General features: G+C 70.2%; 196 protein-coding genes and 19 pseudogenes (2 of these 215 only partly in view). 96 read left to right on the top strand and 119 right to left on the bottom strand.

The features are described 5' to 3' along the window. The 4 genes from ACGH52_RS02455 to ACGH52_RS02440 form a co-directional block, all read left to right on the top strand. Nucleotides 1–205, top strand: the final stretch of a protein-coding gene (locus tag ACGH52_RS02455; RefSeq protein ID WP_399937210.1) for a cytochrome P450. The gene continues 1,043 nt to the left of window position 1, outside the view; 205 of the gene's 1,248 nt are visible here — the last part of the coding sequence; its start codon lies beyond the left edge, outside the window; its stop codon occupies nt 203–205. 28 nt (nt 206–233) lie between these two features. Next, a complete protein-coding gene (locus tag ACGH52_RS02450; protein WP_059302640.1) occupies nt 234–458 on the top strand; it encodes an MbtH family protein in 225 nt (74 codons plus the stop codon). A 69-nt stretch (nt 459–527) separates the two neighbouring features. Continuing rightward, nucleotides 528–3,002, top strand: a complete 2,475-nt coding sequence (locus ACGH52_RS02445) for a penicillin acylase family protein (RefSeq protein ID WP_399937206.1) — start codon at nt 528–530, stop codon at nt 3,000–3,002. A gap of 7 nt (nt 3,003–3,009) precedes the next feature. Then, the gene (locus ACGH52_RS02440) at nt 3,010–3,816 is read left to right on the top strand and encodes an alpha/beta fold hydrolase (RefSeq protein ID WP_059302636.1); all 807 of its coding nucleotides are present in this window, start codon (nt 3,010–3,012) and stop codon (nt 3,814–3,816) included. Between the two features lie 72 nt (nt 3,817–3,888). On the opposite strand, the gene hisC is transcribed toward ACGH52_RS02440, so the two are convergent. The 5 genes from hisC to ACGH52_RS02415 form a co-directional block, all read right to left on the bottom strand. Beyond that, nucleotides 3,889–6,006 carry a histidinol-phosphate transaminase gene (hisC, locus tag ACGH52_RS02435; RefSeq protein ID WP_399937202.1) on the bottom strand — a complete coding sequence of 706 codons (2,118 nt, stop codon included), beginning with the start codon at nt 6,004–6,006 and terminating at the stop codon, nt 3,889–3,891. A gap of 64 nt (nt 6,007–6,070) precedes the next feature. Next, nucleotides 6,071–8,821, bottom strand: a complete 2,751-nt coding sequence (locus tag ACGH52_RS02430; RefSeq protein ID WP_399937200.1) for a ferritin-like domain-containing protein — start codon at nt 8,819–8,821, stop codon at nt 6,071–6,073. 23 nt (nt 8,822–8,844) lie between these two features. Next, nucleotides 8,845–10,062, bottom strand: coding sequence for a cytochrome P450 (locus tag ACGH52_RS02425; protein WP_399937197.1), 1,218 nt, complete (start codon nt 10,060–10,062; stop codon nt 8,845–8,847). A gap of 275 nt (nt 10,063–10,337) precedes the next feature. Continuing rightward, nucleotides 10,338–11,156 (bottom strand): ABC transporter, encoded by an 819-nt coding sequence (locus ACGH52_RS02420; protein WP_121704730.1) that lies wholly within the window; start codon nt 11,154–11,156, stop codon nt 10,338–10,340. Continuing rightward, a complete protein-coding gene (locus tag ACGH52_RS02415; protein ID WP_121704729.1) occupies nt 11,153–12,097 on the bottom strand; it encodes an ABC transporter ATP-binding protein in 945 nt (314 codons plus the stop codon). The genes ACGH52_RS02420 and ACGH52_RS02415 overlap by 4 nt, the downstream gene beginning before the upstream one ends. A 274-nt stretch (nt 12,098–12,371) precedes the next feature. On the opposite strand from ACGH52_RS02415, the gene ACGH52_RS02410 reads away from it, so the two are divergent. Genes ACGH52_RS02410 through ACGH52_RS02400 form a run of 3 tightly spaced genes read left to right on the top strand, consistent with a single transcriptional unit; the run spans nt 12,372 to nt 16,154 of the window. Further along, nucleotides 12,372–13,235 carry an aspartyl/asparaginyl beta-hydroxylase domain-containing protein gene (locus ACGH52_RS02410; RefSeq protein ID WP_193777925.1) on the top strand — a complete coding sequence of 288 codons (864 nt, stop codon included), beginning with the start codon at nt 12,372–12,374 and terminating at the stop codon, nt 13,233–13,235. Then, a complete protein-coding gene (locus ACGH52_RS02405) occupies nt 13,232–14,122 on the top strand; it encodes a hypothetical protein (protein WP_399937192.1) in 891 nt (296 codons plus the stop codon). The genes ACGH52_RS02410 and ACGH52_RS02405 overlap by 4 nt, the downstream gene beginning before the upstream one ends. Nucleotides 14,123–14,144: 22 nt before the next feature. Further along, nucleotides 14,145–16,154, top strand: coding sequence for a glycosyl hydrolase family 95 catalytic domain-containing protein (locus ACGH52_RS02400; protein WP_399937190.1), 2,010 nt, complete (start codon nt 14,145–14,147; stop codon nt 16,152–16,154). Nucleotides 16,155–16,226: 72 nt separating this feature from the next. On the opposite strand, the gene ACGH52_RS02395 is transcribed toward ACGH52_RS02400, so the two are convergent. Continuing rightward, nucleotides 16,227–18,740, bottom strand: coding sequence for an ABC transporter permease (locus ACGH52_RS02395; RefSeq protein WP_210975085.1), 2,514 nt, complete (start codon nt 18,738–18,740; stop codon nt 16,227–16,229). Beyond that, complete coding sequence (locus ACGH52_RS02390) at nt 18,740–19,483, bottom strand: ABC transporter ATP-binding protein (RefSeq protein ID WP_399937187.1); 744 nt, start codon at nt 19,481–19,483, stop codon at nt 18,740–18,742. Before ACGH52_RS02390 ends, ACGH52_RS02395 begins: the two co-directional genes overlap by 1 nt. A gap of 154 nt (nt 19,484–19,637) precedes the next feature. On the opposite strand from ACGH52_RS02390, the gene ACGH52_RS02385 reads away from it, so the two are divergent. Continuing rightward, nucleotides 19,638–20,873: a sensor histidine kinase gene (locus ACGH52_RS02385; protein WP_399937184.1), complete on the top strand. Its 1,236-nt coding sequence runs from the start codon at nt 19,638–19,640 to the stop codon at nt 20,871–20,873. Then, on the top strand, nt 20,870–21,517 hold the full coding sequence (locus tag ACGH52_RS02380; RefSeq protein WP_059302624.1) for a response regulator transcription factor: 648 nt from the start codon (nt 20,870–20,872) through the stop codon (nt 21,515–21,517). The genes ACGH52_RS02385 and ACGH52_RS02380 overlap by 4 nt, the downstream gene beginning before the upstream one ends. Before the next feature lie 122 nt (nt 21,518–21,639). Here the strand turns inward: ACGH52_RS02380 and ACGH52_RS02375 are convergent, their stop codons facing one another. Together ACGH52_RS02375 and ACGH52_RS02370 are read right to left on the bottom strand one after the other, a co-directional pair. Beyond that, nucleotides 21,640–23,529 (bottom strand): BTAD domain-containing putative transcriptional regulator, encoded by a 1,890-nt coding sequence (locus ACGH52_RS02375; RefSeq protein WP_076978026.1) that lies wholly within the window; start codon nt 23,527–23,529, stop codon nt 21,640–21,642. Nucleotides 23,530–24,198: 669 nt separating this feature from the next. Beyond that, a complete protein-coding gene (locus ACGH52_RS02370) occupies nt 24,199–26,631 on the bottom strand; it encodes an HAD-IC family P-type ATPase (protein WP_076978025.1) in 2,433 nt (810 codons plus the stop codon). A gap of 299 nt (nt 26,632–26,930) precedes the next feature. On the opposite strand from ACGH52_RS02370, the gene trpC reads away from it, so the two are divergent. After that, the gene (gene trpC, locus ACGH52_RS02365) at nt 26,931–27,707 is read left to right on the top strand and encodes an indole-3-glycerol phosphate synthase TrpC (RefSeq protein WP_076978024.1); all 777 of its coding nucleotides are present in this window, start codon (nt 26,931–26,933) and stop codon (nt 27,705–27,707) included. Nucleotides 27,708–27,719: 12 nt separating this feature from the next. On the opposite strand, the gene ACGH52_RS02360 is transcribed toward trpC, so the two are convergent. Further along, on the bottom strand, nt 27,720–28,652 hold the full coding sequence (locus ACGH52_RS02360; RefSeq protein ID WP_399937179.1) for an alpha/beta fold hydrolase: 933 nt from the start codon (nt 28,650–28,652) through the stop codon (nt 27,720–27,722). A gap of 136 nt (nt 28,653–28,788) precedes the next feature. Here ACGH52_RS02360 and ACGH52_RS02355 point away from each other — a divergent pair, with 136 nt between their 5' ends. Continuing rightward, nucleotides 28,789–29,400, top strand: coding sequence for a TetR/AcrR family transcriptional regulator (locus ACGH52_RS02355; RefSeq protein WP_076978022.1), 612 nt, complete (start codon nt 28,789–28,791; stop codon nt 29,398–29,400). 141 nt (nt 29,401–29,541) lie between these two features. On the opposite strand, the gene ACGH52_RS02350 is transcribed toward ACGH52_RS02355, so the two are convergent. Together ACGH52_RS02350 and ACGH52_RS02345 are read right to left on the bottom strand one after the other, a co-directional pair. Continuing rightward, complete coding sequence (locus ACGH52_RS02350; RefSeq protein WP_076978021.1) at nt 29,542–30,762, bottom strand: metallophosphoesterase; 1,221 nt, start codon at nt 30,760–30,762, stop codon at nt 29,542–29,544. A gap of 148 nt (nt 30,763–30,910) precedes the next feature. Further along, complete coding sequence (locus ACGH52_RS02345) at nt 30,911–31,603, bottom strand: SDR family oxidoreductase (RefSeq protein ID WP_076978020.1); 693 nt, start codon at nt 31,601–31,603, stop codon at nt 30,911–30,913. A gap of 178 nt (nt 31,604–31,781) precedes the next feature. Between ACGH52_RS02345 and ACGH52_RS02340 the strand changes: the two genes are divergently transcribed. Then, the gene (locus ACGH52_RS02340; RefSeq protein ID WP_399937175.1) at nt 31,782–32,720 is read left to right on the top strand and encodes a helix-turn-helix transcriptional regulator; all 939 of its coding nucleotides are present in this window, start codon (nt 31,782–31,784) and stop codon (nt 32,718–32,720) included. Nucleotides 32,721–32,745: 25 nt separating this feature from the next. Here ACGH52_RS02340 and ACGH52_RS02335 read toward each other — a convergent pair whose 3' ends face one another. Beyond that, entirely contained in the window at nt 32,746–32,904 is a 159-nt protein-coding gene (locus tag ACGH52_RS02335) for a hypothetical protein (RefSeq protein ID WP_399937173.1), read from the bottom strand. A 1-nt stretch (nt 32,905) separates the two neighbouring features. Beyond that, a complete protein-coding gene (locus ACGH52_RS02330) occupies nt 32,906–33,523 on the bottom strand; it encodes a TetR/AcrR family transcriptional regulator (protein WP_399937171.1) in 618 nt (205 codons plus the stop codon). An 84-nt stretch (nt 33,524–33,607) separates the two neighbouring features. On the opposite strand from ACGH52_RS02330, the gene ACGH52_RS02325 reads away from it, so the two are divergent. Beyond that, the gene (locus ACGH52_RS02325) at nt 33,608–34,345 is read left to right on the top strand and encodes an SDR family oxidoreductase (RefSeq protein WP_121704722.1); all 738 of its coding nucleotides are present in this window, start codon (nt 33,608–33,610) and stop codon (nt 34,343–34,345) included. Between the two features lie 255 nt (nt 34,346–34,600). Here the strand turns inward: ACGH52_RS02325 and ACGH52_RS02320 are convergent, their stop codons facing one another. The 3 genes from ACGH52_RS02320 to ACGH52_RS02310 form a co-directional block, all read right to left on the bottom strand. After that, nucleotides 34,601–35,749 (bottom strand): FAD-dependent oxidoreductase, encoded by a 1,149-nt coding sequence (locus ACGH52_RS02320; protein WP_399937167.1) that lies wholly within the window; start codon nt 35,747–35,749, stop codon nt 34,601–34,603. Between the two features lie 247 nt (nt 35,750–35,996). Continuing rightward, nucleotides 35,997–36,692 (bottom strand): TetR/AcrR family transcriptional regulator, encoded by a 696-nt coding sequence (locus ACGH52_RS02315; protein ID WP_076978016.1) that lies wholly within the window; start codon nt 36,690–36,692, stop codon nt 35,997–35,999. 99 nt (nt 36,693–36,791) lie between these two features. Next, nucleotides 36,792–37,718, bottom strand: a complete 927-nt coding sequence (locus ACGH52_RS02310) for an oxidoreductase (protein ID WP_076978015.1) — start codon at nt 37,716–37,718, stop codon at nt 36,792–36,794. 93 nt (nt 37,719–37,811) lie between these two features. On the opposite strand from ACGH52_RS02310, the gene ACGH52_RS02305 reads away from it, so the two are divergent. Further along, a complete protein-coding gene (locus ACGH52_RS02305; protein ID WP_399937163.1) occupies nt 37,812–38,387 on the top strand; it encodes a TetR family transcriptional regulator in 576 nt (191 codons plus the stop codon). A gap of 46 nt (nt 38,388–38,433) precedes the next feature. Here the strand turns inward: ACGH52_RS02305 and ACGH52_RS02300 are convergent, their stop codons facing one another. Next, entirely contained in the window at nt 38,434–39,030 is a 597-nt protein-coding gene (locus ACGH52_RS02300) for a CGNR zinc finger domain-containing protein (RefSeq protein WP_076978013.1), read from the bottom strand. 38 nt (nt 39,031–39,068) lie between these two features. Between ACGH52_RS02300 and ACGH52_RS02295 the strand changes: the two genes are divergently transcribed. Both ACGH52_RS02295 and ACGH52_RS02290 read left to right on the top strand, forming a co-directional pair. Beyond that, on the top strand, nt 39,069–40,331 hold the full coding sequence (locus ACGH52_RS02295) for an MFS transporter (protein ID WP_399937160.1): 1,263 nt from the start codon (nt 39,069–39,071) through the stop codon (nt 40,329–40,331). Nucleotides 40,332–40,589: 258 nt separating this feature from the next. Then, nucleotides 40,590–41,837, top strand: a complete 1,248-nt coding sequence (locus ACGH52_RS02290; RefSeq protein ID WP_399937158.1) for an MFS transporter — start codon at nt 40,590–40,592, stop codon at nt 41,835–41,837. A 52-nt stretch (nt 41,838–41,889) separates the two neighbouring features. On the opposite strand, the gene ACGH52_RS02285 is transcribed toward ACGH52_RS02290, so the two are convergent. Together ACGH52_RS02285 and ACGH52_RS02280 are read right to left on the bottom strand one after the other, a co-directional pair. Then, on the bottom strand, nt 41,890–42,378 hold the full coding sequence (locus ACGH52_RS02285) for a DUF664 domain-containing protein (RefSeq protein WP_399946606.1): 489 nt from the start codon (nt 42,376–42,378) through the stop codon (nt 41,890–41,892). Nucleotides 42,379–42,398: 20 nt separating this feature from the next. Then, nucleotides 42,399–43,442: a helix-turn-helix domain-containing protein gene (locus ACGH52_RS02280; protein ID WP_399937155.1), complete on the bottom strand. Its 1,044-nt coding sequence runs from the start codon at nt 43,440–43,442 to the stop codon at nt 42,399–42,401. 307 nt (nt 43,443–43,749) lie between these two features. Here ACGH52_RS02280 and ACGH52_RS02275 point away from each other — a divergent pair, with 307 nt between their 5' ends. Both ACGH52_RS02275 and asnB read left to right on the top strand, forming a co-directional pair. Beyond that, nucleotides 43,750–44,256 carry a peptidoglycan-binding domain-containing protein gene (locus tag ACGH52_RS02275; RefSeq protein ID WP_210975072.1) on the top strand — a complete coding sequence of 169 codons (507 nt, stop codon included), beginning with the start codon at nt 43,750–43,752 and terminating at the stop codon, nt 44,254–44,256. A gap of 683 nt (nt 44,257–44,939) precedes the next feature. Beyond that, on the top strand, nt 44,940–46,781 hold the full coding sequence (gene asnB / locus ACGH52_RS02270; protein ID WP_399937152.1) for an asparagine synthase (glutamine-hydrolyzing): 1,842 nt from the start codon (nt 44,940–44,942) through the stop codon (nt 46,779–46,781). Between the two features lie 311 nt (nt 46,782–47,092). On the opposite strand, the gene lepB is transcribed toward asnB, so the two are convergent. Next, nucleotides 47,093–47,758 carry a signal peptidase I gene (gene lepB, locus ACGH52_RS02265; RefSeq protein ID WP_076978009.1) on the bottom strand — a complete coding sequence of 222 codons (666 nt, stop codon included), beginning with the start codon at nt 47,756–47,758 and terminating at the stop codon, nt 47,093–47,095. Nucleotides 47,759–48,025: 267 nt separating this feature from the next. Here lepB and ACGH52_RS02260 point away from each other — a divergent pair, with 267 nt between their 5' ends. After that, nucleotides 48,026–48,796, top strand: a complete 771-nt coding sequence (locus ACGH52_RS02260) for an SOS response-associated peptidase (RefSeq protein WP_399937148.1) — start codon at nt 48,026–48,028, stop codon at nt 48,794–48,796. Nucleotides 48,797–48,870: 74 nt separating this feature from the next. Then, nucleotides 48,871–49,776: an arginase family protein gene (locus tag ACGH52_RS02255; protein ID WP_076978007.1), complete on the top strand. Its 906-nt coding sequence runs from the start codon at nt 48,871–48,873 to the stop codon at nt 49,774–49,776. Between the two features lie 57 nt (nt 49,777–49,833). Here the strand turns inward: ACGH52_RS02255 and ACGH52_RS02250 are convergent, their stop codons facing one another. Together ACGH52_RS02250 and ACGH52_RS02245 are read right to left on the bottom strand one after the other, a co-directional pair. Beyond that, nucleotides 49,834–50,862 carry an LLM class flavin-dependent oxidoreductase gene (locus ACGH52_RS02250; RefSeq protein WP_399937144.1) on the bottom strand — a complete coding sequence of 343 codons (1,029 nt, stop codon included), beginning with the start codon at nt 50,860–50,862 and terminating at the stop codon, nt 49,834–49,836. Between the two features lie 226 nt (nt 50,863–51,088). After that, nucleotides 51,089–51,831: pseudogene (locus tag ACGH52_RS02245) on the bottom strand (FadR/GntR family transcriptional regulator). Nucleotides 51,832–51,935: 104 nt separating this feature from the next. On the opposite strand from ACGH52_RS02245, the gene ACGH52_RS02240 reads away from it, so the two are divergent. Then, nucleotides 51,936–53,672 carry an IlvD/Edd family dehydratase gene (locus tag ACGH52_RS02240; RefSeq protein ID WP_059302601.1) on the top strand — a complete coding sequence of 579 codons (1,737 nt, stop codon included), beginning with the start codon at nt 51,936–51,938 and terminating at the stop codon, nt 53,670–53,672. 48 nt (nt 53,673–53,720) lie between these two features. Continuing rightward, nucleotides 53,721–54,908 carry a fumarylacetoacetate hydrolase family protein gene (locus tag ACGH52_RS02235; RefSeq protein WP_399937141.1) on the top strand — a complete coding sequence of 396 codons (1,188 nt, stop codon included), beginning with the start codon at nt 53,721–53,723 and terminating at the stop codon, nt 54,906–54,908. Between the two features lie 53 nt (nt 54,909–54,961). Here ACGH52_RS02235 and ACGH52_RS02230 read toward each other — a convergent pair whose 3' ends face one another. The 4 genes from ACGH52_RS02230 to ACGH52_RS02215 form a co-directional block, all read right to left on the bottom strand. Continuing rightward, nucleotides 54,962–57,334 (bottom strand): glycoside hydrolase family 3 N-terminal domain-containing protein, encoded by a 2,373-nt coding sequence (locus ACGH52_RS02230; protein ID WP_399937138.1) that lies wholly within the window; start codon nt 57,332–57,334, stop codon nt 54,962–54,964. A gap of 138 nt (nt 57,335–57,472) precedes the next feature. Then, nucleotides 57,473–58,312: a carbohydrate ABC transporter permease gene (locus ACGH52_RS02225; protein ID WP_059302599.1), complete on the bottom strand. Its 840-nt coding sequence runs from the start codon at nt 58,310–58,312 to the stop codon at nt 57,473–57,475. Between the two features lies 1 nt (nt 58,313). After that, nucleotides 58,314–59,216: a carbohydrate ABC transporter permease gene (locus tag ACGH52_RS02220; protein WP_076978002.1), complete on the bottom strand. Its 903-nt coding sequence runs from the start codon at nt 59,214–59,216 to the stop codon at nt 58,314–58,316. Continuing rightward, nucleotides 59,213–60,523, bottom strand: coding sequence for an extracellular solute-binding protein (locus tag ACGH52_RS02215; protein WP_121704714.1), 1,311 nt, complete (start codon nt 60,521–60,523; stop codon nt 59,213–59,215). Before ACGH52_RS02215 ends, ACGH52_RS02220 begins: the two co-directional genes overlap by 4 nt. A 422-nt stretch (nt 60,524–60,945) precedes the next feature. On the opposite strand from ACGH52_RS02215, the gene ACGH52_RS02210 reads away from it, so the two are divergent. Continuing rightward, nucleotides 60,946–61,974, top strand: a complete 1,029-nt coding sequence (locus ACGH52_RS02210) for a LacI family DNA-binding transcriptional regulator (RefSeq protein WP_076978000.1) — start codon at nt 60,946–60,948, stop codon at nt 61,972–61,974. Nucleotides 61,975–62,050: 76 nt separating this feature from the next. On the opposite strand, the gene ACGH52_RS02205 is transcribed toward ACGH52_RS02210, so the two are convergent. Further along, nucleotides 62,051–62,899, bottom strand: a complete 849-nt coding sequence (locus ACGH52_RS02205) for a LysR family transcriptional regulator (protein ID WP_210975063.1) — start codon at nt 62,897–62,899, stop codon at nt 62,051–62,053. A 140-nt stretch (nt 62,900–63,039) separates the two neighbouring features. On the opposite strand from ACGH52_RS02205, the pseudogene ACGH52_RS02200 reads away from it, so the two are divergent. Beyond that, nucleotides 63,040–63,786: pseudogene (locus ACGH52_RS02200) on the top strand (NADPH-dependent F420 reductase); the annotation flags it as partial. A 174-nt stretch (nt 63,787–63,960) separates the two neighbouring features. Here the strand turns inward: ACGH52_RS02200 and ACGH52_RS02195 are convergent. Then, nucleotides 63,961–64,845, bottom strand: a complete 885-nt coding sequence (locus ACGH52_RS02195; protein ID WP_399937133.1) for an aldo/keto reductase family oxidoreductase — start codon at nt 64,843–64,845, stop codon at nt 63,961–63,963. A gap of 92 nt (nt 64,846–64,937) precedes the next feature. Between ACGH52_RS02195 and ACGH52_RS02190 the strand changes: the two genes are divergently transcribed. After that, nucleotides 64,938–65,801: a LysR family transcriptional regulator gene (locus ACGH52_RS02190; protein ID WP_210975060.1), complete on the top strand. Its 864-nt coding sequence runs from the start codon at nt 64,938–64,940 to the stop codon at nt 65,799–65,801. A gap of 351 nt (nt 65,802–66,152) precedes the next feature. Here the strand turns inward: ACGH52_RS02190 and ACGH52_RS02185 are convergent, their stop codons facing one another. Next, entirely contained in the window at nt 66,153–67,022 is an 870-nt protein-coding gene (locus ACGH52_RS02185) for a helix-turn-helix domain-containing protein (protein ID WP_399937129.1), read from the bottom strand. Nucleotides 67,023–67,219: 197 nt separating this feature from the next. Between ACGH52_RS02185 and ACGH52_RS02180 the strand changes: the two genes are divergently transcribed. Further along, entirely contained in the window at nt 67,220–68,134 is a 915-nt protein-coding gene (locus tag ACGH52_RS02180; RefSeq protein ID WP_210975058.1) for an alpha/beta hydrolase, read from the top strand. Nucleotides 68,135–68,171: 37 nt separating this feature from the next. Here ACGH52_RS02180 and ACGH52_RS02175 read toward each other — a convergent pair whose 3' ends face one another. Both ACGH52_RS02175 and ACGH52_RS02170 read right to left on the bottom strand, forming a co-directional pair. Continuing rightward, entirely contained in the window at nt 68,172–69,695 is a 1,524-nt protein-coding gene (locus ACGH52_RS02175) for a glycoside hydrolase family 43 protein (RefSeq protein WP_210975101.1), read from the bottom strand. Nucleotides 69,696–69,957: 262 nt separating this feature from the next. Further along, a complete protein-coding gene (locus ACGH52_RS02170; protein WP_059302749.1) occupies nt 69,958–70,467 on the bottom strand; it encodes a MarR family winged helix-turn-helix transcriptional regulator in 510 nt (169 codons plus the stop codon). 127 nt (nt 70,468–70,594) lie between these two features. Here ACGH52_RS02170 and ACGH52_RS02165 point away from each other — a divergent pair, with 127 nt between their 5' ends. Then, entirely contained in the window at nt 70,595–71,020 is a 426-nt protein-coding gene (locus ACGH52_RS02165) for a Rid family hydrolase (protein ID WP_076977993.1), read from the top strand. Between the two features lie 37 nt (nt 71,021–71,057). Here the strand turns inward: ACGH52_RS02165 and ACGH52_RS02160 are convergent, their stop codons facing one another. After that, nucleotides 71,058–71,492, bottom strand: a complete 435-nt coding sequence (locus ACGH52_RS02160; protein ID WP_076977992.1) for an Rrf2 family transcriptional regulator — start codon at nt 71,490–71,492, stop codon at nt 71,058–71,060. Between the two features lie 146 nt (nt 71,493–71,638). Between ACGH52_RS02160 and ACGH52_RS02155 the strand changes: the two genes are divergently transcribed. From ACGH52_RS02155 to ACGH52_RS02130, 6 genes are all read left to right on the top strand, one after another. After that, nucleotides 71,639–72,376, top strand: coding sequence for an SDR family NAD(P)-dependent oxidoreductase (locus ACGH52_RS02155; protein WP_076977991.1), 738 nt, complete (start codon nt 71,639–71,641; stop codon nt 72,374–72,376). 173 nt (nt 72,377–72,549) lie between these two features. Further along, on the top strand, nt 72,550–72,993 hold the full coding sequence (locus tag ACGH52_RS02150) for an Rrf2 family transcriptional regulator (RefSeq protein ID WP_210975057.1): 444 nt from the start codon (nt 72,550–72,552) through the stop codon (nt 72,991–72,993). Nucleotides 72,994–73,094: 101 nt separating this feature from the next. Beyond that, nucleotides 73,095–74,336, top strand: coding sequence for an amidohydrolase family protein (locus tag ACGH52_RS02145; protein WP_210975056.1), 1,242 nt, complete (start codon nt 73,095–73,097; stop codon nt 74,334–74,336). Between the two features lie 295 nt (nt 74,337–74,631). Then, complete coding sequence (locus tag ACGH52_RS02140) at nt 74,632–75,699, top strand: serine hydrolase (protein ID WP_210975055.1); 1,068 nt, start codon at nt 74,632–74,634, stop codon at nt 75,697–75,699. Nucleotides 75,700–76,600: 901 nt separating this feature from the next. After that, a complete protein-coding gene (locus ACGH52_RS02135; RefSeq protein ID WP_210975054.1) occupies nt 76,601–78,973 on the top strand; it encodes a protein kinase in 2,373 nt (790 codons plus the stop codon). A 97-nt stretch (nt 78,974–79,070) separates the two neighbouring features. Further along, nucleotides 79,071–81,440, top strand: a complete 2,370-nt coding sequence (locus tag ACGH52_RS02130) for a protein kinase (RefSeq protein WP_399937120.1) — start codon at nt 79,071–79,073, stop codon at nt 81,438–81,440. A gap of 205 nt (nt 81,441–81,645) precedes the next feature. Here ACGH52_RS02130 and ACGH52_RS02125 read toward each other — a convergent pair whose 3' ends face one another. The 3 genes from ACGH52_RS02125 to lanA form a co-directional block, all read right to left on the bottom strand. Beyond that, complete coding sequence (locus ACGH52_RS02125) at nt 81,646–83,103, bottom strand: lanthionine synthetase C family protein (protein WP_399937117.1); 1,458 nt, start codon at nt 83,101–83,103, stop codon at nt 81,646–81,648. After that, entirely contained in the window at nt 83,100–86,234 is a 3,135-nt protein-coding gene (locus ACGH52_RS02120) for a lantibiotic dehydratase (protein WP_399937114.1), read from the bottom strand. Before ACGH52_RS02120 ends, ACGH52_RS02125 begins: the two co-directional genes overlap by 4 nt. A gap of 83 nt (nt 86,235–86,317) precedes the next feature. After that, nucleotides 86,318–86,479, bottom strand: a complete 162-nt coding sequence (gene lanA, locus ACGH52_RS02115; RefSeq protein WP_059302729.1) for an SCO0268 family class II lanthipeptide — start codon at nt 86,477–86,479, stop codon at nt 86,318–86,320. A 255-nt stretch (nt 86,480–86,734) separates the two neighbouring features. Here lanA and ACGH52_RS02110 point away from each other — a divergent pair. Next, nucleotides 86,735–87,510: pseudogene (locus ACGH52_RS02110) on the top strand (GNAT family N-acetyltransferase). 28 nt (nt 87,511–87,538) lie between these two features. On the opposite strand, the gene ACGH52_RS02105 reads toward ACGH52_RS02110, so the two are convergent. Both ACGH52_RS02105 and ACGH52_RS02100 read right to left on the bottom strand, forming a co-directional pair. After that, nucleotides 87,539–87,745 carry a hypothetical protein gene (locus tag ACGH52_RS02105; protein ID WP_399937111.1) on the bottom strand — a complete coding sequence of 69 codons (207 nt, stop codon included), beginning with the start codon at nt 87,743–87,745 and terminating at the stop codon, nt 87,539–87,541. 103 nt (nt 87,746–87,848) lie between these two features. After that, nucleotides 87,849–88,532, bottom strand: coding sequence for an NADPH-dependent F420 reductase (locus ACGH52_RS02100; protein ID WP_399937108.1), 684 nt, complete (start codon nt 88,530–88,532; stop codon nt 87,849–87,851). 74 nt (nt 88,533–88,606) lie between these two features. Here ACGH52_RS02100 and ACGH52_RS02095 point away from each other — a divergent pair, with 74 nt between their 5' ends. Then, complete coding sequence (locus ACGH52_RS02095; protein ID WP_076977980.1) at nt 88,607–88,987, top strand: helix-turn-helix domain-containing protein; 381 nt, start codon at nt 88,607–88,609, stop codon at nt 88,985–88,987. 5 nt (nt 88,988–88,992) lie between these two features. On the opposite strand, the pseudogene ACGH52_RS02090 reads toward ACGH52_RS02095, so the two are convergent. Together ACGH52_RS02090 and ACGH52_RS02085 are read right to left on the bottom strand one after the other, a co-directional pair. Continuing rightward, a pseudogene (locus ACGH52_RS02090) lies at nt 88,993–89,533 on the bottom strand (transposase). Nucleotides 89,534–89,584: 51 nt separating this feature from the next. Further along, the gene (locus tag ACGH52_RS02085; protein ID WP_399937105.1) at nt 89,585–90,055 is read right to left on the bottom strand and encodes an RICIN domain-containing protein; all 471 of its coding nucleotides are present in this window, start codon (nt 90,053–90,055) and stop codon (nt 89,585–89,587) included. 152 nt (nt 90,056–90,207) lie between these two features. Between ACGH52_RS02085 and ACGH52_RS02080 the strand changes: the two genes are divergently transcribed. Together ACGH52_RS02080 and ACGH52_RS02075 are read left to right on the top strand one after the other, a co-directional pair. Further along, nucleotides 90,208–91,263: an ArsR/SmtB family transcription factor gene (locus ACGH52_RS02080; RefSeq protein ID WP_399937102.1), complete on the top strand. Its 1,056-nt coding sequence runs from the start codon at nt 90,208–90,210 to the stop codon at nt 91,261–91,263. Between the two features lie 77 nt (nt 91,264–91,340). Further along, nucleotides 91,341–92,456, top strand: a complete 1,116-nt coding sequence (locus ACGH52_RS02075) for a hypothetical protein (protein WP_399937099.1) — start codon at nt 91,341–91,343, stop codon at nt 92,454–92,456. A 56-nt stretch (nt 92,457–92,512) separates the two neighbouring features. Here ACGH52_RS02075 and ACGH52_RS02070 read toward each other — a convergent pair whose 3' ends face one another. Next, nucleotides 92,513–92,893, bottom strand: a complete 381-nt coding sequence (locus ACGH52_RS02070; RefSeq protein WP_121703230.1) for a tautomerase family protein — start codon at nt 92,891–92,893, stop codon at nt 92,513–92,515. A gap of 63 nt (nt 92,894–92,956) precedes the next feature. On the opposite strand from ACGH52_RS02070, the gene ACGH52_RS02065 reads away from it, so the two are divergent. Both ACGH52_RS02065 and ACGH52_RS02060 read left to right on the top strand, forming a co-directional pair. Continuing rightward, nucleotides 92,957–93,487, top strand: coding sequence for a MarR family winged helix-turn-helix transcriptional regulator (locus ACGH52_RS02065; protein ID WP_059302726.1), 531 nt, complete (start codon nt 92,957–92,959; stop codon nt 93,485–93,487). A gap of 97 nt (nt 93,488–93,584) precedes the next feature. Beyond that, complete coding sequence (locus ACGH52_RS02060) at nt 93,585–94,427, top strand: DUF899 family protein (RefSeq protein ID WP_399937096.1); 843 nt, start codon at nt 93,585–93,587, stop codon at nt 94,425–94,427. Between the two features lie 145 nt (nt 94,428–94,572). Here the strand turns inward: ACGH52_RS02060 and ACGH52_RS02055 are convergent, their stop codons facing one another. Continuing rightward, nucleotides 94,573–95,262, bottom strand: coding sequence for a haloacid dehalogenase type II (locus ACGH52_RS02055; RefSeq protein ID WP_399937093.1), 690 nt, complete (start codon nt 95,260–95,262; stop codon nt 94,573–94,575). Between the two features lie 42 nt (nt 95,263–95,304). Here ACGH52_RS02055 and ACGH52_RS02050 point away from each other — a divergent pair, with 42 nt between their 5' ends. Beyond that, nucleotides 95,305–95,874, top strand: a complete 570-nt coding sequence (locus ACGH52_RS02050) for a hypothetical protein (protein WP_399937090.1) — start codon at nt 95,305–95,307, stop codon at nt 95,872–95,874. A 121-nt stretch (nt 95,875–95,995) separates the two neighbouring features. After that, nucleotides 95,996–96,976: an alpha/beta hydrolase gene (locus ACGH52_RS02045; protein ID WP_399937087.1), complete on the top strand. Its 981-nt coding sequence runs from the start codon at nt 95,996–95,998 to the stop codon at nt 96,974–96,976. A 225-nt stretch (nt 96,977–97,201) separates the two neighbouring features. Here ACGH52_RS02045 and ACGH52_RS02040 read toward each other — a convergent pair whose 3' ends face one another. The 10 genes and pseudogenes from ACGH52_RS02040 to ACGH52_RS01995 all read right to left on the bottom strand — a co-directional run bounded on the left by ACGH52_RS02040 (nt 97,202) and on the right by ACGH52_RS01995 (nt 106,874). Then, the gene (locus ACGH52_RS02040) at nt 97,202–97,468 is read right to left on the bottom strand and encodes a hypothetical protein (RefSeq protein ID WP_399947053.1); all 267 of its coding nucleotides are present in this window, start codon (nt 97,466–97,468) and stop codon (nt 97,202–97,204) included. Between the two features lie 88 nt (nt 97,469–97,556). Then, a pseudogene (locus ACGH52_RS02035) lies at nt 97,557–98,679 on the bottom strand (epoxide hydrolase family protein). 52 nt (nt 98,680–98,731) lie between these two features. Then, complete coding sequence (locus ACGH52_RS02030; protein WP_399937084.1) at nt 98,732–99,079, bottom strand: hypothetical protein; 348 nt, start codon at nt 99,077–99,079, stop codon at nt 98,732–98,734. A gap of 460 nt (nt 99,080–99,539) precedes the next feature. Then, nucleotides 99,540–100,538, bottom strand: a complete 999-nt coding sequence (locus ACGH52_RS02025; RefSeq protein WP_399937081.1) for an ester cyclase — start codon at nt 100,536–100,538, stop codon at nt 99,540–99,542. A gap of 86 nt (nt 100,539–100,624) precedes the next feature. After that, a complete protein-coding gene (locus ACGH52_RS02020) occupies nt 100,625–101,992 on the bottom strand; it encodes an MFS transporter (protein WP_210975040.1) in 1,368 nt (455 codons plus the stop codon). A gap of 148 nt (nt 101,993–102,140) precedes the next feature. Further along, complete coding sequence (locus tag ACGH52_RS02015; RefSeq protein ID WP_399937079.1) at nt 102,141–102,905, bottom strand: HpcH/HpaI aldolase/citrate lyase family protein; 765 nt, start codon at nt 102,903–102,905, stop codon at nt 102,141–102,143. Continuing rightward, nucleotides 102,902–103,681: an SDR family NAD(P)-dependent oxidoreductase gene (locus ACGH52_RS02010; RefSeq protein ID WP_399937076.1), complete on the bottom strand. Its 780-nt coding sequence runs from the start codon at nt 103,679–103,681 to the stop codon at nt 102,902–102,904. Before ACGH52_RS02010 ends, ACGH52_RS02015 begins: the two co-directional genes overlap by 4 nt. Further along, nucleotides 103,678–104,988 (bottom strand): histidinol dehydrogenase, encoded by a 1,311-nt coding sequence (hisD, locus tag ACGH52_RS02005; protein ID WP_399937073.1) that lies wholly within the window; start codon nt 104,986–104,988, stop codon nt 103,678–103,680. The genes ACGH52_RS02010 and hisD (ACGH52_RS02005) overlap by 4 nt, the downstream gene beginning before the upstream one ends. Nucleotides 104,989–105,033: 45 nt before the next feature. Next, nucleotides 105,034–105,729: an alpha/beta fold hydrolase gene (locus ACGH52_RS02000; protein WP_238696883.1), complete on the bottom strand. Its 696-nt coding sequence runs from the start codon at nt 105,727–105,729 to the stop codon at nt 105,034–105,036. A 5-nt stretch (nt 105,730–105,734) separates the two neighbouring features. Then, nucleotides 105,735–106,874 (bottom strand): cupin domain-containing protein, encoded by a 1,140-nt coding sequence (locus ACGH52_RS01995; RefSeq protein ID WP_399937070.1) that lies wholly within the window; start codon nt 106,872–106,874, stop codon nt 105,735–105,737. A 219-nt stretch (nt 106,875–107,093) separates the two neighbouring features. Here ACGH52_RS01995 and ACGH52_RS01990 point away from each other — a divergent pair, with 219 nt between their 5' ends. Continuing rightward, nucleotides 107,094–108,092: a LacI family DNA-binding transcriptional regulator gene (locus tag ACGH52_RS01990; RefSeq protein WP_399937067.1), complete on the top strand. Its 999-nt coding sequence runs from the start codon at nt 107,094–107,096 to the stop codon at nt 108,090–108,092. Nucleotides 108,093–108,096: 4 nt separating this feature from the next. Here the strand turns inward: ACGH52_RS01990 and ACGH52_RS01985 are convergent, their stop codons facing one another. The 3 genes from ACGH52_RS01985 to ACGH52_RS01975 form a co-directional block, all read right to left on the bottom strand. Next, nucleotides 108,097–109,503: an amino acid permease gene (locus ACGH52_RS01985; protein WP_202977689.1), complete on the bottom strand. Its 1,407-nt coding sequence runs from the start codon at nt 109,501–109,503 to the stop codon at nt 108,097–108,099. A 136-nt stretch (nt 109,504–109,639) separates the two neighbouring features. Then, entirely contained in the window at nt 109,640–111,001 is a 1,362-nt protein-coding gene (hisD, locus tag ACGH52_RS01980) for a histidinol dehydrogenase (protein ID WP_121704417.1), read from the bottom strand. A gap of 101 nt (nt 111,002–111,102) precedes the next feature. After that, the gene (locus tag ACGH52_RS01975; RefSeq protein ID WP_399937063.1) at nt 111,103–112,014 is read right to left on the bottom strand and encodes a LysR family transcriptional regulator; all 912 of its coding nucleotides are present in this window, start codon (nt 112,012–112,014) and stop codon (nt 111,103–111,105) included. A gap of 121 nt (nt 112,015–112,135) precedes the next feature. On the opposite strand from ACGH52_RS01975, the gene ACGH52_RS01970 reads away from it, so the two are divergent. From ACGH52_RS01970 to ACGH52_RS01960, 3 genes are all read left to right on the top strand, one after another. Further along, entirely contained in the window at nt 112,136–113,065 is a 930-nt protein-coding gene (locus ACGH52_RS01970) for a carbon-nitrogen hydrolase family protein (RefSeq protein WP_210975031.1), read from the top strand. Between the two features lie 101 nt (nt 113,066–113,166). Then, a complete protein-coding gene (locus ACGH52_RS01965) occupies nt 113,167–117,807 on the top strand; it encodes a family 78 glycoside hydrolase catalytic domain (protein WP_399937059.1) in 4,641 nt (1,546 codons plus the stop codon). Between the two features lie 913 nt (nt 117,808–118,720). Next, nucleotides 118,721–122,302, top strand: a complete 3,582-nt coding sequence (locus ACGH52_RS01960) for a discoidin domain-containing protein (RefSeq protein WP_399937057.1) — start codon at nt 118,721–118,723, stop codon at nt 122,300–122,302. Between the two features lie 189 nt (nt 122,303–122,491). On the opposite strand, the gene ACGH52_RS01955 is transcribed toward ACGH52_RS01960, so the two are convergent. Next, entirely contained in the window at nt 122,492–123,130 is a 639-nt protein-coding gene (locus ACGH52_RS01955) for a TetR/AcrR family transcriptional regulator (RefSeq protein ID WP_076977956.1), read from the bottom strand. Nucleotides 123,131–123,281: 151 nt separating this feature from the next. Between ACGH52_RS01955 and ACGH52_RS01950 the strand changes: the two genes are divergently transcribed. The 6 genes from ACGH52_RS01950 to ACGH52_RS01925 all read left to right on the top strand — a co-directional run bounded on the left by ACGH52_RS01950 (nt 123,282) and on the right by ACGH52_RS01925 (nt 129,367). After that, a complete protein-coding gene (locus tag ACGH52_RS01950) occupies nt 123,282–124,040 on the top strand; it encodes an SDR family NAD(P)-dependent oxidoreductase (protein WP_121704413.1) in 759 nt (252 codons plus the stop codon). A 113-nt stretch (nt 124,041–124,153) separates the two neighbouring features. Continuing rightward, entirely contained in the window at nt 124,154–124,732 is a 579-nt protein-coding gene (locus ACGH52_RS01945; RefSeq protein ID WP_399937052.1) for a TetR/AcrR family transcriptional regulator, read from the top strand. Nucleotides 124,733–124,810: 78 nt separating this feature from the next. Continuing rightward, complete coding sequence (locus ACGH52_RS01940; RefSeq protein WP_210975026.1) at nt 124,811–125,593, top strand: oxidoreductase; 783 nt, start codon at nt 124,811–124,813, stop codon at nt 125,591–125,593. Nucleotides 125,594–126,131: 538 nt separating this feature from the next. Next, nucleotides 126,132–127,031, top strand: coding sequence for a sigma-70 family RNA polymerase sigma factor (locus tag ACGH52_RS01935; RefSeq protein WP_399946603.1), 900 nt, complete (start codon nt 126,132–126,134; stop codon nt 127,029–127,031). 470 nt (nt 127,032–127,501) lie between these two features. Continuing rightward, nucleotides 127,502–128,008 carry a carboxymuconolactone decarboxylase family protein gene (locus ACGH52_RS01930; RefSeq protein ID WP_121704420.1) on the top strand — a complete coding sequence of 169 codons (507 nt, stop codon included), beginning with the start codon at nt 127,502–127,504 and terminating at the stop codon, nt 128,006–128,008. A 96-nt stretch (nt 128,009–128,104) separates the two neighbouring features. After that, nucleotides 128,105–129,367 carry an SGNH/GDSL hydrolase family protein gene (locus ACGH52_RS01925; RefSeq protein WP_399937049.1) on the top strand — a complete coding sequence of 421 codons (1,263 nt, stop codon included), beginning with the start codon at nt 128,105–128,107 and terminating at the stop codon, nt 129,365–129,367. Nucleotides 129,368–129,748: 381 nt separating this feature from the next. Here ACGH52_RS01925 and ACGH52_RS01920 read toward each other — a convergent pair whose 3' ends face one another. Both ACGH52_RS01920 and ACGH52_RS01915 read right to left on the bottom strand, forming a co-directional pair. After that, nucleotides 129,749–130,081 carry a hypothetical protein gene (locus ACGH52_RS01920; RefSeq protein ID WP_399937047.1) on the bottom strand — a complete coding sequence of 111 codons (333 nt, stop codon included), beginning with the start codon at nt 130,079–130,081 and terminating at the stop codon, nt 129,749–129,751. Nucleotides 130,082–130,208: 127 nt separating this feature from the next. Further along, nucleotides 130,209–130,796, bottom strand: a complete 588-nt coding sequence (locus ACGH52_RS01915) for a TetR/AcrR family transcriptional regulator (RefSeq protein ID WP_121704410.1) — start codon at nt 130,794–130,796, stop codon at nt 130,209–130,211. An 81-nt stretch (nt 130,797–130,877) separates the two neighbouring features. Between ACGH52_RS01915 and ACGH52_RS01910 the strand changes: the two genes are divergently transcribed. Continuing rightward, on the top strand, nt 130,878–131,681 hold the full coding sequence (locus tag ACGH52_RS01910) for an SDR family NAD(P)-dependent oxidoreductase (protein ID WP_399937044.1): 804 nt from the start codon (nt 130,878–130,880) through the stop codon (nt 131,679–131,681). 188 nt (nt 131,682–131,869) lie between these two features. Here ACGH52_RS01910 and ACGH52_RS01905 read toward each other — a convergent pair whose 3' ends face one another. After that, the gene (locus ACGH52_RS01905) at nt 131,870–132,979 is read right to left on the bottom strand and encodes an ISAs1 family transposase (protein WP_399937041.1); all 1,110 of its coding nucleotides are present in this window, start codon (nt 132,977–132,979) and stop codon (nt 131,870–131,872) included. Nucleotides 132,980–133,063: 84 nt separating this feature from the next. Between ACGH52_RS01905 and ACGH52_RS01900 the strand changes: the two genes are divergently transcribed. The 3 genes from ACGH52_RS01900 to ACGH52_RS01890 all read left to right on the top strand — a co-directional run bounded on the left by ACGH52_RS01900 (nt 133,064) and on the right by ACGH52_RS01890 (nt 135,201). Then, nucleotides 133,064–133,657, top strand: a complete 594-nt coding sequence (locus ACGH52_RS01900; RefSeq protein ID WP_399937038.1) for a hypothetical protein — start codon at nt 133,064–133,066, stop codon at nt 133,655–133,657. Between the two features lie 386 nt (nt 133,658–134,043). Continuing rightward, entirely contained in the window at nt 134,044–134,934 is an 891-nt protein-coding gene (locus tag ACGH52_RS01895) for a hypothetical protein (protein WP_399937035.1), read from the top strand. Nucleotides 134,935–135,039: 105 nt separating this feature from the next. Next, nucleotides 135,040–135,201 (top strand): hypothetical protein, encoded by a 162-nt coding sequence (locus ACGH52_RS01890; RefSeq protein ID WP_399937032.1) that lies wholly within the window; start codon nt 135,040–135,042, stop codon nt 135,199–135,201. Between the two features lie 48 nt (nt 135,202–135,249). Here the strand turns inward: ACGH52_RS01890 and ACGH52_RS01885 are convergent, their stop codons facing one another. After that, the gene (locus ACGH52_RS01885) at nt 135,250–135,819 is read right to left on the bottom strand and encodes a hypothetical protein (protein ID WP_399937029.1); all 570 of its coding nucleotides are present in this window, start codon (nt 135,817–135,819) and stop codon (nt 135,250–135,252) included. 489 nt (nt 135,820–136,308) lie between these two features. On the opposite strand from ACGH52_RS01885, the gene ACGH52_RS01880 reads away from it, so the two are divergent. Further along, nucleotides 136,309–136,455 (top strand): hypothetical protein, encoded by a 147-nt coding sequence (locus ACGH52_RS01880; protein ID WP_399947051.1) that lies wholly within the window; start codon nt 136,309–136,311, stop codon nt 136,453–136,455. 789 nt (nt 136,456–137,244) lie between these two features. Next, nucleotides 137,245–137,537: pseudogene (locus ACGH52_RS01875) on the top strand (MOSC domain-containing protein); the annotation flags it as partial. 124 nt (nt 137,538–137,661) lie between these two features. On the opposite strand, the gene ACGH52_RS01870 reads toward ACGH52_RS01875, so the two are convergent. Beyond that, nucleotides 137,662–138,348: an SDR family oxidoreductase gene (locus tag ACGH52_RS01870; RefSeq protein WP_121704405.1), complete on the bottom strand. Its 687-nt coding sequence runs from the start codon at nt 138,346–138,348 to the stop codon at nt 137,662–137,664. 115 nt (nt 138,349–138,463) lie between these two features. Between ACGH52_RS01870 and ACGH52_RS01865 the strand changes: the two genes are divergently transcribed. Beyond that, nucleotides 138,464–139,024 carry a TetR/AcrR family transcriptional regulator gene (locus ACGH52_RS01865; RefSeq protein ID WP_076977949.1) on the top strand — a complete coding sequence of 187 codons (561 nt, stop codon included), beginning with the start codon at nt 138,464–138,466 and terminating at the stop codon, nt 139,022–139,024. Nucleotides 139,025–139,200: 176 nt separating this feature from the next. Here ACGH52_RS01865 and ACGH52_RS01860 read toward each other — a convergent pair whose 3' ends face one another. Next, nucleotides 139,201–139,470, bottom strand: a complete 270-nt coding sequence (locus tag ACGH52_RS01860; RefSeq protein ID WP_399937025.1) for a hypothetical protein — start codon at nt 139,468–139,470, stop codon at nt 139,201–139,203. Nucleotides 139,471–139,598: 128 nt separating this feature from the next. Between ACGH52_RS01860 and ACGH52_RS01855 the strand changes: the two are divergent. The 3 genes and pseudogenes from ACGH52_RS01855 to ACGH52_RS01845 form a co-directional block, all read left to right on the top strand. Continuing rightward, a pseudogene (locus ACGH52_RS01855) lies at nt 139,599–139,751 on the top strand (alpha/beta hydrolase); the annotation flags it as partial. Nucleotides 139,752–139,886: 135 nt separating this feature from the next. Next, nucleotides 139,887–140,057: a hypothetical protein gene (locus ACGH52_RS01850; protein ID WP_399947048.1), complete on the top strand. Its 171-nt coding sequence runs from the start codon at nt 139,887–139,889 to the stop codon at nt 140,055–140,057. 98 nt (nt 140,058–140,155) lie between these two features. Then, nucleotides 140,156–140,356, top strand: coding sequence for a hypothetical protein (locus tag ACGH52_RS01845; RefSeq protein ID WP_076977946.1), 201 nt, complete (start codon nt 140,156–140,158; stop codon nt 140,354–140,356). 2 nt (nt 140,357–140,358) lie between these two features. On the opposite strand, the gene ACGH52_RS01840 is transcribed toward ACGH52_RS01845, so the two are convergent. The 3 genes from ACGH52_RS01840 to ACGH52_RS01830 form a co-directional block, all read right to left on the bottom strand. Beyond that, nucleotides 140,359–141,099 carry an NUDIX domain-containing protein gene (locus ACGH52_RS01840; RefSeq protein WP_253191537.1) on the bottom strand — a complete coding sequence of 247 codons (741 nt, stop codon included), beginning with the start codon at nt 141,097–141,099 and terminating at the stop codon, nt 140,359–140,361. A gap of 20 nt (nt 141,100–141,119) precedes the next feature. Then, nucleotides 141,120–142,253 (bottom strand): IS630 family transposase, encoded by a 1,134-nt coding sequence (locus ACGH52_RS01835; RefSeq protein ID WP_399937022.1) that lies wholly within the window; start codon nt 142,251–142,253, stop codon nt 141,120–141,122. 208 nt (nt 142,254–142,461) lie between these two features. Continuing rightward, nucleotides 142,462–142,914: an iron chaperone gene (locus ACGH52_RS01830; protein ID WP_210975018.1), complete on the bottom strand. Its 453-nt coding sequence runs from the start codon at nt 142,912–142,914 to the stop codon at nt 142,462–142,464. 162 nt (nt 142,915–143,076) lie between these two features. On the opposite strand from ACGH52_RS01830, the gene ACGH52_RS01825 reads away from it, so the two are divergent. The 3 genes from ACGH52_RS01825 (at nt 143,077) to ACGH52_RS01815 (ending at nt 145,211) form a co-directional block, all read left to right on the top strand. Beyond that, the gene (locus ACGH52_RS01825) at nt 143,077–143,667 is read left to right on the top strand and encodes a TetR/AcrR family transcriptional regulator (RefSeq protein ID WP_076977943.1); all 591 of its coding nucleotides are present in this window, start codon (nt 143,077–143,079) and stop codon (nt 143,665–143,667) included. Nucleotides 143,668–143,828: 161 nt separating this feature from the next. Further along, nucleotides 143,829–144,688, top strand: a protein-coding gene (locus ACGH52_RS01820; RefSeq protein ID WP_399937020.1) for an IS5 family transposase whose coding sequence is annotated in 2 segments (ribosomal slippage) — nt 143,829–144,177 and nt 144,177–144,688 — 861 coding nt in all. Because the reading frame shifts where the segments join, the coding sequence is not laid out codon by codon here. Nucleotides 144,689–144,749: 61 nt separating this feature from the next. Beyond that, nucleotides 144,750–145,211, top strand: coding sequence for a hypothetical protein (locus ACGH52_RS01815; protein ID WP_399937017.1), 462 nt, complete (start codon nt 144,750–144,752; stop codon nt 145,209–145,211). A gap of 25 nt (nt 145,212–145,236) precedes the next feature. Here ACGH52_RS01815 and ACGH52_RS01810 read toward each other — a convergent pair. The 10 genes and pseudogenes from ACGH52_RS01810 to ACGH52_RS01765 form a co-directional block, all read right to left on the bottom strand. Next, nucleotides 145,237–146,535, bottom strand: a pseudogene (locus ACGH52_RS01810) (IS630 family transposase). Nucleotides 146,536–146,725: 190 nt separating this feature from the next. Next, the gene (locus ACGH52_RS01805; protein WP_193777880.1) at nt 146,726–146,875 is read right to left on the bottom strand and encodes a hypothetical protein; all 150 of its coding nucleotides are present in this window, start codon (nt 146,873–146,875) and stop codon (nt 146,726–146,728) included. 191 nt (nt 146,876–147,066) lie between these two features. Then, the gene (locus ACGH52_RS01800) at nt 147,067–148,104 is read right to left on the bottom strand and encodes a beta-ketoacyl-ACP synthase III (RefSeq protein ID WP_399937013.1); all 1,038 of its coding nucleotides are present in this window, start codon (nt 148,102–148,104) and stop codon (nt 147,067–147,069) included. After that, on the bottom strand, nt 148,101–149,660 hold the full coding sequence (locus ACGH52_RS01795) for a wax ester/triacylglycerol synthase domain-containing protein (RefSeq protein WP_399937011.1): 1,560 nt from the start codon (nt 149,658–149,660) through the stop codon (nt 148,101–148,103). The genes ACGH52_RS01800 and ACGH52_RS01795 overlap by 4 nt, the downstream gene beginning before the upstream one ends. 131 nt (nt 149,661–149,791) lie before the next feature. Next, nucleotides 149,792–151,309 carry a prenyltransferase/squalene oxidase repeat-containing protein gene (locus ACGH52_RS01790; RefSeq protein WP_399937009.1) on the bottom strand — a complete coding sequence of 506 codons (1,518 nt, stop codon included), beginning with the start codon at nt 151,307–151,309 and terminating at the stop codon, nt 149,792–149,794. A 159-nt stretch (nt 151,310–151,468) separates the two neighbouring features. Beyond that, entirely contained in the window at nt 151,469–152,428 is a 960-nt protein-coding gene (locus ACGH52_RS01785; protein WP_399937008.1) for a terpene synthase family protein, read from the bottom strand. Nucleotides 152,429–152,433: 5 nt separating this feature from the next. After that, nucleotides 152,434–152,739 (bottom strand): hypothetical protein, encoded by a 306-nt coding sequence (locus ACGH52_RS01780; RefSeq protein WP_399937006.1) that lies wholly within the window; start codon nt 152,737–152,739, stop codon nt 152,434–152,436. A 161-nt stretch (nt 152,740–152,900) separates the two neighbouring features. Next, a complete protein-coding gene (locus tag ACGH52_RS01775; RefSeq protein WP_399947046.1) occupies nt 152,901–153,320 on the bottom strand; it encodes a hypothetical protein in 420 nt (139 codons plus the stop codon). 505 nt (nt 153,321–153,825) lie between these two features. After that, a pseudogene (locus ACGH52_RS01770) lies at nt 153,826–153,873 on the bottom strand (hypothetical protein); the annotation flags it as partial. 55 nt (nt 153,874–153,928) lie between these two features. Continuing rightward, nucleotides 153,929–154,153 carry a DUF1254 domain-containing protein gene (locus ACGH52_RS01765; protein WP_076977933.1) on the bottom strand — a complete coding sequence of 75 codons (225 nt, stop codon included), beginning with the start codon at nt 154,151–154,153 and terminating at the stop codon, nt 153,929–153,931. A gap of 189 nt (nt 154,154–154,342) precedes the next feature. Between ACGH52_RS01765 and ACGH52_RS01760 the strand changes: the two genes are divergently transcribed. Further along, nucleotides 154,343–154,828: a potassium channel family protein gene (locus tag ACGH52_RS01760; protein ID WP_059302809.1), complete on the top strand. Its 486-nt coding sequence runs from the start codon at nt 154,343–154,345 to the stop codon at nt 154,826–154,828. 71 nt (nt 154,829–154,899) lie between these two features. Here the strand turns inward: ACGH52_RS01760 and ACGH52_RS01755 are convergent. Then, nucleotides 154,900–155,307 (bottom strand): annotated as a pseudogene (locus tag ACGH52_RS01755) (TetR family transcriptional regulator C-terminal domain-containing protein); the annotation flags it as partial. Between the two features lie 109 nt (nt 155,308–155,416). Between ACGH52_RS01755 and ACGH52_RS01750 the strand changes: the two are divergent. Further along, nucleotides 155,417–155,626 carry a hypothetical protein gene (locus tag ACGH52_RS01750; protein ID WP_399937004.1) on the top strand — a complete coding sequence of 70 codons (210 nt, stop codon included), beginning with the start codon at nt 155,417–155,419 and terminating at the stop codon, nt 155,624–155,626. Nucleotides 155,627–155,747: 121 nt separating this feature from the next. Here ACGH52_RS01750 and ACGH52_RS01745 read toward each other — a convergent pair whose 3' ends face one another. From ACGH52_RS01745 to ACGH52_RS01730, 4 genes are all read right to left on the bottom strand, one after another. Next, on the bottom strand, nt 155,748–157,475 hold the full coding sequence (locus ACGH52_RS01745; RefSeq protein WP_079252750.1) for a diacylglycerol kinase family protein: 1,728 nt from the start codon (nt 157,473–157,475) through the stop codon (nt 155,748–155,750). Between the two features lie 27 nt (nt 157,476–157,502). Then, on the bottom strand, nt 157,503–157,949 hold the full coding sequence (locus tag ACGH52_RS01740) for a hypothetical protein (RefSeq protein ID WP_076977931.1): 447 nt from the start codon (nt 157,947–157,949) through the stop codon (nt 157,503–157,505). A gap of 30 nt (nt 157,950–157,979) precedes the next feature. After that, nucleotides 157,980–158,453 (bottom strand): SHOCT domain-containing protein, encoded by a 474-nt coding sequence (locus ACGH52_RS01735; RefSeq protein WP_399937002.1) that lies wholly within the window; start codon nt 158,451–158,453, stop codon nt 157,980–157,982. A 262-nt stretch (nt 158,454–158,715) separates the two neighbouring features. Further along, the gene (locus ACGH52_RS01730; RefSeq protein ID WP_399937001.1) at nt 158,716–159,369 is read right to left on the bottom strand and encodes an HdeD family acid-resistance protein; all 654 of its coding nucleotides are present in this window, start codon (nt 159,367–159,369) and stop codon (nt 158,716–158,718) included. 213 nt (nt 159,370–159,582) lie between these two features. Here ACGH52_RS01730 and ACGH52_RS01725 point away from each other — a divergent pair, with 213 nt between their 5' ends. Beyond that, the gene (locus ACGH52_RS01725) at nt 159,583–160,215 is read left to right on the top strand and encodes a potassium channel family protein (RefSeq protein ID WP_076977929.1); all 633 of its coding nucleotides are present in this window, start codon (nt 159,583–159,585) and stop codon (nt 160,213–160,215) included. Further along, nucleotides 160,212–161,621, top strand: a complete 1,410-nt coding sequence (locus tag ACGH52_RS01720; RefSeq protein WP_399936999.1) for a DUF2252 domain-containing protein — start codon at nt 160,212–160,214, stop codon at nt 161,619–161,621. Before ACGH52_RS01725 ends, ACGH52_RS01720 begins: the two co-directional genes overlap by 4 nt. 48 nt (nt 161,622–161,669) lie before the next feature. Here the strand turns inward: ACGH52_RS01720 and ACGH52_RS01715 are convergent, their stop codons facing one another. From ACGH52_RS01715 to ACGH52_RS01695, 5 genes are all read right to left on the bottom strand, one after another. Then, on the bottom strand, nt 161,670–161,867 hold the full coding sequence (locus ACGH52_RS01715; RefSeq protein ID WP_059302775.1) for a hypothetical protein: 198 nt from the start codon (nt 161,865–161,867) through the stop codon (nt 161,670–161,672). Between the two features lie 141 nt (nt 161,868–162,008). Continuing rightward, a complete protein-coding gene (locus tag ACGH52_RS01710; protein WP_076977927.1) occupies nt 162,009–162,542 on the bottom strand; it encodes a hypothetical protein in 534 nt (177 codons plus the stop codon). After that, on the bottom strand, nt 162,539–164,197 hold the full coding sequence (locus tag ACGH52_RS01705) for an MFS transporter (protein ID WP_399936996.1): 1,659 nt from the start codon (nt 164,195–164,197) through the stop codon (nt 162,539–162,541). Before ACGH52_RS01705 ends, ACGH52_RS01710 begins: the two co-directional genes overlap by 4 nt. Nucleotides 164,198–164,295: 98 nt before the next feature. Then, nucleotides 164,296–166,974, bottom strand: a complete 2,679-nt coding sequence (locus ACGH52_RS01700) for a LuxR C-terminal-related transcriptional regulator (RefSeq protein WP_399936995.1) — start codon at nt 166,972–166,974, stop codon at nt 164,296–164,298. A gap of 5 nt (nt 166,975–166,979) precedes the next feature. After that, nucleotides 166,980–167,363 carry a hypothetical protein gene (locus ACGH52_RS01695; protein ID WP_076977924.1) on the bottom strand — a complete coding sequence of 128 codons (384 nt, stop codon included), beginning with the start codon at nt 167,361–167,363 and terminating at the stop codon, nt 166,980–166,982. A gap of 722 nt (nt 167,364–168,085) precedes the next feature. Between ACGH52_RS01695 and ACGH52_RS01690 the strand changes: the two genes are divergently transcribed. The 3 genes from ACGH52_RS01690 (at nt 168,086) to ACGH52_RS01680 (ending at nt 168,854) form a co-directional block, all read left to right on the top strand. Next, nucleotides 168,086–168,295, top strand: coding sequence for a hypothetical protein (locus ACGH52_RS01690; RefSeq protein ID WP_253191535.1), 210 nt, complete (start codon nt 168,086–168,088; stop codon nt 168,293–168,295). A 54-nt stretch (nt 168,296–168,349) separates the two neighbouring features. After that, the gene (locus ACGH52_RS01685; protein WP_076977922.1) at nt 168,350–168,574 is read left to right on the top strand and encodes a hypothetical protein; all 225 of its coding nucleotides are present in this window, start codon (nt 168,350–168,352) and stop codon (nt 168,572–168,574) included. A gap of 106 nt (nt 168,575–168,680) precedes the next feature. Further along, complete coding sequence (locus tag ACGH52_RS01680; protein ID WP_157901429.1) at nt 168,681–168,854, top strand: hypothetical protein; 174 nt, start codon at nt 168,681–168,683, stop codon at nt 168,852–168,854. A gap of 303 nt (nt 168,855–169,157) precedes the next feature. Here the strand turns inward: ACGH52_RS01680 and ACGH52_RS01675 are convergent, their stop codons facing one another. After that, nucleotides 169,158–170,333: a PP2C family protein-serine/threonine phosphatase gene (locus ACGH52_RS01675; RefSeq protein ID WP_253191550.1), complete on the bottom strand. Its 1,176-nt coding sequence runs from the start codon at nt 170,331–170,333 to the stop codon at nt 169,158–169,160. An 805-nt stretch (nt 170,334–171,138) separates the two neighbouring features. Here ACGH52_RS01675 and ACGH52_RS01670 point away from each other — a divergent pair. The 5 genes and pseudogenes from ACGH52_RS01670 to ACGH52_RS01650 form a co-directional block, all read left to right on the top strand. Further along, nucleotides 171,139–172,432 (top strand): annotated as a pseudogene (locus ACGH52_RS01670) (ISAzo13 family transposase); the annotation flags it as partial. A gap of 205 nt (nt 172,433–172,637) precedes the next feature. Beyond that, nucleotides 172,638–173,276, top strand: a complete 639-nt coding sequence (locus ACGH52_RS01665; protein ID WP_399936992.1) for a hypothetical protein — start codon at nt 172,638–172,640, stop codon at nt 173,274–173,276. 3 nt (nt 173,277–173,279) lie between these two features. Continuing rightward, a complete protein-coding gene (locus tag ACGH52_RS01660) occupies nt 173,280–174,212 on the top strand; it encodes an SRPBCC family protein (protein ID WP_399936990.1) in 933 nt (310 codons plus the stop codon). A 60-nt stretch (nt 174,213–174,272) separates the two neighbouring features. Beyond that, nucleotides 174,273–174,863, top strand: coding sequence for a transposase family protein (locus ACGH52_RS01655; RefSeq protein WP_171987564.1), 591 nt, complete (start codon nt 174,273–174,275; stop codon nt 174,861–174,863). Next, nucleotides 174,773–175,204: a transposase family protein gene (locus ACGH52_RS01650; protein ID WP_399936988.1), complete on the top strand. Its 432-nt coding sequence runs from the start codon at nt 174,773–174,775 to the stop codon at nt 175,202–175,204. Before ACGH52_RS01655 ends, ACGH52_RS01650 begins: the two co-directional genes overlap by 91 nt. Nucleotides 175,205–175,258: 54 nt before the next feature. Here the strand turns inward: ACGH52_RS01650 and ACGH52_RS01645 are convergent, their stop codons facing one another. Beyond that, complete coding sequence (locus ACGH52_RS01645; RefSeq protein ID WP_399936986.1) at nt 175,259–175,771, bottom strand: saccharopine dehydrogenase NADP-binding domain-containing protein; 513 nt, start codon at nt 175,769–175,771, stop codon at nt 175,259–175,261. Between the two features lie 66 nt (nt 175,772–175,837). Beyond that, entirely contained in the window at nt 175,838–176,770 is a 933-nt protein-coding gene (locus ACGH52_RS01640) for an NADP-dependent oxidoreductase (protein ID WP_076978121.1), read from the bottom strand. 118 nt (nt 176,771–176,888) lie between these two features. On the opposite strand from ACGH52_RS01640, the gene ACGH52_RS01635 reads away from it, so the two are divergent. The 3 genes from ACGH52_RS01635 to ACGH52_RS01625 all read left to right on the top strand — a co-directional run bounded on the left by ACGH52_RS01635 (nt 176,889) and on the right by ACGH52_RS01625 (nt 179,322). Next, on the top strand, nt 176,889–177,455 hold the full coding sequence (locus tag ACGH52_RS01635) for a TetR family transcriptional regulator (protein WP_076977869.1): 567 nt from the start codon (nt 176,889–176,891) through the stop codon (nt 177,453–177,455). Between the two features lie 404 nt (nt 177,456–177,859). Further along, entirely contained in the window at nt 177,860–178,708 is an 849-nt protein-coding gene (locus ACGH52_RS01630) for an oxidoreductase (protein WP_076977870.1), read from the top strand. Further along, nucleotides 178,708–179,322 carry a TetR/AcrR family transcriptional regulator gene (locus ACGH52_RS01625; protein WP_076977871.1) on the top strand — a complete coding sequence of 205 codons (615 nt, stop codon included), beginning with the start codon at nt 178,708–178,710 and terminating at the stop codon, nt 179,320–179,322. Before ACGH52_RS01630 ends, ACGH52_RS01625 begins: the two co-directional genes overlap by 1 nt. Before the next feature lie 136 nt (nt 179,323–179,458). On the opposite strand, the gene ACGH52_RS01620 is transcribed toward ACGH52_RS01625, so the two are convergent. Continuing rightward, entirely contained in the window at nt 179,459–180,055 is a 597-nt protein-coding gene (locus ACGH52_RS01620) for a TetR/AcrR family transcriptional regulator (RefSeq protein ID WP_076977872.1), read from the bottom strand. A 111-nt stretch (nt 180,056–180,166) separates the two neighbouring features. On the opposite strand from ACGH52_RS01620, the gene ACGH52_RS01615 reads away from it, so the two are divergent. Beyond that, on the top strand, nt 180,167–181,372 hold the full coding sequence (locus ACGH52_RS01615) for an alpha/beta hydrolase family protein (RefSeq protein ID WP_399936982.1): 1,206 nt from the start codon (nt 180,167–180,169) through the stop codon (nt 181,370–181,372). Between the two features lie 700 nt (nt 181,373–182,072). Here the strand turns inward: ACGH52_RS01615 and ACGH52_RS01610 are convergent. Beyond that, nucleotides 182,073–182,825: a hypothetical protein gene (locus ACGH52_RS01610; protein WP_399936981.1), complete on the bottom strand. Its 753-nt coding sequence runs from the start codon at nt 182,823–182,825 to the stop codon at nt 182,073–182,075. On the opposite strand from ACGH52_RS01610, the gene ACGH52_RS01605 reads away from it, so the two are divergent. Next, nucleotides 182,824–183,630, top strand: coding sequence for a hypothetical protein (locus tag ACGH52_RS01605; RefSeq protein ID WP_171987556.1), 807 nt, complete (start codon nt 182,824–182,826; stop codon nt 183,628–183,630). The genes ACGH52_RS01610 and ACGH52_RS01605 overlap by 2 nt on opposite strands. A gap of 100 nt (nt 183,631–183,730) precedes the next feature. Here the strand turns inward: ACGH52_RS01605 and ACGH52_RS01600 are convergent, their stop codons facing one another. From ACGH52_RS01600 to ACGH52_RS01575, 6 genes and pseudogenes are all read right to left on the bottom strand, one after another. Continuing rightward, nucleotides 183,731–184,342: a hypothetical protein gene (locus ACGH52_RS01600; protein WP_253191530.1), complete on the bottom strand. Its 612-nt coding sequence runs from the start codon at nt 184,340–184,342 to the stop codon at nt 183,731–183,733. Beyond that, nucleotides 184,339–185,228, bottom strand: a protein-coding gene (locus tag ACGH52_RS01595; protein WP_399946599.1) for an IS5 family transposase whose coding sequence is annotated in 2 segments (ribosomal slippage) — nt 184,339–184,883 and nt 184,883–185,228 — 891 coding nt in all. Because the reading frame shifts where the segments join, the coding sequence is not laid out codon by codon here. The genes ACGH52_RS01600 and ACGH52_RS01595 overlap by 4 nt, the downstream gene beginning before the upstream one ends. Nucleotides 185,229–185,253: 25 nt before the next feature. Then, on the bottom strand, nt 185,254–185,529 hold the full coding sequence (locus tag ACGH52_RS01590) for a hypothetical protein (protein WP_399936978.1): 276 nt from the start codon (nt 185,527–185,529) through the stop codon (nt 185,254–185,256). A gap of 228 nt (nt 185,530–185,757) precedes the next feature. Further along, a complete protein-coding gene (locus ACGH52_RS01585; protein WP_076978124.1) occupies nt 185,758–186,513 on the bottom strand; it encodes a class I SAM-dependent methyltransferase in 756 nt (251 codons plus the stop codon). Between the two features lie 236 nt (nt 186,514–186,749). Next, nucleotides 186,750–187,202, bottom strand: a pseudogene (locus tag ACGH52_RS01580) (Tn3 family transposase); the annotation flags it as partial. Nucleotides 187,203–187,508: 306 nt separating this feature from the next. After that, entirely contained in the window at nt 187,509–189,047 is a 1,539-nt protein-coding gene (locus ACGH52_RS01575) for an MFS transporter (RefSeq protein ID WP_076977878.1), read from the bottom strand. Between the two features lie 144 nt (nt 189,048–189,191). Between ACGH52_RS01575 and ACGH52_RS01570 the strand changes: the two genes are divergently transcribed. Next, complete coding sequence (locus ACGH52_RS01570) at nt 189,192–189,668, top strand: MarR family transcriptional regulator (RefSeq protein WP_171987578.1); 477 nt, start codon at nt 189,192–189,194, stop codon at nt 189,666–189,668. Between the two features lie 114 nt (nt 189,669–189,782). Here ACGH52_RS01570 and ACGH52_RS01565 read toward each other — a convergent pair whose 3' ends face one another. Continuing rightward, nucleotides 189,783–190,649 (bottom strand): AAA family ATPase, encoded by an 867-nt coding sequence (locus ACGH52_RS01565; protein WP_399936976.1) that lies wholly within the window; start codon nt 190,647–190,649, stop codon nt 189,783–189,785. Nucleotides 190,650–190,708: 59 nt separating this feature from the next. On the opposite strand from ACGH52_RS01565, the pseudogene ACGH52_RS01560 reads away from it, so the two are divergent. From ACGH52_RS01560 to ACGH52_RS01550, 3 pseudogenes are all read left to right on the top strand, one after another. Then, nucleotides 190,709–191,122 (top strand): annotated as a pseudogene (locus ACGH52_RS01560) (helix-turn-helix domain-containing protein); the annotation flags it as partial. Between the two features lie 184 nt (nt 191,123–191,306). After that, nucleotides 191,307–191,834: pseudogene (locus tag ACGH52_RS01555) on the top strand (IS630 family transposase); the annotation flags it as partial. A gap of 22 nt (nt 191,835–191,856) precedes the next feature. Further along, nucleotides 191,857–192,153 (top strand): annotated as a pseudogene (locus tag ACGH52_RS01550) (Tn3 family transposase); the annotation flags it as partial. Between the two features lie 145 nt (nt 192,154–192,298). On the opposite strand, the gene ACGH52_RS01545 reads toward ACGH52_RS01550, so the two are convergent. From ACGH52_RS01545 to ACGH52_RS01520, 6 genes and pseudogenes are all read right to left on the bottom strand, one after another. Beyond that, nucleotides 192,299–193,588 carry an MFS transporter gene (locus ACGH52_RS01545; RefSeq protein WP_399936974.1) on the bottom strand — a complete coding sequence of 430 codons (1,290 nt, stop codon included), beginning with the start codon at nt 193,586–193,588 and terminating at the stop codon, nt 192,299–192,301. Nucleotides 193,589–193,596: 8 nt separating this feature from the next. After that, nucleotides 193,597–194,085, bottom strand: a complete 489-nt coding sequence (locus tag ACGH52_RS01540; RefSeq protein ID WP_076977883.1) for a MarR family winged helix-turn-helix transcriptional regulator — start codon at nt 194,083–194,085, stop codon at nt 193,597–193,599. 99 nt (nt 194,086–194,184) lie between these two features. Then, nucleotides 194,185–195,008 (bottom strand): annotated as a pseudogene (locus tag ACGH52_RS01535) (site-specific integrase). A 926-nt stretch (nt 195,009–195,934) separates the two neighbouring features. Beyond that, nucleotides 195,935–196,426, bottom strand: a pseudogene (locus ACGH52_RS01530) (IS30 family transposase); the annotation flags it as partial. Continuing rightward, nucleotides 196,384–196,998, bottom strand: a complete 615-nt coding sequence (locus ACGH52_RS01525) for a helix-turn-helix domain-containing protein (protein WP_253191547.1) — start codon at nt 196,996–196,998, stop codon at nt 196,384–196,386. The gene ACGH52_RS01525 and the pseudogene ACGH52_RS01530, both read right to left, overlap by 43 nt. Before the next feature lie 348 nt (nt 196,999–197,346). Then, the gene (locus ACGH52_RS01520; protein WP_399936972.1) at nt 197,347–198,258 is read right to left on the bottom strand and encodes a helix-turn-helix domain-containing protein; all 912 of its coding nucleotides are present in this window, start codon (nt 198,256–198,258) and stop codon (nt 197,347–197,349) included. A 168-nt stretch (nt 198,259–198,426) separates the two neighbouring features. On the opposite strand from ACGH52_RS01520, the gene ACGH52_RS01515 reads away from it, so the two are divergent. Continuing rightward, nucleotides 198,427–199,542, top strand: coding sequence for an alpha/beta hydrolase (locus tag ACGH52_RS01515; protein WP_399936970.1), 1,116 nt, complete (start codon nt 198,427–198,429; stop codon nt 199,540–199,542). Nucleotides 199,543–199,549: 7 nt separating this feature from the next. On the opposite strand, the pseudogene ACGH52_RS01510 reads toward ACGH52_RS01515, so the two are convergent. Next, nucleotides 199,550–199,858 (bottom strand): annotated as a pseudogene (locus tag ACGH52_RS01510) (NAD(P)-binding domain-containing protein); the annotation flags it as partial. Nucleotides 199,859–200,204: 346 nt separating this feature from the next. On the opposite strand from ACGH52_RS01510, the gene ACGH52_RS01505 reads away from it, so the two are divergent. Continuing rightward, entirely contained in the window at nt 200,205–200,912 is a 708-nt protein-coding gene (locus ACGH52_RS01505) for an RraA family protein (protein WP_399936968.1), read from the top strand. A 338-nt stretch (nt 200,913–201,250) separates the two neighbouring features. Further along, the gene (locus ACGH52_RS01500) at nt 201,251–201,391 is read left to right on the top strand and encodes a helix-turn-helix transcriptional regulator (protein ID WP_399936967.1); all 141 of its coding nucleotides are present in this window, start codon (nt 201,251–201,253) and stop codon (nt 201,389–201,391) included. An 81-nt stretch (nt 201,392–201,472) separates the two neighbouring features. Here the strand turns inward: ACGH52_RS01500 and ACGH52_RS01495 are convergent, their stop codons facing one another. Both ACGH52_RS01495 and ACGH52_RS01490 read right to left on the bottom strand, forming a co-directional pair. Next, entirely contained in the window at nt 201,473–204,244 is a 2,772-nt protein-coding gene (locus ACGH52_RS01495; RefSeq protein WP_399936965.1) for an ATP-binding protein, read from the bottom strand. Between the two features lie 258 nt (nt 204,245–204,502). Then, a pseudogene (locus ACGH52_RS01490) lies at nt 204,503–205,153 on the bottom strand (sigma-70 family RNA polymerase sigma factor); the annotation flags it as partial. 365 nt (nt 205,154–205,518) lie between these two features. Between ACGH52_RS01490 and ACGH52_RS01485 the strand changes: the two are divergent. Next, nucleotides 205,519–208,278, top strand: coding sequence for an AAA family ATPase (locus ACGH52_RS01485; RefSeq protein ID WP_399936963.1), 2,760 nt, complete (start codon nt 205,519–205,521; stop codon nt 208,276–208,278). Between the two features lie 59 nt (nt 208,279–208,337). On the opposite strand, the gene ACGH52_RS01480 is transcribed toward ACGH52_RS01485, so the two are convergent. Further along, a complete protein-coding gene (locus ACGH52_RS01480; RefSeq protein WP_399936961.1) occupies nt 208,338–208,811 on the bottom strand; it encodes an SsgA family sporulation/cell division regulator in 474 nt (157 codons plus the stop codon). Nucleotides 208,812–209,079: 268 nt separating this feature from the next. Here ACGH52_RS01480 and ACGH52_RS01475 point away from each other — a divergent pair, with 268 nt between their 5' ends. Next, complete coding sequence (locus ACGH52_RS01475) at nt 209,080–211,890, top strand: AAA family ATPase (protein WP_399936959.1); 2,811 nt, start codon at nt 209,080–209,082, stop codon at nt 211,888–211,890. 111 nt (nt 211,891–212,001) lie between these two features. Here the strand turns inward: ACGH52_RS01475 and ACGH52_RS01470 are convergent, their stop codons facing one another. Together ACGH52_RS01470 and ACGH52_RS01465 are read right to left on the bottom strand one after the other, a co-directional pair. Next, the gene (locus tag ACGH52_RS01470; protein ID WP_399936957.1) at nt 212,002–213,213 is read right to left on the bottom strand and encodes a globin domain-containing protein; all 1,212 of its coding nucleotides are present in this window, start codon (nt 213,211–213,213) and stop codon (nt 212,002–212,004) included. Between the two features lie 165 nt (nt 213,214–213,378). Continuing rightward, entirely contained in the window at nt 213,379–214,335 is a 957-nt protein-coding gene (locus tag ACGH52_RS01465) for an alpha/beta fold hydrolase (RefSeq protein WP_399936955.1), read from the bottom strand. A gap of 236 nt (nt 214,336–214,571) precedes the next feature. Here ACGH52_RS01465 and ACGH52_RS01460 point away from each other — a divergent pair, with 236 nt between their 5' ends. Next, on the top strand, nt 214,572–214,916 hold the full coding sequence (locus tag ACGH52_RS01460) for a hypothetical protein (RefSeq protein WP_399936953.1): 345 nt from the start codon (nt 214,572–214,574) through the stop codon (nt 214,914–214,916). A 27-nt stretch (nt 214,917–214,943) separates the two neighbouring features. Here ACGH52_RS01460 and ACGH52_RS01455 read toward each other — a convergent pair whose 3' ends face one another. The 3 genes from ACGH52_RS01455 to ACGH52_RS01445 form a co-directional block, all read right to left on the bottom strand. Then, nucleotides 214,944–215,429 carry a MarR family winged helix-turn-helix transcriptional regulator gene (locus ACGH52_RS01455; protein ID WP_399936951.1) on the bottom strand — a complete coding sequence of 162 codons (486 nt, stop codon included), beginning with the start codon at nt 215,427–215,429 and terminating at the stop codon, nt 214,944–214,946. A 399-nt stretch (nt 215,430–215,828) separates the two neighbouring features. Further along, nucleotides 215,829–216,320 (bottom strand): hypothetical protein, encoded by a 492-nt coding sequence (locus tag ACGH52_RS01450; RefSeq protein ID WP_399936949.1) that lies wholly within the window; start codon nt 216,318–216,320, stop codon nt 215,829–215,831. 185 nt (nt 216,321–216,505) lie between these two features. Then, the gene (locus ACGH52_RS01445) at nt 216,506–217,408 is read right to left on the bottom strand and encodes an RNA polymerase subunit sigma (RefSeq protein WP_399936947.1); all 903 of its coding nucleotides are present in this window, start codon (nt 217,406–217,408) and stop codon (nt 216,506–216,508) included. A 171-nt stretch (nt 217,409–217,579) separates the two neighbouring features. Here ACGH52_RS01445 and ACGH52_RS01440 point away from each other — a divergent pair, with 171 nt between their 5' ends. Continuing rightward, complete coding sequence (locus ACGH52_RS01440) at nt 217,580–218,362, top strand: alpha/beta fold hydrolase (protein ID WP_059296937.1); 783 nt, start codon at nt 217,580–217,582, stop codon at nt 218,360–218,362. A 96-nt stretch (nt 218,363–218,458) separates the two neighbouring features. After that, nucleotides 218,459–219,814 (top strand): NAD(P)/FAD-dependent oxidoreductase, encoded by a 1,356-nt coding sequence (locus ACGH52_RS01435; protein WP_399936945.1) that lies wholly within the window; start codon nt 218,459–218,461, stop codon nt 219,812–219,814. A 34-nt stretch (nt 219,815–219,848) separates the two neighbouring features. Here the strand turns inward: ACGH52_RS01435 and ACGH52_RS01430 are convergent, their stop codons facing one another. Further along, nucleotides 219,849–220,397 (bottom strand): hypothetical protein, encoded by a 549-nt coding sequence (locus ACGH52_RS01430; protein ID WP_399936943.1) that lies wholly within the window; start codon nt 220,395–220,397, stop codon nt 219,849–219,851. Nucleotides 220,398–220,589: 192 nt separating this feature from the next. After that, nucleotides 220,590–220,841, bottom strand: coding sequence for a hypothetical protein (locus ACGH52_RS01425; protein WP_399936941.1), 252 nt, complete (start codon nt 220,839–220,841; stop codon nt 220,590–220,592). Nucleotides 220,842–221,316: 475 nt separating this feature from the next. Here ACGH52_RS01425 and ACGH52_RS01420 point away from each other — a divergent pair, with 475 nt between their 5' ends. Then, complete coding sequence (locus ACGH52_RS01420) at nt 221,317–222,201, top strand: RNA polymerase subunit sigma (protein ID WP_399936939.1); 885 nt, start codon at nt 221,317–221,319, stop codon at nt 222,199–222,201. Nucleotides 222,202–222,243: 42 nt separating this feature from the next. Here ACGH52_RS01420 and ACGH52_RS01415 read toward each other — a convergent pair whose 3' ends face one another. After that, nucleotides 222,244–223,170 carry an RNA polymerase sigma-70 factor gene (locus tag ACGH52_RS01415; protein WP_399936937.1) on the bottom strand — a complete coding sequence of 309 codons (927 nt, stop codon included), beginning with the start codon at nt 223,168–223,170 and terminating at the stop codon, nt 222,244–222,246. Between the two features lie 380 nt (nt 223,171–223,550). Here ACGH52_RS01415 and ACGH52_RS01410 point away from each other — a divergent pair, with 380 nt between their 5' ends. Then, nucleotides 223,551–223,817, top strand: coding sequence for a WhiB family transcriptional regulator (locus ACGH52_RS01410; protein ID WP_059296931.1), 267 nt, complete (start codon nt 223,551–223,553; stop codon nt 223,815–223,817). 99 nt (nt 223,818–223,916) lie between these two features. Here ACGH52_RS01410 and ACGH52_RS01405 read toward each other — a convergent pair whose 3' ends face one another. The 3 genes from ACGH52_RS01405 to ACGH52_RS01395 form a co-directional block, all read right to left on the bottom strand. Beyond that, the gene (locus tag ACGH52_RS01405; RefSeq protein ID WP_361462689.1) at nt 223,917–224,513 is read right to left on the bottom strand and encodes a YceI family protein; all 597 of its coding nucleotides are present in this window, start codon (nt 224,511–224,513) and stop codon (nt 223,917–223,919) included. A gap of 110 nt (nt 224,514–224,623) precedes the next feature. Next, complete coding sequence (locus tag ACGH52_RS01400; protein WP_399936935.1) at nt 224,624–225,370, bottom strand: SDR family oxidoreductase; 747 nt, start codon at nt 225,368–225,370, stop codon at nt 224,624–224,626. A gap of 146 nt (nt 225,371–225,516) precedes the next feature. Continuing rightward, entirely contained in the window at nt 225,517–227,247 is a 1,731-nt protein-coding gene (locus tag ACGH52_RS01395; RefSeq protein ID WP_399936933.1) for an L-aspartate oxidase, read from the bottom strand. 174 nt (nt 227,248–227,421) lie between these two features. On the opposite strand from ACGH52_RS01395, the gene fdxA reads away from it, so the two are divergent. Next, on the top strand, nt 227,422–227,811 hold the full coding sequence (gene fdxA / locus ACGH52_RS01390; RefSeq protein ID WP_399936931.1) for a ferredoxin: 390 nt from the start codon (nt 227,422–227,424) through the stop codon (nt 227,809–227,811). 27 nt (nt 227,812–227,838) lie between these two features. Here the strand turns inward: fdxA and ACGH52_RS01385 are convergent, their stop codons facing one another. Then, nucleotides 227,839–227,948: the 3' portion of an Ohr family peroxiredoxin gene (locus tag ACGH52_RS01385; RefSeq protein WP_059296927.1), read on the bottom strand. It continues 388 nt past the right edge of the window; the window shows 110 of its 498 coding nt (coding positions 389–498); the start codon falls outside the window, past its right edge — the gene reads right to left on this strand; it ends in the stop codon at nt 227,839–227,841.

The following is a 227,948-nucleotide window of genomic DNA, read 5'->3' as shown; positions in this document are numbered from 1 at the left end:
CTGCCTGGGCGCCTACCTGGGCCGCGTCGAGGTGTCCGAACTGCTCTCCGCGCTGCGGACCTTCAGCCGCGGCTTCGAGGTCGCCGGACCCGCCCGGCGCATCCACTCCAACTTCCTGACCGGCTTCAGCTCCCTGCCCGTGCGCTTCGAGCCGGACCCGGCGGGACTCGCCCAGTACCACGAGACGCGTGGCGCAAGCGTGTGACCGCGCCCCATCCGAGGAGGACACCCAGATGAGCACCAACCCGTTCGAGGACCCCGACGGCACCTACCTGGTCCTCGTCAACGACGAAGGCCAGCACTCGCTGTGGCCCGCGTTCGTCGAGGTACCGGCGGGCTGGCAGGTCGCGCTCAAGGAGACGGACCGGCAGTCGGCCCTCGACTACGTCAACGAGCACTGGACCGACATGCGGCCCAAGAGCCTCGTCGAGGCCATGGAGAAGGCCGGCGCCGCCTGACGGACGCCACCGCCGCCCCCTCCCTCTCGAGGGACCCACCCGACTGGAACGCAGAAAGGGGGCCGCACGATGTCGCGCGTGACTCGGCTGCCCGCACGGACCCGCGGGGCACTGGCCTCGCTCCTGGCCGGGATCACGCTGGTGGGTGCCACCGCCGCGCCGGCCGCGCCCGCCCCGTCCGACGGGCCGGCCGGAAGCGGCCGGCCCGTCGTGATCCGGTACACCGAGAACGGCGTCCCGCACATCACGGCCGGCGACTGGCGGGGACTCGGCTACGGCTACGGCTACGCGTCGGCGACGGACAACCTGTGCGTCCTGGCGGACGCCTACCTCACCGTCCGCGCCGAACGCTCCCGGTACCTGGGCCCCGACGCACCCGCCGACACCGGCCTGGGCGTCGCGGGCGACAACCTCACCAGTGACCTGTACTTCCAGCGGCTCAAGGACTCCCGCACGGTCGAGAAACTGGTCGCACAGCCGCCTCCCCTGGGCCCCGAACCCGAGGTCAGGAAGCTCATCGACGGATACGTGCGCGGCTACAACCGGTATGTGGCCGCGACCGGGGCGTCCGGGGCCGACGGACCGGCCTGCCGCGGGAAGGCATGGGTGCGGCCCATCACCCCGCTCGACGTCTACCGTCACTTCCACGCCGTCACCACCATGTCGGGCTCCGGCACGATGATGGACGGCATCACGGGGGCCCGCCCGCCCGCTCCCGGAAAACCGCCCGCCGAGGCGTCCGGCCCGTCCGCCGCGTCCCTGAAGGCCACGGCGTCCGGGCTGAGCGCCGCCGTCCGCACCGTCCGCAAAGACGGCGAACTGGGCAGCAACGCCCTCGCCACGGGCAGCCGCGGCACCGGCGGCGAGGCCCGCTCCGTGCTGCTGGCCAACCCGCACTTCCCCTGGCACGGGGCACGCCGGTTCTGGCAGAGCCACCTCACCCTCCCCGGCCGCCTCGACGTCTCCGGCGCCTCCCTGCTCGGCTTTCCCGCGGTCCTCATCGGCCACAACCACGACCTCGCCTGGACCCACACCGTCTCCACGGCCGCGACCTACGGGTTGTACGAGGTACCGCTCGTCCCCGGCGACCCCACCCGCTACCTCGTCGACGGGGTGCCCGAGCGGATGCGCGCCCACCGCGTCGCCGTACGCGTCCGCGCCGCCGACGGCACCGAGGACACCGTCGAACGGACGCTCTGGGACACCCGCTACGGCCCCGTCATCGGCTCGGGCCCCGGCGGCTTCCCGCTGCCCTGGACCACCCGCAGCGCCCACGTCCTGCGCGACGCCAACGCCGGCAACCTGCGCGCCCTCAACAGCTGGCTCGGTCTCGGCCGGGCCCGCGACACCGACGACGCACGCCGCGTCCTCACCCGCACCCAGGGCCTGCCGTGGGTCAACACCGTCGCAGCCGACCGCCGGGGCCGGGCCCTGTACGCCGACCTCCAGGTCGTGCCGCACGTCACCGACGACCTGGCCGAGCGCTGCTCCACGCCGCTCGGCGAGCAGGTGTTCCCCACCAGTGGCGTGCCGGTCCTCGACGGAGGACGCGGCGACTGCGCCTGGGGCAGCGACCCCGACGCCGTCGAACCCGGAATCCTCGGACCCGCGAGGCTGCCCAGCACGGACCGCGGCGACTACGTCGTCAACGCCAACAACAGCCCCTGGCTGACCAACCCCGCCGCGCCGCTCACCGACTACCCGCGCGTCGTCGGCGACCAGGGCACCCCGCGGAGCCTGCGCACCCAGGAAGCCGTCCTCACCGCCGAGCGGCGGCTGGCCGGCACGGACGGACTGCCGGGGCGCGGCCTCACCCGCGAAGCGGCGCAGCGCCTCCTCTTCCGCGACCACAGCAGGGCCGCCGAACTGGCCGGCGCCGACACGGTCCGGCTGTGCCGAGCGTTCCCCGGCGGCCTCGCGCCCTCCTCCAAGGGGCCCGTCGACGTGTCGGCGGCCTGCCCCGCGCTGGAGGCATGGGACGGCACCTTCCGCCGGGACAGCCGCGGCGCCCTGCTGTTCGCCCGGTTCACGCTCAAGGCCGAAGCGGTGCCCGGCGGCATCTGGCGCACCCCGTTCGACCCCGCCGACCCGCTGCACACCCCGCGCGGCCTGGCCGTCGACGACCCACAGGTGCAACGGGCGTTCGGCGAGGCGGCCGCGGAACTGCGCACCGCCGGCATCCCCCTCGACGCCCCTCTGGGGGCGCACCAGTACGTGATGCGCGACGGCGAGCGCATCCCCCTGCACGGGGGCCCGCACCAGGCCGGTGTCCTCAACGTCATCACGCCCCGCTGGGACCCGGCCGCCGGTGCCACCGAGGTCGAGACCGGGACGAGCTTCCTCCAGGTCACGGAGTTCCCCGAACGGGGGGCGCCGCGCGCCTCCACCCTGCTGACCTACGCCCAGTCCGCCGACCCGTCCTCCCCGCACCACGCCGACCAGACGCGGCTCTACTCCCGCGGGACGTGGGTGCCGGAACGCTTCACCCCGGCGGAGATCCTGCGCTCGCCGCACCTGCGGACCGTCGTCCTGACCGCCCCCTAGGAGAACCATGCCCCTCGCCACCGTCAACGGCATCCGCCTCAACTACGAGGACACCGGCTCCGGTGAACCCGTCGTCCTGATCATGGGGTCCGGCAGCGGGGGCCGCGCCTGGCACATGTACCAGGTGCCCGCGCTCACCGCCGCCGGCTATCGGGTCATCACCTTCGACAACCGCGGAATCCCGCCCACGGACGTGTGCGCCGACGGCTTCACCGTCGACGACATGGTCGCCGACGTCGTGGCGCTCGCCGCCCGGCTCCGGCTCGGCCCGTTCCGCGTGATCGGCACCTCGATGGGCGCCTACGTCGCCCAGGAACTCGCCCTGACCCGGCCGGACCTGGTGCGCCAGGCCGTGCTCATGGCCAGCCGGGCCCGCAGCGACGCCCTGCGCGCCGCACTCGCCCGCGCCGAGCGCGAGCTGCACCGCTCGGGCGTGCGGCTCCCCGCCCGCTACCAGGCCGTGGTCCAGGCCATGCAGAGTCTGTCGCCCCGCACCCTGGACGACGAACAGGCCGTCGTCGACTGGCTGGACGTCATGGAACTCTCCGGGCAGAACGAGGCCGGCCGGGGCGCCCAGCTCGGGCTGGAGCCGATGCCCGACCGCCGCCGGGCCTACGCCGCGATCGATGTCCCCTGCCACGTCGTCTCGTTCGCCGACGACCTGGTGACCCCGCCGCGCGCGGGGGAGGAGCTGGCCGGGATCATCCCGGACGCCGGTTTCGAGGTCGTCCCGGACGCCGGGCACTACGGCTACCTGGAGAACCCGGAGGCCGTGAACAAGAGCATCCTGGAGTTCTTCGGCAACGCGGGCTGACCCGCGGCGCGAACCACGCAGGGGCGGGGCGGTCGTGACGACCGCCCCGCCCCTTGCACCTGCGACGGTGCCTCACTCGGTGGACAGCAGCCAGAGCCAGGTCGACGGCGCGCCCAGCGGCTCGCGCCGCTCCACCCGCAGCCCCGCACCGGCGAAGGCGTCCTCGTACGTCCCGCGGTTCATGATGGGCGTGTCCATGAACGCGTGGACCAGCTCGAACCCGACGGAGAACATCGGCAGGCCCTCCCGCCGCTCCTCCCAGTCCTGGGCGACCGTGTCACCGATCAGGAAGTGCCGGGCCCGCGGGAAGACCTCGCGCAGCGTGCGCATGACCCCCACGGGGTCGCCGGTGGCGTCGAACAGGTCGTGCATCATCAGGAAGCTGGTCACCAGGTCGACCTCGGGGAACGTCCGGCCCGAGAGATCCAGCGCGTCCCCGTGCACGATGTCGATGCGGTCCGCGAGCCCCGCGTCGGCGACCCGCTTGTTCGCCTGGACGCACGCCCCCTGGTTGATCTCTATGCCGGTCCCGCGCCGGTGCGGCCGGCCGTCGCACAGCCGCAGCAGCCGAGTGGCGTCTCCGCAGCCGAGGTCGGCGACCGTACGGAAGTCGACGGTGGCCAGCACCTCCTGCTCCAGCGGCAGCATCATCTCCCGGCCCACCTCGCCCGAGCCGACGGCGACCATCCCGCCGTCCCGGTCGACGTCCTGCTCGAACACGGAGGTCCCGCGGGCGAGCGCGGGCAGGCTCCGCAGCACCTCGTGGTAGCCGCCGACGCCCCAGGTGAAGAAGCCCCGCATCCGGACCAGTTCCCGGCCGGCCTCGGTGAGCCGCACCGCGGGAGCGGACCCGTCGGTCAGGCCCACGTAGCCCAGCAGTGCCGCGACCCGCAGCAGCGGCATCAGTCCGGCTGCATCGGTGCCCGCCTGCACGGCCAGCCCGTCGACGGTGTGCTCGGACCCCTCCGCCAGCCGGTCCCAGACCCCCAGCCGGGTCAGCGCGAACACCGCGTGCGCGCCGACGTAGCCGTTGAACAGGTCCTGCGGGGCGACCGGGTCCAGCGTCGGCACGGGCAGCACGTCACGGGCCGCGCCCAGGCCGTGGCCGGTGGCGGCGTGCGACCGGGGCGAGGCCAGCAGACTGCCCAGCGCCGCGCAGAACTGGTCGGTGTCCTCCGCGGTCCCGATGCTCACCCGCACGTGCCCCGGGTAGCCGAACGGCGCGAGGTCGCGGACCAGGATGCCGTGCTCGTCGGCGAGACGCGAGGCGAAGCGGGTGCTGTTCCCCGGGGTCTTGACCATCACGAAGTTGGTGACCGAGGGCACGTACGCCACCCCCAGCCCGGTCAGGGCGCGGCACAGCCGCTCCCGCTCCCGCGTGGTGCGCTCGTACACCTCGGCGATGTGGTCGGGGCTGCCCAGCGCGGCCAGCGCCGCCTGCTGGGCGAGCCGGTTGACGCTGAACGGCAGCGGGCGGCGCGCCTCCATGATCCCCGCGACGAGGTCGGCAGGACCCACCGCGTAGCCGGCTCGGAGGGCGGCCAGGCCCCAGGCCTTGGAGAACGTCCGCAGCACCAGCAGCCTGCGGCCCGCACGGACGGCGTCCAGGGCGTGGTCGAAGCCCGGCCCGGCGAACTCGATGTACGCCTCGTCGAACACCGGCACCGCGCCCGTGCGTTCGCAGGTCTGCAGGATCTCCTCGACCGCGGCCGGGGACAGGACGGTGCCCGTCGGGTTGTGCGGGTTGCAGACGAACACCAGGCGCGCGCCGTCGTCCACGGCCTCCGTCAGGGCGGTGGCGGACACCCGGTCGCGGTGCAGCGGCACACCGCGCACGGTCGCGCCCGCCACGGCCGCCGAGGCGGCGTACCCGGGGAAGGTGGACTCCGTGACGACGACCGTGTCACCGGGTCCGGCCGAGGCGAGGGTGATGAGCAGGACCAGCTCGTCGGCGCCGTTGCCGACCGCCACCATGTCCGTGCCGACGCCGACGTGTCCGGCCAGGGCCTCGCGCAGCGCGGTGACCTCGCTGTCCGGGTAGGTGGAGCACCGGCCCTCCAGCTCCTTGGTGACCGAGGCGATCACCCCCGAGGGCGGGCCGTAGGGGTTCTCGTTGCAGTGCAGGCGCAGCATCCCGTCGGCCCGCTCGTGCTCGCGGTGGAGGGAGTGCACTGTCGGTGGACGGCTCACGGTGTCTCCTTTGACTGGAAGTGCCTGCATGCGAGGGCGCGACGAGATCCGGTCCGACGGCCGTTCACTGGCCGAGTTCGATCCCGGGTGACTGGAACGCGGGCCCCAGAACGGTGCGGGCGCCCTCCGCGGAGGGCACGGCCATCAGCTTCCTGGCCTCCACCTGCAGCTGGAACATCAGTCCCACGGCGTCGTCCAGCTCCTTGGGGTGGCCGTTGAACACCCGGTTCAGGGCGGTCAGGAGACGGGTGTAGGAAGCGTCGCAGCGCAGGGATTCGCGGCGCCCGAGCGAGTCGGCGGGCAGCCGGTAGGTGTCGGGGTCGTCGATCACCGGGTGGACTCCCTCGGGGTCGAAGGGAATCCGCGGTCCGGTGTAGCCCCAGGTGCCGTCGGAGGCGCGGGCGAGCTGCCGGCCCTCCACGATCTCGGCGAACATGTAGTAGTGCCCCAGCTCCCCGGGGTCGCCCAGACCGTCGCCGTCCAGGTCGTGCGGGGAGCCCTCGCCCTGTTCCACGATCTGGTGGACGGCGAGCAGCGCCGACCGGCTGTCGGTGACCTTGTACAGCGTGCCCGGCGCGTCCGGCCAGCCGACCTGGCGCTCCGGATCACCGGTGAACAGCTTGCCGTCGCGGTCGAGGCGGATGATGGCCCGGGCGATGCGGTTGTACAGCCAGGCAATGGTCTGCGGTTCGTACTCCGCCTTCGAGAACCAGGTCCGCAGGCGCTGCACGTCCTCGTCCTCGATGTGCCGCAGCTCGCCGTCGCGGGTGACGCGGACACTCTGCGGCGAGATCACGTGCCCCTTGAACGGCTTGCCGTCCACCATGGGGTGCTGCGGCTGCTCGATCGTCATGAACACGTCCCTGACGTGTTCCAGCGACAGCTTGCGCAGCCGCACCTGAAGATCGGGCAGGACACCGGCCGGCAGGGCGCCGGGGTAGGTCGGCACATGCCCGGGGCGGCCGATGCGGGGCTTTCCGCCGACGGCGTTGAGGAGGTTGCACACCTGGGCCATGTGCTGCATCTCCTCGCGCACCACGGCCCTGATCAGGTCGACGATCTCGACGTTGTGCCCCGGCTTCACGGACAGCAGGGCGGCCAGGTACGGCGGGATGGTCGCCAGCTCCACCAGCATGGCCTGCTGGAGGACGTCCCTCAGCTCCTCGACGCTGGTGATGTCGAGCAGTTCGGGACGGGGCCCGCTGTCCAGCCAGCTCACGATCATGTCTCGCTTTCCTGGGGAGAGGTCTCGGGTGACCGGCATGTGGTTGGGGGAGTCCGGCGGCGCCAGCAGGGTCCGCCTGATGTACGTGCGGTAGCGCAGCACGTCGTTGTAGTTGCCCAGGTCCAGCACGTCCCGCATGACCGGGTAGAGGTTCGCGTATTGCTGGAAGACCGGCCGGACGTCCCGCAGCCAGGTCGGCCGCTCGGGAGCGCGGTAGGCGTCGAACACGCGGACCGAGAGCTTTCCGTCGGGCTCGCCCCTGCGGTGCAGCGGTCCGTACGCCACCTCGGCCAGCGCCCCGTCGATCACCTTGCGCGGATTGCCGGGGTCCGTGCCGGTCAGCGTCACCCGGGCGCGGCCCTGGGCGTCCGTCACCACTTCCTCGGGCAGTGACACCGGCCGCGGGGCCGGGCCCGCGTCGAGGAACAGCCGTACACCCGCCGCCGGGCGGCCGTGACGCGTCGCGTACAGGGTCGTGCCCGCGCTTTCCCGCGGGGTGTCCGGGTGCAGGCGGAACACGGAGCCGTCGGCGTGCACCCACGAGGCGTCGGCGTTCTCGCTGAGCAGCGTGGCCGGTGAGTCGCCGGCCGACACCACCGCGAGCCGGCGGCGTCCGGCCAGGGCCAGCTGGGCGCGGTCGAGACGGACCGCGGCGATGCCCGCGCCGCGCTCGTAGAAATCGCGGTCGATGCCGTCGAGCGGGGCGAGGATCTGCGGGCGGGCGTCGTCGTCCAGCACGGCCAGGGCGAGCGGTCCGACGTCCTTGAGCGGGCCGCCGCGCCCCTCGGCGCGGATGCTGTTGCCCAGGTCGACGAAGACGGTGGAGGAGGCCTCGTCCACCCGGCACGGCGCGTGGAACAGCGGGCTGCGGTCGTCGGCCTTGCGCAGTCTGCGCCCGGCGACGAACCGGCGCGGCTCGCCCTTGAAGTAGGGGCCGATGGAGCCGACGACCCGGCCGAGGGTGATGTTGTCCGGCCAGTGCTCGACGCCGTCCTCGACGGCGTCCATCGTCATCTTGACCGAGAGCATCCCGTCCTGGGTGAGCCGCCGCAGCGCGCGCAGGAAGGGGGAGCGCAGGCGTTCGGCCCAGGCCACGTCGGTCAGCACCGACTGGTACGCACCGGCCATGTCCGGCCGCCCGGAGGGCAGGTCGGCACGCGGCCACAGGTCCTCCACCGCCGACGGAAGGAAGTCGCCGCGCAGCAGTTCGTCCCCGTCCGCGTCGAGCAGCCGGGGCCGCCAGCCGTAGATCTCCGGGACCATCTGGTTGTGCGGGTCCAGGTCGACCATCTTGCCGTCGGTGCGCAGGTCGTCGTCGACGAGGCGGGCCCCGACGACCGGATCGGCCCGCGCGTCGGTGAGCCGGCGGCCGTCCGGCAGACAGACGCTGGTGACGGCGACGTCCGCGAGCCGCAGCGTGCCGGGGCCGCGCGGGTTCCACAGCCCGTTGACGTCGGGCAGGTCCATCCGCCGCTGGAAGCGCGGCTCGAACAGGTCGTTGTCGAAGTACTGCGGCACGTTGTTGGCCGTGGCCACGTCGGTCTGTATCGTCCCGGCGAAGTTCAGCCGGGGAAAGCCCAGGTACGACACGGGGCGTTCGTCCCTCCCGGGAGCTAGCGGGCCGCCGGGGCGGCCCAGCGCACGTTCACCGGGAGCCGCGCCGGAGCGAGGTTGACCCTCGGCGCCGGGTACGCCAGTGGTTCGTCCCGTGCGACGGCGATCCGTGAACAGCGGTCCATCAGCAGCGACATGGCGATCTCGGCGACCACCCGGGCCAGCGGCGCGCCGAGGCAGAAGTGCATGCCGTGCCCGAAGCCGAGATGGCGGTTGGACGTCCGGTGCAGGTCGAACCGGTCCGGCTCCGGGAACTGCGCCGGGTCCCAGTTGGCGGCGGCCGTCCACACGACGACGGGCGCGCCCGCGGGCACGGTGTGGCCGGCGACCTCGGTGTCGCGGGTGGCCAGCCGCAGCGCGCGGGGGAGCGGGCCCCGGTAGCGGAAGACCTCCTCGATGGCCGCGGGCAGGAGCTTGCGGTCGGCCCGCACCGCGGCCGAGGCGGCCGGGTTCTCGTCCAGGCAGACCACCAGGTTCGCCAGCAGCATCGTCGTGGTGTTGTGACCGGCCAGCAGCATCACCGCGGCCAGGCTCACCACCTCGTCCTCGGTCAGCGGCTCCCCGTCGACCTCGGCGGCGGCCAGCCGGCTGAGCAGATCGCCGTCCGGCTCCCGGCGGCGCCGCTGCACCAGTTCGTGCAGGTACTGCTCCAGCTGTTCCAGTTCCTCGCCCAGCCGATCGGCGCCCGCGGCCTGCGCGGCGGCCGGGTCGGTCAGGGCCGACGCCCAGCTCTGGAAGGCACGCCGGTCGTCGTGCGGGATGCCCAGCAGATCGCACAGCACGATCATGGGCAGCGGATAGGCGAAGCGCTCCAGCAGGTCGAAGGTGCCCGTGCCGTCCAGCCCGTCCAGGATCGCGGTCGCCGTCTCGGCCACGCGCGGGGCCAGCGTGTTCACCAGCCGACGCGAGAACGCCTGGCTCACCAGGCCCCGGAACGCCCGGTGCCGGGCCGGTTCCATCGTGAAGAAGCTGGCGGAGGTGAGGCGTTCGATGACCGGTGGGATGGGCGTATCCACCCCGGCGGCCCGGCTCGCGGCCCGCATGTCCGCGGAGAACGAGGGGTCGGACAGCACCTGCAGCGCCTCGTCGTACCCGAATATCTGCCAGGCCCGCAGGGATTGGTCGAACATGACCGGGCCGTCCTGCCGCAGGCGGGCCAGCCAGGCGTAGAAATCCGCCACTTCCTTGTCGAGGGGGCGGGCCTCGTGCTCTTCCATTTCGGGCCCAGCAGGCAGCATGTCACTCCAGCAGAGAAATGAGAATTCAAACGGCTGACAGGGCAACTGGAGACTAGCGCAGCCCCGTTGCCCTGTCAGCCTCGGTCATTCTCGAATTGTGTGGAGTGGTGCCGCATTACCCGGCGAATTCCGGGGCCTGCCTGTTTCTTTTGGCCACGGCTTAAATTCCGGTCGGCGGTGGTGAGTCCCGGGTCCCCCGGGGGATGTAGGGACCCGGGACGCAGGGGTGCCCCGTGCCGGGGCGGGCGACGCCGTCAGGCGTCGCGGTTGCGCAGCACCCAGTAGCCGGCCGCGTTGGCGGCGAAGGCCCAGAAGACCAGCAGCGCGGCGGCCGCTCCGGGGCCGTAGGTGTCGGATTCGGAGACGCCCATCAGTGCCATGCCGGCCGGTCCCGGCAGCAGGTCGGCGGCCTTCTGCACGAACTCCACCGAGACCGACTGCAGCGTCATGGGAAGCACCAGCAGGATCAGGAAGCCCACCGTGATGGTCCCCGCCACACTGCGCACGGCCGCCCCGATCCCGACGCTGATCATGCCGACCGCGCCGAGGTACCCGCCCACGGCCAGCGCCTGCCGCACGCTCGCCCCGGCCGTCACCGGATCGGCGACGTCGCCGAGCGCGGCGACGGCCGAGCCCAGCCCCAACGGCGCGACGACGAGACCCGTCACGAACAGCACCGGCACCAGGACCACGCTCTTCGAGAGCAGCATCCGGTGCCGCACCGGCACGCACTGCAACGTCCCGCGGATGCTGCCGGTCGCGTACTCGGACGCGATGACCATCGTGGCCAGCGCGAGCACCGCGAACTGCCCCATGAAGACGACCCCGGTGCCCAGGTTCGCCAGCGGGTCCGTCGGCGGCTCGCCGCCGGAGGCCTGCGCCGTCGAGGACCGCGCAGAGACCCCCACGATCACCGTGTAGGCGACCACCAGCGCGGCCGTGGACGCCAGGCACACCCAGGTGGAGCGCACACCCCACAGCTTCGTCCATTCCGCCGCCGCGGCCCCCACCAGCCCGCCGCGGCCCCGCGCCGGTGCCACCGGTGCCGCCGGAGCGGTCGTCGTGTCGTTCATGCGTCCCACCCGCCTGTCACGTTCGCGCTCCGCGCGGTGCCGTACTCGACACTGTCGGAGGTCAGTTCCATGTACGCCTCCTCCAGGGAGGGTTCCTGCAGGCGCAGTTCGTGCAGCCGGATCCCGGCCTCGTGCGCCAGGTCACCGACCTGCTCGGGGGTGGCGCTCCGCACGATCACCGCGTCGTCCGCGGTGACGTCGGCCCCGAAGCCCGCCGCGGTGATCCGCCCGACCAGGTCCGCGCGGTCCGTCGGGTCGGGGACCCGCACCCGCACGGTGCCCAGGGAGCTGCGCTCGATCAGCTCCAGCACCGGGGTGTCCGCGATGAGCTTGCCCTTGCCGATGACGACGACCTGGTCCGCGGTCTGCTGCATCTCGCTCATCAGATGGCTGGAGAGGAAGACCGTGCGGCCCTCCTCGGCCAGCGAGCGCGCGATGGAGCGCACCCAGCGCACCCCGTCCGGGTCGAGCCCGTTCACCGGCTCGTCGAAGATCAGCACGTCGGGGTCGCCGAGCAGCGCCCCCGCGATGCCGAGCCGCTGGCCCATCCCCAGGGAGAACAGGCCGACCCGGCGGCTCGCCACCGACGTGAGTCCCACCGCCTCCAGCACCTCGTCGACCCTCTGTCGTGCGATGCCGTTGCTGCGGGCCATGGACAGCAGGTGGTTCCGGGCGGTCCGCCCCGGGTGCAGGGCCTTGGCGTCCAGGAGCGCGCCCACCTCGCGGAGGGGATGGCGCAGTTCCTCGTACCTCTTGCCGTTGACCAGGGCCTGGCCCGCCGTCGGCCGGTCGAGGCCGAGGATCATCCGCATCGTCGTGGACTTCCCCGCGCCGTTGGGCCCGAGGAAGCCGGTCACCCGCCCCGGCGTGATCGTGAGGTCGAGGCCGTCCACCGCGGTCACCGTCCCGTACCTCTTGGTGAGCCCGCTGAGGGTAATCATGCTCGCTCCCTGTCGCTGTGCCGATGTGACCACCGTAGAAATCGGTGGGGCGCGGTGCATCCGACGATGGGAATCGGTTGTCTACCACTTTCGTCGGGGGGCGGGCCGCTCTTCCGGTCGGCGCCGGCAGGTCCCGCCGGACCTTCGGTGCGGTCCCGCGACGCGGTGCGAGGTGGAGCGTTTTTCGCCCGGGACTTAAGAGCGGTGACTTTCGGGGCGGTTATCGACCAGCATGGCTCGCGGTATCACCGGCCGACCGGAAGGAAGACGTTCCATGAAGGCCTTGTCCGTGTTGTCGGAACAGGTCGGCCGTATTCGCGCGCTGGACCCGTACACCCTGGATCTCGTCGGACGCGAGGCACTGACGGTTCCGGAGAATCTGGCGACGGAATACGGTGAGTATCAGAGCGGGGGGTGGAAAACCCTCTCGCTCTACAACGACAGCGGTGACCCCATGGACGCCACCATCCGGGACTGCGAGGCCAAGGAGACGACGCTCCTGGAGCGCATGCCCGCCACGCGCGAACTGCTGCGGTCCTTCGGGCTGCGCTACATGTGGGCACGCATAGCCCGTCTCCAGCCCAACTCCTTCCTGTGGGAGCACAGGGACTACCACGAGCTGACCGACGAGCGGCAGCACCACCGTCTGCACATCCCGCTGGTGACCAACCGCTCCAGCGCGCTGGTCACCGGCGGGGCGCGGGTCCACATGGCGCACGGCCACCTGTGGTGGCTGATGCCGACCCACGCGCACGGCGCCTGCAACCTCACGGGCCCCGACCGGCTGCACCTCATCATGGACTGCTACGGCGACGAGGCGTTCGAGGAGCTGACCGCCGGCCTGGGCCTCGACGGCGTCCCCGTCGACCTGCTGCCGGAGCCGTCGAAGAAGGAACTCGCCGAGCACGTCGACCTGGCCGTCATGCTCGCCGGAATGGGCTACCACGAGGCCGCCGAGCACTCACTGCTGCGGCTCTTCTACCGCTACGCCATGCCGGACGGCACGGTCTACGACCTGATCGTCGGCACCTACCAGCGCCTCGGCGACGAGGAGCGGGCGGAAGCCTGGGCGGCCAAGAAGAACGTCATGCTCTGCCTCGACCCGCCCCCCACCCCCACCGAGGAGGAGCAGCCGTGACCCCCACACTCGTCTCGGATCCGCCCGGCACCGCTCGTCCCCCCGCTCTCGCCTGCCTGGAGCGCGTCGCGGCCGCCCTGGGCACGAGCCCAGAGGTGCGCGCGCTGCACGCCGTCCCACCGCAGGCCGGACCGCACCACGACGGCAAGGCGCTGCTCCAGGCCGTCGTGCGCGGCGACCGGCTCGGAGACCTGTGGAACGTCCTCGACACGCTGGTGCAGAGCGAGGTCGGCGCGGTACTGCCCGGCTGGCGCGACCGGTCCGTCCCCGACGCGCTGGAGTCGGTCCACCTCGTCCCGCAGGACGACCACCTCGTCCGCCTGCGGGTGCGCACCGTGGCGGCGGGTACCCCCGCCGCCGAGCCGCCCGTCGGCTCCCGGACCCTCCTGGACCGCTCGGACGAGGGCGGAGCACCGGACCGGGCGCCCGGCGACGACCCGCTGCCCGCCCTCCTGGCGGCCGAGCACCAGCGCGAGGGGGACCCCGCCGAACTCCTCACCGAGACGCTCGTGCGCCTGCACGTCGTGCACGCCGACGCCCGCGCCGGCCGCAGCCTGGAGGCGTACGGCGGTTTCACCCTGATGTGCACCGCGCTCCGCGAGCTGCTGCGCGTCTCGCTCATCGCCGGTGCGGGACCGGCGCCCCGGGCCGAGCGCTACGCCGCCGGCTGGGCGGGCTTCGACGACACGCTCGCGCTCACCCCGATCGGCCGCCTCTGCCGCGGGGAGCTGCGCGCCCTGGTGGCCGCGGGACCGCCCGTCGACAACGCGGCGCTGGCTCGCGCGGCCGAACGGGTGCTGCGTACCGCGGGACACGCCGCACCGGCTGCCGTGGCCTCGCTCGCCGGCCCCACCGACTCCTACCGCCGCTACCTCCACCTCGACTGACCCGACCCACCGGGAGCCCGACGTGAACGCGGGATTCGCCAGACGGACCTTCCTCCGCACGTCGGCGGGCGGCCTGGCCGCCGCCTCCGCCTCCGCGGTCTCCTGGACCGCGGAGGCGCCCCTCGCCCGGGCGGCCGGGGCGGAAGCCACGACCGACGACCCCCACGAACAGGCGGTGCGGGACGCCCGTACGGAGTGGGACGCCCTTCCTCGGGACCCGCGCCTGGCCCCCCACCTCGGCAACGGCCGACTCGTCGTCCGGGCCGTGGCCGCACCCGGTGGACGCGGGGTGCGGCTGCTGGTCGGCGGGCCGGGCACCCGGTCGGCGGAGCCGCCCGCCGGGGTGCTGGAACTGCTGTTCCTGGGGGCTCCCACCACCACGAGGTGCGTCCTCGACCTGTGGGACGCCGAACTCACCGGGCGCGTCACCACGACCCGCGGCACCGTCACCTTCTCGGCCCTGGTCGACCGGCACAGCCCCACGCTGCTGCTGCGCGCCCGTACCGAGGGCGGCGAACGCCTCTCCTTCACCGCTCCCCCCTCCGAGAGGCGCGGGCTGCCCCTGCGTTCGGTGACCCGCGAGCACGGCGACCGGCACCTGCTCGCCGCCTCACCGGCGGACGCCACGGGCGTCGGCGAGGGCGCCCTGCGTGAACTCCTCGCGACCGGCACGGACGCCGCGGTGACCCGGCACCGGGCCTGGTGGCACGCTTTCCACCGGCGCGGCTACGTGTCGCTGCCCGAGCGGTCCCTGCAACGGTTCCACCGGGCCCAGACGTACACCCTGGCCGCCGTGACCGACCCGCGGCCCGGACGGCTGGCCGACGCGCCGACGCTGCTCGGACCCTCGGGCCACCTCGACATCGGACCGGTCCCGGCGGCACTCGAACAGGGCCCGTCGCCCGCATACGAGCACCTGGCCGGCGCGCTGCCCGGGGTCGGCTCCAAGGCGGGACGCACCGACGACCCCGTGCGGGCCTCCGGTGCGCTGGCCCTGTGGGAGGCCCACCGCTACACGGGCGATCCGCGCATCGTGCGCGACCTGCTGCGCCCCGCGCTCGCCGGAGTGGTCGGCTACTTCTCGGGTTTCCTCATGGAGGGGGTCGACGGACGCCTGCACCTGCCCGTCACGCACTCACCCGGCCAGGCCGACGTCAGCGACTGCACGCACGACCTGTCGCTGCTGCGCTGGGCGGTCGCCACGCTCGTCACGGCCACCCGCAGGCTCCGTGAGAAGGACCCCCGCCTGGCCCACTGGGAAGAACTCGCCGCCAGGCTGACGCCATGTCACACCGACACCACGGGCGTCATGGTCGGGGCCGGACTCCGGGTCGCCCGTTCCTGCGCGGAGCCCTCCCACCTCACCTGGCTGCTGCCCCTGCGCCAGGACCCCCACCCGGGCGCCGACCCGGCGCTCGCGCGGCGCAGCCTCCACCACTGGGCCGGTATGCGCGACGCCTGGCACGCGGGTTCGTACGCCGTCGGCGCGGCCATGGCGGCGGCCCTGCGCGACGCGCCCCTCGCCCTGGAGCTGTTGCGCCATCTCACCGGGGAGCCCGGCGACGGGGCGGACGTCCTGGCGCCCAACTCCCTGTACCGCGAGGCCGTCTCGCCGCGCGCCGCCGCCCCCTTCCCGGCGGGGCAGGCGCTGCTGGAGCTCCTCGTCGGCGCGGACGGCGACCGGGTGGACGTGTTCCCGGCGGTGCCCGACGACTGGCCGGACGCCCTCGTCGCCGGCCTGCTCGCCCCAGGCGGGCACGTGGTGGACGCCGAGCGCCACGCGGGCCGTACCCGCTGGGTCCGGGTCGGCGCCGCCGACGGCGACCCGCTCACCCTGCGGCACGGCATCGACGGCGACACGGAGGTGTGGACCAGCCGCCCCGGAGACACCACGCCCCACCGCAGGGTCGCGGCACGCCCGGCCGGACCCGGCGCCGTGCTGGTGCACCCGGCCCCGGGGGCGACCCTGACCGTCCTGCGTCCTGGTGACGACCCCGACCTGACGGTCCATCAAGTCCCTGCGGCCCACTGACCCCAACCGCATGCCACGGTGGCGGGGCAGGTGGACACCCACCTGCCCCGCCACCGTTTCGCGTCGCGGCCGTCACTTGCCGGAGATCGCCTCCAGCATGTTCGTACCGGCCGCCCGCCGGGCGGGCCACATCGCCGCCAGCACCGCGGCCACCGAGATGCCCACCAGAGCCGCCCCGATCACGGTGAACGGCATCGTGAAGTCCCACAGCAGCTGTCCGAACATCGCGTGCTGCATCACGGCACCCACCGGCACGCCCACCACCACGCCGAGCACCGCCCCGAACATCGAGATGACGATGCTCTCCGCCCGGATGGTGCGTCGCACCAGGAGCCGTTTGGCCCCCACCGCCCGCATCACGCCGATCTCCCGGGTCCGCTCCATCACCGACAGCACCAGCGTGTTGACGACGCCGAACACCGCGATGACGATCGCCACCCCGAACATGGCGTACATCAGCGTGAACGCGAAGCGCTGCTGGTCGACACCCTGCTCGACCAGGCCCTCCCGGTCGGTGACCGTCACGTCGGGCCGGTCCCGGAACGCCGCCTCGATCCCGGCCCGTGCCTGGTCCGGGTCGGAGCCCGTGGCGTACAGAAGAGTGATCTGCCGGCGCAGCGCCTCGGGCGCCTTCGCCGCGTCCAGGTAGATGCTCGCCTGGAGCTCCGTCGCGTCGTAGATGCCCACCACGCGCTGGGTCACGGACGTCTTGGCGTCAAGTCCGAGGGTGATCTCGTCGTCCATGCCCAGCCCCAGCATGTCGGCCTGGTTGCGGGAGATGACCACGCCGCGGGTCAGATCAGGGGAACCGGCCGTGATCTCGGGCGTGAGCACGGTGCGCAGGGCCTCGGGCTCGATCGCGGAGATCCGCCGCACGGTCTTGCCGCCCTCGTACGTCAGATCGGCGAGCACATCACGGCTCGCGGCGACCCGGTCGACGCCCGGCACGGAGCGCACCCGCTCCACCTCGGCGGGCGTCAGCGTCGACTCGCCGCCCGCCGCCGACTGGAGCACGGTCGTCGTCAGCGGCACGTTGGCGCGGGTCGTGGAGGCGATCAGGTCGGCGAAGGACGCGCTCAGCGTCGCGAACGCGCACACCAGACCGAGCCCCACGGTGATGGCCGTCGCCGTGCCCGCGGTGCGCCGAGGGTCGCCCGCGGCGTTGCGCAGACCCAGCCGCACCGAGGCGCCACCGCGCCTGCCGACCAGCCGGGTGAGCGGCAGCAGCAGCCGCTCGGCGAGGAACGGCGCCAGCAGGATCGCGCCGACCACTCCGAGCACCGCGCCCACCAGCGCGACGATGCGCAGCAGGTTGGAGGAGCTGGGGTCGGCCGTCGCGATCACCATGGCGGCGGACACGACGAGCAGCGCCACACCGAGCAGGTTGCGCCGCCGCTTGGTCTCCCGCGGCATCACCGCGTCGGTGCGCAGCGCGGCCACCGGCGGGACGGCGGCGGCACGCCGGGCCGAGGCGTAGGCGGCCAGCACCGTCACGATCACCGCGACGCCGTAGCCGAGCAGGATCGCGGTGGGCCGTACGGTGAACTCCACGTCGTCGTCGGGCCGCATCACGCCGATCAGCAGCGGGCCCAGGCCGACACCGGCGAGCGTGCCGAGTGTGCCCCCGGCCACGCCCAGCACCGCCGCCTCCGCGATGATGCCCTTCCTGACCTGCCGCCTGCGGGCGCCGACGGCCCGCAGCAGCGCGTACTGCCGGGTGCGCTGGCTGACCAGCATCGTGAAGGTGTTGGCGATGACGAACATGCCGACCAGCAGGGCGACCGCCGCGAACGGCAGCATGGTCATCCGCAGGTCCTGCGCCTCGTCGTCCGACTGGGCGGCCGCCGCGTCGGCGAGCGCCCGGCCCGTCTCCACTGGGTACGTCCCGGGCACGGCGCCCCGTGCGGTCCCGGCGAGCGCGTCCGCCGCCACGCCGGGCTCGGCGGTCAGCTCGACGCGGTGGTAGCGGGCGCCGAGGAAGCGGGCGGCGCCGGCGTTGTCGTAGGCGACGACGGGTACGGCGTCCGACGCCTCGTCGGAGTCGGCCTCCGCCTGCGGTCCCAGCCGGTGGTAGGTGAACAGGCCCGCCACCTCGGCCCGTTCGGACCGCCCGCCGGCGAGCAGGACCCGCACGGTGTCGCCGACGCCGAACCCGGCCGACTCGGCGTCGGTGCTGTTGAGGGCGACCTCCCCGGTGCCCTGCGGCTTGCGGCCGGCGTCCAGCGTGAACCGCTCGTCGTTGCTCCAGTTGGTGCCCGCCCGGTCCAGGACCGTGCCGCTCTTGACGAGCTTGCCGTCCGGGCCCACGAGACCCGCCCGGCCGACCACGACGCCCTCGGCGGCCGCCACACCCGGGAGCGCCGCGAGCCGGTCCCGCTCCGTGGCGCCCAGCGCCGGCTCCTTGCCGGGGCTCTGCACGGCGACGCTGACGTCGTCCCGCGTCTCACGCAGCGTCAGGGTGGCCGCGATGGAGTCGCTCACCACCCAGCTGCCGACCGTCGCCGTGACACCCAGGGCGATCGCCACCAGGGTCATCAGCACCCGCCCCTTGTGCGCGAGCAGGTCGCGCAGCATGGTCTTGAACATCAGGACACAGCCCTCTCGAAGGACTTCATGCGCTCCAGGACGCTGTCCGCGGTGGGCGCGAACACCTCGTCGACGATGGCGCCGTCCTGCAGGAACAGCACCCGGTCGGCGAACGCCGCGGCACTGGGCTCATGGGTCACCATCACCACCGTCCGGCCGAGGTCGTCGACGCTGCGCCGCAGGAACCGCAGCAGCTCCGCCGACGCGGTGGAGTCGAGCGCGCCGGTCGGCTCGTCAGCGAAGACGACCTCCGGCTCCGTCACCAGCGCGCGGGCCACCGCCACCCGCTGCTGCTGGCCGCCGGAGAGCTGGCTGGGCCGGTGGTGGAGCCGGTCCCGCAGGTTCACGGTGGTCACGATCCGGTCCAGCACCTCCTGGTCCGGCTTCTGCCCCGCCAGGTCGAACGGCAGCATGATGTTCTCCAGGGCGGTCAGCGTGGGCAGCAGGTTGAACGCCTGGAACACAAACCCGATCCGGTCCCGGCGCAGGTCGGTCAGGGCGTCGTCGCCCAGTCCGGTCAGCTCGGTGTCGCCGATCCAGACCCTGCCCTCGTCGGCCTTGTCGAGGCCGGCCACGCAGTGCATCAAGGTGGACTTGCCGGAACCGGAGGGGCCCATGATGGCGGTGAACTCCTGGCGCGGGAACCGCACGTCGACGCCCGCGAGGGCGGTCACCCGGGCGTCCCCGGTCCCGTAGTGCTTGCCCAGCCCCGAGGCCCGGACAGCGTCTGTGGTGTCAGTCATGGACCCGAGTCTGGGGCGGCGGCCGCCGTCCGCACGTCGCCGAAAAGTCCACGATCGCGTCTCACTTAGGTCGTGGCCGCACCCCACCTTCGTGGGGGGAGGGACAGACTCCGGTCGGACGGAACAGCACGCGACGAGCCACTACGCTCGGTGTGTGACCCGACGTACCCACACGACCACCGGAGCGGGGCCAGTGGCACGCCTGCGGCGACTGCTCGGCCGCAGAGGACCGTTGCTCCTGGCCGTCCTCCTCGCCGCGGGCGCCTTCGTCCCGATCGACGGCACCTTCGTGTCCCGCGTGCAGACCGAGGCGGGCCTGACACCGCTGGACGGACTCGCCCTCGCCCTGGCCGTAGCCGTGGCCGTCGCGTCGGCCGCCTCGGCACTGGTCCTGCCCCGGCTGCGCTGGCCCATCGCGGTGACCGGCTGCGCGGCGTGGGTGTTCACCTCGACCTGGGCGGCGCTGTGCGTCGCCTCCTACGTCGTGGCGTCCGCCGTGCGCCGCCCGCTGCGGCAGCTCGCCTACGTGGCGGCGGCGAGCGCGCTGACGGTGCTGCCGACGACCACACAGCTGGCCATCGGGGCGGCCGGGGTCGTGTGGCAGGACATGATGTCGTCGCTCGGCGGCGTCGCCCTGTTCGTGTGGCTGCCGTTCGCGCTCGGCCTGTGGAACAAGGCCCGCCGGGACGTCGTCGAGGGCCTGCACGAGCGGGCCGAGCAGCTGGAACGGGAGCAGGCGGCCCGCGCCGAGCAGGCGCGGTCGCAGGAACGCGCCCGCATCGCCCGGGACATGCACGACGTGGTCGCCCACCGGGTGTCCCTGATGGTGCTGCACGCCGGCGCCCTGGAGATCAACGCCAAGGACGAGTCGACGGCTCTCGCCGCGGAGCTGATCCGCACCATCGGGCGCGAGGCCCTGGGCCAGCTGAGGGACGTCATCGGCGTCCTCAAGGCCGACGGGGAGGGTGTGGCACTGGGGCCCCAGCCGACGCTCGTCGACCTGGAGCGGCTGCTGAACCAGTCCCGTGCCGCGGGCATGACCGTCAGCCGCCGTGACGAGGGAGTCCCCCAGCGGCTGCCGACGCTGCTGGAACACGCCGCCTACCGGGTCGTGCAGGAGGCCCTGACCAATGTGCACAAGCACGCCGGGGCCGCCCGCACGGAGGTCCTGGTCCGCTACGAAGAGGGCGGACTGGTGATCGCCGTCCACAATGACGCCCCGAGCAGTCCCGTCGAGGCGCTGCCCGGCAGCGGCATGGGCCTGGTCGGGCTGCGGGAGCGGGTCGAGCTGCTCGACGGCGACTTCACCACGGGCCCCCGCGCGGGCGGCGGGTTCTCCGTCCGCGCCCGGCTGCCCCTTTCCGCGCAAGCCATGGAGGAAGACGAGTGATCCGGGTCCTGGTCGTCGACGACGAAGCACTGGTACGGGCGGGGCTTCGCATGATCCTCGAACCGGCCGACGACATCGAGGTGGTGGCCGAGGCCAGTGACGGCAGCGAAGGCGTGACCGCCGTCGCCCGGCACCGCCCGGACGTCGTCCTCATGGACGTCCGCATGCCCGGCATGGACGGTCTCACCGCGCTGAAGGAACTGCGCCGCGCGCCCAACCCGCCGCGCGTCATCATGCTGACCACCTTCGACCTCGACGACTACGTGCACACGGCGCTGCGCAGCGGCGCCGCCGGTTTCCTCCTGAAGGACACCTCCCCACGCGATCTGGCCGCCGCGGTCCGTACGGTCGCCGAGGGCAGCGCGATGCTGACGCCGCGCATCACCAAACGCCTCATCGACACCTTCGCGGGGCTGGAGTCGGCCGACGTGGCCCTCGCCCGGGAACGCCTGTCGGTGCTGACGGACCGGGAGGACGACGTCGTACGGGCTGTCGCCCGCGGTCTGTCCAACGCCGAGATCGGCCGCGAGCTGGCCATGAGCGAGGGCACGGTGAAAGCGCACGTCAGCCGTGCCCTCGCCAAGCTGGGTCTGTCCAACCGGGTGCAGGTGGCGCTGCTCGTGCGGGACGCCGGTCTGACCTGACGGGCTCGGGCGGGGCCCATGCGTTCCCGTCGGAACCGAACGCGACGGCCCGTACGACCACTCGGGGTCGTACGGGCCGTGGTCGTACCGGGCCGTCCCGGTGTGCGCCGGCGGTTCGCGGCTCAGCCGAAGCAGTCGGCCAGGTCGGGGGCGGCACACAAGGAGTGGAAGGCATGCAGCCGCACCAACTCCTGCCACCGGTAGCGCATTTCGCCCAACGCGCCGCGTCCCACCACTTCCAGGAGCTGTGCGTCCACCAGGGTCTCGATGAGGTCCTCGGCGACCAGCAGGTCCGTGCCGAGCACCTTCGCCGCCTCCGCCGTCTCGAAGTCGGCGCCGTCGAGACGGCTCAACTCCCGGTAGGCGTTTGCCGGGAGGGGGTCCAGCTCCCCTACGCTGCGGTCGAGCCGGGCGCGCAACGAGTCCTCACCGATGCTGAGTTCCGCCAGCCGGTCGGCCGAGCGTTCCAGGCGGCGTACCAGGTCGGAGACACGCCAGTGCTGCTTGGTGAGCAGCTTGGTCGCCGCGGCGCGCAGCGCCGGGGGCGTGTGGCCGCACAGCACGCCGAGCCGCCGGGTGGCCCGGGGCGACTCCTCGGCCCTGGAGTCCCGCAGCACGCTGCTCAGCACCAGCCGCGACTCCTCGTCGGACAGCGGCCCGACGCGCAGCCGAAGTGCGCTGTGCTTCTGCAGGAGTTCGTCCAGGTCGGCCTGTCCGGTGATGACGACGCTGCACTCGCCCCTCCCGGGCAGCAGATGACGCAGCCCGGCGTACGACGACGCGTGGTCGAGGACGACCAGGACACGCCGGCCCTCCAGCATCGCCCGGTAGCGCACGGCGGCCTCCGCGACCTCCACGGGCAGTGCCCCCTCGGCGCCCAGCCGGCGAAGGAACCGGTGAAGCACGTCCAGGGTCCGGTCCTGCCGGAGGTCCGCGTACAGCTGTCCGTCCGGAAATCTGTGTGCCGTACGGTGCGCCCAGTTGACAGCGAGGCTGGACTTTCCGATTCCGGGGCTTCCCGTGAGGTAGGCGATGGGGGAGTGAATCTGCGGCGAATCACTGAGCAGGGCATCGTCCATAAGCCACTGTTCGCGACTACGTCCGGTGAAGTAAGGGTCACTTTCCGGGAGCTGACACGGGGCCGGCCGCGGTGCGTCCCTTTGCGGCGCGGCGATGCCGGGAACCGCGAGCTGAGGGAATTCGTCCCGCAGGATCGAGTCGTGGAGCGACTGCAGTTCGGCGCCCAGTTCGAGGCCGATCTCCTCAATGGAGTACCGCATTCCGTCGCGGAATGTGGTGAGAGCCTCCGCGCGCCGTCCCGACCGGTACTGGGCGAGCATGAGGTAGTAGCGCAGCCGGTCGCGCAGTGGACAGGCGCCGACCAGCGCCTGCAGCTCGCCGAGCAGGGCCTGGTGCTCGCCGAGCTGGAGGCGCAGTGCCATCTGCTGCTCCACGGCCAGCATCCGCAGTTCGTCGAGGCGGGCCGCCTCGGTCTCGGCGAAGGGCGCGTACACGCCGCCGAGAGCCGGGCCGCGCCACAGTGCCAGTGCCTCCCGCAGCGCTGCCGCCGCCTCCGCCGGACGGTCCTCCGCCGTCCACTCCGTCGCCCTGGCGACCAGTTGCTCGAAGCGCAGGGAGTCGAGCGAGTGGCCGGCGAGGCTCAGCATGTAGCCGGGGGCGGCCGTGGTGATCGTTTCCTCGTCCCAGCCCGCGCTGCGGAAGACCTTGCGCAGGGTGGCGATGCAGATGGCGACCTGGGTGCGTGCGGTTCTCGGCGGGCGGCCGTTCCACACCTTTTCTATCAGCGAATCGCAGGACACGACCTGGTTGGCGGAAAGCAGTAATGCGGAGAGAACTGCTCGCTGCCTGGGCCCGCCGACCGTGAGCCCTTGGCCGTTCAGCCGAACGTCGAGTGGCCCAAGTATTCGGAAATCGAGGCCGGATTCGATGCCTTCTTGCGCTTTCTGATTTCCGGCTCCTTGGGATACGGGAACTATCGGGTGAACGCTCATGATTTCTTGAACCCCCGTCAAGTTTCAGTAATGTCCGTGCAATGAAGACCGCGGAACGCGCTGAGCGCGTCGGCTCGATGTGCCGGGCCGACTCGCCCCGACAGCCGCGTTGTGCATGGCGGCTGCGCTGGGTGACAGTGGTTCCTGCCTTCACGGGACCTCTCGCCTGTATGTCTCCTGAGCAAAATGGAATGCTCGGCTCCGCTTTCTTGTGTGTTAGTGAGCGTAGCGAGCGCGGACTGTTTGCTGTATGTGCATTATCGATCGTAGCTGGCTCCTCTCTGTCTCTGTTAAATGATACGGATCTTCGTTGAGGGCACCACTCAACTTTCGGCAGGCATCACCCCCTACTTTCGATAGTTCGCTGTTTTCCATTCCTGCGGCGCCCGGTCGGGGGCCCGTCCCGCTCCGCCGTACGGTGCCGTTCCGCCGAGCACCGGAACGTGATCCTCCCTGGTGGCGACGGCGGCTGCCCCCTGACCGCGAGGTCGGCGGGCGTCGATGCCGCGGCGGTCAGCGGGCGACCGGGACTGATCGGGTGCGCCTGTGGATTGGCTGGATTGCGGCGCGCACCCGGGGAGCGGAGCAGACGAAAGGGACGCCCGGCGCGAGCCGGGCGTCCCTTCCTGTCGCGAGGGCGGTGCGGGGGATGTCACCGCCTCCGCCGGCTCAGTCGTCGGCCGACCGTCGGCGCATACGGGCCCACACGAACTCCAGCACCAGCCCGGCGACCGCGGCACAGGCGACCGCCGTCCACGGCGCCGCGACGCCGACCAGCTTCAGCTGGAAGAACTCCTGGAGAGCGGGCACCACCAGCACGACGGCGAACGACACCGCCATCGTCAGCACCAGCAGGATCCGCCACCAGGTGTAGGGGCGGGCGATGATGGCCAGCGCCCACAGGGCCGTGAGGAACAGCGCGAGGGTCGCCGCCGAGGTCTCGGCGTCCAGATTGTCGTCGTACACGGACCGGGCGAACAGATAGGCGACCGAGGTGGCCGTCGCCGCGAGGGCACCGGCGGGGACGGCGAACCGCAGGACGCGCCCCACGAAGTTCGACCTGGCGCGCTCCGCGTTGGGGGCCAGCGCCAGGAAGAAGGCGGGGACGCCGATGGTGAGGGAGCCGACCAGGGTGATGTGGCGCGGCAGGAAGGGGTACGGCACCTGGGCGATCACGATGACGATGGCCATCAGCACCGAGTACACGGTCTTGGTGAGGAACAGGTTGGCCACGCGCTCGATGTTGCCGATGACCCTGCGGCCCTCCGCGACCACCGAGGGCAGCGCGGCGAAGTTGTTGTTGAGCAGGACGATCTGTGCCACCGCCCGGGTGGCCGGGCTGCCCGAGCCCATGCCCACGCCGATGTCGGCGTCCTTGAGCGCGAGCACGTCGTTGACGCCGTCGCCGGTCATCGCCACGGTGTGGCCCCGTGACTGCAGGGCGCCCACCATGTCCCGTTTCTGCTGCGGCCCGACCCGCCCGAAGACGGAGTTCTGCTCGACGGCGTCGGCCAGTTCCTCCGGATGCTCGGGAAGGAACCGGGCGTCCACCGGGTTGTCGGCGCCGGGCAGGGCCAGGCTCGAGGCGACGGCTCCGACGGACACGGCGTTGTCGCCCGAGATCACCTTGGCCGAGACGCCCTGGTCGGCGAAGTACCGCAGGGTGGAGGGCGCCTCCTGCCGGATGCGCTGCTTGATGACGACGAGCGCGGCGGGCGTGACCGCGTCGGGCACGGATGCCGCGTCGTCCAGGAGTTCCTCCAGCGGGCGTGAGCCGCGCGCCAGAAGCAGGACGCGCAGGCCCCGTGCGCCGTAGGAGTCCGCGGCGGTGAGCACGGAGTGCCCGGCCGGCAGCATCGTGTCGGGCGCGCCGAGCAGCCAGGTCGATTCCGCACCCGAGGGCTCCGTGAACGTGGCGCCGCTCCATCTGCGGGCCGAGGAGAACGGCGCGGTCGCGGTCCGCTGCCAGTCTTCGGGGGCGGGGTAGGCCTTGGCGATCGCCTGCAGACTGGAGTTGGGGCGTTCGTCCGCCGCGCCGAGCGCACCGAGCACCTCCGCGGCGGACACCGTCGGCAGCAGCGGAAGGACCTCGTCGACGTCCATGGACGCCTCGGTGAGTGTTCCCGTCTTGTCCAGGCACACGGTGTCCACCCGGGCCAGACCCTCGATGGCGGGAAGCTCCTGGACCAGACACTGCTTCTTGCCGAGCCGGACCACGCCGACGGCGAAGGCGAGCGAGGTCAGCAGGACGAGCCCCTCGGGGACCATGGGCACGAGGCCGCCCACCATGCGGCGGATCGCCTCCGGCAGATCGTCGTCGTTCACGATGAACTGCGTGATGATCAGCGAGATGCCCGCCGGGATGATCGCGTAGGTGACGAACTTCAGGATCCGGTCGATACCGTTGCGCAGCTCGGAGTTGACGAGGCTGAAGCGCCGGGCCTCCTCGGCGAGTTGGGAGGCGTACGCCTCCCGCCCGACCCGGGTCGCGGTGAAGGCACCGGAACCGGCCACCACGAAGCTGCCGGACATCACCGCGTCGCCGGGACGCTTGACGACCGGATCCGCCTCGCCCGTGAGCAGCGACTCGTCGACTTCCAGGTTCTCGGCCGCGGTGACCGTGCCGTCCACCACGATCTTGTCGCCCTGGCCCAGCTCGATGACGTCGTCCATGACGATCTCGGAGGCGCTGAGCGTGACCCGCTGCCCGTCGCGCCAGACGCGCGGACGGCTCTCGCCGACGATCGCGAGCTGGTCCAGGGTCCGCTTCGCGCGCACCTCCTGGATGATGCCGATCAGGGTGTTGGCGAGGATGACACCGCCGAACAGTCCGTCCTGCACCGGACCGACGATCATGATGATGACGAACAGCACGCCGATGATCGCGTTGATACGGGTGAACAGGTTGCTCCGGACGATCTCGCCGATGCTGCGGCTCGAGCGGGTCGGCACGTCGTTGACGCGTCCGGCGGCGACGCGCTCGGCGACCTGGTCCGACGTCAGCCCGGTCTGCCCGCCGACGAGCGACCCGGGCGGTGGAGTGTCGTCGGCCCCCCGGGCCACGGCGGCGGAGCCACCGGACTCGTCCAACTGCTTCTTCATCCCTGACGTCCTCCGGACTCGGCTCCGCGCGCTGCACTTCGGTCGGATCTTTCTCCCCCGACCGACAGTAGGAGCGCGCTATTTGACGTCACCAGGCACGAAAGGCGTCTCTTCGCCCCTACTTTCGACGGGGGCGCGCAGGCGAGCACGTGCCGTGGGCCCATCCGATACTCCGGCGATAGCCGAGCCATAGGGCGTCCGCATAACGTGCGGAAGGTGACCCGACACGCAGGGAGCCCCGGCGACCCGACCAGCGGCGACCGCGCCTCCCCGCAGCGGACGGAACCGGAGGCACCCGCTTGAGCGACATCCTGGCGACCCTCGTCGCAGACGCCGAACGGCAGACGGAACGGCGGCGCGCCGTCCGCCCCGCGACGGAACTGGACGTGCTCGCCGCGGCCGCGCCCCCGCCGCGGGACTTCGCCGCCGCCCTGCGGCAGCCCGGCCTGGGCGTCATCGCCGAGATGAAGCCCCGCAGCCCCTCCAAGGGCCCGCTCACCGACGACTACCGCCCCGCCGAGCTGGCCCGCGCCTATCAGGACGGCGGCGCCTGCGCCCTGTCGGTCCTCACCCACGAGGACGGCTTCGCCGGCAGCCCCGACCACCTCGCGGTCGCCCGGGACGCGTCCGACCTCCCCGTCCTGCGCAAGGACTTCATCGTCGACGAGTACCAGATCGCCGAGGCCAGGGCGCTGGGCGCGGACGCCCTGCTGCTCATCGTCGCCGCGCTGACCCCCGAGCGGCTGGCCGAACTCCTCGCGTGCACCCGCGACTACGGCATGGAGGCGCTGATCGAGGTGCACGACGAGGACGAGGTCGACACCGCGCTGGCGGCGGGTGCCGTGATCATCGGCGTCAACCACCGGGACCTGCGGGACTTCTCGATCGACCGGACTCTCTCCGCCCGACTGCGCGACCGGGTCGGCAGCCGGCGGGTCATGGTCGGCGAGAGCGGCGTCCGCGACGCGCGGGACGCGCGGGAGCTGGAACAGGCGGGGGTGGACGCGGTCCTCGTCGGGGAACTGCTGATGCGGGCCGGAGACCCCGCAGCCACGATCAAGGAACTGATCGGATGACGGCGAGCGGTCTCAAGCGTCGCCGGTGATGAAGTCGGTCAGCGCGGCGGCGACCGCGTCGGGCTGCTCGTCGGGGATGAAGTGGCCCGCGTCCGGCACGACGACCCCGGTGGCCTGGTCCGCCCACGGCCTGATGGAAGCCGCCATGTCGGGGATGGAGCCGTGGCTGCTGGACACCCCGAGCACCGGGACCGTCAGGCGCCGACGTTCCAGCGCTTCGTGGTTCTTGCGCGCCGACGTCGCGGCGTCCCGGTAGTAGGCCAGGGACGCGCGGAGACCTCCGTCGGCGGCCACGGAAGCGGCGTACTGCTCGATCTCGGCGGCGTCGAAGGTGGCGGGGGAGAGGGTCTTGGCCTTCAGGAACCAGCCGACGTACTCGCGTTCGCGGTCGGCGAGCAGTGTCTCGGGCAGTTCGGGCACGAGGTGGAAGGCGAAGTGCCAGGTCTTCCACGCCCGCTCGGGGTCGGTCGGAACGGCGTCGGGGAGTGTGATGCCCGGGATGCCGGCGTCGAGCAGTGCCAGGCCACGCAACTGGCTCGGGTACTCCAGGGCGAGGGAGAAGGCGACCCACGCGCCGATGTCGTGGGCGGCCAGCCAGTAGGTCCGGACTCCGAGCGCCTCGACCGCGGCGTGGACGTGGGCGGCGACCGTGTGCGTGTCGTAGCTCATGTCCGGCCGTTCGGAGTGGCCCTGGCCCGGCAGGTCGATGGCGATGACGCGGAACCGGTCGGCCAGGACCGGCATCACCTTGCGCCAGGCCCACCAGGTCTGCGGAAAACCGGCGAGCAGGACGACGGCCGGACGGTCCGGCCGACCGCCCTCGACCGCGTGCAGCCGGATGCCGCCCGCGTCGACCCAACGGTGGGTGAAGCCGGTCAGGTCGGTCAACGGCAGGTCGCGGACCGGATTGCCGGGGACGGGCGGGGTGCTTGCGGGGTCGTTCATGTTTCTCCTCCACTGCACGACGAGAGCGGGGCCCTCGCAGCATGATCACGGCTTCACCCTAACCCATCTTGAACTGGATGGTTCAAGATGGGAGAATGGTCTCCACCAAGAGGGCGGAGCAGGAACGAGGAGCAGCGTGGCAGGCAAGAAGCAGTTCGACATCGCCACGGCGCTCGATGCCGCGATGATCCAGTTCTGGCGGGCCGGTTACGCGGACACGTCAGTGGACGACCTGTCCCGGGCGACCGGACTCAACCGCAGCTCCATCTACTCCTCCCTCGGCGACAAGGACACGCTCTTCACACGCTGCCTGGAGCGCTACACCGCGCGCTACGGAAGCAAGTACGACGCCGCGTTGTCCTGCGCCGCCGACCGGCCCCTGGCAGCCGTGCGGGCGTTCTTCGACATCACCCTGGACCGCATCGCGGACCCCGCCCTGCCCGACGGATGCCTGGTGGCCCAGACGGTCATGGCGACCCCCGTGCTCAGCGTCGGCGTCGCCGCGCGTGCACGGGAGGCGATCGGCTTGCAGCACACCCGGCTGCGCGCCGCGCTGAAGGCCGGCCGACTGCACGACGAGGCGGCCGAGTCCTTCGCGACCCACCTCGCGGCCGTGAACCAGTCCCTCGCCGTCATGAGCAGAGCGGGAGCGAGCACGGAGCAGTTGCGCGCCGTCGTCGACGTGACCCTCGACGCACTCGCCCGGACACTGGGCGAGACCGGCCGGCACGGGGGCCGTCGTACGTGACTTCTCCGTGCCGCGGTGCGCGGAAAGGCGGATGCGGGCCGGCCCGGACGGTGAGAGCCGGTCGGTGGTGCTACCCCTTGGGGGCGGCAGCCGACGGGTCGACGTCGACCGCCTCATGGCGTCGGGCGTGGGTCGGATCCGTTACTGCGACGCGGTCGTCTGCGGGGCGCGGAGGACGAGCAGGGTGATCTCGCTGGGGGCGAAGACACGGAACGGCGGGCCCCAGAAGCCGGTGCCGCGGCTGGTGTAGAGGAAGGTGCGGGCGCCGTGGTGGCTGAGACCGGCGAGGGCGGGCTGGTCGAGGCGGACCAGGTGGTGGAAGGGCCAGATCTGGCCGCCGTGGGTGTGGCCGGAGAGCTGGAGGTCGATGCCGGCCGCTGCCGCCCGGTCCACGAACTTGGGCTGGTGGGCGAGGAGCAGGACGGGGAGATCGGGGTCGGCGCCGTTCAGGGCTCCGGCGAGGTGGGCGCGGTGGCCCGCCAGGCCGGACGATTCGGCGGTGACGTCGTCCACACCGGCGACCACGAGGGTGTCGCCTCCGCGTTCGAGCAGCAGATGGCGGTTGCGCAGCGGCTCCCAGCCCAGCTCGTCCATCAGGTCGACCCAGCCCTGGGCCTCGCTGTAGTACTCGTGGTTGCCGGTGACGTAGACCCGGGCATGGGCGGCCCGGACGGTACCGAGCGGGACGGCTTGGGCGCGACGGCGTTCGGCCGTGCCGTCCGCGATGTCGCCGGTGTGGCAGACCAGGTCGGCTTCGAGAGCGTTCACCGTTTCGCACACCCGCTCCGACCAGCGGGCGCGATCGAGCGGGCCGTAGTGGGTGTCCGTGATGAGGGCGACCCTGAGACCGTCCAACCCGGCCCCCAGCCGCGGCAATCGCACATCGAGTCGGCGCACGCGCGGTACGCGGCGAGCCTCCGCGTACCCCCAGGCCAGCAGTACGGCGGACACGCCGAGCACGGCCCACGTGACGACGCGGGCCCGGTCCTGGCCCCCGCCGACGTCGGCCACGGCCAGGGCGAGCCGCAAGAGGGCGCCGAGCAGGACGGACCAGGTGAAGAGGATCCAGCTGGTGCCCAGCAGCGTGTCACCGACGATCGCCGCCCGGTCCTGCTGGCGTCGGCCGTGGCCGCGCACCATCGCGAGCGGCATGCCGACCAGGCCGAGGGCGAACACGGCGGTGCCGACCAGCGTGACGGGCAGCGGCCAGTGCTGACCGGCGTGCAGGAGCACCCAGCAGGGCACGGCCCACAGCAGGACGGGGGCGATCAGGGGGACGTAGCGCATCAGACGATGCAGTCGGCTCTCGCGCGGCGCTCGTGCCTCACCCTCGGCCGACCGGGTGCTGCTGGTGTCGGTCACGCTGTCCCTCCCTCACCAGGCTGCTGACCCGCGCACTGTATCCGGTCGCCCTCGGTCCGGCCGGACCGGTGCCGAACTCGGCAGCGGTCCGTGGACGCCGTTGATCACTGGCCCGCAGGCGCACCGCCCTTCCGACAGTCGAGTGTGGTCAGGCGGGCTGGCCGATGGGCCGGATGGTCAGGGTGTTGAGGTCGACGCCTGCCGGCTGGTCGAGGGCGAAGCAGATGGCCTCGGCGATGGGCTGGGGAGACAGGGCGAAGGGGGGAACGTCGGCGCCTTGCCAGAAGGGGGTGTCGATCATTCCGGGGTTGACGAGCGTGACACCGATGCCGCGGGGCGTGGCGTGCAGGCGCAGGTTCTCGGCGAGTCCGGTGGTGGCCCATTTGGTGGCCGAGTACAGGTTGGCGGGAGAGTTCTTCAGCCCGGCGACGCTGCCGATGAGTACCAACCGTCCGCCCGTGGCCTCCAGGTGGGGCAGGGTGGCATGGGCCAGCAGGGCGGGGCCGAGGACGTTGGTGAGGACCATGGGCGACCACCGGGCCGGGTCGCCGTCCCCGATGGAGTCACCGGACATGAATCCGGCGTTGGCCACCGCCGCGTCGAGGCCGCCGAAACGCTCCACGGTGCGGGTCACGACCGACGCGGTGGCCTGCCAGTCCGCGGCGTCCGCCACCAGGCCGAGCAGCCGGTCGGAGTGGCCGGCCTCGTCGAGGAACGTCTTCAGTCTGCTCTCGTCGCGGCCGGTGACCGCCACACGGTGGCCGCGGTCGAGGAGCAACCGCGCGGTGTGGGCGCCGATACCGCTGGTCGCGCCGGTGATCAGTACGGTCTTGCTGGGCATGGTCATGCTCCTGAGGTGTGGTTGGGACGGTGGACGACCGACGGCGGCCCCTGTGGAGGAGTGCCGGTCAAGTCCGCCGACCTCAGGAAACCGGCGCCGTCACAGGCGGGCAAGGTCGCGTTTATGGGGGGTACAAACGCAACCTCCCCATCGCCCGGACCATGGGTACGGTGGACGGATGCAACCTCCGTCCGAAAACCAGACCGGTGATCGCACCGACAACCGTTCGGACATCCGCGACTTCCTCATCAGCCGACGCGCCAGGCTCGTCCCGGAGCGGGTCGGACTGCCCACCGGCCGACGGCGCCGGGTTCCTGGACTGCGACGCGAGGAGGTCGCGGCCCTCGCCGGTGTGAGCACCGAGTGGTACACGCGGCTGGAGAAGGGCCACATCAGCGGCGTCTCCGAAAGCGTGCTGGAAGCGGTCGCGCAGGCGCTGCTCCTCGACGAGCATGAGCGCACCTACCTGCTCGAACTGGCCAGAGCGGCTCGTCCCGCCCGCCGCAGGTCGAACCGCCGCAAGGACGTCATGATCCCGTCCTCCGTCCAGTGGATGGTGGACGCCATGACCATGGCTCCCGCCTTCGTACGCAACGGCCGTCTGGACATCGTCGCGAGCAACGCGCTGTGCAGGGCCCTGTACGCGCCGATGTTCGCCAGCGGCACCACCGGCGAGCGGGGCTGCGCCAATTTCCCCCGCTACTTCTTCCTCGACCCCGGCTCCCCGGACTTCTTCGTCGACTGGGAGGAAGGCGCGAGGGCCACGGTCGCCGTGCTCCGCGCGGAAGCCGGACGTGAACCTCACGACCGGGCGCTGCGCGAGCTGGTCGGTGAACTGTCCACGCTCAGCCCGGACTTCCGCACCATGTGGGCCAGTCACGACGTCCGTATCCGGCACGAGGGCGTCAAGCGGCTGGACCATCCCGAGGTCGGCCGTCTGGAGATGACCTTCCGCTCCTTGGACCTGCCCCTGCCCCAACGGGCCGTCCACGACCTGATCGTCTACACGGCCGAGCCGGGCACCCCCTCGGAGGACCGCCTCAAGCTCCTCGCCAGTTGGACGGCACCGCGGACCTCACCGGCGGGAACCAACTCGCCCGCCCCGCCAGGACCCTGACGAGGGCGAAGCCCGTCTCGGCGCCTCAACGGGCGGTGGGGCTCATGGCCGCCGCGTCGGCAAAGCCCTCGGGGCCGATCACCGGGCCGCTCGACTTCGGATCGAGGGTGACGACGTCGAGGCCCGGGCCGCGGCGCGGCGCCCACGGTTCTACTACGGCGACGCCACCTGCACCGACGACCACTTCACGTCACGTTGCCGCGCAGCAGCGCCGTGGCCGCGTGCGTGGCGCGGGTGGCGACGTCCTCGGGGGAGAGGCGGGAGCGGGTCAGGAAGGCCTCCGCGTCCAAGGTGATGTAGCCGTGGGCCAGGCAGAAGAGCTGTTCGAGCAGCAGCAGTGACCGGGACGGGTCGGTGTGGCCCGCTCGCCGTGCGAGGTCGAGCAGCAGCGTCATCAGACCGCGGCCGGCCCGGGCCAGGTCGGCGTCCCGCAGCGGCCTCAGCTCCGGGGCGAAGATCACGTCAAGGCCGGCGCCGCGGTCGGACACATGGCGCACGTACGCCCCCGTGGTGGCCGCGAGCCGGTCGACCGGGTCGGGGCCGGCCGCCTGTGCGGCGGTCTCCATCGCGCGGGTGAGCTCGTCGGCGGCCTGTGCGGCGACGACGGCGAGCAGGGCCTCCCGGTTGCGGAAGTGGCGGTAGGGGGCGGCGGTGCTCACCTTGAGCCTGCGGGCGAGTTCGGCGACGGAGAAGCCGGTCAGCCCCTTCTCGGAGAGCAGCACGAAACTCTCGGCGATCAACGCCGAACGGAGCTGTCCCCGGGCGGGACGCTCGATGCCCGCCCCCGCTGTGGCCTCGGCCACTCAGACCACCTGCCTTGACCAGAAGTAAGAGGGCTCTTACTGTAAAAGTGATAGCCCTCTTACTTCTAGTTCTGGAGGACGCACGTGGCAGGGATCGACGGCAAAGTGGTGGCCATCACGGGCGCGAGCAGCGGGATCGGTGAGGCCAGCGCACTGCTGCTGGCCTCGCGCGGTGCCAAGCTCGTCCTCGGAGCGCGCCGCAGTGACCGACTCGACGCGCTCGCCGCCCGCATAGAGGCCGAGGGCGGCACGGTCGCCTGGACGCGGACGGACGTGCGCCGCCGCGGCGACCTCGCGGACCTGGTGGCGTGCGCCCGCGAGCACTACGGCGCGCTCGACGTCCTGGTCAACAATGCCGGAACAGGCCCCATCTCCCCGTTCGACGAGCTGCGCGTCGAGGACTGGGACCAGATGATCGACGTCAACTTCCGCGGTGTGCTGTACGGGATAGCCGCAGCACTCCCCGTCTTCCGCGAGCAGGGCCGGGGGCACTTCGTCAACATCGTCTCGACCGCCGGGCTGCGCATCGTGCCGAACCAGGCTGTCTACGCGGCGACGAAGAACGCCGTGCGCACCCTCTCGGAGGGGCTGCGCCAGGAAGCCGGGCCCGACCTGCGGGTCACCGTGGTCTCGCCCGGCTACGTCGGGACGGAGTTCGCCGACTCGGTCACCAGTCCCACCGTCAAGTCGCAGGCCCCGGCGGTCGACTTCTCGCTCTCCCTCGCCCCCGAAGACATCGCCCGCGCCGTCGCCTTCGCGATCGAGCAGCCGTCGAACGTCGATGTCGGCGACATCGTCGTCCGTCCCACGGTCCAGGGCTGACGTTTCACGTCACCCACAACTGCGGCATGCGGCGCTCAACTATGTGGACGATGCGGCACTGTTCACGGCCCAGGTATTCCAAGAGACGCCCCAGGCACTGGTCCAGGAAGTGTTCGCCCGGCCGGGTACGACCGGGCCGATGGCGTCCATGGGGACGAGGCGGGAGATCCGGCCCTCGCGGTCGTCCAGGGCCCTCTCCCCTGGGTGCGGTGTGCGATGTGCGGTGTGCGGGCCGGGCGGCGGTGGGCCGCGGTCTCACCGGCCGACGGGGTCGCCGGTGAAGAATTCGGCCATCCGCTCCAGGCTGTCCGTGCCGAGCATGGTGTCCAGGCTGGCGGCGGACTCGGCGGCGGAGGCGGCGCTGCGCGGGAAGAGCGCCTCTTCGTAGGCGGTCAGGGCGGCCTCGGTGTCGCCGGGGCGGGCGGCGAGGGCCAGGGCGAGTTCGGCGCCGTCGTACATGGCGAGGTTGGCGCCCTCGCCCGCGAAAGGTGACATGACGTGAGCGGCGTCGCCGAGCAGGGTGACGCCCGGGACGCGGTCCCAGCGGTGCCCGACGGGCAGGGCGTGGATGCGGCGGGGGGTGATGGTCTCCGCGTCGGCGACCAGAGCGCGCAGGCTCTCGTCCCAGTCCTCGAAGTGGGCGAGGACGGCGGCCTTGGCGGCGGCGTGGTCGCTGAAGTCGACGGTGTCGACCCAGCCCTCGTCGGCCCTGAGCGCCGTGTAGACGTGCAGGCTGCCGTCGGTCTCGCGGTGGGCGAGGAAGCCGCGCTCGTGCCCCAGGGCCATGAAGAACCCGCCGCCGACGAGGGCCGCGCTGCGCGGATGGCGGGTGTCGGCCTCGTACAGGTCCGTCTCGACGAAGGAGACGCCGGTGTAGGCGGGCCTGGCGTCGGAGAGCAGCGGACGGACGCGTGACCAGGCGCCGTCGGCGCCGATGAGGAGGTCGGTGGTGAGGGCCGAGCCGTCGGCGAAGGTGACCTCGTGGCGGCCGTCGCCCAGCGGGCGGACGCCGGTGACCTTGCGGCCCCAGTGGACCGTGCCGTCGGGCAGGGAGTGCAGCAGCAGGTCGCGCAGCTCGCCGCGGTCGGTCTCGGGGCGGTCGCCGGTGCCGTCGTCCTCCTCGGCGACGTGCACCGTGCCGTCGGGGCCCAACAGGCGCATGGCCTGGCCGCCCACGTGCACGATCGCGAGGAAGTCCTCATGCAGACCGGCCGCGTGCAGCGCCTTCTGCCCGTTCTCGGCGTGGATGTCGAGCATGCCGCCCTGCGTGCGGGCCTCCGGGCCGGCCTCCAGGTCGAAGACCGCCGACGTGATGCCGTGGACGTGCAGGACTCGGGCGGCGGTCAGGCCGCCGAGGCCGCCGCCGATGATCGCGACGGGGAAGTGGGGGGTGGTGGTGCTCATGGTGAACCTCTTCGCGGAAGTGGGGCGTGTAGACGCAGCCGGGAGGGGATGACCGCTGGCGGGGCGGGTCGCCGCTGCTGCGCGCGATGGCGCCGCGGTGGTCTCTCCTACCTCTCCATCCACCGTAACGAACATGTTCGTAGCGAACAAGTTCGTCAATGAGATCGCCGCAGCCCCGGCCCGGCGCGCGTCGCCGCCGGACCCGGAAGGAAGCGCTCAGTCGGTCTGGTCGGGTACCAGGGAGCGCTCAGTCGGTCTGGTCGGGCACCGGGGAGTGCGTGATGCCGTTGACCAGGACGTCGAAACTCCAGCGCATCCGGTCCCGGGCCGTACCGCCGATCAGCTCCGGCATGTGGGCGGTGATCGCCGGGTGCGTGGCCTCGTCGACGGAGCGCAGCGCGCGTACGGTGGCGTCCCAGTCGTCCCCGGAGGCGGGGTCGTGCTCGTGCGTCGACTGCTCCGCGGCGGTGGCCGTGGCGTCCTGGAGCAGCTTGTCCACCCCCCAGGCGACCTGGGCGCGGGAGGCGCCGCTTCGCGCGAGCAGGCCGAGGACGCGCTCCACCAGCCGCAGGTAGTTCTCACCGCTCGGCCTGGCCACGAGCGCGGACCGGGCGAGCTGCGGGTGCTCGAACAGCATCAGGGTGTACGACGTCATGACCGCGCGGAGCTGTTCCCGCCAGCCGTCACCGGCGCCCCGGCCGCTCAGGTCCACCTCGCCCAGCAGCGCGTCCAGGACGGCCGCGTGCAGCTCGGCAGTGTTGGCGACGTAGACGTACAGGGAGGCCGGGCCGGTGTCCAGCTCCTGCGCCAGCCGGCGCATCGTGACCTTCTCCAGCCCCTCGGCCCGCATGATCCGCACCGCGGTCTCCACGATCCAGCGCCGGGACAGAGCGGGCTTCGCCGGACGCTCCCGCCGGCTGACGGGCTCTCTTCTCGCACTCATGACACCGATCGTAACGAACACGTTCGGCGCAGACTGCGATCGGCTGCTTGCTGCCCGGACAGCCGGCCCGCGTCGCGCGTCGCGGGCCGCGGGGCAAGGTCACGTCTGTGGGACGGGGAAGGTGACGCCGGTCAGTCGTTCGCTCTCGCGCCACAGCCAGGCGCCCAGGTCGGGGCCGTCTGCCCCGCCGGGCAGGCGGACCGGCTCGGGTGTGCCGGAGGTCTGGTCGCGTCCGGCCGGGCCGAGGTAGGCCCCATTGGTGACCTCGGGGTGGGTCGCGGCGAACAGGGACGGCCAGGCCGCGCCGTCGGGGGAGCCCATCAGGGTGCGGGAGGCGAGGGCCACGAACAGGCGCCCCGTCCGGCTGGCGGAGGTGTGGCGCTGCAGGTTGGTGACGGCCGAGCCCGGATGGACGACCACGGCACGGTGGGGGCTGTCGGCAAAGCGACGGGCCAGTTCCTGGGTGAAGACGACATTGGCGCGCTTGGACTTCGCGTACGCGCTCATCGGGCGGTAGCGGCGCTCGCTCATCAGATCCGCGAGATCACCGGCGCGCCAGGCGGCGGCGACGGCGCTGACCGTGACGACGCGGGCAGCCGAAGAGCGCTGCAGGGACGGCATCAGGTGCGCTGTCAGCGCGAAATGGCCGAGATGGTTGGTGCCCACCGTGAGTTCCAGCCCATCGCGGGTGAGCCGACGCTCCGGGACATCCATCACACCGGCGTTGTTGATGAGGAGGTCGAGAGTCTCGCCCGCCGCGAGCGGGGCGGCCGCCTCTCGGATCGCGGCGAGGTCGCCGAGGTCCAGCTCCACTGTCTCCAGGTGGGCACCGGGCACGTCCGCGCGCAGGCGGCGGGCGGCGTCGGCCAGGGCGTCGGGGCGTCGACCCGCCAGCAGGATGCGGGCACCGTGCTCCGCCAGCACCTGGGCGGTGCGGTAGCCGATGCCGCTGTTGGCGCCGGTGATCAGTGCGGTCCGGCCCTTGAGATCAGGGATGTCGGCCGGAGTCCAGTGCGAGTTGGGCACGTCACTCTCCTAAATGAACGTTCATTTACTTCGTTCAGCATGCAGACGCCGATCCGAGTTGTCAAATGAACGTTCATTGGAAAAGCTGAGGGCATGGCAACACGTGACCCCGACCGCAAGCGCCGACAGCTGATGGAAGCCGCTCTCGCCGAGTTCGCCGAGTTCGGCCTGGCGGGAGCTCGCGTGGACCGGCTCGCCAAACGGGCCGGCATCAGCCCCGGCCTGGTGTACTCCTTCGCCGCCGGCAAGGAGGGCCTGTTCGAGGCCGTCTACGAAGCGATCGCCGAGCAGACCGTGAACGCTGTCCCCATCGACGCCGACGACCTGGCCGAATACGCAGGCCGCCTGCACGACGCCGGACAGCAGCATCCCCAGGTCATGCGCTTCCTCACCTGGTACGCCCTGGAAAGCACGGAACGGTCGGCGTCCGACCTCGTGGCCCGCTCGATGCAAGACAAGATCGCCTCTGTCGAGGCCGCCCAGCAACGCGGCAGCGTCCGGCGGGACAAGTCGGCCGCGGAGATCCTGGCCCTCGTCCTGGCGCTAGCGAACATGTGGCAGCACCACACAGAGGACGTCAACGCCCTGGTTCCACCCGCACATCAGCGCGCGACGGTCACTGAAGCCGTACGCCGCCTCGTCACCCCGGACTGCCCCGCTGATCACTGATCGCTGGTGTCGTCACCGCAGGCCCGCTGTGTGAGTCGAAGACGTGCTACGCGGTTCTGTTCGGTCGTCGGGTGGGGTGGGAGCGTCGGTGGGCTGCGACCCGTTCGCGGGTCGCGCACCGGCGCGAGCAGTAGCGGCGTTCGGGGCCGCTGCCCTGGCTGATGAAGACGTTGTCGCAGCTGGGTGAGGCGCAGACGCTGCCGGGTGGGCGCTGGCGGTCCCAGACGAGGACGGTCAGTGCCATGCAGGAGGAGGCGAGGAGCCACTCGTGCCAGGGGGCGTTGTCGTCGTGGTCGAGGTGGGGGTGCCAGGGGGTACTGCCGTTGTGCGAGGTCAGGCGGAGTGGTCCGGTGTGGTCGTGCAGGAGGCGGTTGAGGGTGGCCGCGGCGTCGTCGGTGTGCTCGGCGGCGAAGACTGCGCGCAGGAGGGCAGCGGCTGCGCGCATCTCGGCAACGTCCTGGGCGGTGAGATCGATGGGGTCGCTCTCGCCGTATGCGCGCAAGACGTCGGCGACTTCCGCCGGGTCGGGGCGGTCGGCGGCGAGAACGTTGATCAGGGCGGCGGTCCGTCGAGCCGTGCTGAGCACGGAGTGGCGGGTGGTCCAGTCGTCGCTGTGGGGGAGCACCCGTGGAATGTAACGCATCTTGCTGAGTTTTGAGTTACCTCCGTAACGTCGCGCGGATGAGAAGGCGTTACGCACTCCGTTCATACCTCGCCGGAGCAGTGGCGGCTCGTGCCGGGGACGAGATGTCGGGACCGGCGTTGATGCTGGCGGGTTTTGCCGTGGCCGGATCGACGGTCGAAGCGTCGTCGCTGCTCGCGGGGATCACGGTCTCGGCCGCCGTGGGCGGGCCGGTGCTCGGGGCGTTCCTCGACAGGGCGGCGCGGCCGGGACGCCTGCTGGCCGGGGCCCTCGTCATGTATGCGACGGGGCTGGGGGTGCTGCTCGGGGGGCTCGGCCGGTGGCCGTTCGCCGTCACGATCGCTGTCGCCGTGGTGACGGGGCTGCTGGGGCCTGCCCTGTCGGGCGGATGGACGGCCCAGCTGCCCCGTGTGGTGCCCGGTGACCGCCTGCCGCGGGCGAACGCGCTCGATGCCATGACATTCAGTGCGGCGAGTCTGGCCGGTCCGGCTCTCGCAGGCGTCGTGGCGGAGGCGCTGGGAGCCCCGTCGGCGGTGGTGGTCTCCGTCGTACTCATCACCTTGGCACTGCCCGCCGCCTGGATGTTGCCCGCCCGTCCGGGTCGGGCGCGGGGCACTCGGGCGGCTCCGTCGATCAGCGACCTCGCCGCCGGGATACGGATCATCACCGGAAGACCGTCACTGGCCCGCGCGACCCTTGCCTCCGTCCTCTCCTGCGTCGCCCAGGGCATGCTGACGGCGTGCGTCCCGCTCCTGGGCGCGCGCGTCCTGGGCGGAGTCGGCCGCGGTGCGATGCTGCTCTCCTGCGCGGCGGTCTCCGCCCTGGCGGCCAACGCCGTTCTCACCCGGTTCGCGCGTTCCGTCGCCCCAGAGACGATCATCTGGGCCAGCGCTCTGGTCCAGGCCGCCGGGTTGGCTCTGGCCACCGCGGACTCTCCCGTGACGCTGATCGTGGCGGCCCTCGTCGTGGGGGCCGGTGAAGGTCCGCAACTGGCCGCTGTGTTCGCCATCCGTCACCGGGAGGCCCCGGGAGACTTGCGCGGTCAGATCTTCACCACCGGCGCCAGCCTGAAGATCACCGGATTCGCCGTGGGGGCGGCGGTGGCCGGTCCTGTCGCGACTCGGTCCCTTCCCGCCGCCTTGGCTCTCGCAGCGAGCGTGGCGGTTCTCGCCGCAGTGGGCTTCTTCGCCGTCCCGTCGGCAACGGGCCATTCGTCCGAGGACCGTGCGCTCCACGGTGGGGGGAGCACCCCTGGCCACCCCGACGGCTCCCCTGGATCCCGCCCGCACTCGTCGTGCTGACGCCGTCCAGGGCCAGGGCGTCCTTCGAGGACCATCGCGTGCGGCGGGCCCCCGGCCCGTACGGGCACCACGCGCCCGGCGCGACCACAGCGCCTGAGATGCTGGTCCCGCGGCCACCGCACCCGGTCGACGAGGACGGGCGCGAGGGCCGCCCGCACCGAGCGGGCACCGCGCGCCACCGGCCCCGACCGGTGACGAGCGATGCCCCCTTCGGCGCGCCCTCACGCGCCCGCCCCTCCCCGGAAGGTTTTCCTCCCCATGCCCTTGGCTCTGCTGGCCCTGGCCGTCGTCGCGTTCGGCATCGGCACGACCGAGTTCGTCACGATGGGGCTCCTGCCCCAGATCGCCGACGGCGTCGGCGTGTCCGTGCCGCACGCGGGCAACCTCGTCTCCGCCTACGCACTCGGCGTCGTCGTCGGCGCGCCGCTGCTCACCGGGATCGGCGCCCGGGTGCCGCACAAGCGACTGCTGCTGATCCTCTCGGGCGTGTTCATCGTCGGGAACACCGCATCCGCACTCGCCCCGAACTTCGCCCTGCTGTTCGCCGCGCGCGTCCTGGCGGGACTACCCCACGGCGCGCTCTTCGGCGTGGGTGCCGTCGTCGCCGCCAAACTGGTCGCGCCCGACCGGGCGGCCCGCGCCGTCTCGACCATGTTCCTCGGCCTCACGGTCGCCAACATCGTCGGTGTCCCCGTCGGAACCGCCCTCGGCCAGCAACTCGGCTGGCGTTACGCGTACGCCGCGGTGTCCGTCATCGGAGTCGTGGCCTTCGTCGCCCTGACCCTGTTGATACCGCATCAGCCCCGGGGCGCACAGTCCGGCGTCATGCACGAGCTGCGCGCGATGAAGAACAAGCAGGTGATGATCGGCCTGGTCACGGCGGTCGTCGGATTCGGCGGCTACTTCGCCGTGTACAGCTACCTCGTGCCGATGCTGACCCACCTGACGGGCATCTCGGATGCTTCCACCACCCTGGTGCTCGCACTGTTCGGTGTGGGGATGACGGTGGGCACCCTCGTCGCGGGCCCGCTCACCGACCGGGCCCTGCGCCCGACGCTCTACGCGGGATTCGCGCTGCTCGCCGCGGCACTGGTGGCGCTGTACTTCACGATCGATCAGGTGGTGCCCGCGCTCGTCGTCATCACGGTCGTCGGCGCCCTGAGTTCACTGATCACCACTCCCGTGCAGATGCTGCTGATGACGAAGGCGCACGAGGCGCCGACGATGGCGGCAGCCTCGAACCACTCGGCGTTCAACCTGGCCAACGCGGGCGGCGCCTGGCTGGGCGGCCTGGTCATCGCGGCGGGCTGGGGATGGTCCTCGCCCACCCTGGTCGGCGCCGCCCTGGCCGTCGTCGGCCTCGGCCTGGCCGTGGTCGGCGGATGCCTCGACCGGGACGGACGCGGCTCGAAGGTCGTCACGGCGTCCGGCGCGGCCCGCGAACCCGGCGACGCGAAACAGGGGAGCGCGACGGCCGAATCCGCGCGGAAGTCCGCTTCCTCCTGACCCATGGAGACCGCTGATCGTCAGGTCAGGACCAGCCACCGGCGGCCGTCGATCAACTCTCGGACCGCGTCGAGGTGGCCGGCGTGGCACGCGGTCTCGTGATGACATGCAGCAGGACGTCGCGCAGGGTGTGCAGGTGCGGTTCACCGAACAGGTCGTGGGGCCACCAGGCCAACGCGGCGTCGGCAGCGGTGGCCGTGATGACGGCATCCGCGAGTTCCGCCTCCCGCCGGTATCGGTCGAGCACGTCGGCGGCCGGTACTTCCGGGGCCACCTGCCACGCATCGTCGCCGCTCGTCAGACTGTGGATGACCTCCTCGTCCCCGGCGACGACCGCGCGGAACCAGAACCGCTCCACATCGAGGGCCAAGTGCTGTACCAGCCCCAGGCAGTGCCATCCCGAAGGCAGCAGGGGCCGTCGAAGATCCTTCGGGTCGAGCCCGTCAAGGATGTCGAGAACGTGGCGTCGCTGTCCGTCCAGGGTCCGAAGAAGCGCCCTTACCTCACTGCCCGGAGTGGTATCGCTCAAATTCTCGGTCATGGTCACCCATGATTCCCGAATCAGCGGGGCCACGCAGGACGTTGTCCAGGTACGCGGGCCGGCCGACTCGAAGCGGGGAGGCCGACCGCCGCGGGAGCCGAGCCCTGCCGGGGCTGGTGCTGGTCGCGCCAGGCCCGAGGCGAGAGTCCGTAGGCCTGTTTGAACACCTTGCTGAAGTGGGTCGCGTTCACGAAGCCCCACCTTCGTCCTATCGCCGCGATGGTGCGCGACCGGCTGCTCGGGTCGGACAACTCCCGCCTGCACTCCGCCAAACGGTGGGTACGGATCCAGTCTCCAAGACTGATGCCCAACCCGGACAGCACTGTGTAGAGATGCCGTACGGAGATGTCGTGTGCGGCGGCGATCCGTGCCGCCGACAGGTCGGGGTCCCTCAGGTGCGTCCGGATGTACTGAGTGATCCGCAGGCCGAGCGTTGACTCCAAGGGGCCTCTGGCAAGGCTCGAGTTGCCGTGCTCGGTCGTCAGGACGGCGCGCAGGAGTTCGACGCTGGGCTCCACTACGGCGTCCGCGTGCACACCCTGGTGCAATTCGTCGGTGGCGGCCAGTTGGGAGAAGTAGGTGAAGGCGAGACGCGCAACGGGGTTGTCGGCCCCCAGGGCGACTGAGCTGGTGTCTCGCAGCAGCCGGTCGGGGAGCGCGAGTGCCGCGCGGGGGAAGCGCAGGAAGTGGTGGTCGACTCCCTCGTCGAAGAGAAGCGTGTAGGGAGCGATCGACTCGTAGACGGCGAACTCGCCGGGTCTCAGTACACACTCCCGTCCGTTCTGCGCCACCAGGCTGGTGCCCGTCACCTGCAGGCCGAGGAAGACGGCAGGCTCCTCGTCCTCCCGGGCCAGCCGTTCCGTACGGCGGATCGTGACCGCGGTCGCCCGTGCCGAACAGATTCTGAGAGGTCCGACGGTGCCGAGCCCTATACGAACGGACAGGTCCTCAGCGGCAGGACGGTGGTCGATGTCGACCGCCACCACGGACTCCCACACGGCGTTGCGGACCACTTCCTCCCGGTCGCGCGGCGGTATGAACGCGGTGTCCAGAACCGGGCTCATGAATCGGACCTTCGGCTGCGCTGGTCGTGCGGCCGGCCCGGCCGCCCCTCGGTCTGTTCCCTCACAAGCGCCCTCCCCGACAAGGACAGTTCCCGCCGTCAGCTTGGCAGGACGGGATCTCGCCGCGCAACGGCTCCGCCGGGAGCGCGCGGGGTCCTCGCCTGCTGCGGTGCCAGGGCGCGGCGGCGGTCGCACTGCTGACACATTCCCCTGCACGGACGACAAAGTCCGAAGCCCACGAGGGTTCTAAGGTCCATGGACGAGGCCGTCACCGAGACGACACATCACCGACCGGGAGGATTGCATCGTGCAACGAGGATCGACGACGCTGCGCACGCGGACCGGAGTACTGGGGGTTTTGGCTCTCCTCTTCGCCGCCGGCCTGACGGCCAGCCCGATGATGACCGCGCCCGCCCATGCCGCCTACGGTCCGTGCAACACGACGGTGAAGCGCACCGATGGGTTGGGCAGTGGCGGCATCCCTGGCAATCACTACAAGATCCCCGCGCGTACCGGTAACGGTCTGAACTGCTACATGGAATACCAGACGGGTAGTTCAAACGCCGTAACGGCGCTGCAGCGAGCCATCCTGTCGTGCTACAGCGGCACCTATGCCGCCAACCGGATCAACGCCACCGGAGGGGCGGACGGGGTCTACGGCACCGGCACGGTGGATGCCGTCCGGTGGCTCCAGGCCAACCGACTCGGCGTGAGTGCCGACGGCGACTACGGACCGGCGACCCGGGGACAGATGCTGTGGCCGCTGTACACCGCAGGCGGTACTTACATCGCCTGCCTCAACCCCCCTTTGTAGTCAGCTGCAGTCAGCGCAACGTCTGCCGACGCCGACCTCGTCCGCCTGAGGTCGGCGTCGGCAGACGTGGTGGATGGCCGGCACGGTGGCGAGGTCCTTCGCCCCTGAGCCAGGAGGTCTCCACGCGGACATGGGCGACGACTGTGCGGGAACCCGGCCTCCGTACTGTCCCGACGTGCGGAAGAGACGATGACGACACCCGAGGATCACAGCCAAAGCCAAAGCCACAGCCGCAACCGCTTCTGCAAGGCATGCGGCACGCCCGCCGGAGACGGGCCACTGTGCGAGCACTGCGGCACCGTCCTGACACTCCCGGACGACGCCGGGCTGTCGGAGGACCAGGGTGCCGCGGTCCGCAGGGACTTCGAAGAGCGAGACGCCCGGCGGAGTCAGTGACCCCGGCGTCGTCGATCGGCGGTTGGCCAAGACTTTGCGCGTGGCCGATTCCGCGCGACCGACGCCCTGCCTGAGGGTGACTGAAGGTATCGCTATCGCAAAGAGTGGCTGAAAACGAGAGAAGCTCTGTGTCCTTCCCGTTACGGCCACGTTGACCCCGCCTACTCCTGTGACGCACGCTCGAAATGTAGATGGCACTTACAACTGGTTCGCCTTCGATCTGCTCGCAGCTGCAAAAGGACTGGTCGTGCAGGGTCGTCCGGCGCACCGGACGCAGGAGGTAGCGCATGTGCGGCATCACCGGCTGGGTCTCCTTCGACCGCGACCTCGGCACCGAGAGGGCGGCGTTGGACGCCATGACCGAGACGATGGCCTGCCGCGGACCGGACGACCACGGCGTCTGGGTGCAGGGACCCGTCGCGCTCGGCCACCGCAGGCTCGCCATCATCGACCTGCCCGGCGGCCGGCAGCCGATGAGCGCCGACACTCCCCACGGCACGGTCGCGCTCGTCTACTCGGGAGAGACCTACAACTTCACCGAACTCCGCCGTGAACTCGCGGACCGCGGCCACCGTTTCGCCACCGACTCCGACACCGAAGCCGTGCTGCGCGGCTACCTCGAATGGGGTGACGCGCTCCCCGAGCACCTCAACGGCATGTACGCCTTCGCGCTCTGGGACGGACGCGAGAACAAGCTCGTCATGGTCCGCGACCGCATGGGCATCAAGCCGTTCTACTACCACCCGACCGCGGACGGCGTGCTGTTCGGCTCCGAGCCCAAGGCGATCCTCGCCCATCCGCTGGCCCGCCGCCGGGTCCGGCTCGACGGGCTGCGGGAACTCCTCACCATGATCAAGACGCCCGGTCACGCCGTCTGGGACGGCATCCGCGAGGTCGAGCCCGGCACCGTCGTCACCGTCGACCGCTCGGGCGTGCACCAGCGCCGCTACTGGGAGTTGGAGACCCGTCCGCACACCGACGGCAGGGAGGCCACGGTCGCGCACGTCCGCTCGCTCCTCGACGACATCGTGCGCCGCCAACTGGTCGCCGACGTGCCCCGCTGCACCCTGCTCTCCGGCGGACTGGACTCCTCGGCGATGACCGCGCTCGCCGCGCGGCAGCTGGGTGAACACGGCGAGAAGGTACGCAGCTTCGCCGTCGACTTCGCGGGGCAGACCGACAACTTCATCGCCGACGAACTCCGGGGCACCCCCGACACCCCCTTCGTCCACGACGTCGCCCGCGCCTCGGGCACCGACCACCAGGACATCGTGCTGGACGCCCAGGCCCTCGCCGACCCCGAGGTCCGCGCCAAGGTCATCCGCGCCCGGGACCTGCCGGCCGGCCTCGGCGACATGGACGCCTCCCTGTACCTGCTCTTCCGCGCGATCCGCGACCACTCCACCGTGGCCCTGTCCGGCGAGTCCGCCGACGAGGTCTTCGGCGGCTACCTGCAGTTCTTCGACGAGGAGGCACGCCGCGCCGACACCTTCCCCTGGCTGGTGTCGATGAGCCGCCACATGGGCGAGGACACGGACCTGCTGCGCCCCGACCTGGCCGCGAAACTGGACCTGCCCGCGTACGTGGCCGACGGCTACCGCGAGGCCGTGGCCGGTATCCGGCGCCTGGACGGCGAGAGCGACTTCGAGTACCGGATGCGGCGGATCTGCCATCTGCACCTGACCCGCTTCGTGCGCATCCTGCTCGACCGCAAGGACCGCGCCAGCATGGCCGTCGGCCTGGAGGTCCGGGTCCCCTTCTGCGACCACCGGCTCGTCGAGTACGTCTACAACACTCCGTGGGCGCTGAAGTCCTTCGACGGCCGGGAGAAGACCCTGCTGCGCGAGGCCACCGCGGACGTGTTGCCGAAATCCGTGTACGACCGGGTCAAGAGCCCCTACCCGTCCACCCAGGACCCCAAGTACGCGGCGGCCCTCCAGGACCAGGCCAAGGACCTGCTCACCCGCACCGGTCACCCCGTCTTCGACCTCGTGGACCCGGAGCGACTGCGGCGGGCCGCCGAGCGGGAGGCACCGATGAGCGGTCAGGCGGACCGGCGCGGCCTGGAACGGGCCCTCGACCTCGCCCTCTGGCTGGACCTCTACCAGCCGGAACTCGATCTCGGCTGAACGACTCCGCCCGCACTCCGGGGGAGGCCCGCCGACCCAGGCGCCCAGAGGGTGACGGCCCGGCACACCGGCGCTCGATGTGTTCGTGCGGGGCACGTGTCACCCGTCGGACGCGGAGTGCTCCTCGACTCGCTGTCGGTTGACGGGGGACAGGCTGTTGGGACAACGGCGAGTCGAGAGGGCTTGCGGCGGCCGGCTGCTGCCACAAGCCACGGCCGACATGATCTTCGACGCGGTGGACGAGAACGGTGACGGCCGCATCTCCCCATGGGGAACACCGGCGGCCGCGGACCGATGCGGTGCCGGCCTTCCTACGCCGCGGACCACGGCGGCGCGGCCACGAGCGGTCGCCGGGCCGCGCGCCGGGCCGTGTACCCGCTGATCCCCAGCCCGACCCCGACCAGGGCCAGCACGGTCCCGAGCCCTCCGGTCGCCAGCGACACCGGCGGCACGACGAACCCCTCCCGCACGCGCCCGACCACCCCGGAGGCCGCGACGCTGCCCGACTGCTCGTCGAGGGAGAAGCGTGAGTCGTTCGAGTTCCCCCGGTTGTCGCCCAGCAGGAACAACCGCCCGTCCGGTACCCGTACGTCGTACGGTACGGCCGCGGAGGCCAACGCGTCGCGCCGTACGTAGGGCTCGTCGACCGGCTTCCCGTTCACCGTGACCCGGTCCCCGTCGCTCTCCACGTGATCACCGCCCGTCCCGATGACGCGCCGCAGAACCGGGGCGCCCTGGTATCGGCCGCGCACACGAACGAGCACGACATCGCCCCGGCGTACTTCGTCGGGGCCGATGTGCTCGACGACCAGGTGCTCGCCCTGGCGATACGCGGGCTCCATCGACTCGCCCTGGACGGTGACTCCTTGGTGACGTGCGAAGAAGTAACCGGTGCCTCCCAGCACCAGGACCAGCCCGAGCGGGACCGACACCCAGCCCGCGACTCTCCGCCGGCCGCCTGCTCCACGCTGCCGCATGAACGCCCCTCCCCGACAACCGCCCCGGGCGGGCGGACCAGCAGAGGCTAAGCGGTCCCGCACGGAAACGCACATCCCGCCGAGACCGCGCCCCGCGCGCCACAGCAACCGGCCCGCCGGTGCGCGGTTCCGTACGGCGACCCACCGTGCCGAGGCGCGGCTGACCGGAGGTGCCCTCGCACCAGCACTCCGGCCGGGCTCGCCCGACTGGCGCAGCGGCGGTCCGTGCGGTCGCGCCGAGCGCCAGGGGTGCGCGACAGTTGATCCATGTGCGGCCGGTACGTTTCCACCCGCGGTCCCGAAGACCTCGCCCGGCGGTTCCGGATCGCCGACCGGGACCTCGGCGATCCCCTGGCGCCGAGCTGGAACGTCGCGCCGACCGACGAGGTGTGGGCCGTCCTCGAACGCCCCCCGCGGGAGGCCCATGCCGCCGCTCCGGCGGTACGGCACCTGCGGACGCTGCGCTGGGGCCTGGTACCGTCCTGGGCCCGCGACACGAAGATCGGCGCCCGGCTGATCAACGCCCGGGTGGAGACCGTCCACGAGAAACCGGCCTTCCGCACCGCGTTCGCCCGCCGCCGCTGCCTCCTGCCGGCCGACGGCTTCTACGAATGGCAGCGCGTCGAGGACCCGGAGACGGGGAAGGCCCGGAAGCAGCCCTACTTCGTCCATGCCGCCGACGACCGGGTGATGGCCCTCGCGGGGCTGTACGAGTACTGGCGCGACCCGGACGCCGGGCACGACGACGACCCGTCGGCCTGGCTGACGACCTGCACCATCATCACCACCGAGGCCACCGACGCCGCCGGACGCGTCCACCCCCGCATGCCGCTGACCGTCGCCGACGACCACTACGACGTCTGGCTGGACCCCTCCCGCCAGGACACCGGCGCGCTGCGCGACCTCCTTGAGCAGCCCGCCGGCGGTCGGCTCGACGCCCGCCCCGTCTCCCCGGCGGTCAACAACGTCCGCAACAACGGCCCGCACCTGGTCGAGGCGGTCACCGGCCCGGAAGGCAGAGCCACTCCGTCCGGTTGAGCCTCCGCCGATGGGCAACGTCGCCTCGCGCAGGACCGGTTGAACACCCGCCGCCCGACGGCAAGGATGACTCCATGCGAAGCACCGTGATCATGGACGCTCCCTCCAACCTGGGCCTGCGCCCGCCGGCTCCCGGCACCGTCCCCGGCTGCTACAAGCTGGCCGGGGCGCTGCGGGACAACGGGATCGTACGCAGGCTCGGCGCCGTCGAAGGGGGCGTGGTCGTGCCGCCCCGCTACGACCGGGGCGACTGGCAGGAGGGCGACGGCGTCTTCAACGCACACGCCATCGCCGCTTACACGCGCACCCTCGCCGACCGCATCGAGGCGCACGTGTCCGCCGGTCATTTCGCCCTGGTCCTCGGCGGGGACTGCTCCATCCAACTCGGCGCCGCGCTGGCCCTGCGCCGCCTCGGCCGGTACGGCCTGGTGTCGATCGACGCCTCTCCCGACTTCCGTCATCCCGGCACCTCCGACCGGATCGGCGCCGCCGGCGGCGAGGAACTCGCCCTTTCGACCGGCCGGGGGCAGGAGGACCTGACCGACCTCGAAGGACTGCGGCCCTACCTCCGGGACGAGGACGTCCGGCTCTTCGGCACCCGGGACGCGTTCGTGGACGACGCGGACGTCGCCGAACTGCGCGCGCTGAAGGTCCCCGTCACCACCGTCTCCGAACTGCGCCGCACCGACCCCGGTAGCCTGGGCGCAGCGGCCGCCGAAGATCTCGGGGCGGCGGCCCTCGACGGCTTCTGGGTCCACCTGGACGCCGACGTCCTCGACCCCTCGGTCATGCCCGCGGTCGACAGCCCGGACCCCGACGGCCTGCTGCCGGGCGAACTCACCGCCCTGTTGCGCCCGCTCGTCCGGTCCCCGCACTGTGCGGGGCTCAACGTCACCATCTACGACCCCGACCTGGACCCCGACGGCAGCGCGGGCGCCCTCCTGACCGACCTGGTGGTGGCCGCCTTCACCACCGACTGAGACGCGCGGTCGGTCCATGCCGGGGACGGCTCCGCCGCTCGCACGGCGCGGTGGCCGTCAGGCAGCCGGTCGCCAGCCCAACGCGGGACCGAGCCGGCCGGCGATGTCGGTCAGGATCTGCACATAGTCCTCCGGAGCGAAGGTGAACGGCAGGGCGAAGGCCACCTCCTCCACCTCCCGGAACGCCGCGTGGGCCCGCAGCCGCTCCGCGATCCACTCGGAAGGGCCCACGAGGTCCGGGGCGAACAGCAGACGGGCGGGTCCCTGTGGCTCCAGGGTGCGGGGGAGGCGCTGGGCGGCGTAGTCCTCGTACTTGGCGCGCTGCGCGGCGTCGGCGGAGTCGGTGGGAACCACCACGAGCCCTTGGGAGACCCGCGCGGCCTCCCCGTCGGCGTGCGCCGCGCGGAAGGCTCGGATGTGGGAGAGCTGGATCGCGGCGAAGTCCTCGGAGCCGGTGCCTTCGTCCGGCCCCGCCTTGACCACGCTGCTGGTGAGGAGGTTCAACGCGTTCTCTCCGGCCCAGCGGGCCGAGCGCAGGCTGCCGCCCCCGTACCACATGCGTCGCCGCAGTCCGGGGGAGTGGGGCTGTACGCGGTCGGAATAGGTCTCGATGCCCTCCGTACCGCGGAAGTCCGTGACCGGTTCCCCCGCGACGTGGCCGAGCAGGCGCCGCAGCCGCGCATAGCCGAGCTCCTCGACATCGGCCGTGTCCGGATACAGAGCGTCCTTCACCCGCTCGTAGTGCATGGGCGGGCCGGTGCTCACGCCCGGGTTGAAGCGGCCGCCGGACAGGATGTCCACGGTCGCCCAATCCTCGGCGAGGCGCAGCGGGTTCTCCCACCCCAACGGCGTGACGGCGGTACCCAGTTCGATGCGACTGGTGCGCTGCGTGGCGGCCGCGAGCACCGCCACCGGTGAGGCGATCCCGTACTGGAGGTGGCGGTGACGCACCCAGGCGCTGTCGAAGCCGAGTCGCTCCCCCAACTCCAGCACGCGCAGTGTGTCCTCGTGTCCGGGGCCCGGTTCCGCCTCGTCGAACAGCCCGATCGTGAGAAACCCGAGCCTCTTCAGCCGCCTGCCGCTCATCTGCCACTCCCGCCCACCGGTGCCCACCCGGGCCGGCCACCTCTCAACAGACGGATCATGCCCCCTCATCACCGGAGGGCGATCCCTGCGGAACGTATGTCGCCCGGCTGTTCACGAGGACGCAACACGCGAGCGCTACTCGTCCCGCTCCGCGATGGAGAAGGCTCGGCGAGTCGGCCTCGACAGATGGTGTGCTCGGGCGTGGGCAGGCCGCCCTGGTGAGGGGTCAGACGGCATCGCTCGGATTTCCGGGAGATTCGGCGATTTCCCGTTCGGCGGCTTCGATCAGGGCCAGCACGGCGTTCGCCGCGGCCACGGGGTCACGGGCCTCGACGGCCCGCACGACGGCGCGGTGACCCGGCAACGAGGCCTCCACCGCGCCGGGGGTCTGCGTGCTGATGAGAAAGCTGTGTTCCAGCGCGATCTCGACCGCGCGGCCCAGTGAGCCGAGGAGACGGTTGCCGCCCGCGTCGAGCAGGGCCCGGTGGAAGGCGATGTCGGCCTCGACGTACCCCCTGCGGCCGGGAGCCGCCGCCGCGGCCTCCATGGCCGCCAGGGACTCGTACAGGACTCGTACGTCGTCGGGGCCTGCCCGGTCTGCGGCGAGCCGGGCCGCCTCCGGCTCGACGATCCGGCGCAGTTCACCCGTGTCGCGCAGCAGAGCGGTGGCGTCCCCGGCCTGTTTCCAGCGCAGTACGTCACGGTCCAGGTGGTTCCAGTGCTCCGGAGGCAGCACACGCGTGCCGGTACGCGGCCGTACGTGCAGCATGCCCTTGGCGACCAGTGACTTCACCGCCTCGCGCAACACCCCCCGGCTGACGCCGATCTCGGCCGCGAGGGCGTCCTCGACCGGCAACGGAGCCCCCGGCTCCCACGCTCCCGCCACGATGCGCCGCCCGAGTTCGTCGACCACCCGCTGGTGCGTGGTCGGGAAATTCTCCACGATCGCCGCTTCCCTCTGGACGCCATTCATCGAATCATTCAATGATTGTGTGACAGGGTACGGCCCGCGGGCACCACCCGGCCACGCCCCATCGCGAAGCGGACGACGCCAGAGCCACGGGAGTGCCTACATGACGGACGGTCAGCAGAAGAGTCGCCGCAGCCAGGAGTGGTTCGGCGCACGGGGCCGCAGCGGGATGGTGTACCGCTCCTGGATGCGCAACCAGGGCTTCGGGCACGAGGTGTTCGACGGTCGCCCCGTCATCGGCATCGCGACCAGCGCCTCCGAACTCGCCCCGTGCAACGCCCATCTGGACCGCGTCGCCGAAGCCGTCAAGCGCGGCGTGTGGCAGTCGGGCGGCCTGCCCCTGCAGTTCCCCACCATGGCCACCGGCGAGACCCTGATGCGCCCCACCGCCATGCTGTACCGCAACCTGATGGCCATGGAGGTCGAGGAGCTGATCCGGGCCAACCCGCTCGACGGTGTCGTGCTGCTGTCCGGCTGTGACAAGACGACCCCGGCCATGCTCATGGGCGCCGCCAGTGTCGACCTGCCCGCCGTCATGGTCACCGGCGGCCCGATGCTCAACGGCAAGTACCGGGGCCAGGACGTCGGTTCCGGCACCCATGTGTGGAAGTTCGAGGAAGACCTGAAGACCGGCCGGATGACCGAGGAGGAGTGCTTCTTCGCGGAAGGCTGCATGGCCCGCTCCAACGGGCACTGCATGACGATGGGGACTGCCTCGACGATGGCCTGCATGGCCGAGGCGCTCGGCATGCAGCTGCCGGGCTCGGCGGCATGGCCCGCGGTCGACTCCCGCCGGATGGAGACCGCGCAGGCGGCCGGGCAGCGCATCGTACGGATGGTGGAGGAGGAGCTGCGCCCCTCGCGGATCCTGACCCGGGAGGCGTTCGAGAACGCCGTCCGGGTCAACGCGGCCATCGGCGGTTCCACGAACGCCATCATCCACCTCACCGCCCTCGCCGGACGTGTCGGTGTCGAGTTGAGCCTGGCGGACTTCGACGACCTGGCGCGCGCGGTGCCGACGCTGGTCAACCTGATGCCCAGCGGGAAGTACCTCATGGAGGACTTCTGCTACGCGGGCGGCCTCCCGGCCGTCCTGGCCGAGCTGCTCGGCGGCGATCTGCTGCACGGCGGGCAGATCACGGTCACCGGACGCACCGTCGCCGAGAACACCGAGCACGCCGAACGCGTCGACTCCGACGTCATCACCCGCCTCGACGCCCCCTTCCAGCCGGCCGGCACCGGTATCGCCGTCCTCCGCGGCAACCTGTGCCCAGACGGGGCCGTGATCAAGCAGTCCGCCGCGTCACCGCACCTGCTCACCCACCGCGGTCCCGCGCGCGTCTTCGACTCCCCGGAGGCCTACCACGAGGTCGCCGACGACCCGGAACTCGACATCGACGAGAACACCGTCATCGTCATCCGCAACGCCGGCCCCAAGGGCTACCCCGGCATGCCCGAGGTCTCCAACGTGCCGCTTCCCGCCAAGCTGCTGAAGGCCGGTGTCACCGACATGGTGCGCGTCTGCGACGGCCGGATGAGCGGCACCGGGTACGGGACGGTGGTCCTGCACGTGGCACCCGAGGCCGCCGTCGGCGGCCCCCTCGCCCTGGTGCGCGACGGGGACCCCGTCGTCCTCGACGTCCCGAACCGCACCCTGCGCCTGGACGTGGACGACGCCGAGCTCGCCCGGCGACGGCAGACGTGGCGGACACCCGCCGAGCGGTACGACAGCGGCTACACCTGGCTGTACACGCAGCACGTGGAACAGGCCGATCAGGGCGCCGACTTCGGATTCCTGCGCGGATCCCGCGGACACGAGGTCCCCCGCGACTCCCACTGATCCCGGGCCCCGACCACCGCCCCCCTCGAACCCAGGAGAGCAGCCACCGTGGAACCCGGAGCAGCGCGCCCTCGTCCGGCCCTCACCACCGGCTCCGTCCTGCCGGAGGACGCCGACCGCGCCACCCTCGTGGCACGCGTCCACGCCCCGGAGTACGACGGGCCGTGTGTGGCCGCGGTGCGCGGCGAGCGGGTCGTCGACCTGACGGCCGTCGTGCCCACCGTCTCCGACCTCATGGAACGCGACGACGCGGCGGCAGTCGTCCGCGAGGCCGACGCAGGACACGTCTGGCGTCTGGACGAACTGCTCGAGGCACCCGTCGGCCGCCGTGACGTCCCCCATCTGCTCGCCCCCGTCGACCTGCAGGTGATCAAGGCCGCCGGTGTCACCTTCGCGGGGAGCCTGCTGGAACGCGTCATCGAGGAGCGCACCGGCGGCGACCCGGCGCAGGCCGCCCGGGTACGGGCCCGCGTCGGGCAGGTGGTGGGCGGCGCGCTCGACGGCATCCGCCCCGGATCGCCCGAGGCGGACAAGGTCAGGGACCTACTGGTCGCCGAGGGGCTGTGGTCGCAGTACCTGGAGGTCGGCATCGGGCCGGAGCCGGAGGTGTTCACCAAGGCGCCGGTCCTCTCCGCGGTCGGCGTCGGCGCCGACATCGGGGTGCTCGCTGCCTCGGTGTGGAACAACCCCGAGCCCGAGGTCGTCCTCGTCGTGGACTCGCGCGGCCGGGTACGCGGTGCGACGCTCGGCAACGACGTCAACCTCCGCGACATCGAGGGACGCAGCGCCCTGCTGCTGGCCCGTGCGAAGGACAACAACGCCTCGTGCGCGATCGGCCCGTTCATCCGCCTGTTCGACGAGGACTTCGACCTCGACACCGTACGCGGGCTCGACGTCGGCCTGCGGGTCGACGGGACGGACGGGTACGTACTGCACGGCAACAGCACGATGCGGGGGATCAGCCGCGACGTGCTGGACCTGGTGGCCGCCACACACGGTCCGCACCATCAGTACCCGGACGGGTTCGTGCTCTTCACCGGGACGCTGTTCGCCCCCACGGAGGACCGCAAGGCACCCGGCGCGGGCTTCACCCACGAGTACGGCGACGTCGTGCGGATCTCCAGCCCTCGACTCGGCGCTCTGGTCAACACCGTCGTCCCGAGCGAGCAGGCCGCGCCCTGGACGTTCGGCGTACGCGCGCTGACACGCAACCTGGCCCGGCGCGGCGTCCTGTGAGACACCGAGGCCCCCCAGGCCCCCGGCCGGCGGGACGCCCCGGCTCGCCCGGCTCATGACCGGGCTGCCGGCTCCTGCTCGATCACGGAGCGCAGGCGCCGCCTGTGGTCCAGGTGGCGTTCGGCTCCGGTCAGGGTGACCCTGGCCACCAGGCGTGGATCCGCGCTGGAGGCGGCCAACCTCAGCTCCAGCTCGCCCGGTTCGACCACTCGCCGTCCGTCGCGTCCGGTGAACGATGCCAGATCGGCCGGGACCACGGCACGCAGGCGCCGGGCCTCACCCGGCTCCAGGTCGACCCGGGCATAGCCGACGAGGCGCTGCACCGGCTGGACGACGGAGGCGACCGGGTCGTGCAGATAGAGCTGGACGACCTCTGTTCCCGACCGCCCGCCGGTGTTGCGGACGGTCAGGGCGAGGGTGAACTCGCCGTCCGTCGGCGCCTCCCGGACGTCCACGGTCAGGTCCGTCCAGTCGAACCGCGTGTAGGACAGGCCGTGACCGAAGGGGAACGCCGGTGTCGGATCGATGGTGGACACCTCACCGGCGTGGGCGAGCCTCGCTCCGAGGTACGTGGCCGGCTGGGAACCCGGCCCGCGCGGCACGCTGACCGGGAGCCGTCCGGACGGGTTGATGCGGCCGCTGAGTACACCGGCGATCGCATGCGTGCCTTCCTCACCGGGAAAGAAGGACTGCACGATCGCCGCGGACTCCCGCACGGCGCGGCCGAGAGAGTACGGTCGTCCCGCGAGCAGCACGGTGACCAGGGGCGTCTCCACGTCCAGCAGGGCGTCGAGCAGGTGCTGCTGCGCCCCGGGCAGCGCCAGCGTCTCGACGTCGCATCCTTCACCACTGGTACCCCGCCCGAAGAGCCCGGCGCGGTCACCGAGCACCACCAGGGCGATGTCGGCCTCGCGAGCCACCCTGGCGGCCTCACACAGGCCGGTGAGGTCCCCGTCGTCGATGCCGGTGCCCCGGACGACCGTGATCTCCGCGTCGGGGAACTCGGTGGCGAGGGCGTCCCGCAACGTTGGCAACTCGATGCCGTGCGGGGTCCCGGGGTGACGGACGCCGATGTGCTGAGGAAAGGAGTAGCAGCCCAGTACGGCGACCGCCTCGTCGGCGTTGGGGCCGAGCAGGGCGATGCGGCGGGGCCTTTCCAGCGGCAGCGTGCCGTCGTTGCTCAACAGCACGACAGCTTCCTCGGCGACCGTGCGGGCGAGCGCGCGGTTGTCCGAAGTGTCCAGGTCGATCCGGCCGCGCAGGGCGTCCGGATCGTCGAGGTCCGCCCCTTCGAGTGCGGTCGGCAGGGGATTCCAGTCCGGATCGAGCAGGCCGAGCCTCGCCTTCTGGGTGAGTACCCGGCGAAGGGCCCGGTCGACCAGTGCTTCCGGGACACGACCGTCGGCGACCGCCTCGGCCAGGGGCGCGCCGTACGTCTTGACGTTGGGCAGTTCGACGTCGATGCCCGCCCACAGGGCCAGTCCGGCGGCGTCGGACCATTCGGCCGCGACGCCGTGCAGGATCTTGAGGAAGGCGATGGCGAAGTAGTCGGCGACAACAGTGCCGTCGAAGCCCCAGGTGTCGCGCAGCAGCCCGGTGAGCAGCTCCTCGTCGGCCGCGGAGGGGACGCCGTCGGTGTCGGTGTAGGCGTTCATCACCGACCGCGCGCCGCCTTCACGGATCGCCATCTCGAACGGGGGCAGCAGGACGTCGGCGCGCTCCCGCGGGCCCATGGAGGAGGGAGCGAGGTTGCGCCCGGCGCGCGAGGCGGAGTAGCCGACGAAGTGCTTGAGAGTGGCGACGATTCCGGCCGACTCAAGACCCTGCACGTACGCCGTTCCGATGGTGCCGACGAGGTACGGGTCCTCGCCGATGGTCTCCTCGACCCGGCCCCAGCGGGCGTCGCGCACTACGTCCAGGACGGGCGCGAGTCCCTGGTGGACGCCGACGGCACGCATGTCCCGCCCGATGGCGGAGGCCATGCGCCGCACCGTGTCGGGGTCGAAGGTGGCACCCCAGGAGAGTGGGACGGGGTAGGCCGTGGCGCCCCAGGCGGCGAAGCCGGCCAGACACTCGTCGTGCGCGAGAGCGGGGATGCCGAACCGGTTCGTGGCGGCGATGCGGGCCTGGGTGCGGGCCAGGGAAAGCGCACCCAGGGCGGGGTCGACCGGGACCGTGCCGAAGGGCCGGGTCAACTGGCCCAGTCCGGTGGGCAGCAGCGCGTCGAGATCGACGGGCTCCTCCTCCATGTCGTGCTGGTGGGGGGCTACCTCACCGCCCTGATCGGAGGCGCCGACCCAGACTCCGTACAGCTGGGCGGTCTTCTCCCGCAGGGTCATCGCGTCGATCAGGGCGTCGACTCTCGCGGTCACGGAAACGGTGGTGTCGTTCCAGCGGGAGACTTTGGCGGTGTTGTCTACGGCCATGTTGGCGTTCACTTTCCCTCCCACGGCCCGCAGACCCTCGACCGGGGCGCGACGGGCGAACAAGTGGACGAGCAGGTCTCGAGGCGGGACGGGTCGCATCGGGTTCCGGCACCGTCCCGGACCCGCGTTCGGCGCCGGTCAGCGGCTGAATCCGGCGGTCAGACCGCTCAGCAGTTGGCGGCGGCCGAACGCGTACAGGATCAGGACGGGCAGTGTGGTGAGGACGACGGCGGCGAGAACGGCGGGGACGTTGACTCCGTACTGGCCCTGGAAGGTCCACAGCGCGAGCGGCAGGGTCCGGCGCTCCGGACTCTGCGTGAGCACCAGCGGCAGCAGGAATCCGTTCCAGATGGTCAAGGCGTTGAAGATGGTCACGGTGAGGATGGCCGGCCGGGTGAGTGGTGCCGCCAGCCGCCACAGTGTCGTCCATTCGGTGGCGCCGTCGACCCGCATCGAGTCGAACAGTTCCTTGGGCACGTCGCGGATGAAGTTGGCGAGCACCAGCACCGACAGCGGGATGGCGAAGGCGATCGACGGGAGGATCAGCGCCAGCAGGGTGTCGTAGAGCTGCAGTTTGATGATGATCAGGTAGACCGGGATCACCGTCGCCTGCAGTGGGATGGCCAGGCCCATGAGGAAGAGCCCGTTCATCGCGCGCAGCACGCGCATGCGCCAGCCCCGGACGATCGCGTAGGCCGCCATGAAGGAGAACACGACGGCCGGTACCACGGCGCCAGCGGTGACCAGGACGCTGTTCAGGAAGTAGCGCAGGAAGTCGGACTCGATGACCAGCCGGTAGTTGTCCAGGGTCGGGTCGCCGGACGGCACCAGCGGGTTGCTCGCGTAGTAGCGGCTCTGGGCCTTGAGGCTGGTGATGAGGGTCCAGTAAAGGGGTACGGCCACGACGACGAGCCACAGCCATCCGGCCAGGCCGCCCACCCAGTTGCGTCGTCGTGCCTCGGGCAGCGTGGTGGTCACCTCAGGCTCCCTCGAGTTGGCTCGCGGCGGCGTCGCGGCCCCCGAGTCGGCGCAGCAGCAGGGCGAGGGCCAGGCCCACCAGGACCAGGATGACCGCGATGGCGCTGGCCGGTCCCATCAGGCTGGCCTGGAAGCCCCGCTTGTACATGTCCAGTGCCAGGACCCGGGTGGCGTCTCCGGGACCGCCCTCGGTCAGGACGAAGATGAGGTCGAAGAAGGTCAGTGACCCGACCACCATCAGCGTGGACGAGGTGATGATGGTGTATCTCAGCTGGGGCAGCGTGATGCTGAAGAACTGCCGGATCCGTCCGGCCCCGTCCAACTGGGCTGCTTCGTAGAGGGACTTCGGGATCTGCTGCACACCGCCCTGGTAGATCAGGGAGTGGAACGGGACGAACTGCCAGGAGACGACGAAGACGACGATGCCGAAGGCGAGTCCGGGCCGACCCAGCCAGTCCTGGCTGAGCAGTGGGAGTTCCAGCCCGGCCCCGAGACCGAAGTTGGGGTCCAGCAGGGCCTTGTACGCGATGGCGATGGCCGCGGAGCTGAGCATCAGAGGGACGAAGTACACCACCCCGAGCACCGCACGGTAGCGCTGCCGACCCGCCAGGAACGTGCCGAGCAGAATGCTCAGCGGCGTCTGCACGGCCCACGACACCGCCATCACCATGAAGGTCACCCACAGGGCGTGCGGCAGCCCGGGGTCGGTGAGCACCGCACGCCAGCTGGTCAGGCCCGACTGGTGGATGGTGCCGATCCCGTCCCAGGTGGTGAAGCTCAGCGCGAAGACACCGACGAGCGGGATCACGGCGAAGCCGACGAAGACCACCAGCGCCGGTGCGGCCAGCCAGGGGAGGATGCTGCGCGGTCGGCGGCGCGGTGGGTGACCGGTGAGTGTGCTCATGCGCCGATGACCGCGTTGAGGTTGTCGGCGAACTGCTTCGGGGAGAGGGACAGCTGGAACAACTTGACGATGTTGTCCAGGAGGGCCTCGGCGGCCGTCGGACTGAGCGCCTGGTCCCAGGACTGCACGAACGTCTTGGCCTTGCTGGCGATGCCGTAGTTGACCTGGAGGAAGTCGGCGCTCTTGGAGGCGGCCAGCAGCTCTTCCGTGCCCAGCCGGACCGGAACCGAGCCGTTGTCGATCCAGGCCTTCACCTCGGTGTCCTGGAGGACACCGGTCGCGAAGAAGTCCTTAGCGATCTTCTTCTCCTCCTCGGTGGCCTTCGAGGAGATGGACAGGTACTGGGCGGGGTTGCCGACCGCGTTGCTCGGATCACCCTTGCCGCCGTCGACGGGCGGAAAGTTCATGTAGCCCAGTTGGCCGCTGGAGACGAAGTCTCCGCCGTCGGTCTGCTGGATGCCGTAGGACCACGCGCCGTGCAGCATCATCGCGGCCTTTCCGGTGTACAGCAGCGCCTGGTCCGCGTTGGAGTCCGCCGTGATGGAGGAGAACCCCTTGACGAACCCGTCGGCCTTGACCAGCTCCTGCACCTTGGTCAGCGCGGTGATGGCGTCCGGGTTCGACCAGGCGTTCTTCTCGCCCTCGACGACCGCCTGGAACACCTCGGGACCGCCGATGCGGTCGAACAGGAACTCCAGCCACATCATGTTCGTCCACCGGGACTGGCCACCGAGGGAGAGCGGCGCTATGCCCTTCGCGTTGAACCTGGGCACCAGAGCCATGAGGTCGTCCCAGGACTCCGGCGGCTCCGCGCCGACCTGGTCGAAGACCTTCTTGTTGTAGTAGAGGATGATCGGCTGCACTGTCTCGCAGGGCATCGCGTAGATCTTGCCGTCGACGGTCGCCGCGCCGAACGACGAAGGGAACAGCCCCTTCTTGACCTCCGAGTGCTCGTCGAACCACGACGTGAGGTCCTCGACCTGACCCGCTTCCGCGTAGGTGCGCAGTGTCCCGCCGCCCCAGCCCCAGATGATGGTGGGCGCCTGTCCGGCACCGATGGCGGTCTTGATCTTCGTCTTGTACGCGTCGTTCTGGAACGTCGTGTCGTCGATCCGGTCGTCGGGATGGGCCTTGTTGAAGGCGTCCACCGCGCCGGCTCGGACGCCTTCCTGCGGCTGGCCGTTCAGGTACCAGTACGTGGCCCCACCATCGGTCTTGCCGGGGCCGGACGAGCCGCAGGCCGCCAGTGCCGCCGAGGCCGGCACGGCGGCGGCCAGGCCGAGGAGGGTACGTCGGGAGAGCGCCATGTCATTTCTCCGCACTCGAGAGCCATCGGCTTCTCGTGAGTCATGGTGAAAGGTTTTCGAAACAGCCATCTCCGAACTCTGTTCGAGCAAATTAGATTTCGGGCTGATGGCCTGTCAAGAGAAGTGCACACGCTTCTGAAAACGCACCCGACCCCTGCAGTTACTGGCCTCCACGGCTCCCGAGAGGGCCTCGCTCGCTTCGAAACCGTTTCGAAACTGCTTGACCAGGGGTAGGCAGTTCAGGCAGTGATCTCTGATCGAGCGCCCTCGATGCTGGTCAGACCGCGCCTGGACCGTGGTGCTTGTCGGCGCCTCCCGGACGGGCTCGTGGCGGGGGTGCCGTACTGTTGACCGGTTCCACCCGAGGTGCCGGCCCGACAGGCGACGCACGGCACCGGTGGACGAACAGGGGAGGGGAACCGATGCGATCGAACGCGAGACGCACCACTTTGGCGGACATCGCCCAAGCGGCCGGGGTCTCCGTCGCGACCGTGTCCAAAGTGGTGAACGGTCGCGGTGACGTGGCGCCGCAGACCCGCACCCGGGTGCAGGAGCTGCTGCACCACCACGACTACCTCGCCCCCGTGTTCCGCCATACCGAGGCGGTCGAAAGCCCGACCATCGAGGTGCAGTTCATGGGCGGCCTGAAACCGTACGTCGCCGAAACCCTGGAAGGGATCATCGACTCCGCCTCCGAACTGGGGGCTTCGGTGGTGATCAGCAAGGCGTCCCGTGCCCCGCACTGGGCCCGGGACCTGGTCTCCGCCGGGCGCCGTGCCGTCATCGCGGTCACCAGCGTGTACACCGCGGCGCACATGGACGAACTGGCCCGGTCCGGGCTGCCGTTGGTCGTGCTGGATCCCCTGCACCTGCCGGACAGCCGGGTGAACAGCGTCGGGGCCACCAACTTCGCCGGCGGCCTGGCCGCGACCCAGCACCTGCTCTCCCTGGGCCACCGCCGCGTCGCCTACCTCGGCGGACCCGCCATGGCCGTGTGCAACCAGGCCCGCATGCACGGCTACCGCGCGGCCATCGAGGCGGGAGGTGCCCAGGTACCGGAGGCCTACGTCCGGCCGGGAGAATTCACGTACGAGACGGGACTGCTCGGAGCCGCGGCCCTGTTGGACCTGCCGGAGCCACCGACCGCGATCTTCGCGGGCAACGACGAGATCGCCGTCGGGGTCATCGAGACCGCCCGGGGCCGGGGCCTGCGCGTCCCGGAAGACCTCAGCGTGGTCGGCTTCGACGACACGAGCCTCGCCCAGATGTCCTCACCGCCCCTCACCACGGTGCGTCAGCCCCTGCGGGAGATGGGCGGTGCCGCCCTGCGCACCGCGCTCCGACTCGCCAACGGCGAGAAGGTCGAGTCCCACCACATCGAACTCGCCACCGAACTCGTGGTACGCGCCTCGACGGCGCCGCCGTCCGAAGAGTCCTCGGAACGCGGGTAACTCTCCTCGGGCGGACCCGGCCGTCGGCAAGCAGCTCCGGTCCGCAGCGGAGGAACCGACCGGAGTCCGCGACAGGTCAGTCCGCGAACGCGGCCACATACGACGCCACGCACGACTCCGGTGTGGCCAGCGAGGTGACGACGTGGCTGTCGACGGTCGCGGGCGGATCGAACGGGACATGGAGCAACCGCTCGGAGCGGAACCCGGCGAGCTGCTCGGCAGGCATCAGGGTCCAGGCCTCACGGCTACGGCCCACCTCCAGCAGTACGTTGGACGGGTCTCCGGCGGGCCTGCTGAGCGGGGTCACGGGCACGGCGGCGAGGAGCGCGTCGTGCAGCGGCGGGTCGCTCTCGCGGGCGGGAAGCCGCAGCCCCCGTGGATCAAGGTGGTGCGGACCGACCGCCGGCATGCCGGCAGCTGCGTGGTCGCGCGCGAACACCGCGTGTACCGGCTCGGACCACGCACGCGCCACCGTCACCGCCGACGAGGCGATCGCTCCTCGTACCAGCGCCACATCCAGCTCGCCGTCGCGGACCGCGGCCAGCCGCGCGGCCACGGGGAGATCGACCAGCTCCAGTTCGGCAGGGCGCTCACTCACGCGCAGGCGCTCCAGCGCGCGGTCGAGCCGCCACATGGCGCACGACGCTGTCCCGATCCGCAGGATCGCGGCCGGTTCTCCGGCGACCACCCGGACCCGCGCTGCCGCGGCGAGGGTCTCACGGGCCGCGCCGAGCACCCGTTCACCGGCCGGGGTGAGACGTACCCGCCGTGACGTGCGCTCCAGCAGCTGCACTCCGAGTTCGCGTTCGAATCGGCTGATCTGCTGGCTCACGGCCGACTGCACGATGTTCAGCCGTTGTGCCGCCCGCCCGAAGTGCAATTCCTCGGCAACGGTCACAAAGTAGTGCAGCGCTCTGAGCTCCATCACTCTGATCTATCACATGATGTGATCGTTGCTGGAGAATACTGGTTCTTGTTCGCCCGGGACGTCATCGCTGGGATGGGGGTGAGACCGCCGCGGCGGCCGGGTGAGTCGGCCGCGGCAAGGCGGCAAGATCTGAACGGAGAACACAGGTGAGCAGAACGACCCTGGGAATCATCGGCACCGGGATGGTCGGCGTCGCGGTGGCCCGCCGCGCCGTCGAGGCGGGTGTGCGCGTCGTCCTGAGCAACTCCCGCGGCCCCGAGACGCTCTCGGATCTGGTCGCGGAAATCGGTGGCGGTGCCCGCGCGGCCACTCCCGTCGAGGCGGCGGCCGCCGGTGATCTGGTCCTCGCCGCCGTACCGCTGGCAGCGCACGAGCGGCTGCCCCGTGCGGCGCTGTCCGGCAAGACCGTCATCGACCCGATGAACTACGCGTTGTATCCGGGCTTCTCGATTCCGCGACTCGACAGCAACGAGCTGACCTCCAGTGAACTGGTGCAGAGCCACCTCGCGGACAGCAGGGTGGTCAAGGCCTTGCACAGCATCGGGCCCAAGCAACTGCTGGAACTCTTCCGTCCCGCCGGTGCCGACGACCGCACAGCGATACCGCTCTCCGGGGACGACGAGAGCGCCAAGAAGGAGGTGGCGGATCTGCTGGACGTCCTCGGCTTCGACACCGTGGACCTCGGCACGCTGGCGGAGAGCTGGCGCAGCGAACCGAACACGCCGCTGTACGCCCTGCCGTACGTCGGGCAGCCGCCGACCGGCCTCGGCTCCGAGGAGTTCGTGGCCTGGGTCCAGCAAGCCGTCGGCGTCCCCGCCCCCGCCGCCCGGATACGGGAGCTTGCTGCTGCCGCGGTGCGCGGCCCCGCCGGGTTCCGGATGTAGTGCAACCGCCGCGCAGGGGAGTGCGCGAGGTCAGGTTGCGGCGGGCGGCCGCGGCGGCCGGCCGGTGGCCCACGACGGAGTCAGCCGTGGGCCACCCGCCGTCCGCCCGCAACGCGATCGGACGATGCTTCGCCCGTGGTTCCGCGGATTCGCCGGGGGTGTGCCGGACGGACCTCAGCGACCGATCTTGTCCAACTCGGCGAGATCCTCTTCGGAGAGCGAGAGCCCCGCCCCGGCCGCGTTCTCCCGCAGGTGCGCCACCGACGAGGTGCCGGGAATGAGCAGGATGTTCGGCGACCGCCGCAGCAACCAGGCCAGGGCGACCGACATCGGCGTCGAGGACAGCCGGGTGGCCACGGCGGAGAGCGCCGCGGACTGCAGCGGGGTGAAGCCGCCGAGCGGGAAGAAGGGCACGTAGGCGATGCCCTGGTCGGCGAGTTCGTCGATCAGCTCGTCGTCCTGACGGTAGGCGAGGTTGTACATGTTCTGCACGCACACGATCGGCGCGATCCCCTGCGCCTCGGCGACCTGCTCCGCCGTCGCGTTGCTCACGCCGAGGTGCCGGATCAGGCCCTGCTGCTGGAGTTCGACGAGGGCTTCGAAGGGCTCCGCGAGTGAGCCGGGCCGGGGCCCCTGGGCGTCGCCGAGCCGGAGGTTGACCACGTCGAGCGATTCGAGGCCGAGGTCCTCGAGGTTCTCGCGGACGGCACGGCGCAGATCCTCGGGCTGCCGGGCAGGAGGCCAGCCGCCCTGCTCGTCGCGGACCGCACCGACCTTGGTCACGATGTGCAACGACGTGGGATAGGGGTGCAGCGCTTCACGGATCAGCCGGTTGGTGACGCGCGGCCCGTACGCGCCGGCGGTGTCGATATGGGTGATCCCGAGGGCGGCGGCCTCGCGCAGGACGGCGAGCGCGCCGTCGTGGTCGGCGGGCGGGCCCATGACCCCGGGGCCGGCGAGCTGCATGGCGCCGTACCCGAAGCGCGTGACGGTCAGATCGCCCAGGGACCAGGTGCCGCCGGTCGGTGACGCGGAGAATGTGTTCAGGGATTCGCTCATGCCGTCGATGCTCGCTCGCGGACGAGTCGCGCATCCAATACCGATGCAGTGCTCTGTCATACCCGGTGGGTATCACCGAGGTACGCTGTGGCATGGACACCTTGGAGACCCGTGAGCTGAGGTACTTCGTGGCCGTCGCGGAGGAACTCCACTTCGGTCGTGCCGCCGAGCGCCTCGGCATGGCCCAGCCACCGCTGTCCCGCGCGATCCAGCAGCTCGAGCGGCGCCTTGGCGTACGTCTGCTGACGCGCAACCGCCGCGGTGTCTCCCTGACCGGCGCCGGAGAAATGCTGCTGTACGAGGGCCGCGCAGCTCTCGACGCGACCGCCGCCGCCGCTCGCCGCACCCGGCGCGCCGGCGGCGCCGCCGGTCCGGGCGGCTCCCGCAACCGCCTGGTGCTGGCGGTGAAGGCCGGCGCGTCCCACGAACTGCTGCACAAACTGCTCGACGCCTACGCGGCCGAGCCCGATGCCGCCGAGGTCGAGGTGCTGCCGAGCGGCACGTGTGAGCAGGAAGGGATGCTGCGCGACGGCCGCGCCGACGTGGCGCTCATGCACGCGCCGTTCAACTCCCTCGCCGGGTTCGACAGCGAGGAACTGATGACCGAGGGCCAGATCGCCGTCCTGCCCGCCGGTCACCCCCTCGCCGCGCGGAAGGTCTTGTCCCTGGCCGACGTCAGTGACATCCCCGATCTCCCCCTCGCCCGCTGGTCCCGCCACGGCACGTACCCACCCGGTCCGGGCCCCGAGATCCACGACCAGACTCAGCTGGCCCAGTTGATCGCGCTCGGACGCACCGTGGCCGTCTTCCCCGACTCGGCCCGTGCCTGGCTGTGGGCCGAGCACGCCGCGGTCCCCCTGGCCGATGCACCCCCGGTCGTCACCCACATCGCCTGGCCCGCGCACAGCCGCTCCCTCGCCCTTGCGGGACTGATCCGCACGGCCACCCGGCTATGACCCGCCCCCGACCTGTCCGCGAAGGGTCCGAAGCTCTGGGGCCGCTTCGGAAGACGGGGGTGCGTTCCACGAAGGCCTTCGGATTCGCTCTGCGTGTGGGTGGGGATGCCGTTCCTTCGTTCACGCGGGCTTCTCCGCGCCCAGCCGCCGGAACGTCAACCCGGCTCGGCCGCGGCCGGCGCGACTGCGGGGCAGGGGCGTGCTCCCGCCGGACGGGAGGACAGACTTCAGGCTGGCGCGAGCGGTCAGCATCCGCCCGCAGCCGACAGCTGAGCGGATGCGGCCCGGACCTCCCCTTTCGGGTGGTCGACGGAACCGCGTGCCTTTCGAAACCTCGGCTTGCCGCAGCCGCTACCGGTCTCCTGCCGCATGGTCGGCGGTTGCCCCGGCCCGTGAGGCGAGGACGCTCAGGCGGTCGTGGCTGGGCGTTCCGGGCTCGGCGGTCAGGGTGATGAGCTGCTGATCGGGATCGTCCGTGGAGACGAGGAAGGACCAGTCGAGGGTGAGCGGGCCGACGACCGGATGGTTCAGCACCTTCGTGCCTGATCTCTGGGCAGCGACCCGGTGAGTGCCCCACCAGCGCCGGAAGTCGGGATCCTGCAGCGACAGTTCACCCACCAGTTCGGCGAGGCGAGGATCCTGCGGATCGCGGACGGCCTCCATGCGCAGCTGCGCCAGGGTCATTCGCGCCGCCCACTCCCAGTCCGCGTACAGCGCTCTGATCGCCGGCTCGCGGAAGACCAGCCGTACGAAGTTGCGGTGCTTCTCCGGAATCCGCGCGAAGTCGGTGAACAGGGCTGCCGCCATGGCGTTCCAGGCGAGGATGTCCGTGCGCCGGCCAAGGACGACGGCCGGCGTGGTGGAGAGGTCCTCCAGTAGGCGCCGCAGTTGCGGCTGGACCTTCTGCGAGGTGCGCCGACGCGGGCGGGCGGCGTCCCGGCCCGACAACTCGAACAGGTAGGCACGCTCACCGTCGTCGAGCCGCAGGACACGCGCGAGGGTGTCCAGTACCGGCTCGGAAGCCTGGCGACGGCCCTGTTCCAGGCGCGTGTAGTAGTCGGGACTGATCGACGCCAGCGACGCCACCTCTTCGCGGCGCAGACCTTTGACCCTGCGCCTTCCGGCCGCGTCCGGCAGTCCCACTTCGGCCGGGCTCAGCTCCGTGCGCCGCGCCCTGAGGAATGCACCGAGTTCGCTGACGTGGCCGTTACCGCTGTTCATAGGTGTAAGTGTGGCAGCCCGTCGGTCCTGTGACAGTGGGCCTGCTGTGTCCCAGGACAGCACTGTCCGGGGACGGAAGAAGCCCCTTACCCGCTCCCGTGCCGCGTGCGAGTGTCGGCGACGACGAGGGCGGCCTGGCGGAATCCGCGCCGTCCGCGGGTACCTCCCATTCCCACCTGTACCAGGAGACAACGACCGTGAAGACCGACGTCACCTTCCCCAGCAATGATCTTGCCCTGGCCGGAGTTCTCTTCACCCCCGACGATCACGTCGACGCCCGGCTCCCCGCCGTGGTCGTCTCCCATCCCGGAGGGGGTGTGAAGGAGCAGAGCCCGTCCGTCTACGCCGAGCGTCTGGCCCGGAGCGGATTCGCCGCGCTCGTCTTCGACGCCGCTTACCAGGGCGAGAGCGAGGGCGAGCCGCGAGGGCTGGAGAACCCGTTTCAGCGGGCCGAGGACATAAAGTCCGCCGTGACCCACCTGACCACCCGCGACTGCATCGACCCGGACCGGATCGGCGCCCTGGGCATCTGTGCGTCCGGCGGGTACGTCCCCTACGCCGCGCAGACCGACCACCGCATCAAGGCCGTCGCCACGGTCAGCGCCGGGGACATGGGATCCGTGATTCGTGAGGGGCTGGGCCGTACCCAGGACCCGGCGGTCCTCACGGCCCTGCTCGACCGGGCCGCGGCGGCACGCACCGCCGAGGCGCGCGGCGCGGCTCCGGAGATGGTGGCGTGGATCCCCGACAATGCCCAGGACCTGCTGGAGACCGCCACTCGGCAGTTCCGGGAGACGTACGAGTTCTACTGCACCCCGCGTGGACACCACCCCCGTGCGGTCCAGGGATGGGTACTGCGCAGCGTCGACCAGCTCGCCCAGTACGACTCGTACGCGATGATCCGGCTCATCTCGCCCCGCCCCCTGTTGATGATCGTGGGTTCGGAGGCGGAGACCGCCTACTTCAGCCGGGAGGCGATCGAGCAGGCGGCCGAGCCCAAGGAACTGTTCGTCATCAACGGCGCCACTCACATCGATCTGTACGACAGGGACGAACACGTCACGCCTGCCGTCACCAAGCTCACCGAGTTCTTCGGAACGTACCTGGCATGACCGGAGGGGAGTGAGTGCAGGCCTCGTACCATGGGCGTCACACAGACGGCGCCGGGGTGTACTCGAACCAGTCGAAGGCGACCGCGCCCTCGGTGGCGTACATGCCGATCACACGGCCGGTGAAGCCGCAGGCGACCTCGGTGGACAGATAGCGTCCGTCCAGTTCGGCGAGCGGCCCGGCGTCCGGGGCAGCGGGATCACCGAACCCGAAGGCGATGGTGTCGGGCCCCGTGGCCCCGCCGTCGGTGAGTTCGGGCGACGCGGGAACGAGGTCTGACGTCCGGATCGTCACAGTGAGGTGCAGTGGCCCGGCCGGGACCGGTCGGCGGGCCACGGTCTGGCGCAGCGGCCCGATCCGGGCGACGACACGGACTTCCCCGTCCCCGGCCTCCACCTCGTAGTGGTGGGCCTCGTCCAGGCGCACGCAGAGACCACCGCGTCCAGTACCCGGGTCGATCAGGGCGGTGACCCGGCAGTCGTGGTGCTGCTGGCGCCGCCCGACAAAGGTGTACCCGGGGCGGTCGAGGGCCGGCCCGGTGGCGCCGAGGAGCAGCCAGCCGGGCCGCTCGGTGAGCGACCAGGAGCCTTCCTGTCGGGCGAACGGCGAGACCCAGTGGGGTGCGAGGGCGGGCCCGTCGAAGTCGTCGCGGGCGGGCGGGGCCGGGACGGGGTGCCAGGCACCACCCGGGGCGGGATGGCTCACGGGAACGGGCGGGACGACTGGCCATCCGTCCGCGTCCCACTCCACGGGAGTCAGGAACGTCTCGCGGCCGAGTACGTGCACGTCGGGCGTGAAGCCGCGAGGGCGGACACCGAGCAGCACCATCCACCAGCTGCCGTCGGGAGCCTCCACCAGATCGGCGTGGCCCGTGTTCTGGATGGAGCGGGCGGTGCCGCTGTGGGACAGCAGCGGGTTGGAGGGTGCGCCTTCCCAGGGGCCGCGCGGCGAGCGGCTGCGGGCCACGGACACGCTGTGACCGCGCTCCGTGCCACCTTCCGCGATCAGCAGGTACCACCACTCGCCGATGCGATAGAGGTGCGGCGCCTCGGGGAACTTGAGGCCGCTGCCCGACCATGTGGCGAAGGGCTTCTCCAGCACCTCGCCCTTGGCCGGGTCGATCCTGGCCATGTTGATGCCCCCCTCGGGACCGGAGAAGGCACACCAGCAGGTGCCGTCCTCCTCCCATGCCAGGTCGGGATCGATCCCGTTCAGGTCGATCCACACGGGGTCGCTCCAGGGCCCTTCGGGGCGCTCGGCCGAGACGACGAAGTTGCCGCCACCGTCGATGTTGGTGTTGATGACCCAGTAGCGGCCGTCATGGTGACGGATGGTCGGGGCGTAGAGGCCTCCGGACGCCTTGGCGCCGGGGAGGGGCAGCGGCAGTTGCCCGGGCCGGTCGAGCACGTTGCCGATCTGCTCCCAGTGCACGAGGTCCTTGCTGTGGAAGAGCGGAAGCCCGGGAAAGTACTCGAAGCTGGAGCAGACCAGGTAGTAGTCGTCCCCGACCCGGCACACGCTCGGATCGGGATGGAACCCGCTGATCACCGGATTGTCGTACATGCGCACGGAAGTATCTTCCCTTCGATCCGCCGGGTGGTCGAGAGTCTAACGAGCCGGCCCGACCCCCTCACCGCAGATGCCACGACCACTGCTCCTCGCCATCGTCGAGGCGTTCGCCGGCCGTGCCAAGGCCGACGACTCGGCCTTCTACGTCCGCGGCCGTAGCGGCTTTCCTCCCGCAGCTTGACTCGTGAACGCGGTACTGCGGCATGCCGACTCCCGCCTCGGCGCGTTCGTTCCGGGCCGTGGCTCGGGACGGCTGTCAGCCGAGGCCGTCGGGGACGATGCGGAGTCGTTCCGCGATGCGGGCGAGGGCCTTCTGGTCGGTCGTGTTGAGCGAGTCGAGGACGATGCGGCGTACGGAGCGCAGGTGTGTCGGCGCTGCCAGGTGCACGATGTCGAAGCCGGCGTCGGTGAGTTCGGCGAGGGTGTAACGGCCGTCGGCCGGGTCCGGTGTCCGTAGGATCCAGCCGCGCTGTTCGCAGCGTTTGACGACGTTGGACAGGCGGGAAAGCGACCCGCTGGCGAGGAAGGCGAGCTCTCCCATCCTCAGCCTCCGCTGCGGAGCCTCGGAGAGATGGCTGAGTACGAGGTACTCGAAAAGGGTGAGGCCGTGTTCCTGCCGCAGCGGTGACTCCAGCTTGGCGGGCAGCAGCAGGACAAGGGAGATCAGCCCCGTCCACGCCGCCTTCTCCTGCTCGTCGAGCCATCGCAGCTCCTCATCGCCCTCGTGTTCGCCCGTGCCGCTCATGGGACCTCCCGTGCTGCTCATACGCCTTCCCGCCCGTCCGGCGGAGCCCGTCATCACTTCATGCTTGAAGCGACTGCGTGTTAGTGTCACTTTACGCGTGAACTCATGCCAGAGGAAACGCACCCTATGGGCAGGAAGAGGGAACACCATGAGCACCGTCACCTTCGGCGTCGTCCCGGGCTTCGGCGAGAAGCTGCACGAGGCCCTCGGCTACAGCGGGGCCGTCCGCGTCGGCGATCGGGTCGAGACCTCCGGTCAGGCCGGGGTGGATGACGATCTGGTCGTCCCCGACTCGCTGGAAGACGAGATCGTCCTGGCTTTCGACAACGTGGAGCGCACGCTTGCCACGGTCGGCGCGACGTGGAAGGACGTCATCCACGTCAACTCGTACCACAAGGTCGCACCGGGGCATGACGCCATCGGCGATGATGTCAACGCGGTCATGGCCGAGCAGTTCCGCCGTCGCCTCGACGGTCGCGCGCCGATCTGGACCGAGACGGGCGTTACGGTCCTCGGCCTCGCCGCCATGCGCGTGGAGATCCGCGTCACCGCCATCGTAGGCTCCGGGGACTGAACCCTCACTTCCGGCGACCGCCCGTAGTCACCAGAGGCTAGCGCGGTGTCGCGAGGACGTCCTGGAGTACGTTCTCGAGGGTGACGAGGGACAGCTCGTGTCGCACGGTGTTCTCGATGCCGTCGTAGATGCCCTGCATCGCGGGCTGGATGCCGTGACCCACCACGCATTGCTGGTTCGGGGTGGTGCGGTGCATCGCGAACAGCGGGCCGGGTTCCACTGCTTCGTATACGTCGAGGAGCGTCGTGGACTCCAGCTCGCGGGCCAGTGACCAGCCCGCGCCCACGCCCCGCCGGGACTCCACGAGCCCGGCCCTGCGCAATTCGCCGAGCAGCCGTCTGATCACGACGGGGTTGGTGTTCGCGCTGGCCGCGATCTGTTCGGAGGTGGCGACCTCGTGGCCCTGGCGCTGGTAGAGGCCGATCCAGGCCAGGGCGTGGGCGGCGATGGTCAGTCGGCTGTTGGCGCTCATGGACTCACTCCTCCTCCCAGGCGCAACACTTCACGTTACGACAGCATGCCACACCGGACATAGTCGTAACAGAATTAGTTGCGACTGACTGTCGTAACAACTAACGTTGCGACTGTCGGAAAGAGTCGATCAACGAGGTGGGAAGAATGAGCAAGCAACTCACGGGCAAGGTCGCTGTGGTCACGGGAGGCAGCATCGGCATCGGATTCGCGACCGCACGCGCCTTCCGTGACGCGGGCGCCAGGGTGTTCATCACCGGTCGCCGCAAGGACGCGCTCGACGCCGCAGCGGCCGAGCTGGGACCCGCCGTAACTGCCGCGGTATGTGATGTTTCGGTGCCCTCGGACCTTGACGCCTTCTACGACACCGTGCGCGACCAGGCCGGGCGCATCGACGTGCTGGTCGCCAACGCCGGCATAGGCACCGCGGCTCCGTTCGGCGAGGTGACGGAGGAGCTGATCGACTCGCTGTTCGCCACCAACGTCAAAGGAACGATCTTCACTCTGCAACGAGCGCTGCCGCTGCTCAGCGCCAACGCTTCGGTGATCCTCACGGGTTCGACCGCTACGACACGGCCCAGCCAGGGACTCGAGGTCTACGCGGCATCGAAGGCCGCAGTCCGCAATCTCGCCCGCGGTTGGGCCCTCAGCTCGCGCGCGCATGGCTTCCGGGTCAACGTCGTATCCCCGGGCGGTACGCGCACCCCTGGCCTGCTCGAGTTGGTCCCGCCCGAGGTTCTCAGGCAGGCCGAAGGTGACATCCCTCTCGGCCGGCTCGCCGAGCCCGAGGAGATCGCCGCCGTGACGACGTTCCTCGCCTCGGACGCGTCGAGCTACGTCAATGGTGCCGAGTTCTTCGCCGACGGTGGATACGCGCAGGTGTGAGTGCTCTCTGACGCCGGCCCGAGCGCATGGCCCACCAGGCCGGGAGGACTTCGAGCGGGCGGTGCGGCAGGTCGTCGCCGGTGCGGCCGGTGTCGTCGAGTGCGGCAGTCGATTGACCGTCGAACAAACTGCAACTAGCTTGGTAGCAGTTTGTTCGACGGCAGGAGTCGGAGATGGCGGGGCTCAGTAGCAGGAGTGCGGTTGCGGTCCACGCGCTTGCGATGCTGGCGCACCGGCGTGGCGGGTTGCTGACTTCCGCGGAGATCGCGGACAGCCTCGAAAGCAATCCCGTTCTTGTGCGGCGCGTCCTCGGACGCCTGCGAGACGCTCACCTCGTGCGGTCCGTCGAGGGGCGGGCGGGTGGCTGGTCTCTTGCCCGCGCCCCGCGGGACATCACGCTCTACGACGCGTATGCAGCCGTGGAGGGGGAGCGGATCTTCTCGGGGCACTCCCGTCCGCCCAGCGAGGCGTGCGTGGTCGGCCGCAACATCGGCGCTGTGCTGGACGTCGAGTTCCAGGACGCGGAGCGAGCCCTGGAGGAGCGACTCGGCCGGACGACGATCGCCGCCCTGCTGCAGCGGATCCTGGCCTCCGACATCGAAGCGAAGGACCGCTGATCCGGCCATGACGCATATGCAACCCGCGTCATGACGCATCCCCAAACTGTAACTAACGCAGTTGCAGTTTTCCCGGTCAGAACGTGCCAGGAGTGAGAGCGATGAACCAGAGAGAGGCAGTGCTCACGAGCGCCGAGGCTCGTGGCCCCGAGATCCACGACCTCGTGATCAGCCGCGCACGCGTCTTCGACGGCCGCCGGGTGCTCACCGGTTTGTATGACGTCGCCGTCGACGGCACACAGGTGGCTTCCGTGTCGGCCGAACCGCTCAGGGGCAGACAGGAGGTGGACGCGGCCGGAGGATGGGTCATGCCGGGGCTGATCGACACTCACATCCACTTCTACGACGTGCGCGCCGTCTCCGATGCCGATGCGATGCGGGCCTTCGAGGAGAACGAACTGCCCGGACGGCTCGCGTCGTTCCTCGACCACGGGATCACCACCATCAAGTCGGTGGGGGATCCGACGGACGGGATCCTCGACGCACGGGCCAGGATCGCCGCGGGTGCGCTGCGGGGCCCGCGACTGCTGGCGACGGGGTGCGGCATCACCGGACGCGACGGTCACCCCGCCGCCACGGTCTTCCGCGACAACCCCTGGGCACGCGAACGCTTCACGGGTGAGGTCGGCAGCGTGCAGGAGATCCGCGACCTGGTGCACCACCTGGCCGACCGCAAGGTGGACGCGATCAAAATCCTGTCGGAAGGCGCGTGCGCACACTCCGACGGGCCGAGCTACCTCTGGCAGAACCCCGCATTCCCGGACGGTGTCGAGTTGGAACGGCTTCCCCTCGATCTCCTCCGGGCCGGCATCGAGGCAGGGCACGAGCGGGGCCTTCGGGTCACCGTGCACACCACCCAGCAAGCCGCGGCACGCGAGGCGATCGAGGCCGGGGCAGACGGCCTGGAGCACGGGGTCACAGTCGAGCCCCTCACCGACCACTCGCTGATCGACCTGATGCTCGAGCGTGGCGTCACCTACACGCCCACGCTCTGGATCGACGACGCCCACCCGGACTCCCGAGCCAACCTCCGGAAGGTCGCCGAGGCAGGCGTGCACCTCGCGCTGGGCAGTGACACCTTCAGCGGCCGGGGCCTGTTCGGAGCCAACACCCTCGAAGAGGCCGCGCTCATGGCGGCGGCCGGGATCGCGCCCACCCAGGTGCTGGCCGCAGGCACCAGTGGTGCGTCGAGGCAGTGCGTCCGCCCCGACCTCGGCACGGTGGCGCCCGGCAAGCGCGCCGACCTGCTCGTGCTCAACGCCGACCCCACCACGGACATCCGCAACCTGCGCGAACTCCGCATGGTGATCCTGAACGGCGAACTCGTCGTCGACAAGCGCTAGGTCTGTTGTCCCGGGACGTTGGTGACACACGTCCTGGGTGCTTGAACAGGTGCAGGTGAGGGCCTTCTGAGTTCGGTGTGGATTGCGACATCTACCGCCGACCGCCAGGAGGCACGGGCACGGCCGCGCAGCCGGCCGGGCCAACCAGGACCACCGCAACGGCACCGGATACGGCCTGCCTGCACACCGCGCACCCGGCCCCACACCGAGCTGGCCGCAAGGCCCCCTCGACGCGACAAGAACCCACCGGGCCCGGTGGACACCTGTTTCGCGCCGGACTGTCCTTACCGTCGGCATGGCCTCGACCCTGGTGGGCTTCACCAGCGGGCCGACGGCGGTGTCAGCATCCGCCTCCAGGGGCCCGGCCACACCCGCAGCGGCCGCGACGAACGGCGATCTCCGCCGACAGGTGAACGCGATCCTGGCCACCGGCGTAGCGGGAGTCGGCGCGGAGGTGATGTCGCCATACGGTCGACGCCACGCGTTCGCCGGGACGCCGCGCGAAGGCCGGTTCCGGATGGGGAGCCTCACCAAGACGTTCACGGCGGTGGTCGCACTCCAGCTTGCCGACCTGAAACTGGATACGCTCGTACGGTACTGGCTGCCGGAGGTTGCGCGGGACATCACCGTACGCGACCTGTTGCGCCACACCAGCCGCCTGCTCGACCCCCAGATCCCGGCGCTGACCAGCGCAGAGGGCTATCAGGCGGAGCGGCTGCGGAGTTATACGCCGGAGGAGCTGGCAGGCGCGGCGTTGCGGCTCGGGACGGCACCCGAGTCGTGGTCGTACGCCAACACCAACTACCTGCTCACCGCGATGATCATCGAGCGGATCACCGGCCGGAGCTGGGCCGCGGAGATCACCGACCGGATCATCCGCCCCTTGGACCTGGACGCCACCAGCGCCCCCGGTGAGTCGCCGTTCGTCCCCGGCCCACATGCGCGCGGCTGGGCATCGTTCGGCACCGAGACGCCGCTCGACGTCACGCTTCTCAACCCCAGCATGGCTGTTGGCTCTGGTGCCCTCATCAGCAGTGTGCGCGACCTCGGCGCCTTCTACGCCGCGCTGCTCGGCGGGGAACTGCTTCCCCCGGCGCGGCTCGCCGAGATGACCGCCACCGTCCCAGCGTCCGGGCTCGGCATCGAGGGTGCGAGATACGGCCTGGGCCTCGCCGAACTGCCGCTCCCCGGCGGCGGCAGCTTCTTCTCCCACTTCGGCGAACTGCTCGGCTACCACGCGTGGGCCGGTGTCACGGCGGACGGCTCGCGCACGGCGGTCGTGTATGTCACCGGGGATGTCACCGGGACGACCATGGGCGCGATGTCCGCACTCATCGAGGGCGGCGTCGGCGGCACGCGCTGATTCCTGGCGGGGGCACGGTCGCCTCCAGCCGAGCCCCTCCCGGGCGGTGCAGCGACTGAATTTGATCAGGTGATGTCGGGCTGTTCGCCGGATGGCGTGCGGGTGGCTCCAGTAGTCCTTGGGGGAGAGAGAAGTTGACACTGTTGTCGCTGACGACCCCTTTCCTCCAACTCACCCCGGACGGGAGCCATAGGCGGCAGGTCCCAAACGAAGCCCCCGTTAATGTCCGCGTCCCTGTGTGCCCCAGTTCGCGAGCACGGCGTCGGCCGCGGCGTGCAGGTGTCGTGCCGCTGTGCCGTCGCATACCTGTGTCGAAAGGCCGAGCAGGAAGCCGTGGATCATTGACGTGACGCCGGCCACGTCGGTGTTCTCGGCGAGTTCTCCAGTGGCGATGCCGCGTACGATGCGCGCTCGGTCCACTGCGCGCCGCGCCGCTACGACCTTGTCGAGAACGAGACGAGCACGCGTGCCCCATGGCCGGCCGCGGTCGCGAACACACGAGGGCTGGTGGATCACCGGCCAGACGCGGGTGCGAGGGCGGCGTGAAGGCGGCTGATGCTCTGCCGCGAGGTCGGGCCACTTGGTGTCGCATCCCGGAGTCCGGCGAGCTCGGACTTCTCGGCGACCGCTCGGTCGAGTGCCTCGGCAGCAAGCGGCCGAAGACCGTCGGCGGTGGCCGGGAGGGCTTCCTATGGTCGGGCGGCAACGGACCGCCGACCACCTGTAGGTCTTCCCCGACGGGGGAACGGTGTGACGGACGGGCCTTCCCCCCGGCATCTGTTCGCGCCGTGATGCCCCGGCGGGCGCAACCGTACGATGCCTGCCAGGCGTCGCACAGGGCGGCGGGTCGTCGCCTCGTCCCAAGGCCCTCTCGGTGGGCCGCTGGAAGGAAGGAGCGTGCGTGGAGGTCGGGGGGTACCGGATCATCACGTTGCTCGGTGAGGGCGGCATGGGCCGTGTGCATCTGGCGCGGTCCGCGTCCGGACGGCCGGTTGCGGTCAAGACCGTCCACCGGCACCTCGCCGCCGTCCCGGAGTTCCGGGAGCGGTTTCGCCGTGAAACGGCCGCCGCGCGGTCGGTGACCGGTGTGTACACCGCTGCCGTGCTCGATGCCGGTCCGGACGACGAACCGCCCTGGATGGCCGTGGAGTTCTGTGCGGGCCCAGGCCTGCCGGAGGCGGTGGCCGCGCACGGGCACCTCGGCTCCGGCGATCTCGCAGCGCTGGGCGCCGCGCTCGCCGAGGCGCTGACGGCGGTACACGCGGCGGGGCTCGTGCACCGCGACGTGAAGCCGTCCAACGTCCTCATTTCGCGCCATGGCCCCAAGGTCATCGACTTCGGCATCGCCAAGAGCGCGGCCGACGAGAGCCTCACCGCCGACAGCGAGGCCATCGGCTCGCCCGGCTTCATCGCCCCCGAGCAGCTTGCGGGGGACGCCGCCGGACCGGGGCCCGCCGCGGACGTGTTCGCGCTCGGCGCGGTTCTCGCGGTGGCCGCGACAGGCCGAGGCCCCTTCGGTTCCGGCACGGTGCCCGAGGTCCTCTACCGCACACTGCACGAGGACCCCGATCTGGTGGGCGTGCCGGGCACTGTCTGGGAGGACTTCCTCGGGCGCTGTCTGGCCAGGCGCCCCGCAGACCGGCCCACGGTCGCGCAGGTGCTCGCCTGGTGCGCCGAGCGTGCCTCGGACGAGCCATGGTGGGAGCGGGAACCGGTCGCCGGGTTGATCCGTCGCCAGGAGGACGAGGTGACGGAGCTGTTGGGGAGAGTGGCGGTGGAGGCCACGGGGCGGGGCCCCGAGGACCGTGTCCCGGCTGCCTCCGGCGGCGAGACACATGGCCCCTCCCAAGACGGCGACAGCGAGCCGCGTACCCCCGGCCCCGCCGCCGAAGGCAGGTCCTCGCACCCTCGCCCCGCCGACCAGCCACCGCCCGCCGCCGGCGAGGTCGTCACGGACGCCCGCCGCGACGCCCCCGCGCCCGCGCTCCGTACCTCTCGGCGCCGCCTCCTCGCCTGGGGCGGCGCGGCCCTGGCAGCCGTGAGCGCCACGACGACGGCCATTCTCCTCAACGACGAGGAGAGCGGCGGCACCGCCCGCGTCGGGAGCAGCCCCGAGCCCCGCCCGCCGATGGGCGCGCTCGTCTGGAGCCGTGACATCGGCGAAGTCGAGTACGGCGGCGCTCTCCTACGCAGCGGAAAAGACCTCTATGTACTCGATGACAGGGGAGTCGTCCGCCTGGACGCGGAGACCAACACCGTCCGCTGGACCTACCCGGAGAAGGACCTGCGGAGCATCCAGGCACGCGGCGACCTGGTCTACGTCCTGCGGGACAGCCTCTTCGAGCCCGAGCTGATCGCCCTGCGCGTGGCGGGCGGCCGGGAGGCGTGGACCTCGGGTGTTCTCTCGCGCAACCCACACCGGCCGCCCCGTTCCTTCGACGCCCCTGCTGCGATCGAACTGGAGGGCGGCCAGGGCATGTTCACCGTCTCGGACGACGTCACCTGCCTGTTCACCTTCGCGCCCTACACCACCGGATGGGAGCGACGCACCACATCGGACCTACCTTGGCGCGCGTACGCCTTCGACTCCCGTACGGGCAAAGAGCTCTGGTTTCACGAAGGGCGCGCGGCAGAAGTGATCGCCGTGGACGAGGCCGGCGGCCGCATAGCGGTGGCTTCCTCGTCCCGGGACTCCGGTGTGCCCGGCACGGACCAGTATGCGCAGGACGACCCACTGGTCGTCCTGAAAGCCTCCGACGGAGCGGTGGAGCGGCAGATCGCGCGCGGCGCCCGCCGCCCGCAGGCCCACCCCGGAGCCAAGGGTGTCGGCTATTTCGCGTCGGAGGAGCGGATCGAGGCCATGGACCTGGCGACCCGACGAATCCTGTGGTCCCGGCCTGCCGACACGGTCACGGACATCGCGCCCCGGGCCACCGGCGGCCTGGTGCTCGCCTCCTCGTCGGAGGGCATCGAGGCACTGGACGCCGACACAGGCAGGACGCGGTGGTCGCGGCCCGGCTACCGGGAGATCGGGAGCGGTGCGCCCCTGGCATCGGACGGCCTGGCACTGGTCTCGGGGCCGGAGCCGGGCGGTTCGGGCGAGGGGACGTGGGGCATGTACGCACTGGACGTACGAACGGGGGACGCGACCTGGGCGGTTCCCATCGAGCCCGCGTCCGACATGAGCCTGGCGACCGCGCACGACGGTCTGGTCCACATCTGCGCGGGCCGCACCCTGCTCACGGTCCGGGGCCCGGGGGAGAGGCGGACATGAACACCGGCCACGCCCTCCGTCATTCGACCCGGCACACTCCTCGCCCTCCCACGCCCCGGGCAACGACGGACGATGCCCCGCACCAGGGCAGGCGCACATGACGGAAGTCCCCCTGCTCCCCGGTGCGCCGCTGCTCCCTGACGACCCGCGTCTCCTCGGCGGTCACCGCATCATGCGGCGACTCGGGTCGGGCGGCATGGGGCAGGTCTATCTGGGGCGCAGCCCCGGCGGGCGGCTCGTCGCCGTCAAGACCGTCCACGAACACCTCGCCACGGACCCGCGCTACCGAGAGCGATTCCGGCGCGAGGCCACCGCCGCGCGCGCCGTCACGGGCGCGCATACCGCCCCGGTCCTCGACGCCGATCCTGATTCCGTCGTGCCCTGGCTGGCCACGGCATTCCTGCCGGGAGTCACCCTGCGCCACGCGGTCGTCGCAGGCGGGCCGTTGAACGCCCGGGCCGTGCGGTCGCTCGGGGCGTGCCTCGCCGAGGCACTGGCGAGTATCCACGCGGTGGACATCGTGCACCGCGACCTCAAACCGTCCAATGTGCTGCTGACCGCCGACGGTCCGCGCGTCATCGACTTCGGCATCGCCCGGGCCGCCGGAGACCTCGGTCTCACCGAGGCGGGAGCGATGATCGGCACGCCCGGCTTCATGGCCCCCGAACAGGTCGCCGGCGACGATGCCGGACCCGCCGCCGACGTGTTCGCGTTGGGCGCGGTCCTCGCCTTCGCCGCGACGGGCGAGCAGCCCTTCGGCTCGGGTCCCGTGGCGGTCCTGCTCTACCGGGCCACCCACGAAGAGCCGCACCTGGACGGCGTACCGGACACGGCGGGTCTGCGCGCACTCGTCTCCGACTGTCTGCGCAAGGAGCCGGGGCGCCGGCCCTCCCTCGCACAGGTGCTGGCCCTGACCGCCTCGCCGGACGCGCCCCTGTGGTGGCGCGACGAACCACTGCGGTCACTGATCGCGGGCGAGGGACTGACAGACACCGAGGAGCCGCCGTCCTCCGCCGGGACGCAGCGGCAACCGACGCCCGAGCCTGTCCCGGACGGACCGGCCGTCGCCCCGTCCCACCGCTCCGCTCGCCTGCACACCCTGACACGCCGCGCCTTCCTCACCACCGGTGGAGCCGGGCTCACGGGCCTGGCTGTCTGGGCCGTGGCACATGCACCGAAAACACCAGGCACAGGCGCCGAGGAGGACGGTCCCGTACTGGAGACAGGGTCCAAGCACCCCGGCCGGGAGCGCTGGAGACTGACCGGCCAGGACGACATAGCGGGTGACGTGACGTCCGCCCTGCTCGCCGGGGACACTGTGCTGGTGCACGGGGCGAGACCAGGCCTGGCCGCCACACAGGGACTGGTGCGCGCCGTGGGTGCCGAGGACGGGGCGAGCCACTGGCAGGACGAGAAGGCGCCGGTGAGCGCCGCTCACGAGTCGCTCTGGGGCGTCACGAGCGGCCTGCTCATCGCCCCGGAGCTCCTGGACAGGGTCTACGAAGTACGGACAGGAGACCCACAGCCGCCGGAGCAGCCATGGCGGGGGACCGTGAAGTGGTTCGCCGTCGCGGACGGACGGCTCGTCACGCTGGGCGACGACGGCGGATCGACGGACGACCGGGTACTGCGCTCGTTCGCGCTGCCCTCGGGCGGCTCGCGCGCCACCGAAGGACCCCGCACCCACGAGAGGGAGGAGACGCGGGACTGGAGAGCGCCCGCGGTCTCCGGCAACCGGCTGCTCCTCGTCCCGGACACCGGAGCGCTGGATCCTCGGATCTTCTGCCTCGACGCGACCACAGGCCGGGAACCGTGGACCTACACCGGGCTCGGCAAGACCGGGCAGCCCCAGACCGCGCCGGTCACTCTGCCCGCGCCGGACGGCCGCGGCGGCGAGCGCTTCGCCCTGTTCAGCGACGCCGACGAACTGCACCTCATCGACGTACGCACCGGCGACCGCCTGCGCAACGAACCGCTGAGCCTCACCGCCGGGAACGGCGCCACCGCCCTCGGGCACGCCGCGGGTACCGGTCTGCTGCTGGCCGCCGGGGAGGACCTGATCGGTTTCAGCCCCGACAGCGGCAAGCGGCTGTGGAGCCACCCCACGGCCGGGCTCGACACCAGTTGGCCGTCGCTGCCGGGCGGTGGCAGACGAGGCCCCGTCGTGCGGGACGGGGTCCTGCTGAACTGGCTGGACGCCAGGACCTTGCAGGCACTCGACCTCGCGGACGGCGGGCGGCAGCTGTGGCGGACGTCGTTCGACGCCATCGCACGCTGCCCGCCCGCCATCGGAGGCGACATGGCCTACGTCACGGCCGGGCAGGTGTGCCGGGCGCTGGAACTGCGCACGGGGAAAGTGCTCAAGGAGTGGCCGGTGAACGAGGCGGTCACCTGGCTCGCCGCCGACGACAAGGGATGGTACGCCGTGGTCGGCACGTCATCCCTGCGGGCGGTCAACGCCCCGTGACAACCTGGCCCGCACGGCGCACCGGTCGGGGCTGACACCGCTGCCGAGGTGCCGTCACCGGATGCCGCCTCTCGGTGGGGCACGGGCCGCTGGGCTGTCGCCGAGGCGACGCTGTGGGGCGACGACACCTGCGTGTATCGGGCTCATGGACTCGGGTTGCGCGTCCTTTGAAACGGTACCGCCGACCGACCGACCGCCACGCGGGCTATGCAAGCAGCAGCGGCATGTCCCAGTCGGCCGGTGTGCCGTCCACCGCATACGAGTCCAGGGCGAGCGCGACGCCGGCGGCCCCGTCGAGATAGCCCGAGACATCCGAGCCGAACGGCACCTTCGTCATCGTGAAACGCAGTCCGAAAGGCAGCGCCGGGTCGAAGGCGGAGACGATCTCGGCGGCGATGTCGTCCCGCAGTTCGTCCAGCCGGGGCTCCCGCCACGCTTCGTTGAGCCGGCCGAGCTGGTGCAGGGCCCCGGCCCAACCGTGGCACAGCGCATGGTCGTCGATGCCCCACGCCGACCGGGGGAGGACCAGCAGCCGGTCCACCGAGGCGCGGGCGAGGTCCGAGAAGTCCGTCCGCCCCAGCGCCCGTCCGGCCAGTTGCAGCGCCCGGGAGACTCCGGGAGCCCCGTAGCACCAGGCGGGCCACTTGGCGCTGCCGTCGTAGGCGGCGGGCCCCCGTTGCCACTGGGCGAAGGAGAGGTAGCCGGGCCAGAAGAGGCCGTAGGAGTCCGTCACCGCCCAGGTGCGCAGCAGATCGACGGTCGCCTCCATGGCTTCCTGCTGCCCCGGCACCCGCACACCCTGCTCCCAGGCCAGGGCCAGCAGCGCGAGCGGCCCGGCGACGCCGTGCGAGAGACCCAGGTTGAGGTGGCCTCCGGGGAACGCCGCCTCGGAGCCGATCCGGGGCGCGTCCAGGGCCCACCAGCGCGGCACGTCCGCGCCTTGGTGCTCCACGGTGCCGAGTGACAGGCGTACGAGGTAGTGGAGCACCGCCGTCAGCGGCTCCTCGCAGCTCTCCGCGCGGGCCAGCAGATAGCGGCCGACACCGGTCAGGCCGCGGACCACCTCGTAGTGCCCGATGGTGGGCAGCGGCCGGTCCTCGACGGGCGGCAGGACGGTCCCCACGAGATCGCGCTGGTAGGCGTCGAAACGCTGGAGCGCGGAGACGTAGCCCCCGGTGGTGCGGTGAGCGAGCAGCACGGCGAACGCCAGTGCCCCCGGCCCCTTGAAAATCCCGCCTGCGGTGCCGGGCCCGCCCGAGACGGCGCGGGTTCCCGCCGTGAGATACGCATGGGCACGCGGCACCTGTCGCGCCGCGTCCCGGGAGACCCCCGAGAACGCGAGCGCGAGCCCGGGACTGCCACTGCCGAGGGTGAGCTCGGCCCAGACCGGCTCGGCCACCCCGTCGTCCGCGGCGTGGGCGGGGATGCGGGTGGCCGCCATCGTAGCGGCGGGATCAGCGAGCCGGTTCAGGATCTCGGCGGAAACGTCGGCGGCCCGCTCCCGGAGGCCTTGAGAGGGCCCGCCCGCAGGGTGCTCCCACGTCCCGCCGCCCCCCGTGGTCCCGGTGGTCCCCGTGGTCCCGGTGGTCCCGGTGGTCCCGGTGGTCCCGGTGGTCCCGCTCATGGTGTGCTCCCGTGCCCCGCCCTCGGCGATGTCGCTCATCGTCCGCTCCTGCTCAGGTGCCGTCCTCGCCCGACATGGGTCCGTACCGCGCCGCGCAGCACCGCGTACCCGCGGGCCTCGGCCGCCCGGTCGATGCCGAACAGGCGGTTGTGCCGCATGTGCAGCAGCGACAGCAGCGCCTCGTCGCGGTCGGCTTCCGGAGCGGACAGGATCAAACGCCCGTACGCGTGGGGCTCGGGCGACTGCGACCACAGCGCGCCGAGCGACGGAGTCCCGAGCGCTTCCGCGGCCGACGCCACCGCGCTGCCCGGCCTGATCAGCCGGTCGGCGACCGCACGGTGTCGCTGGTAGACCTCGTGCTCCGTGGTCTTCGTGAACATCCGGTCGACCCAGCCGCACCAGTCCCAGTCCCCGAGGGACTCCAGCAGCACCGCGTGCCCGAGCCCGGCGAGCACGGCGGCGGGGAGCGTCCGCGCGACGCCCTGCGATGCGCGCAACTGCACGAGCGCCGACAGGCTGTCGGTCCGGAAGAAGCGCTCCGCGGCCTCCTGGAGCGCCTCGCCGCCGTAGCGGTCGCTCTCGGGCCGGTACGTGTCGAGGGTCATCGCCCGCAAGGCCCCGTTTTCGACGAGGGCCCGTGACACGCGGCTGAGCGCGGGCAGCACCCGGCCGTTCAGCGCCGCGGGATCGCCGTGGAACCGCAGCCGCAGATGCGGTTCGGGGTCTTGGTAGCGCAGGAAGAACCAGCGGTCGACCTCGTCCTCGACCTCGGCGAGCAGGGCCGGAAGATGCTCGGTGAGCAGAGCGTCGTGGGCCGACGCTTCGGCGTACCACTTGGTGAACAGCCAGTCCTCGCCCGGCAGATGGACACGGGTGGGGGCGAGCCGGACGGGCGGCGCGGTCTGTCCCTGCGCCTGCTCGGCGCCTTCCGGAGCCGTGTGCCCGGCGGTCCGTCGGGCCCCCGCGAGGGGCACCACGATCTCCGTGCTGTGACCGTCGTTCCAGCCGAGCCCCGCACCGTCGGCCGTCAGATCCTCGTAGAGGACGAACTGAGGATGTGCGGCGGTCAGTTCGGCGCGCAGCAGGTCCCGGTCCCAGCGGTCGCGCAGGTCTACGGGGTACATCTGGTCGTTGCGCGCGATGTGCAGTCGGTCCGGTACGGCAAGGCGCCGGCGCCAGGCGTCGAGGCCCTGCTCCCACGCCCCGGCGCCCTGCGCCCTGGCGGCGTCGCGCAGGCGTCGGCCCGGCAACCAGCGCCTGGGCATCACCACCACTCGTCCGTACCGGACACGCGGCAGATACGGCAGAGCGTCGTGCCCCGCCCAGTTCCAGCCCGACCACACTCGGGGCCGCGCCGTCGCGACGTCCATGAGGAACCGGGCCACCGGCGGGGCCTGGGTGTCCAGGGCCAGCATGTGCGGCAGCACCGGGCGGACCGGACGGCCGCTCCCTGGGTGCAGCAGCCGCAGCCCGTCGGAACCGGCGGCGACGAGCAGCGAGCGCCAGTCGAGACAGCAGGGGTCGCCCCGGTCGTCGGGTACGCCGACGGGGATGCGGTTCGGCAGCAGACGGGGCACCTGGACGATGTTGAGGCCGCGCGGCTCCTGGGGCATCAACTCGACCTGGGCCGTGATCACCGTGTCGTCGGCGGTGCCGGCGGCGAGCCGGGCGAGGTCGTCGGTGAGGCCGGCCACCGCCGCGAACCGGCCCGCCGTCGCGCCCGCCGTCCAGGCGCCGATGTGCGGGCTGCAGAGCAACTGGAAGTCGCCGCGGTCCAGTGCGGCGGTGCTCTCGGAGAGCACCTGGAAGCAGAGTTCGAGACTGGGCGGCGGCGCGGCGGCGGGATCGTGCCCGGCGACTTCGGCCAGACGCCGCACGACGTCGTCGGTCAGCACCAGGTCGCCGCCGGACAGGACAGCCTCCTGCAGCAGTTCGCCGATCATCGCGCGTCTGGGACCGTCCGCCTCGTCACCCGGGCCACCGCGCGCGTACACCGGTTCCGCGCCGTACTCGGGGGGCAGGCCGAGCCCGCGGTGCGGGTCGACCAGCTCGCCCAACGGTACGGCGCAGGCGGTGCCGTAGCGCTCGATGAAGCGCTCGCGGTAGTCCCGCATGTACGCCAGCGTCGTCCACTCCGGTGTGATCGCCCAGATCGCGGCTGCGTACCGGCACACTTCCCGCCCGACCGCCTCCGGTACGACGAACTCGCCTGGTATGTGCAGGTCCACATGCAGGGGTGGCCGGGCGTGCGGCCCGCTGTCCGTGCCGGGGACGTCGAGGCGGCGGACCTCGTCCAGGACCTTCTGCCAGGAGTCGTCGCCCAGCCCCGGAGGGTCCTCCGCGTGCCGTGCGCAGGCCGCCCGGATGTCCCGCAGCGCCTGCGCGTCGTCGGGAAGCGCCGCGTCCAGGACCGCCTCGATGCCGTCGAGCAGCGCGCCGTCGATGCGGTGCGGGGTGATCGAGGTGAGCAGGAAGCCGTGTTGCAGGAGTCCGGCCAGCTGACGGTCGAGCCGTTCGGCGTCCAGCGCCGGGAAGCGTTCCCCCAGTGATACGAGCAGATCGGCATACGGAACCGGTGTGCGCGCCCGCTCACGCACGGCGCCGACCAGCGCGTTGTCGCGCACCGACTGCTCCTGTCCACCGGTGCGCAGATACAGCCGTCCGTCCCGCACGAAGCACAGGTCATTGAGTACGACGTCGACGCGCCGGCGGACCGAGGGCTCCTCGAGCCAGGCCAGTACCCGGCGCCGCAGCCACGCCCCGTCGAGCCGGACCGCGACCTCACCGGTGCCTGGCTCCGCCTTGGCCGAGGAACCGAACCGGGCGGTACCGACCCCCGCGAACAGGCCGAACGGCGTGGGGCGCGCCGCGGCGCGGCGGGCGTAGCGCGTCAGGGTCCGCGCAGCGCTCACGGTCCGCTTGCGGCCCAGGGCAGAGGCGCCTTCGTCACTGGTCAGACCGGCAAGGCTGTGGGCCAGCGAGCCGCTGGCGACCCGGACCGCCTGGCTGAGCAGGGGATCGGAGGCGAGCTGCCGCGCCCCGGAAACCGGATCGGCGGCATCCACCGTGGCCGGCGCGGTGCCGCGCGGCCGACTCGCCATTCGGACCAGTACGGGCTCGCGCACCTCGAAGGCCGCAGTTGCCTGGTGGGTTTCGGACTCCGCCGCCACGTGTGCGCTCCTCGCCGTCGTGCGGAAAGCGGGGCGGATTCGGGCCGCCCCGCTCGGAAGAGCCCCGAGGGGGCCTCAGTCCGTCAGCAACAGATGGGGCAGCGCGTGCCGATCGCGTAGCTGCTCGGCGAGGTGAACGTGCCCTGGCCGAACGACTCGGCCTGCTCCGGGAGGTCGGAGACGCGCAGATCCAGGTCGAGGTCGAGCTCGGGGGCTTCGTGGGACAGAATCATCTCGGTGCGCATGCTTCTCCCTTGGATGGTGGGGTGCACGGACTCGAACGCCAGGGCCCCGGTCGGGGCCCGGACATGCGCAACCTTTGCTCACGCCTCTGACAGTCGGTAGACGAAATCGAGCCATTGATCAAGGGCTCGACCGCTGCCGAGGAAGAGGGGGCGGAGCGGAGGTCCCCGCACGGAAAGGGCGGCAGCGGCACCAGAACCGCCCACAGGACAAGGTGAGGGAGCACGGTGACGAACATCGCGGGTGCGGTCGAATCGATGGAACAACTGGCGACGGCCTGGCGGGCCATGGTGCTCGACCGGGACGCCGAAGCGGACGTACGAGACCTCCCCGGTGTCGCCGTCCGCTGGGCCGACTGCCGCTTCGTCTTCTGGAACGCCGTCACCTTGACCCAGGAGGCCGGGGTGGACGCGGCCACCCTGGAGAAGCGTCTGCGACAGGCGGCCGACATCATGCGGTCCAAGCGGCAGCCGGGCTTCCTGTGGCTCTTCGAGGACCTGCTCGCCGCCGACGCGCACGCGGCACTGGAGGAGGCGGTGGACCGCGCCGGCCTGGCCTACGCCTTCCCAGGCACCGGCATGGCAGGCGACCTGCTGCCCGTCCCCGACCCCCACCACCCGGACCTCACCTTCGAGCGGGTGGTCACCGACGAGCAACTGCTCGCCTACGCCGACCTCAACGCGCGCGCGTACGGCTTCCCTCCGCAGGACTGCCGCGACGGCATCGCGGGCTCCGCGCTGTGGAAGGACGAGGTGTACGCCTACCTGGCCCTGCGGGACGGCGACCCGGTGGCATGCGCCGCGACGGTGGAGACGGCGGGCCGCCTGTTCGTCGTCCTCGTCGCCACCGACCCCGACTGGCAACGCCGGGGCTACGGGGAGGCGGTGACGCGCAAGGCGCTGCACGAGGGCGCCCCCGCGCCACCGGACTGACCCGTGCCACTCTCCACGCCACCGTCGCCGGAGCACCGGTGTACCCGCGTATCGGCTTCGCACCGAACACGCCGATGCGCTTCTACGGGCTCACCGACTGACCGGCCCCCCCGATGCAAGCGGGACGGCCTAGTGGGGGTCCCAGTTGCCGTCGGTGGTCAGGACCGCCGGGGTGGAGGACACCTGGAAGCCGCCCGGGACGGACTGGACGCAGCCACCGCTGCACTGCGGGGTGAGTTCGGTTGCCTGGGCAGTGGCGGCCGGGCCGACGAGGAGCGCCGTGGCGAGGCCGCCCACGGTCAACAGGCCTGCGGCCCAGCGAGGAGTGTGCTTCATGTCTTTTCCCTTCTGATCATTTCCGATTGGCCGCGTACGCGGGCTGGTACGGGTGATGGATGGTCTCGTCGACTCGTTCGTCGACACTGTGCTCTTAGAATTCCTAACGGAAAGCCCCCGTGCCGCCTTCCGCATCCTGGTGACTCGGTCCGGCCGCGTATGCCAGCGGCGGGGCGATTGCCTGGGCATCCGCTCCCTCGCCGACCCACAGCGCGATGAACAGCGCGGCGGTCGCTTCCACGAGTGCCGCCCGTTCGAGACCGCCGCCGGCCACGGGTTCACAGCCCACGTCCCGCACCAACTCGCGTACACGCGCGAGGGCCGTCTCGTCATCCCCGCAGACCGGCACGGCCAGTGGTCGCCCGTCGAAGACGGGCCGCCGCATGCGCCACACGTCCTCGTGGCAGAGGTTGAAAGCCTTGACCACGTGGGCCCCCGGTGCCGCCGCGGCCAGTTGCTGCGCGGCCGAGGGGCCTCCGTCCGTCAGCAGCCGGAAGCCCGGCCCGACCGGGTTGGAGCAGTCGAGCAGCACCTTGCCCTCCAGGGCCGCGCACAGCTCGCGTGCCACGTCTACTCCTGCCCCGAAGGGCAGCGCGGCCAACACCACCTGACCGGACTCGGCCGCCGTGCGCAGACTGGCAGGCTTCGCGCTGCCTCCGACGCGCATCGCGAGCCGCTCCGCCTTGTGTGCGTCCCGTCCCCCGATGATCACCTCGTGCCCGGCCCGCACCCAGTGGGTGGCCAGCGCGTCGGCCATGTTGCCCGTTCCCAGTACACCGATTCTCATCACGCGTTCCTTCTCCCTACCTGGTTCCACCGTTCACACCGACGGTAGAGGGCGGTTCGGGCACCATTTGGTACGTGACGACCGACGCCTTCCTCGCCGACTGCCGCGCCCGCCTCGCCTTCGACCTGCTCTCCAACACCTGGAACGCCGTGGTGCTCTGGGCGCTGCGCGACGGCCCCAGGCGCCCGGTCGACCTACGGGAGCGGATCGGGGGCATCAGCTCCAAGGTCCTCACCGAGACTCTGCGGCGGCTGCAGTTCAACGGACTGGTCGACCGGCAGGCACACCCCGACGCACCGTCACGGGTCGAGTACCAACTCACCGCACTGGGCCGGACCTTGCTAGCGCCCATCGACGCAGTCGGCGCATGGGCCTTCGAGTACGGTGATGACGTTGTGGCAGCCCAGGAAGCAGCATGCACTCCCGCCCCGCAGTCCCCTCCTCCTACTCGCTGAACCGGTCAACGGCGTGAGCGCAGACGTAGCCGGCAGATGAGGGCACATCCCGGGACGAGGAACGCCTCGTGGATGTCGTCGCGAATCTCCCAGCGGATCCGCAGGCGGCGAAACCGGTGCAGGTGAGCAAACGCGCGCTCAACGCCCCAGCGGCGGGCGATCAGCGGCTCCACGTCGAGGTCCCGCACCAGGCGGCGGTACTTGTCGTGGTCGTGGTCGTAGCCGCGGTCGCCCAGCACCACGTCGGGGCGGAGCCCGGGCCGGTCCCGCTTGCCTCGCACCGACGGCACGGCCTGGTCCACTCGGCCAGACGGCGCCAGCACGTCATCCCGGGGCCGAAGCCTGGCTCCTGCGGCAGATACTCCCAGGAGATCCCGGTGTCAGGACGAACAGGATGCCCTGGAACACCGGCCGGTCCGGATGCCGCTTGCGTCCCGGGTGTCGGGTCCGACGCTCGACCTTGGGCAACAGCGGCTCGATCACCGCCCACAACTCGTCCTCGACCCTCCACGGCTTCGGCCGAGCCACCCCACACCCCCGGATCATCAGTTTCCCGGAACGATCCAACCTCCTCGAAGATCATTTCGTTAGGAGTTCTTAGTACCACTTCTGCCACGCGCCACGATTGCATTCGCGCATGTGGACCCCGTCGTCGAAGTTGTGGTCCAGGCAGTATCTGGCGTCGAGCTGGTTCCTGAACGTCAGGCTGCCATCGCTCCAATGGTCGACATACCAGCTCTGGTTCTGCGAAGTGTTGCAGGCGGCTCCGTATACGCCGTCGTTGCCGAGGCCCTTGCTCCAATGGAGGCACTTGCCCGTGGCGACATTCTGAAAGCGCCGTGTGCCGTCGCCCCAAGCGTGGACCCGCCACTGCTGCCATACGCCGTAATGACACCCAAAGCCCCGCACTCCGTCCGAGTCGTTGTGGTCCAGGCAAACCTGAGTGCCTTGGTTGCGGAAGGTGTTGATGGGGTCTGCTTGAGGGGCTGCCGCTACCGTGCCGGTGCTGTTGCAAAAGGCCAAGGCAAGAGCAGCCAGTACGCCTGCGAGGTGAAGCTTTTTGAGCATTCGACGACTCCTACATGTGAGGGGCCCGGCGTCGCTGCGCGTCACGCCAGTGCGAAACGGCCCATGAACCTTTGGGCCTGAGGACCTGAGCAGAGTGACAGACCCGCAAGGAGGCGTTCCATCCCTTCGGTCGTGACTTAAAGCATCGTTGTATGGGCTTCCGACGCGGGCGGAGACTGTGTGCGATCAAGAAGCTGAGCGACGGGGGACGCTCGATGAAACGGATTCACTTCACGGGTGGGGATCTCGCCCGGACTCGGCTGGCCACGACGATCGGTGTGGCCGCGGAGACGTTCGACAGCGTGAAGCTGCTGTGGGAGCGCGACAGAACCCTTGGGTTTCACCACTGGCGGACGTCGGTGAGCGGCCGGGTGGGTGAGCAGGCACGGCCGCTGGCCGCGCTGATGCCGACTGGCGGACCGATGGTGGACGTGGCGAGCCTCGCGGGAGACACGACGTGCATCGAGGAGGCGGTGGACAACGTCCTCGCGGCTCCGCGCGCGCTGCTGCGCATGGAACTGGAGCACATCCGCTTCCAGCCGGCGCACCGCTCCTGGGCCCGGAGCCTGGTGGACGGCGACCTGGAACCGCGGCGGCAACTCACCGAGGCCCTCGCCGCCTGCCACCGAGCGACGGTGGCGCCCTACTGGGGAGGGGCGAGATCTCATCTGACCGCGGTCCGGGCGGACTACGCGCGCACGATGGCCGAAGGGGGAGTCGAGCGGCTACTGGAATCCCTGTGCCCTCCTCTGGTGCGCTGGCGGGCGCCGGTGCTCGAGGTGTGCCACCCGCGCGACGCCGACGTGTATCTGCGGGGGCGGGGTCTCGTCATCGCACCGACGGTCTTCTCGTCGCGGCAGGTGGAGCTGCTGCAGTGCCCGCTGGACACGGCCAAGGCACCGGTCTTGGCCGTGCCCACGATCGGCGATGCCACGGCCGGCACTGCCGTCTGGGACGTCAGCGAGTCCGGTGGCCAGGCGCTCGGCGACCTGCTGGGACGCACCCGCGCCGCAGCACTGAAGGCAGTGGCCGACGGTTGCAGCACGACAGAGTTGGCTCGCCGCCTGAGTATCTCGGCGGCGGCAGCGAGCCAGCACGCGACGGTGCTGCGCAAGGCCAACCTGATCACCACCAGCCGGGATGGCAAGGCGGTGCTCCACACCATGACGTCCATGGGCGCCGCACTGCTGAACTCCGCCCCGAACTGACCGGACGCGCGTTTCGACGCCGACCGGTCTGCCACCCGACGGTGATACCTCATCGGCAGGCCCGCTAAGGTCCCGCCATGGTCAGTGAACGTGCGTTGCGCGGATACCTCCTGGAGGAGGTCCTGGCGTGGCTGCTGCGCTCCAGCGGATACGAGGTGCTCACCGCCCAGGACGACGGAGAGCGGCCACCGTGGAAGACGCTGGAAGTGCGCAACCACGGCCTGGTCGTGCGCGGCCGTGGAGCCTGGCACCAGGCCGACACACTGGGACAGTTCCGGTACGTACCGCCGTTCTCCCTCCCGGTCCGCCTCTTCGTGGAAGCGAAATTCACCCGGACCAGGGTGCGACTGTCCACCGTTCGCAACGGCCACGGTGTCGTGCACGACGTCAACGAGAACGTCATGACCACCGTCACGAGACATTCGGGCCCACGCCGGCCCCGAACCCGCTACCGGTACAGCTACGCCATCTTCTCCACGTCCGGGTTCAGTCAGGACGCCCAGGAGTTCGCTCTCGCCCATCAGATATCCCTCGTCGACCTGTCCATGCCAGATTTCGCGAGACTGCGCACCCTGGTACGCACCGCGGCAAAGGACGTCCACACGGCGATGCAGGCGCTACCGGCAGCGAGCCGTCCGACCGTCCACGGGCTCCGGACCCACCTGCGAGGGCCCCTGCTGGACCTGTGGGGGCAACCAGCCGTCACCGACCCCTCCGTGACCGCTCCACTCGACGTCCTGGCGGAGAGTCTGCGCAGCCGGTCCACTCTGGGACTCATTCTGGCCTTCCCCGCCGCGCCGTTCGTTCTCGGACTGGCATCCGACGACCTGTACGGCTTCGTCAGCTACGCACGCCGGCACCCCACCCACTCCGTCCGGCTGCGCCGACTCAGACAACCAGGGCCCCACCCGGTCTGGGAGATCCGGTCCCAGGACGATCCGGCCGCCTACGCGCTGACCTTCGGCCTTCCCGAACAGGTCGAGGCATGGATCCTCGATCAGGAGACCAGCACCTCCGCCCGCACGCGCTGGGTGAAGGAAAGCATGCTCTCTGCCATGACGCTGTACTGGATGGACAGCGACCACGCCCACACCTTTCAGCTTCGGTACGCGGCGGCGGAGATCATCGAGCAACGCGCAGACGATCCCGCACCATGGCACCTGTCGGACCTGTCTGAGCCTCCGATCGGCTGAAGTGGTCACGGTTCTCTGAGTGCCGGGGTTCGCCCGGAGGCGGCCCGGTCGGGCGGTCAGGCGGAGGGGGTGCCGCCGACGAAGGTGCGCTGTGGAGGTGATGCCACGAGTTGGACCGTGGTACCGGCGCGGAGGTCTTCGCCCGCGACGTGGGTGACGGCGTTCGTGAGAGCGGTACCGAGGCGTGCGGTGATGTGGTCGGCGTCGGGGCGGTCGAAGACACCGTCGCGCAGGTTCAGGACGACGGAGGCGTTGGTGTCGACGGCCGTACCGCCCTGCGCGTAGCGGCCTGCGGGGACTCCGGCCAGGCGGATGCTGACGAGGTCGCGGGCCCATGCGCCGTAGACATCGACGATGGCGTCTGTCAGTGCGGCAACCAGCAGGGATTCGTTGCCGGTCAGCCTGTTCTCTGGAAGGTGGACGGTCAGATGCGGCATAGTGAGCCTCGTTCCCTTTGTTTCCAAAGCCTTTGTCTCTAAAGGTATCCGGGAGGGTTACCGATGTCCACGGAATCGGACGGTCCAGCCCTCGATGAGGCCGTCCGTACCCTGCTGTTGCTCATGCCCCGGCTCGTCGGCCGCGCCAAGCGCCTGCCCGTCCCGGCGGCGCTGCAGGGCCTGGACCTGGCACCGCGACACCTCGCGTTGCTGGCCCACCTGGAGTACGACGGTCCCACCAGCGTCAACGACCTGGCCGCCCGGCTGGAGGTGGCCCCCACGACCGTCAGCCTCATGGTCAGCGAGCTGTCACGGCCGGGCGTCCTGCAGCGCACCGCTGACCCCGCCGACCGACGCCGCCGCATCATCGCCATCGCCCCCGCCTACGCCGCACCGATCGGGGAGTGGCTCTCCGGCAGCGCCTCGGCCTGGGAAAGCGTCATGCGCGCTCTGGCCCCCGCGGAACGCGCCACGGTCATCGCCGCGCTGCACGCCTACGAATCCGCCCTGGAGGACGTGGGAAACCAGCACCGTAATACGCCTTCTCGAACCTCGCGCCAGCCCGAGCCACCGCAACCACGTGCGAGACGTTGACGGCGCGCCGGCGGCCTGGGCGGATTCGATGAGCTTGTATGCGGGAGCCCATGCAGAGATCGTTGGCGTCACGACGAAGTGAACCCAGGAGCCGCTGATGTCCGAGAACCTGAGCAGGGCGCAACCGCCGGTCGTCGACCGCGCGACCTTGGAGCAGCAATTGGAGGGGCTCAGGGCGAGGGAGAAGGCCCACACCCGCGAAGGCGACGCGATCGCCGCCGCGCGTCGCAGGCTCCCGATGGTAGAGGTCGCCGCAGACAGCACGCTGCTGGGACCGGACGGCCCCATGACACTCCTGGACGCATTCGAAGGGCGACGCCAGATGATCGCCTACTACTTCATGTGGTGGCCGGGCCGACCGGCCGCTGAGCAGTGCGAGGGCTGTACCTGGGTGATGAGCCACGTGGGCGAGCTGGCCTATCTGCACTCCCGTGACATCACCTTCGCCGTGCTCTGTCAGGGCCGCAACACCGCCTACGGCTTCGCGGATGCGCAGACATCGTACGAGGAGAGCCTGCGCTACCGCGCCTTCATGGGCTGGACCATGCCGTGGTACTCCGCCCAGCCCTCGCTCGAAACGCTCCTTGTCGGCCGGGAACCCGGCCTGTTCCACCTGGTGTGCTACCTGCGCGACGGCGACCGTGTCTTCGAGACGTACTGGACCAATCGCCGCGGGGCCGAGGCGGTGGACTACAGCTACGCACTCATGGACCTCACGGCGTTCGGACGCCAGGAGGCATGGGAGGACTCACCGGCAGGCTGGCAGCGCCTCGGGCACGCCACGCGAACCCTGGGCGGCGCTCCCGACTGGCCTCCGCTGCGGGAAGAGCGGCCCATTGGACGTCCCACATCGCAGTGGCCGCGCATCGACGCCGGTCACTCCGATGACCTGGGCGCCACCGGCACCGGCCCGGCGGCCGAGTCCCCTCACTGCCACTGACGGCGCGAGTAATCGTCGCGCCTCGGTCCGCGACCGTGACTGACGTCGAGGCACGTGGTGCCCCGGCGCTCCGGGAGCGGCGGCGAGAACACGCCAGGGTGGGCGGTCCGCCACGCGGCTTCGCCGATGAGCCGCCGGGCCACGCTCAGGAGTGGTCGAGTTGGTCGGCCAAGTCGGCCAGATCGTCGGCGTGCACGTCGAACTCGTCCGATGAGGTGGGCGGGTCGCCGACAGGGCGAGCTACGTAGGCGGTGCGCAGACCGCGGCCCTGTGCTCCGCGCAGGTCCCAGGCGTGGGCGGCGACCATCAGGAGCCGCTCCGGGGGTCGTCCGGAGACGGCGACGGCCAACTGGTAGACCGCTGGGTCCGGCTTGTAGGTGCGGGCGTCTTCGGCGGACAGGGCCTGGTGCCAGCGCAGTCCGGCGTGGGCGTTGAGTCCCAGCAGTGCCGTCCGGCTCGCGTTGGAGAGTCCGATCAGCGGGAACCGTTCGGCGAGTCGGGCAAGCCCTGCCACGGTGTCAGGCCACGGTGGGAGCCTGCGAGCCGACAGGGCGAGCGCCGCTACGGCGGCCGGGTCGTCGACTCCGGCGGCCTCGGCGACGAGCCGGGCGGCTTCCAGGTCGAGGACGTCGCTGGTGAGGTAGGGCCGGACGCCGTCGAGGATGCGACGTTGCTCGCGGTCGATGTACTGCTGCCACAGCGACAAAAGCTGCTCGACCCTGGAATCGTCGATCGACGGGTCGAGTTCACGAATGCCGGCGCGGATACCGGCGGGTTCGTCGACGAGCGTGCCGAGCACGTCGAACACCACGGCATCGATCTCTAGCTTTGACATGGGTGAGGTCTCCTGGACGAAGCAGGGGCGTAAGAGGCGCTGTTGGCCGAACACAGCAGGGCGCATCAAGATTCCCGCCCAGGGACACGGCGTGGCTCCGACTCGGCCCGCCGGATCACAGAGCACGCCCCACGCGCGGCCAACTCGGACGGCAAGCCCGTCCTCTTCCGCATCACCGCCACGGACTGGGGCGAGGGCGGCATCACCATCGAGGAGTCGGCCCTGTTCGCCAAGGAGCTGGCGGCCGCGGGCATTGACCTCCTCGACGTCTCCTCCGGCCTGGGCGTACGGGACGAGGAGGCCCGCCCGCCCCTGCGCGAGGCCGTCCACGTCGACCTGGCGAACACGCTGCGGGAGGCGTCGGGACTGCCGAACGCCCCGGTCGGGCAGATCGGCGAACTGTCCTCGGACCTACGCACTCGTGGCGGGCGGACGGGCGGACGGGCGGATGCGGTGATGCTGGGCCGGGCGCTGCTGCGCGGCGACCCCTACCTCGCCCTGCGCGGGCGCGCATCGGACCGGGCCGCCTGGCCTGTCCAATACCACCGCGCCTGTGATCCCACCGGCGTGACGCGGATCGGACCCCGGAACCCTGGGGGTTGGCCACGTTGAGCAAGATCTACACTGCCGGCGGCTGGGCTCTCGCTTCCAGCGATGGATCGCGGGGCGCGCATTCGGAGCGCACGCTCGCCATCTCCGAGGATGGCGAGCGAACTCCGACGAAGGTGGACTCATGACGGCAATACGTTGCGACGCGGCGCTGCTGGACGGATACCGCGCTGTGCACGAGGCCGGTTCGGCCCCGATGAGCCTGGAGCGGTTGCCGAAGGTCCGGGCCGAAGACGCCGCAGAGGTACCGACGCTCGACGAACTGCGGCGGGGCGGGCGGTTCGTGGGGACTTCGCACTCGGTTCCGGGGGCGTACGGAACTCCAGAGGCTGAGCTGCTGATCTGCACGCCTGCCGCCGTTTCGGGTCCGGCAGTGTCCCGCCCGGTCATCTACTTCGTGCACGGCGGCGGCTACTTCAGCGGCGATCCACGGCACCTCTTCTTCCTCGAACCGCTGCTGGACGAGGCCGAGCGGCTCGGGGCGTCACTGATCTCGGCCGGATACCGGCTCGCGCCGGAGCACCCGTATCCGGCACCACTCGACGATGTCTACGCCGGGCTGCTGTGGACCGCAGAACACGCGGCCGAACTCGGCTTGGACGCGGACCGGATCGTCGTCGCGGGGACGAGTGCCGGCGGTGGCCTGGCCGCCGCGCTGAGTTTGGCGGTGCGTGACAAGGGCGGTCCGCGGCTGGCCGGACAGCTGCTGATGTGCCCGATGCTCGACGACCGCAACGACAGTGCTTCCGCCCATCAGATGGACGGTGTCGATGTCTGGGACCGTAGCCGGAACGGCTTCGGGTGGAAGGCCCTGCTCGGTTCCGAGTGCGGGGGCCCGGACGTGTCGCCCTACGCCGCACCCGCCCGCGCCACGGATCTGTCCGGACTACCGCCCTCCTTCATCGATGTCGGCTCCGCGGAGACGCTGCGCGACGAGGCCGTCGCCTACGCCGACCGTATCTGGCGGGCCGGCGGCTCTGCCGAGCTGCATGTGTGGTCCGGCGGCTACCACACGTTCGACCTGGTGGTCCCGGACGCGGTGATCAGCCGGGCGGCGTGGCAGACCCGTCGTTCCTGGCTGGAGCGGGTACTGGCGGCTGACTGACGTCCCGCGATCTGGGCGACGTCGGTGCGACGTTCGATCATGAGGCAGTCGTTCAGGTCACGAGCAGGGACCGCCGAAGCGAACCACCCGAGGACGGTCGAGGAGCTGGCGTACTGAACGAATTTTCGAAGGGGTGCGTGAACAGCGTGTCGCCGGGCACTAGGACTATCGCACGGAGGTCCTGGCATTCGGAGTTGGTCGGGATCCAGGAACCAAAGGACGAACTCAGGACGCTGTTGTGAGGTTCATACTCACCCACGCCTGAGCCGGCATTAACGATGGGGTTTCGAAATGATTATTCTCGGACTTATTCTGCTGATCATCGGCCTGCTTGTCGGCATGGGCCTGCTGACGACGATCGGTGGCATCCTCATTCTGGTTGGCGCCATCCTGTGGATCCTGGGTGCGACGGGTCGCGCGGTCGGTGGGCGCAAGCACTTCTTCTGATGCCAGGTCGTACCTTCCGAAGTACGGGCAGTTGATGGCGGTCAACCTTCAACGATGCGCGGGATCGCCGGTTGAGCCAACCGGCGATCCCGCGCTATGTTGCCCCGGGCTTCCCAGGGGTTGGCACGGACAGTCAGCGGAACAGGCGGAAGAACCCGCGCACCTGATTGACCAGCGACTCCGGCTGCTCCAGCGCGGCGAAGTGGCCACCGTGGGGCAACTCCTCGAACCAGCGCAGGTCGGTGAACCGCAGCTCGGCCTCCCGCCTCGACGGGCGGGTTATGTCGCGCGGGTAGACCGACAGCCCGGATGGCGCGGTCGTCACCTGGTCTCGGAAGTTGGCGAAGCTCTCCCAGTACAGGCGCGCCGACGACGTGGCCGACGCGGTGAACCAATAGACCGAGATCTCGTCGAGGATCGTCTGCCGGGACAACGCGTCCTCGGGATGGCCGTCGTTGTCCGTCCACGCCCAGAACTTCTCGGCGATCCATGCGGCCTGCCCCGCCGGGGAGTCGGTGAGGCCGTAGCCGAGCGTCTGCGGCCGGGTTGCCTGGATCGCCGAGTACCCGCGTCCGGTGCGCCGCATCTCCTTCTCGGCCTCGAGATTCGCCAGCTCCGCGGGCGTCGGGTCGTCGAACGTGCCCGCCGCCACGGAACCCAGGTTCAGGTGCACGCCGACGACCCGCTCGGGCGCCACCTCGCCCAGCACCGCGGATACCGCCGAACCCCAGTCACCACCCTGCGCGCCGTACCGTTCGTATCCCAGCGAGACCATCAACGCGTCCCAGGTGCGTGCCGTGCGAGTGATGCCCCACCCGGTCGTCGACGGCTTGTCACTCCAGCCGTACCCGGGCAACGACGGCGCGACCACGTGGAACGCGTCCGCCGGGTCACCGCTGTGCGCGCGGGTCGGTGAGCGGGCCGAGGACCTCCAGGAACTCGAGCACCGAACCCGGCCATCCGTGCGTGAGCACGAGCGGGAAGGCGTCCGGCTCCGGCGAGCGGACGTGCAGGAAGTGGATGCCCAGCCCGTCGATCGTGTCGCGGTACTGCGGGAACACGTTCAGTCGCTCGGCGAACCCGAAGTCGTAGTCCTCGGCCCAGCTGCGGCACAGCTCCTGCGCATACGCCAGCGGCAGACCCTGTGACCAGTCGTCCACCGGCTCGCGCTCGGGCCAGCGCGTCCGTCGCAATCGTTCTCGCAGGTCCGCGATCTCGGCTTCGGTGATGCTGACCTCGAATGGCTTGGCGGACATGGCGAGGCTCCCAACTGGTCGCGGCGTTATCGGATCAGATGCAGGTGGACCGTCATCGCGAGCTTCCACGCGTGGCGTCCGGGTCGGGGCGGCGGTCGGCGGCGGTATGGCCCCGGGTCAGGCTGAGGACGAGTCCGACCAGGGGGAGTGCCGCGAGCCCGGCGAGGGCCACCGGCACCGGCACGACGCCGGACAGGCCCGCGACAGCGGCCGGACCGATCCCGCCACCCAGGGCGTTCATGAAGTTGAGCAGGCCCTGTGCGGTGTCGCGGTCGTCCGGGGCGACCAAGTCCGGCGCGAGGCCCACCAGTACGCCTTGGGCACCGGCGAACCCGCACACGGTCAACGCGGTGCCGACGACAATGGTGATCGGCCCGGTGAAGACCGCGACCACGAGCACGCCGAGGACGGTGAGTGCCGCGAGCCCGGCCGACGCGGACGATTGGTTGAGCCGGTGTTCGAAACCCTGAGCCCATGCTGCGGCTCGGGTCCGGCCTGCGAAAACTCAGCTGCTTCTTTATCCAGGGCGGCCTTCGCCTGGTCATGTGCTCCGACCCAGGTGCACATGACCACGACGAAGGCCGTGAGGGTGGGTCTGCGCCTGATGCTGTCCGAAGGGAGCCGTTCGCGGAGGCGTCACGCGCCCGGGGCGAGTTCTACGAGTGTCCGACCGCGGACGGCCGCCAGCCTTCGACGAGCACCGCTACGAGGAGCGCAACACCGTCGAGCGGGCGATCAACCGCCTGACACAGTCCCGGGCCGTCGCCACCCGCCACGACGAACGCGGCTACGTCTTCCTCGGCACCGCCACCGTCGCAGCCCTCACCACCTGGCTCCGCGCGAGTTCGGACGGACAAGTCCTAGTAGATGTTGGCCGCCACGTCCGCGCCGTCCTCCCGTCCCGCGTTGATCTGCGTGCGCAGCGCGATCTCGTCGTACACGCGGACCTCCTTCACGATGCGGCCGTCCTGGATCAGGAACTGCGAGACGCCGAGCACCGTGACCGGCTTGCCGGTGAGGGGGCCGAAGGCGGGAATGCCGCGGTACGTGCCGTGCATGGTCCAGGTCACGGCCACGCGCAGACCCGCGTAGCGCTCCGCATGGTGGGTCTGGACGTCCCGTACGGCGAAGCGCGCGTCGGGGAAGGGGCCGACCATTTCCAGCAGATCGGCCTGGTAGCGCTCGGGACGGATCACGGTGCGGTCGCCGATGGTGTGCAGGAAGAGGTCGCGCGCCATGAAGTCGTTGACCTTGTTGAGCTCGCGCTGCGACCAGACCCGGTCGATGAACTCGAGGACCATCTCGCACTCGGGACGGAAGTCGTCGGGGCGCGGCCCGCTGACACCTTCCAGGAGCACGTCCTTCGGCGGCTCGTCGGTCATCGACCCGGTGTAGCCCTGGAACTGGCGGTCGCGCGCGGCCTCGTCCGGGTCGATACCGAGCTGCAGGCAGTCCGCGAGGTCGTCGCGCACCACCCACTCCTCGACCATGCGGCCCTGCCGGTAGAGGCAGTTGGCCACCGTCCGCTTGCGGACGCGGACGCTGCGGCCGTCCACGAGATGCTCGTCGGCGGAGAAGACCAGGTGCGAGCTGAGGAAGGCGTCGTCCCCGCGGGCCTCCCACACCACGTCCTCGGCCTGGCCGATGTGGCCGGGCACGGCGGCCATCCGCATCGTGCTGCCCTCGATGACGCCGTCGCGGCCGATGACGGTCCCGAGACTGGTGTGGACGATCGAGTCGGGCTCGTAGTTGTCGACGATGTGGGCGATGTCGCGCGCGACCCAGATGCGGTCGGTCACCTCGCGGATGAACTCGTCCGGGTCGTTGTAGGGCTCGTACGCGACGGGGTGCAGGGCCATGGTGCTTTCCGTTCCGGTGTGATGTGAATGCGTATGCAGAAAGTGAAGTGGGTGGAGGGGCCGGACCAGGTGCGCCGGCCGGTGGATCAGGCGGGCTCTGGTGTCTCCTGGCGGTGGAACTTGTCCGCGCCCAGCTGGCTGCGGTACGTCTCCGTCATGAAACCGGTCACGACGACGAGCGCCAGGACGGCGCCGACGGCCAGGTAGGCCCACACGGCGTAGATCGAGTCGAAGGTGTCGACCAGCAGCGTCGCCACGAACGGGGTGATCCCCATGAAGACGGAGAATGAGCTGTTGTACGCGATGGCGCTCGCGCTGAACCGGGTGCGGGTGGAGAAGAGTTCGGCCGCGCAGACCGTGATGATGCCGGTGAGGAAGAACTCCGGTACCAGGTAGATGAGTTGGCTGGCAACGGCGGCGCCGAAGGTGCCCCGGTCTCCCACCCAGAAGGCGAGCGGGACGACGACGATGCAGGCGACGGCGCCCGTGATGAGCATCGGCTTGCGTCCCACGCGGTCCGAGAGCTTGCCGGCCAGCGGCAGCAGGGGGATCAGGACGGCGATCGAGATGGCGTTGGAGGCCAGGCCCATCCAGCGGGGCAGGCCGAGCGTGTTCGTCAGGTACTGCGGATAGAACGTGACCCAGGTGTAGGAGAGGATCGCGCACATGATGGAGATCCCGCAGTAGACGAGGATGGGCCGCCACTGAGACCGCAGAGCCTCGATCACCGGGGACTTGACGACATCGGTGCCGTCCTTGGTGGCCTGCACGAACTCCGGGCTCTCCGAGATGCGGCTGCGCATCCACAGGCCGACCAGGCTGAGGGGGATCGCCAGCAGGAAGGGGAGGCGCCAGCCCCACGAGTCGAGTGCGGGACCCTCGAACACCCAGCTGGTCAGCGCGGCGACACCGGCACCGGCGAGCGTGCCGGCGAAGCAGCTGTTGGAGGCGTACGAGGTGTAGTAGGCGCGACGGTCGGGCTCGGCCCACTCGACGATGAAGGCCACCGCGCCGACGTACTCGCCGCCGGAGACGACGCCCTGGACCACGCGGAGCGCCAGGAGCAGGAGTGGCGCCAGAATGCCGACCTGGTGGTACGTGGGCAGGACCGCGACGAGGGCGGTGGACGCACCCATGGCCACGAGGGTCCACAGCAGCGTCTTCCGGCGGCCCACCCGGTCGCCCCAGCGGCCGAGGAGGGTCCCGCCGAGAGGGCGGACCAGGCACGCGATCGCGATGATCGCGTACGTCCCGAGCACCGCCACGGTCTTGTCGCTTTCGGGGAAGAACGCGGGGGCCATGATCGGGGCCATGTAGCCGTAGAGGCCGTAGTCGAACTGTTCGACGAAGTTGCCGACGCTGCCCGCGCCGATGGCCCGGCGAATCGCGCTCCGCCCCTCCGCTTCGTCGGGGGCGGTCGCGGGGGTAGTGCGGGGTGGCGCTGCAGAGGACATGGCTGCTCCGATCGCGCGGCGGATGAGGGCTGTGCGGATGAACCGGTGCGCACGCGTAAGCTCGCGTGCATACGTATGAATTGAGGTTGAACGCTAAGGTCCCGGAAGTGGGCCGTCAAGGGGTGCGGACGGGTGCGACGAAGGTGGGTCACGGTCGGGACGGACGCGCGAGGGCGCCGAAGGTGTCCATCAGTACCTGCGCCATGTTGAAGACGATCAGCCGGGCTCCGGCCTCCTCGGCGGCCCGCGCCGCTTCGAGGTGCGGGACGATCGTCATCACCGTTCGCCCGTTCTCGACGATCGCCCTGTGGGCTTGCCGGATGAGTCCGTTCACGGCCTCCGGTGCGGGAAAGCCGCAGTCCGCCGCCAGATCGGCGGGGCCCACCAGGACCGCGTCCACGCCCTCGGTGCCGGCGATCTCGTCGGCCGCGGCGCACGCCCGCTGTGTCTCGATCATCGGGACGACCAGCGTCTGGCGGGAGGCGGCCACATGCTCGGCCGCGGGGACCGTGCCGAACCGCCCCGACCTGCTGTACGTGGCGAACCCCCGCTCGCCCCACGGCGGGTAGTGGCTCGCGGCCACAGCCCGCCGGGCGTCCTCGGCGCCGTCCACGTGCGGGTGGATCAGTCCGGCCGCGCCCAGGTCCAGGCAGCGCAGCGCCAACGTGGGCTCGGCGGTGCCCACCCGCACCAGGACGTCGATACCGTGGGCCTCGGCCGCCATGATGTGATGCTGGAGCAGCGCCGTGTCCGCGGGCCCGTGCTCGCAGTCGATGACCACGTAGTCCAGACCGGCGACGCCCGCCATTTCCACCAGCGTCTCCGAGGGCAGCCGCAGCAGCACGCCGCGCAGCGAATCGCCCTCCGCCAGGCGCCGTTTGAGGCTGCGGCGCTGGACACGCGGGACGGTCATCGGGCCACCATCCCCGCCGACAGGTCGATATCGGCGCCGCACATGCCACGCATCCGCAGCATCGCGCTCACCGCCTCGCCGACCTCCTCCTCGGTCACCATCCGCCCGAGGGCGGCACGTGACACGAAGGCCTCCTCCGCCTCGGCGTAACTGCTGCCCGTGCGCTCGGCCTCCAGGCGGAAGTTGCGCTCCATGCGCGGCCCCGAAACCGGCCCGGGGGACAGGGAGTTGACAATGACGCCCAGGGGGCCCACCTCGCCGGCCAGCGTGGTCGTCAGCCCGATGACCGCCATCTTCGACGCGCAGTACGGGGTGCGCCGCAGCAGTGGCCGCTTGCCCGACACCGAGGCGACGTTGATGACATCACCGGAGCCACGACGGGTCATCGCCGGAAGGAACGCCCGGCACATCAGGAACACACCGCGCACGTTGACCTCGAAAACCTCGTCCCACTCGGCGGGCGAGATGTCGGTCAGCGAAGCCACGGGACCCGCGATGCCCGCGTTGTTGACCAGGATCGAGATCTCGTCGTCCGCGAGGGCCGAGGCGAGCGCGTCGACGTCCTCGGGGCGGGACACATCACAGACCTCGGGGACGACGTCGGGGCCAAGCTCGTCGGCGGTGCGCTGCAGAGCGTCCGCGCCGCGGCCTGTGATCACCACGCGGGCGCCGTCGGCCAGCAGCGAGCGGGTGATGGCCCGACCCAGGCCACTGCCGCCCCCGGTCACGAGTGCCGTCCGCCCGGCGAGGGGCGCTCCGGTGCGGTCGGTCGTCATGCGCCGGCCCCCTCGTTCCACTCCAGCGTCTTGTCGCCGTACTTCGCGGCGCGGACGTCACCGGAACGTGCGTGCCCCTCGAAGAGCTCGACACGGGCGGCGCGCCCGCACACCTCACCGAGCAGGGCCGACGAAGCGGTGTCGGTGACCTCCTGGTAGGTCACCGTCTTGAGGTACTTGCCGACCCACAGGCCGCCCGTGTAGCGGGCGGCGCCACGGGTGGGAAGGACGTGGTTGGTGCCGATGACCTTGTCGCCGTAACTGACACAGGTGCCCTCGCCGAGGAAGAGCGCGCCGTAGTCGCGCATGTGGTCCAGCGCCTGGCGCGGGTCCTCGGTGAGTACCTCGACGTGCTCGCTGGCGTACGAGTCTGCGATCTCGAAGGCCTCGTCGAGGGTGTCGGCCACGACGATCTCGCCGTGGTCGCGCCAGGCCGGCTCGGCGAAGTCCTTGGTCGGCATGCCCGGCAGCAGCCGCTCGATGTGCCGCTCGACCTCGCGCCCCAGCTCCTCGGACGTGGTGACGAGGACGGCGGGGGAGTCCGGGCCGTGCTCGGCCTGGGACAGCAGGTCGACGGCGACGACGAAGGGGTCCGCGTGCTCGTCCGCGATCACCAGGATCTCCGTGGGCCCGGCGAACAGGTCGATGCCCACCTCACCGAACAGCTGGCGCTTGGCCTCGGCCACATAGGCGTTGCCGGGACCCGCCAGCATCGGCACGCTGCCGATCGTCTCGGTCCCCACGGCCATCGCCGCGACGGCCTGGACGCCACCCAGCAGGTAGATCTCGTCGGCGCCCGCCAGGTGCATCGCCGCGACCGTCGCGGCCGGGATCTCGCCCCGGATGGGCGGGGTGCAGGCGACGACCCGGGGCACGCCCGCGACCTTCGCGGTCACGATCGTCATATGGGCAGAGGCGGTCAGCGGGTAGCGGCCGCCGGGCACGTACGCGCCTGCGGCGGCGACGGGGACGTGCCGGTGGCCGAGGCGGACGCCGGGCAGCGTCTCGATCTCGACGTCGAGCATCGAGTCCCGCTGGGCCTGGGCGAAGGTGCGCACCTGCTCCTGCACGAACCGGATGTCGTCCAGGACCTGCTGCGGAACACCGGCGACAATGCGCTCGATCTCCTCGGACGTCAGGCGGAACGACTCCGGACCCCAGGTGTCGAACTTCTCGGAGTACTGGCGCACCGCCTCGTCGCCGCGTTCGCGGATGTCGTCGAGGATGGCGCGTACCCGGTCGGCGACGTCCGCTCGGGCGGCACTCACCTGGGCGGCGGGGACGGGGGACTTGAGGGATCGGGGCATGACGGCTCTCTTCAACTCGCTTTTGACGGACAGGGGATTGCGACCTCAGGCGGCGGCGACCACGGCGACCAGTTCCCGCAGCGCCGCGCCCACGGCGTCCGGTCGCTGCCACGGCACCAGGTGCCCGGCATCGGGAAGTTCGCGCAGACGGGCGTGGGGCAGGGCTTCGACGATGGTGTGGTGGAAGGCGGGCGGGCAGAGCGTGTCCCGGCTGCCCGAGAGGACGACGGAGGGACAGCGCGCCGAGCGCAACGTCGCGACCGCGTCCTCCCGGGTGGGCTGGGCGGCTAGCTGGGCGCGGGCGGCATCGGGGCCCACGGCCTGCGCCATGCGGCGGTAGCGCTCGGCGTCCTCGGTGGACCGGCGCCGGTCCGGGAACATGTCCGGCAGGGTGCGCTCGACCACCTCCGCGAACCGGCCGGCCGCGACAAGGTCGTCCAACTCGCGCCACAGAACGCGCTGTTCTGGGCGAGGGGCGGCAGCGTTCGTCGCCATCACGCACATTCCGGCGATCCGCTCGGGTGCCCGCCGCAGCGCCTCGAACCCGACGACGGCACCCAGGCTGAGCCCGACAAGCACGAACGGCCCGTCCACCGCGGACAGCACATCGTCCGCGAGCGCGCCGACGTCCGGCCGACGCAGTGCGACATGCTGGACGGTGTGGCCCTCGGGGAAGGCGACGTCCGACCACAGGCTCGCGTCGCAGAGCATGCCGGGGACCACGACCAGGGGCAGCGGCACGCCGGTCACCAGCGCCGCGCGGAGCGGGGGAGCAGCGCGTACGGGGCGACGTACCCGTTGTGGTCCAGGCCCAGGCCCGCGTCGGCGGCGGCCTTGAGGACCTCCTCGTCCCATTCCAGACGAACCCGTCCGTCCCCGGAGTTGACCACCAGGAGGTCGCCCTCCTCCTCGCCGACGTTGCGCAACGTGCGCCACGCGCCCTGCGGCACCGACAGCATGTCGCGCGGGCCCAGGCGCACCGGGACCGGGTCGGTGCGATTGAGGGTGACCTCCCACAGGCCGTCCTTGACGATCAGTGTCTGGGTCTCCTGCTGGCGGTGGAGCGAGACACCCTGGCCGGGCTCGGCGCGCAACCAGGCGACGTTGTGGCCGTGCGGGTTGAACACGCGCGGCTCCTGGTGCAGGTCCTCGGTCATGCCGTAGCCGATGACGCAGCTCAGGCGCGCACCGCCGCCCGGCAGGCCGCTGTCGAGGAAGGGATGGTCCGACCACACGAGTTCGTCGGCCGCGGCGACCCGGCGCTTCATCTCCTCGGCGCTGTAGTGGCGCAGCCGGTCGATGTGCTCCTGGGCCATCGGCGTGACCCGCTCGGACTCCGGCGGGAGGGCGTCCCCGGCGACGGTGTCGACGAGCTGGTTGTCGGCACTGAGGTAGAGGCCGTGCTGTGCCGCCTCGCGCAGGACCGAGGGACCCCAGATGATGCCGCCGGTGCGGTCCATGCCGAGCACGGTGAACAGCCAGCCGTCGTCCGGCCCCGTGTTGGTGAAGCCCCGGAAGATCCAGGTGGGCACGGAGACGATGTCGCCGGCCTTCAGGAGGAGTTCCCCCTCGTCGCCCTCGGCGCCCCAGCGCAGCAGGTACTCGCCGGCGGTGCAGATGAACACCTCGGCGGTGTAGTGCAGGTGCAGGTTGTTGGTGATGCCGTGCGGCATGGCGGCGGCACCGATGTTGTAGCCGTGCGGCAGCCGCAGGTTGACGTGCTGGCCGGAGGACTGCGAGACGCCCGGCCCGATCATGGCGTAGTTCTCCTTCCGGTCCGAGCCGGGCGTACGGCAGTCGATGAAGGCCTGGTTGCAGGAGACGAAGTCGCTGCGGCGCACTGTGCGGCGCTCCAGCTCGGGGGCGGACACGACGACATCGGGCATGGAGACTCCCTGGCGAAGAAGCAACGATGGAATACGTATGCATTGCCATGACAGGCGTCCGGGATGCGTCCTGTCAAGAGGGGCGTAGCGAATTCCCGCGCAGAAGACGGGCAAGTCGCGATCAAGGAAGCCGAGAGAGACATACGTATTCGGAAAAGCGTACGTATACTGTCCGGACCGCTGGTTCCGGGTGGTGCGAGGTGAGACGAGGAGAGAGACATGGCGATCACGAGTCACGACGTGGCGAGACTCGCGGGTGTCTCGCAGCCCACGGTGTCCCGGGCCCTGCGGGACGATCCCCGTGTCTCACAGGCCACCCGCGAGAAGGTCAAACGGGCCGCCCAGGCGCTCAACTACGTACCCAGCGAAGCGGGCCGCACTCTCTCCACCCGTGCCACCCGCCGGGTCGGCGTCATCGTGACCGACATGACCAACCCGTTCTACCCGCACGTCGTCGCGCCGCTCCACGACGAACTGCAACGGCTCGGCTACCGGATGATGCTGCTCACCGAGCGCTCCGACGAGGCGGTCGCCGAGGAGAAGCTGCTGGACCAGTCGCTCGACGGCGTCGTCCTCGCGACCGCCACCACCGACTCGCGCCTGCCCGCACTGCTGGAGCGGCGCGGTATGCCCTACGTGTTCCTCAACCGGGACACCGGCCGGCCCGGCGACTTCGCCTCCGTCGTCGACAACGAGGGTGGCGGCCGCCTCGTCGCGCGGGAGCTGATCCGGCTCGGCCACCGCCGTATCGCGGGGATCTTCGGCGCGGCCAACACCACCACCGGCCGCGACCGGGAGCTGGGCTTCCGGCTGGCCCTGGCCGACGGCGGCATCGGGTTGCCGGACGACCGCGTGGTGCGTGGTGCGTTCGAGTACGAGACCGGGTACGCGGCACTGCCCGTCCTCCTCGAGGCGGCCGAACCGCCCACCGCCGTCTTCTGCGGCAACGACGTGGTCGCCATCGGCGTGCTCAACGCCGCGCTCACGGCGGGCGTCAAGGTGCCCGACGACCTCACCGTCATCGGCTTCGACGACCTGCCCATGGCATCCTGGGAGGTGTTCCGCCTGACCACCGTCCGGCACGACCTGGGCGAACTCGCGTGTCAGGCAGCCCGGTTGCTGGCCCGACGGATCGCCGGAGAGGTCGACGCCCAAGGCGAACGCCTCGTCCTTCCCACCGAGTTCGTCTCGAGAGCCACTCACGCCAAGGCCCGCTGAACCCTTACGACCCGGAGGCCGCGCGTACAGGGCCGGCGGCGGTCGCGGGTACCGCGGCACGTCGTTGCCGTACCACACCCACGGCGGCCAGCACCCCGGCAAGCCCGAGCGAGAGCCACAACTCCAGCCGGTGGCCCGGCAGCACGGCCATCAGGACCAGCGCCCCGGCGATGAAGGCGATGGTGGCCAGCGTCAGATACGGAAACCCCCACATGCGTACCTCGGTCGGCCTCCCGCCCTTGCGACGCACGGCGTACTGCGTCAGCGCGATGACCATGTACATCATCAGCGCGATCGCCCCGCTGGAGGCGATGAGGTACGAGAACACCTCCGGCAGCAGATAGTTGGCGATCACCGCGGCGATCCCCACGACCGTCGACGCGAGTACCGCGTTGCGTGGCACCCCCTGCGGTGAGGTCCGGGCGAAGGCGGCCGGGGCGTCACCGCGCCCGGCCAGCGAGAACAGCATCCGTGATGCCGTGTAGACGGCGGAGTTGAGGCAGCTGCACACGGCGACCACCAGCACCACGTCCATGATCCGGGCGGCGCCCGGGATGTTCATCCGGTCGAGGACCGCCTGATACGACCCCGCCCCCAGATCGTCGGCGTTCCAGGGCACGAGGCAGACCACGACGAGGATCGAGCCGATGTAGAAGAGGCCCAGACGCCACACCACCGCGCGGATCGCCTTCTTGATGTTCTCGCGCGGCTCCTCGGACTCCGCGGCCGCGATGGTGACGATCTCGCTGCCCTGGAAGCTGAACATCGCGGTGAGCAGACCGGCCAGGATCGCCGTGACACCCTGCGGGGCGAAGCCGCCGTGACTCCACAGATTCGACACGCCATGGGCGTCGGACCCGGGCAGTACCCCGAACACCGCGAGTGCCCCGAGGACCAGGAACGCCACGATGGCGACGACCTTGATCAGTGAGAACCAGTACTCGAACTCGCCGTAGTTGCGAACGGCCAGCAGGTTGCTGCCCGTCAGCAGGAGAATCACCGCGAGGGCCGGTATCCAGTGCGGGATCGAGATCAGGCCCGCGACGACCTCCCCGGCCGCGATGGCCTCGATGGGGATGACGAGGATGTAGAACCACCAGTACAGGTACCCGATGGAGAATCCGGCCCAGCGGCCGAGCGCCCGGTCCGCGTACGTGGAGAAGGAGCCCGTGTCGGGGTTGGCGACGGCCATCTCGCCGAGCATCTGCATGACGAGCACCACCAGGACGGCGGCCAGCAGGAACGAGACGATCACGGCCGGACCCGCGGCGGCCACGGCGGCCGACGAGCCGACGAAGAGACCGGCGCCGATCACCCCGCCGATGGAGATCATCGTGATCTGGCGGCCCTTCAGGCCCTGGGTGAGCGTCGCGCCCGCGGTGGGGGACGGCTCGGGAGGGGGGTGTTTCATGTGAGGATCCTTGGCGAGCGGGACAGGCCGGGAGCCAGGCCGCGCCTGAACGGAACGGAGGGGCCCCGGAAGAAGGGCGGGCCGGGGACGGACGCCGATGACGTCGCTGCCCCCGGCCCGGCGGTGAGGGGAGCGGTCAGAGCTGCTCACGCAGCGCGGTCGGCACGTCGTCGAACGCACCCGAGGTACGGCCGATCCTGTCGATGCGCAACGTCGCGGTCGCGCCATGGGCTGCCAGGCCCTCGAAGGCGGAGATCCGCTCGACGGCCGGGGCGAGCGCCGCGGTGCCCTCCTTCGCGGCCCGCTGGTAGGTGAGCGGCTTGAGGAACCGGGAGACCGACAGACCGGCGTTGTACCGCGCGGTCTTGCCCGTCGGCAGCACGTGGTTGGTGCCGGCGATGCCCTTGTCCGAGTACGCGACGGTGGACCACGGCCCGATGAACAGCGAACCGTAGTTGGAGAGGCTCTCCAGGTAGAAGTCGTCGTCCTCGGTGTGCACCTCGAGGTGTTCGGGGGCGATGACGTCCGCGACGGCGACGGCGGCGTCCCGGTCCTCGACCACGATGACGGAGCCGAAGTCACGCCAGGCCGGACCGGCGATGTCGCGGGTGGCGAGGGAGGCGAGCTGGCGCTCCACCTCCGCGACGACGGCCCGCCCGGTCCGCTCGGACGTGGTGATCAGCGCGGCGGGGGAGTTGGGGCCGTGCTCGGCCTGACCCAGCAGGTCGGCGGCCACCCACACCGGGTCGGCGCTGTCGTCGGCGATGACCGCGACCTCGGAGGGGCCGGCCAGCAGATCGATGCCGACCCGGCCGAACAACTGCCGCTTGGCCTCCGTGACGAACGCGTTGCCCGCGCCGACCAGCATGTCCACCGGCGCCTCGCCCAGCAGACCGAAGGCCATGGCGCCGAGGGCCTGCACGCCGCCGAGGGCGAACACCCGGTCGGCGCGGGACAGGTAGGCGCCGTACAGCACCGCGGGGTGGGCGCCGTGCTCGCCCGACGGCGGCGTGCACGCCACCACCGTGGGCACACCGGCCGTCTTGGCGACGTTGACCGTCATGAACGCGCTGGCGAGCAGCGGGAACCGGCCGGCCGGAAGGTAGGCCCCGACGCGGGAGACCGGCACGTACCGCTGGCCGCCCTTCACACCGGGGGCGAGCTCGATCTCGAAGTCCGTCAGGTGCTCACGCTGGGCGGCGGCGAACCGGTGGGTGCGCTCGTAGCCCATCTCCAGGGCGGTGCGGACGTCCGGGGGCAGGGCGTCCCCCGACTTCTTCAACTCGGTGCCGGAGACCTCCAGCTCGCCGGACCAGCCGTCCAGCTCCTGGGCGTAGGCGCGCACCGCGTCCATGCCCTTGTGCTCGATTTCCGTGAGCATCTCGGAGACGCGCTCGACCACCTTCGGGTCGCGCTGGGCGGGCGGGCCGTCGACGGACGGCTTCTTGAGCCACTGGAGGGGAGGAAGGGCCTGGGCTTCGTCGTGCGTGATCTGCATGGTGAGGACGCTAGACGGGCTTCCGCCACAGGACCAGATGGGTGATTCCTGTCCCATCCACAGGGTTTTCCTGTCCTGTTTCCCGCCTTGGGGATACTCCTTCACAGGCCGCGTGCGACGCGGATCTCGCGCAGGGTGTCCTCGGCGATGCGGGCCAGTTCACGGGTGGCGCGGGACAGCGGGTGGCCCCGGCGCCGCACCAGCGCGATGGTGTCGTAGAGGGGGTCGGCGAAGGGAGCCGTGTGCAGCCCCGCGGGGAACGCCGGACTGTCGACCACGGCACGGCTGGCGATCGTGTCGCCGACCCCGGTGGTCACCAGCTTCAGGGCGGCTTCCACGTGTTCGAGCTCGATCAGCGGGTCGACGCGGACGCCCGCGAACTGGGCGCGTTCGGCGAGCTGCCGCCGCGTCGGGTCCTGCCACCCGTAGTGCGCGTCGTACAGAACGAGGGGCGCCCGGGCGAAGTCCTCGATGGTTACCGGCGTACGGGTGCGCTGCACGCTCGCGCTGACGTAGTACACCTCGTCGCGCAGCAGGGGCGTCACCTGCAGGTCCTCGTCGTCGACGGGGAGCACGACCAGGCCCGCCTCGATGCGTCCCGCCGCCACGGCGGCCGCGGTCTCCGCCGAGTTCTGCCCCACGAGCCGCACCCGCACCGACGGGTAGCGGGCGTGGAACAGCTGGACCAGGTTGGACAGCAGGTAGTAGTCGGCGTTGCGCAGGACGCCGAAGGTGGCGGTGCCGCCGCCGAGCGAACCGAGGGAGTGCACGGCCCGCGTACCGCTGTCGGCGGCCTCCACGGACTGCTGGGCGTAGGGCAGCAGCTCCTGCCCCGCCGAGGTCAGCGCGAGGGTGCGACTGCCGCGCACGAACAGCTCGGCGTCCAGTTCCGCCTCCAGGCGGCGCACCAGTTCGGAGGCGGATGCCTGGGCGATGTCCATGGCCTTCGCCGCCGCGGTGAACGACCCGAGCCGCTCCGCTTCGACGAAGGCCCTCAGCTGGTTGAGGGTCATGCGGCCACAGGCTAGTCCTGTGCCTGCCCCAGGACATAGGGGGGTTGTCCGATGGGGGACGGGCTGATTGGCTCGTCCGGGCCCCGCACGCCGCCCCCTGCCCGGAAGGTACCTCCCGCCGATGACCAGCCCTCTGTCGATCTGCCTCGTCCAGTCAGCCGCGCACCATCACCTCGCGGACGACGGTCTGGACGCGTTCGCGGCGGACGTACGCCGCGTGACCCGCGCCCACCCGGGCGCCCGGCTGCTGGCCTACCCCGAGCTGCACCTGTGCGGCCACCGGCCGGACGAGGAACCGACGACGGTGATGACCGCGGCCGCCGAGCCGCTGGACGGCCCCCGCGGCGCCCGCCTGGCGGACCTCGCGCGCGAGACGGGCGTGTGGCTCGTGCCCGGCAGTGTCTACGAGCGCGGTGCGGGCGGTCTGATCTACAACACGGCGCCCGTGTACTCGCCCGCGGGTGAGCGCGTCGCCGCGTACCGGAAGATCTTCCCGTGGCGCCCGTACGAGGCCACGGCGTCCGGCACGGAGTTCGTCGTCTTCGACATGGACGGGTGCGGGCGCCTGGGCCTGTCCATCTGCTACGACGCCTGGTTCCCCGAGGTCACCCGGCACCTGGCCTGGCAGGGCGCCGACCTGGTCCTCAACCTCGTACGCACACCGACCGTCGACCGCACCCAGGAACTCGTGCTCGCCCGGGCCAACGCGATCGTGAACCAGGTCGCCGTGGCCAGCGTCAACGCGGCGCAGCCCGACGGGATCGGCCGCAGCCTCGTCGTCGACCCCGAGGGCCGGGTGCGCGCCGAGGCCGAGTCCGCCACGGACCAGATCGTCACGGACGTCCTCGACCTGGGCGAGGCCCGCCGGGTGCGCACCCAGGGCACGGCGGGCCTGACACGGGTGTGGGACCCGTTCACAGCCGGTCAGGCGCCACTCGAACTGCCCTTGTACCAAGGCCGGATCGACGCCGAACGCTGGCGACGGGCGCTCCCGGCCGACCAACGCCCGCAGGTCAGTCCGCCTCAAAGAGGATTTGAAGCGATTCAATGAAATGAGAATCAGGCGAGCCGGGTTCTGCAAGCCCGTTGTCATGGGCCAGAGCGAGCCTCATAGTGACGTTGAACCGATTCACTCTCACTTGAGGAGCGCCTGTGCGTCAGCTGACTGCTGCCCTGGTTGCTGCATTGGTCGTCGTCGCGGGGGAACCCGCGGCCGCGACGGCAGCGAGCCCGCCCGCCTCCTCCGCCGTCCCCGCCCTGAGCGTCGGCGACCTGACCACCAACGCCCTGGACGACCCCCTCGGCACAGCGCTGACGGCTCCGACCCTCGGCTGGCAGCTTGACTCCCCGCGCCGCGGTGTCACCCAGCGTGCCTACGAGATCCACGTCGCCTCCTCGGCCGACCGGCTCCGCGACCCCGACGTCTGGGACAGCGGCAAGGTCTCCACCCGCCAGTCGCTGGGCGTCCGTTACGGCGGCCCCGCGCTGAAGCCGCGCACGGACTACGTCTGGTCCGTCCGGGTGTGGGACGGCCAGGGCAACACCTCCCCGTGGAGCGAGCCCGCCCGGTTCGGCACCGGTCTGGGCGACCGGCCGTGGACCGCCGAGTGGATCGGTGCGGACACCCGCGAGTTGGGCACCAAGTGGACCGACTACACAGTCGAGTTCACCGCCTCGGACATCAGCGGTGCGCTCGGCGTCTACGTCCGCGGCCAGGACACAGAGAACGCCTACATGTGGCAGATCAGCGACGCCCAGAAGGCGCTGCGCCCGCACGTGAAACGCGACGGCGGCTACTCGACCCTCCAGGAGACGCCGTTCCCGGCCGGGTTCGACTTCGCCGCCGAGCACGACTACGCGATAGCCGTCGACGGCGACACGATCACCACCGTCGTCGACGGTGAGCAACTGGACCGGCGCACCGTCGCGACGTTCGGCGGACCCGGCACCATGGGCTTCCGCACCAGCGGCGCGGAGCACGGCCTGGTCCACGACGTCACGGTCACCAGCGAGGACGGCACGGTCCTCGTCGACACCGACTTCCCGGCCGACGACCGCACCTTCGCGGCCGGCACCGTGACCGCCGACGGCCTGCGCGTCGACAACACGGGCGGCGAAGCCTGGTTGCGCCGTGAGCAGGCCGTCCCGCTGCTGCGCAAGGAGTTCGACCTCGGCGACAAGGAGGTGGCCCGGGCGCGCGTCTACGCGTCGGCACGCGGCGTCTACGAGCTGCGGCTCAACGGCGAGCGGGTGGGCGACGCCGAACTCGCCCCCGGCTGGACGGCGTACGACAAACGCATCGACTACCAGACCTACGATGTCACCGAGCAGGTGCGCGACGGGGCCAATGTGCTCGGCGCCGAGGTCGCACCGGGCTGGTACTCCGGCAAGGTCGCGATGTTCGGCACCGGCGTCTACGGCCAGGACAACTCGGTGATCGCCGAGATGCTGGTCGAGTTCACCGACGGCACCAGCACCGTCCTGCGCACCGACGACACATGGACCACCGCCGACGGCCCGACCCGCGAGGCAGATCTGCTCGACGGCGAGTCCTACGACGCGCGGGTGGCCGAGAAGGTCGACGGTTGGGACGAGCCCGGATTCGACGACGCGGGCTGGGCCGCGGCGCACGTCCGCGACGAGCCGACGAACGTACTCGAGCCCCAGACCGCGGTCGACGTGCGTGTCACCGAGCAGCTGAAGACCGCGAAACGGATCCACTCGCCGACCGACGGCGTGTACCTCTACGACCTCGGACAGAACATGGTCGGCCACATGCGGCTGACCCTGAAGGGCGAGCCGGGCCGGACGGTGAAGGTCCGGCACGGTGAGGTGCTCAACCCCGACGGCACGCTCTACACCGCGAACCTGCGCAGCGCCAAGGCGACCGACCACTACACCTTCGCCACGGACAAGCCGGAGACGTTCGAGCCGTCGTTCACCTTCCACGGGTTCCGGTACGTCGAGATCTCCGGCGTCGACGAGGCCCCGGCGGCCGAGGACCTGGTCGGTGTCGTCGTCGGTACCGACGGCGACCTCACCAGCACCCTCGACACCAACTCCGACCTGGTGGACCAGCTCCACCGCAACATCGTCTGGGGCATGCGCGGCAACTTCCTCTCGATCCCGACGGACACCCCGGCGCGCGACGAGCGGATGGGCTGGACCGGCGACATCAACGTCTTCGCCCGTACCGCCGTCTACAACATGGACGCGCAGTCCTTCCTGACCAAGTGGCTGCAGGACCTGCGCGACACCCAGCGGCCCAACGGCTCGCTGCCCGGCGTCGCCCCGGTGGTGCCCGGTCGCTTCGACGGCGGCTACGAGTCGGCCGGCTGGATGGACGCCGGCGTGCACGTGCCGTGGACGCTGTGGCAGGCGTACGGCGACACCGAGGTCATCCGCGAGAACTACGACATGATGAAGCGGTACGTGGACTTCCTCGACGCCGACTCCACCGGCCACATCCGCTCCGCCGGCGGCTACCTCGACTGGCTCAACCTCGACGACCAGACCCCGGCCGACGTGCTGGACACCGCGTTCGTCGCCAAGAGCACGCGCGAGTTCGCCCAGATGGCGGCGGCCATCGGACGGGACGACGATGCGGCGGCGTACCAGCGGCGCCACGAGGCGATCCGGTCGGCGTACCAGGCGGCGTTCATCGGCGCCGACGGCACCGTGAAGGGCGACAGCCAGACGTCGTACATCCTGACACTGACCAACGACCTCGTGCCTGCAGACCGGCGCGACGCGGTCGTGGACCGGTTCGTCCAGACCCTCGAGCGGCGCGACTACCACCTGTCGACCGGCTTCCTCGGTGTCGACGGGCTGCTGCCTGCGCTCACCCAGGCCGGTCGCTCCGACATCGCCTACCGCCTGTTGCAGCACGAGGACTACCCGTCCTGGGGCTACGAGATCGGGAAGGGCGCGACCACGGTCTGGGAGCGGTGGAACTCCATCAACCCCGACGGGTCCTTCAACGACGTGGGGATGAACTCGTTCAACCACTACGCGTACGGCGCGGTCGGTGAGTGGATGTACCGGACGATGGCAGGCGTCTCGGCGGCCGAGCCGGGCTACCGGAAGGTGCTGATCGACCCCGAGCCCGGTGAGGGCATCGACCACGTCGACTTCAGCCACGAGACGCCGTACGGCACGGTGCGCAGCGCGTGGGACACGAAGGCCGGGCCGATGACGCTCGACGTGACCGTGCCGGCGAACACCACCGCCGAGGTGCACATCCCGGCGGCGAACCGCTGGGCGGTCACCGAGGGCGGCAGGCCGATCGGCGAGGTCGACGGCGTGCGGTACGTCGAGGAGGCCGACGGGGACGTGGTGCTGGAGGTCGGCTCGGGGGACTACGCCTTCGCGGTCGACTCGGTACTCGGGGACCTGGGGTCCGCCCAGGCACAGGCGGCCGCGTTCGCCGGCGACGTCGACGGCCTGGACGTACACGGTCTCGGCGAGAGCGCGAAGCGGCACCTGCAGTCGGGAGCCGGACTGATGCGGAAAGAGCTCGGGGGCGCGTGGCGGCTGCGGGGCCTGGCCGCGAAGGAGCAGCTGACCGCCGCAGCGGTGCACCGCGCGCTCGCCCGCGCCGAGGACCTCGACCGGTGGACGCGGACGTACGCCGAGCGGGGCACGATCGACGAGGCGGCGGCAGAAGCGCTGCGCGAGTCACTGGCCGGTATCGAGCGAAGCCTCTCAAGGGCCTCCTCCAGCCTGGTCGGGGCCGTGGCCACGCTGGACGTGCCGGCCGACGAGATCCTTCCCGGCGACGTCGTGCGCGTGAAGGTGGCACTGAAGAACACTGGCAAGCGCTCGCTGGCGGGCGTCGATTCCTCGCTGCGGGCACCGGCAGGCTGGACGGTGAAGTCCGCGGGCACCCACAAGTCCACCGCGGGCGCGGGCAGCACGCTCGAACACGCCTACGACGTCACCGTTTCGACGGATGCGGCGGCCTCCACGGCCGACCTCACCGGCTCGGTGTCCTACCGGTACGGCCCAGGGACCGCGACGCTACCGCTGTCAGCGGCACTGATGGTCGCCCCCGGCGTCGCCATCGACAGCGTCTCCACCTCGCCCGACCCGGTCGGCGCCGGGGAGAAGGTCACCGTCAGCACCGTCCTGGCCAATCGCACCGACGTGGTGCAGTCCGGCAAGGTCACCCTCGGCCTTCCGGACGGGTGGTCCACTCCGGACCCGGTCGCCTACCGCCTGGATCCGGGAGAGAAGAGGACCGTCCAGGACGCCGTGACGGTGCCGCTCACCGTCGTCGGACGGACGGCCAAGGTCACCGTGGCGACCGGCCCGACCGCGGCGGAGCGGGTGACCGGCACGATCGCGGTCGGGCTGCGCACCCCGCCCACGGAGTCCACCGATCGCGTCGACCTCGGCGACGGCGCGTCGGAGTCCGCCCACGGCCTGACGGCGTCGGAGCACTCGGGGACGAACGTCGAGGCCGGGCTGACACGGCGCTACACCCACTCCTCCTACCCGGGCGGCTGGTTCGAGTTCGACGCCGCCGTACCGACCGACGATCGCTTCGTGGTCCGCATCGTCGAGACCTTCGACGGCGCCCGGCACAAGACCTACGACGTCAAGATCGACGGTGAGGTCGCGCACAGCGTCGATCTGACCCGAAGCGAGGGGGGACAGGGCACCATCACCCACCAATTCGTCGTGGCCCCCTCCGCGAGCACGTCGGACGGCACCGTGCGACTCCGCTTCCAGGACACCGGCGCCGACTACGATCCCTCGATCGCCGAGGTCTGGGTGCTGCCGGTCGGCTGAAGCCGCTGGTGGCCGCGGTCGTGCAACGCGCCTGACGCCACCGCGGGTCTCCCGGCCGAAGAGCGCGGCCAGGACGCACCCGTCTGTGCGCCCTGGCCGCCACCGGGCGCGGCGGGCTCCGCCGCCGCGATCCTGGCGTCCGGGACCATCAGTGAAGTGCGCACCGGCGAGCCCAATGCGGGCGGCGCACCCATCGGTTGACGGCCACATTCCGCTGCCGCATACCCCTTGACTCCTCTTGAAGCCACAAGAACACTGAGGATCCCATCTTCGCGACAACGTTGTCAGGTGTGTCGTCCAGGCGTGTCCGAAAGGAGTTCTCCATGTCAGCGCACTCCTGGCGGCCACGCCGGCGACGTTCGCGCCTCAGACGGCCGACCGGACTCGTCGTGCTGTCCGTGGCCGTCGGCGGTGCCGTGGACGCGGCGGCGCTGCCGTCGGCAGTGTCCGCGAAACCGGTGACCAGTTGGCGCTCCTCGTTCGAGTCGGGCGACGTGGCCGTCGAAGGGAACCCGGCGCCGTATCCGGCGTGGTGCAGCCGGGTTCCGGCGGGCCCGGCCTGCGCACGGTCGTTGAGGACGGGCCTGACCGGGCTTACGCGGCCAAGGTGAACGCGGGTTTCACCGGCGCGAACGCCCTGCACTACCCGGGCCGTCATGAGAGCGAGGCCGCGGCGCACGCGAGCGTTGTCGTCTCCGACGTCGACCAGATCTTGCTCACCCCGGCAGAACAACGCGCAGAACCTGCCGGAACTGCAAGCCTTCGCAGCTGGCGGGCCGGAGTCCGCACGCCGAACGGCGCCCCCTACTCACCTGGAGCACACATGCACGACGACCAAGTGGCTGTCACAACCCCGGGAGGGGCCCCGTCAAGGCGTCGCTTCCTCACCACTTCGGGCACGGTCCTGGCGAGCGTGTCTCTGGCAGGCGCGCTGCCGGGCCGCGCCTTCGCCGCGTCCGCCGCCGACGCCGAAACCGCCGCGTCCTCCGACCTCGCGCTCCACCGACCCGTGCGGGTCTCCTCAACCGCCTACGCGCCAACGCCCGCGCACTTCGTCACCGACCGTCTGGACCGGGCCGGCGTCACCGGCAGCGGCTGGCGCGCGGCGGACACCGAGGAGCCCCAGTGGGTGGCCGTCGACCTGGAGGGCCCCTGCCGTGTCACTGCGGTTGTCCTGGTCTTCGAGGCCACCGAGGGCGATACCGTCTTCAAGCCGTCCTCGGGCGTCAATCCGCACGCCGGAACAACCGGCTGGGAGGTCATGTCCAGCTACGCCAAGACCTTCCGTATCGAGGTGTCGCAGGACGGCACCACCTGGAAGCAGGTGCACGAGGGTGCTACCGGGAAGGGCGGCACCGTCGAAGTGCGCCTGGACGAACCCGTCACCACCCGCTGGGTCCGCATGGTGGGCACCGGCCTGTCCAACGCCAACCCGCTCGGCCTCAACTCCTTCCAGGTGCACGGCACGGCGCAGGGCAGGCGCCGCACGGCCGAGGGCTGGACCGAGTGGTCGAGCGGGGCCCGCCCCGTGCCCGCCTTGAAGGTCGCGGATGACGGCACCGTGCCGATCGAGTCCGGCTGGAACCTGACCCTTGAGGAGTTCGCCGGATCCGACGACGGGGCGCGCCTGTCTTCGGACGACGTGGACACCGACCACTGGCTGCGCGCTCGGGTCCCGGGAACCGTTCTCGCCTCCCTGGTCGCCGAGGGCCACCTGCCCGACCCGGTGAAGGGCATGGACAACCTCCAGATCCCCGAGGCACTCGGCAGGTCGGCCTGGTGGTACCGGCGGGTGTTCACCGTGCCGCGCGGATTCCGGGCCAAGGGCAAGGACCGGGTCCGGCTCGAAATGGACGGCATCCAGCACAAGGCCGAGATCTGGCTCGACGGCACGAAACTGGGCGAGCTGGAACACCCCACGGCCCGTGGGGTGTTCGACGTGACCGACCGGCTTCACGCAGGCGGCCGGCACGTCCTCGCCGTTCGGATCGCGCCGATGCCGTTCCCCGGCAGCCCCGGCGACCGCGGCGCCGACGGATACTCCTACGCAGACGCCGGCTCCGACACGATGATGCGCAACGGCCCCACCTATCTGGCGGTGACCGGCTGGGACTGGATGCCGGCCGTCCGCGACCGTGTCATGGGCATCTGGAACCACGTCCGACTCCGCGCCACCGGCGATGCCGTCATCGGTGACCCCTTCGTGGAAACGACCCTGCCCGCCCTGCCGGACCGATCGCGCGCCGATGTCACCGTCACCGTGCCCGTGCGCAACACGTCGTCGGAGCCCAAGACCGTAACGGTCACGGCCCGGCTCGGCCCGGTCCGCGTCAGCCAGGAGGTCGAGATCGACGCCGACAAGAGCGTCGACGTGCGCTTCACGCCGAAAACCTTCCCCGCCCTGAGGCTGAAGAACCCCGAACTGTGGTGGCCCAACGGATACGGCGCCCCCACCCTGCACGACCTGGCCGTCACCACCACCACAGGCCGCCACGAGAGTGACACGCGTACTCTCCGCGTCGGCCTGCGCCAGTTCGACTACGCGTCCGAGAACCCGGTCGAGTTCGAACCCGGCAGCAACCGTTTCGAGCAAGCAGTCGAGATCGGGGTACAGCACGCCCGCTGGGTGCGGATCAGGACAGGCCGCCGTGCCACCGGCTACGGCGCCTCGCTGTGGCGCCTGTCCGTCACCGACAGCGCCCACTCGGACACGGACCTCGCGCTGCACGCCACCGCCACCGCATCCTCCACCGACAACGCGACCAACGCCGCCGCGGCGGCCGTGGACGGAGACGACAACACCCGCTGGTCATCGGCGTACGCCGATGACCAGTGGATCAGCGTCGACCTCGGCGCGACGAAGGACTTCGACCGGGTCACCCTGGTGTGGGAGACGGCATACGCGCTCACCTTCACCGTGCAGGTGTCCGACGACGGCCGAACCTGGACGGACGTGAAGGCCGTCGACAACCAGCCGCACCAACTCCAGATCAGCGTCAACGGCATACGCGTCATGTGCCGCGGCGGCAACTGGGGCTGGGACGAACTGCTGCGCCGCATGGGCGACGGCCGGATGGAGGCCGTCGTCGGGATGCACCGCGACATGAACTTCACGATGATCCGCAACTGGATCGGCAGCAGCAACCGAGAGGAGTTCTATGCCCGCTGCGACGAGCACGGGCTGCTGGTGTGGAACGACTTCTGGAACGCCTGGTTCCTCGACCCGCCGCATCACGCTCTCTACCTCGACCAGGCTCGCGACACCGTCCGCCGCTACCGCTCACACCCGTCCATCGTGGTCTGGTGCGGTGCCAACGAAGGCACCCCGTCGGGAGAGATCGACGCCGGTGTCCGCAAGGCCGTCGCCGAGGAACACCCGGGCGTGACGTACATCAGCAACTCGGCGGCCGGCACCGTCAGTGGCAGTGGACCGTACGCATGGGTCGACCCGACGCGGTACTACGACCCGGGTCTGTACGCGCACGGCACCTTCGGCTTCCACACCGAAATCGGGATCCCTACGGTCTCGGTCGAGGAGAGCATGCGCAACATGGCCGGCGGCGAGAAGGAATGGCCCATCGGCCTGGTGTGGAACCACCACGACTGGCTGGAACGCGGCGGCCAGAACCCTCAGAGCTACAAGGCCGCCATCGACGAACGCCTCGGCGAATCCTCCTCGTTGGCCGAGTTCTGCGTGAAGGCCCAGTTCGTCAACTTCGAGTCGATGCGGGCCATCTTCGAGGCATGGAACGCCCACCTGTGGAACGACGCCAGCGGTCTGCTGCTGTGGATGTCCAACCCGGCCTGGCACAGCACCGTATGGCAGACCTACGACTACGACCTGGACGTCAACGGCACGTACTACGGAGCCCGTTCGGGCAGCGAACCGCACCATGTGCAGGCCGATCCGAGGGACTGGAGCGTCATCGCCGTCAACCACACGCGCGAGGCGGTGCGCGGCGCCGAGATCCGGGCCGAGGTGTTCGACCTCACGGGACAGCGGCTGGGAGACACGCAGCACAAGACGGTGGACATACCCGCCGCGTCGACCGCGGCGGCCTTCACCGTACCCGCGCCGGACGGTGACCACCCGCTGCACTTGGTACGCCTGCGGCTGTACGACGCGGCCGGTGACCGCCTGTCGGAGAACATGTACTGGCGCTACGGGCAGGCGAGGGACCTCCAGGCACTCAACGACCTGGCCCGGACCGAACTGGACGTGTCCCGAGGTCGCCTCTCGCGACGGAACGGCCGTGTCAGCGTCACTGTGACGGTCCGCAACAAGGGACGCTCCGTCGCGCCGATGGTCCGGCTCGCTCTGCGCGACCGCCGCACCGGCAACCGCGTCCTGCCCGCCCTCTACTCGGACAACTACCTGTGGCTGCTGCCCGGTGACGAGCGCGAAGTGACCGTCTCCTGCCCACAGCGTGCGCTGCCGGGCGAGCTGATGGTGACGGCACAGGGATACCGCACCGCGCGCGCGTCGAGTCGCTAGGGTCCCGGCCGCGGGTGTGACGACGGCCGACCGCCGCATCGAGCCGCGGTCGGCCGTCGCGAGCACCGGGACACCCTCTCGACGGCCGAGCCGGGCCAGGGTGTCACTATCGCGATGCGTGAGCCGGCTGACGCTCGGCGCCGCCCAGTGGTGGCTACCGGTGGCCAGCACACTTGGAGGCGCTCGGGTTCACGGCTTCTGGCGGCCGGTGCCGTACCGGGCGAGCATCGTCTCCACGGCCTCGTCGACGGCGTAGCCCGTCTCCCGCGCGGCAGGGTCCCAGTCGTTGAGCAGCATCCGGGGCCACAGGACGAAGTTGGCGATCATGCCGAGGAACTGGTTCGCGGCACTCTCCGCATCGGGCACGCGGGCGGTGCCGGCCTCGTGCTCGGCCTGCAGGTAGAGCCGCACGGAGTCGAAGTAGGGCAGCTTGCCCAGCTGGAACTGCATCCTGCCCAGCTCGGGCAGGCGCGGCAGCTCGGCGATCACAATCCTGAACAGGGCCGTCATGCCGGGTCGGCTCATCAGCTCGGCGTACTGGCGGCCGATGACCGCCAGTCCCGCACGCAGGTCGCCTGCCGGTGGCCGGACCGGTGCCTGGCCGGCCCCCTGCTGCCAGGACTCGATCACGATGGCCTCGAAGAGGGCCGCCTTGGTCGGGAACTGCTTGAACAGCGTCGATTTCGACACCCCGGCCGCCTCTGCGATCCGGGCCAGAGACGTCCCGCCGTATCCGCGCTCCAGGAACAGTGCGGTGGCGGACGAGGTGATCGCTTCCCGCTTCTGCTGAGCCAGCCGTCGGTGGTGGTCGGAGAGTCCTTCTGCCATGGGGACAGTATGCCCCTACGGCGAGGCGAGTCACTTGACTCGCCTCTAGGGCGGCTCTACGGTGAAAAAGGCGAGTCGGTCGACTCGCAGTCCGCCGCTCGGCACTGAGCCCGGCGGTCTGTTTCCCCCTTTTCGCCCGAGGAGCAGTTGCATGGACAGCAGGAAGATCGCGCTGGTGACCGGTGCCAACCGAGGGCTGGGCCGCAGTACGGCGGTGGCGCTGGCGCAGCGTGGGGTCAGGGTGGTCGTCACACACCGCGGCGACGAGGCGGGGGCGCGGGAGACGGTTGAGGCGGTGCGGGCAGCCGGGTCCGCCGCTCTCGCGCTGCGCCTGGACATCAGTGACGTCGCTTCGTTCCCCGCCTTTGCGGCTCAGCTCGGCGAGCACCTGCGGCTCTGGGACGCCGAGTGGCTCGACATCCTGGTCAACAACGCCGGGGTGGGGATCTTCGGTCCCCTGGAGCAGGTCAGCGTCTCGGACTTCGACGCGATGATGGAAACCAACGTGCGCGGCACGTTCTTCCTCATCCAGGCGCTGCTCCCGCTGCTCGCCGACCCTGCCGGCGTCATCAACGTCTCCAGTTCCCTGACCCGCCACACCAGTCCTGCCACCGCCGTCTACTCGGCGTCCAAGGCCGCCATCGAGGCACTCAGCCGCACCCTTGCCGCGGAACTGGGTCCGCGCGGCATCCGGGTCAACTCCATCGCCCCGGGGCCGACCGCCACCGACTTCAACGGCGGCGCCATGCGTGATGACACCGACATGCGAGCGGCGCTGGCGGCGCAGACCGCACTGGGCCGCGTCGGCGAACCCGCCGAGATCGGCGACGCGATCGCCACCCTCGCCTCCGACAGCCTGCGCTGGGTCACGGCCCAGCGCCTCGAAGTCTCTGGAGGCGCCCTGCTCTAAGTGCTTTGACCGGAAACCTTTCCCGGGCCGGCACCCCGGATGTGTCGGCGGCGGGCGTCGAGGAGTAACGTTCTTTTGACCTCAAGGTCAAAAATGGGTGTTACGGTGGCGCCATGGGCAGGCCGAAGCAGTTCGATCCGGATGTGGCGGTGGAGCGCGCGATGGGCGTGTTCTGGCGCAAGGGGTACGCCGCGACGACGCCGCAGGACCTCGTGGATGAGATCGGCATTGGCAAGGGCAGTCTGTACAACACCTTCGGCAGTAAGCATGCCTTGTTCGAGCGGGCGCTTATGCGCTACCGCGATTCACAGGCCGCGTGGCTGGAGGCGCTTCTCGATCACCCCGGTTCAGCGAAGGATCGACTGCGGGGTGCGCTGGAGGCGCTGGTCGAGCTCGATCTGAGCGACCCGGACCGGCGCGGCTGCATGGCGGTCAACACCGCCGCCGAGTTGGCTACTTCGGACGCTGAGACGACGGACACGGTGCGCAAGATGTTCGCGCGTACGGAGAGTGCGTTCCGGGCGACCGTTGAGGAAGGTCAGCGGGCCGGCGAGATCGCCGGTGACCGCGACGCGGCGGCGACGGCCGCCTGGCTGCTCGCGACAGTCGTCGGCATGCGGGTGCTGGCGAAGACCGCCGAGGATGCCACGCAGTTGAGGCGGGTCGTGGACGCGGCGATGGGGTCGCTGTAGTCAGGCACCGCTGGTCGTCGCCGCCCTTTTGCGGCCTAATTTTGTACCTGTAATTCAAATATGTTCAAGGGGTCTGACATGGAGCTCGATCTCGCCGGGAAGACCGCGGTCGTCACTGGGGCCACCCGAGGCGTGGGCCTCGCGATCACACGGCAGCTCGTCGCCGAGGGGGTCCGCGTGATGGGTGCGGCACGCACGATCACGCCCGAGCTGAAGGAGGCCGGCGCCCATCCGGTCTCGGTCGACCTGAGCACGCCGGAAGGTGCCGACGAGTTGGGGGCGCAGGCGCTCGTGGAACTCGGCAGCGTGGACATTCTGGTCAACAATCTGGGCGGGGGTGACACTTTTACCCTGAACGGGTTCCTCGCGACCGACGACGCCTTGTGGGCGCAGAGCTTCGAGGTCAACCTGTTCGGCACGGTCCGGGTCACCCGTCGGCTGCTTCCGAGCATCTTGGAGCGCCGCGGTTCGGTGGTGAACATCTCGTCGATGAGTGCCCGCCTGCCGGGCACGGGCCCGATCGAGTACGGCGTCGCGAAGGCGGGTCTGAACGCGTTCGGTAAGGCGCTCTCCGAGGAGTTCGGCCCTCAGGGTGTGCGTGTAAACACCGTCTCTCCCGGTCCGACGCGTACCGGTATGTGGGAGGACGCCGAAGGCTTCGGTGCCCGCCTCGCGGAGGCGAACGGTGTCGGGCACCGCGACTTCCTGGCCGGGGTGCCCGCGGCGATGGGTATGACCACTGGCCGCATGGTTGAGGCCGACGAGGTCGCGGCCGTCGTCGCGTTTCTCGTCTCGGACCGCGCGGCAAGCGTGACCGGCGCTGATTACGTCGTTGAGGGTGGCGGCATCAAGACGGTGTGAGACGACGACTGGCGCGCTGGGGCGGCGAGGAGACGTCCGCCCCAGCGGATGCCCTTCTCGCTCTGGGCGAGGGCGCCGACGGGCAGTCGGTCACGCTGCCGGACAGGGGCGACCTCGCCACCGACCTCAAACTGGTCATGCGTGCCACGGCACGCGAGCTCTCCGCCCCGTCCTGCGTCGTTGGCGATCTCGGTGTTGAGTGCGCGGGTCAGCTTGTGGAAAGAAGCGCCTGCGCAGCGCCCAGGAGGCCGGCCGGCTCGGTCCCCAGGCCAACCTCGACCTTTCCTTGGACTCCTCTACGCCCCGCTCTTCCAGCGGTGGCAGCACCGCAGCGGTTCGCTGACCCCGGTAAACGCCGACTCGCTCGTCGACGCGACCTTCAGAGCCTTCGCGCCCTGAGCGGTCATCTTCGCCGTCGGGTCGGGTGTCCCCCTTCCGGACACGGGCGCAGCCTCGCCGGGCAACGGGGCCTGTGGGCGCGGCGTCACCTTTCGGGGGTGCGGTACGTCAGGGAGACGATGCCGTCGAGGAAAGGTTTGTGATCGTGAATCCACCTGAGTTTCTGGCCATGCGGTTCGAAGAGCACCGGCCGCATCTTCGTGCGGTGGCGTATCGCATGCTCGGTTCCCTGGCTGAGGCGGACGACGCGATCCAGGAGACATGGCTGCGGTTGTCGGGTTCCGACGACCGCCGGATCGACAACCTCGGCGGTTGGCTGACGACTGTGGTCGGCCGCGTGTGTCTGGACATGCTCCGTGCGCGGAAGCGGCGCGGCGAACAGCCGCTGGAGCAGCGGCTGCCCGATCCAGTGATCAGCCGCGACGGTGTGGACGGTGCCGATCCAGAGCAGCAGGCGTTGCTGGCGGACTCGGTGGGGCTGGCTCTGCTGGTGGTGCTGGAGTCACTCAGTCCGGCGGAGCGGCTGGCGTTCGTGTTGCACGACCTGTTCGGGCTGTCGTTCGAGGAGATCGCGCCGATCGTCGACCGCACGCCCGCGACGGCCAAAAAGCTGGCCAGTCGGGCCCGGCTGCGGGTCCGCGGCGCGACGCCGCCTCCGGAACCGGACTGGTCCACCGGGCGGCGTGTGGTGGACGCGTTCCTGGCCGCCGCCCGCGGCGGCGACTTCGACGCGCTACTGGCGCTCCTCGACCCCGACGTGGTGCTGCGCGCGGACGGCGGCGCACTCACCGGTGGCCTGCGGACGATCCGCGGTGCCGCCGCGGTGGCCGGGCAGCTCGACACCTTCCAGCGGATGGCGACCGCCGCCACCACACGCCCGGTCCTGGTCAACGGCTTCGCCGGCTTGGTGAACACCCTCGACGGGCAGCCCCTGTCGGTCATGAGCTTCACCGTCACCGGTGGCAGGATCGCCGCTGTCGACATCCTGTCCGACCCCGCACGGCTGGCCCGGCTCGACCTTACGTCCGCCGAGGACTGACCTCAATCGCTGCCAGTGGCCCCTCGCGGCGGGTCCCCTGGCAGTCCGGCCATTCGACCAGGGGGTCCGGGCAGGCAAGACACCGCCCCACCGGTTGCGGCCGCCACCCGCTTCCGGGACGGCTGCCAGGGACTGCCTGCCCGCGGGTCGGACCGTCAGGGGCGCGAACCGTGAGGTAATCGCGCTCTTGCTGCCGCGGCGCCGGCTCACCACCTCGGTGAACCGGGTCTCGTCCGCCTCCGCGGTGAGGTTTGAGACGGCGCGCGGCAGGGTGCGGCGACAGGGCAGTGTCGCGTGTCGAGCAGGCCGCGCGCCAAGCGCGACTTCGCCTGCTTCACGACAACCGGCCGAAAGAGACCCGCGCCGGCCGGTCACCTTCGCCGCGCGTACGTCGTCAGTGCGGTGAACGAGCCGATCAAGCCGGCTGGCGAACAGCCCGCGCTGACGAAGGGAAACCCCCCGTGGACACGATGACCAACAACCTCGACACCCTCACCTCCCGGTTCTCCGACCCGCAGCAGTTGGTCCCCGAACTCGGCGACGTAAGCACCGCCCTGTTCAAGATCATCGGCAACGGGGCGGTGCCCCGGAGCACCATCACCCTGGTCCACCTGCGTGCCGGGCAGCTGGTCGAGAACACCTACCTGACGGTGATGCACACCGCGAACGCACGCCGGGCGGGAGTGCCGGAGGAGAAGATCGCCGCCGTCGCCTCCTGGAAGGACGCCCCCTACTTCGGCCCGGCCGAGCGGGTGGCACTGGAGCTGGTGGAAGCCGTACTCACGCCCGGTGGGCACGACCAGCGGGTCCCGGACGGCCTGTACGCGCGGGCGGCCGAGCACTACGACGCCACCGCGCTGGTGACCCTCGCCATGGCGATCGGGCAGGTCAATTTCTTCATCCCCCTCGCACTGATCGGGAAGCCGCTGCCCGGCGTCTCCATGGCCGAGCAGTGGCGCACGTCCACGACCGGCTGACCTGGGCACAGCCCTCGCGGGCCCGGATCGCCGCCGGGCCCGCCTGCCCTCCCTGCCCGTATCCTCCAGCCACCCCCGGAAGAAGAACGTCCAGCCATGAGTTCACCCGAAAACAGCCCGCCCGTGCTCACACACGCCACGCCCGCCCCAGCCTCCGAGGCCAGTTCCCCTGCGTCCGGCCTTGCCGTCTGGCACGGCGCATGGACCACCCCGGTCATGCGGCCCTTCGCCGCACCGTGGTTCGAGACGTGGTCCGAGCAGGGCTTCACCGACCAGTCGCTCCGGCAGGTCGTCCGCATCCATTCCGGTGGCACCCAGGTCAGGATTCGGCTGTCCAACGCCTACGGCCACACCCCCCTGCACCTGACTGGCGCCACCATCGGCCGCACCGCCGCCTCCGGAGCCGTACACCCGGACACCATGCGCACACTGCGCTTCGCCGGCTCCCCCTCCGCCACCATCCCCGCAAGGGGACGCGCTGTGAGCGACCCGGTGGCCCTGCCCACCGAGCCGTTCGAACATCTCACCATCAGCCTCTACTTCCAAGAAGCCACCGGCCCGGCCACCTACCACCAGCTGTCCATGGCCACCACCTACCGGGCAGCCGGTGACCACCACCGCGACCCGTCTGCCACCGCCTACACCGACACGGTCCGTCCGGCCTACGGATCCTGGTACTACCTCGAAGGCGTCGAAATCTCCGGCACGCACCGCCTGCCCCGCGCGGTCGTTGCCTTCGGTGACTCCCTCACCGACGGGTTCGGTGCGACCATCGACGGCGACGACCGCTACCCCGACCTCCTCGCCCAACGCCTGCTCGCCGCCGGCCGGCCCCGCCCGGTCCTGAACGCCGGCATCGGCTCCAACAAACTGCTGACCGACTCGGCCCTCGGCGGTGACGCCGGTATCGCGCGCTTCGCGCGGGACGTCCTCGACCAACCCCGGGTCGGCACGGTGATCGTCCTGATGGGCGTCAACGACATCCAGCAGACCGAGGACCCGGCGCGCGGCGCCGGCCGTGAGGCCACGCCGGTCACTGTGCAGCAGTTGATCGACGGGCACCGCGCGCTGATCCGCGCCGCCCACGCCCGGGGAGTCAGGGCCGTCGGCGCCACACTCACCCCCTACCGGGGTGCGGCCGGCTGGTCCGCCGCGGGCGAGGCAGTCCGCGCCCAGGTCAATGAGTGGATGAGAACCAGCGGAGAGTACGACGCCGTCGTCGACCTCGCGTGCGCCCTGGATCCCGATGGCACCGGCAGCATCAGGGAGGGCCTGCACACGGGCGACTACCTCCACCCCAATCCCTCCGGATACCGGGCCATGGCCTACGCCATCGACCTGGCCGCCCTGGGACAGTGAGGCGCGGGCCGACTGCACGGGACCGGTCCGTTCGGACTTGGATGGTGGCCGACGAAGCCGCGCGGACGCTGTCTGAAGCGCACGTTCACACCTTCTCGGGCTGTGGTGTCCGCGGCCGCGGGGTCGTGCGACTGCTGCAGTCCGAGCAGCGCTGCCACCCGCCGGGGGTCCCAACTCCCGTCGAGGACCCTGTATTCGTCCGCGATCCCTCGGAAGACGAGACGCGCCCGGCGTGAGGAGTCGCGCCAGATCACCCTTCGCGGCTTGCCGAAGCCGTCGTCGCCCAGATCTCGATCATCGGAGCCGGCGTCGGTTACCCGCAGGCCGCACTGATTGCCGAGCTCGGCGGGGTACGGACCGTCTACGGCCTCGGCCTGGCCGTCACAGCCGCCGCCCTCCTGACCGCATGGCGCTCCCGTGCCCGAAGCCCCCGAAGGCCGCTCCGCCCGCCCGGACGTGAAAGGCGCGGTTCCTCCTGGCTGCCGCGCGCTGGTCCTGGTGCTGTTCCTCGCCGGTGAACGAAATCCGTGGAGCCGGCACCTCGCCGTGGCGGCGGGCCTCGTCGCCGTCGCGGTGCTGCTGCTCCAGGGCTGCGGCATAGTTGCGTGACGCCCGGTTCATGGTGAGCTGTGTCGTGCCGACCAGAGCGACCTCGCTGCCGACGGTCGGCGAGTGGATTGTGGTGCCGTTGACGAACAGGGCACCAAGTGACATGCAGCTCCGCGTGACGATTGCGGGCTGACGCTACGGATGGCGCATGCGTCCTCTGCTTCAAGCCGCTGCGGCCGACCGCGCGGAGTGACGTCGGGTTCTGCCCGAAGGTGTGCCGGGGATACGCGCCTCAGCCGTGGCCCCGCACCGCCGCGAGGCACTGGTCGTAGAGGTCTGCCAGGTCGAGCCGTCCGTCATGTCCGGCCCAGAGTTCGGTTGCCGTGTCGACGCAGGCGAAGACCGTCGCGACGATCGCCTTGGCCTGCGGGTCGGGTGCCGGGCGGCCGGGGCCGTTGCCCAGCCGCGCCCGGATGACGGGGACGAGCTCGGCCTGCCAGCGCAGTCGCTTCTCGATGTAGCGGGCATGCAGCGAGGGTGTGTCGAAGATGAGGCGGGACAGCTCCAGCGCCCGCTCAGGGGGGTGGTTGGCGGTCAGAACGACCTCGAATCCGGCGCGTAGGGCATCCCAGGCGGACATCTCGGCCGGTTGCTGCTCGACGGTCCGTTTCAGCAGTTCGCCCAGCGCCTCCTGGTCCCCGCAGACCAGGTCCTCCTTGGTTCCGAAGTAGCGGAATAGGGAGCGCTGCGAGATCCCCGCCTCCCGCGCGATCTGCGCGATCGTCGTCTGCTCGTAGCCCTGCTGGGCGAACAGACGAACCGCCGTATCCAGGATCGCCTGGACGGCGACCTGCCGCGAACGCTCCCACAAGGTCGTCATGGACTTCAGGCTACCCCTCTGGACAGCGACCGCCTACCTGGCATTAACTGCCAGGAAGACAGCGACTGAAAGAAGGCGACCATGCCAGCCGTCGACTACCACGGACAGACCACACTGATCACGGGGGCCAGCGCGGGCCTCGGCGCAGAGTTCGCCCGCCAGCTCGCCGCCCGCGGCTCCGACCTGGTGCTGGTCGCCCGCCGCAAGGAACGCCTGGAGAAGCTGGCCGCCGAGCTGCGCGGACAGCACCAAATCCAGGTGCACGTGGTGGAGATGGACCTGGCCACGGACCACCCCGGGCAGGCGCTGGCCGCGCAGATGGAACAACTCGGCCTGCACGTCACGAGCCTGATCAACAACGCCGGCTTCGCCACCTTCGGCCCCTTCCACCAGGCGGACCCGGTACGGCTGCGCCGGGAGATCGCGGTCGACGTGACCGCGGTGGCCGACATCAGCCGCGCCTTTATCGACCAACTGCGTACGGCGGGCCGCGGGGTACTGGTCAACGTGGCGAGCATGGCCGCCTACCAGCCCAACCCGCGCATGGCGCTCTACGGAGCGACCAAGGCGTTCGTGCTCAGCCTCACCGAGGCTCTGTGGGAGGAGTCACGCGGTACCGGTCTGCGGGTGCTGGCCCTGTCCCCCGGCGCGACCCGGACCGAGTTCTTCGACGTCGTGGGTACCACACAGGCCGCCGGAGGGACCAGGCTCGCCTCGCCCGTCGATGTCGTCCGCACCGCGCTGGCCGCCTTGGACCGCAGGAACCCGCCGCCCAGCGTCATCGCAGGCCGCATGAACCGGGTGATGGCCTTCCTCGCCCGCCGCCTGGCCACCCGGCGGCAGGTCATCCGGGCCATCGGCCGGCTCACCGCCGAGGGAGCATGACGACGGGCGGGAAGGCCGTAGTGACTCCCCGAACTCATCGACATTGATCACGAAGCGGGACCTTGAAGTGCCTTCCGAACGCATCGACAAACGACATCCGTCCGTGTGCACAGCCGGGGAAGACTGCCGATCAGGGATCCCCGGCGGGGGCCAGGGATTCGGTGAAGTGTCGTGATGTCCAGTTCTGATCATGTGAGCCCGAGCAGGGCGGGCGGTCGGCGGGCGTTGTGCCGCAACGCGGAGGCGATGTCCGTCTTGCCGGCCAGGCGGAGGGCGCCGATGGCGAGCTTGCGCCAGGTGGCCATGGCGCGAGGCGCGGTACCCGTCCGCAACTGGGAAGTATCCTCGGCGAACGTGACGTCCCTGACATGGTGCAGGGCCTCGACCTTCCAGTGGTCGCGGATCAATCTCGCGAGCTCGGCGGGTGTGGCTTGCTCGGCAGCGCGGCTGGTGACCGCGTAGACGGTCTTGATGCTGATCTTGCCGGTCTTGCGGTCCACTCGGCGGAGCTTGAGCTGGAGGGCTTGGCAAGCCCCGGGGAAGAGCAGGTTGTGCACCGTGCACACCTTGATCCGGCGGATCTCGCCCCGACCGTGCCCGGCGTCGCGGGTGCGTGACTGCGGCGGAATCTCCTTCCACGGAAGAGACTTGAGCTGCTTGCGGAGCTTCTCCTGATTCCCTTTCACGATCACGATGTAGTGCGCATCTCGGCCGCGAAGGTATGCCGCGTGCTCGCGCTGGGTGTGCATCGCGTCGCTGGTCACGATCACGACTGCGAGGTCGGCGAGGGTCTCCAGCAGCGGCTGGAAGCAGGTGATCTCGTTGGTCTTCTCGCCCACGTCGAGCTGGGCCAGGACCAGGCCGCGGGCGTGGTCGCAGGCGGTGAGCAGGTGGATCTTCCGACCCTTGGCCTTGGCCGCTCCGCGCAGGCTCTTGCCGTCGACCGCCACCGCGCGCATCCGGCCGTCAGTGCAGGCGCGCCTGTCGGCCAGCCAGCGGCCCACCACCTGGTCCAGCGCGTCACCATCGATGCGGCCCAGCAGCCGCCGTACTGTCGTTTCCGCAGGTAGGAACCGCTTCGGGCACAGCGGATCGGGCCGTACGCCAAGGTGTTCCAGAACAGAGGGCGGGGCGCCAGCAATCCACTCGCCGACCGCCAGCAGGGCGGTTGCTCCAGCCAGAACCGCGCACGCGGTCAGCGCGAGTACGACAACCAGAGCGGGTCGCACGCCGCGGGGATCTCGCGGGTCGGGCACCTCGCCCAGCCGCTCCAGCAGGCCCGGGATGTCCTGGGGCACGACCGCTGGATGCCGGCGGAGTTGGTCAAAGACAGGCGGGATCGGTGATGATGCGTCGGCGGGCACGGTCTGCTCTGTCTCTGGGTGGTCATCGAGGTACGCAGCACGTCGCCCCTGGTCGATGTGCGGGCGGTGCGGCACCCGGCGGTCGCCGGGGGGAACCTCGCCAGGTTCGTCGGCGGTATCGGCATGTACCTCCTGCTCACGCTCGTCACCCGCTACGCGCAGACGCCGCACGGCTCCGGCTCCGGCTTCGGGCTGACGACCTTCGTCGTCGAACTGGTCCGCATCCCGTTCTCGGTGATTGGGTTCGTCGCCGGCAAGCTCACGCCGCGGGTCCGGAGGGCGGATCGCCGCCCCCGCTCCTGGCCGGCAGCGCCGTCGTGGTCGGCGGCGGGTTCGCCCTGTTCGTGGCAGTCCGGTCGGACCCGGCCGAACTGCTCGTGGTCGATGGGCGTGCTCGGCTTCAGCGTCGGCGGCCTCTCCGGCCCGATGCCCGGCCTAATCCTGGCCGTCATCCCCAAGGCCGAGACGTCGAGCGACATGAGCGTCAACTACGTCGTGCGCAGCGCTGGCTATTCCTTGGGCAGCGCCATCGGCGGTGGCCTGAGCCTCGCCGCGGGCACCGGCCCGGCCACACTTTCCCCGACTACAGCGCCTACACCACCGCGGCGCTGATCGGCATCGACGCCATGGCTATCACCACGCTGACAAGCCTCGCTCTCGCCCGCCGACGCCCGTCCGAGGGGGGACAGCTTCGAGTAGGCCGTCGCGGTGCGCGAGAGCGCGGCCCACCAGGAGGCCTGGTCGCCCTCTCCGGCGGCGTCGAGCGTGACTCCCGCATCGTCGAAGGCATCGACTGACCAAGGTCGAGCCGGTTCCAAGGAGCGTTGGGGACCGTCAAGATGAGCGGGGTGACGACGCCCCCTGAAGGATGTGGCCCAGCATGCGTCGCTGACTGACTGTCACAGCCATCGCCAGTGCAGCAAGTTGACGCCATCTCGGATGCAGGATGCACGGAAAATGCTAGCCTCCTCCCGTTATCCACAAAGGGGAGGCACCGAGTGAAGAAACTACTGAGCTTCGCGTCCGTAGTGGCACTCTTGACCGGAATTGCCATTGCCACGCCAACGTCCGCCTACGCCGCTACGGACAGGAGTGGGGCGGAACGGCTGAACATCCCGAACAGCAGCGCATGCAGGGCAGGCCGCACTGTCATGCAAGGCATGGTCGCGGGGCCGGGCGGCCAGCTCTACATCATTTTCACCAAGGCGGGCGGGGAGGAGCCGGTCCTGTCCAGATGGTTGCGTGACGGGTCAACCTGGGACGGTGCCAGTTGGACCTGCGCCGGAGCACCGACCTCCATACCCGCACTCGGCCACGGCAACGACCTCGCCTACCATCCGAACTATCTGGGCCAGGGCCCTGTCTTGATTGCCGCTCAAGGAAGTCAATCGGCGTACCCGAGCGACGATGTGACGGTCATTCACCTGAACTCGGCGGGAGCTGTTGGTGCGAGCGAGGTAGTCCATCTGCCCATCGGGAATATCAGCGGTCTCTGCTACAGCCCGACAGCGGCCGACGGAGCCGGCAAATATGCTGCCCGCCGCTTGGGCAACCTGTGGACCCATCCCGGCGCCGGTTCGCTGACGAGTGGTTGGACGCTGGTGAAGAGCAATCTGACGAGTCACGACAATCGTTCCGACCAAGGCATTGACTGCTCCGAGAACTACATCTGGAATACCAAGTCCATCAATAGTTCAACACCCGAAACCGGGTGGAACTGGGTGTACCAGTACAACTGGTCCAGAGGTGACGTGGAGAGCGATATCGGGATCCCGGGGAACAACCTGACCGACGAGATCGAAGATGTCACCCACATTGGGAGCGACTTCTTCATCGGCGTCAACCGAAACGGCGGGAGCGCCGACTCGGTGAAGGTCTTCATCGAGTGAAGCCCTCGACTTGTGGCCGGCATCAGCAGCTCTCCGACGGGGTCGCTGTGTGGCCGTCGTTCAGTGTGCGTGTCTGCGGCGGGGCGGGCGAGCAGGAGGTACAGCGTGGCGAGCACGGCGACCGCCTGGACCAACTGGCTGGCGGACTCGTGCGTCGCGGCCCTGGAGACCGGCCGCGCCTCGTGGTTCCGGCTCCTGAACGCGTCCGGCCCGGCCCGAGCGACGATGTCGCCGAGACCACCGCCGTCCAGGTTCCTCGCGTTGTAGCCGATCTGTCAGTGGGGGCAACGCTCCCCACGTAGAGACGATCGTCCTCTACTGCATGAACGGGGTGACGGAGCGGGCGTGCCTCCACATGCCGTGCAACTGCTCAAGGGGACGCTGCTGCTCGCCGTGCAGGGCGTTGAGCACCACCAGGCAACCCGTCAGGGCCGGCACTGTCCATTGCGCGCAGGCCAGGTGACGGCGGGCCGTGTGGAGGTCGACGGGGTGGTGTGCGGCCTTCTCGGTGTCCTCCGGGGTGGAGGAGGAAGCCAACTCGACCTTCTTGCCGAGGACCCGGGTGTACGCCGTGGCGGCCAGCGCAGCCGCGGTGATGACCGTCTTGGCCGTGGTGGAGGCGGCCACGCCCTTCTGGGAGGAGACCCGGTGGGCATTGGCGGCCAGCAGACCGCCTCCGCCGAACAGGTGTGCGCCGATGGCCGCGGCGTTGACCGGAACCCACTTCGCCCACCCGACCGAGGCGATGCGGGCCCGGGCGGCGACCGTGGAGCCCTCGTTCTGTGCCGCCCCGTTCAGGCCGACCGCGCCCATCAGGGAACCTCCGAACCACGCTGCCAGGCCTACATCGTGCAGGCTGCGGATGACAGTGTTGCGTCCGGACATGACAGTGCTCCTTCGCCCAAGGGGGGTACGGGCCGGCCGCGCGCCGGGCTTTCCCCACCCTCGTCGTCACGTGCCCATGCCGCTACCGCGGCTAGCCCAAAAGGCGGACTCCGCGGCGGGGCAGGGCCGCCGGACATCGGGGGAGCAGGTCACCACATTCCCGGCAGCGGCCGTACGCCTCGTGCGCGGAGCGATGACTTCGTGCGGCGTATCGGGTCTGGCTCGACATGAGCCGGAGTATCGCTGACATCGCCGTCCCCATCGACGACCGCGTCACCGAGTCCGTCCCCGGCCCGGACGACGGTCCGGACACCTGCGGCGAGGCCCTGCGCACGTGGGCGCTTTCCGCTGGGATCGGCAAGCCCGCTCACGTCGTCGTGACGAACTCGCCGCCGGAACTGGTCGCCGGAGCACCGCACACCGGTAGGTGCATACGGCATCGACCAACTGCACCTGGCGGGGATCAGCGTCGGCGGGACGGTCACCGAGGTGGCCGTGCTCGACCATTCGGCAGCGTTCCCGGCTCTCACGTTGATCGGCGCCCGCGCGGTCGCCCCTGGCCCGCCCGACGATGGCCTCCCCGACGACGACCAGACAGCGATGAGCCGGCTGGTCGCGCCCGATGCCCGATCGTAGCGACCGCGAGGCGGTTGCGGAGCGTGCCGCCGGCAGCGCGGAGGTTCTCGGCGACGACCCTGTCGTCGCGCGTGTCATCGCTGCGCGTATCCGGGACCGCACGCCTGGCACCGCAGCACCGGTCCGAATAGCCGACGAGTACCCGGAGCAGCCCCTCGGAGCCGTAGGCCGAGGAGCTGACGCAGTCGCACGCGAGTACACCGAACTCCGTACGGTTGCTCAGTTTCTCCTCACTGACTAGACGGCTCCGAGTGGCCAGACGCATCAGATGAGCAGGCCGTCCACCACAGGACACCACCGGCTGGCGCAGAGCGACCATGCACAAGATCACGGACCTCTTGACTCGGGGATGAAGACTCCACACCTCACCTGAACCAGGAGAAGCGACGTCTTACGAGTGCGTGCGCGATAGCGGATGAGTGCTGGGCCAGGCGGAGGGCCTGATCCGGATGCGAAGATCACGATCGATCGGGCGGTGCGGGCACATCGGCTGTTCACGGGGGGTTCTCGACGGCATCTCGCCCGTCCGATCGAGGAGTTGCCTGGGCCGTGGCAGGCTTGTCCTGAGGGGCACCGCCATGCTGCACGAGGAGGCCTGCAGCGGACCGCTGGTGCCGCATTCGGTGCTGGGCTGGGCGTGCTTTCGGTGGCGATCGCTCAACCATTACCCTCGCGGTCGCAGAGGCCTAACGGAATGATCTCCAAGGTGCTCGGAGCAATGTAGGGATGAGACGGCACCCTGGCAACGGCGTACTTTTTACTGTGGTCGTGACCGAAGGCGGGCGGCACATGGGCAACGTCGTGGGTCTGATCTGCTATCCCGTCAAGGGGTGCGCAGGCACGTCGACAAGTGATGCGCTCCTGACACCGGCGGGACGTGCCCACGACCGCAGTTTCATGGTCATCAGTGAAGGCGGGATCTTCCGGACACAACGCCGGCACCCCGCCTCGCCCTGATCCGGCTTGCCGTCGCCGTCGACGGCACGCGGCTCACGTTTGGCGCGGGCGACGACACGGACCGCTTCGGCACACTGTGCCAGGAGGTTGCGACATCCGTGCCGCGCCGCGACGTCGATCTGTTCTTCACCCATCAGGCCACCGGCATGACCGGGGCGGTGACGCAGTCGGGGGTGCCTCCGTGGAGGCGGCCCCGGGGAGCGGCGATGCCCTCGTGGGGCGCGCCGAGTGGTCCCGCGCTGACCTTGGTCAGGCGGCGTACTGCGCGTCGGTCAGGCTCTGCTTGACGTACCGGCTGGTTTCGTCGGCGAGGATCTCGGGCAGGCCGGTCTCGATGCCGTGAAGGGCCTGGGCCGCGACGTCGGCGGCGGCGACCTTCTGATCGGCGGGCACGCCGGCGGCCATGTCGGTGTCCATGTAGCCGACGTGTAGAGCGGAGACTGCGATCCCGCGCGGTGCCAGCTCCTCACGGGTCGCGTCGCTCAGCGCCCAAGCGGCGGCCTTGGACGCGGCGTAGGAGCCGAGACCGGCCGGGTGGTACCAGGACAGCGCGGACAGGACGTTGAGGACGGCGCCACCACCGTTGCCCTCGATGACGGGGGCGAAGGCGCGGGTCGCGGCGAGCGGGCCGAAGAAGTTGGTCTCCATCTCCCTGCGCACCTCAGCCAGGTCGCCGCCGATCAGCGTCGCGCCGGTGGAGATGCCTGCGTTGTTGATCAGCAACGTCGCGTCGGAGGCGGTGCGGGCGGCCTCCCGTATGGACTCCTGGTCCGTGATGTCGAGGCGCAGCGGGGTGACGCCCGGCAGGTCGACCGTCTCGGGGCGTCGGGCCGCGCCGTACACCTTCGCACCGCGCTCGACGAGCTGGGCGGCCAGGTGCCGTCCGAGTCCCCGGTTGGCGCCGGTGACGACCGCGACCGCGTTCTTCAGTTCCATGGTCTGCTCCTTGTCCTGGCAGGGGTCGACGGGCCACCTGCCGAATTAGATTACCTATCCAATCTAAACACCGAGCTAGGATAGATGCCAGTCGACATCCAAACGGGAGGTGGTCATGGGCCGCGTATCGCAGGCGCAGGCGGAGGAGAACCGCAGGCGGGTGGTGGACACCGCGTCCCGGTTGTTCCGGGAGCAGGGCACGCAGGTCAGCGTCGCCGACCTGATGAAGGCTGCCGGCCTGACCCATGGCGCCTTCTACAAGCAGTTCGCCTCCAAAGAGGCACTCGTCGACGAGGCCACCGCCCACGCCTTCGCCGAGCACACCCAGCACTACAGCGCCGGGCTCGAGCGGCACGACGGGCAGCGCGCCGCCGCCCAGCAGGCGCTGATCGACACCTACCTCTCCGTCGAACACCGTGACGACCCGGCGGACGGCTGCCCGGTCGCCGCGCTCGCCACCGACATCGCGCGCGAGGGCGAGGGGCGTGAGGCCCGGCGCGTCTACGCCGAAGGGGTGGCCGACTTCGCCGACTTCCTGGCCGGTGACGACCAGGACGGCATCGTCCGCCTCTGCACCCTGTTCGGCGCGCTGGTCCTGTCCCGTGCCACCAAGGGCTCCCCGCTCTCCGGGGAGATCCTTGCCGCCGCACACGCAGCCTTGACGGAAACAGGCTGAACAAGGGCGTGGTGGGGGTACACGTCGACCGCACTCCTGAGCGACGAGGTGTCCGCGATCAGGCGGAGTTGGCGGCAGAAGGCCGTCGGCCCGGCTCGGCTTCACCGTGCGCTGGACATCAGCCAGTTCCGGCCGCATTCCCGTGAAGTGGATCCTGCGCAGCCGACGTCAACGTGTCAGCTCGCGGTGACGCTCGCATTCGCTGCCATAGCGAGGAACACCACGGCGGACACCACGGGCGCCGTCGTCGCCGCATCCGCCTTGCTGACCCGTGCATCCCGGCACGGCGTGGCGGCCACGGCCCCCTCGGTCCGCCCGGTGATAGCGAGCGCCTTGCGGGGGTGGGGCTCGGCGGGGCCACCGAAGACCAGCTCGCGCTGGTAGACGCGCCCGTTGTCGACCTGGGTCCGGTTGCATTCGACAACCGGCCGGACAATCGCCATCACGGCGTCCAGGGCATCCGGGATGGTCTGATCTCGACGAGGCTGAGGTGGATGAGCGGGGAGGCTCCGTTTCCGCTTTGTCCGCGTGTAGATGGCGGGCCCGCAGGACGGGCAGGCAGACGTCAGCGGCCATGGCCAGGACCGTGTGGTGGTGCCTGATCGCCGCGGGTGATTCAGCGGGCGGCGCCCTCGCGACGGCGCTCACCATCCGCGCCCGGGACGAACGCCGTCCTCTTCCCGACGCGGTCCTGCTGTTCTCGCCCTGTGCAGACGCGACCCTGACCAACCCCGACATCCCAGTCAGCGAGCCGCGAGACCCATGCTCGGCAGCGAAGGAGCGCGTTGGGCCATGCGCCGCTGGGCCAGGGACCGCCCCCTGCAGCACCCCTGGCTCAGCCCGGTCGACGACAGCCTGCGCGATGGTCGCCAAGGCCAAGGCCAAGGCCAACGCCAAGGCCGCCGGCACCCAGGCCGAGATCAACCTCTACCCCGACGCCTTCCACGTCTTCGTCGGCCTCCCGCAACTCCCCGAATCGCGGGCAGCCCTCGCCCACGCCAGAGGGGTCATCAAAACCGTCACCGAGACCTGACCCCATCACGGGGCGGCCGCCGCCCCGGGCCCCTTGCTACCAGTTGCCGTTTGCCGGCGCCCTTGAGCGCCGGATCGTGATCACGTGACAGGTCGCCAATGCACCTCAAGCGCGGCAGCATCGAACAGGCCTGCCTCACGTGGCACAAGGGCATCGACCACATGGGCGGTGTCCGCTCCGTCCGCACCCGCAAGGCGGTCTCCCGCATGCGCAGCGACCTCAGGAGATTCAGGGCCCGGGGACTGCGGTGCGTGGTCCAACTCGACGAACAGGGACAGGACTTCCTCGCAGGCACGTAACGTCAACACTGATCGAAGAAGCGGCGGACGATCGGTTCCAGATAATCCGTATGCGGGCCGTCCAGACCGGCCAGTTCGTCCGCAGAGCCCACCAGCACGATGGTGTCGAGTTCGGGTTCGCGGCCCTCGCTGTGCTCGGCTGCCGCGCCAGCGGTGAAGTGAGCGCGCAGCGTTGCCTCGGGAAGGGTCGGGGCCAGATAGGTCAATCCGACACTGCCGTGTTCACCTCGGGTGACAATCCACAACTCCAGATCCTCCGCGGCCGCGGCGACACCCAACTCCTCGGCCAGTTCGCGCGCGGCCTGGCCGGCCAGTGCCGCCTCGTCCAGCACTGCCCCGTCCTGGGGAGGCTCCACAGAACCACCTGGCAGCTGCCAGCGGCCCGGCGCGGCCGTCGAGGGCGACATCCTCGCTGCCAGCACGCGGCCGTCGTCTGTCGGCTGAACCACGTTCACGAACAGCGACGGCAGTGCGGTGGCACCCGGCACGCGACGCAGGGCGTAGTGCCGGTAGGTCACACGCACCCACGAGAGGCGCAGGACGCCTGGACCAGTCCGCTCCAGCTGCCCGCACGCCACCGCGGGCCCGTCAAAGAGGGCGGGGTTGGCCTTGACCGCCATGTCCCACACCCGGTCGCGGGCCGTAGCGTCCTGGGGCGACAGTGGCGGCTCCGCAGCTTCGGTGAGCAGGAGCCGTTCAACGTCGAAGAGGTCAATGCCCACGGGGGGCAGTGTCTCGGTCACCGGCCCATCCTAGTGCCGCGTCAGGCAACGTTTGCCTTGTCAACGACTGCGCGTAGTCGCTCGTCCTTGGCGTGCTTGTTCCGCCAGATGATGTAGCGGCGGACCATGCTGCCCTGCTCCTTGTGGCTGGCGTGGTCGGTGCCGTCCAGCGTGAAGTAGCGCAAGGCGGTGAACTGGGCCTCGATGCGGTTGAGCCAGGAACTGTTGGTCGGCGTGTAGGCGAACTCGACGTTGTTGGCTGCCGCCCGGTCGCGGACCCGGGTGTCCTTCTTGGTGGTCAGGTGCGTGGAGAAGTTGTCGAGCACGATCGCGATGTGGATCTTGGGCGGGTGGAGACTGCACAGGTAGCGGCAGAACTCCAGGAACCTCGTGCGGTTCTTCTTCGGCTTGATGTGGCCGTAGAGCTTGTCCTGGGCCAGGTCATAGGCGGCGAACAGGTACCTGACCCCGTGCGGGCGAGTGTAGGTCGCCCGTCGGCGGGGCCGGGGTTCCCGGTCGGGATCCTTGTGCCGGCCGCCGCGCTCGGCCCACTGCCGCCCTGGGTGGGGTTGGCGGTTGAGCGGGTCGAACTCGTCCATGCAGAAGATGACTTCGGGCTCGCCTTCCTCGGGTATGACCTCGCGGTCGGCGATCGCGTAGAGGTGCTCGACGCGGGCCTTCTTGGCGGCATAGTCGGGGTCGCGGGAGGTCTTCCAGGTCTTCACGCGTTGAAACGAGACGCCCTCCTCACGAAGCAGGACCCGAAGGCCCTCGTGGCTGATTTCGTCGACCACCCCCTCGGAGACCAGGAAGTCGGCCAGCTTGGCCAGGCTCCAGGTCGAAAACGGCAGGCCGTGTTCGGCCGGCTTGGACTTGGCGATCTTCTTGATCTCGCGGCGTTCCGAGAGGGTGAAGGTCTTGGGCCGCCCGCCCTTGTACTTGGGGTAGAGCGAGTTGAAGCCGTCGGTGTTGAAGTTGTGGATCACGTCCCGGATTCGGTCCGCGCTGGTGAACGTGACCTCGGCGATCTTCGCCACGGGCATGCTCTGGGCGGACAGCAGCACCATCTGGGCCCGCCGCCAGGTCACCACTGACCCGATTCCCCTGCGGATGATCCGCAGCAGCCGTCTGCCCTCGGCGTCATCGATCTCGCGGACCCGCACTCGCTCTGCCATCGGCCCAGCCTGGCGCACGCGCGCCGTCCGAAGCGGCACCCGGACGGCGCGTCACATCTGCGACTGAGCAGCAGGATTTGCCACCTGCTCTGGTCAGCCTGGCGCCTCGACGTCGTCAGTGAAGGCGCGCAGGAGATGCTGTGCCAGCAGCGCCAGGCCGCTGAGCACGCCAAGGTGCCACAGGCCCAGCCCGTTAACCGGGCGCGCCTTAGCTCACCGCCTGCTTCACGAGCGCACCGATCCGCGCCTCCACCTCGGCCGTCACCTCGGTCAGGGCGAAACCGGCCGCCCACATCGTGCCCTCGTCCAGCTTCGCCTGGTCGCTGAACCCGAGCGTCGCGTAGCGCGCCTTGAACTTCTCCGCGCTCTGGAAGAAGCACAGGACCTTGCCGTCCAGTGCGTAGGCGGGCATCCCGTACCAGAGCTTCGGTGCGAGGGCCGGGGCGCTGGCTGTGATGACTGCATGGACCCGCTCAGCCATGATCCGGTCCGAGTGCTGCATTTCGGCGATCTTCGCGAGCACGTCCCGCTCCGCCTCCGCGGCCTTGTCCGCGCGCGAGCTGCGGCGGGCTGCCGTCTTCAGCTCTTGGGCGTGGTCCTTCATCGCGGCCCGCTCCTCGGTCGTGAATCGCTCGTGCGTGCTGCTTTCGGTGTTGCTCATGGCAGATCTCCCTTTGAGGGTCTGATGTGCTGGATCTTGGGCGCGTAGGTGGCGACGTGCCGCCACATCCGACATCGGCACGCAACGTGCCGATCGAGTCTGAATACTGCGCAGAGCCCTCGACATTGTCAACGGCACGCCATGTGCCGTTAGGATGGCGGCATGACCGACACGCCCGCCACGCCGAGGCGCCGAGGCGCCGCGCGCACCGAAGCGCTGCTGCAGGTAACCCTCGATCTGGCTGCGGAGGTCGGATACGCGGGCCTGAGCATCGAGGCGGTCGGCCGAAGGGCCGGGGTCGGAAAACACACGATCTACCGGCGCTGGCCGTCCATGTCGGCGCTGCTGCTCGACGCGCTCAGCCGCGTGTGGACCAGTGACCTGGACTACCGCGACACCGGGGACGTCCGCGCGGATTTGCGCGAACAGTTCCTACGCTCGGGCCTTGCCCTCTCCAGCCCGCCGATCGGCCCCGTCTACCGCGCAGTCATCGCCGAGGCGCAGGCCGATTCAATGCTGCGGGCGACCCTGCACGAACGATTCCTGGTCACCGTCGAGCAGAGCACCCTCGACCGAATCACCCGCGCCCAGCGCACCGGTCAACTGACCGCGGAAGCGAATCTGGAATTCGCCGCCGAGGTGCTTTGCGGCACGCTGTACTACCGCAGCCTGCTGTCAACACGCCCCATCGACGAGCACGTGGTCGACGGATTGCTGGACATGTTCATGGCCGCCTACGGAACCAGCAGTTAGGACTCGACCGCACAAGTCGGACCTACTCTCCCGATCCGAGGGCCGTACAGGTCACAACCGCACAACAGGGCAAAGGTTGTCTGATGCGGCACTAGTGTGCTGCGCCAGAAATCCTGAGGGCTAGAGCGTGTCTCCTTGATCCGTTTGTTGGTTGATCGGATATGTCCGTCCGGCTAGTGATCACTGATGCGATGTGGGACCGGATCAAGCCGTTGATGCCGGCCGATCCGGTCCGCGGCCGACGGTGGGCCAACCATCGTCGAACCCTGGAGGCCATCGCGTGGAAGTACCGCACCGGCTCGCCTTGGCGGGACCTGCCGGACGAGCTGAGCTCATTCCAGACCGCTCACAAACGGCTGCTCAGGTGGGCTGCTGACGGTACCTGGGAACGTATCCTCGCCGCGCTCCTGGCAGCGGCCGACGGTGTTGACGACATCGGCTGGACTGTGTCGGTGGACTCCACCGTATGCCGGGCCCACCAGCACGCCGCCGGAGCCAGGAAAAGGGGGCACTACTTCAGGCTGAGCCGGATGACCATGTGCTCGGACGTTCCCGCGGCGGCCTGAGTACGAAAGTCCATCTCGTCAGTGATGGACACGCACGGCCGTTGGCACTCCGCGTCACGGCGGGACAGGCGGGCGACGCGCCGGCCTTCGAGGTGGTCATGGCGGGCATCCGTGTTCCGCGAAGCGGGCCAGGAAGACCGCGAACCCGGCCGGACGCCGTCCTGGCGGACCGCGCGTATTCATCCCGCGCGATCCGTGAGCATCTCCGGCGGCGAGGCATCCGTGCCGTGATCCCGCAGCCCGCCGACCAGGTCGTTCACCGTCTGCGTCGAGGTCGCGCCGGTGGCCGGCCGCCCGGCTTCGATGCGGAGGCGTACAAGCAGCGCAACGCGGTCGAGCGGTGTATCAATCGGTTCAAGCAGTGGCGTGGTCTGGCCATGCGAACGGACAAGCTCGCCATCGCCTACCAGGCAGCGCTCCACTTCGCTGCCATCCTCATCTGGGCCCGGGCGTAAGGACGTTGGGCCGCACCAATTGGAGAGGCACGTCCTCAGCCCAGCGTGGCAGCATGCGGCAATGGTCTTTCGACACCCCGACGGCGACTATGCGATCACCGCAATCTACTCCGTGCCCGATGACGCCTGGTATCTGGAACTGGATCTCGTGGCCGGGCAACGGAATCTCGTGACCGCAACCATCCCCGACGAGGATCCGGCACGGGAGCCGACACTGTGCTTCAACCCAAGCGCAGAACACACTGACGTCCCGTACGAAGTCATGCGCTGGTTCATGCACCAGGTCGATGAAGAGATCCGTAGCTCCCGTGCCTGGATGCGGCTGAGACCGGAGCTCGTCGAGATCGTCTATCAACTACGTCAGGAGCACATGGGCGTCATCGACGATGACGACTTTCCCCAGGTTCTGGCGGACGTGCGTACCAGGGTCCCTGAGGAGGACCTCCCCGCCGTTCTAGAGGCCGCCTTCGGGCCGAACCCTGACGGCACCACCATGAACCACCGCAAACGCCCCAGCCTGTAGGCGATCAAGGAGACACGCTCTAGTTCTACCCTGATGTCTGGCCGGTGGTTCCGACCTTGGTGAGGTAGTCGGCGAGGGAGTTGAGGATCTCGTCGGCTGTCTTGGTCCAGGTGGTTCTCGTTCCAGGTGTCGATCCATGCAGTGATGTCGTCCTCCAGCGCCTTCACGGAGGTGTGGACGCCGCGGCGGATGAGCTTGTCGGTGAGCAGGCCGAACCACCGTTCCACCTGGTTCATCCAGGAGGAGCCGGTGGGGGTGAAATGGACGTGGAAGCGGGGGTACCTGCTGAGCCACGTCCTTCGGCGGTGTTGTGGGTGGCGTAGTTGTCGCAGACGAGGTGAAGGTCGAGCCCGGCGGGCACCGCCTTGTCGATCCGGATCAGGAACTTCTTGAACTCGATCGCTCGGTGGCGGCGGTGCAGTGCCGATATGACGGTGCCGTCGGCGACGTTGAAGGCGGCGAACAGACTGGTGATGCCGTGCCGCAGATAGTCGTGGGTGCGGCGTTCGGGCATGCCTGGCGTCATCGGGAGCACCGGCTGGGGCCAATCCAGCGCCTGGATCTGGCTTTTCTCGTCCACGCAGAGCACGACCGCCTTTTCGGGCGGGTGGTGGTACAGGCCGACGACGTCGACGACCTTGGCGACGAACTGCGGATCGGTGGACAGCTTGAAGGAGTCCTGCAGGTGGGTCTTGAGGTCGAACCGCTTCCAGATCCGTCCGATCGTCGACTTCGACCTACCGGTGCGCTGGGCCATCGAGGCCCGTGACCAGTGCGTGGCCTGGCCCGGGACCGACTCCAGGGTGGCCACGACGACCTCCTCGACCTGGTCGAGGAGGATCGAGGGCGGTCGGCCCGAGCGCGGCTTGTCCTGCAGGCCATCGAGGCGTTTTGCGATGAACCGGGCCCGCCAGCGGTCCACGGTCGACCTGTCGATGCCGAGGTCGGCCGCGGCCTGCTGGTTCGTCCCGCCTTCCGCGCAGCGCAGCACGATCTTGGCTCGTAACGCGAGGAACTGGGCGGTCCTGGCCTGCCGTGCCCACTGCTGCAGCTGCCTGCGCTCAGCATCGTCGAGGATCAGGTCGGCCTTCGGCCGGCCGATCCAGCCGGCGTCCTCAAGCCTGGCCATCCGCTCTGCGGCGAAAGCCCGACGCCACTTGCCGACCGTCTTGGCCTGGACACCGACGAGTCCTGCGACAGCCGCGTTTGACATGCCGTCAGCAGACGCCAGGATGATGCGAGCCTTCTCGGCCGAGCGCCGGTGCGGCATTTTCGTCCGGCGCACCAACTCGGCGCGCTCTGATTCGGACAACGTGATCGCCACAGCAGAAGGACCCGGATGCGACGTGGCAACAGGGTACTTACTAACCATCAGGATTTCTGGCGCAGCACACTAGGAGTCGTCGTCGGTGCCGTCACGTCGAGGTCGGCGGCCAGATGGTTGCGTCCGCCCATGATCCGGCGATGCCGACGCTCGGGACGTAGGAGCCCGCGGTGTCGCAGACGCTCGGGCCTCAGGCGTGGACGCCGCTCTCCACACCGCCGATCAGCAGCCTGCGGCCATCGGGGCCGGTCGAGAAGTCGGCGGTGTAGGACTGCGGGACGGTCAGGACCGTCAGGATGTCGAGGTGTGAGGCGGCCGGTGCCTCGGGCTCGGATCCCACCTGAGCCGCACATCGACCTTCCTCGGCCCTCTGGCGTCGCTGCTGCTCACCTGATTGCCCTCCCGTTCCAGGTCACCGCGGGACGCTCCCGCACAGTCAGGTATGAGCCACCGCACCCTCGGTGGACGGCTCGTAGCCGTGCGTTTGCTCAGGACCGAGGCGCTGCGCTTCCGCGGGGCAGCCACAGGCGCTCAGGCGAGAGCCTGGAGGCCGGTGGGCCACAGCAGAGTGGTGGCCGCCCAGGTGAAGCCCGCGCCGAAGGCTGCCACGACGACTCGTTGTCCGGCTTTCAGCTGTCCGTCGATTGCGGCGTGACTCAGCAGCAGGGGGATCGAAGCCGCGGAAGTATTGCCGACCCGGGCGATGTTGGACGGTACGCGTTCGGCCGGAATCCCTAGGGCGTGGGCGGCTGCTGCACTGATGCGTGCGTTTGCTTGGTGGACGATCAGCCTGTCGATGTCCTGGGCGGTCCATCCCGCCGCGGTGGCTGCCTCTTGAGTCACCTGAGTGATGCGGCGCACAGCATGGCGGAATACCTCGTTTCCATTCATACGTACGTAGAGATTTTCCAGATCGGCGGTGGTACGTGAAGGGCTTCGGGACCCTCCGCCGGGGATGACGAGGGCGTCTGCGTGACCGCCGTCGCTGCCCCATGCGGCCGGTCCGACGGCTCCGGGTTCGTCGGCGTGTCCGGCTGTGAGTACGACTGCCCCCGCTCCGTCGCCGAAGATCGGCGCGGTGGATCGGTCGGCGGGGTCGATGACGGCCGACAGCTTCTCCGCTCCGATGACCAGTACGGTGCCGACGGTTCCCGCATGGATGAGTCCCGCTGCGACAGTCGTCGCGTAGACGAAGCCCGAGCATCCTGCACCGAGGTCGAAGGCAGACACCTGACACAGGCCGAGTCGGTGGGCGACCACCGGTGCGGTGCCGGGAACGTGATGGTCCGGAGTGGCGGTGGCCAGGATCACTGCGTCGACATGCTCGAGCTCGGCCGATTTCATCGCCCGGCTTCCTGCCTCCACGGCCAGGTCGCTGGTGGCAGTCGCCGGATCGGCGATGTGTCGCTCGGCAATGCCGATACGGGTGCGAATCCATTCATCCGTCGTGTCCAGGCGTGCTGCGAGGTCGGCGTTGCTCACCTTCAGCGGGGGCAGATAGGACCCCAGGCCGATCAACCGCGCGGCAGGCGCCGGTGCCGGAGGCATGGCTCTACGTGCAAAGATCAACGGCTTGTCTTCTCTGTCCGTTGAGCTACGAGGCTGACCAGGTCCTCCATGGTGGTCGGCTTCGCCAGCTCGTTCTCGGTGATCATGATGCCCAGTCGCTCTTCGAGAATCATCGACAGCTCGGTCACCGCCAGGGAGTCGATGCCCGCTTCCTCCAGCGTCGCCTGACGCGTGATCGATTCGGCCGGCAGGTTCCCCTGGTGGACGAGGATGCCTTTGACGAAGTCGAAATCGATGACGACTGCGGTATCACGGGCAGCCGCAGGGGCGGGGAGCGTAACGCCGGGGTGGGGAAGTCGCTCCGCTCGGCTGCCCGCCTGCGGTTCGTCTTCCGAGCGCGGGAGGTCGCCCACGGCGTCGTGGCACAGACGGGGCAGCTGGTCCAGCCCGGGGAGGGCCGCGTCGGTAACGAAGCAGATGCTGGTGGTTCCGTTGTAGCTGCAGGCCACGATCGACGCCGGGTGGTGCCGGGGGAGCCAGGTGAAGGGCTGGAGGCGGGTGACGGGGTCCTGCTTGTACCGCAACGGCCGGTGGACGGCCAGGTAGGACGTGCTGATGGTGGCCCGGTCGGGTGTGGTCAGCCGGGTGGCCAAAGCATGGAAGGCGCGTGCGGGGACGAGGTCCATCACGGAGCGCATGGCCTTGTGGCAGGCAGGGTCTTTCGCGGTGCGGGTTGCGGCGATGATCTGATCGAGGCGACCTTCGGCTGTCGGCTCGTGGCAGGGCAGAGGCGCGGGTGCGAAGGTGAAGAAGTTCCCCGGCCGGTCGTGTTCCTCGGCCCGCCGCAGATTGACCATCGTGATCGCTGGGAGCGTCCGGTCGGCGCCGCGGGTCCAGGATTGTGCAGCCCATGTGCGCAGGGCTCCGCTGAGGACGGCCAGGAAGCCGTCGTTCGTGTCACCGCCGCGGGCGGTGGCGGCTTGCCGCAGCCGCTGGGTGGGGACATCAGCCCAGTTGATGTCGCGATGGCCGGTCAGGGGCAGCTCGGTGTCGTTCCAGGTGTTGTTGACGGTGCTTACGGCGAGCATGCCGCGCACGGTGCTCAGGTAGGCCGCGGCGCCTGCCCGGAGAGCCGGGTGCCTGGTGGGCGCGGGTGCGGTGCCGAACAAGGCAGTCAGCGTACCGATCATGCCCATACCGTCCTGGGTGCTGTGGTGCGCTCGGAGGCAGATCGCGTAACGCTGCTCGGCGTACCCGGCCAGCAGCCAGACGTCCCACAACGGGCCCTCGGCGGGCAAGGGGTGCGCGACGAGGTCGGTCAGGGCTGTATCGAGGTGCTGGTCGCCTGGGGGGAGGTGCTGTTCGCGGACGCGGTGGTTGAGGTCGGGGGCTGGGTCGTGGTGCCAGCGCGCTTTGAGTCCGGGGCCGTGGAGGTAGTGGGTCAGGCGCGGTTGGTCTTTCAGGTGGGAGCTGACATGGGTGCGCAGTTCGCTGAGGGTTGGAGCGGTTCCTTCCAGGTGGAGGATCACTCCGATGGTCTGGGAGACCGTGGGACAGGCCTGGGTCATGTCGTGCATGGTCAGGTCCATGGGCGTGGGACGCAGGGGTACGGTCACGGGGTTCTCCGTGGTGGTGGTTCGGTGGGGGAGTGGGGCTCAGAGGTCAGGTCAGGGGCCAGTCGGTGCCCGCCGCACATCCCGTGCCCAGGCATCCGTTCCGGGCGGGGGAGTCGGTTTGGAGCGCGGTCTCATGGGGCCGTCCTCTGGGAGAGTTGCGCGTTGCCGTGCCGACGGCCTGGCACGGCAACGCGTGAGGGCCAGATGTGAGGGGTGAGGTGGTCCAGGGCGAGAAGAGTGAACGCGTCGGTCAGTACGGGGACGTGATACGGGAAGGGGCGCGGGCCGAGCATGTCGGGAATGGAGATGATGCTGCCGTCGGGACGCTGCTGTGTGAGCAGGTAGCCAGTGGCGTGTGCAGCGGGAGCAGGGTCGCGCTGTCCGGCCAGGATGATCAGGGCGTATGCGGTGCTGATGGCATCGCTTGAGGTGCCGTCTCTCTGTCCGAAGCCGCCGTCCGCGTTCTGTGTGCTCAGTACCAGGTCGGCGATCCGACCGCTCATCTCGTGCACCGCCGGAGAGGGCTGCGAGTGGTGGGTGGCGAGGTAGGCCCTGAAGAGGGTGTGCAGGCGACTGCCGCTCCAGCCGGGGGGAAAGGAGCCGTCAGGCATCTGACGGTCGGCGAGGAAGCGCAGGGCAGGCTGGATGAGGTGACGGTGGCGGACTCGGGTGCTGAGCGCGTTGATCGCGGCGGCGGTCATGCAGGCCTCGGAGGGAGTGCCCGCTCCGTAGGTGGGGAATCCGCCGTCGGCGCCGCGGACCGCGACCAGTGCGTCCAGGGCACGGTCGATCGGGTCGCGGTAGGCGACCGGGTCCAGCTGATGCAGGAACTCGACTGCGACGGTGGTGCAGTCCGTGTCGGAGAGCTCGGCGTGATCGGTGTACGACCAGCCGCCGTTCGCGTGCTGCACATGCACGAGGTGCTGGGCGATGCGGTGCGTCACCTCACGCGGTGCGTCGGCACCGCTCAGAGCGAGCCCTACGACGACGGTGCTCCATGTGTCGGTGTCCGTGACGAAGGGCAGGCCCCCGTCCTCCCGCTGATGCCTGAGGGCAGTACTCAGCCCGGCGTCGACGACACTGCCCATACCGGGGACGTCCACCAGGGCATGAAGGACCGACAGGTGAATGAAGAGGTTTCCCTCCCACACCCTTCCTGGACGTTGGGTGGATGCCAGTCGGGTGACGTCCTCCCCGCCGACCCGACTTCTGCCCGCCACCCGGCCCAGGATCGCGTTCACCGCAGCGGTCTGCACCGCGGCCCAGGGATGCAACGCCCTCACATCGACAGCATGGAGAGCGATGTCGGCATGGTCGGTGGCCACGCCCAGCATGGTGAAGATGGCCTGCGCCAGGGCTCGTTTGCGTGATCCCGTGAAGTCCGGCACCCGGCTGACAATGGCCTCCAGGGCCTGGCGACGCGCCGGCTGTGTGGTGACCCGGCCCAGGGCAGCGGCGGCTACGGTCCTGTCAATGAGGTCTTCGCTGTTCTGATGGCGCTCCAGGTAGCTCACGATGCGTGAACGCGCGTCGTGGTGGCCAGATCCACACCGGTCCAACAGCGCCAGGGCGAGCGCGGATTCGAGGACGCGGCTACGGCAGGCGTCGCGCACGGCGCCGTCCGCACCCACCCGGTTCAGCACGTGCACCAGAAGACGTCTGCGTCCGGCAGGCAGCGCTGCTGGGAAGTAGGACGACAGCCAGACCGGGCGGAGCTGCTTGGCGGCAGGGGGTCTCATCGGCGGGCCAGTCCTTGGAGGGCACGGGAGGGGCGGTGGAACGTGGGTCGGCAGGGGGAACGAGGGCAGTCACATCGGTCGGGATGCCCAGTGGGCATCGAAGCGATGGGTGACGCCAAGCCAGTGCAGCGTCGCGGTCACGAAGGAGCCGAGTGCCGCCACGTAACGCCGTACTCCCTCTCGCTCAGTCCCGGGAAGGGGCAACGCCGTCAGCGCGGCTGCCAGGGCACGGAAATCCCTGACACGGTCGTCGCGCATTGCCGTGGCCTGCTCGCGTGCCGAGGACAGGGAGCAGCCGCGCTCACGGCTCAGCACGGTCACCAGGTTGTCGCGGCCCTCCCGCACGTCGTCCTCGGCTGAGACCAGGTCATTGCTCCAGCCGGCCACATCGGCCACGGCTCGCCGCAGGCCCCTCATCAGGTCCTCCCCCATGGGCAGGTCGGGCCAGGGCGCGGCGGCGGTGCACTCCAGGATGTCTGCCAGAGGCAGGGCGGTGATGGTCCTGCGACGCCGCAGCACGTAGTCGCTGAGCCCCGTCGGGACCCGGTCGTTGCGGCCGGCGGCCTCTTCCTGCGTGGCCAGGGCGAAGTCGCGGTAGTCGGCAACGAACCGCTCCCGCCACTGAGTGGACATCCGCGGAGCCGTACGCCGCCACAAATCATCCAGGGCCTGCTCGAGCCCGCTGACGAATTCGGCAGGGCCACCGGTGATCACGTTCAGCAGCCGGGTGAACAGCGACGCGACCTCTTCCGGCCGGATTTCGACCAGGCTGCGATCGAACCGGTCGTCGACCAGGCAGATGAATGCCGCCCACTGCGCCGTCAGTTCCAGATCGGCGTCGCTCCCCTCCGGCACCGTCAGCTCAGCGAGTTTCCCCAGCCGCATGGCAAGCAGACGTTCTTCTTCGAAAGCGTCAACCACCAGGCTCGATTCCCGCGCCCATGCCAGCACCGCAGCGCCGGTCCTCTCAGCCCGGACCTCACTCAGCAGGTCGGCATTGACCAGGCCGGCACCAGTCTTCCGAAGCATTCGACTCAGCCCAACCCCGGTACCACATCGGCACGGCCCGCCGACGTGGCCAGGCTGCTCCCCGTGGGAGCCTGCGACGCGCCGAACGCCCGAGAGGACACCGCCGCACCGTTCGGCCTGAGCGTCGTGTCGAACGGCCCGCCCTCAACCGAGCCCGGCGAGTTCATGGGTGGCACGGTGACCGTGGTCTTCGACATGTCGTGCTCGCACGTGGAGAGATCGACCGGCAGAGCCGCTTCGGCCCCGACCGTCGCATCGCCAACAGTCGACAGGGAGACAAAGGCACTGGCGATCACCCTGCGACGTCGCATGAGCAAGCCTTCCGTTGGATGGCTGCCAGGATTGCCCATGACACCCCCAGCATCGGGTGAACGAACGTTTTCGCAGCGGAAGTTCACCTGAAGGCGTGAGGGGTGGGTCGCATGCGGCGATCGCACGCTGGTCCGTCGCGACGGTGTGCGCCGGGGCTGTATCAGCGCTTCACGCGGCTGCGTACGGCGAGGACGGCGAGACCGAGGAGGGCCGGTTCGACGAGGCGGGCGGTCATTCCGACGTATGTTCCGGTGGCGGTCAGGTGCTGTCCGGAGGCCCGGAAGATCACCGAGTTGGCCACCACTCTCAGGGACTTATCGAAGCGGCTGGCCGACAGGCGCTTTGTGTCGGGTCCTTCCGGGTTGGCAGGTGTTGTCGGTCTCCTGGTGGTCAGGGTGATGCGCCGGCCGTCGGTGGTGCCGGTACTGGCGGGGTCGGGGTCGGTCTGCGGCAGTTCGCACAGCATCATCGTCAGGACGGTGGCCGTCATCGGGCGGCATCGTGTCTGCCGGTAGCGGACCTCCCGCGCGGCGGCCTCCAGCGTCAGCGCGGTCTCGAACACGGCGTGGGAGAAGTCCACCGTTCCCGGAAGTCCACCGTTCCCGGGCAGACCAGCGGGCCGATCCGGTGCGCCGGAACACCGTCCCACGGAAGTCCACGCCGGCCTCCTCCGCCTGCGACTTGAAGCCCTGCAGCGTCTTGGGGCCCGAAGCGGCCGCGGCGTCCAGCACGGCGAGCACGTCCTGCGGCTGGTCGTCGAGGCGTGCTCCGGGGGAGATGCCCAGCCGGGACAGTCGCTCGACGAAGGCGGCGTCGGCGGGGTTCGGTGGGTTGTCCACCAGGAGCTGGTCGAGCCGCGCGAAATAGGTCCGGCCGCTGAGCCGATGGACCTGGCTGACGCGTGCGGTGACCGCGTCGAACCCGCCTGCGACGCTCAAGTCGGAGGGAGGGGTGTACTCCTCCGGATCCCCGGTCCACCGCGACAAGGGAGTCACTCTGGTGCCGTCCTGGAGCAGGTGGACGGCCGCGTGGTCCGAGGGCCCGGCCAGGAGGAAGGGCATGGTGGTGGACCCCTCCTGCCGGCAGCCGGGTGCGCCGACGGCATCGGACCACGCGTCGAGGATCGGCACCATCCCGTACCGGTCCCCGAAGTCCGGCAGGCTCAGGACCTTCCGTCGAGAGGCCCAGTCAGGCACTGGAGTACAGGGTGTCGGCGTTCGGGGAGACCACCTCGATTGAGGTGGCGTCGGGCGTGTGGCGCATGCAGCAGAACTGGTTGACCGGGGCCTTGCGCCGCTCGTCGTCCCGTGCGGCGACCGCCGTCACGACGTCCTTGGTCACCGCCGCGGTCACCAGCGGACAGCCATACAGCCACGCCTGCATCGCCAACCGCTCCGACTGCTCGTCCGCCATCGGCCTCTCCCGGCGCGCGTACCCGATCCCGCACTGACGCTAGGCAAGCCTTGCTCCGCCGCCCGCATCTCGGACGGGAAGCCACACCCACCACCGCCCCGCCACCTGACACCCGCTGTTCGGGTGGGTTCGACGCACACCGGCGCGTTGTCGCACCGTCCATCCGGCCGGTGGCGGAGCATGCTGCGCATGCTGTCCGGACTCCTGGCCAGACTGGTCAAACTGCTGCTCGGGCGCCACGGCAGTTCGCTGCACCTGAAGGCTTCGCGTGCCGCGACGGTCCTCCTGGTGATCGTGATCCTCGCGGGTTCGTACGTCGCCGTTCTCGCCGAGCGCGGCGCGCCGGGGGCTCAGCTGACCACCTATCCGCGGGCCTTGTGGTGGTCCGTGGAAACCGCGACGACCGTTGGATACGGCGACCTGTATCCCGTGACTTTGTGGGGACGGCTCGTGGCCGTGGTGGTGATGGTCGCCGGAATCACCTCCTTCGGTCTGGTCACCGCCGCACTGGCCACCTGGTTCGTCGGCAGGGAACAAGAACGCCAGGGCCACTTCGTGCGCCACACCGAGAAGGCCGCTGAGGAGGCGTACGCGCGGGCGACCCGCGCGCTGCACGAGCGCTTCGACCGGTTGGAGCGGATGCTCGGCGACAACCGTGGCGGTCCGTCCGCGTGACGGCGTCCGCGCGGTCTCGAAGGGGTCGTCCGGCGGACAGTCCTGCCGGCCTGTGTCGTGCCGTGGACGTCGGCGGTCAGGGCGGCCAGGTAGCCGTCCAGGAGCTCGACCTGCCGCTCCGGCGGGAATGCCGACGGGTCGAAGAGGGCCTGGACCACCAGCCCGAGCGCGAAGGACTGCGCGCTCGCCGCGACATGTGCGGGGTCGGAGAGCGCGGCGTCCCAGGACGAGACCCAGACGCGGTTGCTGTCGGTGGCCTCGGGGGTCAGCGGCAGGATGTCCAGCAGGGCGTCCCTGAGGGCGGCCGGGCCCCGGCCCGCACGGCGGCGGGGCGGGAGAGGGTGCGCTGCTCGAGCAGGTCGAGGGGGTGTTCGAGCAGGGCGCGCTTGGTGGGGAAGTAGTGCGTGAGCAGGCCCGTGGTAGCACCGAGTTCGGCCGCGACGGCGTGCAGGGGCAAGGCAGGCGAAACCGCGGGTTGCGGTCTGATCACGCGGGCCTGTGGCCTGCTGCTGGACTGAGCCTTCACAGCCCGGGGGGCTGCACCGGGCCGAATGGCACTGCCGGGCGGACAACGGCCGCAGTGCCGCGGTGGCCGAGAGGCTCGGCATGACCCTGGAGGGCGTGTGGCGCGAGGTGTGGCCGTACGGGGGTGCGCGCCACGACAAGCAGGTCTGGGCGGTCCCGGCCCCCGACTGGCGAGCCCACGGTGAGGCGACCGGCATCCGCGGTCAGGGCCAAGGCCAGGACCGGGACCGCGTGAGCGGGCCCCGGGAGACACGCGCAGGCTCGGCGGTCTGAGCATCCGTCACAGGACAGAGAACGCCGCCTCGGCCACCGTGAGCAGCCTTGGGCTCCGGTCCATCGGCCATGACCGGCAAGATGCCGGCCCGGTGCCGGTACCCGAGGCAAGCGGGGCCCGTCAGTGTGCGCGCCGGTTCGACCGTCGGCGCACGGTGAAGACGCAGGCGAGGATGCCGAGGGCCCAGGCGATCAGGAGGGCGCCCCACAGCGGCATGGTCACCATGGGGATGAGGAGGCGGATCTCGACACTCGAACGGTTCTCGAAGATGAAGATGAGGGCGATCGCGGTGATCAGGGTGAAGGGTATGAGGCGGCGGACCGCGGGGCGGGAAAGGAACGACTTGTGCGCCTTGTCTGTAGTTGCCTGAGTCATGGGTGTCTCTCCATCTCGTTGCCCCCAAGTCCAGCGTTCTCTCGGGGCACGGGTCGCGCCACCGGGGGGACCGCACCTGCCGGGCGGCGCTTGAGTCTCGCTAGTTTGTCCGGGGCCCGGTTCCTCCTGACGGGGCAGTGGTCGGCGCAGTGCCAGCCGGGCGACACGCGGCCAGTCGGCCGTCCGCCCAGGGGGCCTCGATCTACCGGGCCGGTGGCGGGGCACGCGGACGCGTAGGGCTCCGGGTGCACTGCGGCACACCACGGGACAGGGAAGGTCGACGTACTCCCCGTCGATGCCGACCGGCATGGTGGCGGTATCGGTCTCGACGAGGACTTCGTCGGCCGTGAGCCGGACGAGGCCCCCTGAGTGCGGTCGGCTCGCCAGGCGCGCCGCTTCGGCGGTGCTGGTGACCCGGACGCACGCCACACCGAGGAGTCCCGTGTCCAGCCGCCCCCTGCGCCCCGGATGCGACACGTCGACGGCCCGTCCATAGGGGTTGTTGCTGACGAGCAGTGCCCGCAGGCCGGCCATGTGCCGCCTGTCGGCCGTCATGCGCAAAGAGGGGGCCTCCTCGCCCGTGAGCAGTCCCGGGAGGGTCTGCAGGACCGTACGGGCTTTCGCGTCGCGGTAGGCGGGGTCGGTGACGACGGCCGCGTACGTGCCGAACGAGGCGTTGTTGACGAAGACGCGGTCCGCGGCGTACCCCAGGTCGACGCGGAGTTCCACACCTCCCGTCAGTGCTTCCAACGCCGCCACCGGATCGTCGCGGTCGAGGCCGAGGTCGAGGGCGAAGTGGTTGCGGGTTCCGGCCGGGATCACCGCGAACGGCACGTCATGGTGGGCGGCGACATCGGCGACCAGCGCCTGAGTGCCGTCGCCGCCCGCCACCCCCAGCAGGTCCGCTCCGTCGGCGACGGCCTGCCGGGCCAGCGCGGTGACGTCCTGGCCGGGGTCGAGCACGTGCACACGGCAACCAGCGGCCCGTGCCTCGTCCACCAGGCGGAACCGTTGCACCTTGCCGCCGCCGGATCGGCGGTTCATGAGCACCCAGGGGTGGCGGGGCGTTCCGGCGGCCTCTTCGGAGGCGCTGGGAGCAGGTGCCAGGGCCCGGCGTGCCGCGACGACGGCCAGGACCAGGAGGCCCGACGACAGCAGGGCGGGACCCAGCAGGCCGGCCGCGGCGTAAAGCGCGAGGACGGTGACAGGCGCGGCCACCGACAGAACTGTTCCGACGATGCGGGTGACACCGGTATGCGCCAGGACCCACCACACGCCGACGGCTGCGAGCACGAGTCCCGCGATGCCGATCAAGGCCCACAGCACGCTGCGGAGCCCGGCGGCGACGAGGGGCACCAGAATGCAGGCCAGCAGAGCCGATAGGGAGATGCGGGCGAGAGCGGTGCCGCCCTCGCCCTCCGGCGGTACGCCGCTTACGGGCCGCCGGCTCGGGTCCGCGCCTCGTGCATCCACGTGTCGCTCTTTCGCTCTGTCACACGTCTAGTCCGGAGTGCGTTCCCCGGACAGGTCGTAGAGGTTGCCGCCGGGCTTGATCACGCTCAGCGCCCAGATGATGAAGCCCGACATGGTGATCACCACGACGGACCACAGCGGGTAGTACGGCATGGAGAGGAAGTTGGCGAGGATCACGAGTGCGGCGATGACCACGCCGGACACGCGCGCCCACGTCGCGATCTTGAGCAGCCCGGCGCCGATGATCACTGCGAGTACGCCCAGGACGAGGTGGATCCAGCCCCAGCTGGTGAGGTCGAACTGGAAGACGTAGTCGGGCGTGGTGACGAAGACGTCGTCCTCGGCGATGGCCATGATCCCCCGAAGGAGGTCGAGGAGGCCGACGAGCAGGAGCATGACGGCGGCGAAGACGGTCAGGCCGGTCGCCCACGCCTGCCTCGGCGAGTGCGTCGGCCGGGTGTGTGTGGCGGTCATCGTGCGCCTCGATTCGTGGCGTGCGGATGGTCAGCGGGCGGAAGGACCGGGCGTGGAGGGGGCGTGGCCCGCAGGTTCCGCCATGCCGTGGCCGCTCAGGACCAGCTCCTTCGCCCTGCGGAACTCCTCGTCCGTGATGGCACCCTGATCCCGGATCTCGGAGAGCCGGGCCAGTTCGTCGACGCTGGTGCGCTGCCCGCCGCTCGCGGTCTTCCTGACGTAGGCGTTGAACTCCTCCTGGCGGGCGTGGGCGTGTGCCGTCTCTCGGCGGCCCATGTTCTTCCCGCGTGCGATGACGTAGACGAATACGCCGAGGAAGGGCAGGAGGAGGCAGAACACCAGCCAGCCGGTCTTGGACCAGCCGCTCAACTGGTCGTCGCGGAAGATGTCACCGATGATCCGGAAGAGCAGGACGAACCACATGATCCACAGGAAGACCAGAAGCATGGTCCAGAACACGTTGAGCAGTGGGTAGTCGTACGCCAGGTAGGTCTGTGCGTTCATGTCCGTCCTCCGTCCCGGGCGTGCCCGGCCGTCGTTGCGTACTGACCTCAGGGTGGTCATGGGGCTCGGCGCCCGGCATCACCCGGCACGGGTGAGTTGGCCGCCGGACCGGCCGACCGGTGCTCTGCCCGGTGCCACCACGGTCGTTCACGGGGCTGTCTGTCCGGCGCGTCGACGGAGGTGCCGATCCGGCGGCTGCCGCCAGGACTGCCGGCCCGGGTGGTGGGGCCATCGACGTTCCTTCCACCGGTCCGCGGTCAGGTCATGGAGCGGGCGGGCCTGCTTTCGGGGGGCGTGCCCCGCGCAACGCGGACCGCCACCCCAGGGCGGTCACCGCCTCGGCCAGACCGAGCAGGACCAGCCAAAGGCCGAGAAGCCGGGTCAGGGCGCGGGCCGATTCCGCGGGCAGCGCGAGGACGACGATCCCGGCGACGACCGCGAGTACCGCCATCCCCATGACGAGGCCGCGGTGCGGCAGGTTCCCGGTGACCAGGGAGGCGTAGAGGGTGAGGATGCCGGACACCAGCCAGACCATGCCGACGATCAGCGACAGCGCGGCGATGGTCTGCAGCGGACTGCGCAGACACAGCACCCCGGCCAGCACGTACAGCACGGCCAGCAGGAGCCCGGGCAGCCGCTCGTGTCCCTCCCGCGCGAAGACGGCTACGAACCGGAACACACCGGTCAGCAGCAGATACAGACCTATGAGAACGGCCAGGACATGCAGGGTCGCCTCCGGCCACACCAGGACCAGGACGCCCGGAACCAGCGTGGCGACGGCCGATCCCATGAGCCAGGTCCAGGAACGGCCGAGCCGGGTGAGGACGTGCGCAGGGTCGTCCATGGCTCCCGGGACCGCCCTGCCGGACCCGCCTCCCCGGCCGGGGGGTTCCGCCGCGTCTCGGGGCACGGTCATGGCGCCTCCTCGTGGGCCGGCCGGTCGTCGCCGGACCTCCCGACAGGGACGGCCGGCGAGCGCCGGAGGACTGGTACGGGTCCGCTCCAGGGTCAGGGCCGGCACTGAGGGCCGGGGTCACCCGTGAGGGGTGATCCCGTCCTGCCCGCGAGGCAGTGAGGTGGGATTCGGGAACATCTGCTCACGGGCCCGGACGAGACGAAGAGACGTGAGATGAGCGATACGACCTCAGGAGGCAGCGGGGGCCACACCTCGTCCGGACCGCCCTCACGTGGCGGGCTCCGTTCTCGCCGAGCCGCCGGGGCGGTCACGGTCGCGCGCGCTGTGTCCGTCGCCGTCGGGCTCGTCACCGCCTACTACCTGCTGCCCCTGGACGAGCGGCTCACGGCCGGTACGTCGGTGCTGCTGGTGTGCGGCCTGCTCGTAGTCCTCGTGGTGTTCTGCTGGGAAGTGCGGGCCATCGCGCGTTCCCCTCATCCGCGTCTGAGAGCCGTCGAGGGCCTGGCCGCGACGCTGGTGCTCTTCCTGGTCCTCTTCGCCGGCTCCTACTACCTGCTGGACCGCTCCGCGCCCGGCTCGTTCAGCGAGCCGCTGAACAGGACGGACGCGCTGTACTTCACCCTGACCACCTTCGCCACCGTCGGCTTCGGTGACATCACGGCACGCTCCCAGACGGGGCGGGTGCTCACGATGGTGCAGATGGCGGGAGGCCTGCTGCTCGTCGGTGTCGCCGCCCGGGTGCTCGCGAGTGCGGTGCAAGCAGGGCTGAACCGCCGGCGCCGGGAGCCGACGGCTGCGCCGAGCTCCGGGGCCGGGTCCGTGGAAGAACCGGAGGCCGGACCATGACGATACCCAGCGCCTTCACCGCCGCCCTGCCGCCGGCCGAGCGAGCCGCGTACGGCAGGAAGGCCCGTAAGCGGGCCTCGCGTTCGTGCCACGGCTGGTACGAGACGGGGCAACGGAGGAGCGACCCGGTCGACCTGCTGGAGCGCCAGTCCGGCGAGCGCGTCCCGGCACTCGTGCCGATCCGCTACGGCCGCATGATGGAGTCGCCATTCCGCTTCTATCGCGGTGCGGCGGCGATCATGGCGGCGGACCTGGCACCCCTGCCCAACAGCGGACTCCAGGTGCAATTGTGCGGGGACGCGCACCCGTTGAACTTCCGGCTCCTGGCCTCACCGGAGCGCCGCCTCGTCTTCGACATCAACGACTTCGACGAGACGCTGCCCGGCCCTTTCGAATGGGACGTCAAACGTCTTGCGGCGGGGTTCGTGATCGCGGCCCGGGCGAACGGCTTCTCGCCCAAGGAGCAGAACCGCACCGTACGGGCCTGTGTGCGGGCCTACCGGGAGCGCATGCGGGAGTTCGCGGGCATGCCGACCCTGGACGTCTGGTACGCCCAGGAGGACGCCGACCACGTACGGCAACTGCTGGCGACCGAGGCCGCGGGGAAAGCGGAGCACCAGCTCAGGGACGCTGCTGTGACAGCACGCACACGTACCCACATGAGAGCGTTCGCGAAGCTCACCCGCGTCACGGCCGAAGGCCGGCGCATCACCCCCGACCCGCCGCTGATCACCCCGCTCGGCGATCTGCTCACCGACCCGGCCGAGGCCGGCCGGGAGAAGGAACTGCGGTCCGTCGTGAACGGCTATGCACGGTCACTGCCACCCGAGCGCCGGCACCTGCTGCGTCACTACCGTCTGGTGGACATGGCTCGCAAGGTGGTCGGTGTCGGGAGCGTCGGCACCCGCTGCTGGGTACTGCTCCTGCTCGGCAGGGACGACGACGATCCGTTGCTGCTCCAGGCCAAGGAAGCCTCGGAATCGGTGCTGGCGGCCCACACGGGTGGCGCACGCCACGACAACCAGGGCCGCCGGGTCGTGACCGGCCAACGCTTGATCCAGACCACCAGCGACATCTTCCTGGGCTGGACGCGCGTCACCGGTCTCGACGGGAAGGGCCGGGACTTCTACGTGCGCCAGCTGTGGGACTGGAAGGGCATCGCGCGGCCGGAGACCATGGGTCCCGACCTGCTCTCCCTCTTCGCCCGGCTGTGCGGGGCCTGCCTTGCGCGGGCCCACGCTCGCTCCGGTGACCCCGTCGCGCTCGCCGCGTATCTGGGTGGCAGCGATCGTTTCGACCGCGCGCTCACCGAGTTCGCCCAGTCCTACGCCGACCAGAACGAACGCGACCACGAAGCCCTGCGGGCGGCCTGCCGCTCCGGCAGGGTCACGGCCGTCCGGTTGTGAGGCCGAACCGGGAACGGCGAGCGGGTCGCCACACACCGCCGGTCGGCGTCATTGTGGAAGCTGCCGCATCTCCATGACGCGCAGGCCCAGGGACTGACAGCGGGTGAGCAATCCGTACAGATGGGCATCGTCGATCACTGTGCCGAACAGGACGGTCTGGCCGGACATGACGACGTGCTCCAGTTCCGGGAACGCGTTGGCCAGCGTCTCCGACAGGTGTCCCTCGATTCGGATCTCGTAGCGCACGAGCGGTCCTTCCACCGGACGGGCTCGGCACACGGTCCGGGGAGTCGGGGCGGACGGTGTTCTCTGTGACGATCGTGCGCCTCGGCGCCCTCCGGCGCCCTCACCCGGTAGAGGTGACTCCGGCCGCAGTGCCACTGCCTTTCAGTGCGTCACTGCGATCTTGACGACGACGATCACTAGACCGAGGAGCACGTTGACCGTTGCGGTGGTGGCCACCAGCCGGCGCGAGGCGCCCGCGCGGTGCGCCGCGGCGACGGACCAGCCCACCTGTCCGGCGACGGCGACGGACAGCGCCAGCCACAGGGCGCCCTGGACGCCCAGCCCCAGCACGGGACTGACGGCGATCGCCGCGGCCGGAGGCACGGCGGCCTTCACGATCGGCCACTCCTCGCGGCACACACGCAGGATCACCCGCCGGTCCGGCGTGCGCCGCGCGAGACGTGCTCCGAACAGCTCGGCGTGGACGTGGGCGATCCAGAACACCAGGCTGGTGAGCAGCAGCAGCAGAACCAGTTCGGCGCGGGGGAACGAGCCCAGGGTGCCGGCACCGATCACGACGGAGGCCGCGAGCATGGAGCCGTAGACACCGCCGGTGTAGTCCGCGTGGGCCCGGTGTGCGGCCCGCCGCTCCCGCCGGTCCGCAGACCGCCCTGTCCTGGTCTCGTCTGCGGTCACCTGTGTCTCCTCCGTGCTCGGCCCGTCGGTCCGGTCGGCCCGGTTGTCCGGGGCCCGGTAACGGGTTCGGGTTCGGACGGGCGGCCTGCGCGGGCGGTCGGAAGACGCGCGGTGACCAGGAAACTCGCGAGCGCGACGCCGCCCGTGGCCAGGATCGCCGCCTTCAGCCCCTCCAACTGTGCGGAGGCGTAGGAGTCCGCCAGGGCGTCGACCTCGGACGGCGGCAGCCCGGCCTCCTCGGCCGCGGAACGCACCTGCTCGGTCGGGACGAAGGTGATCCCGGCCTCCAGACGGACCCCGACCTCGTCCCGGGCGGCCGGGGACAGCCGGGGGTCGTCCGCGACCTGGGTGGTGAAGGCGCCTGCCAGCGCGCCGACCAGGATCGAGCCGATGAGCGCGGTGCCCAGCGACGAGCCCAGATTCTGGGCCGTGAACTGCAGCCCTCCGGCCTCGCTGCGCTCCTCCTCACCCACACCGGACTGCACGACGTTGCCGAGCTGCGAGGCGAGCAGACCGACGCCCACCCCCAGCACGGCCATGGCCCCGGCGAACTGCGCGTCGTCGATGACCGGGTCGATCGTGGCCAGCAGCCACACCACGGCCGCCGCCAGAATCACCAGGGCCAGCCGCACCACCCGGCGCGGTCCCATCCTGCGCCCCAGCGCGGACCCGCACAGGGAGGTCACCAGCATGGTGGCCGACACCGGCAGCAGGCGCAGCCCTGTCTGGAAGGCGTTGAAGCCCTGCACCACCTGGAGGTAGAGCGGGATGGCGAAGAACAGGCCGAGGAGGATGAGGTTCTGGCTGAGCAGCGTCGTGAGGCCGGCCCGCAGTACGGGCCTGCCCAGCAGGGACAGGTGCACCAGAGGGTCGGCTCCCCGGGTCTCCCGCCGCCGTTCCCAGCCCCGGAACAGGGCCAACACGGCGATTCCGGCACCGACGACGAACAGGGTGGGGGAGAAGCCAAGGACGGTGAAGGGAGGGTTGCGAGGCTCGACCCACCCCCAACTGCTGCTCTGCAGCACCCCGAGCACGCCCAGCCCCAGCCCGGCGGCGGAGAGCGCCGCGCCGACCCCGTCCAGCCGGGGGCGCTTCGCGGCCGGGGCGGGTGTCGCGATCACCCGTCGGCACAGCAGCACGGCGACGACGACGAGTACCTCACCGGCGAAGACCAGTCGCCAGGTGAGGTAGGTCGTCATCCAGCCGCCCAGCAGCGGGCCGACCGCGATCCCGGCGCCGGCGAGCCCCCCGATCACCGCGTAGGCGACGGCCCGGTCCCGTCCGCGATACGCCTCCGCGACCAGCGCCGCCATGGCCGGCAGCACCAAGGCCGCCCCGAGCCCTTCGACGACGGACCAGCCCAGCGTGAGGACCCACAGCGTGGGCGCCACGGCCGTCACGGCCGAGCCGACCCCATACACGGCCAGTCCCGCGAGGAACATGCGGCGCCGGCCCAGGATGTCCCCGAGCCGGCCACCGATGAGTATGAACGCCGCCATGACCAGCGCGTACAGGGTGATGACGGCCTGGATGGCGGTGACCTCCGTGTGGAAGTCCTCGACCAACTGGCTGATCGACACGTTCATCACGGAGGTGTCCAGAACCATCAGGAACTGGGCCGTACCGAGGACTGCCAGGGCCCGCCAGTGCTTCAAGTCGTCTCACCTCGCCGGGTCGGACCGGTGCGCTGCGGCACGTTCCTCCCATCGCACCCCGGCGGTGGCGCCGCGTGCCTCACCCCTCGCGGGGGAGGTCACAGGAGACCGAGGTCGCGCGCCCTGCGTACCGCGTCGCTGCGCCGGTTCACCGCCAGCTTCCGGTAGGAGCTCTTGAGATGGGTCTTCACCGTGTTGACCGACACGTACAGGTCGGCGGCGATCTCCTGCGCGGACATCATGCGGGCCAGCCGGCGCAGCACATCACGTTCGCGTCCGGTCAGCTCCACCGGCACCAGGAGCGGGGGATCGGCTCCGGGCCGCACTGGCTCGCCGTGCGTTCGTGGTCGGCCGGACAGGAGCCAGCCCTCGGCGAGTTCGTGCAGCGGGGCTGTGGCCAGCAGCGGCTCGATCCAGTCTCCTGTCCGGAGGAAAGGGCGCCGCAGACGCTCGCGCCGGGCGTCGAGCAGAGCACGTGCGACGAGCCGGCGGGCGGTGACCGTGTCTCCCGACTCCTGCGCCACCCGGGCACGTACGAGCGCCGCTCCCACGCTCACCGCGGGGCCGGTGCGTCCCTCGGCACGCACGGCGCCGAGCAGTTCGGCCGCCGCACGGGGACGCCCTGCGGCGACCTGGATCCCCGCCGCTTCCACGGCACACACCGGTTGGTCACCACCGACGCCGTGGAGAAGGCGCACGGCTTCGTCCGGCCGTCCGTCAGCGAGGCATGCGGCGGAGCGGACGACTGCCGCCTGACTTTCCGCCCAAGGGGACGCCACCGCCGTGGACACGGCCGGCTCCGCCGCCTCGGCGGCTGCGTCCGTATGACCGTCGTCGAGGAGAAGGCGTGAGACGGCCAGCGCCCGCCCCGCCGTCGGTACCGGATCGTGCTCCCGGGCCGGGAGCCGGGATGTCTCGTCGAGCAGGGCCCTGGCCCGGCCCAGTTCCTGTCGGTCCACGGCCACCGCGGCCAGGACCAGCCGGCCCAGGCCCGCGCCGGGAGGCCGGGGCAGACCCGCCTGCTCGGTCTCGGACACCGCGGCCAGGGCCCTGCGTTCCGCCCGGCCGAGCCAGCCGTTCAGGTAGTCGAGCAGTGCCAGGTGCTCCATCGACTCCACTCGGGGCAGGACGGTGGCCGATCCGCCCGGGGCACCGGCCACTCGGGTCAGCACGGCACGTGCGTCGTCGAAGCGTCCCTCCCACAGACGGGTCGATCCCACGTGTGTCAGCAGCAGGGCGGTCAGTTCCGGATGCTCGTCCAGCAGATGATCAGGCAGGTCCTGGCGCAGTTCCTCGGCCCTCGCGGCGGCCTGCTCGGCCCGTGGCGGGCATCCGGTGAGCCGGGCGGCGAGCGCCTCCAGCAGGGCGCAGCTCAGCCGGGCCGCCACCAGGCCGGCAGCGTCCTCGGTCTCGGAGAGCTGTTCCTGGGCCCGTCGCAGCCGGTCCAGACCATGATCGAGGTCGCGTCGGGCCAGTGCGCCGGCCGCCCGCACGAGGTCGCTCGGCGGGCTTCCCGCTTCGGGCCCCATGCCGGCGAAGAGCTCGGGCAGAGCTTCCGAGCGCAGGCCCGTGAAGAGCTGCCCGATCGCGAGGTCGTCGACGAGCGCGCCGGCGGCCAGGTCGAAGTCGCCGCCCGCGACTCCGTGGGCGAGCGTCTCCGGGAGGAAGCCGGAACGGCGCAGCCATCGCGCGGCTCGCAGGTGCAGCTCTGCTTCCGCACCGGGCAGGCGTTCGCGCAGGTGGGCCCGGAGTATCTCCCGGAAGAGCGGGTGCAGCCGGTACCAGGAGTGCCCCAGCCGCTCGATGAACGCGTTCTCCCGGTGCAGCTCTGCGAGCAGGCGTTCGGCGTCGGTCCGCAGCGTGAGGGAGTCGGCCAGGCCCGGGCAGAACCGGTCCAGGACGCTGACCCGCAGCAGCAGGTCCTGCGTCTCCTCCGTCCTCCCCTTGAGGACCTCCGCCAGCAGAAAGTCCGCGACCGTGCTGTGGTCCGACTCGAACTCCTTCAGATACCGCTCGGGGTCGGTGCTCTCCCGGGCCGCCAGGGCGGACAGTCGCAGGCCGGCGGCCCAGCCCCGGGTGCGGTCCACCAGAGCGGACGCGGCGGACTCGGGGAGGTGCAGCCCGTGCAGTCGCAGCAGCGCACCGGCTTCCTCCGGGGTGAAAGACAGCTCGGCGCCGCGGATCTCGGTCAGTTCGTCGGCGGCCCGGTAGCGGTGCAGCGGGAGCAGCGGCTCGGTGCGGGTGACGAGGACAAGGCGCAGTCCCTGCCCGGAGTGGTGCAGGACGAACTCCAGCTGTTCCGCGACCTCAGGGGTGGTCATCCGGTCGTACTCGTCGAGCACGAGGACCACGGGCCGGTCGAGGGCGTTCAGTTCGGCGGCGAGCGAACCCAGCAGCCTCCATCCCACACCGCTCGAGTCCGCGGGCGCCCCGGCGGTGCCGGCCGCGCTGGTCCCGCACGCACGCAGGGACTCGAAGACGTAAGCCCAGAAGACACCGGGCCGGTGATCGCCGGCCTCGACGGTCAGCCAGGCGACCGGCAGCGGCAGCCCGGCGGCCCAGTCGGCCGTCAGGAGTGTCTTGCCGGCGCCGGCCGACCCGTTGACCAGCGTCAGTGGTGTGCGCAAGGCCTGATTCAGATGCACGATGAGCCGCTGACGCCGCAGGAAGGTGGCAGGTCGACAGGGAAGGGCGAAGCGTGTGCGCAGGTACGGATCGCCCAATGGGTCGGTGCCCGCATCGGCCGGTGTTCGGGCTCTGCCACCCGTTGTGCTCACGCTCCTCACCCCTGTGACCCCGTCCCTTCGGCGTACTCGGGACTGAAGCGGTCGAGCTCGCCCCCGCCCGGATGGACGACGCCGTAGCCGCTCTGCTCCGCCGCCGTTCCCGTCGACGCCCCGATGCCCCCGAAGGATGGGCCCGAGCGCGTGTGGTGGGCGACTTCCTGAAGATTGCCGTCTTTCCAGGCCGAGTCGACATCCCGCAGGACCGCCGAATCGGCTTTTCTCCTGTTCTGCGGGTACCAACCGCAACCGAAGCAGTCGCCCTTGATCGTCTTCGCACCCATGCGGGGGTGCAGTCCCTGGTCGACCAGGGAGTGCCCCGGCTGGCCGAGGACCCGGCTGAGGAGGACGGACGACACCGAGTAGGCGATCCAGCGGCACATCGTGACGCTCCTTCCGGCGGCGAAGGCGCCCCCACGGTGGCCGGCCGCGGACTGTTCCGCCGCTCCGGCGCACGCCAGGCGTCGTCCGGCGGGTGCTCCCAGTATCGCCCCCGGCAGCCATCCGGGCATGCGGACAGAGGGCGCCCGCTATCCCGCCCCTGTTGGACAAGATTCCAGCGGTCGTGGGAGTGGTCGGCCGGCCGCGCGGGCGGCCGGACAGGTTCTTCGCGGACCGTGGCTACGACCACGACGAGTACCGCTGACTCCTTCGGCAGCGCCGAATCCGGCACGGCCGAAAATCGGCAGTCGCATGTCACCGGGGGCTATCCCCGCGGTCGACGCGGCAGGCGCACGGCGAACGTGGTGGTGCCCGGTTCGCCGGTGACGGTCGCGGTGGCCGTTTCCGTGGACGAACGAACCGTTCGAAGAGGCGGTTGCGCAGGGCGGGCAGGACACCGGGTAGTCGCCGGTCTCCGTGAGGCCGGCCATGCCGTCATCGTCCCGTCGTACGCCCACGGTCACGGCGGTACCGGGAGGTGTGCGCAGCCGGGCGTTGGCCGTGAGGTTCGCGAGAAGCTGGTGAAGGCGGTGCCGGTCGCCCGACACGATGACCGGCTCCCTGCTGCGAACGGCTGATCCATCCTTGTGCGACGCGAATGTCTCGGCTGCGCAGGATGGCTACGACCTTGACCAGGGGTTCATTGGACTGGTGTGGGTTGTGGGTGCTGACGATCAGTGTTGCGGTGCTGCTGGCGGTCGTCATCGTGGTGTGGCTGCGCCGTCGGGATCATGCGCGCAGCCGCAGCGACGAGAAGCTGACGGTGCTGATCGCTCTGGGCTTCGGCATCCTCCTCGCGCCGACCGCATTCGGACGGGACGTGGTGGGCGTCGTGGGTCAGCTGGCCTCCGCTGTCAACGATGCTGGCCGTTGACCGCCCTCTCGCGCGCTGCTCGCGTTTCCGGGCTGGCAGGAGCACGCTGGAGGGGTGAGTGGCGCGCCTGTCGTCGTGCATCGGCCTTCGGTCTCCGGGGGCCGACGGGTCAGCGTGCACTGGCACGGCCGGGATGAGATTCTCGGCACCGCCTACAGCGATCACGACCTGGTGGTCTTCCTAGAAGGCGCCGGAATCGAGGACGCGGAAGCTGTTCTCGATGACCGGCGGTGGGTGGAGTGGCGCGGCGGCCGGGCTCACGACTTCCGTGCCGCCTGACCCAGTCGCCTCATTCCAGCCATGCGACGTGCATTTGCATACCGACGCATACGCGGCGGCGTAATGGCGTCCGCGACGAGGGCGACGGTAACGGGGGAGTGTGGACATGGGCATCGACTGGGGTGCCTACCCGTACGGTGCTCACTACGCCGCCTACCTGCACCACCTCATGGGCTGCGCTGAGTGCGGCTCCACGCGCTGTGTGGTGGGCGCGGACCTGTGCACCCGCTACCTCGCCACCCCGGACGCGCCCGGGGCCAGCCTCGAAGAACGGCGCTGATCCTTCCGGGACTGGCCCGCCAGGCATCCGGCACCGAGCGGACAGGCGGACACAGAGCGAGCAGGTGTGGAAAGCATCGGGTGTGACGTGGAGATTGCCGGAGCCAGTGCTCTCCACACTGTGGCTGGCCGCGACCTGCCAGTCAGGACTGCCGATGAGCGGTAGTGGGTCGGGCCTCCGGGCATCTCGTGCTGTCTTTTTGGCACGGTTTTTTGAGCCGTTCTGGTGGTCGGCTGCTCGTGAGGGTTGAGGCCGATTTCGGGGGAGTGGGGGGCAGGTTCGGCCGTCGAGGGGATTTCCTGGTCACGGTTTCTGCTTGGGGCGGCTGGCGGAGGCTTGTCGGGTGTCCGCGCCGGAGCTGACGTGTCGCTGGGTCTCGTGGGTGCCGTACCAGTCCAGGCACATCACGGTGGCGTCGTCTTCGAGCCGGCCGCCGGCGGCGTCACGGACCGCGGACGTCAGCATCAGTGTGGTTTCCCGCGGATGGAGGCCCCTGGTGCGTTGCAACAGCGCGGGGAAGTCGATGTCCTCCCCGTGGCGTTCGAGCATGCCGTCGGTGAGCATGAGCAGACGGTCACCGGGGCGAAGGTCGATGGTCTGGGCCCGGTAGGGGTGGGGCTCGATGACGGACAACCCGAAGGGCGGGTCCACTTCGCAGGGGATCTCCTCCACGGTTCCGTTCCGCATGCGCAGGGGCCAGGGGTGGCCGGCGTTGACGAACTGGGCCAGGCCGGTGTGCAGGTTGATGCGCAGTAACTGGCCGGTGGCGTGGCCGTGGTCGTGGTCGGCCAGTGCCCGGTCGGCGCGGTGTGCCTGGTCGGTGAGGCTGGCTCCTGCGCGGCGGGCGCCGCGCAGGGCGCTCACCAGGACGGTGGCGGCCAGGGCGGCGGCGATGTCGTGTCCCATGGGATCGGTTACCGACACGTGGAGAGTGTCGCGGTCCAGTGTGTAGTCGAAGGTGTCGCCACTGAGGTCTTCGGACGGTTCGAGATTTCCGCACAGTGCGAACTGCGCGGCTTCGCACGAGAGGGACGGGGGCAGCAGCTGGTACTGGATTTCCGCGGCCAGCGTGGGGGGTCTGGAGCGTTTGCCCCAGGTGTAGAGGTCGGTGAAGCGCCCGTTGGCGATCACGATGTAGGCCAGGATGTGGGCGGCTTCCCCGACCGCTTCCAGGACGCCTTCGTCGGGGGCGGCCGGCAGCAGCAGTTCCAGCAGCCCGATGGCGTCCCCCCGGTTGGTGACCGGCACAATCATCCGCTGCCCCTGACCAGTCACCTCCTGATAGAGGCGCTGGGTGCGGATTACCTGCTCATAGACGCTGCCGAACAGGGATATCCGCTCCGCCTCCCGCCCGCCGCCCACGTCTGCGGTGGACAGCCGTGCCACTGCCTTCCCTGTCAGGTCCACGATCAGGAAGGAGATCTCTCTTGCCGTGAAACGTCGTCGTAGGTGCTCGGCGATGACGTTGACGGCGTCCACCGGTGCCGCTGTCTCCGCTGCCGTCAGCAGCCGGGGAAGTTCGCTCGGCGCACTGTTCACAGCTGCGGCCCCCTTTCCACCCTCTCCCACCACCTTGGGGACTGCCATGTGGGGGGTCAAATCTTGAACGGCCACGGGGGATGTCAGGCAGTCCCACCGTGTGTCGCAGGACGAGCCCTTGCATGATCTGGCTTCGCACGTGATCCGAGAAACAGCGCCTGATAGTGCTTCGTTAGGTTCTGGGCTGTCTGCGGTGCTTCGCGGGTTGGGTAGCGGGCGTCCGCAGGTGGTGCAGGCACCGATCCAGCACCTCAGAAGGTCCTGAAGGACGTCGAGGACCTGGTAGAGGGGCAGGCCGGTGTGTGGGGTTTTTGCGTCGAGCCGCCCGAGGGTGAGGAACGCCTGGACGGCGGTGACGAGGGTGACGTGGTGGTGCCAGCCGCGCCAGGTGCGGTCCTCGAAGTGGTCCTGGCCCAGGCCGTGCTTGAGTTCGCGGTAGTAGTGTTCGATCTGCCAGCGCGCCTTCGCACCCGGCATCAGGTCGGCGACCGGGGTGGTGGCGGCCAGAATCGATATCCAGTAGCCCGTCGGGGCGTCCTGGTCCTCCGGCCATTCGGCCAGGGAGTGCTTGCCCGCAGGACGGACCGTCAGCACCGCGAACCGTGAGGCCATCGCGCCCTTGCTTCCCTGGCGCCAGGTCACCTCGGTGAACCGGCCGGCACCGGCCTCACCGCGAGGGCCGAGACTGCTCGCGGTGCAGTGCGGTAGCGGGCCGGCGTCGGCGGACGAGCCCGCCGTAAGCGGGCTCACCGGTCGGGGGCACCGGGTGAGCGCGGACACGGTCGGGGACCTGCTGCGCGAGGAGGGCTTCAGCCTGCAGACCGGCGCCAAGACCCTCGAGGGCAGGCAGCACCCGGACCGTGACGCCCAGTTTCGCTACATCAACGAGCAGGCCAGAGGGCACATGGGTGCCGGGCACCCGGTGATCAGCGTGGATACGAAGAAGAAGGAACCGGTCGGCGACTACAAGAACGCGGGCCGCCAGTGGCGGCCGACCGGTGAGCCGGTCCTGGTCAAGACGCACGACTTCTTGGACTGGCAGGGACCGGGCAAGGCGATTCCTTAGGGGATCTATGACATGGCCGCGAACACCGGCTGGGTCACCGTGGGCACTGATCACGACACCGCCGCGTTCGCCGTCGCCTCCATCCGCCGCTGGTGGCAGGCCGGGGCCGCCACCCGTCTGCTGATCACCGCGCACGCAGGCGGGTTCAACGGCTACCGCACCCGCTCCTGGAAGACGGAACTCGCCGTCATGGCCGCCGAGACGCACTCGGACATCACGGTCTGCCACATGCCGCCGGGCACTTCGAAGTGGAATCTCCCACATCTCCATGAGCTGGCGCGGCCGCCCGCTGACCAGCCACGACGTCATCGTGAACAGCATCGCGGCAACCACCACCCGCACCGGACTGACCGTCCACACCGAACTCGCCCCGGGCCCCTACGGGCACCGGCATCAAGGTCACCGACAGCGACATCGACGCTCTGTCCATGCACCGGCACCGTTTCCACGGCGACTGGAACAACACCCTCCGCCCCTCACCTTGCGACACCGTGAGCGCAGCCATGACCCCACGGCTGGCCGGTGACCCGTCCCCGCAGCCCTGCACCGGGTGTCTGCGCAACCCGGGGCTGACCGGCATGACCGAACCGGCGCTGGTCGAAGCCATCAGCCAACTGGCGAACAAGTTGGATGAGTTACGTGAGCGAGGACGGCTTCGGCAGCGAGGAGGCCAGCGCATCCGTGCCCGGGGCGCTGGGGCCAAGGACAAGCTGACCACCGCCGACAGGGTGCTGGCCACCGTGCTCTACCTGCGCAAACTCGGCACCCGTGACCTGCTCGCCCAGCTCTTCGGAGTCAACATCAGCACCCTCACTAGGGCCGTTCACCAAGTCCAGCCCATCCTGGCTGAGTACGGCTGCACCATCCACCCTCGACAGCCAGATTCCGAACGCCTGCTGACGTCACCGCGTTCCTCGCCAACAGCAGCCTCACGAAGATCAAACCAACGTGTTGGTTCTCTGCGAGCCCTTAGCCGACCCGGCGGGCGGCGGGGCAGGCCCTCTCCTTCCGTGACGGGCCTCTGGGGAGATGCGGGCCCGCGGATGTGGGAGGAGGGTGGGTGGGGGAGGGAGCGACCGCCCAGCCGCGGCACAGGGGGTGCAGGGGTGTCACGGGTCGGGCGGCGTGGTCGTATGCGACCTGAGCAGCATGATTCGCTGACCGTACTGGGGCCGTTCATGGAAACCGAGACGCAAGCCACGCTCGCCGCCGCGCTCGCGGCCGGATACGCGTTGGGCCGCACCAAGAAGGGCAAAGCCGCCATCGGGGTCGCCTCCGTACTGGCCGGGCAAGGGTTGCTCAGTCCCAAGGAGCTGATCAGCCGTGCGCTGCGCAAGGCGTCCGCGAGTCCGCAGGCCGCGCAGTTGCTGGAGCAGGTGCGCGGGGAACTGATGGACTCCGCCCGGGCCGCCCTGTCGGCGACCGCCGATCGCCGCCTGGGAGCGCTGGCCGCCTCGTTGCAGAAGCGCACCGACGCCCTCGTGGGCCGGCCCGACGACGAGGACGAAGAGTCGTCCGCCGCCGAGGACGAGGAGGCGCCGGAGGACTCGGAACCCGACGAGGAGGAAGGCGGGGACGCGGAGGCGGAAGGGCAGGAGGAGGAAGAAGAATCTCAGGTACTGCCTCCTCGGAGCCGGGCGAAGAAGAGTCCCGCGAAGAGGCCCGGGACCAGGACTGCTCCGGCGAAGAAGGCTCCCGCCGGAAGGAAGGCTCCCGCGAAGAAGGCTCCCGCCGGGAAGAAGGCCGCCGTGTCGAAGCCCACCGAGAAGAAGGGCTCCGACCGTAAGGCGTCCACCCGTGGCAGCCGTAGGAGGTAGGTCATGGCCAAGACGGAGGAGAAGACCACCCAAGCCGGCACCTCCGGCATGGACCAGCTCAAGGAGCAGTTGTCCGCGTTCGCTTCGGCGCAAGGCCAGCGCCTGGTGGACAAGGCCGGGGACAAGATCAGCGATCTCGCGCAGGGTCTGGGAGACGTGGGCGACGGCAACAGTACGTTGCTCAACGTCGGTAAACGCGTACTCGGCGATGGTGAGTCGCCGGTCAAGGCGTTCCTCGGGGAGAAGGCGGGGGACGTCAAGGACAAGGTGACCGACACCGTGAAGGGCGCCTTCGGTGGCGGTGGCAAGGCGGGGAGCGTGAAGGTCACGAACATCGTCGAGGTCATCGACATCGGCAAGCCGCTGCGTACCGTGTACGACCGCTGGACCCAGTTGGAGGAGTTCAGCTCCTTCACCAAGGGCGTGCAGAGCGTCTCGCAGTCGGACGAGATCGAGAGCGACTGGAAGGCCAAGATCGCCTTTTCCAACCGTAGTTGGAAGGCCACCGTTCAGGAGCAGGTTGCCGACGAGCGCATCGTGTGGAACTCCGAGGGCGGCAAGGGCACCACGCGTGGCCGTGTGAGCTTCCACGAGCTGACGCCGGACCTCACCCGGGTCGTCGTCGTGGTCGAGTACTACCCGTCCGGCTTCTTCGAGAAGACCGGCAACATCTGGCGCGCGCAGGGCCGTCGCCTGCGCCTCGACCTCAAGCACTTCCTGCGGTACGTCACCCTTTCCGACGACGAGGACCTGGAGGGCTGGCGCGGCGAGATCCGCGACGGCGAGGTGGTCCGTTCGCACGAGGAAGGTCTCGAGGACGACGAGGAGCAGGGGGACGACGAGCAGGACGCCGAACTCGAAGACGGCGACGAGGACGAGGACGACGCCGACTCCGAGGACGAGGAGGAAGAGGACGAAGAAGACGAACGACGTTAACGAGCTCGTGCACGGTAGGCGGTGAGACGTCGAGCCTGGATGGTTGATCATGGTCGGGTGGTGGGGAACTCGACGCGTGCGGCGATCATCAGCAATCGGCGGATCACGGGCCTGACTGCCGGAGTGATCGCTGAACTCGTCGAGGAGATCGGCCCGTTGTGGCAGGAGCGTCACCAGGCGAGGCTTGCCGCTCGACCGCGTAAGCGGGCGATGGGCGCCGGCGCGAAGCACCGGCTGGTATTCGTCGACCGGCTCCTGGCCACGCTCGTCCATCTTCGTCATGGGGTCACCCATGACGTGCTGGCCTGCTGGTTCGGAGTGGAGCGCTCCACCATCACCCGGGCCGTCGGTGAGGTTCGGCCCCTGCTTGCCGAGAGAGGGTGCACCGTCAGCCCCGACGTGCGGCTGCGGTCTCTGGCCGAGGTCATTGACCATCTCGGCTCGAGCGGGACGACCGGCATCGTCGACGGCACCGAGATCCGGGTTCGCCGCCCGGCCGCCGGACGCAAGGACCGTGACAAGTTCATTCCGGCAAGAACAAGCAGAACGCCGTCAAGTCCATGGTCGTCACCGACGGCGAAGGCCGCGTGCTGTGGTGCAGCCCAGCACGGCCCGCAAGCTGCGCGGACATCACCCACGCCCGCCAGTTAGGACTGGTCAGGCTCCTGGCCGACGGGCCCGCGGTCGAGATCCTTGCCGATGCCGGCTACCAGGGCCTGGGCGCCCAGACCGGCGGCCGGGTGGTGACACCGCCGCACCGCAAGTTCAAGAAGAACGCCCCCGACTGGTACGAGGAGATACACGAACGCCAGCGCAAGGCGCGCTCCTCACGCCGTATCCGTGTCGAGCACGGCATCGCCCATCTGAAGAACTGGCGGGCTCTGGCCCGTCATCTCGGCCGCCGCGAGCATATGAGCGACACCATCCAAGCCGTCGCTGGCCTGCTGTCCCACCAGCAGACCGTGGACCTGAAGCCGACACGGCAGACGTGAATCCAGGGCACACCGAAGTTCGTGACGTCTCACCGCCTACCGTGCACGAGCTCGTTAGGCTTCTCGATGTGCTCGCTGCATTGGGACAGCGGTGCCTTCCGCCATCGGGATCGAGGGCACCATGTCGACCCGGACCCGCAGGGGAGCGTGCCGTCCCTCGCGAAGCTTCACCACGACGCTCTCGGTGGCGGTCACGCCGAACCCGGCACCCGTGATCACCGTATGCCCCGCCTGGACGGCCGCGTCGTGCAGCTCGTACGTGGCGGAGAGCGCCGCGACATCGTTCGCCAGGTCGATGTAGTGGCTGCCGACGGCGCGGTGGGCATCGACGACGCCAGGGGGCGTCGTAGTGAACGGTCCAGCCGTGTTGATGACCACGGCGGGGTGTCGCTGCCGGATCTCCGCGGCAGCGGCCGTATGGGACGGGGCCGACAGGGTCTCGCTGTGGGTCTGCTGTGCTGTGGCGTGCAGGCGGTTCGCGTTCCGGCCGAAGAGGATGGCTGTCAGGCCGAGCCGGGCCGGCCGCGCTGCGATGGTGCGGACGCTACGCCCGGTGCCGCCGCGCACCCATATCTGTGCAGTCATTCGAGGACTTCCTCTGGTCGGGAGGCGAGGGTCGGGGGGATGTGAGGGTCAGCCGGTCGTGATGACGAGCTTGCCGCCCTTGGGTGTGCCCTCGTGCTCAAGCTCGGTCAGTGCTTTGATGGCATCGGTGAGCGGCACCGTGCGAGCGATCGGCACCCGTAGGGTGCCGCGTCCGGCGGCGCGTGCGACCTCCTCGAGATCTCCTGTGACGGGCCTGGTGATCAAGACGTTGTACGGGCCCGGCAGTGCGCTCTTCGCCATGTTCGCGGGTGTGGGGTGGATGCTGACGATGCGTCCGCCCGGCTTCAGCATTTTCTTGGCGGCATCAGTCGGCAGCGTGTCTGCGGTGTCGAGGACGAGGTCGAATCGCCCGCTGAGCCCCGTCGGGTCGAAGCCGAACTCGGCAATCGGGTCGAGGCCGAGGTCGCGCGCGTCCTGCGTGGCGGTGGCTCGGCAGCTGCCTCCCACCGAGGCGCCGTGCGCCAGCGCGATCTGGGCTCCGGCTCGGCCGACTCCACCGAGGCAGCCGTTGATGAAGACCGATTGGCCGCGCTGCAGCTTTCCCTTCTTGACCACAGCCTGGAGTGCGGTGAGGCCAACGGTCGGGATGGCGGCGGCCTCCTCGAAGGAGAGGTTCGCGGGCTTCTTCACGACGCCCCGCTCCTCGGCGAGGACCATCTCGGCGAAAGCCCCCGATGCTTTGATGGACGCCCCGCCCAGCACTTCGTCGCCGACGGCGAGCCGGGTGACGTCCTTGCCGACCGCCTCGACGATGCCCGCGAAGTCGTAGCCCAGTGCGCGCGGGAACTTCCGCCCCGTAACCATCTTCATGGCGCCGCTGCGGATACCCCAGTCCATCGGATTGGCCGCGGCTGCCCGCACGCGTACCAGGACCTCGCCGGAGCCGGGACGGGCGGGCTCGAAATCTTCCAGACGCATGACTTCAGGTCCGCCGTACTGGTGGTACTGAATGCGTTTCATCAGGGCCTCCACTAAGTGATGTCATCGAGCGACATGACTCTACCACCGTGATGTCATCGAGTGACATCACGGCAAGTGGAGCGGGGTGTCACGAGGTGACGTCACCTACACTCTCGGCATGGGACGGTGGAAGCCTGGGGCCGGTGACCGGCTGCGCGAGGCAGCGCTGTCGCTCTATCTGGAGCGCGGCTTCGAGCAGACGACGGTGGCGGACGTAGCCGAGCGGGCGGGCGTCACTGCCCGCACGTTCTTCCGGTATTTCGCCGACAAGCGCGAGGTCCTCTTCGACGCCTCCTCCGTGCTGGAAGAGAAGTCGCTGGCTGCTCTCGAAGGGGTGCCGACCACGGCGTCGGCGCTGGTTTCTGTCGCGGCCGTACTCGACAGCGTGGCCCGGATGGTGGGCGGTGACCGTGAGCTCGCCCGGAAGCGACAGGCCGTGATCATGGCCAACGCGGATCTCCACGAACGAGAGTTGATCAAGCTCACGTCCCTGTCGGCCGCCCTGGCCGACAGGTTGCGCCGGCGAGGCGTCGGCGACATCGAGGCCGCCCTGGCCGCCGAGACCAGCATCGCCGTGTTCCGCGTCGCCTTCTCGCGATGGGTCACCGCCGCTGACGATCAAGACTTGCAATACGTCATCCGCGAGACCTTGGACCGGCTGCGGACCCTGGCCGCCGATCGCTGAACCACGTACCGGTCCGCCCACCTGTCGACGTCGAACAGCACACCCAGCCCTTCCCGCCATCTGTCAACAAGGCTCGTGGCCGATGCAGCTGGGCGGTTTCGCTCGGCCGCGGGTGCCGTCGATGGGCGTGGAGGAGGGTCTTCACCGCACTCACGGCCAGGCGGAGCCCGCGAGCGCCCCGGCTGGGCCGTCTCGGTGGGCTCCACGATGGTGCGCGCCCCCGGCCTCGTCCAGGTCGAGGTTCTATCGGGTGGTCGACGCCCGTTCGTGGGCCAGGCTCGCCGCCAGGGGCCGCTTCCGCAGGTACTACCAGAATCGACGTCGCGACTATAAAAATCGACACCGTGTAGACTTTTGCTGAAGAGGGAGACTGGCTCCCTCGATACCTCCCTGGAGGCGGAACAGTGGCGAAGCAGAATTGGCTCATCACCGGCGTCAGCACGGGCCTGGGGCGCGCTTTCGCCCAGGCCGCCCTGGCAGTCGGGCACACAGTCGTCGGTACCGTCCGTTCCGAGAAGGACTTGCGGTCGTTCGAAGAGCTCAGGCCAGGGCGCGCTCACGGCCGCATCCTGGACGTGAGGGAGGATGACGCCGTATCCGGCGTGGTCGCCGGGGTCGAGAGCAGTGTCGGCCCGCTGGATGTCGTCATCGCCAATGCCGGGTACGGCTTGGAGGGGACCTTCGAGGAAACCCCGCTGGCCGAGGTGCGGCGGCAGTTCGAGGTCAACGTGTTCGGGGCGGCGGCCACTCTGCGGGCGGCGCTGCCCCACATGCGCCGGCGCCGCCGGGGACACCTGATGGCCGTCACCTCCATGGGCGGGCTGATGGCGGTGCCCGGCATGTCCGCCTACTGCGGCAGCAAGTTCGCCCTGGAAGGCATGTTGGAGGCGCTGGGCAAGGAGGTCGCGCAGTTCGGGGTCCACGTGACGGCGATCGAGCCCGGCTCCTTCCGCACTGACTGGGCCGGACGGTCCATGACACGCACCGCGCAGTCCATCGACGACTACGACGAGCTGTTCACCCCCATCCGCGAGGCGCGGAAGAAGGCCAGCGGGAACCAGCTGGGCAATCCGGCCAAGGCAGGGGAAGCGGTCGTGCACATCGCGTCGGTCGAGAAGCCGCCGGCTCATCTCGTCCTGGGCTCGGACGCGCTGCGACTGGTCACCACCGCGCGCACGGCAGTGGACGACGACATCCGTGCGTGGGAGACGCTCTCGCGTACGACCGACTTTGCCGAGGGCGCTCAGCTTTGATGGCCGGTGACCAGCCCGGGCGGAGCCGTCGTACCACCGAACGCAAGGGTGACGTTCGGGAGCGGGCCATCCTCGACGCCTGCGAGGCCCTGCTGGTGCAACAGGGCTATGACGCCATGACCGTCGGAGACATCGCCCAGGGCGCGGGCATCACCCGGGGTGCTCTGTACTTCTACTTCGGCTCCAAGCAGGAAGTGGTCACGGCGCTCGTGGCCCGAACTGTCGAGCACCTGTGGAAACGGTCCGAAGCCACCGCGCGGACCGAGGAGCCGCGCCAGGCCATCGCAGCGGCCCTGGAACGCACGGTCGAGCTGTGGAACGAGCATGGCCTGGTGATGCGCACGGCCATTGACCTGTCGTTGACCGTGCCGGAGATCGGCGAGCTGTGGAAGCACACGGCCGACCTGTTCATCGCGGCCATCACTGCCGTCCTGGAGCGTGCCGGCGTCCAGGCCGGCGCCGCGCCGGACCAGGCCCCGGCGATGGCGCGCGCCCTGTGCTGGATGATCGAGCGGACCTTCTACCACGCCTCGCAGGAATCCCGCGAGAAACTACAGGAGGCATCGGCGACCTGCGAACACATCTGGCTGACCAGCGCCGGCCTGATCGCCTGACGCATCTGCCATGGACGCGCCGAGGGTCGACCGTTCATTCCCGGTCGGCCCTCGGCCCGTGAAGTGGACACCGGTCCCGGTCAAGTGGCCACAGGTCTGAAACGGGCAGCGATTCCGCTGATGGGAATCGGTTCGGCTATGCAGCGAGGGCGGCAATGACCTTGTCGGTCATACGGTCGAGGAGGCCCGGTTCGGTGGGGGCCTGCCGGACTGCGGTGGCCCAGTACAGCGGGCCCGCCAGGAAGTCGAGGCCGAGGTCCAGGTCGGTGTCGGCGGGCAGCTCGCCGCGTTCGACGGCCCGGCGCAGGATCGTACCGACCTTCTCGCGGCGCTCTTCGCCGATGTGTTCGCCCAACGTGGCGGCGATGCCCGGGTGGTATGCACGAGCGGCGAGCAGGTCGGGCAGGATGCGGGACACCAGCGGATGACGCAGTGCCTGTTCGGTCTTGGTGAGGTAAGCCAGTACGTCGCCGCGCAGGCTGCCGGTGTCGGGGGTGTCGGCGGCGGTCACCGAGACCTGGACGAGGAGGTCGACGGTCATGGCCTCCTTGGACGACCAGCGCCGGTAGATGGCCGCCTTGCCGGTGCCGGCGCGGCGGGCGACGGCTTCCAAGGACATCTTCCCGTAGCCGACTTCGGAGAGCTCCTCGAAGAAGGCGGTACGGAGTGCGTCGGTGACAGTGTCCTGCAGGACCGGGCCGCCCGGAGGGCGGGCTGGGGCTGATCGGCTCATGGCCGAAAGCATACCCAAGACGGAACGGTTGCGTCTCGGGTGATGGGGGCATACGGTCTCACCAAGCACGAGACGGAACCGATCCGTCTCGACAATGGATGAGGGACAACCATGGAGTTTCTCTTCGACGACGAGTCCTTCGCTTTCGAGACTCTGCGCACCGCCTGCTTCGCCCCCTATGGCGGCGCCGATCTCGGCGAAATCATCGTTACTACGCGTGCCATACCCGACGGTGATGAGGACGCCTGGCACCAGCAGTGGCGCGCCACCGCCGCCCGGGTCCACGCTCTGGGCGAGAAGGCGCTCGCCGCCGGCCACCGAGTGAGCGCTCGCGAAGCCCTCTTGAGGGCCTCGAACTACTACCGCACCGCTGAGTTCTACCTCCGCGACAACCCCTTCGACGATGACCGGGCCAAGGAGCTCTCGCGCCTGGCACGCAGCACGTTCGCCACGGCCGCCGCCCACCTGTACACCCCGGTCGAGCCGGTCTCGATCCCTTACGAGAACACGACCCTGCCCGGCTACCTCTTCCTGGTCGACGACTCCGGAACCCCGCGTCCAACCGTCATCTTCACCAGCGGATTCGACTCGATCCTGGAAGAGTCGTACTTCGCCGTCGCAGCGGCGGCCCTGCGCCGCGGCTATAACTGCCTCGCCTACGACGGCCCCGGGCAGGGCGCCGCCCTGCGCGAGCAGCGCCTGTTCTTCCGCCCCGACTGGGAAGCTGTCCTCACCCCTGTCGTCGACTACGCCCTCACCCGACCGGAGATCGAGCCCGACCGCATCACGCTGCACGGATACAGCTTCGGCGGCCACTTGACAGCCCGTGCCGCCGCCTTCGAGCACCGTGCTGCGGCCCTTGTACTGGACGGCGGCATCTACAGCTACTACGACGCCACCACCCGGCTGGTCCCGCCGTGGCTGCTGCAATGGGCCCTGGACGGCCGTGACGAAGAAGTCGAGCAGGTCCTGCCGCTGGCTCTGACACACAGCACATCCCTGCGCTGGGCTCTGCGCAACGGCGTCTGGACCTTCGGCGCCGACTCCATGCCCGATTACGTGCGCCGCTCCCGCTCCTACACCCTTGAGGGTGTCGCTCAGCAGATCACCACCCAGGCCCTCATCTTCGACCCGGACAACGACTTCGCCTTCAACGGCGAACCACTCCGCATGCACAAAGCCCTCAAAAGCCCAAGCATCCTGATCACCCTCCCCGAGACGGACGGAGCCGGTGAACACTGCAGCTACGGCGGCCGCTCCACCCTCCACCAGCACATGTACGACTGGCTCGACGAGACCCTCCGCGCCCACGTCTAAAGGACCTTGGACCATCGTTTCACTTGGCGAGCCGGCGGCGGTTGACGAGGCTGCTCCCCAGTTCCTCGGACACCGTCTGCTCAGCAAGGCTCGTCCTGCACAACACACCACAGGCCCACGACACGCCATAGGCCCGGAGGAATCGACGTCTCGTCCCGTGGCGACAGGCACTGGCCCGATCACGGCACGACACTCGCCGTGCGCTTCGTTCGCTATGGCGGCCAAAAGAATCAGGGGCAAGAGGCGTCGGCGGTGTCACCTACAGCACTGGGGCATGCCGGATGCCCGCCGCTCCGAAGACTCACGGCGCTGCGGGCCTTCACTGCCCGGCGCACTGCCGCGCACGTGAAGGTGGTCACCGTCCGCCCCATCGCCCGGTGCCAGTGTGGCTCCCAGCGCTGCGGCGCCCACCCCAACGCCGAGGTGTGCTGCGTCGACGCCGTCCTGCTGATGCTGCGCCACGGACCCGGTCATGCGACGCGTCTGGAGCGACGAAGAGGTCTGCGAGGCCTGCCCGTCACTGTCCCCGAATGCCACATTCTGGCCGCGCCGAGCGGCTCTGTCGCACTCCCGACCGCCCTATCGCGCAGAAGCCGGTGCCCGCAAGGCTGGCCGTTGCGGTTCCCCTCACCGGTCGGCCTGGGCGCCGACGATGCGGTTCCCGTGCGGCGCCTCGGCACTCCCGGACCCGACGTTCCAGTCAAGGACACTGAGGCGCGAGACCCGCGCTGGTGACGGAGCCGCTGCCCCGCCCCGACTGCCAGTCTTGATCGGAGCGCAGGGGGTCGGCAGGCAGAAGGGACAGCATCGTGGCGTGCATGGGCTCGGTCCACGGAACGCCTGCGTCGAGGGAGGCGAAGACGGCTGCCATGCGCACCCCGGCCGCCTGGGACGGGTCCAGAACGGCGGCAGCGGCCGCCGCTCCGCCCTGCGGGTCGAGCCGCGTGATCCCGGCCAGGACCTCCGTGCGCACGGAGGGTTCGCATTCCTCGTCCCCCCCCCGCGCGCACAGGGCGGGGAGCGCAATCGCCGCCGCGCGGGTGTGGGACACAGCCCAGGCCGCAGTCCGGCGGACCTCCGGCTCCGGGGAGGCCAACAGGGGCAGGAGCAACGGCAGCCGGTCCGCCACGGCCGCCCGGACCGCGCCCGGTGCCACGCCGTACTCGTCCTCGCTCTCTGCCATGCCGCCGAGCAGCGCCAAGACGTCTGCCGTGCGGTGGCCGGCCGCCGCGAGCTCGGCCAAGAACGGCACCGCCTCCGCGCTGGCGGCGTAGACCGTCCCCTGGTGGAGAACGCTCCCGTACAGCTCGGACAACGCCTCGTCCGCCGCATCCACGTCGGCGCCGGTCAAATCCCGCAGCAGACCGGGAATGTCCTCCGCGCTTCCGTACGCGTGGGAGAGGGAAGACCAGGGCCGGGCATCCAAGCCGTCGAGCGGGTGCATGAGATCCATGCGGAGCATCGTGCCAGCCACTTCTGACATGACCCGGCCGCGGTCATCGGTGAGAACGATCTTGTTCAGGGCGCGTGAGTGCGCTGACCCGGTTCTCGTACTCGCGCCGGGCCTTGCGCTGGGCCGGGACCGCCCGGGAACCCTGGCCGCCGTCAAGCGGCTGGCAGCGGTCGAGGAGCTGGCGGTGTACGGCGGGGGCGGCGCTGACGCGCAGGGTGCGGCCCTGGCCGCGTCGTACGGTCGTCCTCTTGAAGGGCTGTCCCGTAAGTGCTGGCCCGTCAGACGTGTGGTTCGACGTGTGAGACTGTCGGGCATGCGGTGGGGTGATTTCTGGCGGGGGAAGAGGGCGCCGCTTGCGGTTGCGGCGGGATCCCTCTTGGTGGCAGTGGTTGGCGGCTGCTCGCTGGCCGGCGAAATCTCGGACGCCCGGCGGATCGATGCCTCGCCCCTGCGGGTTGGGGGTGTCGTCGACCGCGTGGTGCAGGTCAAGTACGGGACCCATGTCCGGGTGTCCTACCAGGCTGGCGGTCAGCGGTTCGTTACCGAGGACCTTCCGGTGGGCCATACGGCCGGGCTGACCGATCCTGTGGTCGGCTCCGCGGTGTGCCTGGAAGCCTCGGCGGAGCACCCAGGGACGGTGCGGCTGTGTGGGCAGAGGTATCCGGGCGGCGACAACATGATTCCCACTGAAGGTCTGGTCGTGTTGGCGGGTGCAGCAGGAGCCCTGATGGCCGCTGGTTGGATCGTGGCGGTCACCCGGCAGGAGAGGCGTGAACGGGAGAGATCAATGCGGGGCACCCCCTAAGAACTGTCTGACAAATGATCTCGGTCTGATCGTCGGTGTCCACGTGCGTGTGCTCGAACAGGTACGGATCGGCCTACCCGTCATTTGTCGATGGGCAGGTTCACCGGGGAGGCAGTCCTGCCTTGGCGCGCCAGTAGTCGGCATCGTGCGGTTCGGCCAGCCAGCCGGTCAGGTGTGTGGCTGCGGCCCGGAATGCCTCGGGCAGCGAGGTCTCGTCGTTCACCACGACCGTGAGGGCGTCGACGTCGTGAGTAGCGTGATCGGTCCGGCACCAGCAGGCCACATTCACGGCCGCATCGACTGCGAGCTGGCCCAGGTCTGTCCACACCACCTGGAGCAGGAACTCCAGCTGATCTCCTTCCTCGGTGTGCTCGATGACATCCAGTCCGAGGATGATCGGCGTTCCCGCCTGGCGGCCGAGGAAGGCAGCGTGCTCTGGGAACCACTCCCAATCTGCGGTGTCGCCATCCCTTCGAGCCTCGTCGACCGCGCGGGCCGTCCGATGCAATGAGTTCGCATCCGCAAGATTCAGGGCTGGGAAGAGTGTGGTCGTGGGGATATCACCGAAGCCGCCTCGCATGAGGTGATCATGCCTGTCCCTGGCCGCGCCCGACGAGTTCATTCCGAGTCTTCTGCGGGAAGCCCGACAGCTTTGTGCTCCCAGCGAGCCGAGCACGTTCATCCGTGCCTGGTTGAGCAGGTTGACGGTCACCCCGACATGGGTTCGCGGAGCCAGAGGATGAGTGTGGCGAGGTGGAGTCCGGCCCGGTAGCGGGCGGCGAGTTTATCGAAGCGGGTCGCGATGGCGCGGAACTGCTTGAGCCGGTTGAAGCAGCGTTCGACGACGTTGCGGGCCTTGTAGAGCTCGCGGTCGAAGGCCGGGGGTCTGCCGCCGGCCCGGCCGCGTCGTATCCGGTTGGCCTTCTGGTCGGCCCGCTCGGGGATCACCGCCCGGATGCCCCGGCGCCGCAGGGTCCGGCGGATCACCCGTGACGAATACGCTTTGTCGGCGATGACCGCGTCGGGCCTGCGACGCGGCCGGCCGACGCCGGCCCGGGGCACTCTCACCGCGTTGAGGACCGCGTCGAGGGCGGTGGAGTCGTTGAACGTGCCGGGTGTGACGAGGACGGCCAGGGGCAGGCCCCGGCCGTCGCAGGCGAGGTGAACCTTGGTGGTTAGCCCGCCGCGGGACCGGCCGAGCGCCTGAGCAGCCGCCGTGCGTTCCGGATCTTCCAGTTCGTCCCCCGGTGCTGCCCCTTTTTGCGGGCGCCGGCGGCGTGCTGGTGGGCCCGGTTGATCGTGGAGTCCACCGAGACCGTCCATTCCACGGCCCCCACGGAGTCGTCGCGGACCTGGACCTCCTCGAGCAGGCGGGCCCAGGTCCCGTCCGCCTCCCAGCGGGCGAACCGTTCATAGACCGTCTGCCACGGCCCGAAGCGTTCGGGTAGGTCACGCCACGGAGCACCGGTCCGCAACCGCCACAACACCCCGTTGATCACCTGCCGGTGATCCCGCCACGGACGACCCCGCCCGTCAACACCCGGCAGCAGCGGCGCTATCCGCTCCCACGCCGCATCCGTCAGCTCACCACGACCCACCACAAGATCAATTATCAGACACGGCCTAGTCGAGCGCGGCGCGCTCGGCGGCCTCCAACTCGGTGGTGCGGAGGAAGTCGGCGACCGCCGTGCGGATCGCGCCTCGACTGATGTCGTGGTCGCGGGCGAGGGCGGCGATGGAGCGGCCCTCCAGGTACGCGGTGCCCTTGGCCTCTGCTGCGAGCAGTCCGTCGTAGGTCAGCTTGCGCTGGAGCTCGCCGGCGGCGGCGAGGGTCCACAACAGGAACTTCACGGTGGACAGCAGTTCTCCGCTACGCGGGTGGCGGGCGGTGAGGTTCATCACGGAGAACGCTCGGTCGTGGATGCGCAGCGCCACCTGGTCGCGGTGAAGGGCGTCGAGGACGTCCAGGACGTGTCCGGTGCCGCGTACGAGGCGAACGTCTCGGAGATGTGCACGGTGTCGCCCGGCCGCGCGTAGGTGAGCAGTTCGGGGAACTTCGGGCGCTGGAGGGGGTGTAGGCGGCTGGAGGTGCCCGGTTCCTCCTCGAAGACGGGGTCAGTCCGGTGTCTATACCTTGCTCGCGACCACCATGTAGTTCTCGGCCTCAAGATCGAACGTGCTCAGTTCCGTCTGGAGTCCGACCCGGTGCAGCTCGACTTCGAGTTCCTCGTACCGGTAGGGCCAGCAGGACAGCAGTTCCGAGCGGACAAGAACCAACCCTGTCGCTTCGACTTGCGCGATCGCAATCTCGATGTGGTGCTCCTCCTCCCAATGCGGCGCAATCTCCCAGCGGTAGACCACGACGGCATCGCGACCGTTCCGGCGGACGAGTCGGTCACTGATCTCCAGCCGTGAACCTCTGGCCCTCACGAGTTCCCAAGTGCGGGATGTGAGGACCAAGCGCCCGCCGGGGCGCAGAAGCCGTGACATCGACTCCAGAGCAGCCCCCCTGCCTGTCGCGCCCGTGGCGTGGTGAAGCGAGTTGCCAACGCAGAACACCATGTCGAACGTGTTGTCCTGGAAATGGTCGGGCAACTCTTCCCAGCTCGCCCGTACGGCCCGGACGGATGCCCCGAACTCCTCAGACAACTCTGCAGTCCGGCGAACCATCGCCTCGTTGGCGTCAGTTGCGACAACCTGCATGCCACGACCGGCGAGGCCGACCGCCAACTGCCCGGTTCCGCAAGAAGAGTCGAGGACCTGAGCGTTCGACGGCAAGAGATTGAGAACGTCGTCGAACGACGCAGCGAACTCGGCTGGAGGCAACTTCGCATCCGAGATGAGCCATTCGTACACCTCGGCAAGCACGTCATAACCTGTCACAACCACTACCTCCGTCACGCGGCAGAATCGCGGTAGGACGTCAGTCCATCAGCGGAGCAAGCCGGGCACCAATGGATTTCGCACGGATGGATCTGACGGAGTTTGTGGATTGTCAGTTGTCCGTCTGAGTGGATGTGTACCGCTGCAGCGACTGGTTCCTGCTGGCCTGCGTGGTGCTGCCCTGGACCGTCGAGCAGTACGACGCCGCGTTGGTGCCGCCGGCTGACCAGCCCGCTTCAGTCGGCCGCCGATTCGTCTTTGTCCTCGTCCAGCCGGGGGCGTCCGGGGCGCGCAGACGGGCGCAGGGCGCCGGGGGCCGAGGCGGTGAAGCTGTAGCGGCCGAGCAGGCTCAGGTTGCGGTGCTTGAGCGGGGAGAGCCGGGGGATGTTCTCCTCCCGGATCTAGTGGCCCTCGGCCTTCAGCTGGGCGACGACGGCGTTGAGGACCTGGCTGAGCGCGCCGAGCTGGTCCTCCATTCCGCCGCGGTATGCCTGGTGGATGGTGCCGCGCTTGCCGTGGCACACCACGTCCCGGGCCAGCTTGTGGCGGGACTCCTGCACGGTGAGCTGCCGGTTCATCTGATGGCGGTAGGCGTCGTCCACCGGGTCGACCACGCGCAGCAGGTGCTCGATCTTGGCGATCCGCCCGTACTCCGCGAACGCCGCACCCAGCGAGGGCCAGCTATCGCGCTCCTTGTCAGCAGTGCCTCGGTGAACGCCCCGTACGCCTCGGCCTGCTCATCAGTCAGAGCTTCCACCGGCACGAGGCGGGCCGTGGCCAGCGCCCCGCCCTGCCCGGCGATCTCTCCTCAAATCCCAGCGACGGCCGTATGCCATGTGCGAACCGACCATGATCGTTCTCACCGGGATTTCCTGTACGCCAACTGCTCACCCCGTGGTCGGCGATCGCGGCCTTGAACGGTCTCGGGGTGTGGCCCCGGTGACGTCCGTTCGGGGCGGCCGGGGCCGCTTGTCGTGCACGGCCCCGGCAGGGGCTCAGATGGCGAGGTGCTGCTTGGCGCCGGAGTCGTCGGCAGTCGTCTCGGGGGTGATGCCGTGCTGCTCTTCTTCGGGGCGGCCCTTGTTGGGCAGCAGGAAGGTGATGGCGAAGAAGACCACCAGCAGGCATGCCTGGACGATCAGCGCGCGGTGGAAGCCGCCGGTGAAGTCACCGATCTTGGCCTGGGCGAAGAACACCGAGCCGAAGACCGCGACGCCGATGGAACCGCCGACCGCCTGGACCGCCGACAGGACACCGGAAGCGGAGCCGATCTCGTTGTCGTCCACCGCGGCCAGGATGAAGCTGAACAGGGCGGCGATCACCATGCCCGCACCGATGCCCGCCACCGCCACGCCGGGAGCGATGTCCCAGATCGAGAACGAGGCGGCGTCGAGGCCGTCGAGCTCGAACCACAGCACGGCCGCGCCGGCCAGCTGGATCAGCGGTCCGATCTGGAGCACCTTGCGGCCGATCTTGTCGGCGAGGAACGCGCCGCTGATGGCGCCGCCGATCGCGGTTCCCACGGCGAGGGGCAGGTTGCCCAGTCCCGCGTCGCCGGCGGTGAAGTGCTGGCCGATCTGGAGGAAGAGGGTGAGGACGAGTTGGGTGCCGATCAGTCCGCCGAAGAACAGGGCGATGCCGCCGAGGCCGACGGTGAAGGCCGGCTTGCGCAGCAGGCCCGGGGTCACCAGCGGTTCGCGGCCCGCGGCGGCCGTGCGGCGCTGCTGGAGGGCGAAGAGGGCGAATCCGATCGCCGAGGCGGCCATGGACAGCCACGTCCACAGCGGCCAGCCGTTCTCCTGGCCCTGGTTCAGCGGCAGCACCAGCAGGGCGCAGGAGGCCACGATCAGGGCGGCGCCGGCTATGTCGACCCGTACCGTGCGGTCGCCCGCCTTCCTGGGAACGAACTTCGCGGCGAAGATCAGCGCCGCGACGCCGATGGGCAGGTTGACCAGGAACACCGACCGCCAGCCCAGGTCGAAGAAGTCGCCCTCGATGAGGAAGCCGCCCAGGACCGGGCCGATGATGCCGCCCAGGCCGAGGACGGGTCCGAAGATCGCGAAGACCTTGGTGAGCTCGGGACCGGAGAAGTTCTCCCGCAGCAGGCCCAGGCCCTGGGGCAGCAGCATCGCTCCGGCGGTGCCCTGCAGCAGGCGGAAGGCGATCAGCGACTCGATGTTCGGCGCGATCGCGCAGAGCAGCGAGGCTGCGGTGAAGGCCGCGAGTCCGATCAGGAACATCCGGCGCCGGCCGTAGCGGTCGCCGAGGCGGCCGCCGAGCACGAGCCCGGCGCCCAGGGTGAGGGCGTAGCCGCCGATCACCCACTGCAGTCCGACGGAACCGGCGCCAAGGGATCTCTCCAGGTCAGGTCCGGCGACGTTGACGATCGAGGCGTCCAGGAGATCCATGATCTCCGCGACGATCATCACCGCCAGGATCAGCCACCGCCACCGCCACCGGTAGGGGTCGGTCGTCTCCTCATCGGTCGTCTCCTCAAGGGTGGGGGACAGGTCACGCACTCCAGATACCTCCATGGTGAAGTAATTCCATCATGAAGGTAAAGTGGTGGCGGTAGGTTGTCAAAGCGGAGTGGGCGTGCGGTCCGCGTGACAGGAGAGAAGGGCGAAGGCGTGGAGGAAGCAGTGCGCGACGGTGTCGCGGAGCAGCGTGAGCGGCTGATGGAGTCGCTGAGGATCTATGGCGGCCACTACGCCGAGCTCAGCCGGCGCTTCGCCACCTGGCTGGGCCTGCACTCCACGGACGCGACCGCGGTCCTGGAGATCGCCGCCGCCGAGGAGCGCGGCGCCCCCCTGTCACCGGCGCGGCTGAGCGAGCGGATCTCCCTGTCCACGGGCGCCACCACCGCGCTGCTGAACCGCCTCGAAGCGGCCGGGCACATCACGCGGGCCCGCGAGCACTCCGACCGGCGCATCGTCACACTGCGCAGCGGCGGGCACATCCAGGAGCGGGCGGACGAGTTCTTCGGCCCGCTCGCCCACCGCCTCGACGCCGCGATGTCGCACTACCCGCCCCGGTTCCTGGAACAGGTCGAAGCGTTCATGGCCGACCTGAACACCACCATGGACAGCCACCTCACAGAACAGGACGCGGTGACACCGCGTTCCCTTCGCACCCCTGCTGAAGGAACGCCCTGACCGGCTTACTGCCCGCCGCCCGGCCAGCCCTTCTTGCCCCCGCCCTGCCCTACGCACCTGGTGCTGCTCCGCAGAAGTTCGTGGGGGGCAGGCGAGTCTGGATACGTCGGGTTGTCAGGTGAATGAGAAGTGGGCTGCGGCCTCGGCGGGCGTGGCCCCTTGAGGGCGTCCGGGGACGTCGTGGACGGCGTTTGCGCCCTCGGTGCGCAGTTGGTCAGCCCCGGCGTGGCGGGCCATGACTGCGGCATAGGCGTGGACGTCTGCGGCGGTGATGTCGGTGCGGTCTCGCTCTGCGTTCTGTTGGAGGAGAAGGCCGAGGTCCGGGGTGAATCGCAGCATGGTCACTGGGGCGTTGAAGCGCCTGGCGATGGCGATGAGTCGGGTGCGGGCCTGTGGGGTGACGTTCGTGGACTCGGCGATTGCTGTTTGCCCGGCGGCGAGCCGGGCGACGATCCTGCGGTCGCGTTCTTCGAAGATTCGGTCGTCCGCCGCGTCGGGGTCTGCGTCGGTGGGTGAGGCGCCGAAGAGTTCCGCGCGGATCTCGTCACTGGAGACCACGGCGTCCTCGTCGATCTGGCCGTGCGCGATCAGGGCTTGGACGAAGCTGGTCTTGCCGGAAGCCGGTGGGCCGACGAGGAGCACGAGTCCCGCTGGCACGCGGGTCGGCTTGGAGCCGCTCGGCGGGTGAGGCTTGAGGTAGAGGTCGCCCGCGCAGTCCAGGGCTTCTTCCGCTGAGCCGGCCGGCAGGCCGCTGGGGAGGATGTTGTCCCGGTAACTGTCGTTGCTGGCCTCGTAGAGGGCGCAGCCCCAGGTGTGCAGGACGCCGGTGAAGCGCAGGCGGCACAGCGGAAGCCGCTCGCCGTCCTTCAACTCGCCATCTACGTAGGCGAATCCAGCTCGGAATCGGACGTGGACCCGGATGAGTTGCGGCCAGTGCTCGGTGGTGTGGGCGTTGAGCCGCTGGCGCAGGTGGTGCTGCATGGACTCGGGCGGGTTCTTCGGCACGGCCCCATCCTGCCGCCCCTGACCGGTTCTCGGCCATGATCATTGTTCATGACCGAGGGCTCGGGGCGGTGTGCGGCAGTGCCGGTGGTGCTGGACGAGGAGACGCGTGGTGCACTGCAGCGGATCGCCTTGTCGGCAAAGGCACGATGGGGCAGGTCCTGCGGGCCCAGATCGTGCCGGCCGCAGCGGGCGGGGCGGGCAACGCGGCGATCGCGCGCCAACTGGCGGTGTGCGTGCACACGGTCCGCAAGTGGCGCGGACGGTTCGCCGAACGCGGGCTGGAGGGCCTGAAGGACGCCGCCCGCTCAGGCCGGCCGCGCCGCTACGACGACCTGGTGCGCGTGGCGGTGGTCGCCGTGGCCACCGGCATCCCGCCCGGGCCCGCCGCCACCTGGACCCGCACAGCCATCGCCGCGCAGGTCGCGGGTACCGTCTCCACCGCGGCATCGGCCTCCCGGGTCGGCGGACTCCTGGCTGGCCTGGACCTGAAGCTGCACGAGGTCCGCGGCTGGCTCACCCGGCGCGACACCGCCGACTTCTGGGACTGCGTCCGGGACATCTGCGCCCTGTACCGCACCCCGCCCAAGGGCGCGATCGTAGTGTCCATCGACGAGAAGACCGCGATTCCAAGCCCGCGAGCGACGCCACCCCTCACAGCCCGCCGCGCCGGGCCGAGCCACCCGGCGCGAGGTCGAGTACCGCCGCCACGGCACCGCCTCCGTCGTCGCCGTGCTGGAGGTCACCACCGGGCAGACCCTGATCGAGACCGTTCAGCGCAACAACGCCGCGACCTTCACCGCCTTCCTGGACCGGCTCGACCGTCTCCTGCCTCGCGACAAGGACATCCACGCGGTCCTCGACAACGGCTCCTCGCACACCGCCAGGCACACCAGAAAGTGGCTGGCTGCCCACCCGCGCCGGCACGTCCACTGGACCCCGCCCCACGCCTCCTGGCTCAGCCAGGCCGAACTCGTCTTCTCCGCACTGACCCGCGCGGTCCTCCGCAACGGCGACTTCACCAGCCGCGACGACCTGATCGAGAAGATGGACACCTGGACCTCCAACGCAACGAACACGCCGCCCCTTCCGCTGGACTTGCCAAGGCACTCCGCTCAAGGCAGCGACCTGAACCCTCCACCAACTTGCGCGGAGCAACACTAGTGCTGTCGCGGGACGGACGGTCCACCCGCTCGGCGACGCGATCGCGCGCTACGGGCGGAACGCCAAGAGCCTCCACATCCTGCGCCTGGCCGACGAGCCCGGCTGCCGGCGGCAGATCAAGGTGCAGGCCAACCTCCAAGAGGGCCGCCACGCGCTCGCCCGGAAGATCTTCCACGGCCGGGCCGCCGGACAGCTCTGTCGGCGCTACCAGGACGGCCTGGAGGACCAGCTCGGCGCCCTCGGCCTGGTCCTCAACGTCCTCGTACTCTTCAACACGAGGTACATGAACGCCGCCGTCACGCAGCTGCGTGAGGACGGTATTCCTTCCAACTCCCCGAGCTGCCCGGGGGCCTGCATCCGCTGCACGATCCGGACGCCACCGACAAGAACGACACTCAGTGAGGGGTCGTCAGCTGCGCAGGACGCTGACGTCCCCTCTCACCGGGCTCAAGGCTGGAGGCGAATCAGGAAGCCTGACCAGCGGTCGCCGCCGCGTCGGCGACCCCGGAGACGGTCGGCTTCGCGGCAGCGGGCGGCGTGCGGTAGGCGCGAAGGGGCGCGTTGGTCGCGGCCACGGCGGCGATCGCCAGGATGGCGGACAGTCCGCCGAAGACCAGGGAGAAGGAGGCGGAGGTGGCCGACGCCAACAGGCCACCACGGAAGTTGCCGAGTTCGGGGCCCGCGACACCGATGACGTGTTCTACCGAGGAAACCCGTCCCCGGTACGCATCCGGGGTCTCCAATTGGACCAGGGTACTGCGGGTGACGACAGACACGGTGTCGGCAGCGCCCGCCACGGCCAGGCAGCCGAGCGCCAGCCACAACGGCCCCGCCAGACCGAAACAGGCCAGCGCCAGGCCCCAGACACCGGCCGCGGACAGCTGGACCAGGCCGCCACGGCGCCAGCGCGTCACCGTACCGGAGAGCAGACCGGCCGTGATCCCCCCGACCGCGACGGCAGAGAGGAACAGGCCGAGGGTCTGCGGGTTTCCCCCGAAGCGGATCTCGTTGACCAGCGGGAAGAGCGCGATGGGCATGGCGAGCAGGGTTGCGGACAGGTCGGTGGCCATCGAGCCCCACAGCGTCGGGCGGCGCAGGACGATCCGCCAACCGCCACGCTCCGGCCGGCGCCTGCCGCCTGCCGCGTCGGCGCCTTCGGGCCGCATGGCAGGCAGGCGGATCACCGCGAGCATCGAGACGATCATGGCCACGGCCTGGGTCGCGTATGCGGCAGGGAGGCCCCAGCGGGCGATGATCAGCCCGGCCATCGCGGGCCCGGCCAGCATCGCGGCCTGGAAGGAGACGTTGGTCAGCGCAAGACCGGCCGCGACTTGGTCGCTCGGCAACAGCCGGACGGGGAAGGTGCGCCGGGCAGGAGCGCCGAGGGCGCTGCAGCTCGTCCCCATGGCTACCAGGGTGAGCAGCAGCAGCACATTGCGGTTGTCCGCCAGGGCCTGGGCGCACAGCCCTGCGGCGGCCAGCAGCTGGCCCGTGGTGGTGGCCCGTACCACTGCACGGCGGTCAAAGGTATCGGCCAGCATGCCACCGAGCAGACCGAACAGCACCATCGGCAGGCCGGTGGCGAGCCCGATGGCGCCGGTGCCCACCGGGCTGCCGGTCAGGTCCCAGACCTGGGCCAGCACCGCCACGTTGGCTATCTGTCCACCGACTTGAGAGACCGAGGTGCCGATCCACAGGTCGCGAAACGACTGGCTGCTACGCAACGGGCGGGTGTCGAGGAACCGGACACGCACGCGCCCCTTCATCGCGGTGGCTCGACGAGGTGGTGGAGGATCCGCTGTCGCATCGACCGGCGTTCCAGCGCCCGCCGTACCTCCTCGACAACGCTGGTCATCGCGTACGGGACCTCGCCGTCCAGCTCGGCAACCGTCTCGTGGGTGGCGCGCCACTCCGCCTCCAGGAACGGCACCAGCGACCGGCCGCGCTCGGTCAGGTCGATCCTCCGGGTTCGGGCGTCAGGACCCGGCTCGGAGGTGACCAGATCCTCCTTGCGCATGGCGGCGACGGTCTGGCTGATCGCGGAGTGCGAGCGGTCCAGGGATTTCGCAAGCTCGCGAATGGTCAGTGGTCCGGTGTGGGCAAGCCGGATCAGCGGATAGGCGAACCGAGGTCGCACCCCCTCGATGCCACGCTCGACGTAGACCTGCTCGATCTCGGCGTCCATGGCGGCCAGGAGCTCGTGCAGGGCATGCCAGGGATCGGGCACAGCTGTGGGATCTGAAGATGTCACAGCGCTAATATAACAGCGCTGTCATAATTGGGCTGTGATCGACCCAGAGCTTGCGGCTGTCCGCTGGTCCCCAATTCCCGGAAGGCACCCCGCCCGCGGTCAGCGTCGGCGATCGCCCGGCGCGAGCAGGCTGGTGACTTCGGCGATCGCCTCCGGGGAGGGGTGGAAGTGCTTCCGTACGTTCTCTGCCTTCTTGTTCCGGGACTTCGCCATTCAGATCCCAGCCCGTGCCCGGCTCACCGCCGAGGGTCGTGTGCTCGTCCAGCAGCATCCGGGCCTGCCCGTAGGAGAGGCGGGCGAGCCCGGTGTCCGGGCATGTCGCGCGGGCTGACGACCTTGCCTGGACTGGCTTGCGGTGGGTGACGAAGACCGGCCCGCGCGAACAGCCCTTGAGCAGGCGGGGCAGCAGCCGGTCGGTGCCCGCGTCCCAGTAGACCGTCTCGAGAACGGAGTCCTCGCGGACGATGCCGCGGCGACGGGTACGTGGACGGGCACCCTTGGCCTTCGCCGGGACGCGGTGCCCGGCGAGGTCGAGCTCCTCAATGTCGACACCCAGGATCTCCTCGGCGCGGGCGGCGGTCTCGTAGAGCATCCGCCACGGCGTCTTCTCCCGCAGGTGCACCTCACGCCGTGCGATCAGCCGGTCGATCGCCCTCTTCGAGCGGGCCGGGGTCTCGGAGTCCGGCGGGGTGAGCCGCTTCGCCCAGGCCGGGACCGTCGGGCCGTCGTACCCGCGCTCACCGCACCAGCCCAGCCACGAAAGCACCGACGCCGAGGCCTTCGCCAAGCCGCTCGGTGGTCTTGCCCACCCCGATCCCGTAGTTGCGGACCGTGTTCGGGTTGCCGAGTGAGTCGAGGAACACATCGGCCGTCGCGCGGGCAGTCAGCATCTTCCCTGCGGGCAGCTGTACGACGGCTGGCACTGTTTGGGGGGTCCGGTAGGAGCGGACCAGAGCACCGGTGTTGCTGTCAGAGGGGACGCGGTTCTCGTACTCGCGGTGGGCCTTGCGCTGGGCGGGAACTGCCGGGGCGCCTTGGTTGCCGTCGAGTGGCTGGCAGAGGGCGAGCAGTCTGCGGTGCACTGCGGGGACGGTGCTGACGCGCAGGGTGTAGCCCTGGCCGCGCCGTATGGTCACCCCTTGGTCGAGTGCGGCCCGCTCGGCAGGCTCCAGGTCGGCGGCGCGGAGGAGTCGGCAACCCTGCCCGGCATGTCGAGGGTGACCGGGCAGTTCCGGGGCGGGGGTTTCGTCATCGATGGCGGTGTGGTCGGGCAGGAGGTCGGCGACGGCGGTGCGGATGGCGCCGCAGCTGACGCCGTGCTCCCGGGCGAGGGCGGCGATGGAGGGGTTCTCCAGGTACGCGGCGCGCACGTCGCCGAGCTTGTCGGCCGGGACGGCGGGGCGCCGTCCGCCCTTGCTGCCCTTGGCCTCGGCGGCGCACAGTCCGTCGTAGGTCAGCTCGCGCTGGTCGCGTTGGAGTTCGCCGGTGGCGAGGGTCTGCACCATGAACTTCACGGTGGACAGCAGTTCTCCGGTGCGCGGGTGGCGGGCGGTGAGGGCGGAGGCGGCTGGAGGCGCCGCCGTCCTCCTCGAAGAGCGACCGGGTCCTCGATCCCTGCCTCGTGAAGGACGAGGTTCTGCCGGGCGGTGGACTGCTGGTCGGCCGAGACCCGCCTCTAGACCAGGTTTGCCACCGAAGGGCCTCTTCCGTACGGAGGATCGGACCCTGTCTGTCGTCAAACCCTGTCAGCAATCACCACCGGATCTGATGGGATTCGCGCCGCCGCGAACCCCCGGATTGCATGGGTTCATTGGACGCCTCGCCCGCCTGTCGTCATTCGATGGCGGGCTCAAGCGGTCAGCGCATCACCGCTGTTCAGGAGGTCAGCGTAGACCTCGGCCGGAGTGCGGTAGCCATGGATCTTGCGCGGGCGATGGTTGAGCTCGTGGGCGATGGCGTCCAGGTCGGCCTGGCTGAACCTGCGGAGGTCCGCACCCTTGGGCAAGTACTGCCGCAGCAACCGGTTGGTGTTCTCGTTGGTGCCGCGCTGCCACGGGCTGCGCGGCTTGCAGAGGTAGATCGGCATCCCGGTCTCGGCGGTGATGGTCTGGTGCTCGGCCATTTCCCGGCCGCGGTCCCAGGTGAGCGTTCGCCGCAGCTGGGGCGGGATGCCGAGCAGGTTCCTGGCGAGGTGAGGGGTGACCTGCTCGGCCTTGATGCCGTTGGGCAGCGCGACGATGGTCGTGTAGCGGCTGGTGCGCTCGACGAGCGTGGCGACGGCCGAGGGCCGGGTGCCCATCACGAGGTCGCCCTCCCAGTGGCCGGAACCCGGCGGTCCTCGACCTCGGTGGGGCGGTCGGTGATGGACACCATGCCGCGGATGATGCCCCGCCCGGTGGGCCGTCGGGCGATCTTCGGACGGCGCATGAGTCTGCTGGACCGCAGTTTCTGGGTGAAGCTGTGGTCGATCGCCTGGCGCCGGCGAGGGTCGTAGAGCGAGAGGTAGATCGCTTCGTGCGAGATCTGCATGGAGGCGTCACCAGGAAACTGCCGTCGCAGCCATCCTGCGATCTGCTCGGGTGACCAGCACAGCGCTAGCTTGGCTTCCACCAAGGCGCGCAGAGCGGGCCGCTGGGCGAGCTTGGCCTGTTTGGGGCGGCGCCCGCGTTCGTAAGCGGCTGCATCGGCCGACGCGGCCCGGTAGCGGTCTCGGCCGCCGTTGCGGGCGATCTCGCGCGAGACGGTCGAAGGAGATCGGCCCAGCCGCTTGGCCAACTGCCGGGCCGACTCCCCGGCGGCGAGGCCGCGGGATATCTCCTCGCGCTCGCTGCCGCTCAGATGCCGCTCTGACCTCGTCTGCGGGGCGAGGCGGACGCCGCCGCTCTGGTACAGGAAGCGGCGGGCGTGCTGCATCGGCGCCCCGAGCGCCCGCCCGATCAAGCTGAACGACTGCCCTTCGCGCCAGCGTTTCCATATCTCGTCCTGCTGAGCCGGCGAGAACCCGTAGTCGCGCACCTGTGCCTCCACGATCACATGATCATCCGTGGTGGTGCGTTGATCACTTGAGGGTGCCATCGTTTGCCGACGGGGAAGGCTGCCTCGAAGGCCACCGCTTCTTGCGCGGCCGGCGGTTGAGGAGGCCCGCCGGTCAGACAGGCGTGAGCGGGCGGTCCGGTGCAGTATCAGGGGCACAGGCGTCCCAGGCCTGCCCCGCTGCGGCGATGCGGGGCGGGTGAAGGCGGGTGGCTTCTGTGACGGGTTTCAGGGCATTTCCCTGTCGCGGGCGGGATCTGCTTCCTTGAGCCGGGTCGCTGCCCAGCTGGCGAGGAGTTTGAGCCGGTCCTCGTCGGGAGTGCCCGGCTCGGCCGTGTAGATGGTCAGCGAATGGACCTCGCTTGGGGAGATGGGCAGATCCAACGGCTGGTAGACGAGTTTCAGCGGCCCGGCGTCAGGGTGCTGGAACTGTTTGCCCCCGCCGTGGTGGATGCGCACGTCGTGGGCGGCCCAACGGGTGCGGAACTCGGCGCTCGTCGTGGACAGTTCACCGATCAGATCGCGCAGCGCTTTGTCGTGCGGGTAGCGGCCGGCCTCGGCGCGCAGCAGAGCGACGGTGGCGTCGAGAGCACCCTCCCAGTCGGCGACGAAGTCGGGGGCACCGCGGTCGAGGAACCAGTACCGGGCGAAGTTCGGACGGCCGCGTTTGTCCGTGGTCTCGCTGTCGAACAGCGGCGCGAACAGGGCGCGGGCCAGCGCATTGGTGGCAACGATGTCCAGGCGGCCGTTGGTGACGAACGCCGCGGACAACGTCATGGAGTCGAGCAGCCACTGGACGCGGGGCGGGATGTCGACGGCCTTGCGGCGGCGCGGCGTGCGGCTGGGCGGCTGGGCGGCCCTGGCCAGGTCGAAAAGGTAGGTGCGTTCGTCCTCGTCCAGCTGCAGCGCACGGGCGACCGCGTCGAGAACGTCCTCGGACACGCCGGCGATGTGGCCCTTCTCCAGCCGCGTGTACCACTCGGTACTCACGCCGGCGAGGACGGCAACCTCCTCGCGCCGCAGCCCCGGAACCCGGCGTCGACCGCTGGTGGGCAGTCCGACCTGGTCCGGGGTGATCTTGGCGCGCCGGGTGGCGAGGAAGTCACGGATCTCGGCGCGGTGGTCGGAGAGGCGTTCCATCCCCTCCACGCTACGACCCCGCTCCCAGGGAAGGGGGGTCGAGCTTGTACCCCCCACAAACGCAGCCTGCCGCGCCGGCCACAGCCGCGGTCTCCTGGAATCGCGCCTCGGTCACGACACCACCAACCGCCGCGCCTATACCTCCGCCGATCGAAATGAGGCCCCTCCATGGAACGCCGCCAAGCGCTCGGACTGATCGCCGCCACCGGAGCCGCCGCCACCTTCACGGCTCTGCCCTCCTTCGCTGCGGACACCAGCCGCGCCGCGAGCGCCACAGCACAGGGCAACACCACGGGCGGCTACACCTTCCCGCTGGACAAGAACGTCCAGCGGACCTCCGTGCGGTTCAAGAACCGCTACGGCATCGAGGTCGCCGCGGACCTCTACGTGCCGAAGAACGCCAGGGGCAAGCTGCCCGCCCTGGTGGTCAGCGGCCCGTTCGGTGCGGTCAAGGAACAGTCCTCGGGGCTGTACGCCAACGAGTTCGCCCGCCGCGGCTACGTCGCCCTGGCCTTCGACCCCTCCTTCACCGGGGAGAGCGGCGGCACGGTGCGTGACGTCGCCTCGCCCGACATCAACACCGAGGACTACAGCGCCGCCGTCGACTTCCTCGGCCTGCACAAGCTCGTCGACCGCGAGCGGATCGGCGCGCAGGCCATCTGCGGCCTGAGCGGCATGGCCCTCACTGCCGCGGCGGCCGACAGCCGTATCAAGGCGGTCGCCACCGCCTCGATGTACGACATGTCGCGCAGCATGTCCCGCGGCCACGAGGACTACTACACCCGTGAGCAGCGCCAGAAGGTCGTGGACCACCTCAGCCGGCAGCGCTGGATCGACACCGAGAGGGGCACGTGCGCGCGGCTCTCGCACGAGGTCCCCTTCGATGAGGACGGCAACGTCGCCCCCACGAACCGCGTCCTGCCCCAGACCCTCCCGGCGGACGCCGACCCGGTCACGAACAGCTTCTTCGACTACTACCGCACCGAGCGCGGGTACCACCCGCGCTCGATCAACTCCACCACCGCGTGGACCGCGACCACGCCGATGTCGTTCTTCGCCTTCCCGCTGATGACGAACATCGATCTGCTGGCGCCCCGCAAGGCACTCCTGGTGGCCGGCGCCGACGCGCACTCCCGCTACTACTCGGAGGACGTCCGGGCGAAGGCCGCCGAAACCGTCGACCTCGTGATCGTCCCGGGCGCGGACCACGTCGACCTGTACGACCGCAAGGACCTCATCCCCTTCGACCGGCTCGACGCGTTCTTCACCAAGAACCTCGCCTGACCGGACGTCCCCCATCGATGATCATGTCTCCCGGCTCCAGGAGCGGGGCGAACGCCTCGATCACGGCGTCGATGGCCGCGCCGGCCTGGACCATGATCATCAGCTGGCGGGGACGCTCGAGCGCCGCGACGAACTCCTGCGGTGTTGAAGTCGGGACGAAACCCCCCTCGTGCCCGAAGTCGTTGACGAGTGCCTGGGTTCGGGGCGCGGTGCGGTTGTGGAGGGCCACGGTGTATCCGTGGCGAGCGAAGTTGCGGGCCAGGTTGCGGCCCATCACGCCGAGTCCGGTCACACCGATGTGTGCTGTTGCCTGCATGGTGGTGTTGGTCCTTGGGTCGTCGATGAAAGGGGAGACCCTGGGCGACCGCCAGTGGTGGGATCTTCCCCAGATGCGCCAAGTGCAATGTTCGATGTTCGTGATATATCGAACACGCCATCACGGCCCGTGCTGCAGTCCCTCTCCCCGAGGCCGGCTCCGCAGCCGAGGGGCACCGCGAGGCGCAGGTTCGGACCACGACACGGGCGCCACCACCTGTACCCCGCCGACGTCACGCCCGCGTACCGGCAGGCGATCTCGCCGTATACCCCTGCGCCGTGTCACACATCCGTCGCCCGCCCTGTCACCTTCTGCGTACTGTCGCGCCCACGGCCCAGGAGGAAGAATGTCCCACGACGCACACCCCATCGGCCGGCCGACGGCGGTCGCCACGGGAGCCGACGGCTCTTACGAAGGCGCCCTCGTAGCGGAGTTGGCGGCTCTCGGCAGTGCCGCCCTGGTGGACGCCATGGGCCGTGTCCATCGCCACCGAGCCCATGTACTGCCGCTGGTCAGCCCGTGTCCGGAGCGGGTTCTGTTCGGGCGGGCCGCGACCGTGTCCTTCATGCCCTGGCGCGACGACGTGGAAGAGGCGTCGAAGGCCTTCGCCGACCTCTTCTACGAGGCGGTCGGTGACGATCCGGCCGGAAGGGTGCTGGTGCTCTCCAGCGGTGGCCACCCGCAGGTGTCTCATGGAGGCGGTACGAAACTGTCCCGCGTTGCCAACCACCGCCTTGCCGGAGTGCTGGTGGACGGTCGGCTTCGGGACTTCCGGCAGCTGCGCGGATACGAATTCGCCACCTGGTGCCGGGGGGAGTCCACCCGCTGGGGCGGTGACACGGTGATGCCGTACGCCGCGAACACCACCGTAGAGTTCGCGGGGGTGTGCGTCACCCCCGGGGACTACGTGTTCTGTGACGCCGCTGGTGCCGTGGTTGTACCGGCCGACAGCTGGCAGCTCGTGCTCGACACGGCACGCGAGGTCGATGCCGAGGACGCCCGGTACCTCCGGCAGATCCGGGAGGAAGTCGTACCTGCAGCGCGGGCGCTCTGACTGTCGCCCCCGTATCGAGGCCGCTCGCCGGTCGTAGCGGTTATGGCAGCCCCGCGAGCCGTGCGACGTCTGCACGTGTCGGCAGGACCGCGTGTCACTCCTCGTCCCACCCTCCTGGACGGCGGGTCCCACGCGTCGGGATCGAGCCCGTGGGTCGTGACCGTGCCGCCGGAGGCGCGTCTCACGAGGACCCCGCCTTGAGGCGTCCGGCGCCTCGTCCCCGCGCCCCCGTCCTCCGGGAACCGCAGCCTTCATCCACGCGTCGGCAGTCGGCAGGGCGAGGCGATCTGCCGATCACGATTGCCGAGAGCGCCGAGGCTGACCCACCGCCCAAGGAGATGCAGATCGTCGGGCTGGTGCGTGGAGGTCTGACCAATCCCGAGACCGGCGCATGGTTGGTTGTCGGCCCGCGCACCGTGGAAGGGCACCTGTGCACGATCTTCGGGAAGCTCGGCGTCGCCTCGCGCCGACAACTGTGACGACGAACGAACCGGTGAACCTGGCACACTCCGCCCCCGCGGTAGCGGTGCGGTCCGCGTGGGAAAGGGCGCGACGCCGCCTCAGGTGGTGACCACTGTCCCTTCCCACAGCGCATCGTTGATCTGCTTGCGCGACGCGATGTCGAGCTTCGCGAACACCTTGCGCAGATGCCATTCCACGGTGTGCGGGCTGATGAAGAGCTGAGCTCCGATCTCGGGATTGGTCATGCCTGCCCCCGCCAAGCGCGCGATCTGTGATTCCTGGGCAGTGAGCGACGTACGGGGCTCCAGAGTTCGTTTGCCCACCGTCGCTCCGGTGGCGCGCATCTCGTGCCAGGCGCGCTCCGCGAAACCGTCGACTCCGATCGCGCCAAGGATCCGGTACGCCCTCCCCAGGTGTTCGCGCGCGTCGACGCGGCGGTTCTCCCGGCGCAGCCACTCCCCGTAGAGCAGGTGTGAGCGCGCGTGGGTGATCTTGACGTCGGTACGGCCGAGTCGTTCGACGGCCTCTCGGTACAGGGCCTCGGTCTCTTCCTCGCTCACCTGCGCGCGCACCATGGCCGCGGTTCCGAGAGCCCAGTCGGTGCCGCTGGCTTGTGCGAAGGCGTCGAGCTGCCGGGCTGCCTCGGCGGCCCGAGCCCGTCTGCCGCTGCGCACGGCCGCCTCGACCAGTTCGACCATCGACCGGATGGCCAGGCCGAGTTCCTCCAGGTTCTCGGCGCCTTGTTCCGCAGCGGCGTACGCCTCCTCGTAGCGGCCAAGCCCGTTGTAGAGCACCGCCTTCGCCCACTGGCTGGCACTGAGTACCTTGCCCTGCCGACCCTGATGCAGATCCGCGTCGCGGGTCATCGCGTTGATGGCGTGGAGCGTCGCCGTCTCCTGGCCTCTCCACGGTTCCGTCACCAGGGACACGTAGTGCGCGAGGTAGCGGCTGTTCGTCGCCTCACCGAGGGTCTGCGCCTCCGCGATGAGCGCGTCCGCGTGATCCAGTTCACCTGCCAGCACACGGTTCGACACCAACTGAAGAAGGGCGGACGGCAACACGGACAGGGCCCCGCTCTCACGGGCGAGCTCGACCAGTCGCGTCGACAGAACCGTGTTGCTGTGGAAGTCCCAGACGTTGAAGGCCATGCGAGCGGCGAGGGGGAACCAGCCAAGGCTCTCCTCCGTGAAGATCTCCTCCGTGCAGAAAGCGTCCAGGGCACGCAGCACCATGGGCGCGCCCGCCGCGTATCCGTCCACTGTCATGATGGACAGGCCCCGAAGAAGCAGGTTGTACCGGTCCAGTGGCGGCTCCGAGGGCGCGGCGAGAGCCGTCGTGGCGATGTCCCGGAGCCGGGCCCCGATCGGCAGCCGGTCGACGATGAGCGCGGCGTCAAGTGCGTCACGGTACGTCTCCTGGGCCAGCCGCGCGTCCAGTGGCTCCAGGCGTCTTGCCGCCTTGAGGAGGAGAGGCAGGGCGCTGCCGGCGTTCCTGGAGGCGAACGTGATCCGACCGCGGAGCAGGTCTGCCTCGGCGAGCTGCCGCTCGTCCAGGGGACTGATGGTCGCGGCGTCCAGTAGTTCGCGTGCGGTGCCATATGCGCCGGCCTGGTACTTGGTCCGAGCCGCCGCCAGTGTCCGGGTTCCACGAGCAGCGGGGTCGGGGGTCAGCTCCGCGGCCCGTTGCAGGAACGCGGCCGCCGCGGCGACTCCGCCGCGCGCTTGGGCCCGGTCGGCGGAGCGCACCAGCTCCGCCGCCACCGCCTCGTCGGAACCGGCCGTCGCGTTGGCCAGGTGCCAGGCCCGGCGATCGGGGTCCTTGTCAGCGTCCGTCACCTCGGCCAGGGCCCGGTGGACCTGCTGGCGAGCTTCGGCCGACGCGACCCGGTAGACAGCCGAGCGCACCACGGGGTGCCGGAACCGCACCCGGGTACCGATGGTGATCAATCCGGCAGCCTCGGCCGCCGCGGAAGCCGACGTCTCAATCTCGAGCAGTGCAGCGGCCCTGGTCAGGAGCGTCACGTCGCCCACGGGCTCCGCCGCGGCGATGAGCAGCAGTTCGCGCGTCTGGGGAGGGAGCGCCCGGACACGTGCGATGAAGCTCTGTTCGATCTGGCTTGCCAGCGGCCGCGCGTCGGGGCGTCCGAACCCGCCTGCCAGCTCCGCCGACGTCAGACCCCGGGACAGTTCGAGCAGGGCGAGAGGATTTCCCTGAGTCTCGGCCACGATGCGGGTGCGGACCCGCTCGTCCAGAGGGCCCGGGATCACGGAATCCAACAGCGCGCGGGCGTCGCCGTCGCTCAACGGCTCGACCGTGAGCTGCGGCAGTCCCGCCAGTTCGGCCTCGACGGACGACTCTCGGACCGCGAGGACCAGTCCGATGCGCTCGGCGAGGAGACGTCGCGCGACGAAGGCGATCGTTTGCAGGGAGACCCTGTCCAGCCACTGGGCGTCATCGATGAAGCAGACAAGCGGTTCCTTCGTGGCCACGTCGGCGAGGAGGCTGAGCGCCGCGAGACCGACGAGAAAACGGTCCGGTGGAGTTCCCGAGCTCAGGCCGAAGGCCGTGCCGAGTGCCTCGCGTTGAGGATCCGGCAGGCGACCGAGATGGTCCAGGAAAGGCGCGCACAACTGGTGCAGGCCCCCGTAGGCCAGCTCCATCTCCGACTCGATGCCCACAGCTCTGGCGGTTCGGAATCCTTGCGCGCTGGTGCGTCCGAAGTCGAGCAACGCCGTCTTTCCGATGCCCACCTCGCCGCGCAGGACCAGAACGGAGCTGTGGCCGGCCTGCACCGTCGCGATGAGCTGGTCCAGCCTGGAGCACTCGGCCTGCCGCCCCTTCAGGCGTACCTGGGGACTCTCGCTCACCATGCTCTCCGTCCCCGCCGACAGTTCCTCCGTGACAGTCGACCACCGAATGACACTGATTGTGTTTGTCGGCGCCGCGCTGCAGAGCTCGGCACATATTACCCTTCTGCCTTCCGGCGCAGAACTCGAAAAGGGCCGTCGTCGCGGTCGAACGAAGGGGTACGAGTGGGCAGCTCATTGGACGCCCAGTCACAGTCGGACGGCCGAAGGTCCGACCCTGCGCGCACCCTTCGGACCGGGTGCACCACGGGGCACGGGACGCCGGACCTTGATGCTGTCGGACGGGCCGACGCCACGCGGAGAGAACAGTGTCTCCAGCGGCGTGAGGTCTCCCTTTCGGGCAGCCCTCACGAAGGCCTTGAGCAGTCGGTGGTGCTCATCCGTGTCCGCGGTCATCCGCTGGTCGGAAAGAAGGTGCCTGCGGGCTCGGCTCACGATCTGGCGTACGTTGACCGGGGTGAGGCGCAGCGTCTCGGCGATGTCGGCGTAGGTGTAGTCGAAAGCCTCCCGCAGGATGTACGCGGCCCGCTCCTGTGGTGTCAGCTTCTCCAGTACGAGGAGGAGGGCGAATTCGAGGGCCTCGGTCCGCTGTGCACCGGCCTCGGGGTCGTTGCTCGTGTCCACGGGTTCGGGCAGCCAAGGGCCGATGTACGTCTCGCGCCGGACCCGGGCGGACTGGGCCACGTTGATGGCCAGGCGAGCGGTGGCACTCGACAAGAACGCCGCCGGGCTGCGAACTACCGAACGGTCGGTCCCCTGCCAGCGCAGCCACACCTCCTGAACGATGTCCTCGGCCTCCACCGTGCTGCCGAGAACGCGGTAGGCGATGCCGAAGAGTCGTGGCCGGAGCTGTTCGAAGATCGATAGCTCCTCGTCCAAGGTGTTCTCGCTGGGGGACGGGTCGGGATGCATGAGCCTGCTGACTCCGTTCGTGCGGGTGGGTGCCTGTGGGACGCGCTGACGCATGGGGACATCCGGCGTAGTCGAGACCTCGGCCGCGTGCGCTTGCGGCGATCTCCGGTGGGGTCGTCCCACAGTCGCGTGGCGGGGCGCTCCGTGGCGCCCCGGGGAGTGCCTGGTCGACACCCTGGTCCCCGGGTACGCACCCCAGTGGTTCACCGGTCCGTGCCTGGTTGGTTACGGAATGTGCGCCGTCACGGGCACGGACCGTCCAATAGGCTTCCCGGGCACTTTGGCTGGGCTTCGGGCGGTGGTGCATGATAGAGAGACTCCGAATCGAACGGGATGTAGCCCTCTGAGCTGCGCGGTGGTGGTGGATGACGAGCAGTGCACCTCGGCGCGGCATGCTTGGCCGACACCATGAGCGGGGTGTGCTGGACGAGGTCCTCGGTGATGCCCGAGCGGGTCGGAGCCGGGTCGTGGTCCTGCGGGGCGAACCGGGGGTCGGAAAGTCGACCCTCCTGGATTACCTGGCGGAAAACGCTTCAGGCTTTCGCATACTTCGCGCTGTCGGCGTCGAATCCGAGATGGAGCTTGCCTTCGCGGGTCTGCATCAGCTGTGCATGCCGTTGATTAGCCACATCGATCGACTTCCCGGCCCGCAGCAGGAGGCCCTGGCTGTTGCGTTCGGACTGCGGGGCGGGGATGCCGCGGACCGGTTCATGGTGGGATTGGCCGTCCTCAGCATGGTGGCCGAGGCGGCGGAGGAGCGGCCGCTGCTCTGTCTGCTGGACGATGCCCAGTGGCTTGACCGGATCTCCGCCCAGAGCCTGGCCTTCGTCGCTCGAAGACTGCTCGCGGAACGCGTCACGCTGGCCTTCTCCGTGCGTACCCCGCCCGTCGATCCGCAGCATGATCCCTGGACGGCGCTGCCGGAACTCGAGGTCCGTGGGCTGCGCGACGACGAAGCGCGTGCGTTGCTCGACTCCGTGATGCCCGGCCGGCTGGACGAGCGCGTTCGAGAGCGCATCATCGCCGAGACTCGTGGAAATCCCCTGGCGCTGCTGGAACTGACAAGGGGATTGAGCACGGCGGAGCTGGCCGGTGGTTTCGGGCGTCCCGACGCCCGGCCGCTGGCGAGCCAGATCGAGCAGAGCTTCGTACGACGCATTGGGGGTCTGTCCGACGCGGCTCAGCGGCTGCTGCTGGCGGCAGCCGCTGAGCCGGTGGGGGACGTGCCCTTGTTGCGGCGTGCCGCCGAGCGGCTTGACATCGGGGCGGACGCCGAGGGAGCGGCGCAGGAGTCGGGGCTCGTCGAATTCGGCACGCGGGTGCGCTTTCGGCACCCGTTGGTTCGTTCGGCGGCCTACCGCTTGGCTCACCCTGGAGAACGCAGGACCGTGCATCGCGCCCTTGCCGAGGCGACGGCTTCGGAGTTCGACACGGATCGCCGAGCCTGGCACCGTGCTCACGCGGCGGTCGAACCGGACGAGACGATCGCCGACGACTTGGAACGCTCCGCCGACCGGGCGCACGCTCGTGGCGGTATCGCGGCTGCCGCCGCCTTTCTGAGGCGCGCGGCCGAGTTGACGCCTGATCCGGGCAGGCGGGGAGCGAGGTCGCTGGCCGCGGCGCGAGCCTCGTTCGAAGCCGGTGCTCCCGAGGTCGCGCTCGAACTTCTCGCCGCGGCGGAGGCCCAACCGCTGGACGGGAGCCGGCAGACAGCGCTCGCCACGCTCCGCGCTCAGATAGCCTTCGCCCGCAGACGAGGAGGTGAGGCCCTGCCCATGCTGCTCGAAGCGGCGGGCCGGCTGGAAGAGGTCGACGCGGGACAGGCGCGAGAGACGTACCTGGAAGCGGTTGGAGCGGCCGTTTTCGCCGGCCGTCTTGGCGGCAGCCCAGGAGTGCGCGAGGTGGCTGAGGCAGCACTCGCTGCGCCAGGCGGACCGCAACCGTCGCGGCTGGCGGACGGTCTGTTGGACGGTTTGGCGACGTGGTTCGCCGTCAGCCGCGGTGAAGGCGTGTCACTCCTCAAACCCTTGTTGCTCGCTCTGCGCAACAGGGCCGCGCACGAGGACGACGTCATGCGCTGGCTCTGGATAGCCTGGCTGGTCGCCGGTGACATGTGGGACGACGAGACGTGGCACTCGCTCACCGATCACGCCGTACGCGCGGCTCGAACCGTCGGCGCACTCAACGTCCTTCCCCTGGCACTCTCCTACCGTGCGGCCGTCCACGTGCACGCAGGGGAGTTCGACCATGCCTCCGCGTTGATCAACGAGTCCGGCAACCTCATCGAGGTGACCGGTAACTCGCCTCTCGGGTACGCCCCGCTGCTCCTGCTGGCGTGGCGTGGCGAGGATCCCCAGGCGGCGGAACTCATCGAGGCCGGCGCCCGGGAGGCAGCGTCGTGGGGCGAGGGCAGGGCGACCGGCCTGGCCCACTACCTGCTCGCTGTGCTGTACAACGGTCTCGGTCGGCACGACGAGGCCCTGGACAGTGCCGAACGGGGGGCGAAGTACGAGGACTTGGCGGTCATTGGTTTCTCCCTCATGGAACTTGTCGAGGCCGGCGTCCTTGGTGGGAGACCGGAAGCCGCGGCGACAGCGCTGCGCCGGCTGGAGGAGCACGCCGGTGCCGGCGGAACGGAGTGGGCTCTGGGCATCCTGGCCCGGTCGCGAGCTCTGCTCAGCGACGGTCGGACCGCCGACCTGCTGTACCAGGAAGCCATCGAGCGTCTGCGGCACAGCCGAGTCACCGTCCACCTCGCGCGCACCCATCTCGTGTATGGCGAATGGTTGCGCCGTGCGAATCGTCGCGGCGAGGCGCGTGAACACCTGCGCCTCGCCTTCGGCATGCTGCACGGTTTCGGAGCGAGTGCCTTCGCGGAACGCGCGCGTCGCGGACTGGGTACACTCGGTGAGTCCGTGCGTCAGCGGGAGACCGACGCGTACGAGGCCCTTACCGCGCAGGAAGCCCACATCGCCCGGCTGGCCGCCGTGGGGAAGACGAACGTGGAGATCGGCGCCGAACTGTTCATCAGCCCACGCACCGTCGAATGGCATTTGCGCAAGGTGTTCACCAAGCTCGACGTGGATTCACGTACCCGGCTCGGCGCGGTGCTGGGGCGTCTGTGACGACAGCGTCTCGCCTCTCGGTGACCAGGTAAGCCGGCTCTGCCCTCGGCCCGCCTCCTTCAACGGATGTGCGGTGAATCGAGGCCGGGGTCCCCGCCGAGGATCCCGGCAAGGAAACGGTCCACGTCGCACCTGGCCATCTCCGAGCCGGCCGGAACGCTACGGTAGGTGTGGTCGAGCCACTCCTCCAGCGGCCGGGCGGACATCTCGAAGACAACCGTGGCCTCCTCCGACGTGAGCTGCATCCAGACCGTCGTCTGTTCGCCGATGTACGTCGGCCAGACCTGGATGTCGCCGGTGCCGCTCACGGAGCGGAGCCCCTCGTGCAGAACGTCCCGACCCACGTACCAGGTGACCCGAGGGCCGTGCTTCACGAGAAAGGTGAGACGGACGAGCAGAGGAGATGCGGGATCGTATTGGAATTCGGCTCGAACATCCTCCCATGCCACGCCGTCCAGCATGCGGTGCAGAGTGAGGAAGAGGTTCTGCGAACCCGTACGTGGTGATTGCACATTTCCGTGGTCGCTGTTCATGGCGCAACTCCTTTCTGTCTGATGTCGAATCGCCTCGTCTATTGAGCTCCGGATCGATCAGTAACTGCCACGTCATGGCCATGGTGACCGGAGATGCGGGCCGAGTCGTGGCGGTACAACAGAGACAGGCCGGCCCAGCCGGGTGTGACAGATGCATTTGAGTAAGCGGTTCTCTTGTCCGCAGGCCGTCGGCGAGGGGGCGGGCGATCGGTGGTCGCTGCGCACGGCACCGGCGCTCGGCGGTCCAGGACATGCTCCGATAAGATGCGTGGGCGAGGGCATGGCGGAGCGGTACTTCCCGGCGAAGGCGGACATGGTGGCTGGCATCGCGCCGTTGCGGGGGCGACGCCGCGAGTTGGCGGAACTGGAAGCGCTGGTGAGCCGTGCCCGCGGCGGCCGCAGCGGAGCGCTGGTCGTCTCCGGGGAGGCCGGTGTCGGCAAGACGGCACTCCTGGACCACCTCACGGCACGGGCCGCGGCACACGTCCGTACCGAGCGCATCGTCGCCTCCCAGTCGGAGATGGAACTTGCCTACGCGGGACTTCATCAACTCTGCGGGCACATGATGGGTTCCGCGGCCCGGCTGCCGGCCCCGCAGCAGGAGGCGATCGAGGTGGCGTTCGGGCTGCGCAGCGCCGCCGCGCCGAGCCCGTTCCTCGTGGGGCTGGCCCTGCTGGGGCTGCTCACCGAGGCCGCCGAGGAGCGGGCACTGCTCTGCGTCGTCGACGACGCACAGTGGCTCGACCAGGCGTCCGCGCGTGCCCTCGCCTTCGCCGCCAGGCGTCTGGACGCGGAGGGCATCGCCCTGGTGCTCGCCATGCGGCAGGCCGACCCGGTGTTCGCGGGCCTGCCCCACAGGGTCGTCGAAGGGCTCGGTCACGAGGACGCGTGCGCACTGCTGCGCCTGGCCGTACCCGGTGGTCTCGACCTGCGGGTACGCGACCAGTTGGTCGCGGAGGCCCGCGGCAATCCCCTCGCCCTGCGCGAACTGCCCCGGGCCCTGAGTCCGGCCCAGATCGCCGGCGGCTTCACCCTGACAAGTTCCCTGCCGCTGGAAAGCCGCATCGAGCAGAGCCTGGTCGTCCAGCTCGCCCCGCTGCCCGCACCGGCGCGCCTTCTGCTGCTGCTGGCGGCCGCCGAGCCCACCGGCGACCCGGGGCTGCTGTGGCGTGCGAGCGCGGTACTGGGACTGGGGCCGGAAGCCTTCGACGCGGCCAAGGACGCCGAGGCGTTCGTCGTCGGCACCCGTGTCGGCTTCCGCCATCCGCTGGTGCGGTCGGCCGTGTACCGGGCGGCGTCACCGGGGGACCGGCGTCGCGTCCACGCGGCTCTGGCGGACGTCACCAGCGCCGAGCACGACCCGGACCGCCGGGCCTGGCACCGGGCCAGCGCGACCCTGCAACCGGACGAGGAGGTCGCCGCCGATCTGGAGAAGTCCGCCGTGCGTGCCCGGACCCGCGGCGGCGCGGCGGCCGCCGGCGCGTTTCTGGAGCGGGCGGCGGAGCTCACACCCTCGCCGTTCCGCCGCGGGCAGCGGCTCATCGCGGCCGCCGAGGCCAAGCACGACGCGGGCGCGTCGGACGAGGCCCTGCACCTGCTCGGGACCGCCCTCGCCCTTCCCCTCACCGCGCTCCAGGAGGCGCTCGTCGTGCGGCTGCGCGCGCGGGCCGGATACGCGCTACGACGTGACCGCAGCGGGGCGCAGCACCTGCTCGACGCGGCACGGGGACTCGAAGGGCTCGACCCGGTCCTCGCCCGCGACACCTACATCGAAGCGCTCGCGGCGGCGACCTACGGCGGCAGGCTCGGTGACACCGAGCAGGTGACCGCTGTCGCGCACGCGATCCTCGGCGCCACGCCCGCCGCCGAGGGGACCGACCGGGCACGGGACCTGATCCTGCGCGGGCAGGCGCTGCTGGCCACCGAAGGGCAGACGGCGGCGCTCCCTACCCTGCGACGGGCGCAGCGTGCGTTTCTCGAGCAGGGGCCGGACTTCCTGGAACTGCACTGGATGTGGTTCGCCTCTCGCGCCGCCCAGGACCTGTGGGACCCCGCCGGGCTGCGCGCGCTCGCCGACCGGCAGGTCGAGCTCGCGCGTGCCGAAGGTGTCGTCACCGTACTGCCGATCGCCCTGAGCCTGCTGGTGCTGGTGCAGACGATCGACGGCGACCTGGACGCCGCGGAGGCCTCGTGCGACGAGATCGACGCCATCAAGGAGGTCACCGGCAACCCGCTGCCGCCGTACGGACGGCTCCTCCTCACCGCCTACCGGGGCCATGCCGACGAGGCGGAGCGCCTGGCCGAGCGGGTCAGGGCCGACGGGCTGGCCCGCGGCGAGGGACACGCGCTGAGCGCGGCCAATTTCTCCGAGGCTGTCCTCTACAACGGCCTGGGCCGCTTCGCCGAGGCGGTGGCCAGTGGTCGGCGCGAGCTGCCGTACACGCGCGAACTGAACCTCGCGATGCGCACGCTGCTCGAACTGGTGGAAGCGGCCGCGCACACCGGTGAGCGCGCGCTCGCCGAGCAGGCACTCGAGCAGTTGGCCGGCGTCACGCGTCCGGTGGGCACCAGCTACGCGCTGGCCGTGCTGGCGATGGCCGAGGCGCAACTGCGTGCGGACGACGAGGCCGAGAAGCTCTTCCTGGACGCGATCAAGCGCTTCGAGCACGAGCGGATCCCGATCTGGGTGGGGCGTTGCCGCCTGCTGTACGGTGAGGCACTCAACCGCCAGGGGCGGTCCGCCGAGGCGCGGGAACAGCTCCGCACCGCGCACCGGGTGCTGACAGCCTGCGGAGTGAACGGATTCGCCAAGCGCGCCGCGGACGAACTGCGCGCGAGCGGCGAGACCTTGCGGGTCCGCACCCGAGAGTCGGCGGCGCGGCTCACCGAGCAGGAACTGAACGTGGCGCGCCTGGCCCGCGAGGGGCTGACGAACCGGGAGATCGGCGCCCGTCTGTTCATCAGCGCGCACACCGTCGAGTACCACCTGCGCAAGGTCTTTGTGAAGCTCGGTATCAAGCGGCGCACCGAGCTGAAGCCCGCCCTCTCCGGACTCACCGCGACCGCGTCGAGCACATGAACGCCCGGGCCCACGCGCCGGGCTCCTCTCCCGCTTCCGCACGCGGGCGACGGCCGGCGTCGTGCGCCGCGGACCGTCGCCCGCCCGTTCACTGTCCGGCGGCCGGCGCTGCTACTTGCTGAGCCACAGGTCGGGGCCGAAAACCTCGTAGTGGATGGCCTTGGGGCTCAGCCCATGGGCGAGCAGGTCGGCGCGGACGGCTTTCATGAAGGACAGCGGCCCGCACAGGAACGCGGTGGTGCCGGGGACCGGGGACAGGACGGTGAGATCCGCCCAGCCCTCGTTGACGTGGTCCGCCGACGCGTCCGGGTGGTTCGCGGTGTCCTCGTACCACAGGTGCAGTGAGGCACGGGGCAGCCGCTCGACGAGCGCGGCGAGTTCGAGCCGGTGCGCGTGGTGAGCGGGGGAGCGGTCGGCGTGGACGACGGTCACCTGACGGTCGGGCGCCGCAGTGGCCAGATGCTCCAGCATGGCGAGCATGGGGGTGACACCGATGCCCGCGGAGGCCAGCAGGAGCGGACCGTCGCCCTCGGGCAGCAGGAGGTCACCGAAGGGCAGGGACACCCGCAGGACGTCACCCGGGCGGGCGTGGGTGTGCAGCCACGTGGAGACCTCCCCGTCCGGCACCTGCCCGTCCAGTGAGCGCTCGCGCTTCACGGTGAAGCGCCAGGTCCCGCCGCCGGGGGCGCTGGAGAGGCTGTACTGCCGTATCTGGTGTGCTCCGTCCGGCAGTTCGGCCCGCACACTGACGTACTGGCCGGGGACGAAGGGGCGGGTGGGGGAGCCGTCGGCGGGGCGCACGACGAAGGAGGCCGTGTCAGGGGTCTCCTCGTGGCGTTCGACGATCTCCATGTTCTGCCAGACGGAGCCGTCCTCGACGTCGGCCCGGGCGTACAGACGTGCCTCCATGGCGATGAGGGCGTTCGCCATGAGCCAGTACACCTCGTCCCAGGCGGCAGCCACCGCCGGGGTCACGGCGTCGCCGAGGACCTCCGCGACGGCCGCGAGGAGGTGGCGGCCGACGAGGGTGTACTGGTCGGACGTGATACCCAGTGACGCGTGCTTGTTCGCGATGCGGCCGAGTACGGCGTCGGGGCGCTCGTCCGGGTGTTTCACGAGTGCGGTCGCGAAGGCGGCGACGGCACCGGCCAGTGCCTCGCGCTGGACGCCGCTGGCCTGGTTCGCGCGGTTGAACAGGTCGCGCAGGAGCTCGGGACGCTCCTCGAACATGCGGCGGTAGAACAGGTCGGTGATGGTACCGAGAGAGGCTCCGACCGCGGGGAGTGTGTCGCGGACGATCAGGGCCGACTGACTGGAGAGCATGCCTACTCCAAACTGGGATCTCAGATGCTTGTTATCCGACGTGCCACGGATCACATGTGCGGTCCGTCTTCTCAGTGAGAGACCGGACAGCGGCCGGATGTGTGACGCCATGTCAGGAACTGGCCGCTGACGGACGACGGGAAAGCCGGAGACCGGGCGCCGGAGCTATGAGTTCCGAGGTCCGCGGACGACTCCCTGGGCCTGGAGGAACGCGAGGACGGAGGCGCCGAACCGTGCGGGCTGTTCGAGGTGCGCGAGGTGCCCGGCCTCCTCCAGGACCGTCAACTCGGCCTTGTCCAGACCCTCGTGCAGCAGGGCGGCCCATCGTGGCCCGCAGATGAAGTCGTGACGGCCCGCCAGGACCAGGGCCGGTGGGGTGAGGAGGGGGAGTTCGTCCCGGAGGTCGAAGGGAGATTCCTCCCCCAGGGAGGGTGCCGCGTACATGCGAAGCGTCCGACGAGCGGGCGCGAACTCCACTTCTCTGCCCCAGTAGTCGTGGAGATAGGCCGGCATCAATGTGCGCAGGACGGCGGTGGCGTCGTCGTCGTCCAGCAGGCCGAGACGCGTGGTGAGGGTGGCGGCGTAGTCCGCGACCTCCGGATGGTCCTCGACGTGGTCCTTCACGAACCGTTCCATGGCGGTGACTGCCGCCGACCAGAACTCCTCGTCCGCGACCGGTGAGGTGTCGTAGAGAACGAGGGCAGTGACCTGCGCGGGATGGTCGAGGGCGTACCGCTGGGCCACGAAACCACCGTGGGAGTGACCGAGCAGGGCGAACCGTGGCACGTTCAGGTGTTGGACCACGGCGTGCAGGAAGTGCGTGTACGTGGCCACGGTGTAGTCGCGCGGATCCGGGAGCCGCCCGGAGTCGCCCGTGCCGACCGGTTCGACGTAGACCATCGTCAGGGAGTCCTCGAGACCGGGCATGCGCAGGTACTCCCAGCCGATGCCCGGTCCGCCCGAATGAGCGAGACATACGGGGCCCGAGCCGGCGACATGGTAGCGCAGTGCGACGCGGGCGGGACCGTGCGGAACGGTGATCGTGTGCGTGCCGGGAGACAGGGGGGCGGAGGGATCTTCGGGTGTGCGGGGGAGAATCCCCGGCCGATGCGTGTGCTTCACGTCGTCCCATGATCCGTGAGGGGCGGAAACCTCACAAGGAGGAACACAATGAGTGATGACACTGTTATGCATCACGCAAGTCCGAGTGCTGCCTCGCCGTCCCTCTCTCGCGAGCGAGAGATACGATGGTGTGACACGATCTGCCGCACGCCCGGACGCCGCCACGGTGGCGTCTCGCGAGGCGGTGGCCGCGATGTCGTGGGCATGAGGCGGCACACCTATGGCTGGAGCACACCATGGATGCGAAGGACGAGGCCGAGCGCGGCCTGACGGTCATTCAGGACTACCTGTACTGGGACTCCCACCGCCGGGCCGCTCACCGCCGCGCGGCGGAGTTCGCCGCACACGTTCCCGGACTCAGCGAAGGACAGAAGACCGACCTGGAGTGGTGGTACGTCGAGGAGCAGATCAGGGTCTCTCGCGCCATCGCCCGTCACCTCACCGATCAGATCACGATGGTGGAAGCGCGGCACACCAGACGCTACGCCCGGCTGCGCCGGATGTCCTGGGTGGCGCTGGCCGTGCTCGCGGCGACCGTGATCGTGCTGATCGTCGCCCTCGTCCTGGTGGCGGCCCGCTGAGCGGCTCGGCCCGAGGTATCCGCCCGCTCACTCCGACGCCTCGAGGAGGAGCAGCAGTTTGCGCAACGCACCGACGACGATGTCCCGCTCCCGCGCATCGAGCACGGACAGCAGCTCACGCTCCACAGCCAGGTGGCCCTCCAGCCGACGGTCGAACTCCTCCCGCCCCTGCACCGTCAGGCTGACCAGCGAGCGACGTCGATCGTCGGGCGACGCGGTCCGGACGATCCAGCCGTCACGTTCCAGCCGGTTGAGGCGGCCGCTGAGACCGGCGGAGGAGACCACGAGGTGCCGCATCAGTTGCCCCGGCGTCAGGGCGTTCCCCGGAGCTGCCCGGCGCAGGGTCTGCAGCAGGTCGAAGTCCCCCACGTTGGTGATGGTCCTGCCGGGCTGACGGCGCAGCCGCTCCTCGAACAGTTCCTCGGCCAGGCGGGCCGCGCGCAGTAGTCGCGCGAGTACCTCGCTGGAAGAGACGTCCAGGCCCGGTCGGCGTTCCTCCCACTGGCGCAGCATGGCATCCACACTGTCCCCACGATCCGGGGACGGTTCGACCGCGGACCGCGGCGCGGGCTCCTCCGCTGGGCGGGAGGGGTTCGGAGACACGCACGGGTCGTTCACGACTACCAGTATGGAACGCCGGAAGCGGCTTTTCGTCCAACCGGTGAGCCACTCGCGCTCACACCGTTATGAAGGAGGGCGGAGAACGGCTACGACGGTGTCTTAGGAGCGTGTGAAAGTGCGGTAGACTCTTCACAGTGTTCACGGCGTTGGGTTGGACACCCCACACACGGCGCCGGAAACGCTCCCCTGCCACCTAGAGCCTGGCGGGGGTACTGTGCCCCGGGCGCCCACCGATCCCCCGCGAGTCGGCGTCCGGGGCCACTTTCGTGGACCGGAGGGTACTGCCCGGGATCATCCGGCGCGGTAGAGACCTCGTCCGCTGCGCCGGACACGCGAGGTGCCGACGAGCCGGTCGAGCGTGCTGCGGACGGCGTTGATGCTGCCACTGTCGGTGGCCCGGCCCAAGGCCACCGCCACGTCCCGAGCGCGTACGTCGGCGTCACCGACCTGTGCGAAGTACTCCAGGATCTGTTCGGTCAGCCTGCCGTACGTGCGCTCCCGGCCGGCTCTCGACCGGGTCGCGGCCTGCGCCGGACCTGTGACACGGCGCCGAGCGGCGCCGTCGGCGATCTCGGGCGCGGCCTCGGAGGCCGGTGCCGCCGCGGGGGACGCCATGACGACTTCCAGAGCCCCCAGTGCTCGTTGAACGGTGCCGAGATGAGCGACGACGGCAGCCAGCTCCCTCTCCAGCGCCCGCCTCTGCAGCTCCAGACGGCTGAGATCGGCCTGGAGGCTCTCAGCCGTGACTTCGAGGTCGCGTGTCGAGCGAGATGCCGGAACCATGTTTTCCTTCAAGGAGTGCTGGAACGTCGTCATCGGATGGGTCCCATTGTCACCGTGATGAAGATGTGGTGGTGATGTGATGGAGGCCCGCCTGACAATTGTTGCCACTGACACGTGAAAAGCGCAACGGGTGAGCGCACCCTGGGCACCGGGTCCCCGGCCGGTGGCAGCTTTCGGCAGCCTCCTCACACGTGCCGCACCGCTCCGTGTCCGTCGGCGGGTGGGTGGGGGCGGTTCCACCCGCGCAGCTTGTCGGGGTTCAGGACGGCCCAGACGTGTGTGACGCGCTGGTCGGTGATGTCGAAGCTGATGACGGCGGCGACCTGGTCGTGGTGGCGCACGACGATCGCGGTGCGACCGTTGGCCGCCTGGAGGTGGAGGACCGTGCGGGGGCGGGGCGCGAGGAGTGTGAGGAGGGCCCGGGCGACGTGCTGGTCGCCATGCACCGGCCTGGTCAGAGCACGGATCTTGCCTCCGCCGTCGAAGAACGCGATGGCGTGCCGGGACAGCAGGGACACCAGATGCCGCCCGTCGTGGAGTACGCAGGCCTGCCGGACGGCGCGGACGATCCTGTCGTGCTGGTCCGACGGCGTGGGACGCGCGCGGTCGGCACGCAGGCTGCGGCGGGCGCTCTCAGCCAGCTCGGCGCACTCGTGCGGGGTCCGCCCGACGATGTCGGCGACCGTCCGAGGGGGCATGGCGAAGACGTCGTTGAGCACGAAAACCGCCCGTTCGGACGGGGAGAGGGCGTCCAGTGCGTTGAGCAGGACGTCGCTGACCTCCTCCGACAGAGCCCGGTCGGGCTCGATGCCGATGCCGCCGCCCGCCTCGCCCGCACCCGGCAGTTGGCGTGCGGGTGCGGACAGGCGCGCCAGACAGATGGTGCCCGTGCGCTTGGTCAGCCAGACACGCGGATCGCTGATGCCCGACCGCTCGTCGTCGGTCAGGCCGTACCACCGCCGGTAGGTCTCGGTGACGGCTTCCTCGGCCGTCGGCCCGGCGCCCAGCATCCAGCGAGCGACGTCGATCAGATGCTGTCGCTCGTCCAGCAGCTCCGCGAGCGGTGTCGTGTCACCGGTCCCACCCATGAGGTGTCCTTCCTCTGCCGGCACCACAACGCCACCACCGCGGTCGGCTGGCTGTGCCCTCGGCAGAGCAGACCGCACAAGCGCGGATCATGTGACAGGAGACCGAGAGAGGAGCGCAAACGGAGGCGCAGGCGCAGACGAAAGCACACTACAACCGTGTGACACCATGAGATGTCGCCGACCGCACGCGACCTCGTCCCACCGACGAAAGGGTTCACCATGCCCGCGATCCTGATCCACGGCGTTCCCGACACCCACCATGTGTGGGACGGTGTGCGCCGTCATCTGACCCGATCCGACGTGGAAGCCTGGGACCTGCCCGGCTTCGGCGCCGAGCGTCCCGCCGGCTTCGGTTCCACCAAGGAGGAGTACGTCGACTGGCTGGTGCGGCGACTGGAGAGGGTCGGTGAGCCGGTGGACCTGGTCGGGCACGACTGGGGTTGCATCCTCACCCTCCGCGTCGCCTCCCTGCGCCCCGACCTCGTCCGTACCTGGGCCGGAGGCAACGGGCCGGTCAACGCCGGGTACGTGTGGCATCCGCTGGCCAGGATCTGGCAGGACCGGGTCCAGGGCGACCGATACATGGCCGAACTGCGTGCCGAGCCCTTCGCGGAGGAGGTGGCGGCGGGTTTCGACGTACCCCTTCACCTGGCCAGGGAGATGGCGAGCCGCGTGGACGAGCCGATGAAGGACGCCGTGCTCAGGCTGTACAGGTCGGCGCTCACCATGGGAGCGGAGTGGGAGCCGGGGCTGTCCGCGGTGTCCGCGCCGGGCGTCGTCTTCTGGGGAGCGCGTGACCCCGCCTGCCAGATCGAGTTCGGGCGCAGGCTGGGTGAATCCCTGCACTCCAGTGAGGTGGTCGAGATGGACTGCAACCACTGGACGGTGCTGCAGCGCCCGGCGGAGGTCGCGGAGATCCTGGAGAAGCACTGGAGCGGGCACGCCGCCGCCTGAGGGGTGGGCGGGGACGTCAGGACCGGGCCCGGTGCTGTCACACGGGGCGGTGCTGGCCGGTCTTGAGGTGTGAAACCAAGAGAAACAGAGGACACCGTGCGTGAGATCCTGATCGTGGGCGGCGGTTACGCGGGCTTCTACACCGCGTGGGGCCTGGAGAAGAAGTTGCGGCGGGACGAGGCACGGGTCACCGTCGTCGACCCGCGCCCCTACATGACGTACCAGCCGTTCCTGCCCGAGGTGGTCGCCGGGTCGGTGGAGGCCCGTCATGCCGCGGTCTCGCTCCGGCGGCACCTGCACCGCACCCGCCTGATCGCGGGTTCGGTCACCGAGGTCCGCAACAGCGCGCACACGGTGACGGTCCGGCCGCAGTCCGGGCCGGAGTTCGACCTCCACTACGACATCCTGGTGATGACCGCGGGAGCCGTCACACGCACCTTCCCGATCCCGGGACTGAGCGACCAGGCGTACGGGCTCAAACACGTCGAGGAGGCCGTGGCGATCCGCGACCGGCTGCTCACCTCCTTCGACCGCGCGGCGACCCTGCCCCACGGGCCCGAACGCCGTCGACTGCTCACCGCCACCGTCGTCGGTGGTGGCTTTTCCGGAGTCGAGGGTTTCGGCGAACTGCTGGGCCTGGCATCCGCGTTGCTCAAGCACTATCCCGAGATCGGGGCGGACGAACTCGCCTTCCACCTGGTCGAGGCGCGGGGGCGCATCCTGCCCGAGGTCACCGACGGGCCGGGGGAGTGGGTGGTGCGCTCGCTGGAGAAGCGGGGTGCGCGGGTGCATCTGAACACTCAGCTCGTCTCCGCGAAGGACGGTCGCGTGGTGCTGTCGGACGGATCGGAGTACGACTCGGAGCTGCTCGTGTGGACGGCGGGCAACGCCGCCAACCCGATCGTGCACAACCACACCGACCTCCCCATCGACGCGCGAGGTCTGCTGACGGTGCGCGCGGATCTCCGGGTGGGGACGGAGAGCGAGGTCGTGGCGGACGTGTGGGCGGCAGGGGACGACGCCTCCGTGCCCGATCTCGCCGCCGGCCGACCGGACGCCCGCACGGTGCCCAACGCCCAGCACGCCGTCCGTCAGGGCAAGCGGCTGGCGAAGAACATCCTGGCGTCACTGCGCGGTCGGCCCACCAAGGACTATGTGCACCACAGTCTCGGCGTGGTGGCCACCCTCGGGCTGGGCCGTGGCATCTTCCAGTACCGGCGTCTGGTCATCAAGGGGTTCCCGGCCTGGCTGATGCACCGCGGCTACCACGTGCTGGCCGTACCGAGCTGGGAGCGCAAGGCACGGGTGTTCGCCGTCTGGGTGACCGCCGTCTTCTTCGGCCGCGACGTCATCTCCCTGGCATCGGTCCAGCGCCCGAGGGAGGCCTTCGTCTCCAGCGGTGACCCACGGCGGAGCGAGAAGTCCGCCGACGCGGACGCCGTCGCGGGATGAGTCCCCGCGGACCCCGGGGACACGGTAGGACGGCTCAGCGCTTGGCGGCGCGGTACAGACCGCGGCCCACCCGGCGGACACGGGACTGGCCGACCAGACGGTCGAGCGTGCTCCGGACCGCGTTGATGCTGCCGCTGTCGGTGTCACGGCCCAGTGCGGACGCCACGTCCCTGGCGCGGACGTCGGTGTCTCCGGCGTCCGCGAAGTAGGCAAGGATCTGTTCGGTCAGCTTGCCGTACGACTTCGAGCCGTCGGCGTCACCAGGGCCGGAGCCGTCCTCCGCACGGTCCGCGTCACCCGCACCGTCCTCCGCCTCGTCCGCGGACGGCACCGGTGCGGGAGCCAGCGTCGTCGGCACCTCCGCGACCACGTCCGCCGGACGGGCCGCCGGGGCCGAGGGAACGGACTCCGGCATGAGGGCCTGCAGGGCACTGAGAGCCCGTTGCACGGAGCCGAGGTGAGCGGTGACCGCAGCCAGTTCCCGCTCCAGTGCCTGCTTCTGGATCTCCAGCCGCGCCAGGTCCTCCTGGAGGCCCTCGGCGGTGATCTCGATGTTGCGAGCCTTGGGGGTCACGGAGACCATGCGTTCCTCTCGTTCTCACCCCTTGTTCCGGCGGGGCCGCCCGATGCGGGCTCCGTCACTCGGCCCGGCACCGGGGGCAGGATACCCGCATTGCCGGGAAACGGCCCACGTCGGGCGGCGAGTGCGGGGGCCGGCGGCACGACGACCACGATGTCCGTCGCTACGCGCCACCGGACCCGCCCGTCCGCCGTGTCAGGTCCGGCCCCGCTTCGGGCGGTCGGACACTGTACCGCTCTCCCGGTTTTCGGTCGTCTCGCCGTCGGCGGGCCCGGTCACCGGGCGCTGCAGTCGCCGCAGGGTCTCGGAGACCGCGTCGATGCGTGCGTCCACCGAGTCGATCGCCTCTCGGAGCAGGCTCAACCGCCCTTCGAGCAGGGCGGCCTCCGCCGCCAGCGAGGCGGTGGCGGCGGCGGGATCGGTCTGCCGGTCAGTGCTTCGGGACATCCCTCGTCCTTCCTCAGCTCGTGCCGTCGGCTCGTGAACCGTCGACATCGCATTGACCGGACAGTGACGAGCGCTGTGACAGCCCTGTGCGAGGCCCGCGCGTCACCGCGGTGTGCAGCCGGACTCAGGGGCGGCCGGCGAGCGCCCGACGACGCCGGCGCCCGCGGCTGCGGCACGCAACATGCGGCGCATGCCGACTCCTTCCGCGAAACGGGTGTGTGAGAGGCCGCCGCGGGTAGGAGGGCCCCAGGGCTTGCCCGTTTGACACAACATGCTCCATCGTCTCGGACGCAACATCGGACAGTGCGACCGTGTGAAGGTGTGTGGTGTGCGTGGGAAGGAGACTTCCGCGCAGCCCCCGGACATGGATGCGGCCGTTGCACTGCCGCGGGTAACGTGGCGATGCGCGATGCGGGAACCGCATGCAGGAGGACGAGTCGTCACAAGGACGGATCGTTCAGAAGGAGGAGACGGTATGGAGCCAGTGGTTGACACCATGCCGATCGGGGAGCTGCTAGACGAGCGGCGGCACCTGCTGGACGTCGCGCACTGGATGCTGGGCAGCGGCATCGTCGCGGAGCACGTCACTGACGAGGCGTACCGGGAGTGGTACGCCCTCTCCGAGCACCAGCGGGACCGCATAGGCCACCCGCGGGCCTGGCTGACCCGTGTCGTGGGCAGCATCTCCCTGGCACGGCTGGCCCTGTCCGATGGTGGCGGGGGCTCGCAGGGTCCCGCGGGCATGGAGAGCCGTGGAGCATTCGATCCGGCTCTGGAGAACGCTCTCGGCGCGCTGTGGGCCGGCGCGGTGGACGCGCTCACACCTGCCGAGCGAGCGGCTCTCGTACTCAACGACGCCTTCGGCAGCGCGGTCGCAGAACCCGTGAGCACCGCCGGACCGGCAGGCCGGAACCGGCCGGGGCCGGCGGACACCGAGCCGTTGGACAGAGCCCGGCACAGCCTCCGGGCCAGGGCCGCACGCCCCACGCCACCGCGCGTCGAGGACGAACTGGTCGAGGCCGTACGGCAGGCGTGCGCCGACGAGGACGCGGACCGTCTGGCCACCTTGCTGGACCCCGACGCCGTGGCGTTCTACGACGGCGGAGGCAAGGTCCGCACACTGACACGGCCCGTCGTCGGCGGCCCACGGGTCGCCCGAAGCCTCCTGACCCTGCTGGCCCGGCACCCGCGTACCACTGTGCACACCCGTCCCGTCAACGGGCGCACGGGTCTCGTCGCACGCTACGACGGTCAGGTCGCCGCCGTGCTAGGCCTCGACCTGGCCGGCACACGCGTCGTACAGGTATGGGCCGTCCTCAATCCCGACAAGTTGCGCTCCTGGAACCGCCCCCGCGCCTGACCTGCCCCGTCCCGCGCCTGGCCCACCGCGTCAGTGGCCCGCTCAGACGCAGAGGGCGGGCGCGGAGCGGTGACGGGTGCGGGAGTGCAGGAAAGCGGCGATCTTGGCCGGGTTGAAGACCCACATCACCTGGTGGATGCCACGGGACGTGGCCGCGACCGTCATGAAAGTGGCGGGCCGGCCGTCCCTGTGGATCAGGATGCCGCCACGTCCGTTGGCCTCGACCGGTTCGGCCTCGACCGCGGGCCAGAACCGCGGGTGCGCGGTGGACAGGTTCGCCACGCGGGCACGGCCCAGGACGGGCACCCGCGCCGCTCCCCGGATTCCGTTGCCGTCGGACAGGCTGACCGCGTTCGGGGTGAGCAGTGCCTCCAGGCCGGCGACGTCACCCTGCCGGGCGGCGGCGACGAACGTCTGGAGCAGCGTCCGGTGCTCGGCGGCGTCGACGCTGTCCCGCTGGTCTTCGGTGAGGTGTTTGCGGGCCCGGCTCACGATCTTGCGGACGTTGACGGGGTTGAGACCCAGGATGCGCGCGATGTCGGGGTAGGCGTAGTCGAAGGCCTCCCTCAGGACGTAGGCGGCGCGCTCGGTCGGGGAGAGCCGCTGCAGCACCAGGAGCAGGGCGAGTTCCAGTGCCTCCGCCCGCTCGGCACCGACCTCCGGGTCGTTGCTGGTGTCGACGGGCTCCGGCAGCCACGGACCGATGTAGGTCTCGCGGCGGACGCGGGCGGACTGGGCCACGTTGATGGCCAGCCGGGTGGTGGTGCTCGACAGGAACGCCACGGGGCTGATCACGAGGGTGCGGTCGGTGCGCTGCCAGCGCAGCCACACTTCCTGGACGACGTCCTCGGCCTCCACCGCACTGCCCAGCACGCGGTAGGCGATGCCGAAGAGGCGGGGCCGGAGTTCGACGAAGACGGAAACGGCCTCGCTCAGGTCGCCTGCCACGGGGGTCGCCTCTGGATGCATGATCCCGGGTCTCCGTTTCTCTGTTGCCGGTGTGTGCGGAGGCGGTCGGACGACTCTTCGTCCTGACAGCCGGAGCGCTGGCCCGGCGTACTGAGGGATCGGCAGGGCGCGGTGCTCACCTTCGCTCCGAACGACCGGCGGCACCGACGTTTCGTTTCACTTTTGCGCGGCTTTTTCCGCGGATCCTGCGGACCGGTGCACGGCGTGTCCGGAGACGGTCCCGTCGCGCGGACACGCGCCACGGTGGGATGTCACATTCGCACCGACCGCCCGGTCTTCCAGTGAAAGCGACGCTGCGCAATCCGAATTATTCCCGCACTACCTTTGTTCGACGAGCCACCCACCGAACCGGTATCCGTTGCTCATACAGGAGACAATTCATGGACTGGCGTGTAAGGGGCCTCTGCCTGACCGAGGACCCCGATCTCTTCTTCCCGATCGGCGCTCTCAACAGTGGGCCGGCGGCTATACAGACGGACGAGGCGAAAGCAGTCTGCCGTCATTGCCCCGTCACCCGGGAGTGCCTGGCGTGGGCCGTCGGCGTCGGGCCGGTCGAGGGGATCTGGGGAGGCACCACGGAAGGGGAGCGCCGCGCCCTGCGGCGGCGCGCGGTGCGCGCGTCGCGCGCGACGGAGAGCGCCGCCTGAGCGGCCGGACGACGCGCGGGTGTCGGCCGGACACCGATGCGGGTGGGCGGGGACGGTCTACAGCCGGGACCACCACCGCCCACCCGCATCGGTGCCCCGTCAGGCCGCCGCTTCCTGTTCTGTCCGTATGGCCGAGATGTCCAGGGTCAGCGTCACCTTGTCGCTGATGAGCACACCTCCCGTGTCGAGCGGTGTGTTCCACGCCAGCCCCCAGTCCGAACGCCGCAGGGTGGCGGAGCCCGCGAAGCCGACTCGGTGGTTGCCGAAGGCGTCGTCACCGGCCCCTCCGAACACGACGTCGATGTCCAGGGGCAGTTCGATGTCCTTGATGCGCAGGCTGCCCGTGAGGCGGAACTCGTCGTCGCCGAGCGGGACGATCCCGGTGGAGTGGAAGGTCATCAGAGGAAACGTCGCGGAGTCGAAGAAGTCGGGCCCCGCGAGGTGGGCGTCGCGGTCCGCCGCACCCGTGTCCATGCTGTCGGTCTGGACACTCACGTACGCCTTCGAACGGGACGGGGCGGAGCCGTCGAGCACGAGAAGGCCTTCGAAGCGGTCGAAGCGGCCGCGCACATTGGTGATCATGGCGTGCCGGACGGAGAAGCCGATCGTGCTGTGGACCGGGTCGATGGTGTAGGCACCGGTCACGGCCGGGTGCGCACCGAGGGCCGGGGAAGTGGCGTTGTCGCGCTGGATCATGATGGTGAGTTGGCTTTCTGTGACGAGAGGGGCCTGCCGCGCCGCGGTGCGGACGACAGGCCCCCTGTGGTGGGTGCGGACCCCTCGCACGGGACCCGCCCCCCGACGACTCAGTGCTGCTGCGCGAGCCAGTCGGCGAACCGGGTCTCGGCGATGTGCGCGTCCGGACCGGGGAGCAGCGTGGTCTCCTTCAGCTCCGCGCCGAAGTACGGGGCGTGCACGTCGGCCACGACCTGGCGCGGGTCCTTCTTGGCGGCCAGCCCCTTGCGGATCAGCTCGTCGAGCTGGAACTCCTCGGGGCCGGCGACCTCCACCACCCCGCCCACGGGGGTGCCGACCGCGGTACGGCCGACGGCGGCGGCCACGTCGTCGGAGAAGATGGGCCGGATCTTGACCGGGGCCAGCCGGACGGTGTCACCGTCGGTCGCCGCCTCGGCGATGCCCTTCATGAACTCGAAGAACTGCGTGGCGTGCACGATCGAGTACGGGATGCCCGAGTCCTTGATCAGACCCTCCTGCGCCTGCTTGGCGCGGAAGTAGCCGCTGTCCTGGAGCCGCTCCGTGCCGACCACGGACAGTGCCACGTGGTGGGTCACACCGGCGTTCGCCTCTGCCTTGAGGAGGTTGGTGGTGGAGGTGCGGAAGAACTCCATGACGGCGTCGTCCTCGAAGGAGGGCGAGTTGGAGACGTCGATCACGACGGAGGCGCCGGTCAGGACCTCGGCCAGGCCCTCGCCCGTGAGCGTGTTGACACCGGTGTTGGGAGCGGCCGGCACCGCCTCGTGACCGTGCTCGTTGAGCTTGGCGACCAGCTTGGAACCGATCAGTCCGGTACCGCCGATGACTACGACCTTCATGTGAATATCCTTTCGGGATGCGCGTTGTCGCCTGTACCAGACAAGACCGAATGCTCACTCGCTCTGTGACAAGGCGGACTGCCATATCGGTGTTCTGGCGTTTCTGGAGTTCAGGTGTTCTTGCTTTTCCGGTGATCGGACGCCTGTTACTCGACGAGCTTTCCGTCGGTGGACACGTCCGCCATGAGGGACGCGATCTCGTCCGGGACGTCGGGAATGTGCTCGTGGGTGATTCCGGTCGTCGGAGACCAGACCAGGTTGACGCGGAAGGCGGGGTCCATGTCCGGGAAGTCGCTGCGGTTGTGACAACCACGGGTCTCCCGGCGTTCCAGTGCCGCTTCGAGGGTGGCGCGGGCCGCCAGGGCGGCCGACTTGAGGTCGAAGGCGTGGGCCAGGTCCTGGAAACCGGCGATGTCGGGATGGACGCCGACGTTCTGCATGCGCTTCTCGACGGCGTCCAGCTCCGCCAGGCCGGTGCGCAGACCCTGTTCGTCCCGGACGACACCGGCGTGCTCGGTCATGGTGTTGCGGATCGCGCGCTGGAGCGCCCGGACGTTCTCGGGCCCGTCCGCGGCCAGCAGCTCGTCGACCTCGGCGCGCGCCTCGGCCACCGCGGTCGCGGACCGGGGCTGCGCGGTGAGGGACTCCGAGTAGGCCGCCGCGGCCTGGCCGGTGATACGGCCGTAGACGAGGAGTTCGATCAGGCTGTTGCCGCCGAGGCGGTTGGCGCCGTGCAGACCGCTGGCCGCCTCGCCGATGGCGTACAGACCGCGGACGTCGGTGCTGTGGTCCTCGGGACGGACCCAGACGCCGCCCATCGAGTAGTGGGCCGTCGGGGCCACCTCGATGGGTTCACGGGTGATGTCGAGCATCTGCAGATCGAGGAGCGTCTGGTAGACCCGGGGCAGCCGGTTCATGATCGTCTGGCGGGGCAGGTGGGAGACGTCGAGCCAGACCCCGCCGTTCGCGGTGCCCCGGCCTTCCTTGATCTCGGTGTACGAGGCGAGTGCAACGCGGTCGCGCGTGGACAGTTCCATGCGCTCGGGGTCGTAGCGGTTCATGTACCGCTCGCCGAGGGCGTTGCGCAGGATGCCGCCCTCACCGCGGGCGGCCTCGCTGACCAGGGTGCCCGCGGCGTTCTCCGGTTCGATGATGCCGGACGGGTGGAACTGCACCAGCTCGGGGTCGCGCAGGCGGGCCCCGGCTTCGACGGCCAGGCGGAAGGAGTCGCCGGTGTTCTCGTCCCGGCGCGACGAGGTGCGGCGCCAGATGCGCGTGTGCCCACCGGCCGCGAGGATCACGGCGTCCGCGTGGACGAGGTGGCGGGTGCCGTTGGTCAGGTCGAAGCCGTAGGCCCCGAAGACGGCACCGTCGTGCACCAGGAGACGCGTGATGTAGACGCTGTCGAGTACCGGGATGTCCAACTGAACCGCGCGCCGGATCAGGGTGCGCTGGATCTCCAGGCCGGTGTAGTCGCCGGCGAAGGCGGTACGGCGGAACTTGTGGGCGCCGAAGAAGCGCTGCGAGATGCGGCCGTCCCCTTCGCGGGCGAAGGCCATGCCGTACCGCTCCAGGTCGTCGATGCCCAGGGCCGCGCCCTGGGTGACGATCTCCGCCGTACGGGGGTCGCCGAGCAGGTAGCTCTCCTTGAGGGTGTCCGCGGCGTGCTGCTGCCAGGAGTCCTCGGGGTCCATCGTGGCCAGGGCCGCGTTGATGCCGCCGGCCGCCAGGGACGTGTGGGTGTCCTCCTTGGGACGCTTGCCGACGGCGATGACGTCGACGCCGGCCTCGGCCAGCTCGATCGCCGCCCGCAGGCCGGAACCGCCGGTACCGATCACCAGCACCGTGGTGGAAAGACGTTGTTCGGTGAGAGGCACGCTTGCTCCCGTCGCTCTGGGTGGTCACTGACTAGGACCACGTCGGGCGGTGGTTTGTGACATCGGCGGCGCGCGCGTGTCACAACGTGCCGGGGTCCCCGGTCATCTGGACGAACCTGACGACCGTGCGACAAGGCGCCGGGGGATGTCCGACGGCCGAGGAGGAGAAGACGGATGACGTACGTCATCGCACAGCCCTGCGTCGACATCAAGGACCGGGCGTGTGTCACCGAATGCCCCGTGGACTGCATCTACGAGGGCGCGCGCACGCTCTACATCAACCCGGCGGAGTGCATCGACTGCCATGCGTGCGAACCCGCCTGCCCCGTGGAGGCGATCTTCCACGAGGACGATCTGCCGCGGCACTGGGCGCACTACCTCGCCGTCAACGCGGAGTACTTCGACGAGGCGGCTTCCCCGCCGCGCGTACGGCGTGACGCCGTCGGCGATCACCCGGTGGTCGAGGCACTGCCCCCGCAGAGCGGGCCGCACAAGAAGGAGATCTCCTTCTTCACCGTCCGCAAGGAGGAAGCGGCCGACGCGGATCTGTGGTTCCCCTCCTGATCGGCCGCCACCACCGAGCATGCCCGGTCAGGAGGCGAGTGTGATGGTGGTGGGCGTTCCTCTCCACGCCATGCGCGCGTAGGGGCACAACGCGTCGGCCTTCTCGATCAGCTCGTCGGCCGTCGTGGGATCGACAC

The organism is Streptomyces sp. BBFR25 (genome assembly GCF_044590125.1).
Taxonomy (GTDB): domain Bacteria; phylum Actinomycetota; class Actinomycetes; order Streptomycetales; family Streptomycetaceae; genus Streptomyces; species Streptomyces canus_D.
The sequence above is the reverse complement of the archived record's forward strand: the minus strand, read 5'-3'. Positions and strand labels throughout refer to the sequence as shown.

What these genes read in the sequence shown, in the direction of transcription:
- ACGH52_RS02450 (WP_059302640.1), top strand. Translation starts at nt 234, where the DNA reads ATGAGCACCAACCCGTTCGAGGACCCCGACGGCACCTACCTGGTCCTC.
- ACGH52_RS02445 (WP_399937206.1), top strand. Translation starts at nt 528, where the DNA reads ATGTCGCGCGTGACTCGGCTGCCCGCACGGACCCGCGGGGCACTGGCC.
- ACGH52_RS02440 (WP_059302636.1), top strand. Translation starts at nt 3,010, where the DNA reads ATGCCCCTCGCCACCGTCAACGGCATCCGCCTCAACTACGAGGACACC.
- ACGH52_RS02425 (WP_399937197.1), bottom strand. Translation starts at nt 10,062, where the DNA reads ATGGAAGAGCACGAGGCCCGCCCCCTCGACAAGGAAGTGGCGGATTTC.
- ACGH52_RS02420 (WP_121704730.1), bottom strand. Translation starts at nt 11,156, where the DNA reads ATGAACGACACGACGACCGCTCCGGCGGCACCGGTGGCACCGGCGCGG.
- ACGH52_RS02415 (WP_121704729.1), bottom strand. Translation starts at nt 12,097, where the DNA reads ATGATTACCCTCAGCGGGCTCACCAAGAGGTACGGGACGGTGACCGCG.
- ACGH52_RS02410 (WP_193777925.1), top strand. Translation starts at nt 12,372, where the DNA reads ATGAAGGCCTTGTCCGTGTTGTCGGAACAGGTCGGCCGTATTCGCGCG.
- ACGH52_RS02395 (WP_210975085.1), bottom strand. Translation starts at nt 18,740, where the DNA reads ATGTTCAAGACCATGCTGCGCGACCTGCTCGCGCACAAGGGGCGGGTG.
- ACGH52_RS02390 (WP_399937187.1), bottom strand. Translation starts at nt 19,483, where the DNA reads ATGACTGACACCACAGACGCTGTCCGGGCCTCGGGGCTGGGCAAGCAC.
- ACGH52_RS02375 (WP_076978026.1), bottom strand. Translation starts at nt 23,529, where the DNA reads ATGAGCGTTCACCCGATAGTTCCCGTATCCCAAGGAGCCGGAAATCAG.
- ACGH52_RS02370 (WP_076978025.1), bottom strand. Translation starts at nt 26,631, where the DNA reads ATGAAGAAGCAGTTGGACGAGTCCGGTGGCTCCGCCGCCGTGGCCCGG.
- ACGH52_RS02360 (WP_399937179.1), bottom strand. Translation starts at nt 28,652, where the DNA reads ATGAACGACCCCGCAAGCACCCCGCCCGTCCCCGGCAATCCGGTCCGC.
- ACGH52_RS02345 (WP_076978020.1), bottom strand. Translation starts at nt 31,603, where the DNA reads ATGCCCAGCAAGACCGTACTGATCACCGGCGCGACCAGCGGTATCGGC.
- ACGH52_RS02340 (WP_399937175.1), top strand. Translation starts at nt 31,782, where the DNA reads ATGCAACCTCCGTCCGAAAACCAGACCGGTGATCGCACCGACAACCGT.
- ACGH52_RS02320 (WP_399937167.1), bottom strand. Translation starts at nt 35,749, where the DNA reads ATGAGCACCACCACCCCCCACTTCCCCGTCGCGATCATCGGCGGCGGC.
- ACGH52_RS02315 (WP_076978016.1), bottom strand. Translation starts at nt 36,692, where the DNA reads ATGAGTGCGAGAAGAGAGCCCGTCAGCCGGCGGGAGCGTCCGGCGAAG.
- ACGH52_RS02305 (WP_399937163.1), top strand. Translation starts at nt 37,812, where the DNA reads ATGGCAACACGTGACCCCGACCGCAAGCGCCGACAGCTGATGGAAGCC.
- ACGH52_RS02300 (WP_076978013.1), bottom strand. Translation starts at nt 39,030, where the DNA reads ATGCGTTACATTCCACGGGTGCTCCCCCACAGCGACGACTGGACCACC.
- ACGH52_RS02295 (WP_399937160.1), top strand. Translation starts at nt 39,069, where the DNA reads ATGAGAAGGCGTTACGCACTCCGTTCATACCTCGCCGGAGCAGTGGCG.
- ACGH52_RS02290 (WP_399937158.1), top strand. Translation starts at nt 40,590, where the DNA reads ATGCCCTTGGCTCTGCTGGCCCTGGCCGTCGTCGCGTTCGGCATCGGC.
- ACGH52_RS02285 (WP_399946606.1), bottom strand. Translation starts at nt 42,378, where the DNA reads ATGACCGAGAATTTGAGCGATACCACTCCGGGCAGTGAGGTAAGGGCG.
- ACGH52_RS02280 (WP_399937155.1), bottom strand. Translation starts at nt 43,442, where the DNA reads ATGAGCCCGGTTCTGGACACCGCGTTCATACCGCCGCGCGACCGGGAG.
- asnB (WP_399937152.1), top strand. Translation starts at nt 44,940, where the DNA reads ATGTGCGGCATCACCGGCTGGGTCTCCTTCGACCGCGACCTCGGCACC.
- lepB (WP_076978009.1), bottom strand. Translation starts at nt 47,758, where the DNA reads ATGCGGCAGCGTGGAGCAGGCGGCCGGCGGAGAGTCGCGGGCTGGGTG.
- ACGH52_RS02260 (WP_399937148.1), top strand. Translation starts at nt 48,026, where the DNA reads ATGTGCGGCCGGTACGTTTCCACCCGCGGTCCCGAAGACCTCGCCCGG.
- ACGH52_RS02255 (WP_076978007.1), top strand. Translation starts at nt 48,871, where the DNA reads ATGCGAAGCACCGTGATCATGGACGCTCCCTCCAACCTGGGCCTGCGC.
- ACGH52_RS02250 (WP_399937144.1), bottom strand. Translation starts at nt 50,862, where the DNA reads ATGAGCGGCAGGCGGCTGAAGAGGCTCGGGTTTCTCACGATCGGGCTG.
- ACGH52_RS02240 (WP_059302601.1), top strand. Translation starts at nt 51,936, where the DNA reads ATGACGGACGGTCAGCAGAAGAGTCGCCGCAGCCAGGAGTGGTTCGGC.
- ACGH52_RS02230 (WP_399937138.1), bottom strand. Translation starts at nt 57,334, where the DNA reads ATGGCCGTAGACAACACCGCCAAAGTCTCCCGCTGGAACGACACCACC.
- ACGH52_RS02220 (WP_076978002.1), bottom strand. Translation starts at nt 59,216, where the DNA reads ATGAGCACACTCACCGGTCACCCACCGCGCCGCCGACCGCGCAGCATC.
- ACGH52_RS02215 (WP_121704714.1), bottom strand. Translation starts at nt 60,523, where the DNA reads ATGGCGCTCTCCCGACGTACCCTCCTCGGCCTGGCCGCCGCCGTGCCG.
- ACGH52_RS02210 (WP_076978000.1), top strand. Translation starts at nt 60,946, where the DNA reads ATGCGATCGAACGCGAGACGCACCACTTTGGCGGACATCGCCCAAGCG.
- ACGH52_RS02205 (WP_210975063.1), bottom strand. Translation starts at nt 62,899, where the DNA reads ATGGAGCTCAGAGCGCTGCACTACTTTGTGACCGTTGCCGAGGAATTG.
- ACGH52_RS02195 (WP_399937133.1), bottom strand. Translation starts at nt 64,845, where the DNA reads ATGAGCGAATCCCTGAACACATTCTCCGCGTCACCGACCGGCGGCACC.
- ACGH52_RS02190 (WP_210975060.1), top strand. Translation starts at nt 64,938, where the DNA reads ATGGACACCTTGGAGACCCGTGAGCTGAGGTACTTCGTGGCCGTCGCG.
- ACGH52_RS02185 (WP_399937129.1), bottom strand. Translation starts at nt 67,022, where the DNA reads ATGAACAGCGGTAACGGCCACGTCAGCGAACTCGGTGCATTCCTCAGG.
- ACGH52_RS02175 (WP_210975101.1), bottom strand. Translation starts at nt 69,695, where the DNA reads ATGTACGACAATCCGGTGATCAGCGGGTTCCATCCCGATCCGAGCGTG.
- ACGH52_RS02170 (WP_059302749.1), bottom strand. Translation starts at nt 70,467, where the DNA reads ATGAGCAGCACGGGAGGTCCCATGAGCGGCACGGGCGAACACGAGGGC.
- ACGH52_RS02165 (WP_076977993.1), top strand. Translation starts at nt 70,595, where the DNA reads ATGAGCACCGTCACCTTCGGCGTCGTCCCGGGCTTCGGCGAGAAGCTG.
- ACGH52_RS02160 (WP_076977992.1), bottom strand. Translation starts at nt 71,492, where the DNA reads ATGAGCGCCAACAGCCGACTGACCATCGCCGCCCACGCCCTGGCCTGG.
- ACGH52_RS02155 (WP_076977991.1), top strand. Translation starts at nt 71,639, where the DNA reads ATGAGCAAGCAACTCACGGGCAAGGTCGCTGTGGTCACGGGAGGCAGC.
- ACGH52_RS02150 (WP_210975057.1), top strand. Translation starts at nt 72,550, where the DNA reads ATGGCGGGGCTCAGTAGCAGGAGTGCGGTTGCGGTCCACGCGCTTGCG.
- ACGH52_RS02145 (WP_210975056.1), top strand. Translation starts at nt 73,095, where the DNA reads ATGAACCAGAGAGAGGCAGTGCTCACGAGCGCCGAGGCTCGTGGCCCC.
- ACGH52_RS02140 (WP_210975055.1), top strand. Translation starts at nt 74,632, where the DNA reads ATGGCCTCGACCCTGGTGGGCTTCACCAGCGGGCCGACGGCGGTGTCA.
- ACGH52_RS02130 (WP_399937120.1), top strand. Translation starts at nt 79,071, where the DNA reads ATGACGGAAGTCCCCCTGCTCCCCGGTGCGCCGCTGCTCCCTGACGAC.
- ACGH52_RS02125 (WP_399937117.1), bottom strand. Translation starts at nt 83,103, where the DNA reads ATGAGCGACATCGCCGAGGGCGGGGCACGGGAGCACACCATGAGCGGG.
- lanA (WP_059302729.1), bottom strand. Translation starts at nt 86,479, where the DNA reads ATGCGCACCGAGATGATTCTGTCCCACGAAGCCCCCGAGCTCGACCTC.
- ACGH52_RS02105 (WP_399937111.1), bottom strand. Translation starts at nt 87,745, where the DNA reads ATGAAGCACACTCCTCGCTGGGCCGCAGGCCTGTTGACCGTGGGCGGC.
- ACGH52_RS02100 (WP_399937108.1), bottom strand. Translation starts at nt 88,532, where the DNA reads ATGAGAATCGGTGTACTGGGAACGGGCAACATGGCCGACGCGCTGGCC.
- ACGH52_RS02085 (WP_399937105.1), bottom strand. Translation starts at nt 90,055, where the DNA reads ATGCTCAAAAAGCTTCACCTCGCAGGCGTACTGGCTGCTCTTGCCTTG.
- ACGH52_RS02080 (WP_399937102.1), top strand. Translation starts at nt 90,208, where the DNA reads ATGGGCTTCCGACGCGGGCGGAGACTGTGTGCGATCAAGAAGCTGAGC.
- ACGH52_RS02075 (WP_399937099.1), top strand. Translation starts at nt 91,341, where the DNA reads ATGGTCAGTGAACGTGCGTTGCGCGGATACCTCCTGGAGGAGGTCCTG.
- ACGH52_RS02070 (WP_121703230.1), bottom strand. Translation starts at nt 92,893, where the DNA reads ATGCCGCATCTGACCGTCCACCTTCCAGAGAACAGGCTGACCGGCAAC.
- ACGH52_RS02065 (WP_059302726.1), top strand. Translation starts at nt 92,957, where the DNA reads ATGTCCACGGAATCGGACGGTCCAGCCCTCGATGAGGCCGTCCGTACC.
- ACGH52_RS02060 (WP_399937096.1), top strand. Translation starts at nt 93,585, where the DNA reads ATGTCCGAGAACCTGAGCAGGGCGCAACCGCCGGTCGTCGACCGCGCG.
- ACGH52_RS02055 (WP_399937093.1), bottom strand. Translation starts at nt 95,262, where the DNA reads ATGTCAAAGCTAGAGATCGATGCCGTGGTGTTCGACGTGCTCGGCACG.
- ACGH52_RS02045 (WP_399937087.1), top strand. Translation starts at nt 95,996, where the DNA reads ATGACGGCAATACGTTGCGACGCGGCGCTGCTGGACGGATACCGCGCT.
- ACGH52_RS02025 (WP_399937081.1), bottom strand. Translation starts at nt 100,538, where the DNA reads ATGGCCCTGCACCCCGTCGCGTACGAGCCCTACAACGACCCGGACGAG.
- ACGH52_RS02020 (WP_210975040.1), bottom strand. Translation starts at nt 101,992, where the DNA reads ATGTCCTCTGCAGCGCCACCCCGCACTACCCCCGCGACCGCCCCCGAC.
- ACGH52_RS02015 (WP_399937079.1), bottom strand. Translation starts at nt 102,905, where the DNA reads ATGACCGTCCCGCGTGTCCAGCGCCGCAGCCTCAAACGGCGCCTGGCG.
- ACGH52_RS02010 (WP_399937076.1), bottom strand. Translation starts at nt 103,681, where the DNA reads ATGACGACCGACCGCACCGGAGCGCCCCTCGCCGGGCGGACGGCACTC.
- hisD (WP_399937073.1), bottom strand. Translation starts at nt 104,988, where the DNA reads ATGCCCCGATCCCTCAAGTCCCCCGTCCCCGCCGCCCAGGTGAGTGCC.
- ACGH52_RS01995 (WP_399937070.1), bottom strand. Translation starts at nt 106,874, where the DNA reads ATGCCCGATGTCGTCGTGTCCGCCCCCGAGCTGGAGCGCCGCACAGTG.
- ACGH52_RS01990 (WP_399937067.1), top strand. Translation starts at nt 107,094, where the DNA reads ATGGCGATCACGAGTCACGACGTGGCGAGACTCGCGGGTGTCTCGCAG.
- ACGH52_RS01985 (WP_202977689.1), bottom strand. Translation starts at nt 109,503, where the DNA reads ATGAAACACCCCCCTCCCGAGCCGTCCCCCACCGCGGGCGCGACGCTC.
- hisD (WP_121704417.1), bottom strand. Translation starts at nt 111,001, where the DNA reads ATGCAGATCACGCACGACGAAGCCCAGGCCCTTCCTCCCCTCCAGTGG.
- ACGH52_RS01975 (WP_399937063.1), bottom strand. Translation starts at nt 112,014, where the DNA reads ATGACCCTCAACCAGCTGAGGGCCTTCGTCGAAGCGGAGCGGCTCGGG.
- ACGH52_RS01970 (WP_210975031.1), top strand. Translation starts at nt 112,136, where the DNA reads ATGACCAGCCCTCTGTCGATCTGCCTCGTCCAGTCAGCCGCGCACCAT.
- ACGH52_RS01955 (WP_076977956.1), bottom strand. Translation starts at nt 123,130, where the DNA reads ATGGCAGAAGGACTCTCCGACCACCACCGACGGCTGGCTCAGCAGAAG.
- ACGH52_RS01950 (WP_121704413.1), top strand. Translation starts at nt 123,282, where the DNA reads ATGGACAGCAGGAAGATCGCGCTGGTGACCGGTGCCAACCGAGGGCTG.
- ACGH52_RS01945 (WP_399937052.1), top strand. Translation starts at nt 124,154, where the DNA reads ATGGGCAGGCCGAAGCAGTTCGATCCGGATGTGGCGGTGGAGCGCGCG.
- ACGH52_RS01940 (WP_210975026.1), top strand. Translation starts at nt 124,811, where the DNA reads ATGGAGCTCGATCTCGCCGGGAAGACCGCGGTCGTCACTGGGGCCACC.
- ACGH52_RS01930 (WP_121704420.1), top strand. Translation starts at nt 127,502, where the DNA reads ATGACCAACAACCTCGACACCCTCACCTCCCGGTTCTCCGACCCGCAG.
- ACGH52_RS01925 (WP_399937049.1), top strand. Translation starts at nt 128,105, where the DNA reads ATGAGTTCACCCGAAAACAGCCCGCCCGTGCTCACACACGCCACGCCC.
- ACGH52_RS01920 (WP_399937047.1), bottom strand. Translation starts at nt 130,081, where the DNA reads ATGTCACTTGGTGCCCTGTTCGTCAACGGCACCACAATCCACTCGCCG.
- ACGH52_RS01915 (WP_121704410.1), bottom strand. Translation starts at nt 130,796, where the DNA reads ATGACGACCTTGTGGGAGCGTTCGCGGCAGGTCGCCGTCCAGGCGATC.
- ACGH52_RS01910 (WP_399937044.1), top strand. Translation starts at nt 130,878, where the DNA reads ATGCCAGCCGTCGACTACCACGGACAGACCACACTGATCACGGGGGCC.
- ACGH52_RS01885 (WP_399937029.1), bottom strand. Translation starts at nt 135,819, where the DNA reads ATGTCCGGACGCAACACTGTCATCCGCAGCCTGCACGATGTAGGCCTG.
- ACGH52_RS01870 (WP_121704405.1), bottom strand. Translation starts at nt 138,348, where the DNA reads ATGGAACTGAAGAACGCGGTCGCGGTCGTCACCGGCGCCAACCGGGGA.
- ACGH52_RS01865 (WP_076977949.1), top strand. Translation starts at nt 138,464, where the DNA reads ATGGGCCGCGTATCGCAGGCGCAGGCGGAGGAGAACCGCAGGCGGGTG.
- ACGH52_RS01850 (WP_399947048.1), top strand. Translation starts at nt 139,887, where the DNA reads ATGGTCGCCAAGGCCAAGGCCAAGGCCAACGCCAAGGCCGCCGGCACC.
- ACGH52_RS01845 (WP_076977946.1), top strand. Translation starts at nt 140,156, where the DNA reads ATGCACCTCAAGCGCGGCAGCATCGAACAGGCCTGCCTCACGTGGCAC.
- ACGH52_RS01835 (WP_399937022.1), bottom strand. Translation starts at nt 142,253, where the DNA reads ATGGCAGAGCGAGTGCGGGTCCGCGAGATCGATGACGCCGAGGGCAGA.
- ACGH52_RS01830 (WP_210975018.1), bottom strand. Translation starts at nt 142,914, where the DNA reads ATGAGCAACACCGAAAGCAGCACGCACGAGCGATTCACGACCGAGGAG.
- ACGH52_RS01825 (WP_076977943.1), top strand. Translation starts at nt 143,077, where the DNA reads ATGACCGACACGCCCGCCACGCCGAGGCGCCGAGGCGCCGCGCGCACC.
- ACGH52_RS01815 (WP_399937017.1), top strand. Translation starts at nt 144,750, where the DNA reads ATGGTCTTTCGACACCCCGACGGCGACTATGCGATCACCGCAATCTAC.
- ACGH52_RS01785 (WP_399937008.1), bottom strand. Translation starts at nt 152,428, where the DNA reads ATGCTTCGGAAGACTGGTGCCGGCCTGGTCAATGCCGACCTGCTGAGT.
- ACGH52_RS01780 (WP_399937006.1), bottom strand. Translation starts at nt 152,739, where the DNA reads ATGCGACGTCGCAGGGTGATCGCCAGTGCCTTTGTCTCCCTGTCGACT.
- ACGH52_RS01765 (WP_076977933.1), bottom strand. Translation starts at nt 154,153, where the DNA reads ATGGCGGACGAGCAGTCGGAGCGGTTGGCGATGCAGGCGTGGCTGTAT.
- ACGH52_RS01760 (WP_059302809.1), top strand. Translation starts at nt 154,343, where the DNA reads ATGCTGTCCGGACTCCTGGCCAGACTGGTCAAACTGCTGCTCGGGCGC.
- ACGH52_RS01740 (WP_076977931.1), bottom strand. Translation starts at nt 157,949, where the DNA reads ATGACCGCCACACACACCCGGCCGACGCACTCGCCGAGGCAGGCGTGG.
- ACGH52_RS01735 (WP_399937002.1), bottom strand. Translation starts at nt 158,453, where the DNA reads ATGAACGCACAGACCTACCTGGCGTACGACTACCCACTGCTCAACGTG.
- ACGH52_RS01730 (WP_399937001.1), bottom strand. Translation starts at nt 159,369, where the DNA reads ATGACCGTGCCCCGAGACGCGGCGGAACCCCCCGGCCGGGGAGGCGGG.
- ACGH52_RS01725 (WP_076977929.1), top strand. Translation starts at nt 159,583, where the DNA reads ATGAGCGATACGACCTCAGGAGGCAGCGGGGGCCACACCTCGTCCGGA.
- ACGH52_RS01720 (WP_399936999.1), top strand. Translation starts at nt 160,212, where the DNA reads ATGACGATACCCAGCGCCTTCACCGCCGCCCTGCCGCCGGCCGAGCGA.
- ACGH52_RS01695 (WP_076977924.1), bottom strand. Translation starts at nt 167,363, where the DNA reads ATGTGCCGCTGGATCGCCTACTCGGTGTCGTCCGTCCTCCTCAGCCGG.
- ACGH52_RS01680 (WP_157901429.1), top strand. Translation starts at nt 168,681, where the DNA reads ATGGGCATCGACTGGGGTGCCTACCCGTACGGTGCTCACTACGCCGCC.
- ACGH52_RS01665 (WP_399936992.1), top strand. Translation starts at nt 172,638, where the DNA reads ATGGAAACCGAGACGCAAGCCACGCTCGCCGCCGCGCTCGCGGCCGGA.
- ACGH52_RS01660 (WP_399936990.1), top strand. Translation starts at nt 173,280, where the DNA reads ATGGCCAAGACGGAGGAGAAGACCACCCAAGCCGGCACCTCCGGCATG.
- ACGH52_RS01650 (WP_399936988.1), top strand. Translation starts at nt 174,773, where the DNA reads ATGGTCGTCACCGACGGCGAAGGCCGCGTGCTGTGGTGCAGCCCAGCA.
- ACGH52_RS01640 (WP_076978121.1), bottom strand. Translation starts at nt 176,770, where the DNA reads ATGAAACGCATTCAGTACCACCAGTACGGCGGACCTGAAGTCATGCGT.
- ACGH52_RS01635 (WP_076977869.1), top strand. Translation starts at nt 176,889, where the DNA reads ATGGGACGGTGGAAGCCTGGGGCCGGTGACCGGCTGCGCGAGGCAGCG.
- ACGH52_RS01625 (WP_076977871.1), top strand. Translation starts at nt 178,708, where the DNA reads ATGGCCGGTGACCAGCCCGGGCGGAGCCGTCGTACCACCGAACGCAAG.
- ACGH52_RS01620 (WP_076977872.1), bottom strand. Translation starts at nt 180,055, where the DNA reads ATGAGCCGATCAGCCCCAGCCCGCCCTCCGGGCGGCCCGGTCCTGCAG.
- ACGH52_RS01615 (WP_399936982.1), top strand. Translation starts at nt 180,167, where the DNA reads ATGGAGTTTCTCTTCGACGACGAGTCCTTCGCTTTCGAGACTCTGCGC.
- ACGH52_RS01605 (WP_171987556.1), top strand. Translation starts at nt 182,824, where the DNA reads ATGCGGAGCATCGTGCCAGCCACTTCTGACATGACCCGGCCGCGGTCA.
- ACGH52_RS01610 (WP_399936981.1), bottom strand. Translation starts at nt 182,825, where the DNA reads ATGGATCTCATGCACCCGCTCGACGGCTTGGATGCCCGGCCCTGGTCT.
- ACGH52_RS01590 (WP_399936978.1), bottom strand. Translation starts at nt 185,529, where the DNA reads ATGAACCTCACCGCCCGCCACCCGCGTAGCGGAGAACTGCTGTCCACC.
- ACGH52_RS01575 (WP_076977878.1), bottom strand. Translation starts at nt 189,047, where the DNA reads ATGGAGGTATCTGGAGTGCGTGACCTGTCCCCCACCCTTGAGGAGACG.
- ACGH52_RS01570 (WP_171987578.1), top strand. Translation starts at nt 189,192, where the DNA reads ATGGAGTCGCTGAGGATCTATGGCGGCCACTACGCCGAGCTCAGCCGG.
- ACGH52_RS01565 (WP_399936976.1), bottom strand. Translation starts at nt 190,649, where the DNA reads ATGCAGCACCACCTGCGCCAGCGGCTCAACGCCCACACCACCGAGCAC.
- ACGH52_RS01525 (WP_253191547.1), bottom strand. Translation starts at nt 196,998, where the DNA reads ATGCAGCACGCCCGCCGCTTCCTGTACCAGAGCGGCGGCGTCCGCCTC.
- ACGH52_RS01520 (WP_399936972.1), bottom strand. Translation starts at nt 198,258, where the DNA reads ATGGAACGCCTCTCCGACCACCGCGCCGAGATCCGTGACTTCCTCGCC.
- ACGH52_RS01515 (WP_399936970.1), top strand. Translation starts at nt 198,427, where the DNA reads ATGGAACGCCGCCAAGCGCTCGGACTGATCGCCGCCACCGGAGCCGCC.
- ACGH52_RS01505 (WP_399936968.1), top strand. Translation starts at nt 200,205, where the DNA reads ATGTCCCACGACGCACACCCCATCGGCCGGCCGACGGCGGTCGCCACG.
- ACGH52_RS01500 (WP_399936967.1), top strand. Translation starts at nt 201,251, where the DNA reads ATGCAGATCGTCGGGCTGGTGCGTGGAGGTCTGACCAATCCCGAGACC.
- ACGH52_RS01495 (WP_399936965.1), bottom strand. Translation starts at nt 204,244, where the DNA reads ATGGTGAGCGAGAGTCCCCAGGTACGCCTGAAGGGGCGGCAGGCCGAG.
- ACGH52_RS01485 (WP_399936963.1), top strand. Translation starts at nt 205,519, where the DNA reads ATGACGAGCAGTGCACCTCGGCGCGGCATGCTTGGCCGACACCATGAG.
- ACGH52_RS01480 (WP_399936961.1), bottom strand. Translation starts at nt 208,811, where the DNA reads ATGAACAGCGACCACGGAAATGTGCAATCACCACGTACGGGTTCGCAG.
- ACGH52_RS01470 (WP_399936957.1), bottom strand. Translation starts at nt 213,213, where the DNA reads ATGCTCTCCAGTCAGTCGGCCCTGATCGTCCGCGACACACTCCCCGCG.
- ACGH52_RS01460 (WP_399936953.1), top strand. Translation starts at nt 214,572, where the DNA reads ATGGATGCGAAGGACGAGGCCGAGCGCGGCCTGACGGTCATTCAGGAC.
- ACGH52_RS01455 (WP_399936951.1), bottom strand. Translation starts at nt 215,429, where the DNA reads ATGCTGCGCCAGTGGGAGGAACGCCGACCGGGCCTGGACGTCTCTTCC.
- ACGH52_RS01450 (WP_399936949.1), bottom strand. Translation starts at nt 216,320, where the DNA reads ATGGTTCCGGCATCTCGCTCGACACGCGACCTCGAAGTCACGGCTGAG.
- ACGH52_RS01445 (WP_399936947.1), bottom strand. Translation starts at nt 217,408, where the DNA reads ATGGGTGGGACCGGTGACACGACACCGCTCGCGGAGCTGCTGGACGAG.
- ACGH52_RS01440 (WP_059296937.1), top strand. Translation starts at nt 217,580, where the DNA reads ATGTCGCCGACCGCACGCGACCTCGTCCCACCGACGAAAGGGTTCACC.
- ACGH52_RS01430 (WP_399936943.1), bottom strand. Translation starts at nt 220,397, where the DNA reads ATGGTCTCCGTGACCCCCAAGGCTCGCAACATCGAGATCACCGCCGAG.
- ACGH52_RS01425 (WP_399936941.1), bottom strand. Translation starts at nt 220,841, where the DNA reads ATGTCCCGAAGCACTGACCGGCAGACCGATCCCGCCGCCGCCACCGCC.
- ACGH52_RS01420 (WP_399936939.1), top strand. Translation starts at nt 221,317, where the DNA reads ATGGAGCCAGTGGTTGACACCATGCCGATCGGGGAGCTGCTAGACGAG.
- ACGH52_RS01415 (WP_399936937.1), bottom strand. Translation starts at nt 223,170, where the DNA reads ATGCATCCAGAGGCGACCCCCGTGGCAGGCGACCTGAGCGAGGCCGTT.
- ACGH52_RS01410 (WP_059296931.1), top strand. Translation starts at nt 223,551, where the DNA reads ATGGACTGGCGTGTAAGGGGCCTCTGCCTGACCGAGGACCCCGATCTC.
- ACGH52_RS01405 (WP_361462689.1), bottom strand. Translation starts at nt 224,513, where the DNA reads ATGATCCAGCGCGACAACGCCACTTCCCCGGCCCTCGGTGCGCACCCG.
- ACGH52_RS01400 (WP_399936935.1), bottom strand. Translation starts at nt 225,370, where the DNA reads ATGAAGGTCGTAGTCATCGGCGGTACCGGACTGATCGGTTCCAAGCTG.
- fdxA (WP_399936931.1), top strand. Translation starts at nt 227,422, where the DNA reads ATGACGTACGTCATCGCACAGCCCTGCGTCGACATCAAGGACCGGGCG.